The sequence below is a fragment of the Bacillus sp. UMB0728 genome (assembly GCF_002858875.1).
In the GTDB taxonomy this organism is placed as follows: Bacteria; Bacillota; Bacilli; order Bacillales; family Cytobacillaceae; genus Bacillus_AB; species Bacillus_AB infantis.
Genome location: NZ_PKLA01000004.1, coordinates 401296 through 631107 on the forward strand (window position 1 = coordinate 401296; position 229812 = coordinate 631107).

Below are 229812 nucleotides of genomic sequence, written 5' to 3' on the forward strand. Positions count from 1 at the left end.
TCAGTGCCTGTTGCAAACAGCCCGATAGCAGGCTTTTTGGCGACAGGCACTTTGCTGCAGCCAAAGGTGGCCAGCATGGCGATCACACCCGGATTGATTTTTTTTCCTTTTCTGAGCAGGATGTCTCCTTCTTTCGCATCCTCCCCCTGAAAAGAAACATTATCTCCTGATTTAAAGGACCTTTTTATGCTCATAAAATTCTTTCCGTCCCGCTCCTCTGTCCTGGCAAGCTCCAGCATAACCACTGCATCACATTCTGCGGGCATTTGAGCACCTGTCATGATTCTCGCAGCCTGGTATGCTCCCACTTGCACCTTTGCCACATAGCCAGCCCCAATATGGTCCACAACCTCAAATTCCACAGGGCTGTCAGCTGAGGCACCTGCTGTATCAGCTGCCCTGACGGCAAATCCATCATACGGGGAACGGTCAAAATGAGGCACATCATTCGCTGCCTTTAAATCTTCCGCAAGATAACGGCCATAGCTTTGATTGATTGGGACCCATTCAGTTTCCCCGGAAAAATCCATCTGCAGGATTTTATCAATAGCTTCCCTTACAGGGATAGGCTTTCTCCTTTCGACCATGCCTTTTCCACTCCTTATGTATTCATTTTTGAAAGTGCTAAAAAACAGCAGGATATCCTGCTGTTTTCTCCGCTGTCTATTTAAGAAATTGTCAGAACTTCATGACTGGCGGCAAGCTCGACAAAATGGGCCATGCCGCTGATTTTCCCGGCATACAGCTTGTCCCCGACACCATAGTGATCCACGCATGTCTTGCATGCAAAGATGCCGACTCCTTTTTCCTCCAGCTCTTTTGCATGAACCGAAACAAATGATTCCCCTGTCAGGGCATATACGCCGCTATTCATGAAAAAGATTGCCGCAGGAAGCTCCTTCTGCTGCTTCAATAGGGTAAAAAAGGTTTCAAGCACACCGGAGCCAAGCTCTGCATCTCCTTTGCCCAATTGATCGGAGCTGACCAGTATAACCTTGTTTTTCATATTATTGTACGCCCAGGGCTATCTTAGCATAGCGGGACATTTTATCCTTTGTCCATGGCGGGCTCCAGACAATGTTCACTTCTGTATTTTTCACTTCAGGTATATCTGAAAGAGCAGCCTTTACCTGGTCAACAATCGTTCCGGCAAGCGGACAGCCCATGGAAGTGAGCGTCATATCGACTACAGCCGTTCCTTCGTCTTCCATTTTCACATCATATACCAGTCCAAGATTGACTATATCTACACCAAGTTCAGGGTCGACTACAAGCTCAAGGGCCCCCATGATGCTGTCTTTTAATTCCTGATCCATGCTAATCACTCCTTAGCAGTTATTATTAAGCTGATTCTATGATAACAAAAAGCCGCGCTCTTGAAAAAACTTATGACTCCAGGCCGGAAGGTCCATCCCCTAAATACGTTTCAAACCACTCAACCGTTTTGAGCAGCCCTTCTCTTGATACTTTATGCCCGGCGTTTTCGTCTGTCAGAAAGACAAGCTTTTCGGGCATCTCTTCATAGTTTGTTCTAATCGATTCATAAAAATGATAAGTATAGTGATAAGGGACAACCTGGTCTTTCTTTCCGTGCCAAAACAATATCGGCCTCCCTGCAAGTTTTTCAGGCTGCTGGCTGATATCCAGCTCTTTCAGTTTTTGCAGCAGTCCTGCCAGTTCTTCTTCTTTAAAAGGAAGATCAATTCCGTGCTTCTTCAGCTCGTCGATCTGCCAAAGGGCAAACTTCTCATAATAAGGCATGCCCATCAGGCTTACTGCCGTTTTAATCCAGTCATACCGCGTCAGGGCGCCCATGGTAACAATGCCGCCCATCGAGGTTCCGGCAAGTCCTATTTTTTCTTCATCAATCAGGCCCTCTGATGCAAACGCATTTTTAATTGCATTCAGCTCTTCTATCTCAGTGAGCACAATTTCCCAGAATTTCACGTTCAGATCATTTCCGGTCAGGCCTGTGCTTCTTTCCCCATGGTAGAGAGCCTCCGGAAGGACAACCCGAAAGCCTTTCTCCGCGAGCAGATAGGCATAATGGAGATTATGCTCTTTCGCACTTGTAAAACCATGTACAAATACAATGAATGGCAGTTTTTCACCGAACTTCTCTTTGTCTGCGAGATGCAGCACAGGAATGCCTTCCACTTTTCTATTTTCAATAATAATCATGGTGTTCCTCCCGCGTTCACATAAAAAAGATCATTTTTTCTTTAAAAATGCGATTTTTTTTACAAAATAAATATTAAATTGGTACGATAGTGGTAAATACACATACAGGAATCGGCTGGGCATGGCAGACTCCCGGACTTCCCGGAAAAAACAGCTTCCCCGGAATTTCCTTATGTAAATTCTTTCTATATCTTTAGTGTAGCATGCTGACATTTATTTGCCTAAAGCTTTACACTGAGATTATCCTAATACAGAAATGAGAAGGAGACTTTATGGCAGAAAAACATTTAATTGCATTGGACTTAGATGGAACCTTATTAAAAGACGATAAAACCATTTCCGCAAAAACAAAGCATGTGATCCAAAAAGCCCGGGAGGCAGGGCATATTGTCATGATTGCAACCGGGAGGCCTTTCAGATCAAGCCAGATGTATTATCATGAAATGGGGCTGGATACTCCTATTGTTAACTTTAACGGCGCCTTTATCCACCACCCTAAGGACAGGAACTGGGGGGTATACCATACCCCAATGGATATAAAAGTGGCAAAGGAAATTGTCGAAGCCTGCAGCGGCTTTTCATTTCACAATATCATTGCAGAAGTGATTGATGAGGTATACTTCCACTACCATGATGAGAAACTGCTCGACGTTTTTGGCATGGGAGACCCTGAAATAACCACGGGAGATTTAAGGAGATTCCTCACAGATTCACCGACCAGTATGCTGATCCATACCGATGAGGAACAAGTCAAAACCATCCGGAGCCATTTATCAGAGGTCCATGCCGAGGTTATTGATCACAGGCGGTGGGCTGCTCCATGGCATGTCATCGAGATCGTAAAATCCGGTTTGAACAAAGCCGTCGGGCTGAAGAAGGCCTCCGACTACTTCCAGATCCCGCCTGAAAGAATCATTGCATTCGGGGACGAAGATAATGACCTGGAGATGCTTGAATATGCCGGACGCGGAATTGCCATGGGCAATGCAATCGATGTGGTGAAAAATGTCGCAAATGAAATGACGCTGACCAATGAGCAGGATGGAATCGGCGTGTATCTCAATGATCTGCTGGGCCTGAACGCCTTAAAATAATTTAACATGGGCCCTGCCGCTGACCGGCAGGGCTTTTCCTCTTGTTCCCTCCTTTAAATAAACATGCCCTGGCGCATAATAACAAAGAGGCAGCAGAGCTGTTTCATATTTCCTTAGGAGGGGATCCGAATGGGCAAACGCAACAAATCGAAACGCTTTGTACAGCAAGGTGCAGATACAGTAAGCAAGCATGATTCCCGCATACCCTATCACACCACATATGCTGAAGCTGAAGCGAGGAAGATGGCGAATGTACAGGAATCTTCTCTTGGAGGAATTTAGCGATGGGAAACAGGCTTTATCAGGAAGCGCAGAGATTTGTCCAGATGGCCTCACAGGCAGGGCCGGCTGAACAGCAGCAGACGATTGCGAAAGCCAAAAACGCACTCCATTCAGCTTATGCGAACTCCACAAGAGCTGAACAGGAGCAGCTTCGCGAGCTGCAGGACCAGCTGGACCAGCTTGCAGGCCGCTGACGAATAAGAGCATGCCCGCAGTGCGGGCATGCTCTTATTGATTATCGGAAATTTTCCAGGACTGCAGCATAGGTATGGATGACCCTGCCTTCTTTATCCTTTTCGTACAAGCTGAGGATGACTGTGCCATTTTCGGGCAAGGATTTTTCCGGTATGTTAATTTTGAAATGGAAAGGCGACCAATCGGGAAATTTTGAATCAGAAGGGCCTGCTGCCTCCCCAGCAAGCACCTGATGGCCGTCTTCGGCTGTATAGTAAAACCTGCCAGTTTCAGCAGCTGCTTCCCCTCTCACCTCATAAACACCATTCTCCCCGCTTACCTCCACTTTCCTGAATGCAGGGTTCTCCTCCGGGACATCGAGCTGGGCTTTATCCCTCAGCACCACTGATGCATGGGTTTCACCTTTCCGTTTGAGCGGGATGGACAACTCGGCTGAATAGGATCCTTCCCCAACCCTTCCAGATGCAGTTTCATAGTCCCAGGATTCGGTCCAGGATACAAATTCCCCGGGATTCAGCTTCAAGTACTGTATGGCCTGCAAAAAGGACTTTCCTGCCGAAGCATCATACACGATTTCACCGCTCTTATCGCGAATGATCAGATCATATCTTTGTGAGGTTGGGAACTCAAAAACCTGTGCCTGATCAGAGCTGTTGATAAGCCCCACCTTAATTTCAGCCGATTCCGGGCCGGGATTCAGGCTCAAGGAAACCTCAGGACCGCCTTCCGCATTTGCGCCTGATCCATTCATCGGGAGTGAAGCAAAGATCATGAAAAAGACTGCTGCAATTCTTAACATGACAATACCTCCTTTTTATCAATCTTTCCTGAAAAAGCCGAAAATCCCTGCTGTTTCAACAATATTGGTGAATGCATAAGGATCGACATCCTTTATAATCCTTTCAAGGTCAAAAAGCTCATAGCGGGTGATGACGATGATCATCATTTCTTTATTTTCATTCGTAAAAGCCCCTTTTGCGGGAATGGTCGTAATGCCGCGCACAAGCTTATCGTGGATGGCCTGCTTCAGCTCGGCCGATTTTTTCGTAACAATCATGGCAGTCAGCTTTTCATGCCTTGTATGGATGGCATCGATCACCCTTGTAGATGCATAAAGCGTCACAAGCGTATATAAAGCTTTTTCCCAGCCGTAAAGAAAACCTGCAGTAATGATGATGATGGCATTTAAAGTAAAGAAATATGTACCGACAGGACGGTCTTTCATTCTTGACAGGAGCATCGCGACGATGTCCATTCCTCCAGTGGATGCCCCCCATTTAAGTGTCATCCCTACGCCAACAGCAGCAATGACGCCTCCAAATACTGCATTCAGAAGAATATCCTCTGATACATGGATCACAGGAATGAGCTCCAGGAATAGGGACATAAGGAAAACGCTTAAAAAGCTGTACACCGTGAAAGACCTGCCCACCTTTTTCCATGCAAGGATTGTTACAGGTATATTCAGGACGAACAATAAAATACCTGTTGAAGCAAAGCCGCCCAGAATGCTGGAAAGCAGCTGCGCGACACCTGTGAATCCGCTGGCATAAACATTGGCCGGGATCAGGAAAAAATTCATCGCAATCGCATTAAGGATGGCGCCTATAAGCACCACAACAAATTTCTTGGTTTCTAATAAAATCATACAGAACCCCCTTAAAACACTTGGTGTTTCTTTACCCTATATTGTGTTTTTTCAACACATTTCATTGTATTTTTTCCCTTGATTCTATAAACTAAAAGCATATTAACGTGCTGAAAGCAGGTGACCTATATGTCAGTAAAAATCATGGCTGACAGTGCAAGTGATTTACCATTGCATTTTTTCAAGGACAATGATGTCCTGCTCTTTCCTCTGCAGGTTCTTCTGGATGGGCAGGAATACAAAGACTTGATCACAATTGAACCAAAAAAAGTTTATGATAGCATCAGAAGCGGCCAAACCCCTAAAACCTCCCAGGTTTCTCCAGTAGATTTTGAAAAGGAATTCAGGGAGCTTGCGAGGAGCGGCCGGGAAGGCATCTACATTGCATTTTCCTCGCAGCTTTCCGGTACATACCAGACAGCAGCCATGGTGCGGGATCAGGTAAAAGAAGATTATCCTGACCTTAGCTTGTCCATAATAGACACAAAATGCGCATCTCTTGGAGCGGGATTGATCGTAAAAGAGGCGGCAAGGCTTTCTGCCGAAGGGGCATCACTGGAAGAAATCGAAAAGGATATCCTTTTCCGGAGCCGCCATATGGAACATCTTTTCACTGTCGAAGATCTGGATTATCTCGCAAAAGGCGGGCGTGTTTCCAAGGCTTCCGCTTTTCTCGGAGGCCTGCTGAATATCAAGCCTCTCCTTCATGTAGAAGACGGGAAGCTTGTTCCTATTGAAAAGATCCGTGGAAAAAAGAAGCTGCTTCGCCGAATGATCGAGGTTGCCAAAGAGCGGGGCAAAGGCTTCTCAGGACAGACGATTGCCATCAGCCATGCAGACAATCTTGAAACAGCTGAAGAAGTAAAAGAGATGCTGATCGAGGAGCTCGGAGCCAAGGAGGTATTGATCTCTGACATTGGGGCAGCCATAGGATCCCACACAGGGGCCGGCACTATTGCACTCTTCTTTTTAAATGAAATAGCATCATAAATCTACATACTCCTTCTGATTGCGGCAGACACTAAACCGACGGCGATCAAGCCGGAATAAAGGAGGTTTTTTCTATGCCGCACACTTCAGACAATGATAAAAAAGCACAGGACAATAATGCCCTGAGGCATGAGAAAAATATGATGCGCGAAAAAAACAGAAAAGCCGGGAAGCATCAATACTCGAAAAAAACTGATCATCTCTAAGCAGCCAGGGCTCTTTATGGATGACTTTCCCGAAACAGAAAAAAGCAAGCGCCCAGCGCTTGCTTTTTTCTATGATTGCTGCTTTATATATGTCCAGCCGTCCTCCTGATAGACCTTCCCTTCCTTCATCAGTCTTCCAAGAGCACGCTTAAAGGATGATTTGCTCATTTGGAAGCGGTCCTGGATTTCGTCTGCCATACTTTTGTCTCCATAAGGCATGGATCCATTCCGCTCTTCCAAATAAGAAAGGACTTTCTGTGAATCAGCGTCAAGCGCCTCCTCTTTACGGGGCAGAAGGGAAATATTGACTGTTCCATCTTCCTTTACGTCAATGATCCGCCCCTCGATTTTCTCGCCAAGGCGAGGCTCTGTCTTCCTCTGGGACTCATGGATAAACCCCTTGAATCCTTCTGCCGTATAAGCCCAGCTGCCTACTTTAGCGGTCCTGTAGATATGGCCGTGGACGTTCTTATTAAAGTCTTTCCGCGTAGCTTTAATGGAAATCTCCTCGATAATGGGGTCCTTCGCATGCTTCACATACACCCGGTTATTTCTATTAACACGGAGGGTGATATAGAGAAGATCGCCCTTCTGCGGCCAGACTGACAGGTGCAGAGGCAAATCTTCCTGGCCGAGAAGCATTTCTTTTTGGATCCCGATATCGATAAATACGCCGAGATCCTCCCTTACATCACTGACCTTTGCCCAGCCATACACTCCCACCCGGATCTCCGGAAGGGTATCCGTTGCCGAGATGCGTTCCCTTGAATCTGTATAAAGGAACACTTCGACCTTTTCATCCACCTCATACTCTTTTGCCGCTTCATTTATATGCAATAATACATCTTCATCACCGTCTGTCAGAAAATAACCGAAAGATGATTTTCTTGATACGGTTAAAGTTGTGACTTGTCCGATATAGTCTGCCAAAGGCATGTAATTTCCTCCTCAATGGCTTTATTGTCTGCTGACAATCTGAAAGTTGTTTGAACTGCTATATTTTACTATAATAAACGAATAAGGTAAAACGGTTTCGAAGAAGGAGCCGCCGGCTTTAGGAAATATCCGGCCAAAGGCTTCAATACAGCCGGTTAAATATAAGGATTAACGGAGGTCTAACCATGTCAAAAGAAAGCTCATTTGATATTGTATCCAAAGTAGATTTATCTGAAGTGACAAATGCAATCAGTATTGCAATGAAAGAAGTCAAGACCCGGTATGACTTTAAGGGCAGTAAAAGTGATATTACCCTTGATAAGGAAGAGCTTGTCCTGATTTCGGACGATGAATATAAGCTTGACCAGCTGAAGGATGTACTGCTCAGCAAAATGATTAAACGCGGAATTCCCATCAAAAATCTGGATTATGGAAAAGTCGAAGCCGCTTCCGGGGGCACAGTGAGGCAGCGCGCTAAGCTTATGCAGGGGATCGATAAAGATAATGCAAAGAAAATCAACACCCTCATCAAAAACAGCGGCCTGAAAGTAAAGAGCCAGGTGCAGGACGACCAGGTCCGGGTAACAGGAAAAAACAGGGACGACCTTCAGCAGGTAATAGCTGCTGTAAGAGAAGCCGACCTGACAGTCGATGTGCAGTTTATAAATTACAGATAGAAAAGCGGAAAAGCCTTGCTCGATAAAGGAACGCGTACTAAGAACGCCACGTCCTGTGGCAACGTCCGCATGACCCACATCCTGTGGGCATCAAGCTTAAGACGAGCAGAGCGGAAGGCGCTTGTTTAGTTAAAATCCCCGGATGCCAGAGGCATGCCGGGGATTTTAATTTTATTTTACAAACACATACATCAAAAGCTCATCAGAATAAGAGCCATCAAAGTTCTTCACATGCCTGATCCTTCTGCCTTCCTCCTGGAATCCCATTTTTTTATATAAATGAATGCCCCGTTCATTATGTGAGAACACTTCCAGGCATACTTTTTCAATGCCCGGCTCCTCTTTCGCCCATTCCAGGCAGGTGCCGATCAGCTGCTTTCCGATGCCTTGATTGCAATATTTTTCTTTAATGGATATTCCGAACATTCCGATGTGGCTGACTTTTTTGCGTGTTTTCCGGGTAAAGTTCAAAACTCCGGCAAGCTCTTCTCCGCTCCAGGCAGTCAAAAGCAGATTCCCAGGCCGTCCATGATCAATGATCCATTGCCTCTCTTCTTCAACGGTTGCCTGAAATTCCTCGGGCACCGTCAGCATATTCTCTGATTCATGCAAAATTTGCCGTGTATGGAGAAGCAGCTTTTCAGCATCCTCCTGCCTGGCCCGCCTGACTGTTACCATAAAAAAATCCTCCCCTTTTAAACACAAGAAATTTTTTCCATGTTTTTATCACATACTAGCATGGAATACACCTAATATCTATTAAAAAATTGGAGGTTTTTCACAATGGCGAACGAACAGAAAGATAATCAGAACGGATTCATCCCTCAGCACCAGAACCAGCAGCCGGGGGTTGAGGATAAAATGACCCCAGAGCCTTCTTATATTGACCCGAATTATAAGGGTTCAGGAAAACTTGAGGGCAAAGTGGCCATTGTCACTGGAGGAGACAGCGGGATTGGCAAATCTGTTGCTATTTATTTTGCAAAAGAAGGTGCTGATGTGGCTGTTGTTTATCTGGAAGAAACTGAAGATGCAAAGGAAACCAAACAGGAAGTCGAAGCAGCCGGCCGCAAATGCCTTCTCCTTGCCGGCGACCTTGGAGATGAAAGCTTTGCAAAGGAAGTGGTCTCCAAGACGCTGGATGAGTTCGGGAAGGTAAATATCCTTGTCAATAATGCGGGTGAGCAGCATCCGCAGACAAGTCTGCTGGATATCAGCACAGAACAGCTTGAAAAGACATTCAGGACAAACATTTTCTCTATGTTCCACCTGACAAAGGCTGTACTGCCGCATCTTGACAAAGGAAGCTCTATCATCAATACGGCTTCCATCACAGCGTATGCAGGACATCCTAAGCTGATAGACTATTCTTCCACAAAAGGAGCGATCGTTACATTCACCCGCTCCCTGTCCACAAACCTGGCTGATTCAGGGATCAGAGTCAACGCAGTTGCACCAGGTCCGATCTGGACGCCGCTCATTCCTTCCACCTTCACAGAGGAAGATGTCGCCAAATTCGGAACTGACACACCGCTCGGCAGAGCCGGCCAGCCGTACGAACTGGCACCAGGCTATGTATACCTCGCAAGCGACGACTCCTCCTACGTATCCGGCCAAATGCTTCATATTAATGGCGGGAAGGTTGTTAATGGTTAGAAAAGCGGAAGGCGCTCGCTCACTAAGGAACGCAGACTAAGAACGCCACGTCCTGTGGCAACGTCTGCATGACCCACATCCTGTGGGCCTCAAGCATAAGACGCTTTAGGATAGAAGGGGTTCTTTGCCTTCAATCCTAAAGTGGCTTATGACTCGAGGGGCTAGCGCCTGGAGCTGGACAAGTAGAAAAGCGGAGGGCGCTGCACCTTTATAAAAACAATTGCAGATCAATCATGCCAGCCGGAAGCACAACTTCCGGCTGGCCTTTTATTATCGGAAAAATGATTATATTACCGAAATCAAAATTTTATTATCGAAATATGCATTTTTTTATCGAAATCCTAACACCGATCATCAATAGCATCACCGTCTTCTGAACCAAAAAAGCTGCCCCGCGGCAATTTGCCGGGAGACAGCTTTTAACCTTATCTTGCAGTAACACTGCAGGAATGCCTTTTAATAATCTGATGCGGAATGATAATCCTTTTGGTCGGCTCTTTTGGATCCTCCACCATCTGGATCAGGCTTTTGGCAGCCTGGTATCCAAGGTCGAAAATATTGATATCGACTGAGGTCAGCGGCGGCCGGGACATTTCTGACAGAAGGACATTATTGAAGCTGATGATAGAAATATCATCAGGCACGGATATCCCCATTTCATCCAATGTATTAAGCACACCGAGCGCCATAAGATCGTCAGCTACCACCAGGGCTGTCGGGGGCTTTTCAAGCGATAGAAGCTCCCTTACTGCCTCCTGGCCGCCTTCCTTAAGGAATTCTTCATGAATGACGTAATCGTTGTCCAGCTCAATGTCCGCAGCTCTTAGAGCCTTTTCATAGCCCAGCAGGCGCTCAACGGTGACAACCAGATTCAAATCCCCGCCGACAAAGGCAATATGGGTATGCCCCAGCTCAATTAAATAGTCGGTTGCTTCTTTCGCAGCCCTGAAATTGTCGTTGTCAACATGTGTGATTTCCTCTACATCACGGAACGGTTTTCCGATGACGGTGAACGGATAATCTCCATCCTGTAAAAATGACAGGACCTTATCTTCAATCTTTGAATACAGAAGGACGACCCCATCCACCCTGCCGCCCTGCACCATCTGGACAACTCCGTTATAAATTTCTTCATCTGTTTTGCCTGTCGTCATATGAAGGGCATAATGCTTTTCATGGGCACCTTCGCTTATGCCCCTCAGAACAGTCGGGAAAAAAGGATTCTGGAATACGACGTCAGTGGAGCTTGGCATAATTAGTCCAATTGCCTGTGTGGACTGGCTGGCAAGGCTCCTGGCGATGAAATTCGGATGATATCCCAATTTATCCATCGCTTTCCTGACCTTTTGCTTCGTTTTTTCACTGATCCGCGGGCTATTCGCAATCACGCGGGAAACTGTAGAAGGGGCCACATTCGCCAGTTTTGCCACGTCTTTTATGGTAACTGCCATTCCCTTCCCCCCTTATCCATAAGAGTAAACCGCTGCTATTTCTAATTATGAAAGTATAAAATAATGGCGGCCTTCCTCAATTTTTTCAGGGAGCAGCGTGCTGCTTCCTATCTTTAACCTGACATTTTCTCTGCTGTGCACAGCAAGCTGAACAGTGCTCCAGACAGGCTCATAAGTGCCTGCGATTGCAGAGTTCAGATAGACCGTCCCTTCCTCACACTTCACTTTAAAGCAAATCTCCCTATATTCCCCTTCTTCATAAGCGAAAGTTTCCCCGTCATCTTCATAAAGGGTATAAGAGCATTCTGACCCTTCTTCATAATAAAGATGAAGTGTCAGGGGACCTGCTGCACCTGCTTCCCCATGGGCAGCCATCGTTCCTTTTTTGATAAAAATCGGCAGCGTTTCCAAAGGAGCTTTAATCAAATGGTGCTTTTTCCCCTCATAGGTGCTGCCAGTCCAATAGTCTGTCCACATACCTTCAGGCAGATAGACGGCCCTGTGGAAGGTGCCCGGCTGCATGATCGGGGCAATGATGACATTGTCGCCGATCATGAATTGATCAGATAGATTCCAGGTATGCTCATCCTCCGGGAATTCCAGGAATAATGGCCTCATTACAGGAGTGCCCTCTTTATGAGCCTCGGCAAATAAAGAATAAAGATGGGGCATCCATGTATAGCGGAGCTCAATATATTTTCTAATGATAGCTTCATATTTCTCCCCGAATGCCCATGGTTCCTGCCTTGCTGATCCTAGTACACTGTGATTCCTGAAAAACGGGGTGAATGCGCCTGCCTGTGTCCATCTCGCGAGAAGCTCCCCATTGGAATCATGGGCAAAACCGCCTACATCCGGGCCAGAGAAAGGAATGCCGGAGACGCCAAGGTTCATAACCATTGGCAGCGACATCTGCAGATGTTCCCAGAAGCTCCGGTTATCCCCTGTCCATACGGCCGCATACCGCTGGACACCCGAATATCCTGCACGTGTAAGCAGAAATGGCCGCTTCCCCTTCAAATTTCTCTTCATGCCTTCATATGTCGATTTCCCCATCAGAAGGCCGTAGAGATTATGAAGCTCCTTATGTGTTCGGGGATTTCCATCGTTATCATGCATGACTTTCAAATCCATTGTTTTACTTTCATTAAAGACCGCCGGTTCATTCATGTCATTCCAGATGCCTTCAATCCCAAGCTCTGTATAGTACGAATGGAGGCTTCCCCACCAGTCGCGCACTTTTTTGCTTGTGAAATCAGGGAATGCACTATTTCCGGGCCAGACGTCTCCGTAATATACATTGCCCTCCAGATATTTGCAGAAAAGATCTTCCTGGATGCCCTGTTTATAGACCATATATTCCGGATCTTCCTTTACGCCCGGATCAACAATCGGAACGATGTGTATGCCCATTTCCTTCAGATCACTGATCATTTTTTCAGGATCAGGGAATTTATCACGGTCAAATGTGAAAACCCTGTATTCATCCATATAATGAATATCCAGATGGATGCTATCCAGCGGAATCCCTTTCTCCTTAAAAGCTGCCGCCAGCTCCATCACTTCCTGCTGGCTTTCATAGCTGTACCGCGATTGGTGGTAGCCGATTGCCCACTTGGCCGGAAGGGGCATTCTGCCTGTCAGCGATGTGTATTGACGAATAACATCCTTCGGCGAAGGTCCAGCCATCAAATAATAATCAAGCTGGCCGCCATCGGCTGAAAAGGAATAAAACTCCTCTCCGCGCATATCAAACTCTGCCCGGAAAGTATTATCGAAGAATATGCCATGGGCTTGCCCTTCCCTCAAGGTAAGAAAGAAAGGGATTGACTGGTAGAGCGGATCTGTTTCCGGATTATGCGGGGCATATACGTCACTATTCCACATAACCAGCTTTTCCCCTCTTTTATTAAGAAAGCCCGTTTTCTCTCCAAATCCGTAAAATTGATCGCTCTCCTCCATATTCTTGAAGCAGATGACCTCTTTAGAATGCTTATAGCCCATCCCTTTTTGATTTTCTCCGGCTAAAACCCTGCCTTCTGCATCTGCCACCGTAATTCGAAGAGGAGATTTGGTCAGCTTGACAGTCAGACAAGAGGTTTTCACCTCTGCCTGGTCTCCTGATTCATAATGCTCGAGCTTAACTTCCTGCAGCCCCCCAATGACGGCAGGGCTCGTTCCCGCATCCGCTTCGCCAAAAAAATTCATAGTGATGCGGACGATTTCATTTGCGTAGAATACAATCCTGAGTTCCCCTGTTTCTGTCCGGGCCTTCAGGCCATTCCTGCACTCTTCTATAGCAAGGACATCTCCTGCTTCCTGGTAATCACTGTTTTCTATCTTTCTGCTCTTTCCTGGATGTATGGCAAAACTTGTATCATTCATGTAGCCGACTCCTCCTTCAAATCCCTTCTGATATGACCGGGATTGGGAAGCTGCCGGCAGTGCCGGATGGGGTCAGGAAACAGGCTTCCTCTTTTTCGACCTTCTCCAAAGAAGGATAATAAAGACGATGAAGGCTGCATAGACCAGTCCCATCACTGCCAGATAAGGGATATTTAAACCTGTCTTCTCTGACAGCGCATAGATTTCGGCTTCTTCCCGGTCAACGATCAGCTTATATTTTCCCTCATCAGACCTTACAAGATCCCCGCCCAAAAGGCCTTTCAGCTGCTTATCGCCTTCAAGCAGGCCGGAATCAAGGGAGACGGTCTGCGTTTTGACGGTATTATTGATGGCCACGACAGTGGTTTCATCCTCATAGGTCCGCTTGTACACTGCCATGCCATCCTTATTGTACAAAGGCTCCATTGTGCCCCTCGTAAGGGATGGGAGCTGCTGCCTTAATGTCCCGATATTCGAGATGTATTCCACAAGCTCCTGGTCTGTCCGGAAATCCATTTGGCGGCGGTTATCGGGATCTTCCCCGCCATCAAGTGCTATTTCACTTCCATAATAAACAATGGGAATCCCCGGTGACGTGTACAAATATGTGAGGGCCAGACGCCATCTCGGTCCCGGATGCTCATTGTTGGTTACTGCATCGCGCGTGAAACGAACGGTGTCATGATTGTCCATGAACGTTCCCATTAAATAAGGTTGATCGTATTGGGCCTGATTCCTCTCCCAGCTGGCAAACAGCCAGTCAAAGGGCTGCCCGGGCTTTTCAAATGCCGTGCGCAGATGCCCGTTCAGCGGATAATCGACAAATCCGTCGATCCCTGCTTTCTCATACTGTGCAATATAAGCAGGGTCATCGGTCCATACTTCGCCGAGAAGATAGAAATCCTCCTTGGCGCTTTTTACTTCTTTCGCGAAATCCTCCCAGAAGTCAACTGGCACATGTTTGACCGTATCAAGGCGGTATCCGTCAATATCGGTTTCCTCTATCCACCATTTGGCTGCATCCAGGAGATATTGCCTGGCCTCCGGATTCTCCTGTGCGAGGTCAGGAAGATTATAGATCCAACCATTTTCAAGCTCATCCTGATTCTCCCAGTTGGTTATTTCCTTTTGTTCATGGAACCAGTCCTGCTTGTCCGGATCATTCACCCAGGGATGATTGGGTCCGACATGATTGACAACAAAATCAAGGATGATTTTCATATCACGCTTATGGGCTTCTTTTACAAGCTTTTTAAACGTCTCGATAGATCCGAAGTTTTCTTCCGTTTTGTAAAAATCATTGATCCAGTAGCCATGATAGCCGCCTGCTTCATTTTCGAAAATCGGCGTCAGCCAGATGGCTGTAAAGCCCATATCCTTCAGATAATCTAGCTGGTCAATGATACCCTGGAAGTCCCCTCCGTGATAGGCTTTCGGGTCACTTGCGTTTGTTTCCAGGTCATTGCTGAAATCGCCGTTGTTAAAACGGTCGACCATTAGAAAATAAATTGTTTCATCCTGCCATTTACGCTCTTCTTTTTCAACTGCTCCTACCGGTAGGGCGCAAAAAAGAAGAAACGGAATTAAGATGAGAGCCATGACTCCTTTTTTCATCTCCGCTCCTCCTTAAATATCAAGCTGAGCTGCCATAAGGAAACACCCCTTTAAGCAGCCCAGCCCTAAAGTCACTAACCCTTTAAGATTAGCCTTTTGTGCCCCCGGCAGTCAAACCTGAAACGAAATATTTCTGGAAGGATAAGAATAAAATTGAAATCGGGATTGCAATCAGGACAGATCCGGCAGCGAACGTTGTGAATTCGGCTCCATACTGTCTTGATACAAGCTCATACAATCCAACGGCAAGTGTATATTTTTCAGGTGTTCTTAGCATGACCTTTGCCAGGATGAAGTCCGTAAACGGAGCAATAAACGTAAAGAGTGCAACGACTGCAACAATCGGTTTCGCAAGCGGCATGATGATCTGCCAGAAAATCCTGAAGTGGCCTGCTCCATCCATCCTTGCACTTTCATCCAGCTCTTTAGGGATGCTGTCGAGATATCCTTTCATCAGCCAAGTGTTCATTGGAATGGCCCCGCCTACATAAATGAGGATGAGCCCGATATGGGTATCCAGCAGGTTTGTTACCTGTGCAAGGACGAAGATCGCAATCAATGCTGCAAAGTTAGGCACCATCTGAAGAATCAGGAACGTGGTAAGTCCATTTTTCCTGCCGACAAAGCGGTACCGTGAAAAAGAGTAAGCCATCAAGCTGATGGTAATGACAGATGCCAGCATGGTGATCACGCAGATTTTCAACGTGTTCCAATACCAGATCAGATAATTGCTCTCTTCCGGGTTGAATATCGTCTTATAATGGGCAAATGTCGCGTTTTTCGGGATGAGTGATGAATTGGTCAAGCTTGTTCCCGGCGTCAGTGATGCTCCAATGGCCCACAGAATCGGATAAATGATGATGACCGCCATAAAAAGAATGACAAGATAGGTCAGTGACAGCCTGATGAATTTCTCTTTTTTTGTAGTCATATCACATCATATCCTCCTCTTTGAAAGCTTTTGTCCTTCTGAACTGCCATAATGCCACGGAAATGACTATCGCAGATAGAATCATCGTGATGGCTGCAGCCATTCCGTACTCAGACTTCGTGACAGTCAGATTATAGATCCACGAAATCAGGATATCGGTGCCGCCTGCATTTTGATCTGAGATAGCAGGGCCGCCCATATTGAATAGATAGATAATATTGAAGTTATTAAAGTTAAAGGTATATTGCGTAATCAGGATCGGTGCGATGGACAGCATGATCAGCGGGAACGTAATATTCTTGAACTTCTGCCAAATCGTCGCTCCATCGACTGTTGCCGCTTCATAAAGCTCATCCGGGATCGCCTGCAGCACACCTGTGACCATCGCAAAAATGAACGGGAATCCAAGCCAGGTCTGGATCATGATGAGAGCGATCCTTGTCCACAGGGCCTCTGTCATCCAAGGGATCGGACCGATTCCAATGAAATCCAGGACTACGTTATTGATGGCACCGAACGTTTCATTGAACAGGCCGGAAAAAATCAGGATGGATACAAATGCCGGTACGGCCCATGGCAGGATCAGGATTGTCCTGATGATCGCTTTTCCTTTTAGATCCTTCTGGTTGACAAGTACTGCCAGGAAGACCCCAAGGGCGATCTGGAATGTTGTCGCACCGAACGTCCAGATGATCGTCCAGGCAAACACGTTTACGAAAGTATCACGCCAGATATCCAATGTGACCAGTTTGGCGAAGTTGTCTAATGCCACCCAGTCCATCAGCTTCGCTGGCCACTGATGATACAGGTTGTAGTTTGTGAACGAAAGCAAAAGCACGAACACAATCGGCAGGATGACCACGAAAACCAGCAGGAAGAATCCCGGAGTGATCATCAAGTATGGGAATCCGGAATCTATCAATGTATGATATTGCTCTTTTATCGAGCTCAGGTGCTTGCCCAAGTCCCGTTTCTTTCCATTTTTATAGGCATCGCGAATGTTGATGAACATAAATCCTGCCGCGAATAGAAGAAGGATGACGGAAATGATTCCGTATACCAGGAGGAAGATGGAATTATCCCTCGGCAGCTTTTCTCCGAGAGTGACAAGTCCCCAAAGGCCAATATTGAGGAAGTCTTTAAAAGCAACGATGAATGATAGTGTTAGAATTAAAAAGGCGATGCCTTTGACAAATTGTTTATTATACATTTGGCCAAGTCCCGGGATGATGGACAGGCCTGCAGCAATTTTCCGATGGTTTGAACGGTATGCTTCTTCCATTGAAAGGATGCCCCTTTCTATCTGATTCCCATAAAGGGCGATTTTTTTATTGATTTTTTTTTGCGGCACTATTGTCTTCTGAAAGAGCCGAAGCTATGCCTGTTGGAATCTATTAAAATCCTGCTCTCTTTGACGCTTAATAAAATGGGAGGCAGTACTCCACCAAGGAGTACCGCCTTTTCCCTTTATTGCTATAGATCAGTTTCCGCTGTGGTTCGCTTCGATCTGCTGTTCAATAGTCTTCACAGCATTATCAAGCGCTTTTTTGGATTCTGATTTACCGGTAATGATTGTTTCTACCGCTTTTTTCATAGGATCCCAAACTTCAGCCATTTCCGGTACACTTGGCATTGGAACAGCATACTGTGACTGCGCCATTACTGCTGCAGCACCTTCGTTATTCTTAACGAACTCAGGATCTTCCATCAATGATTTCAATGGCGGGATCTCGCCAGTCAGCTCAAAACGCTTCTTGGCATTTTCTTCGTTTGTAATGAACTCAACGAATTTCTGGGCCCATTCCTGGTTTTTGCTGAAGTTAGTAACAAACCATCCTTTAACACCCATGAATGTCTTGACAGGCTCGCCATTTGGAAGCTTCGGCAGAGCGGCTACACCATAATCGATGCCTGCATCTTTATAATCCTGGAACGCCCATGGGCCGTTTTGGACTGCAATGGCTTTTCCTTCTTTAAAGAGGCCGTTCATATTATCGTTTGATTTTTCTCCGATGATTCCTTTAGGGAATAATCCTTCTGCGTACCACTTTTTGATATAATCTGCTGCTTCTACAGAAGCATCGTTATTCAGGCCGATATCAGTCACGTCCACTTTGCTGTCTTTCTCGCCGAATACATATCCGCCGAACCCGGAGAATACGCCGTGTGCATGATAGAAGTCATCCCAGATTGCAAGGAATCCGTAGTTTCCGTCTTTTGTTACTTCCTGAGATTTAGTATAGAGATCTTCCAGGTTTTCCGGAACTTCAGGAAGCAATGCTTTGTTGTAAATGAAAACCGGTGTTTCAGTAGCTTTCGGAAGTCCGTAAAGCTTGCCTTCATATTTCAGGGCTTCTACTGAAGAGCTTGTAAATTGGTCAAGGATCTCGTCGCTTACTTCAAGTTCCTTAATATACCCTTTTACCATCGCAGGGCCAGTGCCGTCATGAGACATTGTGATAACATCCGGCGCATTGGCTGTGTTGCCATCCAGGGCAAGGTTTTCCTGCATCTTTGTTATATTCAATTCTTTGAATTCAATTTTGATGCCGTGTTCTGCTTCAAACTTGTCTGCCGCATCTTTAAGAGCGACTCCTTTATCTGTATCTTCCCAGACAATCAGCTTTTCAGGTTTGTCTGAGCCGCCTTCTGTTTTTTCTCCTGCAGTGCCTGTTTCTTCATCTTTAGGACCGCAAGCAGCCAGCACTCCAAAAACCAGGACAATCATCATAAATAATGATAAAGCCTTCTTCATTTTGACCCCTCCAAAGAAATTATATTTTTCTAGTACAACCGTTTGCACAAATCGCTGCATAAAAGGCAACTGAAAGCGTTATCAGGCTATTCAAAAAAAATAACCGCTGAAGACCTTCGGGACAGCCGCCTGTGAAAACGATTGCACAAACTTTAACTTTATTATACTTGCTATTTTCATTTTGACAACCCCCTTTTTTAACATTATCGCTAAAAAGTTTATATCTGATATAAGAGCTCCAGCTTGAATGAAAGCCTGTTCTTTGATAAATTTTAAAAAAGTCAACTTGCGATGCAATCGATTGCACAAGAGAGGGGAAAATTTATGCTGGAAAGGTCGTCAATATTTCACCAGCCTGCTGACAGCTTTGCGTATGCCTATAGCGAAAACATACTCCATATCAGGCTGAAAGCCAAGAAAGGCAATATCGAGGAAGCTGAACTTATTTACGGAGACCAATATGAATGGAATGAAGATGGCTGGGTAAGCCGCCGGATCCCGATGAAAAAAACGGGATCAGACCAATTATTTGATTACTGGCTGGCTGAGCCCGAGCCAGAGTTTAAAAGGACAAGATACGGCTTTTGCCTGAAGTCAGGAGACGAGCAGGCCGTTTATACAGAAAAAGGCTTTTTTGACTCCCTTCCTGAAGATCCCGGCAGCCTCTTCTGCTTCCCGTACCTGCATGCAAGCGAGGTTTTCAGGGCTCCGGAATGGGTGAAGGATACGGTATGGTACCAGATTTTCCCTGAAAGATTCGCTAATGGTGATGAATCTTTAAATCCACCGGATACAAAGCCGTGGAGAAGCGAGGAGCCCAAACCTGATAATTTCTTTGGCGGTGATTTCCAGGGAATCATTGACCATATAGATTATCTTGCCGGACTGGGTATTACCGGGATTTACTTCACACCCATATTCAAGGCATACTCCAATCATAAATATGATACAATAGATTATTATGAAATCGATCCCCAGTTCGGAGATAAAGAAACTTTCCGCGAACTTGTGAAGATTTGCCATGACAAAGGAATCAAAGTTATGCTCGATGCTGTCTTTAATCACAGCGGATATCAATTCCCCCCCTTCCAGGATCTTCTGGAGAACCAGGGGGATTCCCAATATAAAGATTGGTTCCATGCTGGAGAATTTCCGCTGGAAGGCGGAGAACGTCCAAACTATTCCACCTTTGCGTTTGTCGAGTCCATGCCAAAGCTCAATACGCAAAATCCGGAAACAAAGGAATACCTCCTGGAGGTCGGGCGCTATTGGGTCCGGGAATTCGATATCGATGGCTGGCGACTGGATGTTGCCAATGAAATCGATCATCAGTTCTGGCGCGAATTCCGTGCTGAAGTGAAGAGCATCAAACCGGATCTTTATATCCTCGGGGAAATCTGGCATGATAGCATGCCTTGGCTCAGGGGCGACCAGTTCGATGCTGTAATGAATTACCCATTCCTGACAAATGTTCATAATCTGTTTGCTAAAGAAGCAATCAGCCCCCGCCAATTTGCGGAGAATATGGTCTCTGTTATCCATATGTATCCTGATAATGTTAACGAGGCTGCTTTCAACCTGGCTGGAAGCCATGATACCCCGAGGGTTCTGACGGAGTGCGGGGGTTCGCTTGAAAAGGCAAAGCTGATATTCACATTTATGATGACCTATATCGGAACCCCTTGCATTTATTATGGAGATGAAGTGGGACTTTCCGGCGGCATGGACCCGGGATGCCGGGAATGCATGCCATGGGATGAAGAAGAATACAGTATGGAAATGTACGAACATACAAAGAAGCTTATCCAATTGCGCAAATCAGAGCCCCTGCTGGCAAATGAGGGAGTTCTGGAATTTCTTGAGCTTCCTGAGGAGAGTACAGTTGCTGCATTTGCCAGAAGTTCGGGTAACAGGAAGATTGTCATCCTCTTGAATGCTTCAAGTGAAGAAGCATCATTCTCCCTCCCTTTTCCTTTAAAAGGGAAAAAAATCACCGATCTGCTGACAGAGGAAGAATATGCGGCTGAAGCAGATTCCCTGTCTGCCGTATTGGAAGGCTACGGGGCTGCCATATTGTCCTTTGAGCTATAAAATTTCAAACCAACATTTATAAGGCTGGCACTTCTGCCAGCCCTTTCTTTGCGCATAATGACTTCCCGGGGGAGGCACTCTTTTATCTCAAAGAATCACACCGCATTGTTTAGGAGATATGTAAAATGAAACAACCGAAAAAGAACTTAACTTTATTTGCCCTCACCTGGCCTATTTTCATTGAAATACTGCTTCATATGCTGATGGGGAATGCTGATACGCTTATGCTGTCCCAGTATTCCGATAACTCTGTTGCTGCTGTAGGGGTTTCAAACCAAATTCTGTCACTCATCATCGTGATGTTTGGATTTGTAGCAACAGGCACCTCCATCCTGGTTGCCCAGAACCTGGGTGCAAAACAGCTTGGGAAAGCCGGTGAAATATCGGTGGTGTCCCTTGGGACCAACCTTTGCTTCGGCATACTGCTCAGTGCAGTCCTGATTATTTTTGGCAAGCCCATGCTGAAGCTGATGGATCTTCCCTCGGAACTGATGGATGAAGCAAATGTTTATCTTGTGATCGTCGGCGGCTTTTCCTTTGTCCAGGCACTCATCATGACCATTGGGGCCGTCATCAGAAGCTACGGATTTACAAGAGATGTTATGTATATAACCATCGGGATGAATATACTGAATGTCATCGGAAATTACCTTTTCATCTTCGGACCTTTTGGGATTCCTGTACTGGGCGTAGAGGGCGTGGCCATTTCTACTGCAGTCAGCAGAACGATCGGCCTTGCTGCTTCCATCCTGGTCCTGATTAAGCGTACGGAAGGAGAACTGCCCTTCAGGCTCCTTTTCCGCTTCCCGAAGGAACATCTGCGGAACCTCCTGCAAATCGGCATCCCTTCTGCTGGCGAACAGCTGTCTTATAACGCCTCTCAGATGGTCATCACCTATTTTGTTGCAATGATTGGGACAGAAGCTTTGACGGCAAAGGTTTATGCCCAGAATCTGATGATGTTCATTTTTCTATTCAGCCTCGCCATCAGCCAGGGAACCCAGATTATGATCGGGCACATGATCGGGGCAAGAGAATTTGCATCAGCCTATCAAAGGTGCATCAGAAGCTTGAAGCTCGCAATTGCGATTTCAGTGGGAGCAGCTGTCGTTTTCACCTTTTTCTCAGACTCATTGCTGGGAATCTTTACGGACAATCAGGATATCATCAAAGTTGGAAGCACGCTGATTCTTTTGACCATCATCCTTGAACCCGGCCGTTCCTTCAATCTGGTCGTCATCAGCTCGCTAAGGGCGGCTGGCGATGTAAAGTTCCCTGTCTATATGGGCATCCTGTCCATGTGGGGTGTGTCTGTCACCATTTCTTATATCGCCGGGATCCATTTTGGACTCGGGCTTATTGGGGTATGGATCGCCTTCATTGCAGATGAATGGCTGAGGGGCATCCTTATGCTTTGGCGTTGGCGCTCCAAAGTATGGATGGAAAAATCGTTCATCGGCAGGGCCGGCAAGGAGGAAGAAGCTGCCGGCTAAAGAGACAGCAAGGCCTGGCGGCAGCCAGGCCTTTCTTATATTGTAGCGAGGAGCCTTGCTTTTTCTTCCTTCGTCACATAATTTCTTGCTCCAAATGAGTTATATCCGTTCTTCCGGATTTTATTAAGGATGGCCCTGTAAAGGACGGCAGCACCCTTGACTGGCGTCCTGGAAGAAGGAGGATACAAGTGGATCGTTTCCAGCGCTTCTTCATAATATTGCTCGGCGATTTTCGCCAGCTCCTCGAACAGACCGAAAAAAGCGGCATTCAGCTGGCCTGACTGCAGTTCTTCCTCCTTATATCCGTGCTTCTCCATCAATGCTGCAGGAAGATAAACCCGATCTCTTTTGAGGTCTTCTCCAATATCGCGAAGTATATTGGTAATCTGCATAGCCTGCCCCAGCTTAATGGCGCCATGCTTCAGCTGTCCCGCATTTTCAGGCGCAAGGACAGGAAGCAGCATCAGGCCGACCGTACTCGCCACATGATAGGAATAGTGAAGAAGTTCATCGACAGTATAATATCTTGATTTGTATAAATCCATCTTCTGACCTTCAATCATTTCAAAGAAAGGAGTGCTGTCCATGTCAAAGCTGACAAACACATCTCTGAGCGCCGTCCACAGCATAACATCTTGATGGGGCAGCCCGCCTTCGAGGAATACGGCAAATTCTTTTTCAAAAGCAGCCACCTCTTCCTCTGGACACGATCCTTCATCCACAATATCATCAACCCTGCGGCAAAAAGCATAAATGGCCCAGACAGCCCTTTTTTTCTCAGGCGGCAGGAAAGAAAAAGCCCGGTGAAATGTGGCTGAATTCTTTTTAATGACCTCTTCACAATATTGATAGGCCGCTGCAGCTTTATCCAACGATCGACACTCCTTCCGTTTGTGAATTCTTCTTATGCTCATGCTTTATATGGTCAGCCAGCATTTTTGCTCCCTGGAGGACAATAGGAATCCCCCCGCCAGGATGGACGCTCGCACCGACCGCATAAATATTCTTTTCCTTGAAAGGCTTCAGCTGAGGGCGGAAGATACCTGACTGGAACAGGGAAGGAGCTATCCCAAAGCTTCCTCCTCCATACAGTCCCTCGCGGAGAGCATCCTCAGGAGTCCTGATCTTCATCCATTCTATATGTTCCCGCAGACCGGGGAAGCTATCCTTTTCAATCCGGCTGATGATCCTGTCAACATACTCATCCTTGCTGCTCCAGTCGATATGTTCTCCTGATGGAGCGGGTATGAGTACATAAAGGACGCTTTTCCCTTCAGGGGCAAGGGAATCATCGATCGCTGAAGGATAGAATGTATAATAAGAGGGATCATCCGGAAGCTGCTGCTGTTTGAAGATCTCCTCCATGCTTTTATTGAAATCACGGCCGATGAAAAACTGGTGGACCATCGCTTCTTCATAAACCTTCCCGATCCCGAAATATAGAAGCAGGCAGCCGGAGGAGGCTTTATAATTCTTCCTGCGGTCCAGCAGCTCTTTTTCCGCTACAGGAAAATCTCCGTTGAGGATAAAGGAGTCGTATTTTTCTTCCTGTCCATTGACGATGGCTCCCTTGGCCTCCCTGCCATCAGTGAGCAGCTTTTCAACACGGCTCCCAAGGCGGATTTCTATTCCCTTCTTCTTAAGCAGTTCTTCAAGCTTTCCAATCAGGCTGGCATAACCCCCTTTCACATAAAAAATGCCATGCTTGTGCTCACTATAAGACACAAGACTGTAGATGGCAGGGGTGCTCAGCGGATTGCCCCCGATATATAAAGTCTGCAGGGCATAGGCAATCCTCAGTCTTTCATCCTTGAAATAAGATGAAAGCTGTTTATCGACACTTTTGTGGGCGTTCATTCTCGCTAAAGAGGAAAGTGTCTCTTTATTCCAGAAGTCTCCCTTCTCCAAAAAAGGGCGTTCAAGAAACTGAGGCCTGCCCGTATGGAAACGATAGTCCATATCCTTCATAAACCTTTGAAACCCCGCGAGGCTTTCAGGGAATTTCCGGCTTATTTCCCGTTCCTGCTCGCCTATGTCAGCATGCTTGGTATAATCGGTTCCGTCCGGAAAAGTAATTTTATAGAGCGGATCCAGCCTTATCATTTCATACTGATCCCTCCCAAGCCCTGCTTCTGCCAGGATACTTTCAATCATATCAGGAAGCAGGACGATTGTTGGCCCCTGATCGATCCGGAAGCCGTCTTCCTCCATAAATGCAAGCCTTCCTCCAAGCTTATTTTCCTTTTCTAAGATGACGACTTCATGGCCATCGTCTGCCAGCAGCAGTGCAGATGTCATACCGCCGATCCCTCCGCCGATAACCGCCGTTTTCATAATGCTTCCTCCAGTCCCGGCAAGCTGCGGCCATCTTGTTCCGGCAATTCCAGCCCGTCTTTTTCCAGTATCATTTTTGCCGTAATCCTCGCCGACTCCAATATGGTCGGCAGCCCGCTGCCAGGGTGGGTCCCTCCGCCGACCAGCCATGTATTCCCCGCTTCCTCAAATCGGTTATGCGGCCTCAGCACCATCATTTGTGAAAGCTGATGCCCAAGATTAAAGGTCGCGCCTTTATAGACATGCAGATCTTCTTCCCAATTTTTAGGACTGATGATTTTTTCAAATTCTATATGATCCCTTAAGCCTTTAAAGCCGGTCTTCCTTTCTACAATATCCAGAACAAGATTCCTGAACTCTTCCTGCCTGCTGTCCCATTCAACGCCGCTGAAGTTATTCGGAACAGGTGCAAGGATATAAAGTGCTGATTTCCCTTCCGGCGCCAGTGTCGGATCTGTGGCAGATGGATTCTGGATATAGATGGAAGGGTCTCCGGACAAGCTGAGTGTTTTCGTAATTTCTTCTACATTCCTTTTGTAATCCCCGGCAAAGCAGATGGTGTGGTGCGGGAGGTCATACTGCTTATCGAGCCCAAGGTAAATCATGAACGTTGAACAGGAATATTTCTTTTTTTCGAGTTTGCGGGTTTTATATTTTTTCAGACTTCCCTCATTCAGGATCGTGCTCATCGCTTTGGCAAAATCGGCATTGATGATGACTTCATCAGCAGGTACCTTCTCACCTGATTCCAGGATGATGCCCCTGCTGTCACGGCCTTCCATCCAAAGGCTCTTCACGCCCTTGCCGAGATGGATCCTGCCCCCGTGCTCCATGGTGACTTTTGCCATCGCTTCGGCCAGCTGGTTCAAGCCTCCGATCGGATGGTAGATCCCATACTCATGCTCCATAAAGGAAAGGATCGAAAAAGCGCCAGGGCATTCCCAAGGAGACATCCCGAGATATTTAGATTGGAAAGTAAAGGCGAGCCGAAGCGTTTCACTGTCAAAATAACGGGAAAGCACATCATAAAGGCTCTTTCCAAGAGAAAGCTCAGGCAGCGCTTTAATGACCTTCCAGCTTAAATAATGCCGGTACCTGTCCATCCGTGATTGCAGGATGGGCATCAATGCTGACATTTTCCTCTCTGTATCTTCCATGAAACGGAGATAGCCGCTGCCGTTCCCTGGAAACTTTTCTTCTATTCTGCGGACCATTTCATTCCGGTCGCTTGTCATATGAATTCCAGTATCCTCAAAGACCAGTTCATACATCTCTTTTAATTCCTTAAGGTGCAGATAATCAGAGAGTCTTCGGCCGCTGGCTGCGAAAAGCTCTTCAGCAATATGGGGCATACTGAGAAAAGTAGGCCCGATGTCAAAAGTAAAACCGTTCTTCTTTATGCTCCCTGTCCTGCCCCCCAGATATGACTGCTTCTCATAGACATCCACCTCATATCCCCGGCTGGATAGGAGCATGGATGCAGTGAGCCCCCCGGGTCCGGCCCCGATGATTACGATTTTTTTAGCCATCTTCTGGCCTCCTTTTAAATTCCGATATTATACAATAGTTATACAAACATTATACAGAGATACTTTGAAACTGGCAATCTTTAAGGTATCAGGTCTCTTCGGATACAAAGAAAAGAACCTGCAAAAAGCAGGCTCCAGGGTCAATCAGCAATATTAATGTTGTATTCTTTAAACCATATTTCCATCTGGACAAGATGGGCAAGAAGCTGGGGCCCTGTCATCAGCTGGCCGAACCATGGCTCCTGGAAGGAATTCCCTTCTGTTTCGGTTATGTTCTTCAACTGTTCTTCATCAAAGAATTCATACAGGGCAGAGCTTCTGTCTGCCAGTATTTCGGAGAGCATGCCCTTTACAGCTTTCGTATACTCAGGATTATGGGTTTTCGGATACGGGCTCTTTTTGCGGTATAAAACCTCATCCGGAAGGATCCCTTCAAGAGCCTTGCGCAGGATTCCTTTTTCCCGGCCGCCGAGCATCTTCATCTCCCATGGGATATTCCATGCATATTCGACCAGCCTGTGGTCAGCAAACGGGACCCTTACCTCAAGGCTCGCTCCCATGCTCATCCTGTCTTTGCGGTCCAGCAGCGTCGTCATGAACCAGATCTTATTGAGGTAGAAAAGCTCCCTCCTTCTTGCCTCCTGAGCGGTTTCCCCTTCAAGCACAGGCGTCTCAGCAACGGTTTCCCTGTACTTGCTGTGCATATATTCTTCAAGCTGGAGCTTCTCCCTCCAATGCGGCTTCAGCAATTGCTGCCTTTCCCGGATCGAACGCATCCAAGGAAAGCCGCTGCGGTTCAAATCATCCTGGCGGTGAAACCAGGGATAGCCACCGAATATCTCATCAGCGCATTCACCTGAAAGACTTACGGTAAAATCCTGTTTGATTTTTTTACAGAACCACAGGAGAGAGGAATCGACATCAGCCATTCCCGGCAGATCCCTGACAAGGACAGCTTCCCTCAAATGTTCTGCCAGCTCGCATTGAGAGATAATGCTCGTGTGATGGATGGTCTGGAATTCTTCGGTCATCTTCCTGATAAAAGCTCCGTCAGAGTTAGGCTGGAATTCATTTGCCTTAAAGTGCTTATCATTATCTTCATAATCGATGGAATAGGTGTGCAGCGGCCCTTTTCCCTCTTCTTCATAGGCACGGGAAGCTACCGCAGTAATGGCACTCGAATCGACCCCGCCAGACAGGAAGGTGCATAACGGCACATCTGACACGAGCTGCCTTGTGACAGCATCTGTAAATAAATGCCTCACCTTTTCAGCTGTTTCCTCCAGATTGTCCGTATGCTCCGCACTTTTCACATTCCAATAGCGCCAGATTTTTTGCCCTTCCCTTGATAATGCCAGCGCATGGGCTGGCCTAAGCTCTTTTATTCCTCTAAAGACTCCGCTGCCAGGGGAACGGGACGGCCCGAGGCCGAATACTTCAGCCAGCCCTTCACGGTCAATCTCAGTACGCACTTCCGGATGGGCCAGGATCGCTTTAAGCTCAGAGCCAAAAATGATCCCCTTTGTAGTTTCTTTATAGAAAAGCGGTTTAACGCCCAGACGGTCTCTTGCAATAAACAGGCGATTTTCCTCCTCGTCCCATACGGCAAAGGCAAATATCCCATTCAAGTGCTCCAGGCAATTTTCTTTCCATTCTATATAAGCTGTCAGCAGAACTTCTGTATCAGAATGAGTGCTGAAAGAATATCCTTTTATAAGGAGTTCTTTTCGGATATCTTCTGTATTATAAAGCTCGCCATTATAGCAAATTGTATAAACGCTGCCTTTTGCCTGCCTGGACATCGGCTGTTTGCCGCCGGCAGGATCAACGACGGAGAGCCGTTTATGGCCAAATCCCGCATGGATACCGGTCCATATGTTTGTGTCATCCGGCCCGCGCTTTGCAAGTGTTTCCGCCATTTTCCCGACTGCTGCAGCCTCTTTTCGCAAATCTCTGCTAAAATCAATCCAGCCCGTTATCCCACACATTCTTCATCATCCTTTCGTCAGCGGAAATCAGGTAACATCCTTTTGCATGATGCCATTGTATGCAGGGCCTAGGAAATGGTTAATTGTCCCGTAAGGATGATTATTCAAAAATAATAATGTCAGAAAATCTGACCATCTTATTGATTTAGGCAGAGATACAGAACCGCTTTAGTAGAAAGTTAGGTTTGCCGCATTACGCTTGCCTCCTTTTTCATGAACTCCTATTATTATTTCTGCCCTTTGAGGGCTTCATGAACATTCTTAAGGATCCAATGTAAATATATAAACTATTCAAGTATACTGATTGGCTATTTTTTTACCTGTGATCTTAACATTCACCAGGACTCCTGCCAGTACGATAGTCAGCGATTTTCATTCTTTGGAAGAGCTTAAGGTTATAAATTCCTGACTTTATGTCTAAAAAGGATGTTGAAGGAATCATATGGAGGTACAAGATGAACAGACAGCAGCGAACCAAACTCTATGAGTTCCAAACCCGGGCATTCACGCTGGGCACAGTCGAATGCATCAACGAGCAGTGGGTTTTTTTCGATGAAGAAACAGAAGAAGCCTCAATATTGGATGAATTCCTCCATCAGGAAATAGAAGTATTGCGGTATAAGCGGTGGAAAAAAGGTGTCTTATTTGAAAATGGGCGAATCGGACTTGCGGATGAAGTGATTTCACTGAAAAACCAGGACAGCATCCGGATGAAAAAACACCTCACCTTCTCTCTCGAAAGATTGCTGGATGAAGTGAATGATGATGCCTTTTATCAATTTGTCACCACCTTGAATTCACTTCAATTCTCAATCTTCGACTGCATTTACTGCTATAACCACTTGAACTTCCTGAATGACAGCGAGCGGAAAAACGGAGTCAACTTCATTGTTTTTGATAACCAGGAATGTATCTGCAATGTCCAGCACCATTTCTGCTATTACGAAAAAAAGAGCGACCGGTTCGAATTCACACTCAACACAGGAAAAAGACTCGTTATTGAAAAGATTACTCCTTCTTAGAAATAAAGGCATGGATTTGAATAATCCATGCCTCTTCTATCTTCTCTTCCCTCATACATGTCTCTTCTCAATCAGCCTTATCCCAAGCCCCATGAGGATTACGCCCATCAATAGGAGAATCGCTACTGGATAAAGCATATCCAGGATTGAGTTGCCGGACACTACAGCTCCCTTCATCATCTCCATTCCATAAGTAATAGGTATGAAGCGCGAAATGCCGATAAGCAGCTCCGAGCTGACAATTTCAATCGGCCAGTACGCCCCCCCGAGCATAGCAAAGCTGACGCTGATCAAAGGAATGATGCTGTTGAACTGGCTCATTGTTTTTACGAGCCCCGTCAGGAAAATGGAAAGCGCGACAATGGAAAACAGATACGGAATCACAGCGATCAGCACCGTCCCGAACCTTCCATTAAAATCGATACCTGCACCGAATTTAAAGACAAGAAACACAAAAATTATTTGGATGTACCCAATTAAAAAGCTCCAAAGCAGATTCGCCATGTACATTTCCGCTTTAGACGTCGGTGATAAGATGAACCGGTCCCACAGTCCGGACTGCTTATCCCGAAGGATCTCGGCAACAGTAAAAGCCACCGTATAAATGGAAAAGAATAAAGTAAAGCCGAATAAAGACTGCAGCGGCTGGCTGTATTCAGCAGCATCTTTCTGATTGAAAGAGGATAGGCCAAGCTGAAAGGCCGGTTCTTTTTCCGCCTTCTGAAAGACCTTTTCAGCAGCTTCCGGATCGTCAGCAAGCTGGACAATCTGCTGTTCCTGCACTGATTTCATATAATAGCGTCCGATATACTGATTCAGCAGCTGCAGATTTTGCGAAGCCCCCGCATGGTAAATTACATAGGAATCCTGACCAAGCTCCAAGGCAGCCTCCGCGTTTCCTTCAGCCACTTTCTTCTTTGCCTCGTCTTCAGTCTGCAGGACGAACGAGAAAGTATCTCCATTGTTCAACTCTTCTATGATTTCCTCATTGCTTCCATCTGCCGAAGAATACATCGGAATCTCTATTTTCACAAATGCGGACTGCCCGGTAAGATAGGCAAACGCCATGCAGATGATCGTAGAGGCAATTAAAGCACCAGGATTCCTCAATGTCAGGAGGATCTTCCCCCATAGCATTCCAATCATGCCGCCTCCCCCTTTCTAGGCTGCAACAGCAGTGCAGCGAACAGCAGTATGGCAGAAAATACAGCAAGGGACCAGAGCTGTCCGGCCGTTTCTCCAAGCGGATAGCCCTGAAGGATTTTCATGTAAGCTGATATCCCCGCTCCCCCGGGCGAATAAGACCCAAGACTTTCAAAAATGCCGCCCAGCTGGGAAACAGGAAAAAAGCTCCCTCCCACAAAAGCAAATACAGGGACAAGAAAATTGCCAAACACCCGGCCGGCCCTTTCTGAACTGCTTCGATAGTTTACTGCAGAAAGCAGGCTGGCAAAACTTCCAATCATGATAGAAATGACGCCTGTAATGATCAGATAGTCCATGATATCAGGATAAGATACATCAAAAATGAGTGCCGACAGGCCGAAAAGAATATTCAGCTGCAAAAAACAAACGATGGCCGCAGCAGAAAAGATGCCTGAAAAGAAAATAGAATTGGGAACATCCGCAAGAAGAATCCTGTTGTAAAGATGTTCTTCCTTCTGGGTATAAGCAAAGCTGGCTGCCGTGGTTGCCACGTAGAAGACAAACATCATACTCATTCCAATGGCATAATAGCTGACAGAGCTGACATCCTTTACTTTGCTGACAGATTCAATTGCGCCAAGTTCATCGATGCCAGCCTCCTTGATATCAACAGCTGAAATCCCAAGCGTCTGGATTCCCTGCCCTAAGGAGATCTGCTCCTGGAAATTGGCCAGAAAATCACGTATTACCCCTGCCCTGAGTGCATCTGAATCATTCAGCTGCAATTCAAGCTCCGGAAGGTCACCTTCCTTCAACAGGCTGTGCCGGTAATAATCTGTGGTAAAGCCTGACGGAATCGTCAGCATCGCGCTGTATTCCTCCTGGCGCTCTGAATCCAGCTCCTCTGAAATATAATCCACGCCGATGCTCCGGCTGAATTCTTCATCGCCGAAAACTTCCTCAATCAATATGGCGGCAGGGTTGAACATTTCCACTGCATTTACAGCTTCTTCCTTCGCTTCATCGGGCATAGGGAAATTCTTTATCATGGCGGCTGCTTCTGCGGCACCAGCTTCATAATCATCCTGGACCCATACTGCAAGCTTGATATCAAGATCCGGGATTTCATCGCTGTTCAGCGCTCCGAGCGCATTCCCCAGGATGCAGATCAATACAAACGGCATCAGGAGAAGGATGATCAGTTCACGCGGCTTGCGCCAAAAAAGCAGGAGATCCTTTTTGATCATTTGAAAAAGCATATCCTTCCCCCCTAATCCCTGAGCTGCCGTCCGGTCAGATGCAGGAATACATCTTCAAGGGTAGGCAGTTCTATATTGACAGCTGTTACAATTGTGCCGGTTTGCTCAGCTGAACGGAATATATCCTTCAGCAGATGGACCTGTTTAGGAACGATGATGGTCGCAGTCTGCTCTTGTACAGACAGCTGCCTGATTGCGGCATGGTCCTCCAGCAGGCGGATGAATTCCCCTCTCATCAGGTCAACCTTTATATTGATTGCCTGTTCAGCAGAGAGGATGCTTTTTATTTCATCCTTTGTCCCGGAAGCGATGATTTCCCCATGGTCCATGATGTAGATCCTGTCGCACAGATATTCCACCTCTTCCATGTAATGGCTCGTATACAGGACAGTCATATTCTTTTCCCTGTTGAGCCGCTTTACAGTATCAAGAATATAATTCCTGGACTGGGGATCGATGCCTACGGTAGGTTCATCCATAATGACCAATTCTGGTTCATGCAGGAGCGCAGCACCGATATTCAGGCGCCGTTTCATGCCTCCTGAAAATGTTTTTACCAAATCCTTTTCCCGGTCCTCTAGGCCGATCATTTCCAGTACTTCTTCTGTTTTTTGTTTTAGCCTCTGTTTGGGCAAACGGTGGATCCTCCCAAAGAATTCAAGGTTCTCCCTTGCCGTCAGTTCATTATAAAGAGCAATTTCCTGCGGGACGACCCCGAGGATATTCCTTAGTCCGGACGGCTTCTGGAGGATGCTTTCATTTTTGACCCTTACATCCCCGCTCGTTGGCGATGTAAGGGATGAAATCATCGATATGGTTGTTGATTTGCCCGCCCCATTCGGGCCAAGGAGCCCTACAGTTTCTCCTTTTTCCAGATATAAATTCACGCCATTCACTGCGGTTTTATTCTTAAATTTCTTTATAAGCTCTACAGCCTCCAGCATTCCATCTCCCCCTTATTACCTTCAATATACAGCTTCAATGGAAAGCCGCACTACTGTCTTCCGTCATTAAAACCAGCCTCCCGATGTGACCTCCGTCACTTTTCAAGGAGATTTCCGATAAACAGGCATGGAAAAGGGGCTATCCCTATAGCCCCTGATTTTTTTCGCAATATATTGCAGAATGAGGCAAACTAGAGACTGGCCCGCCATCCCTGTCCATACTTGTTTTTAAAAACATCTGCCAATCTTAGAGAATATCATTCTTGACTGCAAAAATCGCAAGCTGTGTCCGGTCCCGCAGATCCAGCTTCTGCAGAATCTGGGTCAAATGATTTTTTACTGTTCCCACTGACAGATACAGCTCATTTGCTATTTCCTTATTAGTTTTTCCATGCCCGATTAGCCTGGCAATATCACGTTCCCTGGGAGTAAGCGGAACTTCTGCCTCTCCGTGGCATGAATGGTCCAGAAGCTTCGGCATAACTTTAGCCGCAACCTGTTCATGGATGCTGATGCCGCCTTCCAGGCAGCTCCTGATTGATTGCAGCAGGCGGGGTCCGTCAGAGGTTTTCAGCAAAAACCCATTTGTTCCCTCCCTTAAAGTCTGCAGTGCATAATCTTCGTCATTGAAAGTAGTCAAAATCAGTATCTTTACGGCTGGCCACCTTTTTTTGATCATCCTGGTCGCTTCTATGCCATTCATGACGGGCATTTGGATGTCCATCAGGATAATGTCTGCTCCATGGGATTCCATCTTTTCTATCGCTTCCTGGCCGTTTTCCGCTTCACCGGCTACAGAAAAGGCACCATCCTGTTCAATGATCATCCTCAGCCCCTGCCTGACAATCACTTGATCTTCAACTATTAATATCCTATTCAATTTTTATCCCCCTTTACAGGAATGGACCCCATGATGACAAACTGGCTGCCATCACAATAGATCTGGACAGTGCCTCCTGCCCCATGGACCCTTTCCCTGATGCTTTTAAGGCCAAAGCTTTCGTGAATGGGGCCTGGGCTATGAAAGACATTCCTGATTTCAAAGGATACCCCCCCAACAGGGGAGACACCCAGAATGACATCAACTTCTCTAGATTCGCTGTATTTAAGGCAGTTCGTCAAAGCCTCCTGAATGATCCGATATAAAGCTATGCTATGTATATTAGGAAGGACAAGGCTTAAGACCCCTTGCTTTGTTGTAAAACGGATCCGCAGGCTGCTTTCGCTCTCCAGCTTCCTCACCAGCTGGATGATGGCAGGGATTCCTTCAATCGCCTCTGATTTAAGGGCCCGTACTGCCCTCCTGGTTTCCTCCAGGCATTCCTCCACTGTATGCTTCATTCTGGCAATGCTGGTGTTATGCTCCTTAAGCAGCATGCTCTGCATTTCCATTCCCAGCGCTGTCAGCTTATGTCCGACAGAATCATGGATATCCCGTGCAATTCTTGTCCTTTCTTCTGCCCTTGCTGCCCCTTCATTCTTAAGAGCCACCCGTTTGGCCTTCCGGTATTCTTCAAGCACCTGATCATAAAGCTCCCTTAGCTCCTCAAGTCTGCAGCGCGCCGAATTCAGCCCGATGCAGGCGGCATATCCCACGCTCAGTGCGGCAATGGCCAGCGTGACCGCTATGACGGAAGGCCTGAGGAAAATCATGGTGAAGGCCGCCAGTAAGGCTGTTCCGCCCAGAAGGCTGTAAAAAGCGGCCGGCCGGATCGACTGGGCTGCTTCGTACAAGTAAAAAAGCGCGGCCAACAGCAGAAAAGGCCATGCAGACCTATCCAAGTAAATGGCAATCAGAGGGAGATTGAGCATCATCAAGGAATAAAGGATGAGCTTCCTTTCAGTGACTGCAAGCAGGAAATAAGCTGCGAAAGATAAGGAACAGCTGAAGAGATAAATGGGGCGGGCTGTGTTTTCAATGAAAAAGAACAGACCGGCCCAAATAGCCGCCATAATCAGGAATCGTATATAAAAAGGCATCATCCGGTCCTCCTTCAAACTCAAGTACTACAGCCTGGACGGCCGATCAGACAGCAGCACCACGTCCAAAAAGTTTTCAAAACCCGTCAGGATTTTTTCCGGCTGCTTCCTCATTTTCTCGCTTTTTTATAGCTTCGAGCACTTCTTTCTGGGACAAAACCGGATGGCTGCTATACTTTCCGAATGCCTGGACAGCATAAGTGATTACAATCAGCACAACAATAAGAATGATCAAGATCCATGCTCCTGACATACTTCTCCCCCCTATACGGATCCAGTTCTTTGAATAATCTAGGACAGATTCAAAGCAGCTTTTTTGCCAAGCTCTTCTTCAAACTGTTCAGCGCCAAGCGGCCTGTGTATAAAGAACCCCTGGGCAAAATGGCATTTCAAGTCCTTCAGCAGGCGCATTTGCTCTGCGGTCTCCACTCCCTCGGCAACCACCTTGACATGCAGGCCTAGCCCCATGGTGATGATTGCATTCACAATGGCAATATCAGGCGAGCCGGATCGAAGATTATCTATGAAAGATCGGTCAATCTTCAATGCATCTATAGGCAAATGCTTCAAATAGCTCAAAGAGGAATAGCCAGTCCCGAAATCGTCAATGGCGACCCTTATACCGTTCCTCTGAAGCTCCTGTATCACAAGGATGCTGTTCTCCATATTCCGGAGCATTGAGCTTTCTGTCAGCTCCAGCACCAGAAACTGCGGTTCAAGCATTGTTTCCTTCAATACCTGAAGGACTTTATGCACAAAACCCGGCTGCTGGAACTGATGTACAGAAACATTAACAGACACCGTTAAGCTCCCGAGCCCCTTATTATGCCATTCTTTCGTCTGTCTGCAGGCGGTCTGCAGCACCCAATGGCCTATTTCATTAATCAGCCCGGTTTCTTCAGCCAGCGGGATAAAATCACCCGGAGATACCAGTCCAAGCTTCGGATGATTCCAGCGGATCAGCGCCTCGCTCCCATATATGGCACCGGTTTCGAGATTGGTCAGGGGCTGATAGCAGAGAAAGAACTCTTTCTTCTGCAGGGCTTTTCTCAGATAGCTCTCCAGTTCCAGCTTAAGCAGCGTCTGCTCATTCATCTCCGTCGAATAGTATGTAAGCCTGTTTCCCCCCTGATGTTTTGAACGGTTCATGGCAATATCGGCATTTTTCATCAATGTTTCTTTTTCATGTCCATCACCGGGATAGAGGCTGGCACCTATGCTCCCGGTTATAAAGAATTCCTGCTCCCCGTAATAGACTGGGGAGGAAATTGCCTGCAGAATATGATTGGACAGCTTCGTGACCCGGGAGGAGTCCGCCTCCTTCGCAAGGATAAGCGTAAATTTATCTCCGCTGAACCGGCCGAAAAAGGATCCGGGAGGGAGGATTGCTTCAATCCTTCCGGCTATCTGCCTGAGTATCTGGTCGCCGGCATAATGTCCCAGGCTGTCATTAATCAGTTTAAAGCGGTCTATATCCATAAAAAGAACAGCAAGCGGGCGCTTCTTCTTCTTTGCCTTCTGCAGCAGATCATCAAGTTCTTCCATGAACTTCAGGCGGTTTGGCAGCCCTGTATCTTTATCATAATAAGCAAGCTGGGTCATTTCCTGTTCAATTCTCTTCTGCTCGGTGATATTCCTTCCGATGCAGTATATGCCTGCAGGCTCACCCTCCACAGTAATTGGGATATTCTTCAGTTCATAAAGATTCCTGGCCCCATTTTTTGATTGTATCTCGAGGTTATAATACTGCTCTTTACCATTCACTGTCCGGTAGAAATGCCTCCTGACCCTGGCCACATCCCGGCTGTCGATGAACCTGAGCGCCGGTTTCCCGATCACCTCTTTTTCATTGAACCCGAAGTTACGCTTAAAGGCTGGATTAATGCTTGTAAAATTGCCCTGCATATCTGTCGAATAGACAAAATCGGCGTTGTTGTCAAAAAGGGACCGGTAATATTGCTCCGAAACACTTAAACTATTATTCAGCATCTTTATATCATCCTTGGAAGCATGCATCAGATGGGTCAAAGCAGAGAGTGTACGGAAATGCTTCGGTTTGGCATATTGACCAAACCCTTTGCGGACCTTCGTCACATGCTGCACTCCTTCTCTGATGGAAAGGTATGTGAAGGCATGTCCCACCATCTTCGGAGGACCATCTTCCTTTGCGGCAATTTCTCCATATGTAAAAAGTCCTGATACAGGAGCAATTTCCTGTAACCACGACAGCTCCTTATGAGTAAAATCAAGAAGGAATCCTTTTCTTGCAAGGCATGCATAGACAAAAAAGGCTTCAGCAGGCTTCCTCGCCAAATTTCGCAGATCTTTAACAGATGCCTCGATAATTTCATCAATATTCTGATAAGCAAATGCAAGCTTTTGTCCTTCTTTTACAGGGCGATTTACTTCAACTGCCCCATTTTCCAAAACTTTTGTTATAAAAATGGAGGCCTTTTCTTCATCCCCCTCCAGCAGAAAGGGAAATTCAATCCCTGATGCCGGCAGGCCCCTGACGAGCTCTTCCCCAAGATATTGCTTCAGAATCTGCAGCGGTTTCTTATCATCAATGCTAAAAATCTGATTATGCCGGGCTTTTGTGACTTTAAAGCTTTTGCCGATTTCCTGCCACTTGTAATTGCTGCCCGCTTCAACGATAAGCCCTTCGTTCTGGAACACAGCCGCGGAGACTCCCCTCCCTGACGTTTCTCCGCCGGCAAAGACAACAGTTTCAGCCATATTCCTGTGATTCCCTGCCGCTCCTCCTGCAACTGCTATATCAGGACGGATATCATATACACCATCAAGGACTGCCTGCATATCAAGGTCAAATCCAGCCGAAAAGAGGATCAAGGCTTTGGCATCATATGAGGCAAGCGCCGAGGCAATGCTTTTGCCCATTTCAAATGGATTCCTGTAATCCCCGCTTTTAAACAGTCCTGTTTTCACCTGGGTTTCCTTGAATAATGAGAAAGTGATGACCGTCTCTCCTTCAAGCATTTTCCCATTGTATATCTCACCCGCAGAAGTACAGCCGATCATGGCTGCAGAAGGCAGATGTTCCTTCATTGTTTCCTGTATCTCATAAATATCCCTGCAGTCTTCTGCACCTGAGAATACCTGCACAAGGACATTAGGATATTCACCGATTGCGTTTTCCTGTATATATTGAATCAGCCTGCTTTTATGTATATATCTACAGCTTAAAGTTAATATCATGATCTCCACCACAATTATGTTATTTTATCTATATGATAAAAATACCATATTTACCGTTAGATAACATTGCTATTATAGAAATATTGTATGAATAGATGTTTTCGCAGCATGTTAGAAGAGGAGCCGGAAGAGGAAAATACGGCAGGAGCGGTCTATACAGACCCAAACAAAAAAACTGCCGGAGCAGTTTTTTTGTTCTGTGCTTTTTATGCAAAAGGATGGAATCCAAGCGGCAGCCTCAGTCCGAGGTAGATAACCAGAATGGCAGCCACAACGAACTGGACCCATAGGATGGAAGTTTTCTTTCCTTTTGTAGTGCGGATGATGATCATTTCAATCATGGCAATCACCCATAAGCCAAGAAGTGCCTTCAGTACATACAGAAGATCGATATTGATCCCCGAAGTCAGCATCCAAATGCCCGTACCGATGATCAGCAGGTAAAAGAGCCTTAAGATCATCTGAACGACCTTTACACCTTTTGCTTTGCCGCTGTTATGCATTCCAAGCGCTGCGAAAAATAAGACAAGTGCTACAACCCAGGTAAAAATATGAGCGTGTGTCATTCACCAGGCCTCCTATTAAAAATTCGTTTAAATCATACCATATCTGCATGGAAAAGCCTAAGATAAACACAGCGCTTTAAAGAGCCGGCCATGATTTTGTGACATTTGTGTTAAAAAAATCATATTTTCCAGCTTAACCCTCTATCCTGTTGCGGAGCGTCCCTATTTTTTCCACGGTAACTTCCATTACATCTCCGGGGTTGAGAAAGCGCGGAGGCTTGAATCCCTTCCCTACCCCTGCGGGTGTGCCAGTAGCAATGATATCTCCCGGCTCAAGGGTCATTCCCTTTGATAGCTCGGAAATGATGACCTCAATTGGAAAAATGAAGTTTTCCGTATTGGAGCTTTGCCTTACCTCCCCATTGATCTTTGTCTCAATATCCAGCTTGCCTGGGTTTTCAATGGCAGATTTATGGACAATCCATGGACCCATCGGACAGGTGGAATCAAGGCTTTTTCCAATAAAAAATTGCTTATGCTTTGCCTGAAGATCCCTGGCCGTTACATCATTGATGATCGTGTAGCCGAAAACATGGCTGAGGGCTTCTTCCTCACTGATGCCCCGCCCAGCCTTTCCGATCACAACAGCCAGCTCGCCTTCATAATCCAGCTGCTCCGTCACTCCCGCATGCGAAAGCACTTCCTCTTCCGGACCCGAAACAGATGTCGGCGCCTTTGTGAAAACCATGATATGCTCAGGTATGTCATCCTTGCTTCCCATTTCAATGGCATGCTCAGCATAGTTTTTCCCCACGCATAATATGTTTTTGACGGGCTTCGGAATTGGGGCCAGCAGCTTCACTGATTCGAGCGGAAGCAGAAGCTCCTTCCCTGCTTCATTGCCTTTGGCCCAATTCAGGAGCTCACTTGCATTATGTACAAATTCTTCCCCCATGGAGACTGCCTCCAGGAGCGACTCAGGGATTTCCTTGATCCCGCCCCTTCTTTCTTCCGCCTTAGCGAGGGGAAGAATCAGATCAGTCCCTTCTTCCAGGACCCCGATAAAAACACCTCTTCCATCTTCAGCAGTTGCAAATCTCAACGTCATCACCTCTATCTTTTTATATTTCTAGTATAATACAAATTTTCTGAAAGCGCCTTGATGGAAAACTGCGGACAGAAAGAGACCAGCAGGGCTTTCCTGCAGGCACATTCCTAAGGCCGGGTAAGACTGAGAAGGTATTCCTCTGTTTCCTCCGGACTATGGAATATATATACTTCCTTCCCTTTCGCAGCGGAAAGTTTGGCAAGGATGGCCGGTGCATTATCCTTCTTATAGCGGGCAATCCACTTTAAAAACTGCCAGTCGAGCTGTTCCGGGCATCCCTCTGCCATATCCGGCCTTGTGCGGCCATGATTCATGACTCTTCGTTTCAGGGCTCCATACAAACAGCGGACTGTAGAATAGTTCAGAAAGAAGATAGAATCAGATGCTTCCATCCTCATGTCCATTGTTCCTCCATAGTTTCCATCAAGGATCCATTGCTCCTTCCGCATCAAACCTTTCTGAATCCGGATCCATTCCTCCCGCTCCGTCGGCACCCAGCCCTCGTGCCAGAAAAGGGAATCCAGATGGATCACTTCAATACCGGTCATTTCCCCAAGCCTTTTAGCGAAGGTTGATTTACCTGCCCCCGCAGAGCCGATGATGATGGCCTTTCTCATTTGCTTCTCCTGATCGGCGGCACTGACAGATAGGTGGCGCTTCTCCAGAGCCATTCAAACGGACCGTACTTGAACCTGGTAAGCCATAGCCTGCTTAGAAGGATTTGGAACAGATAGATCCCAACTGCAAGCAGCGTGCCGCCAGCCATAGAAATATCTCCATAAAAACCGAGGCCATAGCCGTAAAAAATCAAAGTACAGACAATCGATTGAAATAGATAATTGCTCAATGACATCCTCCCTACCCAAGTGAGCGGCATCAGCAGACGGCTGCCTTTTTCCGTATCAGCCAGCAGCGCAATCATAATTGCATAGGAGGCAGCAAGGAGCGGGCCCCCGAACAAATCCTGGAAATACTCTGTTGCCAGGTTGTCAGGACCAATATAAGGCACCAGTTTGATCAACAGTCCTGCGGCAAAGAACACCGCAAACATAATGGCTGCCCTCTTTTGGAAGTTCGCCAGCTTTTCCAGCAGCTTCAGCTTTGCCGCTCCGGCTCCGATCAGAAAAAGAGGCATAATCGACAGGAGCAGGATGATGAATGAAACCTCATTATTTACCATATACCAATCTGTGATCCTCTGTGATGTGATTTCCGCAAATGTCCCGTCCTTGTATACTTCACTCGATGAGACTGCTGATTCCAGGTCATATAAAGAAGTTTCGCTGTCCGGGACAAACAGGACTGTCACCAGCATCAGCAGGCCCATAAGCAGATTGGGCAGGATATACAGCAGTATTCCCGTTATCAGAAGAGCCTTCCCGGACAACCGGAAGAATAATAGGGCTATCAGGCCGAATACCGCATAATTCACCAGTATATCTCCATGCCAGATGAGAAATGCGTGCAGAATGCCCGCTGCCAGAAGGACAAGGAATCTTCTTGACCCTATGGCCGCAAAGCTGTAGCCCCTGTCTATTGCCCTTTCCCTCAAAATGATCACCCCGTATCCGAACAAAAGGGAGAATAAAGGATAGAAGCTCGCTTGGGCAAAAATATCGATGAAAGCATATACTCCTTTATCAAGAGAGCTGTCCCACCATCGATGAGGATCCAGATACAAAAGCGGGGAGTGGAAGGACATCATGTTTACGAGGAAGATGCCAAGTATAGCAAAGCCCCTCATCATATCAAGTGAAGCAATCCGGTCTTTTTCTTGTACAGGCAATAATTTATCAGGCATACAAATCTCCTTTTCATAGTCTACCTATTAATAATAGATAGGCAGGCTAAGAAAGTCCACCAGGATTTGCCAAGCCAGCCTTTTTGCCATAAAAAAAGGCCACAGTCCGCGGCCCTTTCTCATGTTTGCTTTAGTTGACAAAACGCCCGCCTTTTCCGTCAGCCTTCCAGTATTCTTGACGGAGCCGGATTTTCTGTATTTTTCCGGATGCGGTCTTCGGAAGCTCCTTCACGAAGGTCACACCTGTTATAGCTTTAAAATGAGCCAGCCTTTCCCTGGTAAACAGGATGAAGTCTTCTGCGGCTATTTCTGCATCTTCCTTTTTCACAATGAAGGCATGCGGCGTTTCTCCCCATTTTTCATGAGGCACGGCAATGACAGCAGCCTCGAGTACAGCCGGATGGTCATAGAGCACCCCTTCCACCTCAATGGAAGAGATATTTTCCCCTCCGGAAATGATGATGTCCTTCTTTCGGTCTACAATATCTATATTGCCGTGAAGATCCACAGTGGCCATATCTCCTGTAAAAAGCCAGCCGCCGCGGATCGCTTCCATCGTCGCCTCTTCATTCTTCCAGTAGCCTTTCATGACTCCATTGCTTCTTGTGATCACTTCACCTATTTGCTTACCGTCATACCTGACAGCTTCTCCGTTCTCATCAACAACCTTCACTTCACAGCCAATCATGCTATAGCCGGCTTTTGCTTTCATTCGGTATTGTTCTTCCTCCGGCAGATTTGATAGATGGGACCGGATAGAAGAAATTGTGCTGAGCGGGGAAGATTCCGTCATTCCGTACACCTGGATGAATTCCCATCCCAATTCCCTTTCTGCCTTTGCAACAAATGCCGGCGGAGGTGCAGAACCGGCAATGACTACACGAACATCTCCTCCTGCCGGCAGCTTGCTGCTGCCATGATATTGCAGCAGCGAATTAAGAACCGTAGGCGCCATATGGAGGACTGTCCCATTGTGCTTCCTCAGAGCCTGGAAGATGGTTTCAGGATCTGCCTTCCTCAGGCATACCTGGGATGCGCCGTTTGCAGTGTAATAGAAAGGCGACCCCCAGCCGTTGACATGGAACATAGGGAGCACATGAACAAGGACGTCCTTGTCGGTTACCCTGAGATGGTGCATCGTGCTTAAAGCATGAAGATAGTTATTCCGATGGGTGAGCATGACTCCCTTTGGATTTCCGGTCGTTCCGCTTGTATACAGCAGGCTGCAGACGTCATTCTCATCCAGCTGCACCCGGGGAAACCGGCCCTCTTGCTGCTCTTTGAGCCAATCATCATATCCCACTTCTGCCGTTTGGTCATTTTTATAATGGACAATAATTTTTTCAACTGTCTGGAGCTGTTCCTTGACCGGCAGGATAAGATGATAAAGATCCTGATCGGCAAACAGGACCTTCGCCCCGCTGTGGTTCAGTATGTAAAGATAATCCTCCGGCTTCAATCTGATATTAAGCGGGACCATGATGCCGCCTGTCTGGAAAACACCATAAAACCCTTCCAACATCTCCACTGAATTCGGCGCAAGATAGGCAATCCTGTCGCCTTTTTCCACCCCAAGCCCCTTTAAGCCAAATGACAGCTTGTTCACCCGGCTGCCCAATTCTTGGTAGGTAAAGCTCCGTTCATCGGCAAAAATGGCTTCCTTATCAGCATACAGCGAAACGGCGCGGTCTAAGAATTGTGTGAGCAGCAATGGTACTTGCATAAGCAGCCTCCTTAAAAGTCTGAATTTACTGTCATTTTATCATATCTTACTTTTAATTACACAGCAGGATAGCTTCAGCACCATTATTTTGGGCTTTTTTATCACACTCCTGCCATAGGCACATACGATAGTACAGAAACCAATAGTCAAAGGATGTTTTAATATGCCGGCAATCGTAGGAGTCGCACAGGTAGTATCAATCGGAAGCAGTTCTGTCTTCCATATCGGGGATGTCTACAAAATCATGCCTCTTTCCAATGCCAAAACCTTTTCCGGCGCTGGCTCGTTCAATACCGGAGATGGTCTCAATGTCTATAACAGGCAGAGCACGACCAATACGTTTGACCAGGACGGGGTCGATCAGGGCAATTATTTCAATGCTTGACATAGGGTGATACTATGAATTTCTATATACAGCAAACAATACAGATTAACAACATTCGTATAGGCGGATTGACTAACTCATCAGTCTTCCAGATTGGAAGTGCAGGAATCATTAAGCCTGCTTCCTTTTTGTATAATACCGGGGGATTCTTGGAGCCTGCACCCCAGGCATCGTCTCCAGGGGGAACGCCAATCGAAGCGCCGGCAGTTCCCCTCACGCCGAGTGCCCCCGCTTATGCCAGGTAACGTCCAGGAAAACTATACAAGAAAAGGGGTGGCCGCTTGAATCAGGATTTTTACACGTATATGCAGAAACTCCATCAGTTTGTCCAGTATCAGGACAGCAGGATCAAAAAGCTGGAGAAATTGGCCGGCGAACTGCAGCAGCAGCTGATTGCACTCAAAGACCGCCCGCCGATACAGGTTGATACCATTGAATACAAATTCGACCAGCTGAAGGTTGAAACCTTGGAAGGGACACTGAATATCGGATTGAATCCGTCGGAGCTCCAGGGAATAGAAGACTTTGCCGTTAAAGGCAGCAATGTCTCTGTTCCGGCCAACCCGCAGGGGCAGATGCAAAGAATCGTGGAAATTGAGGAAGATATCGAAGCTTTCCTTGAGAAAGATCTGCCGCAAGTCTTTGCAGAAGCAGCCGCTGCTCTGGATATGGAGGCGGACTCTTCCTATCTTTCTTTCATAAAAGAAGATGTTAAAAAACAGCTGCCCAGCAGGGTTGATTACTATGTGAAGCAGGCTCAAAATAATCAGCAGATGGCAAGGAATCCCGAAGGCTGGTGGAAAGAGGCAGCTTCCCTGATAAAAGGGGAGATCCGCAACGGAGTGAAAGCCTTCCTTGGGAATCTGCCCGAAAATATGAAAGGGATGAAGAAAGAATGAACTTCGAGGTTTATAACAGAGACTTGAATGTAGGCAGCATCCGCGTACTCGGTGTATCAAGCTCCTCTCTGCTCATGGTCGGTGACACCCAGACCATCCAGCTTGCCTCAACCTTTGATACTCCGGCGGAATCCCTTATAATAGGACCCTTCGTGCCGCTGACTCCGGAGTGATGACATGCTTCAGAGAACAGCAATAGTCAATAAACTGAATGTGGATACCGTCTCTTTTTCCTCCATCTTGCAGGTGGGAGATTCTGAGTTTATACAGGCGTTTTCAAGAGCGCTTGCCGTACAGCGCCAAGCTGAGGTCTTTTTCGCAAATGAGGGAAGGTACAGTGATTATTCTATCTTTACAGAGCCCCTTCCCCTTCCAGCCCTTGAAGATCCCCTTCAAATGTATGTACATCAGGGCAAACCAGCCATTAAAGTGGATTCCATAGATATTATCGGTATATCAGCTTCATCACTGGTTCATATCGGAAACAGCGGCCATGTTTCTATGGAGTCGCGCGTCAAGCATATCCGCCAGCTCCTGCCTCTTCAGGAAACCTGACCGAAGGGGCGGAGAAGCAATGCCAGAAAAAAGGAAGTGGTACAATGCCTGCAATCATCGGACCTGTGCAGATTGTCAACGTTGGAGGGGGAATTGTGCAATTCGGGGATGCCCTGTACATCTCCCCAAAAAATAACTCCAAATCAACGAGCGGCCAGGGCGCCTTCAATACGGGCGGATTCATCATCACAAATAACGGCCTCAATGCCAGCAATGTACTTGACACCAATCTGATAGATCAGCCAAACGTCGGGAATAACTAAGGGCTTCCGTGCCTTCCGGCGTCATAACAGCAGCCTTTGCAATCTCAATTTTTTCTTGCATTCGATTTTTTAGCCTTCGTCAGCTTTGATGAAGGCTGTTTTTTAATCCACTTCAGATACTTGGCTATCTGGGGATCATCCTTCAAAAGTTCGATCGTATTCAGCCTCACTGCCAATTCAGAATTCGGGTATAAAGCATGGATCTGCTTATGACACGGAATGCATAGATTGGCCGTCGGCAGGAATGTTCCGCCGAACTCCTTCGGTGTTAGATGATGGACCGTCACTGCGACAGGCTTACGTCCGCAGAGCTCGCATATACCCTCTGCATGGCTTTTTTTCCCCATGTGGTCAGCTCCTTCCCCAACTTCATCTTAATGAACAAAAAAGCAAAAGAGTCTCCCCTTTTGCTTTCCTATTATCTCTATTCCAGCTTTAAAATATGGCCTCCGTCAAAAAAGAATAGATACCTTTCATCAACAGGGTCCTTAGTAATAGCCTCATAAGCTTTTGCATACAGGCTTATCTGAACATCATACCGTCTTTTGAGGACCGGCATTGCCTCCTCAAATCCGCCCGTGTAGCGCCCATGGATGCTGTCAGACTTATAATCAAGCAGGACTGTACCGTGCTCATCCTCGAAAATGCAGTCAATGATCCCCTGGACAAGCACCGGTTCTTCTGTGCCCTTCCAGTCCGGGTAGGCGGTTCTTGCCGGCAATGCCAGGTTGAAAGGAACCTCCCGCTGGATCCTTGCTGCCTTTCTCATCCTCTGGCCAAGAGGCGATTGGAAGAATCCCGCGATGAGGGCCGGGTCTATCACCTGGACTTGCTCATCCGTGAGAAGCTCCCGATCTTTCATCTCCGCCAGCTGTCTCTCAATGGACTCTTCTGTCACCGGATTGGAAAGGTCTGCATGCTGCATGACCATATGCATCGCCGTGCCCCTTTCGGCAGGTGTCATTGATTTCTCCTGCATGAACCTTGGCCGGTTCAGGATCGGCTTTTTCAGATTCCTGACGAGATCGCTGCCGCTCTCTTCATCCTTCACTTCACTCTGCCGCTTCATTTCTGAGACAGATTGCTTTGACTTATGGGAAGCTGCGGAAGGGTAGCTGTACTGCCAGGAAAGTGAATTCTTTATTTTTTCTTTAAAAGGGGACTCAGCCGGGACCGGTTTGCCTTCATATACGCTGTCAATCCACTGCTCCCCGGCTTCATCACTGTCCTCCTCCTGAGCAGGAGTGACGGCTGCCTGCCTGACCTCAACGCTCCAGGATGAAGGATGTAAAGCGATTTCTCCCTGGCTTCCTGCTGCGGCATCCTCCTGCCCGCTTCTCAGTGGCTCCCCGTCCCGGTGGCGGATAAGTGCGGGGCCGATCCAATCAAGATAGCTGGAAGCAGCCGCCCGGTCATATTCATCCAGCAGCCAGCTGTCTTTTTTGGCACCCTGCTGCCAGCCGGCCAGTTTTTTGTCCGCATTTTTCACGCTTGCCACAAGAAAAAGATGTTCTTTGGCACGAGTCAGTGCTACATACAGAACGCGCATTTCCTCTGCCAGCATTTCCATCTTCTTTTTCCTTTTAAAAGCAAGCTGTGGCAGGGATGGATAGGAAATCCGCTTCTCCGGATTCACATATTTGGCCGCAAATCCGTATTCCTTATCAAGCAGATAGGTTTTTTTCAAATCCATCGTATTGAACTGCCTTGCCAGGCCTGCAGCAAAGACGACAGGAAATTCAAGCCCCTTGCTGCTGTGGATGGTCATCATCCTCACCACATCCTCCTGTTCGCCGAGTGCGCGCGCTGCACCAAGGTCATCGCCCCGTTCCCTCATCCGTTCAATGAAACGCAGGAAGCGGAAAAGGCCCCTGAAGGAAGTTTCCTCATATTGGCGTGCCCGGTCATACAGTGCCCGGAGATTAGCCTGTCTTTGCTTGCCGCCGGGCATCCCTCCGGCAAAGTCATAGAAATGCGTGTCCCGGTACAGCTGCCAGATCAATTCAGAAAGACCGCCTTTCCTCGCCATCGATCTCCATTCCGCAATATCCAGGAAAAACGGCTTTACTTTATCATACAGATCCCCGCTTTTCTTTGTTTCACAGAATGCCTTCATCGCTTCATAGTAGGAACCCTTTTTATCGGCGATGCGGATCTGGGCAAGCTCTTCTTCGTTAAGGCCGACTATCGGAGACCGCAAAACAGAGGCAAGCGGGATATCCTGATGCGGATTGTCTATCACTTTTAAAAGGCTCATCATAATGGCGATCTCGGTAGCTTCAAAATAGCCTGAAGACAGATTTGCATAAATCGGAATTCCCTGCTTTTTGAATTCCTCCATAATCTGCGGAGCCCATGTCATCGACCTTAGAAGGATGACAATATCGCGGTACATTAAAGGACGATATGCTCCCGATTTCGGTTCATACACTTTTTTCCCGGATGACAGCATTTCTTTGATTTTCTCAGCCATCAGCCTTGCTTCATGCTGTGATTGCTCGAGATCCTCAAGGTCATACCCTGCATCCGTTTCATCTGCTTCCCCGCTTTCGGCCTTCTCCTGTCCGTCCAGGTCGATCAGATGAAGCTCAACAGGATACGGAAGGTCTTCAGGATACGAAGCTCCCTTTACAAGCTCGGCAGCCTGGTCATAATCGATTTCCCCTACTTTTTTTCCCATCACCTGTTTGAAAAGGAAGTTGGTCCCGTCAAGCACTTCCTTTCTGCTGCGAAAGTTTCTTGCAAGGTCGATCTTTAATCCTGTTTTCTCTCCGTCCACAGTAAAGCGAGTATATTTGCCGAGGAACAGATTGGGTTCTGCCAGCCTGAACCGGTAAATGGATTGCTTCACGTCTCCAACCATAAACAGATTGCCAGTCTCTTCCCCCTCCTTCGTCACGAGCTGCAGGATTGCTTCCTGGACCATGTTGGTGTCCTGGTATTCATCAACAAGCACTTCCCTGAAATGGTCCCGGTAAGTAAGAGCTGGCTCTGAAGGCAGGATGGCTCCCTCCTTCCTTGCAGAAGGATCAGAAAGGATTTCCAGGCAAAAATGCTCCAGATCAGCAAAGTCAACAAGTCCCTTCTCACTTTTCACACTGTTGAATTTCTCTGAAAAGGACCGGACGAGCCGGACGAGTACATCGATATGCGGCTTCATCTCCCCAATATCCCGGATGAAGCTTTCCGGCCTGCGCGAAAAGAATTCCGCCTGCAGATCCTGGATCATTTTCTTTGCCTTATCTCTATACTTTTGGGCCTGCTTGACCAGATCGGGATCATATTCATCGCCTTTGCAATTTTTCGCACGGCCAAAGCTCCAAAGCTGCATGGCTTCATTTAAACTGGACCAGGAATCATTGTTTGCGGCAATCAAGGTCTCAACTGCCCTGATATCGTCCATATAATTCTCTGCCCTTGGAGCAGGCCCGCCAGGCGTTTTGGCAAGCTCAAGCGCATTTTCCAGCAGCTGCCTTGCTCCCTCAAGCTGCAGTCCGATATCAAACAGGACGCTTGACATGAACGGAAGCTCTTCCAGTTTTGCATCACTGCTGACTTCGTACATGTCAGAGATTTTATCGAGATATTGATCTGGTGCCGGATTGGACCGGGCAAAATCGTACAGTTCCCTGATGATATCCTGGAGGGCTGTGTCACTCCTGTCGCTCGTGAAAGCATCGACCAGCCGGTAAAAGTCTTCATTGTTTTCCTTGCCGTATTCTTCTTCGAACAGTTCTTCAAGGACTTCATCCCTGAGGAGCTGCCCCTCTGTCTCATCGGCAATGCGGAAGCCGGGATCGATATCGATCAGATAATAATATTTCCGGATCACTTCAAGGCAGAATGAATGAAGAGTGGAAATCGAAGCCCTGCTCAGCAGGCTGAGCTGCTTGCGCAAATGCGCATACTGCGGATCCCTGTTTATCGCTTTCTCAAGTGCCTCCCCGATCCTGTGCCTCATCTCTGCGGCAGACGCATTCGTAAAGGTCACGACGAGGAGCTCATCCACATTGACCGGCTCTTCCCTGGATACGATCTTATTGATGATCCTTTCAACCAGCACTGCCGTTTTTCCGGAGCCTGCAGCTGCTGCCACAAGGATATCCTGGCCCGAAGCCATGATTGCCTTCCACTGGTCATCTGTCCAGGCTGCCCCCTCCGGCTTTGGAGGAATAATAGCTTTAGCCATTCTCTCCCGCCTCCTTTCGTATCTTATCCATCAGTTCTTCATTTGACTTAGGGGAAAGCACCCTGTACTCATTCGATTCAACCGATTCATCAAACTGGCAGACTGACTTGAACGAACAGAATGTACAAGGCACCTTGTCCTTCATTTTATAAGGGGAAATATCTGCTGATCCGCTGATGATCGCGTCCCCGGTTTTTGTGTAGGTTCCCCGGACAAATTTCCGAAGGCTCTCGAAGTCGTCCCTTGTGGCGACCTTCGACCTTTTCGTGATGGTGCCGTCCTTTTTAAATCCAGCCGATATAATCGAGGAGTCGCCGGAATCAAGTGTCTGGTCCATGAGCCTTAATACATTTTCATCGCCGAGAAGAAGGCCGTTCATTTTGAACTTCTTAAAGATCTCCTCTTCAATCTCATCGAGTGTGAGAAGCTTCGGAGAGTTCACAATCGGATTATGGACATGGAAGTACATGACTCCTGCAGGATCGGCCTTTTTCCCTGCTATATCCCCTGAGTGGGTGATGATGATGTCCAGGTAGGTAAGCATCTGCAGAGCAAGCCCATAGTAGACTTCACTGATATTCAGATCCCTTGCGCTGGATTTATAATCGATCACCCGAAGGTATACGCCATTTTCATTTTCCGCTTTATCAACCCGGTCAATCCGGCCGACCAGCTCCATGTTCGTCCCATTCCTCAACTTAAAGGACAGAGGCGGAAGTTTATCCTTAGGGCCAAAGCCGAGCTCAAGGCCGACTGGGGAGAACCCGCTTGCCCTGCTGTGCTCGCTCAGTATATACGAAGCCCTGCTGATGATATTTTCGAGCTTACGCTTGATATAAAAGTGGCGGTTCGAGCTCAGCAGTATCTCATTCTGAAGCTTTGGCGCAAGCATCTCCACCGCTTCTTTGGCAAGCTTCTCGCATTCCTGCCTTGTCATGTCAGACCAGGACATCCTTTTATCCATGACGGTCTCAGCTATGAATTTCAACGCAGCATGGAACAGATCTCCGATATCCGGCGCTTCCAGGCGGAAGACCTTCCTGTCCCGGAGCTTCAGGCCATGCTGGGCAAAATGTGAAAATGGGCAGCTGTGGAAAAGCTCCATCCTTGATACACTTGCCTGGATCGTTTCCCCGTAAAGCTCCTTGGCAGCCTCTTCCGAAAGCCTGGCCGTTCTGTTTTCGTAATGCAGGCTGGAAAGTACTTTTCTGGCCGTGTCCCCGAGCCTTGGATGGGCATGATAATAATTGTAGACATCCCACCAGATTCCGCTGATTTTATAGCCTCTTTTATTCATCTGGAGCTGGGAAGCCAGATAAGAAAGACTCGTATCCTCGTTCATGGCGAATAATAGCTGCTCCTCCTCAGGAAGTTCGAACGGATCGGCCATCCACATCACCTGCCCCGCCTCCGGGAACAGTTCGTTTGCCCGGCTGATATAAGGCGACGGCATCAGTGCCTTGCCCTCTTCATTGGCGAGCGGATAGCTGATGTACAGATGGGAGGAAGGTGTGGAAAAGGCGCGATAAGCCAGAAAATCCTCATCCAGGAGCCTGACCTTGCTGCCATGGGCAATTTTAAGCCCTGACTGCAGAAGCTTCTCCCGGTCAGCATCAGCAAGCACTCCTTCCTCAGTGAACTTGCCAGGCAGGACACCCTCATTCAGCCCGATGACAAACGCTGCCTTTATATCCGACAAACGAGATTTGTCCAGGTCTGCTGCGAGCACCTGGTCCATAGCCGGCGGAACAAGAGAGAAGCGGAGAGATTCCATTCCTGAATCAAGGATTGAGGCAAACTGCTTCATGCTGATCTTCTCATCCCCGAGCATTTCTACAAACTGGTCCAGAAGCTCCATGACAGCATTCCAGGCCTGATCATGTTCCCTCGCCTTTACAAGATTCCCCTTATCTTCCTCTTCCAGCTTCCAGCGCTCCAGCTTCGTCGGTATATCCAATTCCTCCAAATAAAGATAGACAGCCTCGCACAGCCTTCTTCCGCTGTCGGCCTTCTTAAGCCTCCTGGAGAGCCGGAGTATCGGTGCAGCGATGAGATCCCTCATTTGATTCAGCTCTTCTTCCCGCTCTTTTTCCAAGTCGGTCTGGACGATCTGCTCAAATTCAAGCCCCCTGATGCGGCGGTAATTCCAGCGGTCCTTTTTTGTCCACTTCTCGCCCTGGACACCATATGCCAGAACATAGTTTTCAAGCTTGTCCATTTTTTCCCTGATCACGCCAAGATCCGCCCGGGACGGAAACAGCAGTTCGGTTTTGACTGCGCGAAAAACAGGCTCATACCTCCAGTAGCCGGTAATGACCTCAAGTGATGAGCGGATAAGCTCAATAAGCGGATGGTTCATCATCGTCCGCTTTTGATCGATAAAAAACGGAATCCCGTAATCATCAAAGATGGTTTCAATGATGTCATGGTAAACTGATCCATTCCTCATTAAAAGGGCAATGTCTTTAAATCGGTATCCCTCTTCTGCTGCCAGTCTCTTAATCTCTCTGGCCGCACCTTCTATTTCTGCTCTCCTGTTCACTGCCTGTGCAATATGGACGTTTGCTTTTTCTGCAAAAGGCTCGGCAGGCCTGCTGCTGAAGGCTCTTTCCATATGGCGGAGCGAGTCATTGTCCCAGCGCTGCTGACCATTGAGAAGCACTTCCTGTTCCATCTCGGCCCCGGCCATCCCCGCAATCTCATAGACCGACTGGTATGATTCTGCCGACATCCTGAAAAGATGAAGATCTTCCGGGACTGCTGTTTTATATGGCCTGTCAAGCGTAAATGTCACCGTCACTCTTTTGCAGACTCTGATAAGCTGCTGGATGATCATATATTCCTGGGGCGTATAGCTGTAAAAGCCGTCGATATACACCTCGGCATTTTTCAGATACTCCGACATCCCTGCTTTTTCAGTAAGAAGGCGGAAATAGTCTTCAGAATCTACGTACTTGCCAAGAAGGCCTTCTTCGAACTGCTTATAGATCAATTCCATATCATGCAGCTTGTCCTGAAGCCCCCTGCTGCCCCTTCGGGATTCAAGTTCTTCCCGTTTCCCTGCAAGAGCTCCCGGCTCAATGCAGTACCGTTTGAATTCTGTCAGCATCTGCTCCATTTGGCCGATAAAGCCGTTCTTGCCTGCCGCCCGCTGAAAGATTTTCAGTTCATCTTTTTTATCTTCAATTATTTTTCTGATGAGCATATTAACGCCGGTGCTGTTCAAATGATAGCGGCTGATCCCGCCTGTTTCCTGCAGCACCTTCCAGGCAAGCCTTGTAAATGACAAGACCTGTGTACGGATCATCCCGCCAAGCCCCGGGGTTGTGATGAGCTTATATTCCGAAAGAAATGTCATCTGCTCAGGCACCAGATAAACAACTGGATGGCCATTCGGCTCGATTTTCATTTTCTCCCTGATTTCTTCAAGGCAGAGCGAAGTCTTGCCGCTGCCGCTCCGGCCTAATATAAAACGTACAGACATCCGTGGTCCTCCCCTATTATCCATCTTCCAGATTCCGTCCGGCCGTGAAGGCTTTTCGGATACCCTTCATTCTGCTATTTAAGTGCGAAAAAGGCGCAGCTTGTTCTGCGCCTTTGGAAATAACAACTCTATTTTTATACCAGACAGCATGGAAGCGGCTGCCCTTATTTATCTATTATTATACTATTTTTCCGTCACTGTTGCCAATGGGATACACCTGGATGGGAACAACTTTCCAGCACATCCCCGCGTGCATATATTGATAAAAACAAAAGAGACAAATTCATAAAGAAACGCAGGCTGTAGCGTAAGCATAAGAATCTTCAAGCCCCAAAAATTTCAAAAAAGGAGGGATAACTCACGCTATGAAACCAGGTTTGTCCGTCTCCGGAGCCCTGCTTGTCATTTCCGGGATACTGGTTGCTTCGAATATTTATACCCTCATTCCCATATACGGTGAAATGGCCGCCTCTCTCCATGCAGATGAAGGAGCAATCATCACAGCCGGAAGCCTTTTTTCCATCTTTTATGCCATCGGCCTTTTAACATTCGGCCCCCTGTCAGACAGGGCAGGCAGAAAGAAGGTCATTGTCTTTGGGATGCTCGCTTCTGCGCTTGCCACCTTTGCGGTCGGACTTTCCGGCAGTGAAGTCAGCCTTTACTTCCTCCGGTCACTTCAGGGATTTGTTCTCGGAAGTTTTGCACCTGTGGCTTTTGCCTATTCTTTCGACTTATTTTCGGGCCGCGGGAGAACGCTTCTGCTTGTGCTCATCAATACGGGCTTTCTCCTTGCAGGCATACTCGGCCAGCTGATCAGCTCTGTCCTTACCCTGCATTATGGCTGGCAATCTGTCTTTTTATTTTTTTCTGTATGCTATCTCGCGCTATTCATTTTGGCCTGGATTTTGCTGCCTGCGACAGGAAAGCCTGCAGTCCGGGAAAGCGTCTTTTCATCCTTTGCGGTCCTGCTGAAAAATACCAGGCTTCTGTCATGCTATGTGATTGCTTTTACTCTGCTGTTTTCGTTTGCAGCTTTCTATGACAGTCTTGCACGGGTATTCAGCGGCACCTTCCAGGAACTGTTCCTTCTTAGGGCGGCAGGCATGGCAGGCGCCATTTTATCCCTTTTCACCGGCAGATTAATTGAAACATTCGGGGTTTACCGCACACTAATAACCGGCCTTTGGCTTGGGATCCTGAGCATGTGCCTTCTTCTCACAGGGGCGGAAATGCTTGTTATTCTATCAGTCTCTTTCGTCGCCTCGATCTCTCTCTTGATTCCTTCGATCATCACATTGATTGGATCATTGGGCGGAGAGCGGCGCGCCAAAGCTTTATCACTCTACTCTTTCGTTCTCTTAACCGGGGCGAGCCTTGCCTCGCCAGCTGCCGCCATCCTGCCTTTTGCCGGGGTGCTCATTCTTCTGCTATGCTGTTTTGCAGTTGATTTGGTAATTGTTCATAGGCTTGAGAAGGCGGGGAGGGATTTGTAGGGGGAAGGGGCAAAGCAACCCCTCTTGCTTCTGTCCAAGAGTGACCGATATAATCGCCCTGCCGGTCATTCCTGCCCGCCGCAATTATCTTGTCAGCACAAAAAGCCCGGAATCTGTCATTCCGGACTTTTCTGCCATTCTCTGCGGAGGAGTCCATAGAGGAACATATCATATCTTTGCCCGTTTCGTTCCATAAACTCACGGAAGGCTCCTTCTTTTTTAAAGCCGAATTTTTCATACAGCCTGATGGCCCGGCTGTTATAGGAAAACACGGTAAGCTGAAGGCGATGGAGATTCAGTTCATTGAAGCTATAGTCAATCAGGCATTGAAGCGCTTCTCTTCCATATCCTTTCCCCCAGTGCTCTTCGCTGCCGATGCCCAGGCTGACCCAGGCAGTCTTATGCGTCCAAAGCACACCATTAACCTCAGCAAACCCGATTACCTTTTCAGTGTTTTTATGGATGACAGCAAATCGGAACGCATCACTGGTTTCCTCCAGCCATTGCTTTTTCAGGTCATCCTTCGTTCGCGGCTTTACAGGCACCGCATCAAGATGGCGCATAAAAAGCTCTCCTGTATGCCACTCCAATATGTTTTCCAGATCTTTTTCCGCAAAATAGCCTAGTCTGATATTTTCGCCTTCCAGCATTTTCTCTGTAATCATAAGGATCTCCCCAGTTATTTCCAGCAGGCTTTCAGCCGCCGGGAGTACCCTTTTATTCGATAGGGATGCCGAATTATCCTTCTTTAGCAGCTGCCATTTCTGCCGCAGTCATTTTCAGCTGCTTTTTGTCGATCTTTCCCACATGGGTCTTTGGAAGTTTATCAAGAAAATAAATGAATTTAGGTACTTTATAAGCAGCGAGCTTTTGCCTGCAATAACCCTTTATCTCATCTTTGGTCATGGCAGCTGCTTCCTTCAGCACAATGAATGCCGTTACTGCTTCCCCCCATTTCCGGTCATCGATCCCAATGACAGATACTTCATCCACTTGCGGGCAGGAGCCCAGCCACTGCTCCACTTCGAGCGGATATACATTTTCCCCCCCGGTGATGATCATATCCTTCTTCCGTCCGACTATATAGAAAAATCCTTCATCATCGACTTTTGCGAGGTCACCGGTATAGAGCCAGCCATCTCTTACTGCGTCCTTTGTGGCCTCTTCATTATTCCAGTAGCAGGAAAAGACATGGCGCCCCTTTATCAAAACCTCTCCAACTTCTCCACTTCCTGCCTCGACGCCTGTTTCTGCCAAGACCTTGACTGTGTTGAACAGCATCGGCCTTCCGATGGATCCTTTTTTCAGCACAGCTTCCTGCGGGGAGATATAAAAATTATTCGGCCCGGCTTCCGTCATGCCGTAGCCCTCTTTGAAGTGCAATCCTTTCCTCCTGAATTCTTCATAAATCGAAAGCGGACACGGAGCACCTCCAGAAAGAAATACCCTCATGGATTCAAACGAGCCTTCCTTAAATTCATCTGTATCTATCAGCATATGGTACATCGTAGGCACAAGCAGGATGATGGTGCACTGATATTCCCTGATATAACGGGCTGCATCAGACGGATTGTAATTCCCGGCGAGCACAACTTTGCCTCCGGCCAACAGCAAAGGCAGAGTAAGGGCGTTGATGCCCCCGGTATGGAACATCGGCAGATAAGTGATGGTCGTATCCTGGTTCGTAAGCCCCCAGCTGACTGCCGTATTGACGGCATTCCACAAGATCGCCCGGTGGGAAAGCACAGCTCCCTTCGGCTTCCCGGTCGTCCCCCCCGTATAAATCATGGCAAGGGGATCCTCCTCATCGACCTGCCATGGAGGAATGAATGGGCGGCCAGGCATCCTGAAGGGTGTTTCATCCAGGCAGACAGACTCATATTGATGCAGCTGCAGGCGTGATGCGAGTTCAATGAATGAATAATGATAGCCTATAATTACGGGTGTGCAGTCTGCCAGTATAGCCTGGATCTCTTCCGCCGCAAGCCTCCAGTTGACCGGCACGAAAATAGCCCCGATTTTTCCGCAGGCAAACAGAAAGTCCAGACAGCTTATATGATTAGGCGCAAGCAGCGCGATCCTGTCACCTTTTGCAGCTCCCCTTTCAAGCAGCCAGCCCGCCAAAGCCTCCGCCCTGCTGTTCAACTCTTTATATGTCCAGGATTTCCCCTGTTCAGCGTCAATAACTGCCACGGAGCCGGGCGACAGCCCCGCTCTATTGGTCAGCCAGTCGATTTCCCTCCACAATGCAATCTCTCCTTCATCTTTGATATGGAGAGTGTAAATAACATCAGTTGCAGAAGAGTTACACCTGGATGATTTTCCATACTCCGGAAATAATAAAGCTGAGTTATTAATCCGAGAAAAGAGGTGCGCCTTTGAAAAAGATGGATTCTCCGCCAGCCCTGCTTGTCCTGGACGTGCAAAAGGGCTTTGACGACCCTTATTGGGGGAAAAGAAACAATCCCGCCGCAGAACAAGTCATCGGGCAGCTGCAGGATGAGTGGAGAAAAAGAGGCTGGAAGATCATTTACTCGCAGCATTTATCGGTTCAGCCGTCTTCTCCTTTATATCGTGATAATCCAGAGGGTGTGAGCTTTAAAGATGCCAATGCCCCGCTGCCGGATGAGAAGGTTTTTCAGAAAGAAGTGAATTCTGCATTCATCGGTACAAGCCTGGAGTCCTATTTAAGAGGCGAAAATATCCAGAATGTCTGTATAACCGGCTTATCGACGCAGCATTGCGTCTCAACCACTGCAAGGATGGCGGGCAATCTGGGCTTCACCACCTATCTTGTTTCCGATGCTTGTGCCGCGTTTGAGGCTAAAGGGACTGGAGGCACGGTTTATTCTCCTGAGCAGGTGCATGAGATTGAATTGGCGATGCTGAATAAGGAGTTTGCGCAGGTTGTGACTGCTGGGGAGCTGATGGGGTTACTAGTTTAATTTGCAATAGTTGGACTTAGGGCAAATGCAGGGAAAAAGGATTTATTCACTAGCTTATGAATATCTTTTTGAATGGGGGCTGTTGATTTGCGTTCCAGGCACTTCGCTTTCCGCGGGGCGACGCTGAGCCTCCTCACGCTGCGCGCTGCGGGGTCTCAGCATTGCCGCTATCTTCCCGCAGGAGTCTGCGTGCCTTCCACTCCAATCAACAGGGTTTTCTATACTTTTTGGGCATAAAGTTCCCCTTAGAAAGACAGGATAATTTCACCCATCCCTTTTGTCTGCAAATAGAAAGAGAGGCATCTCGTGCCTCTCTTGTTATCTTTCTATAAAAACCGAGGCTCCCATGCCTCCGCCGACGCAGAGGGAGGCGATGCCTTTTTTTAGTTCTCTTCTTTTCAGTTCATGCACCAGGCTGACGATGAGCCTTGCTCCTGTGCAGCCGATCGGGTGTCCGAGGCTGATGCCGCTGCCGTTGACGTTTACCTTGCTCCTGTCCAGGCCAAGTTCCTTTTCAACAGCGAGATATTGGGCTGCGAATGCTTCATTCACTTCGATCAGGTCTGCATCCTCCAGAGACCAGCCAGTCTGCTGCAAGCCTTTCCTGACTGCCGGCACAGGTCCCCTTCCCATGACTTTAGGGTCGACGCCTGATACTGAAAATCCGGCAATCCGGGCTAGCGGCGTAAGCCCTTTTGCCATTGCCGTTTCTTCGGACATCAGCACCAGTGCTGCTGCCCCATCATTCAGGCTGGAGGCATTCCCCGCCGTCACGGTTCCATTTTCCCGGAAAACAGGCTTTAGGCCGGCAAGCTTTGCTGCTGTGAGGTCAAGCCGAGGGTTCTCATCCCGGGATACAACGGTTTCCCCTTTCCTGTGCTTGACTGTTACAGGGACAATTTCTTCTTCAAAATAACCTTTTTCAATGGCGTTCAGGGCGCGCTGATGGCTCAGCAGTGCCATTTCATCCTGCTCTTCCCTTGTTATCCCATGAAGCTCTGCCAGATTTTCAGCAGTTTCACCCATCATAATATGGTGGATCGGATCCTCGAGAATTTCCCATACAGAATCGGTAATTTTACCATGCTGCATCCTCGCTCCCCAGCGGTGATCCTTCAGGAGGTAAGGGCTTGAACTCATAGCCTCCACACCGCCTGCCACTACGATATCAGATATGCCAGCCTGGATTTGCAGAGCTGCCGAAATGACCGCCTGCATGCCGGATGCACACTGCCTTTGGACAGTGAATCCCGAGGTCTCATCCGGAAGCCCTGCCAGCAGCGCTGCGGTCCTGGCCGTGTTGGGCTGGTCGGTCCGCTGGATGCAATGACCGAGGATCACCTCATCGATTTCATGATTTTCCAAACCGCTTCTTTTTACAGTTTCCTTTATGACTGGTACAGCCAGGTCGGTTGGCAGGAGATCCTTGAATGCACCTCCGAAGGTTCCGACCGGAGACCTTGCAGCTGATACGATAACTACAGTCCTCATTTTTCTACCTCCCGTCAAACTATTCTTACATCATAATGCCGCCGTCCACATGCAGGACGGTTCCATTAATATAATCAGATTCATCAGAGGCAAGGAATAAATAGGCATTGGCAATATCCTCCGGGCTGCCCAGGCGACCGAGCGGCACCATCTGTTTCATTTGCCCGATCACCTTCTCAGGCACCTTTGCTGTCATTCCTGTATGGATGAAGCCGGGGGCGACGGCGTTGACGTTGATCCCTTTTCGGCCCAGCTCCTTTGCCCAGGTTTTTGTCATGCCCACAACCCCGGCCTTTGCGGCAGCATAATTGGTCTGGCCGATATTTCCATAAACGCCTGATACAGATGAAGTGCTGATGACCTTCCCTTTCCCCTGTTCAATCATGCTTGGGATCACAGCCTGGGTGCAATGGAATACACCGGTCAGGTTGACGTCAATCACTTTTTGGAAATCCTCGGCAGCCATTTTGGCCAGCATGCTGTCACGGGTGATCCCTGCGTTATTGATCAGAATGTCGATTCTCTCATACTCCTCAAGCACCTGCCGGACCAGTTCGTCAATGCTTTCCCTTTTTGATACGTCTACCTGAATAAACCTGGCATGAAGTCCTTCTCTATTTAACTCCCCTTCTCTTTCCCTGCCGATTTCCTCATCAAAATCGGCCAGGACCACATTGGCCCCTTCACGTGCAAATCTTTCGGCTGCGGCAAATCCAATACCGTTGGCCGCCCCGGTAATAATGGCTGTTTTCTCTTTTAGTCTCACTTTAATACCTCCAGCTCTTTATCCAAAAATTCCGACATCACATCAGTCAGTTGCCCGATATCATCGACAAGCGGGGAATGGCCGCAATCCTTCAATTCTGCAAAGTGTGCATTGCTTCCGATGTCCTCAAGGATTTCCCGGGCCATCCCCGCTGTTATTACCTGATCACGGTCGCCTCTCAGGACCAGCACCGGCACCTTAATTTTATCCGCGTCCCCTGTTCCGGGTTCTTCACCATTCGGGACGGAACCTATATTGAAAATATTAAGAGAATGATAGACTTCAGCAAGATTCCGCTGTGTCAGCATATCATCCAGATACTCTTCATATCTTGCAGGCTCCGGCTGATTTTTATCATAAATAAGGGCATCCCACATCGCCCTTAGAAACATCCTGTCCCCTCTGTCATAAGCCGACTGCACAGGAATTGTCTTGCTCTTATCCGCCCTTATTTGTTCCAGGCTGGTCAGGCGTGCTAATGAATCAGGCACAGCATCCCCTGACGTCCCGTAAAACGGGTATCCCCTTGTGGAAGCTGAGGCCAAAAGAATCAGGCGATTGCATAGGCCGGGATTGTCTGCAGCAAGCTGCATAGCAACCGCACCTCCCGTCGACCAGCCGGCAACGGAAAAATCGGAGAGGCCAATGGCATCGCAAAAAAGCTTTACATCATCCGAAAAGTCTTTGATGGAACGGATTGGCTCGAAATAACTGGATTGGCCGAACCCTCTAAGATCGATCGCATACAGCTTATATTTCGGGTCCAGATGTTCAAACACAAGGTCCCAATGCTTCGAGGAAGTCATATTGCCATGGATGAGCAGCAGCTTCTGCCCGCCGCCTTCCCTTTCCCTCCAGCTGATGGTTTCCCCGCTGCTCAAAACAATCTTTTTCAGTTCTTCATTCTTGCTCACTTTCCATCTTCCCCCCATCTAATGACAGAAGCTCCCCAGGCATAGCCGATGCCTGCACTGACAAGGACAGCTATTTTCCCGGGTGCCAGCCTTTCCTCTTTTTCAGCAAGCTCCAATGACAATATTTGATCAAATTGGCCGATATGCCCAAAATCCTCCAGGTAAATGGATTGCTCCTGTCCAAGGCCAAGCTCCTGAAGGACAAAATCGTGGGCGGACCTTTTCATATGGAGCATCGCGAGATAATGGATATCATCCTCTGCATAGCCGCTTTTTGCAACCGCTTTCCTAATTACCTTCAGGAAGTTTTCCATGGACTTCTGCTCCAGCCTTTGCTTCATCCCTGCCGGATCCATTACATCAAGCTGGTAAAGACCGTTTTCAAGCGCCTCTGCCGTTAAGGGGTTCTTAGTCCCTCCGGCCACTACCGCAACATCCTCTGAAAAAGATCCATCGGTTATGATAGCGCTTTCCAGCAGCCTGTTTGAGGACAGTCCTTTTTTCAAAAGGATCGCACCGCCCCCTGCTCCCAGATTAAACATAAACCGGGTCCTTTCATTTTCGTAATTAATGAAGTCCCCGTTCCTGTAGCCGCCGGCAAGCAGGACTGTCGATATGCCGGGATCTGCTGACATCATATCCTTCGCTGTCTTCAGCCCCATTATAGCGGTCCCGCAGCGGAGGGCCATATCAAATGCATAGGCATTATAGGCCCCGACTTCATGCTGAAGCTTAATGCCTGCTGTCCATAAGGGATATTCTTTATATTCTTCGCCGATATAAATGACCAGATCAATTTCCAGCGGATCAATTCCAGCTTTCCCGATTGCTTCGCGGGCAGCCCTGATTCCCATCTCGCAGGTGTGATCCTCTGCGCCTGGAACCGGCTTCTTTTTGATACCCATTTTATTTTCAACAATATGAAGCGGGATTCCTGCTTTTTTGGCAATTTCTGCACTTGTTATATATGTTTCCGGCAAATAAATGCCTGTTGCCGCTATTCCGATATCCAGATTTTCCGCCTCCTTATTGCACCGGCCCCATCGCCCCGGCTGCCAATTTCATATAATCATTGGCTTCTTCCAGCGTTTCAAAGAATGTTTCTCTGTCTTCCTGCACATGCGTCACCTTAATCCTCCAATTCCTTTTGCCTGGTGTTCCTTCCTGATCACTCAGATAAATCCGGATAATGAACGAGGCAACCTGGCCATGAACCATCTTCTCCCCCCTAGCCGGCAATCTTTTCTTCTTTTTTGTCTGCTTCTTTTCCCGTGCGTTTCCATTGCTTCCCTTTGAGCGTCCCGAGAATCCCTTTCGGAAAGAACATCACGGCCAGTATATATATGATTCCAAAGAAGATGATCCACCGTTCAAAAATCCAATGGACCTTTGCAAGTTCTGTCAGCCCGTGGTGGGCAAATTCAATAATCCCCGCCCCGATGATAGCCCCCGCCAATGTTCCGACCCCGCCTATAATCGTCATCAGCAGGGCATCTAGAGTGATATCCATCGTAAATACGCTCGTGTTGACGAAGCGGAGGGATATGCTGTACAGCATCCCGGCAATCCCCGCTATAACACCGGCTGCAACACTCGCAGCAATTTTGTACTGAATCACATTATAGCCAAGGGACTCTGTCCGCTGTTCATTTTCACGGATGGCCTGGAGCACCCTTCCGAGCGGAGAATGGGTGAACCGCGACAATATCATAAAAACGAGAATCATAGCCGCCAGGCAGATGAAGTAGAAGTCTGTCCGGTCTTTTAATAGATCCGGGACCCGGAAGGTAAATCCGTCGTTTCCGTACGTAACGGTTCTCCACTTCTCGGCAAGAACCAGGAAAAGGCCGGCAAATGCCAGGGTCAGCATGGCATAAAAATGGCTTTTCAGCCTTAGTGTCAGAAGGCCGACTGCATAACTGAGGACTGCGGTCAGAACAATTGTCAGCAGCACAGCCAATAGGAGGTTCACCATCGTCGGTTCCATTCTTTTCATCATCACGCCTGCTGTATAGGCCCCGATCCCGAAAAACATGGCATGGCCGAAGGAAACAATCCCTGTATATCCAAGCAGGATATCGTAGCTCATGGCAAAGATGGCAAAAATAAAGATCTGTGTAAACAAGATCAGCATGGTCCTTGATTCATATACAAATGGAAGCAGCATCAATGCCGCTGCTATAAAGGTGTAGATCATGGCCTTTTTATTATCAATGGTATGCTTCATACTCCCCGCCCCTTCAATCTGAATAGCCCCTGCGGCCTGAAGATAAGCACGGCAGCCATCAGCAGCATGTTAACGGCCAGGGAAAGGGATGGAACATAATAGGACATGAAGGCTCCGGCAAGCCCTACCAGAATGGCAGCAAGAATGGATCCCGAGAAGCTGCCCATCCCTCCAATTACAACAACGATGAAAGCAAGGATGGCAAACTCCATCCCCATCTCCGCATGGATGACACCCGAATACGGGCCTAAAAGCACCCCGCCCAATGCGGCCATTCCCGATCCTGCCATGAAAACAATCATAAAGACTCTTTTAATATTGATCCCCAGGGACTGGACCATCTCTTTATCCATGACACCGGCCCGTACAACGAGTCCGATTTTTGTGTTGCGCAAGATATATTGCACCCCGAGGAAAACGAGCAGGCCGACGATGATGATGAATACCCTGTATTTAATAATGATCACTCCGCCAAGCTCCCAGCTTCCGGCCAGGTAGGATGGCGGAGAAGCTGACAGCTGATTGGGGCCCCAGACAACCTTAAGAAGCTCAGATAATACAAGCATCAGGCCAAGTGTGATCAATATTTGCTGGACATGATTCCCGTATACCGGCTTGATGATCCACCGTTCAGTCAAAAAACCCAGTATGAGCCCGGTCACGACTGCCCCGATGATCCCTGCAGCAAAACTGCCTGTCTGGGCAAATATCCATGTCCCGCTGTAGGCCCCCCAAGCAAACAGTCCGCCATGGGCAAAATTAAGGACATCCATCAGTCCGAATATGAGCGTCAGCCCTGCCGCAAGCAAAAAAATCAGCATACCGGTCGCAAGCCCGTTTATGGCAAGGTTAATAAGCACCTCCATCTTATACTCTCCTTTCTAGGCAATGCCCAAATATTTTTTCCTCATAGATTCATCTTCCTTCAGCACTGACATCGGGCCGCCCCCTACCGTTCTTCCATCATCAATAATGTAGAAGCGGTCGCCAACCGTACTCGCCATCATAAAGTTCTGCTCCACAAGGACGATCGTGGTTTTTTCCTTCATTTGCATGATTGAATCCATTACTTTTTCAACCATGATCGGTGCGAGTCCTTTGCTCGGCTCATCAATCAGCATTAAATCATTATCATTCACATAAGCCCGTGCGATGGAAAGCATCTGTTTCTGTCCTCCGCTTAAAAGGCCGCCCGGCTTTTTCCAGAATCGTTTTAAATCCGGGAAAAGGTCCAGGGTCCAATCCAGCTTTTCCAAAGCGGAAGGAGTCTCTTTCCGCATGGCCACCTTCATATTTTCCTCAACTGTCAGCCCCGCAAATATCCCCTGGTCCTCCGGCACATAGCCAAGCCCTTTTCTCGCAATCTCATAAGGAGGCAGTCCGCCGATTTCTGTCCCTTTCCACTCTATGCTTCCTTTGCTCAGGACATTGTGCCCCATGATGGTTCTGAGGGTGGAGGTCTTCCCTGCGCCGTTGCGGCCCAGAAGCACGGTAACATCCCCTTTTGCCACTTCCAGCGAGACTCCCTGCAGGATATGATACTGGCCTATATACGTTTCGACATCTGACAGCTTAAGCTGAGCCTGCATGCTCAAAACCTCCCAGATATGCGGATTGCACCGTTTCATTTTCCATGATTTCCCGAGGAGTCCCCTTAGCCAGAAGCGAGCCATTGAACAGGACCATGACGCTGTCTGATAAATCAAGGATCATATCCATTTTGTGTTCAATCAGAATGATGGTCCTCCCGCTCTCCTGCTTGATTTTCCTGATGACTTCAAGGATGGCCGGAACCTCTTCCAGCGACATTCCTGCTGTCGGCTCATCCAGAAGCAAAACCTCGGTATTCAGGGCGAGGAGCATAGCGATCTCGAGCTTCCTTTTCTCGCCGTGCGCCAGATTGGCGGCGGCTGCATCCTGTTTTTTATCAAGCAATACCAGCTTCAGCCATTCAGACGCTTTTTCTTCAAGCTCTTTGTACATTTTGAAATGGCGCAGCATCTGATAGCGGATGCCTGCCTGCGACTGGACTGCAAGCCTTACATTCTCCAACACAGTCAAACTTGGAAATACATTGGTAATTTGAAAGCTTCTTCCGATTCCCCTTCTTGTCCTTTCAACAGGAGAAAGCTTTGTGATGTCTTCCCCTCGCAAATGGATAGATCCCCCTGTAGGGGCGAGCTGACCGCTCAGCAGGTTGAAAAACGTCGTTTTGCCGGCTCCATTTGGACCGATAATTGATAAAAATTCATTTTCCGGGACAGCAAGCGAGACAGAATCCACTGCTTTATGGCCTCCGAATGCTATTGATAAATCTTTTGTTTCTATGATTGGACCCACATGCCCACCTCCACTTTATATTCAGCTGCCTGCGGCATACTCCAAAAGAATGCCCGGCTCTCCCCGGATCCGCTTTGCAGCAATGGACTCAGGCCTGCTGCCGGAGTCCATTGCCATTACTGCATTTTATAATCCGGTTTTCACTTACTTGTTCAGTACAGGAGGCGCTGTCTCTTCAGGTGACAGTTCCCTCACAAGCACCGGTACAGGGTATGGGACACCATCCTTTTTCTCCAGCTTGATTGCGTACAATGCCTGAAGGGCCTGGTGGTCTTCTGCCCTGAATGTCATCTTCCCCTTCGGCGTCTCGAAGCTCATTCCTTCCATTGTCTCAATGAGCGTGTCTGCATCTGTACTGCCGTCCGTTTTCTTCAGTGCTTCAACGATGGAGATCGCGGCGCTCATGCCTCCTGGAGTGAAGAGATCCGGCACATCCCCGTCAAACCGCTTTTTATGCTCCTCTACCAGCCAGCTGTTGATTTCGTTATCCGGAAGATCGTGATAGTAGACGGAGAACCCTTCCATCCCGATCAATGGCTCCATTGTCGCAAGGGCAGCAATATCCGGTGCGCCTGTGGAAATTTTGATGCCTTTATCCTGGACCTTCATATCAGCGATCTGATTCCAGGGTGAGTTGGCCCCCGCCCAGATAACAAACAGATAATCCGGCTTGGAATCAATCACTTTCTGGATGTTTGCAGTAAAGTCGGTTGCGGCAGGATCCGCGTATTCTTCATGGACAATTTCAGCGCCAAGCTTCACCGCTGCATCCCGGAATGCAGCCACACCGTCGCGCCCGAAAGAATAATCAGGAGCAAGCGTCGCTATTTTTACACCTTCACCAGCGATGGCTGCAGCACCAGCGACTGCATCCTGAGAAGAGTTGCGCGCGGTCCGGAAAATATAAGGATTGAACTCTGAGCCTGTGATGCTGTCAGCTACCGCCGGCTCGACGACCATGATTTTCTCATATTCTTCTGCGAGGGGAAGAACAGCCAATGTATCACCTGAGCTGGAGGATCCGACCAGGAAGTCAACTTCATCTTCCTCAAGCAGCTTTGTCGCCTTTTGGACGGCCACTTCCGGCTTTGTTTCAGTATCCTCTACAATGAATTCAATCTTCCTTCCAGCCACTTCATTTTTACCGTCTGTTGCATATTCCAGGCCCAGCTCAAAGCCGCGGAGTGTCTGTTCCCCATATGACTCAAGCCCGCCTGTCTGCGAGGCCAGCACACCGATTTTGATCGGATCGCTCTTCTCATCCCCGCTGCCTCCCGATTCTTCTGAACTGCAGGCACTCGAAAAGACCACCATCAGCGACATCAGGCAGCCCAATGCCATTTTCCCTGTATTCTTTTTCATCCTTTCTCCCCCTTGAAATCAATTGTTTGCTGCAAATCTTCCTGCCTTCATCCTAATCAGCCCCAGTTACAAATCGGTTACAGCCAAGATATATTCTTAATTTCTATTGCCGGATGAAATAGACCTGCCCGATCTGGAAATTCCTGCAAATGGTTTAATACTTAAGAAAAGCGGAAAAGAGATAAGAAATCTATTGATCTTAATTTCCGTCTGAGAGGAGACGAAAGATAATGAAAACAGTTTATGGATTGATGACACAGGATGGAAGCGCAAATGAACTGCTGTGGGACTTAGGCTTTTGGGAAACAGAAGAGGCAGCCAATGAATATTTAAAGACCAATCTTCCGCTTTCAAAAGGCATCTGGGTAGAGCTTATCAAGGTAAATGACCCTATTCCTGAAACTGTTGAAGCATTCGAAGAAGACAAAATGGTTGCCTGCTCATTCTGTGATATTGAATACAATGCCGCCGACATCCTCATTGCCGACGTCAATGTCCACATCTGTGTATACTGCCAGCCTGCTTATAAGGCGCAGCTTGTTAAATAGAAAAGCGGAAAAGCCTTGCTCAGCCCCGACAAGCTTAAGGCGAGCAGAGCGAAAGGTTGGCTCTTTAACCTTTTGATCTGCTTGACTTAAGACCTCGAGGGCTAGGCTTTGGAGCTGGACAATTAGAAAAGCGGAGGCGACTGTTAAGGTGCGACAAGCATAAGACGCTTTGGAATTGAAGGCGTTCTTTGCCTTCGGTTCCAAAGTGGCTTATGACTCGAGCACCTAGGAGCTGGACAAATAAAAAGCGGAAAACACACCGATTAAATTCTCTAATGCTAAAATGCGCCGGAGCAAAGGCTCCGGCGCAGGCAGATGCAGGTTAGAACAGCGCCCCGAAGCGGGCCGCTGGCATTATTCATTCTAAATTAAATCTTTTCTACCCTAATTGGCTGTTATTCGCCCAAGAATTAGAATGATTCACCCCAGTTTTTCATTTATTCGCCCTAGAATTGGCGATATTCATTCCTGTTTACATTTTTTACACAAAATCCCGCTATGCATGGCCCGCAATATTGCCCGATTCCATGATCATTTCATGCATATGGAGCGTAGGCTCCAGAGGCGCCACGCCCAGCTCTTCCTCAAGAACCTCACAGCATTTCTGGAACCATCTGATTGCCCGGGGCCGATTATTCTTGCTGTAATAACAGTACATCAGGAGCCTGTAAGCCTCCTCCCACGTCCGGTCCTTTTCTATTATTCTTTCGCACCATTCAATCGCCATGTCATAGTCTTCTTTCCGGACACAAAGCTGCGCGAGCTTTTCAGCACCTCTCAGAAAGTATACCTGCAGTCTTTCTTTTTCACTGATGCACCAATCCTCATACCGCCGCTCAGGCAGATAGTCCCCGGCATACAGTTTCAGGGCTCTTTCAAGTCTGTGGATGCTTTTTCCATGGTCTTTCTCTTCCAGCCCATCTTTGATCCACTCCTCAAATAGGATGGAGTCCAAATCAATGACAGCCTTTGGATTTATCCCATAAGAGGTGCCTTCCCTGCTGATGAAGAATGGGTTCTTCCTTGGCTTGCGGTTTGGTTCAAGTACGTTATTGAGTGCGTTCAGGGCAACCTTAAAGTCTCTATCCGCACTCGCGGCATCCTGCTCCGGCCAAAGCATATCAAATATATCCTCTTTCCGGATAAGCTGGTGGAGGTGTGTGAGAAAAAGCTGGAGGAGCTCTTTAGCTTTGCCCCGCTGCCATCCTCCTTCGTCAATCTCCTTATCGCCCAGCCATACACGGAACTGCCCGAGCGTTTTCACTTTGAGGGTGAATCCCGGGTGGGAATGAAGGTTGCCAAGATTCATTTCTTTTAGCAGCCTTGCAGTATAATCAGGCATAATGCCGCTTTTTTCTGCTTCAATCAGAATGGGTGCAAACATCTGCAGGTCCCTTGGGCCGAACAATGTCCTTCTGAACAGGAAAAACTCATAGTCCCCCCATTGCATCTGGCTGAGGAAAGACTTGAATGAGTGTTCAAAATCTTCCTGAAGCCCCTGCTGATGAGCAGAATAGGCTTCCAGAATAAAGCCAGCATACAGCCGTAATCATCCCCGCACTGCTGAAGCATGCTTGATGCAAGATCAAAATGCTTATCTGCTTCACCGAAGCGGCTCCCATAAGCAGAGCTGATGCCCATACTGATGAGGATCAGGGAAGACAGCCACATATCCTTCACTCTCTCGGTTTCCTGCAACCCTGCCTTCCCGGCATCCATCGATTTGCTGTAGTCATTCCGTTCTCCGTATAAAATGCATAATCCCATTAATGGCTCTGCTTTTCCTCTTTCAATTTCAAGCCGGTCCATTATGTCCAGGGAAGTCCTGTAGCATTTTTCCGCAAGAGCAGAATCATATTCCCCCAGCAGCTGTGCCGCATGCCCAAGCCTGATCCACCCGCAGGCTTCTACAAACGGCGCCTTTGTACTGATTCCCTGCTGGATGCCTTCCTGGGACAACTTTTTCGCTTCTGCCCCATTGCCTGTAAATGCCTCGATAAGGGCCAGCAGCAGATCTGTCTCCCTGTGGGATTTCGGGAGCGGTTTGCCCTCACTCTTTGTTTTGCGGCCGGCCATCAAAATTTTCCTGCTTTCTGCCAATTTACCCGTCCTTAAATAAAGCCGGGCCAGCAGGCTTTTGTCCAGCATCTGATGACCCATGGATTCTGCCCTCTCCATCCATTTTTCTGCTTTGGCGGCCTGCCCGGCATTTATAAGGTTTTCCGCAAGCAAATGATAAAGTCTCGCCGGTTCATCCCTTCCCCCGCGGATATCCCCTTCCTTCAGCTGTATCGCCTGGGATAAAATGCGCTCTGCTTTATGCGGCTGAATCGTGTCCAGATAGATCCTTGCCTTCCCTTCAAGTGCACGCGCCTTCCAAATCAGGTCCTTCTTACCGTCAGCCCCTGTTGCCGCCCTGTCATAGGCAAGCTCTGCTTCCTGGTAAGAAGATCTGTAGCGCAATACTTCCCCTTCAAGGAACCAGACGGGATAAAACCTGTCCTTTGTCTGCCCGGGGATGCCCGCAATCCTGTCTGACAGGCTTCCCAGCTTACCGGTTTCAAGCATCCTTAGCCCCTGGTCGCTTAATATAGACGCCATTTCCTCTGTTGAACCAATCTTCTCAAAATGCTTAAGAGCATCATCCCACTGAAGGCTCCGTACGAAATGGCGTGCACATCTCTCATTTAAAAGGCGGTAGCTATGCGGCTGGCCGGCTTTCAGCTGCTTTTCCAGGAATTCCTTAAATAGAGCATGGTATCTGTATACCTTTTCCCCTACCTTATGGATAAACAGGTTCTTCTCTGTCAGCTGCTGAAGCATTGCCCCTGCCCCGGCGATCCCCAGGACCTCATTGCAAAGCTCTTCTGTCATATCATCAAAAATGCTTGTTTGTTCAAGGAATTGCTGGATAAGCGGCGGCTGCTTGGCAAATACCTCTGTGACCAGATATTGAAAAAGGTCCGCCAGGGAGCCGGACGATGCTCCGAATAAATTAGAGATGCTTTTTTTGTCTGTCAGCTGCTGTCCAATCATCCCCACAGCAATGACCCATCCTTCTGTAGCAAGGCAAATTCTGTCCAAATCCCCCTGCTTAATGGAAATTCCGTATAATTCATTCAAGAGCAGCTCCACTTCATCCCGGGAAAGGACCAGGTCCTCTTTCTTTATTTCAAGGAGCTTGTCTGTGACCCTCATCTTTTTCAGCAGCTTCCATCCCGGCCTGCTCCTGCTTGAGATAATAAGATGAAGATTCGGCGGAATATGTTCAAGGAGGGTTTCCATCCAGCAGTTGATCGTATAGGAGTGCTCAACCTGATGAAAGTCATCAAGGATCAGCAGTATATTTTCCCCATGAAGGGCTGCTTCATTTAAAAATAAAGAGGCGAGTGAACGAATCTCTTCTTCTTTTACATACCGGTCCAGCTGCTCCAGGATGCTTAAGATCTCAGTCCCGAAATCAGGATGCGCCAACCGGACCGATGCCACAAGGCAGGATAGAAAAGGAATGATATCATCATCCTCGGATGATATGGAATACCAGCTGCAAGGAAGCTTTTCATCGTGGACGAACAGGGCCAGGGCCGTACTTTTTCCATACCCGGCACCTGATTCGACAATGCACAGCGGATATTCAGCAACCGCTTTCATTTTTGCCGAAAGCCTTGCTCTCCTTATATATCCTTCCTTGACTGGCGGCACCATCAGCTTGGTTTTGATGACAGGCATTTTTATCCCCCCCTTTCCATTTTTATAATTTTTAGATTATTTTAGCATATTTGCACACAAAAAGGACTTGAATTCTCCAAGTCCTTAGAATTTAATATCCATTTCATCGATCGGCCAGTAGCGAAGATTTACCTTTCCTACCACCTGGTCAGCATCAATGCATCCGAAATGCCGGCCATCCCAGCTTTCCAGTCTATTGTCCCCGAGGACGAACAGCTGTCCTTCAGGCACTGTTTCGGTGTGTGCCACTTCCTCCAGGGTAAAATCACCGGTCAGGCGGTCGCCGAGGGTCTCTTTTCTGTATTTTTCAAGGAAAGGCTCCTCCACAAGCTTGCCGTTGATATACAGATGGTCATCTTTATAATCGACCCTGTCACCCGGCAGTCCGATGATCCTTTTAACAAAATCCTCTTTTTCATTTGCATGGAAGACTATGACATCGAATCTTTGCAGCTCTCCGATCTGATAGCCGATTTTATTGACTACCAGTTTGTTTCCATCCTGCAGCGTCGGCATCATGGACCCGCCTTCAACCACATAATTTGAGAAGAAAAACATACGGATAAATACAAAAATGATAATTCCGATCGCGAAGGCCTTTATCCACTCAAGACCCTCCCGCTTAACCTCTTCTTTCACGCGGTCCCCCACCTCCCTGGTTTATTTGCTGCTGTCTTTATCTGCTCCCATATTTATCTTTACTTCAATCCTTTTCCCGACATACCAAAGAATAAAAATAACAGCAAGGACAATCACTGTCCTGATGGGCTGGGTAATCAATGACCTTATATCGTAGCCAATAAAGCTCATGGTAAAAATCATGACCATTTTGCCTGTCAGCACGGCAAGCATATACTGAGCAAAGCTTATTTTGGAAAGCCCGGCCACTATATTCACAATAGCCGACGGGGTAAAGGGAAAACAAAGCAGGATGAACAAAGGGCCAAAGCCATGGCGCTCAATCCAGCTCATCAGCTGCTGCACCTTTGCATGTTTTCTCAAAAAGGTTAATAGCCTCTTCTGCCCGTATGTACGGACAAGATAAAAAACAAGCATGGCCCCAGCGCATGCACCTGCCCAGGATATCAGAAAGCCGAGCCACAATCCAAATGCATTGGCATTTGCCATGACGAACAGAAACAGCGGCAGAAAAGGCAGGAAAGCTTCAAGCATTGGCAGCAATATTCCAGGCAGCGGCCCAAAAGAACGGTAGCGTTCAATAAGATCCATTATATTTTCCAGTGTCAGCCAATCCTTGAGCAAGTCAAAATCCATTGAAAAATCTCCTTAGTAAAAACAATTCGGTATTTATTCTTACCTCTGGCAAGGCGTCTTTACACCACAAATTCCTCCCTGTGCCTATTATTTCGACAAAAATTCGCTGACCGCCTGCCGGTTTTGTTCCAGATTGACCCCAAGGACATCCGCACCTCCTGGAGTTGTTTCATCCCAATAGGAACCTTCAACAGGGACCCTTAATGTCTCAATCTGCCTGCCTTCTTTAGACAGCAGGCTTTTGCCCATATATAAAATGTCTCCGGTATCCATATTTGTATTGATATACGGGGTGACGACACCTACCAGTTTAGGAAGCTTCGGCAATGTCTGGATGCTGGTGAACTGATCGGCAATTTCTGTCATCACCTTCTGCTGCCTCTCCACCCTGCCGAAATCGCCTACAGCATCATGCCGGAAGCGCACATATCCGAGCAAGTGCTCTCCGTCCAGCCTTTGAAGCCCTGGATTCAGCGTTACACCTATATTATCCGACATCTCCTTTTCAACGTCCACTTCGACACCATTCGGAAATGCTTCATCGATAAGCTGAACAAATCCCTGAAAATCGACAATTGAATAATACTGTATATCAATATCAAAGTTCTCTTTGATTGTCTGCCTCAATAACTCTGGGCCGCCATACGCAAACGCAGCATTAATCCTGTTTTTCCCATGGCCCGGGATGTCTACATAAGAATCCCTCATGATGGAAATGATCTTATAGGTCCCCTTATCAGGATGATATTGACCTACCATGATTGTATCGGTCCGCGGCGTTTCTTCCCCGCGTGCATCACTTCCAAGCAGCAGTACGTTCGTGCCCCCGTATTTGTCTGTTTCGCCATTGAATTCATATTTTACTTCATTAGTATTATTCACTTTATCTTCAGACTGGGCCACACCCTGATTAAACTGGTAGTATGCATAAGCAAGAGTGCCGGCAATAATCAAAAGCAGGAACAACACAGCCAGCTTCCATTTGCGCTTCTTCTTTTTCTGCTTTTTTTCGTATCGATCCGATCTCATCACAATTATCCTTCCATTATATAGTCAGGTCCGCAGCAGCTGTTATTTCCAGCAAGCCTGCAGAACCGCATTTTCAAAGCTCCGGTTTATAAAAAGAATAACCACTTTATATGACTCTGTCTGCGAGCAAAAGGTTTCGTTTGTCCTTCTGGCATTTTCTATTTTTCCTTGGCCGCTTGGCATCCTGAAGGACTGGCCTTTATTTTATTGTACACAAAAAACCGCAAAGACTCACAGCTTTGCGGTTGTTTTTCTGGATTATCCTGCTATTTACTGATAAAAAATTACAAATACTTGTCAAACCAGCCTGAGATATAATCAAGGCGGCTGATTCGGAGCGAAGGTTTCCCGCTCCTGGAGAGCTCATGGTTGGATTCAGGGAACCGGACAAAGCTCGTTTCTTTTTTGTGGTGCTTCAGGCTGATGAACAGCTGCTCCGCCTGTTCAATCGGACAGCGGAAATCCTTTTCGCCGTGAAGGATCAGCAATGGCGTATTCATTTGATCGACATAAGCAAGCGGCGAGTGCTTCCATAGCTTTTCAATATCATCCAGCCCTGCTTGGATCTGCCAATCTGTGAAATAATAGCCGATGTCGCTTACTCCATAGAAGCTGATCCAGTTTGAGATCGAGCGCTGGGTGACAGCTGCCTTGAACCTGTCTGTGTGGCCGATGATCCAATTGGTCATGAAGCCGCCATAGCTTCCTCCCGTCACCCCGAGCCTGTCCTGGTCGATGAACGAATATTCTTTCAGCACATAATCGACTGCATCCATCAAATCCTCGTAATCCCTGCCCCCGTAGTCACCGCGGACGGCATCCACAAATTTCTGCCCGTACCCATGGCTGCCCCTCGGATTGATATAGAGTACAGCATAGCCTTTAGCTGCAAGGACCTGGAACTCATGGAAATAGGAATTGGCATACATCGCATGCGGTCCGCCATGGATTTCAAGGACCAGCGGATATTTCTTTCCTTCCTCAAAACCGGCAGGCTTCATCAGCCAGCCATGGAGATCCCATCCGTCAGCAGAAGTAAATTCAATCGGCTCTGCTGCGGAAAGGCCGGTTTTCTCCAGAAACTCAGAGTTGACAGCGGTCAGCTGCTCCAGTTTTCCTGTAGTGATTTCCAGCAGGAACAGGTCACCCGGATGGTCTGGCTTGCTTATAGCCACTACTGCTCTGTCATTATTCCCTCCGGTTGACAGCCCATAGACATGCTGCCTGTCCAGCAGCGCAGGGAACAGCTCTCCTTCAACCGTCCCGTAATAGACTGCAGTGCTGCCATTATCAGTGGCAATGAAATAGAAGCTCCGATTATCATTTGACCAAAGAAGGCCTGGGGAAACGGCTCCCTGCTGGAAGTCGCCGATCGCATAATCCCCGATCAGCAGGTCTGTATCTGCAGTCAGGCAGCGGAGTTCTCTCTGCTCACGGTCATACACCCATGCTTTTGAAAGTGTAGCATTTTCAAACTCCCTTTCATGTCCGATCAAACCAAGATAGCGGCTGTCAGGCGACCAGGTGATATTGCCGAAATAGCCTGTACCCTGGGTGATTTTCTCCTGCTCTTTCGTTTCAAGATTAATCAGGTAGGCATCGCTGCCATATGAAAAATCCTTGTCCCCGCTCAGGTCTGCTGTCACAGCCAAATGCTTTCCGTCCGGCGACCAGCTTTGAAGGCTGTAATCATCTTCTCCCTCTGTCACCTGCTCGATGTTGCCGGTATTTGTGTCAGCAATGGCAATATGGGTGAATTTCCCGTTCCAGAAGCCCTGGGCATCAGATTTATACCTCATTTTATTCACTTCAAGCGGAGCAGGCTTTTCATCTTTTTCCTCCCCGCCTTCGCGGTCATTAACCGATTCTCCCTCTCCGAGGGAAACAGTAAAGGCGATTCTGGAGCCGTCTGGCGACCATACCGGATTGCCAGCCCCGTTCTTGCAGTATGTAAGCTGGCGGGCCTCTCCGCCGGCTGTAGAAAGAATGTGGATTTGATTTTTCCCGCTTCGGTTAGACACAAAGGCCACCTGGCGTCCATCATGCGACCAGCGCGGCGAATGATTGCGCCATGTGCCGAATGTCCATTGGACAGGAGCGCTTTGATCTTCCATGTTTATGTAATAAAGATTGGAGCTGTATGCATCCTTTTCCTCCAGGATAACGGTTTCCGTATAGACACAATCCTTGCCGTTCGGCGCCAGCTGGGGGTCGGCCGCTGATTTTAAGTGATGCAGATCTTTTGATGCAATGGTGTTTTTTGCCATGATAATCATCTCCCCTTTATATGTAAAACCATTCTACTTATTTCGACAACAGAAATACTTTTCCTGCCTGACTGGCATTTTTTCAGGAAAAATATTTTTTCCGCTCCAAATGAGCTCTATGCCCCAATATGAGGAAGACTGTTATAGAGTGATGCTAAATTCGACTTGCATAGAATGCAGGGATTCAGTAAAATAATAACGAACAAACGTTCTATTTCTGTTCGGAGGAGCAAGCTGATATGACAAGAATTCCAGAGGATGACCGAAATATTATGGAGCAGGCAATCTATCTTCCTATGGTATTGGTTGTGCTGAACAGGGACATAGGTGTGATTAATAATAGTCCCTTTAAACTCAAAAAGCCTTACCTGAATTTAATTGAGGATACGATGAAATTCATCCAGACAGAGCTGGCAGGCGTAAAGCGCTATATGAAGGATAACCGCCTCCAGGTCCGGGAGATCAAGCGTGATGAAGCATTTACGATGTTCATGTTCCTTTATAAAGGGTATGAAGAGCACCATAATTATTTTAATCCGAGGATCCGCAACAGGGTGCAGGAGCTGATGGAATATTACTTGTTCAAACGCTGGACGATGCAGGAAGAGAGCCGCCTACGTCTGAAGAGGCCAGGCCAGCATCTCTAATTTACCGCATAGGCGCATGCCGGAGGTCACTCGAGCTTCCTGTTCCGGTAGCTCCCGACGGGTTCTGAAGCCCTGTTGAGCCTCTGATTATCTGTGAAATAGAACATCTTCCTGCCATGCCCTTCGATCCGCTGATGAAGCTTTGTCCTTAGATGAGCTGTCCGGAGGAGCTGATTTTCAAATGAGCTGGATGATACAGGGAGGATCAGTGTATGCTTGTTTCCGAATACGACCTTGGTATGTGAGGGATCTGTACGATGGTGGGCTGCAATATGCTCATAAGAGATCCAGATGCAGTCGGGGTTGTTCGGGGAAGTTGTCGGAAAAAAATACAGCAGGTTTGTCGGGTCGATGACAATTGGGACTTTATGCGTCACGCCAATGATATCCTTGGTCGCATCCTTCCGTCCCTCATAAGAGGAGCCAAAGTAGCCGCAGCTTTTTTTGACGATATCAAACGGTTTGAACGGGGACAGGAATTCATCTTCCACCTCAAAGATCCGCGAATAAATTTTTTTGCCGTATATCTGCGGCAGGATGATCATCGTAGAAGGATTTATTTCGTACTCCTCCACCAATCTTTTTTTATGCATATCCAAGTGATTCATCTCCTTTGCTCTTCGTTTCATTTCATTATACCATCTTTATTCCAGATAATTGCAAATTTTTAGTCAATTATTGTCAAATGCCACTGTCACGGAATTAATTTTCTAAAAATTTAAATAATTTAGTTGAATTTTCCCCTGCTCCTCCATATAATATTAAAAAGCAGCAGGGGTGATTTTCATGAAAGAGAAGTCATATGCAGAGTCGATGAAAAAGAACACGATGAACCGCAAACAGCTCAAGGACACGTACGTCTTACACCTCTACATTGAAATGCTCTTGTCGGAAGTCCAGCTGATATCCGAAAAAGAAAAATTGGCCCAAAAAATCGATCAAGCCCTCGATGATCGCAACAAAGCCCTATTCACCCAGCTATCAAAAGAGTACAAAGAATTGAACGAACGATTTGGAAACTAGAACACTGTAAACCCTCCGGCCCGGCCGGAGGGTCTTCTTAATTATCCACGGACCGTTCAGTGGCCCAAATACTCTACTCTTTTCTCTTTTAAGCTCTCAATCTCCCGTTCTGCAGCATCTTTCTCCGTTCCGAGTTCGTTTTCGAGGTCCTCAAGCACATTCAGGCATTCCTTCACTTTATCAGCAGAGGCATTGATCTTCTCCTGGACCATCCAATCGGAAAAGATATTATCAAAGAAAAGATCGGCAATGCCCAAAAAGCTTCCTACCTCAAGCTCGGCGGAAATGGAGCGGCCAAGGTCATCGAGCTCCTTCTGCAGCTTTTTCAGGTTGTGCTGTGCATCATGCAAGGACTCTTTTGCCTTGTCCATATATGACCTTTTCGCCATGGTCGAGAGGAAGTCGCCTCCCGCAAGGTCGAGAAAACCCCAATTCTTTGCGCTCGAAAGCTCGCCATCAGCTTTGCGCAAGGCTTCCCTTGCCTCCACTAAGGCACTCTCAGCTTCCCGTATTTCCTGAATCATCGCTTTCCTTTCCTCCAGCCGGTCTGATAAATGAAAAAGCATGTCGCTGACAGCCCCGCCTTCCTGCAGGATCAGACGCTCTTTTTCCATCAGCAGCTCTTTGTACTCTGCCCCAGCCGTTTCCAGCCCTGCAGCTCTTTCCCTGTATGTGCTGATGTCAGCTTCAAGATCATTCAGCTTTTTCAGGGACTCATCATACAGAATCCTTGCTTTATACGCTTCCTCTTTTTCTTTTTGCACCCTTTCTTCCTTCTTGCCGCTGAGCATCAGAAAGAATCCTGACAATGATGGGCCTTCGAGCTTATCCGCTTCCCTCAGTTCCTTCTCCCAAGTTTTCTTCAGCCTTTCTGACGAAGCCTTTTCCTGATCTTTTTCGGTCTTCAGCGCCTCAAGGCGCCTGTTATATTTTTCGTATTGCTGTTCCCGCTGTCTTGCTTCAGCAATTCTTTGATCCAGATTCATTACCAGGTCCCCTTTTTTTAGTTCGTATAATAATCATACGGATTCGGCTGTGAAAAAGATTCAACAAACAAAGAGGCCCCGGCTCGGCCGGGTGCCCCTCTGCTTAACAGCTGTTATTCGCTGCCGGATCCAGTTCTTTTTTTCATTTCATACTCTTCCAGCATGGAAATACGCTCCAGCATGGTCGGATGCCCGTACCGGAAAATTTTTACAAGCAGCGGCGGCTTTACCTGGCTCAAGCCTGCCTTCGTCAATTCCTGGAATGTCCCTATTGCGGCTTCCGGATCATCGGTCATTTCAATGGCATACCGGTCAGCTCTCATTTCCTGATATCTTGAGACAAGGTTGGTAACCGGACTGGCAGCAAACAGCAGTACCGAAAGGAGCGCAAGGAACAGAGGGAGTGAGCGGATGTCGGAAACCTCCTGCAGCTTAAAGGCTCTCCCCCATCTTGCAATCACCAGATTCATCAGCTTCGATATGAGATACAGGCCGATCAAGGAAAGCACTAAATATCCTGCAATCCCTATGTATATATGCTTCTCTACATAGTGGGCCATTTCATGAGCCATGATGAACAGGATCTGGTCATCACTCAGCCGGTTGAGTGTTGTATCCCACAAAACGATCCGTGAGTTTGAACCGATGCCTGTTACATGCGCATTAAGCGAGTTGGTTTTCTCTGCCATGTTTACTTCAAACACATGCTCGGCAGGGATATGTGCCTCACCCGCTAATTGAAGGATTTTTCCTTCCAGCTCTTTATTTTTAAGCGGATAGAAATCGTTGTAAAGCGGATCGATCACAACAGGCTGCAGGAACATCATGAACAGTGTGAACGGCACCGATAACAGCCATGCATACAGCCACCATCTTTTTGTGCTTTTTTTCATCAGCCAATACAGCACTGAAACCAGGATGAACATCGTTCCGTAATTGACCCAGAAGTCGATCAGTTCATCTTTCATCCAGGAGCTGAAGGTCTGTGTTGAGATATTATAGCTCTTGGACAGCGAATAGCTGATATAGCTTAAAGGGAAAGTAGCGGCGAACGCAAAGACTGAGAGCCATAGCAGATAGATGGCCGTCTGCAGAGCCTTCGCCCGCGCCGACTTCCCAGCCCACTTCTTCATGGCCGAAGACAGGCCGGTCACAAGGACAAGAACATAAATCACCCATTCAAGGGGGGTGGACAAAAAGAACAGCAGGTTCCTTATCCTGGAATACTCTTCGCTCAGCATGAGCTCCCGCCCGTTCAGAAAAGCTTCCGGGTCTGCCTGTGTTCCCTGATACTCAAAAGGCAGGCTTGTATTCGCAAAATAAAACAGATACCAGTAAAAAAACAGCCCGTAGACTACATATCCAATGACTGTGTAAAAGCCGATTTTCCGAGCCATTTCGATTCCCCCTTTCTTCTTGGCTGCTATTTCCGCAAAAAACGGGCAGCCTGGACGGGCTTTCTTTGTACAACCTCTCCCTACAGTGTAGTACCGATTGTTTATTTTAGAACAGCAAAATGGAGGAGCCTCAATTATATATTCTCCCAAACCGCTTTCAATCCGCTGCCCTCAATAGAAAAACCAGGCTCAGCAGCTTGAGCCTGGCAGTCACAACTAGAAAAAATAGGAGTATACCGACAGTACAGCGATCGACCCGAGGACAACCACGATGACGTTTGCTCCAAGGTAAGCTGCCAGGAAAGCTGCAGCTGCCCCGAGCAGGCCGTACCAGATATCTTCCTGGATAAAAAGGATTCCAGGGAAAATAAGCGCTCCGAGCGTCGCATAAGGGACATTTCTCAAAACACCCTGCCAGAATGCAGGCAGCTCCTTCCCTCTGAACAGGACGAAGGGAAGCATCCTCGGAATATAGGTGACGGCCGCCATCCCGATGATCATCATAATGATTTGGCTATTCATGCCGCTTAACTCCCCTTCTCTTTTTCAAAGTTTCCACAGCTTCAGTAATCAGTGCTGACAAAAGTGTAGCTGTGACAATGGCCCACCCTGTCGACAGCAGATCTGCCATTGTGAATATCGTATTGAATCCTGCTGCAAGCACAGCAAGGAACACAACCTTTGCACTGCCCTTCATGGAAGGCACGAGCAGTCCCACAAACATGGCATATAATGCGACTGACATGCTTTCCTGAAGAGTCTGCGGAAGGCTGGCGCCGATCAGATGGCCGATGCCGGAGCTGACCACCCAGCTTGAGTAGGATACAAAGATGAGGCCGAACATATAGCCTGAAGAAACTTTCTCTCTTTTCATGGAAGCAACTGAAAAGGTCTCATCTGTAATGCCAAAAGCAAATATGATTTTATTTGCTGTATACTCGTCTTCACACTTTTCATTAAGAGATGCTGACATCAGGAAATGCCTGATGTTAACAATAAAGGTAGTAAGGATGATTTCAAATATCCCTGTACCCAGCGTCAAGAGGCTCAGGGAGATATACTGGGCCGCACCCGCAAAGACGAGCAGGCTCATCAGCACTGTTTCTCCTACTGAAAGCCCTGTGGTCTTTGCCAAGAGCCCGAATGTTATGGCAATCGGAAAATATCCGATCGCGATGCTTATACCTGCCTGTATCCCTTTGCGGAATTCCCCTGCTGGCCTTTCTGCTGCTAATTCTGCCATTATCCTCACCTGCCGTTATGTATCTAAGGAAATAATATTGGAAAATACTGTGTTTCTTTTATACTTTTGAGTTATATTATACATATGTGCGTTATATTACACAATTCCTTTGGAGGAAAAAATGGAGAATATTCATAAAAATATCGGGGAAAATTTACGGAATATACGAAGGAGCAGAGGGCTCAGCCTGGACATGGCCGCAGAGGCAACCGGTGTAAGCAAGGCAATGCTTGGACAGATAGAAAGGGGAGAATCCAACCCCACCGTCACAACCTTATGGAAAATTGCCAGCGGCCTCCAGATTTCTTTTTCTTCTCTGATGGCAGAAAAATCATCAGAAGTTTCTTTTGCCAGCATCAGTCAGATTAACCCGATCATTGAGAATGAAGGGAAGTATAAAGTGTTCCCGCTGTTCCCCTTTGATCCGCGAAAGAAATTTGAGATTTTTATTGTGGAAATCTCCCCTGGCTGGAAGCAGGCCTCAGCTCAGCATAACGAAGGGGTAGAAGAATATATCACAGTCATAAGCGGGGAAATTGAGGTAATCATCGGCGGCCGGCCATACAGGATCCAGGAAGGCTCTGCCCTCCGGTTTGCCGCTGACCAGACCCACTGCTACAGGAATACGGGGGAAGCACCAGCAAAATGCCAGGTAGTCATGTATTACGAATAACAAAATAAAAAGTGCCGTATGGCAGGCCATCGGCACCTTTTATTCAGGCAAGGACAGCACGGTCGCTGTTCAATTTCTCACCGCGGATGCGCTGGAATTCCCCGAGCAATTTTTCAACTGTCAGTTCCTGCTTAGCCTTTTCTCCTGCTTCAAAAATGATCTGCCCACTGTCCATCATGATCAGCTTGTTTCCAAGATCGATCGCCTGCTGCATATTATGGGTGACCATCAGGGCTGTCAGGCCGAAAGACTCAACGATCTTTCTGGTCAGTTCAGTGATAAGGGCAGCCCGGGCCGGATCAAGCGCTGCTGTGTGCTCATCAAGCAGCAGGATTTTCGGCTCTGTGAAGGTGGCCATCAATAATGACAGTGCCTGCCTTTCCCCTCCCGACAAAAGGCCTGCCTTTGCTTCAAGGCGGTCCTCAAGCCCTAGTTGGAGCATTTCAAGCTGCTCCTTAAAAAAGGCCTTCCGTTTCTTCGTCATTCCCAGCCGCAGGCCGCGTCCCCCTGCCCGCGAAAAGGCAATCGCCAGATTCTCCTCAATGGTTAAATTAGGAGACGTACCTGCCATCGGATCCTGGAATACCCTGCCGATCAGGCGCGACCTTTTGTGCTCTTTCATTTGCGTAACATCTTTGCCGTCAATCAGCACTTCCCCTTCATCAGGATAGAGGCGGCCTGATATGATGTTCATCAAGGTGGACTTGCCTGCCCCATTGCTGCCGATGACAGTGACAAAATCCCCTGGCTGCATGGATAGGTTAAGATGCTGAAGAGCCTTTTTCTCATCTGGGGTAGCTTCATTGAATACTTTATAAATCTGTTTTAGCTGCAGCAACCTGCCCACCGCCTTCTTCTGCCATTTTTTTCAGCTCTTCCTCGCCAAATCGCCTCTTTTTCCTCCGCCTGCTGTCCCGCTGCCGTTCAATCATCCTTGGGATGATGAGCGCACAGACAACGATCGCAGCCGTAATGAGCTTCATATCTCCTGTTTCAAGAAAATCGGCCCTCAGCGCAAGGGTCACGATGATTCTATAAAGGATGGCTCCCCCAATAACGGCTAAAGTCGCCCTGAAAATCGTTTTTGCCCCAAAGACCGCCTCGCCGATGATGACGGAGGCAAGGCCGATAATGATCATGCCGATCCCCATGCCGACATCACTGAAGCCATTGTACTGGGCAATAAGGGCGCCTGAAAAAGCAACAAGTCCGTTGGACAATCCCAGACCAAGGATTTTTAAAGTATCAGTATCAGCCGAAAAGCTCCGCACCATTGTCTCATTATCGCCCACTGCCCTGATGGCAAGCCCGATATCCGTTTTCAGGAAAGCATCGAGCAGCAGCTTAATGACCATTGATACAGCAAGCATTACCAGCAGGATCCCCCATGTTTTGGGAACCATCCCCTCGAGCCCCATGCCCGTCAACAGTGATGCCATCCCGCTGTCGAACGGCAGTGACTCCCAAAAGCCGGACAGCTTTGTGATGAGAGTCTCCTCTGAGAGGAGGGGGACATTCGATTTTCCCATTATCCTCAGGTTGATGGAGTAAAGGGCAATCATCATTAATATGCCGGACAAAAGGGGATTTATTTTTCCTTTTGTGTGGAGCAGGCCAGTCAGGCACCCTGCAGCAAAGCCGCATATCATTGCCATTATGGTAGCAAGGAACGGATTTGCGCCTGCCGCAATCATCGAAGCAGCAACAGCCGCACCTGTAACAAAACTTCCATCCACTGTCAGGTCCGGGAAATCAAGCACCCGGAATGACAGGTACACACCAAGGGCCATCAAAGCATATATCGCACCCGCCTCCACTGATCCAAATATCGCTGTGAACATATAATCTTCCTTTCTCCGGGAGGGAATTCTACCATTCTATTCGATAAATTCAGCCAAGCTGTCCCATTCCTCTTTAAGCCCGATATTCATTTCCTCTGCAGCCTTCTTATTGATCAGAAGCTTTAGGTTTTGAGGATATTGTACAGGAAGCTCTGATGGCTTCTTCTCTCCTTCAAGGATCTTGGCCGCCATTTCCCCTGCCTCATAACCGATATCTTCATAGTCAAACCCGTAAGCCGCAAACCCTCCGCGCTCGACTGAGTCCAGTTCCCCGACAAACAGCGGGATCTCATTGTCGTTGGCTGTCTGGATGACCGACTCCAGGGCGGAAACAACTGTATTATCCGTAATGATATAAATCATGTCTGCTTTGCCTACAAGGGATTCAGCTGCCTGCTTCACCTCTGAGGAAGCTGATACTGTGGCCTCTTCCAGCTTTAAGTCTGTTCCTTCCATCGCCTTTTTCACAAGATCGATCTGGGCATTGGAATTCTGCTCCCCCGAATTGTAGATGACTCCTACCGTTTTTCCTTCCATCTGCTCAGCCATGAATTTCACCGTATTCGGGATGGCATCCGGATGCGTATCCGTTGTCCCTGTAATATTTTCTCCAGGCTCTTCCATCGAGGCCACGAGCTCAGCTCCAACGGGATCTGTTACAGAGGTGAAAACGATTGGGATATCCTTTGTCGCATTCAGTGCCCCGTAAGCGCTCGGCGTCGAATTGGCAAAGATAAGATCCACACCGTCGCCGGCAAAGTTGTTGGCAATTGCCTGGTTGTTGTTCTGGTCGCCCTGGGCGATCTGGACATCATAGTCAACCTCGAGCCCTTTATCTTCAAGGGCCTTCTTGAACCCCTCAAGCGCTGCATCAAGAGAAGGATGCTCCACAATCTGCGTTACGCCGATTTGATATGTTTTCTTTCCCTCTGCCGCTGTTTTTCCTCCAGCTTCATCTGAACCGCACCCTGACAGCAATCCTGCTGCCAGCAGTCCTGCCGCAGCCAATCCAAACTTTTTCTTTTTCATGAATAATCCCCCATTCTTGTCCCATCAATTGCTATTCCGCTTTCGCACTTTTATGCTTTTATGCTTTTATTCACTAAATTATATAAGGGAATTATACTATATTCAAGCAGTTTTTTGATATTTTAGAAAGTTTATAATATGAAAATCAAAAAACACCCTGTGAACGGCTTTCCATTCACAGGGTGTTTTGTTATCTTCCTTTGAATTCAGGCTTCCTTTTTTCGGAGAACGCCTGAAGGGCTTCCAGCCTGTCTTCTGTCGGAATAGTCACCTCATAGGCTTTTCTCTCAATCTGCAAACCTGTCTGCAGATCCGCATTCATCCCTTGTTTAACAGCAAATTTAGCCTGCTGAAGGGCGACAGGCCCGTTTGCCAGCATTTCTTCTGCGAGCTTCAGACATTCTTCAAGAAGCTGTTCCTGAGGGACTGCTTTTGTCAATAATCCATAATGCAAAGCGTCTTCAGTTGTAAGCCTCCTGGCAGTGAGGATCAGCTCAAGTGCCTTAGCCTGTCCGATCAGCCTCGGAAGACGCTGCGTCCCGCCTGCTCCGGGAATGATGGCAAGGCTTGTTTCAGTCAATCCCATCTTCGTTCCCTGGGCAGCCAGCCTGAAATCACAGGACAGGGCCAGCTCCATCCCCCCGCCAAAAGCAAATCCATTGATGGCTGCAATCGTAGGCTGAGGAAGATGATCAATCAATGAGAATACCTCGCCGATTTTATATACATTCCTTTTGACTTCCGTCTGAGAAAGTGTCTTTCTTTCCTTCAGATCAGCCCCGACACTGAATGCTTTATCGCCTGCTCCTATAAAAATGACAATCCGGACATCCGGATTGATCCTGATATCCTCCACTGTCCGCTGCAGCTCTTCAAGAGTCTCATAATTAAAAGCATTCAGTGCTTCTGGCCTGTTCAGGGTAATAACGGCCGTGTGATTCTCCACTTTCAAATCAATGCTGCTCATATTTCGTTTTCAACTCCTTTTTAATATCTATCTGCATAATTCGCTTTCCAGGTATGAAAACCCTTTCTTTTCACTCATTGTGTGAAGCGTTTCTATATTATCCCCGGCGGAAGATGACAGGATGGAAGCAGGCAGCTTCCTGCTCAAATCAAAAAACCAGGCTGGAGGCGAAGTCCGGCCTGGTTTTGAAAAACAAGGTGTAAATGATATTTCACATATCGGCAGAATGGCCATGGAGAAACTGCCATCTTAGCTTTATTTGGTCTGGAGAACCTGTTTCTTCAATGCTCTTCTCAATATTTTTCCTGTCGTATTCTTAGGCAGCTCGTCCAGGAATTCGATTGAGGAAGGCAGCTTGTATTTAGCAAGATGCTGTTTGCAATAGCCTATAAGCTCTTCCTCGGTGAGAGAAGGGTCGGACAGCACAACATAGCTTCTGACCGCTTCTCCCTGATTCGGATCCGGCACGCCGATGACAGCCGCCTCAACCACGCCCGGATGGCTGTACAGCACTTCCTCCACTTCCCTTGGATAGACATTGTAGCCGCCGACAATGATGATTTCCTTTTTCCTGTCTACAATATAGAAATAGCCTTCTTCGTCCATCCGCGCAAGATCTCCTGTAAAAAGCCAGCCATCCCTGATGGAAGCAGCAGTTTCCTCAGGCATCTTATAATAGCCTTTCATAACATTCGGCCCCCTTACAGCAAGTTCGCCGACTTCACCAGGCGGCACCTCATCACCCAGTTCATTGACAACTCTGTTTTCAACGTTCAGGATGGATGTCCCGATTGAACCAGGCTTGCGCGGCCGGTCAAGCGGATTGAAGCATGTTACCGGCGATGCCTCGGACAGGCCATAGCCTTCAGAAATAAGGACATTGAATTTTTTTTCAAAGTTTTCAAGCAATGCTACCGGCAGTGATGCACCGCCGGAAATGCAGAGGCGGAGGGACTTTAAATCTTCCGCCTTTCCATCGCTGTATTGCAGCAGGAAATTGTACATGGTCGGCACACCGGCAAAAACAGTTGCCTCATACTCTTTTACCAGCCTGAATACTTCTTTCGGGCTGAATTTAGGATCGATCAGGATGGTCGCTCCATTCATCAGAGGTGCGTTAAGTACAACAGTCAGGCAGAAGACATGGAACATCGGAAGCGACGTAATGACCCTGTCCGATTCATTCATTTTTAAGTAATCGCTTACATCCTTTGCATTGCTGTAAAGGTTTTTATGCGTGAGCATTGCGCCTTTGGGCTTTCCTGTGGTACCTGATGTATAAAGGATGATAGCTGTATCCTCTTCCTCAAGCTCCGGTCCCTGGTACCCTGCATCGCCTGATGCCAGAACTGATGTAAACGATTTCAGTTTAGGATAGACACTCAGGGCCGAGACATCAGCATCCGCCTGCTTGCCTTGCGGAGTTTCACAAATAATATAGTTTTCAACCGATGGAAGCGCCCCATGCATTTTCTCTGCCATTGGAACCAGCAAGTCCAGGCTGATGATGGCTTTCACATCACCGTTTTTGACAATATAGCCAATTTCATCCGGCGTATAGATCGGATTAATCGGAATCACGGTCGCCCCCAGGCGCATCGCCCCATACAAGCTGATAATGAAGAATGGAGAATTGCCGAGAAGCAGTGCAACATGGTCTCCCTTTTGGATACCCAGCTTTTCAAGGCCTGAAGCAAACTTTGTAACTGCCGCATCAAGCTCAGCATAAGTGCTTTCCTTGTCCATGAAATAATAGGCCGGTTTTTCACCCAGCTTCTGTGCGGTTTCATGCAGCTGTGAAGATAAGTTCATAATTTTCCCTCCTCCTAAATGAATGAATAATCATTCATTAAATAATAAAAAATTTTCTAAATATATTATATTGAAAGAAATTTATGTATTCAAGTGCACAGTGCCAAAATTTTGTAGATATTTGGGCGCCGCTTATTGCTTCACCATGAAAAAACCCCGCCTGGGCGGGGGAAAACTCAGTAGACAAGATTAATAAAATCCTCTTTGGTAACATTGCCGAAATAATGTTTGATGTTGATATCTGCAAGGGCTTCTTCGATTGCCGCTTTTTCATAGCGCAGACCTGACAGCTTTTCTTCAATTACTGCTACATCTCCGACACCGAAAAAGTCGCCGAATATCTTGCAATTCCCGATAATCCCTTTATTAACATCCAGCCGTACATCGATTTGGCCAACCGGGAATCGGTGTGAATGCTGGAGATTGAATTTCGGCGATTTCCCGTAATTCCAGTCCCAATTCTGGTAGCGCTCTTTTGATAGCTGGTGTATTTTTTCCCAATCCTCTTCTGTCAGTACATACTCTGGAATTTCGTCAAGATCCCCAAAAATGTTCTTCAGGAGTGTGCTCCTGAACTGCTCAGTCGAAACCTTTTCTTCCAGGAATTCAGAAATATTCGCCACACGGCTGCGGATGGACTTGATGCCCTTTGACTCAATTTTATCCTTCCTCACCTTAAGGGCCGATACAACACTGTCGATCTCAGAATCAAACAGCAATGTCCCGTGGCTGAACATCCTGCCCCTTGTGGCGAACTGGGCATTACCGGAAATTTTTCTTCCTTCCGCAGTAAGGTCGTTCCGTCCGCTCAGCTCAGCTGCCACCCCCATTTTCTTCAAGGCCTCGACAACAGGCTCTGTGAACTTCCTGAAGTTATGGAAGCTGTCCCCATCGTCCTTTGTAATGAATGAAAAATTAAGATTGCCCAAATCGTGGTAGACAGCTCCCCCTCCGGATAAACGGCGGACCACATGAATGCCGTTTTTCTCAACATATTCTGTATTGATCTCCTCGATGGTGTTCTGGTTTTTGCCGATGATGATGGAAGGCTCATTTATGTAAAAAAGCAGATAGCTTTCCTGGTCAATGTCCAGGTTCTTCAATGCATACTCTTCAATGGCAAGATTTATGCGGGGGTCTGTAATCCCTTTGTTGTCGATAAATAGCATGATGATTCTCCTTTGTTTTAGATAGTGTAGGTATCATTGAATGCAGCCAGGCGGACTGGGCCGCTGTATTCCCTTGCCGACTCCTCAGCAAGCTTTGAAAGCTCCCCATAATGCGGAAGATGGGTCAGGACAAGCTGTTCCGCGCCAGCTTTTTCAGCAAGCCTCCCGGCATCATAGCTGTTCATATGCCCTGCGTTCTTTCCATTCTGATTTCCGTAGAAATTGCACTCGCTGACAAGCAGGGAAGCTCCGGATGCAAAAGCAGCCAGCTCTTCTTTATAGGATGTATCGGCTGTATAGACAATCGCATTTCCTTCTGCTTCAAACCGCATCGCATAGCATGGTGCCGGATGATCTGTTTTTAAGAATGTGATTGTAAAGGGCCCGAGGTTTAATTCCTCGTCCGGCTTATACTCTTTTCCTTCTGTAATATCCTTATAGCTGAGCTTCGAGAACTCCTGAGGGTTTTCCCTGTGAGCATAAATAGGCAGGGTATCCATCTTTTTTCCGAGGAAGCCCTGGATGAGGCGGGCATGCTGCAATACGCCGATATCTGCGATATGGTCAGGATGATAATGAGAAATAATGACCGCATCTAGCTCCTCCGGCTGGATGATCTGCTGCATTTTCGACAGTACTCCGCTGCCGCAGTCCACAAGCAGGCGGAAGCCATTGTGCTCGAGAAGATAGCCGGCACTGGCCTCATTCCCCTTCGGATAACCTCCCCAGGGCCCTATAACAGTTAATTTCATCTAACAGTCCTCCTTTTTTCCGAATCCCTAATAACACTATAATCGATTATGCCTATTTTTTCATTTTTTTAAAATTGTATTGATACAGTTGTTGACTTAAAAATACTGTTATAATACAATGTAAATACAGAAACACAAACACATAACCCGGGAGGCTGACAGAATGCTAGAAAATATCGTGGAATTTTTCAGGAATTTGCCAGCAAAACAATGTTCGGAGTGCGGCAGCTCCATTGATGAGCAGCACGAATGCTATGGGACTAAATGTGATAAGTGTCTTGACTTGAACTGACTGGAATTCTATAAAATTATAAGAAAAGCGCAAGCGCCTTGCTCACCCTTAAGGAACGCAGACTAAGAACGCCACGTCCTGTGGCAACGTCTGCATAACCCCCATCCTGGGGGCCTCAAGACGATCATCCCGGAAAGGCGTTCTTTGCCTTTTTGGGATGATTGGCTTGTGACCTCGAGGGGGTAGGCGCTGGAGCTAGACAGTAATCGAAGTTAAAAAAATATACTTTCTTATTTTACCAAAAAGACCCGGCCGGCGGCCGGGTCTTTCTCTGTCTCTATTATTCTGCGATTGCTGCGTACTTTCTTTTATGCATGATAGTGAAATAAGTCATCGTGCCAGCAATGAATGCGAGCATAAAGCCAAGGAGGATGGCTGCATTATGCCACATGAAGGCAAAGTCTCCGCTCGATGCCACGGCCTTCAGGCCTGCCACTGAATAGGTCATCGGCAGCAGGGCATTGAAATGCTGCAGGAAGCCCGGAATCAGTTCAAGCGGGAAGGTGCCTGCACTTGTTGTCAGCTGCAGGATGAGTATAAGAATAGCAACAAATCTTCCCGGATCTCCAAGCGCTGTAACAAAGAATTGGATCAGCGCCATGAAGGTCAGGCTTGTAATAATATTGAACAGAAGGAATAATGGGATGCTCTGCACTTCAAGCCCCAGTCCCGAAATCAGGATCCATGAAGCAATAAGCGCCTGGATGATGCCTGCCGCTGCAAGAACACCAAACTTGGCTGCAAACCAGCTTAGGCCGTTTCCAGGGACCGATGCCGGCTCCCTGAGCGGGAACACTATGGACAGAAGCAGAGCTCCGACAAACAAGCCCAATGAAAGGAAGTACGGCGTAAAGCCGGTTCCGTAGTTAGGCACTTCATTGATTTTTTCATTTTTCACCTGGACAGGTTCGGCAATCATATTGTAGGTTTTGTCATCCGCACTTACAGATGAAGCTTCCTCAGCTCCGTCCTTCAGTTTGCCTGCAAGCTCTGCTGAGCCTTCGGACAATGCTGAATTCCCTTCTGCCACTTTGCCGGCACCTTCAGACAGCTTTCCTGCGCCTTCCTTCAGGGCGCCAGAGCCATCAGCCAGCTTGCCGAGACCGCCGGAAAGCTCTGTGCTCCCTGCCGCCAGCTGTGCTGATCCGGCTTTTGCTGAAGCAAATTGCTGTCCATATTCATTCATGCCTGCGATAAACTGCTGCTGGCCATCCTGTATCTTGGCTGTACCTTGTGCGAGTGAAGAGCTTCCTGCTGCAAGAGAATCAATTCCCTGCTGCAATTGCTTTTGCCCTTCTGAAAGGCTGCCTATTTTGTCTGACAGCTGCTGTGCTCCGCCGGATATTTGGCCGGCAGATTCGGCAAGCTGTGATGTACCGGCTGCCAGCTGGCCTAAGGCTGCTTCCAGCTCTTTTCTTTCAGGGGAGTCCTCCGGCATCTGCTGCAGGACTGCCCCCAGCTTTTGCTGAAGCTGGGACATTCCGCCGCTGACCTTGGCAGCTTCTGACTGCCATTGATCAAGTGAGCCTGAAATTGAGGCAGCACCGCCCTGAAGCTGTTCTCCTCCCTGGACAAGGGCAGGAACCTTTCCCTGGACCTGCTGGATTCCTTCATTCAGCTTTGCAGCTCCAGCAGCTGCTTCCTGATTACCCGCCTGAAGCTCACTGGCCGCAGCTTCCAATTTCTGATGGCCGGCTTGAAGCTTTCCAAGACCAGAGTCCAGGTCCTTCGCTCCTGCAGCCAGCTCTGCAGATCCTTTGTTCACCTGGCTGACGCCATTATCAAATTCAACAGACTTCCCGGCCAATTCTCCAAGCTTATTCTTCAGTTCCTGTGAACCTGATTTAAGCTCCAGGGCTCCTTCGTCAAGCTTACCGGCCCCGTCGCTCGCCTGTACCAAACCGTCTGTCATGTCGCCGATTTTATCAAACATCGTCTCAGCATAGGTTTCGGTAATTTTCTCGGAAAGAGAAGCTTTGATTTTTTCAATTGCTGTACCGCCAATCTGTGAAGAAAGGAAGTTATAGCTTTCGTTTGGAACATAAATTAAATTCAGCTTTTTCGGATCTTCATCCAAAAGAGTTGTCGCATTCTCTGAAAAGTCCTCAGGAACCTCTACAAGAATATAATACTTCTCCTTCTCCAGATCTTTATAGCCTTCCTCTTTAGTAACAAACTTAAAATTAAAATCAGCACTATCTTTTAAATTGGATATCAGTTCGTCCCCGAGCTGCAGCTCTTTTCCTTCAAATTCTGCCCCTTTGTCTTCATTGACTACTGCGACAGGCAGATCGGCAAGATGATCATAAGGATCCCAGAATGCCCAAAGGAACATTCCGCTGTAAAGCACAGGAATGAACAGGACAGCAATAATCGGGATCAGCAGTTTTCTGTTTTTAAAAATAGCTGAAAACTCATTCCTGAATAATCTATTTCTCATTTATTTTTCCCCCTGTACGATTGACTATTTTGTTCAAATGGTCAATTTTATTCATAAAACAAGGACTATCCCTTAAGTCAGTTAGATAATCCTTTAAACAGGTATTGCTCAAACAGCTTTGCAATTTCCTCTTTTTCAAGAGGTTTATGCTGCTTTTCCCAATCAAAAATCAGGGCGATATAGAGCTTGAACATGATGAAGGCAGTCAGCTCAGGATCGCAGTCTGCTATCTCGCCTTTTTTCACAGCTTCGGCAACTTTTTCTTTAATATAAGAAAGAATTGATTTTTCCAGCCTCTCCATTACCTCCATTACTGCAGGAGTGCCCATTTCCTTTTCTTCCTGGAAAAGCTTGATGGTCAGCTGGTGCTTCAGCCTGAACTCAAGGATCCCATATAAGGCGCGATGGACATTTTCGTGGAAAGATAATGAAGAATCCAGAGATTCGTCAGCTGCAATTTTCATTTCCTTGATGAGCGTTGTGATGATTTCATCGAATAATTCCTCTTTATTCTTAAAAAACGTGTAGATCGTCCCTTTGCCGACATTCGCAATTTTGGCCACCTGATCCATTGTGGTTGCTTTATAGCCAAACAGAGAAAATGATTTATTGGCAGCTTCAATAATTAATTGCTTGCGGTCTACAGCCATCTATACACCTCGATTCACAAAATGACTGAATGAACATTTTGGTCAATTTGAACAAAAATAATAATAGCATATGTCAGCAGCTCTTGCAATGCTTCCCGGTTAATATTTTATTATTAATTACTATCCCTAACTGAGGGACATAATCAGAAACCAAAGAAGGAGCCCTGCCCCAAAAGGCAGGTCTCCTTCTCTCTGCTATTCTGAAAGCTTCCTGAGTACGGCAGATGCCATAGCATCAATGAATTCGGGCTGTGAATTCGGCATTTCCGGACGATAATAGCTTGCCCCGATTTCCTCTGTTACAACTTTGCATTCATAGTCATTGTCATATAAAACTTCAAGGTGGTCTGCTACAAACCCGACTGGTGTATAGACGAATGCTTTATAGCCTTTTTCATTATACAAGTCGCGCGTCAGGTCCTGGACATCCGGCCCAAGCCATGGCTCAGGAGTATTCCCGGCACTCTGCCAGCCAACCTTATAATTTTCTACCCCCGCCTGTTCAGCGATCAGATCCGCAGTCTCCTGCAGCTGGTTAGGGTAAGGATCTCCCGACTGGAGAATTTTCTCTGGCAGGCTGTGGGCTGATACGATCAGCACTGCATTGTCTTTTTCATCTGCAGGCATGGATGCGAAGGCTTCCTTCACTTTTTCTGCCCAATAGCCGATGAATTTCGGTTCTTGATACCAGCTTTCTACAGAAGTGATGGTCAGGCCGCCAAGCCTTTCTGCTTCTTCTTTTGCACGGCCATTATATGACTTCACGCTGAAGGTTGAAAAATGGGGAGCCAGCACGATGCTTGCAGCTTCCGTGATTCCATCTTCTTTCATGCTCTTCACTGCATCTTCGACAAAAGGTTCAATATGCTTCAAGCCCAGATACATCTTGAATTCAATTTCATCCTGGATGCTGTTCAGATGCTGCTCAAGCTTTTCACCCTGCTCCTGTGTAATCCTGGCAAGCGGGGAAATCCCGCCGATTGCTTCATAGCGGCTCCGCAGATCTTCAAGCATCTCATCTGAGGGCTTTCTTCCATGGCGTATATGAGTATAATAGCGCTCAATATCTTCTTCTTTATATGGCGTTCCGTAGGCCATGACAAGCAGGCCCATTTTCTTTTTCGGCATTATATTTACACCTCTTTTTAATCATGTATCTAGTCACTTATTGTGCCAAAAACCCGGCTGAATACAAAATCTAATGCTCAGGAATTACTCAGCAAGCTTGAAAGCCGAGTAATCGTGGATAAAGCCAGTCAGTTTTTTCAATGTATCCGGGTTGACAGACGGGAAGACGCCGTGGCCAAGATTGAAAATATAGCCTGGCTGCTGCATTCCCTGGTCAAGGATTTCCCTGGCTCTCTCTTCAATTACTTCCCATGGAGCAAGCAATATGGCAGGATCAAGATTGCCCATGACTGTTTTCCTGATGCCCATCTCCCTTGCCTCGCTGATTGGAAGCCTCCAATCCAGTCCGACTACGTCCAATGGAAGGTCATGCCATTCCATGGCCAGGTGGCTTGCGCCCACACCAAACATGATCAAAGGCACATTTTCTTCTTTAAGAGCTGTGAAGATCCGTTCCATAACCGGCTTGATGAAGCAGCGGTAGTCGGCCACATTCAGTGCGCCTACCCATGAATCGAAAAGCTGGATAGCCTTTGCACCAGCCTTGATTTGTGCTTTTACATAAACGATGATGGTGTCAGCAAGCTTGTCCATCAGCGCGAACCATGCCTGCGGCTCAGAATACATGAAAGCTTTTGTTTTATTGTAATTCTTTGACGGCCCGCCTTCGATCATATAGCTGGCGATTGTGAATGGCGCGCCGGAGAAGCCAATCAAAGGAACTGTCAGCTGTTCTTCTGTTAAGAGCTTGATTGTGTCAAGGACATAGGGAATATCCTGTTCAGGATGAAGTTCCCCCAGTTTCTCAACATCTGAAAGCGAGCGGACCGGATTGGAAATGACCGGACCGATGCCTGTTTTAATATCTACGTCCACTCCGATGGCGGGAAGCGGCGTCATGATGTCTTTATAGAGAATCGCAGCATCCACTCCGTAGTTTTCAACCGGCAGCCTTGTAACATAGGCACATAATTCAGGCTGATGCGTTATTTCGAATAAGGAGTATTTCTCTTTGATGGCACGGTATTCGGGCTGGGATCTGCCAGCCTGCCGCATATACCATACAGGGACGCGGTCTGTTTTTTCCCCGCGCGCCGCTTTTAAAAATGTATCGTCTATCTGTTTTGCCATAAAACTGTATCCACCTTTCAGTACTCTTCTGTTTGTTTATTGTAATATATCTTTCTGGAAATTAGAAATTTCGGTATGTATAGGGCATATTGCCCCTTCCACTATAGCGGTTTCAGGATAGGTTGTATAGATTGCCTGGGGAAATGTCGAAAATTTGCCTTAAAAGAGAAAAAGCAAAAACAAATTGCATTACAAAAGTCATTTCTATTTTTAAATGAGGTGTTGATCTCCGTTCCAGGCACTTCGCTTTCCGCGGGGCGGAGTTGAGCCTCCTCGCCGCAAGCGGCTGTGGGGTCTCAACTCTTCCGCTGCAATCCCGCAGGAGTCTTCGTGCCTTGCACTCCAATCAACAGGTTTTTAAATTCGAATGGCAGTACAACCCTGAAAACTTTAACATTCAATTACCATTTTAGAACTCCATCGGAGCAGGTCAATTAATACCTTATAGTTTTATATTTCGTAAAAAACGTTAAGTTAAAGTTGGCTTTTCATGACATTGCTTTATTCAATTCTATTATTAGGGTTATTTCCTTTAATTCATTGATTTTGCAAAGGAAAAAACAAACCAAAAAAGGCACGGAACCCTAACATTCCGTACCCCCTCTGGTCTGAAAAATACTGCCTTCATGTAATTTATCTCGGCAGTGTAAATTCAGCTGTTCTTCCTTTGAATGCTTTTGTGCCGTCTTCGTTATAGAAAGGGCCGAATTCCAGATCAAACTTTTTGTATATTTCGAATTCATCTTTCCTGAATAGAAAGACATGAAGCTTTTCTCCCTGTGCACCTGCCTCGATGGCCTTTGGTTCACGGGGTTCAACCATGCCCTGTGACAGAATTCTGGCGCGGTTGTCATCCACTGAAAGGATGGAACCTATATTCCAGATGCTGACCGGCTCTGAAGACTGATTGTCAATTTTTAATTTGACTGTCAGGGCCACAATGCCGCTGTCGCCAAAATTTGTAAAGCGCGGCTTATTGGCCTCTGTCGGGGTGATTTCTGTATACTGAACCCCTTCAAGTGTTACATTCACATCACCGATTTTTTGTGCTTCGCCAATTCCTTCTTTTTCGAAAATCATTTTCTTATCTGCCATATTATCGGTTGTCAGCTGATCCTGGTAGAAGGATGGCTCGCTTGCCATGGCCTCCTTCTGTTCAACACTGTAAGCAAAATCAAAGACTGCATTCCCCTGGATGGAACCTTTGAACTGGTCGTTGTCTGCAGCTCCGCCTTCAATGATGTACTTCGGCTTTACAGTCGAAAGCTTATCAAATTCGGCATTTGTCAGGGTGAATGAAATCAGCCCTGTTATCTTTTCCCCGGCTGCGAATTTCCCTGTTTCTGACTCTTTTTTCGATTTGACCTTGTCTGCATCAAGGATAAAGGTTGGGTCTGATGGGTACCAGTCCAGCTCATGTGATGTCTGGATACGGTGCATATTGTTGTAATACATTGCTTTATCAGTGCCATTATCCACTGTAACTTTTGCCGTAATCACATACCCGTCGATCTCATCATTGAACGGGATGGTGACATCCTCGTGCATACCTGTCACTTTGACGATCTGATATTCATCCACAGAGACTTTGAAGCCTTTCATATCATGGACAAAGCCAGGCTCTGTGTTCGTATAGATGACTTCAACCTCGCCCTCTGATTCATCTGAAATATTTGGGTTGAGCAGCTCTCCTTCTGCACTTGTTCCATCAGCCGTTTCTTCAGCTTCTTCCGACTCATCAGTTTCTTCCTCTGCGGCAGCATGATCTGTTTCTTCAGCTTCAACCTTCTTTTCCGGCTCTTTACCGTTTGAAGCTTTTTCATCATTCCCGCATGCCGATAGTAAAAGCATTAGAGCCAAGAGTGCTGTCCATAAAACATTTTTCTTCACGTTTTTACACAACCTTTTTTTGGATTATTTTCCCTTCGCCATTATAAATCACGAAATGATAGATTTCCCTGTTTAATAGATAAAAAGGAAAAAATAAGGAAATACTACCATCAATAAGCAGGCAGAGGCAGGAGGATGCACACAGATACAGCAGCCTCCGAATAGGAAAATACCACCAATAGTTCCTGGATAAACCAAAATTTTGAAATAAACTTCTATCCGGCAGCTAAGAGCTCTGATTGGGAATCGGCATGCGGAGAAGCTATAATGAGGGAGAGCGCTAACATACAAAGAGAATCTTGAGGTGATATGGATGAGGATTTATATGACGAACGGCACTTTTGATTTTTTAAAAATAGTACAAAATAAGAACAGCGCAGAGAAAATGGTGCTGATGCAGGATGCGGACAATGCACTGCTCCTCCACGAAACCGAGGGAAAAACTTTATTTAACGAACCGCGGAGCTATGAAGTGCTGGATTCAACAGGTTCACTCGAAAGCCGCGGTTTTATTGTCATGAATAATATCCCCGTAACAGAAGAAGGAAGGCCCTTATTCGAATACCGATTTAAAAACAGGGCTGGGGCGGTTGAAAACGAGCCTGGCTTTATCAGCATCCGGGTACTTCGCCCGCTTTCCAGTGATACGTATGTCATTCTCACCCAATGGGAGAGCGAAAAGGATTTCAAGAATTGGCAGGATTCCAAAGCCTATGAAAAGGCACACGAAAAACGGGGAACAGATCAAGGCATCGATGTCCAGCGTCCAAATATCTTTGCACGCCCATCCTTTGTAACAACTTATTATATCCCTGAAGCAGATTGATCATTACTATCATAAGTGGCCGGAAGATGCGGAAGCCCGCATTTTCCGGCCTTTTCTTCGGGTTGCAGCTGAAAAAAAAGAACCTGAAGAAATTAACGCCAGATTCTTTCATTCGCCCTATGCAAAATCCCTTCAAGCTTTAGGTCCTTGTTTAATGAGGCCGTTTTGATGGGCATACACAGCTGCCTGGGTGCGGTCGGAAACGGACAGCTTGCTGAGTATGTTGCTGACATGTGTTTTCACCGTTTTTATCCCTATAAAGAGCTGATTGCTGATTTCCTGGTTGGTCATCCCTTCGCCGATGCACAGAAGGACCTCCAGCTCCCTTTCCGTCAGTTCCTCGTGGGGCTTTTTCTCCCTGCCGCGAAGGCGGCCCATCATTTTGGTGGCGACCTTCGGCTCGATTACCGGCTCCCCTCTTGCAGCCTTCAGGATGCAGTCAAGCACTTCATCCGCCGTTGCTGTTTTCAGCATATAGCTGAATGCACCGGCCTCTATTGCAGGAAAGACCTGCTCATCATCATAAAAACTTGTAATAATGATGATCTTGCACTGGGGATAGCTTTTCAATATTTCTTTTGTTGCTTCAATGCCGCTTCCGTTTTCCATTAAAAGATCCATAAGGACGACATCGGGCCTTTCCTTCAGCACTAGGGCAGCTCCCTCATGCCCGCTGGAAGCTTCCCCCACTATTTCTATTTCCGGTTCAGTCAAAAGATACGAGATGATTCCCTTCCTGACCATTTCATGGTCATCCACAACTGCGATCCTGATCACTTTATTCCCTCCCTTTCAGCGGTATCCGTATTTCAATATAAGTGCCTTCTCCCTGTTTGGACCGGATATTGAAAATCCCGCCGATTTCCTCGCATCTTTCCCGCATGGTTTTCAATCCATACGAGGCAACCCTTTCAATATGAGGGTCAAATCCCTTTCCGTCATCTCCAATAAATAAATATGTATAATCTTCCTTTTCTGTAAGGGTCAGCTTTATCTTTGATGCATCGGCATGCCTGAGAATATTAGAAAGTGCCTCCTGGACAACTCTGAACAAATGCTCTTCTGCTGCTTTGGAGAGCTCGATTTCATCTATGCTGGCCTGAAAATCGATGGTAGTCTTCCCGCGCAATTCGTGTATCAGCTTGATAATCCCGTCACACAAGGTATCATCGCTCAGCTGGATCGGCCTTAAATGGAGAAGGAGAGCCCTCATTTCCCCCTGTGCTTTGGCGGCTATACCGGAAATTTCCTTGAGCTGCTTCTTTGCTTTTTCAGAATCTCTGTCAAAGACCTTCAGCGCGGCAGATGACATCATGCTAAGAGCAAACAGCTGCTGGCTCACAACATCATGGAGATCCCTTGCCAGGCGCTGCCTTTCCTCCATAACTGCTGCAGCATGGGCCGACTGGGCCAGGGATGAACGTTCTTCAGCAAGCCGTTGGACCGAGTGGACCTGCTCCTGGATATAGTCAGCCAAACCATCAAGCTCCTCTGCAATAAGCCCGATTTCATCGTTTTCATAAGAAGATATCCTTCCTGCCAGCTTGCCGGACCGCAGATTGGACACTGCAACCAGGATATCTCCAAGCCTTCCCTTGATTAAGTAACTGCCTTTAATGCCAAAATAGCCTCCGGCAGCCAGCAGGATCAGCAGGCAATAGATAAAGAGCCAGAAAGAGATTGAAATGGTGAGGACCGGTTCATCGGCAAAGAATAAATAAATCTGGATCCCGACAAAGAAGGTGAGCGAGCTGATCAGCGCCATCATAATAAAGCTCTGGATAAACCAATACCTGATTCCGAACATTTTTTTCATCAGCAGTATCTCCTATACATGATCAATTCGAATGGAGCCGACTTTGAGCTGGATCGTTATATTCAACTTTCTTGCCGCATCATCGTATCCCGGGGACTTATAATAAAGTTTGCGGTCAAGGTCTTCTGATTTCAGATCGAAAATGCGGATATCCCCGATATTGATATCGGAGTGAACCATAATCGGGACATCCTCAGGGATAATCATCTTAACATCGCCGACCCATCCCTTGACTGAAATAGGCGTTTCCTTCTCCGGGATATACGCCTTGCTGAAGTCTATAAAATAATCACCGACCGTATTATACAGATCCAAAGGTTCTACAGACCAATTTGCGTTTTTAAAGCTGACGTCGCCTATAGAGAATCCTCTGATATTTGCTAATGGGGCATGCCGCGATCCCTTTTTGATCCTGATGATTTTTTCCTCGCCCAGATCCTTTTCGCTTTCTTCTATCCCATCATATTTCTTAGCTGGAAACTCTGTTTCAACATGCACTTTAATATGCTCTTTCCTTACTAGAAGCGAGAATCCAAGGTATACGATGGCGAGCGGCCAAAGCTTCCACACATCCCAAAAAGAAAACTGGATCAGTCCGAATCTGTCAGAGGCCAGCAGCCCGGAGAAAACAAGCAAAAATCCGGCAAAAACTTTGCCCCCTTTTTTTCTGGCCAATGTCGAGATCAGCAGAATTAGGCTATAGCCGAACATCACAAAAGGATATACTGTGACAAAAAACTTCTTTATTTCCAAGGAAATGACACCTATATTTACAAGAAGCAGCAGGACACCTGCAGCCAGAAGGCATAATGCAAACATCATTTGATTGACTGATCGATAACGCAATTAGCTCCCCTTCTTTCTTTCTCTATAAATATTCGCTGCAGAAAATGCTTTTCCCTGCAATCCCATTTTATCAGTCTTCCATCAATCTTTAACTGCCTCTGGAATGCTTTTCCCTCCGCCTTGAGGCGGATGTGTGCCATGCACATCGCCCAGAACTGAACATAATCTATAGTACGCTTGAAGGCCATGGCCCAAGCATACTATAGGAGGGATATAAAATGGCGATTGATTTAACTGTCCTTCATGCTATCTATGTTTTCTTCATTGTACTCATCATCGGTTTTATGATAGCGAAACGGGATACTGCCCTTGTGTGCATAGCCGGGATCTTCCTGATTGCCATCACAAGCACCGGCTCCCTGAGCACCTCAGTCAGCAGTGTGTTCAATAGCTTTATATACGCGATAACCGAGCTTCTTTCTACCATTCTCGTCATCTCCATCATCGTCGCCATGAGCAGGGTCCTTGCTGCTGCGGGGGTAAGCGATGCGATGATAGCGCCCTTCTCCAGGATGATCAAAGGTCCGGCAGGCGCTTATTGGACGATCGGCATTGTTATGATGGTGATATCCTGGTTCTTTTGGCCATCACCAGCAGTTGCCCTTCTTGGAGCAGTCCTTCTGCCGGCAGCTCTGAAGGCAGGACTTCCTGCCCTGGGAGCAGCTATGGCCATGAACCTCTTCGGGCACGGAATTGCCCTGTCAGGCGACTTCATCATCCAGGCAGCCCCTAAATTGACGGCAGACGCTGCCGGGCTTCCAGCAGGGGAAGTAATAGCTGCCAGCATTCCCCTTGTAGCCGTAATGGGGATTGTCACAGTTGCTGCTGCCTTTTTCTTTTTGAAAAGGGATATGAAAAAGGGCCTCCTGCTGCCGGCCTCTCCCCCTGATCAAAGGAATGAGGCTGAATCAGGAGAGCGCGGGCTTCTTTCAAGGAGCCAAAGGGGATTTTTTGCAGTCCTTATCCCTGTTTTATTCGCTTTAGATGTAGCAGCTATGTTCTTGCTTGACCTGCAGGGCGGCGATGCGACAGCACTTGTAGGCGGGACATCGATTTTTATTCTGCTGGTGATCACCTTGGCAAGCCACAAAAATAAAGGACTGGAGAAAACAACCTCCTATATGATTGAGGGATTTCAATTTGGCTTCAAGGTCTTCGGGCCTGTCATCCCTATCGCAGCTTTCTTTTACCTTGGAGATTCCGGCTTTACAAGCATAATCGGCGACTATTTGCCGGGGGGGTCACAGGGCATCGTCAATGATCTCGGGGTTGCTCTGGCAGGAGCAGTCCCGCTGAGCAAGGAAGTGGCAGCTGTTACGCTCACTGTTACCGGTGCAATCACCGGTCTGGATGGTTCCGGCTTTTCCGGCATCTCCCTGGCAGGCTCTGTCGCCAGCCTTTTTGCTTCAGCCATCGGTGCCGGTGCAGCAACTTTGACAGCCCTGGGACAGGTTGCCGCCATCTGGGTTGGCGGCGGGACGCTCGTGCCCTGGGCGCTCATCCCTGCAGCAGCCATCTGCAATGTGGATCCTTTTGAGCTTGCAAGGAGGAATCTCCTGCCTGTCATCATTGGGCTTGCAGCCACTACAATTGTCGCCATGTTCCTAATATAAGTGTGAACGGGAGAGCAAAAAAAAGAGGCAGCTGCCGTCAGCTGCCCCTCTATTTTTTTATGATTTCTGCCACTCTGCCCACTTGGCCGTCTGTCAGCCTCACCTTGATTCCATGCGGGTGGAAAGAAGAATTGGTCAGAAGATCCTTAATGATCCCCCTTGTCCTTGCCCCTGACCGCTGGTCCTTCTTTAAGATGATATCCGCTTCCATTCCAGGCTTAACATGCTCACGATATTTGCCGGTGTCAGACATGCAATCAGCTCCTTTTCCTTTGGCGCCATCAGGCGCGCTTTTTGTTCTTCTATTCTAATGGTATAATAGGCAGAACACAAAATTAACACCTTATCCATTGGAGGAAACATGCTTACTTTTGAAGAAAAATTAGCGATCATCGAGTCATTTCCCGAGCTTGAGAGAAAAGACGTCTCTCTTGGAAGAGTCAACTTCCATTATGAAGAAAGCGCAATAGACAAGAAAAATGTGGTTTACCATCTGCATCCTAACGGCAATGGCTTTGTTTTTGCAGAATATGTACAGAGTTATTCGCCTGACAGCAAAGGCATGGTGAACATCAGGGATTTCTCTGAATCCGAGCTTCGGGATATCATTGCAAAATCGATCCAGTCCCTCTCCGGCCATGATGCAGAAGAAGCCCAGCCTGCTGCAAGGCTGGAAGAAACGTGGAGCAGCCGGAGCGGCGAGACCCTTGTCCTCATAGAGGAAGATGAAATGTGGAATGTATATGCCGGCCTGAACCTGGACGCCGCTTTTCTATCTTATCGGGAAGCAAAAGAATATCTTGAAGAAGAAGGTTTTAAACGGAGCTAAAACTGAGAGGCAGCCTTATTGGGCTGCCTCTTTGTTTTCTTAAAAATTGCCATTCTGATTTTCCGGGCGGCTGTTATGGAGATGGGATTCAATATAGACCCTTTCTGAAGAAGAAACATGCTGTTCATTATGTTCGGGGTCTGTATGCTGGATCCCCTTCCTCCGATAGATAACATCAACCAGCACCCCAAATCCAAAAAGCCCGCCTAAAATGATGAGCCATAACATGATTATCACCCTTTCCACTTGCCTCATTTTGTCCAGTGGCTTTTAATAGAATGGATAATACTCTTTTCGGATCTCACTTGAAATGATCTCTGATACAGGGGCGATTCTGATGCCTTTCTCTTCAAAATACCCCTTTTCCTGAAGGATCCCTGCCGAACAGACCTTGCCAGTCACACCGACATGCCCGATTGCGATCCCTCTGCCCTGCTGCTCCGTGATCAGCGCCAGCTTCTTCATCTGCCGCCTGACATGGGAAACAGAAGAAATGTCATCAAGAAATACATCCCTTTTAATGAGCGGCACACCAAGCTCTTTTGCAATGATGGGAAATTTTGATTCAGGGCTTGTGCCGCTGTCCACAATATAAAGCTTCCGTTCTTTCGCAATTTTTACGATTTCCCTTACTATCCCTTCATCTTCCACTGCCCGCGATCCCATATGATTATTGAGGCCCTTTGCATAGGGAACGCTGTCAATGGCTTCATTGACCCTTTTCCTGACTTCTTCAGAAGACAGATTGGTTGTGATCGGTTTGGGCCCGAGCCATGATTTCTTTCCCCTTTTAGGCTCCATTGGCAGATGGACCATGACTTCAAATCCATTTTCATGCGCCCATTCAGCATGCTGTGCTGTCTGATCTGTAAATGGCATCACTGCTGCTGTAATCGGGATATCGCCTTCAAGGAAATCTTTTACGCCTCCGATGCCTCCTCCAAAATCATCTATGATGATAGCAGCTTTCCTTTCTTCCTGCTGGGTTTCGGCACTGGCAGATGAGGCAAAGAAAGAACATAAGATAAGCAATACGGCAATCTTTTTCATATTTCCTCCTGCTGATCGTTGTTCCTCTTACATTCCCCTGCGTGATGAGTGTTCATTCATAGCTCATGACAAGGAGTTGTTACTAATTGTATATACGATCTAAATTTATAAACGTTTCAATATTCAGAAAAAATAAGAAAAGCCTGACAGATGCCAGGCTTTTCTTATTTTAAAACGCCTTTTTCCCGCGCTTCTTTAATCCATGATGGAAATTCATCAAGAAGATGGTCATACAATTCTTCATCGCTTACCTGCTCGATATCTTTGAAATGATAGAAATTCGCGTTATCAATATAGCGGCCTTCCATTGTATCCAATTTTTCCAGCACGTCGAAATTTGCATCGCCAATACCGACAAACTGCCAGAAAATAGGCTTGCCTGCCGATTTTACAATCGGTTTCTTGATCGTCTTTTTGCAGCCGCCATCATTGATAAAGACAATGAACGCAGGATCGCTGCTCGGATCTTCCAGTGTGTATTTGCTGATGACATCCTCCATGACAGGAGGTTCGTCATTGCGCCCAAATTTATGGATTAGATCGTTATTCAGGATATACTGATTAACATAGCCTTCAAAGTCCCTTTCTGTCACCGGCTTCAGCCTTGAGAACTCATTGTCATATACCCAGATATCGAGCATGCCGTCATCATCAAATTGGCTCGCAACGGCTAAGATCCGCTCCACTACTTTTTGTACCGTGCCGTTCCGGTACAAGGTGCGCATCGATCCTGAAATGTCTAAAACCAGGCCGACCCTCGCCTTGACGTGTGACAGCTTTTTCTTTTCCAGCACGACCCCGGCTGTTTTCTTCATCAAAGATATACTCATGCTACGCATCTCCCCGCTATGAATAAATTCTTATACTGCAGCGAACCGGTCCTCAATTATTAATGAATTTTTCAAAAACATATCCAAAATCTTTTACATGGTATTTTTTCCTGCTGTTCATCAGCCAGTTAAAAGCGGTTTCGTTCAGCACCCTGAAATCATCCGTCAGGCTTCCTTCCCTTGCCCCTGCAGCCCTGCCCAATGTTGCAGAAGCTACTTCAATGCTCTTTTTGGCAAACTCCATCGAATGCTCATTTTCCGCACAAATTTCGGAGATTTTTATCAAGGCTTTATACAGGTCTTTCAGTTCTTCAATGAAGCGTTTATGTACATCTATGGAGAAAGCGGCAGAGCCTATCACAAATTTGATCTCTACATCCATGTCGACTGTCCCTGCTGTTTCCAGGAATACATTTGAAATTTGATGCTCCCTGAAGCTGTATCTCTTCAGGACTCTCTTCTTGCTCATCGCGCTTGTCCCATCTAAATGGATGACTGCTTTGTTTGTAAAGCAATATTCATCAGATTTGGATTTAATCAAAAAATAGATTTTTTCATTATCTTCATGCATCACATAATCATCAGCATCGACCTTATCATAGTCAGCCGGCGAGATGACACTGCCAATATCACTGATCCCCAGCACATCTGAAGCCACCCTTTTGAACATATTTCTGCCTCCCTGAATAGTAAGATTCTTTTTTATAATCAGATTTATATTAGCATATACCGGAATTTTCTTCACTCTTTGAGGTGTACAGCCATTCTTCTGTATTACATGAAATTCAGGAGGCTTGCCCATACTATTTCAGGGAGGTGCATGATGAAGCTGTTATTATTTTTCGGCCTTATGGCAGCAGCTGGAGGAATTGGAACGGAACAGTTATCTGTGCTGCAGGAAGGCAAGGATGCAATAAAAGTCCAGAAAGAAGAATTCTCTGCCAATATACCCGGCCTGCCGCTGGCAGATGAAGATAAATTTAAAGCATTCCAGGCTAAAATGAACAGCCTGGCTTATAAAGAGCCGCAGGATGCCAGGATAGGCCCGGGAGAAAGAATCATCCCTGAAAAACCCGGAAGCAAATTGAATCAGGATTTATTTTCAGCGCGTTTTTATACTACTTACTACCAGTCAGGTTCAGGGAGCATTGAACTGCCTCTTCTCCCGATTTATCCAAGGGTCGACAGTGAGCTCATTCTATCTGTTAAAGCACGCCAGATCGGCCAATATGTGACCTATTTCAACTCCCATAATAAGGCCAGAACACAGAATATCAGGCTCGCGGCCGGATCGATAGACAGCATTGTTGTATTTCCCGGAGAAGTATTTTCATTTAATGAAACAGTCGGCAAGAGGACGGCAGCCAAGGGATATCTCCCAGCTCCGGTAATTGTCAGGGGAGAACTGTCCGAGGGGATCGGTGGCGGGATATGCCAGGTATCTTCAACCCTTTATAATGCTGTCGATAATGCCGGAACAAGCATCATCCAAAGATATTCCCACAGCAAGCGCGTGCCGTATGTCCCTTCAGGCAGAGATGCAACCGTAAGCTGGTACGGACCGGATTTCACCTTTAAAAACACTTATAACCAGCCCATCCTGATCCGCGCGCAGGTATATGGAGGAACACTTGCCATCAGGGTCTTTTCTTCGGATGCCATCAAATATGAACCGCGGAACGTCCCAGGCGCAGCAAAGTTCAGCGAAGAAGATGAGAAAGCTGCTGACTGAACAAATGCCAGTCAGCAGCGCAAATGGATTAGAGCACTCCGGAAAACAGTCTGGAGAAGGACTCTTTCGTCCTCTCCCAGAGTCCGCGTTTATAATATTGTACAGGTGTTATCCGTACACTATCCCTCATATCTTCTTCGAAATGCGCTGACAGATCCCTAATTGAGCTGCAGCCAAGCAGGAAGACATTGACCTCGAAATTCAGGTGAAAGCTTCTCATATCCATATTTGCTGTTCCCACAGAAGCCATATTTCCATCTGCGATGATGATTTTCTGATGGAGAAAACCTTTTTGGTAAGAGTAGACTTCAACTCCATATTTAAGCAGCTCGGAAAAATAGGACCTGCTTGCATACTGGGTGAGAAAGCTGTCATTCTTTTCCGGAACCATGATCCTTACCTCCACCCCTTTTGCTGCAGCCACCCGCAGCGCAGTCCTGATTGCTTCGTTCGGGACGAAATAAGGCGTGGCAATCCAAATCGACCTTTCTGCACTGGTGATCATCGAATAAAAGAAATCTCCCATGATTCCCTGCTGTGTATCAGGCCCGCTGGCAACCACCTGTATCGCCCCATTGATTTCATCCTCATCGGCTGGCCTTTCACTGACCGAATATTTGTCAAGGACCTGTTCCCGGCTGACATACTCCCAGTCCAGAAGGAAGACTGTATGCAGTGTGTATACGGCCTCACCTTCCAGCACCATATGGGTGTCGCGCCAGAACCCCATCGCTTCATCCTCGCCGAGATATTCAATCCCGACATTGAGCCCGCCGACAAAGCCGGTCTCCCCGTCGATCACGACGATTTTTCGATGGTTCCTGAAATTGATTTTCTGATTGAAGAAGCCGAATTTCAAAGGCAGGAAGCAATGAACCTTGATGCCCGCTTCCTCCATCCTTTTAATTTCATTCACAGCCATCTTCATGCTGCCGGCAGCGTCATACATGAAAAGGACCTCGACTCCTGCTTCAGCCTTCTCAATGAGGATATCAATGATCTCTTTGCCGAGCCTATCCGAGCGGAAGATATAGTATTGTATATGGATGAATTTTTTTGCTTTCTTCAGCCTTGCCTTCAGCTCTTCAAACGTTTCTTCGCCATTTTTCAGCATCTCAGCCCTGGATGAGGTGCTGATGGGGGTCATGCTGGCATTCGCAGCAAACCTGGCAAAGTTCTGCTGGTTATCCTGCAGAAATGTAAGGTCCGGTGAATCTTTCCGCTTCATCATCCTTTTCCACTGCTCTCTGTCATTGCTCCTTTTTGTGCGGAAAAGATATCCTTTCAGATAAAGCTGCCCTGAATATAAGTAGAACATATAGCCTGCCACCGGAATGAAGATCAGGACATAAATCCAGAGGAGCGTATGGTGGGAAGTGCGGTTTTCAAGAATCAGCGAGTAGATGCTCACCAGTATAATAAAAGCATACAGCCCTGCGCAGGCGAGCTTCCAGAAGTAGCCTGCACCGGTAAAGAACAGGACATACAGGGAAGCAGCCAATATAAGCAAAAAGACAAATTCTATTCTCTGTTTTTTCATACGATCATTCTCCATGTCTATAGAAAGTTTCCTTTTGTATACCCTTTGTGCCTTGAGAGGGAAACCTGGCTTGGTCTGCACCAGGTACGAAAAAAAACGGGCTGTGCCCAGTGGCATGCCCGCTTGCTTTATTCTCCCGAACTATTTTCTCATATTCTCCTGATCTTTCAGCCTGTTCTGCTGGTCAGGCTTCCTTCCCTCTTTAAGCTTGTCAGGCGCTTCCCCGCCGGAATGCTGCTTTCGTTCATATTCAAGCAGGCTTTCCTGGTTCTGGCCATCCTTGTTATTTTCAGGCATGAGCTGTCCCTCCTAACGGTGTTTTTATCCTTATTCCCGAAAAGAGGCTTGGGAAACGCCTATTTGATCAGCATCAGTTAAATGAATGTCCCTTTGCTTCCGTCTGGGTTTTCGGGAGTATAATTTCAAAAACCGTCCCTTTATTGACCTCGCTGCTGACTTTGACGAGCCCGCTGTGATTTTCGATGATTTTAAAGCTGGTCATCAGGCCAAGGCCCGTCCCCTTTTCTTTTGTTGTATAAAAAGGCTCGCCAAGTGTGTTGATCCGCTCTGGAGGGATGCCTGTCCCTTCGTCTTTGATCATGACAGCCACATGCCCATCCTTCCTGTCCGCTGCCTTGATCGTGATGGTCCCGCCATCCGGCATGGCTTCAGCAGAATTTTTTATCATATTGATAAATACCTGCTTCAGCTGATTCTCCTCACACCATATCTCCGATTCATCCAGATCAAGCCCGGTGATTATCTGGACATTATGGATCAGGCATTGCGGCTGAATCAGTACAACCACTTCCTGAATCAGCTTCTTAAGATCGCATACCCTGTATACCGCAGCCGCAGGTTTGGCGAGGACAAGGAACTCTCCAACAATCAGATTGATCCGGTCCAGCTCTGAGATGGCAATATCGGCATACTCCCGATTTCCCTCCGCCTTCAGCAGCTGGATGAATCCTTTAATGCTTGTCAGAGGATTGCGGATTTCATGGGCAATCCCAGCGGCCATCTGCCCGACAAGCGCCAGCTTCTCTGACTTTTGCAGAAGCAGGTCTGCCTGCTCTTTTTTAACCGTAACATCCTGGCCGATTGAAAGCACTGCCTTCCTGCCCTGAAAGCTTGTAAATAAGGTGGACACTTCAAAATAAATCTTTTTGCCGTCAAGCCTGGTAATTTTCTGTTCCCTCCGGCCTGCCGGAAGTTTTTCTTTATATGTTACATCAAGTATCTTCTTGTATTTGGCGGCATCCGGCGCTTCCATAAAATCAAATACTGACCTGCCGACCAATTCCTCTTTGCTTTCAGCAGCCACCATCTTCTCAGCCGCTTTGTTTGCATAGACAATTTTGTCATAATCCTGGATGATGACAGGCTCCGGCATCGTTTCGATCAGCTGCCTGTAAAATGCTTCGTTCTCTTTCGCTTTCCCTGTAAGATATTTCAATTTGTCATATTGCCAGCCTACAAACCAGGCAATAATAGTGGCAATGGTGAAATCAACAATTTCCTTATGCCAGGGGTCATCGAAAATGAAGGCTTGCGTTAAAGTGAATAAAATAGAAATGCTGACTAAAGCGAATTGGCCCGTTCTCTTCATTTATAACAATCCTCTTTGGTGGATTTAATGGTGTCGGCGAAGCTTTCACTGCCTTAGTCAATACATTCTTTTTCCGGGCCAAAATTCCTTCCCGGCAGAAAAAATATAAATGGTTTTCAAATAACTTTCCTGCAAATCCCCGTTAATAAGCTTTTGCCCAATAAACGAGCTCTTCTGCCTTATTGCCGCAGCAGACACAAACATCGGATATATGCTCCTGTTCAAAAGGAATGCAGCGGGAGGTTGCACCGGTCTCCTCCTTAATTCTGTCTTCACATTCCCTCCTGCCGCACCACATTGCTTTAATAAACCCCTGATTATCCTTCAATGCCTGCTTGAACTCACCCATGCCTGCAGCATTCTCTGTTTTTTGTTCGCGTAGGTCCCGCGCTTTTTCCAGCAAATCTGACTGGATATCTTCCAGCAGCCCGGCGATTGCCTGCTCTGCCCCTTCAGCCTGGACAAACAGCTTTTCGCCTGTATCCCTGCGGACAAGCACGACCTGATTATTCTCGATATCCTTCGGGCCGGCCTCAAGCCTGAGCGGGATTCCTTTCATTTCGTACTCATTGAACTTCCAGCCAGGCTTTTTGTCGCTGCTGTCAATTCCGACCCTGAAACTCTTGCCGAGTTTCTCTTTCAGCTCATAGCAGAAATCAAGAACCCCTTCTTTATGCTGTGCCACAGGGACGATCATAAGCTGGGTTGGCGCAATCCGCGGCGGGATGATCAGGCCCCTGTTATCGCCGTGGACCATAATCATGGCGCCGATCACTCTAGTCGTAAGCCCCCACGACGTCTGATGCACATGCTGAAGTTCCCCTTCTCTGTCCGAATACTGGATGCCGAATGCCTTGGCAAAACCGTCCCCCAAATGGTGTGAGGTTCCTGTCTGGAGTGCTTTTCCGTCATGCATCAGGCTCTCAATTGTGTAGGTGAATTTTGCGCCGGCGAATTTTTCTTTCTCTGTTTTCCTGCCCTTAAGGACCGGTATGGCCAGGACGTTTTCACACAGATCTGCATAGACATCGAGCATCTTTGTCGTTTCTTCGTGCGCATCCTCGTCTGTTGCATGGCATGTATGCCCTTCCTGCCACAGGAACTCAAGCGTCCTTAGGAAAGGCCGGGTCGTTTTTTCCCATCTGACCACATTGGCCCATTGATTGTACAGCTTAGGCAGGTCCCTGTAAGAATGGATGATATTTTTATAATGTTCGCAAAAAAGGACCTCTGAGGTCGGCCTGACGACTAGCCGTTCTGCCAGCTCTTCTGATCCGCCATGGGTCACCCATGCCACCTCTGGCGCAAATCCCTCGATATGGTCCTTTTCTTTCTGGAGGAGGCTTTCAGGAATAAATAATGGCATATAAACATTTTCATGCCCTGTTTCCTTGATCCTTCTGTCCAGCTCGTTTTTTATATTGTCCCACAAAGAATATCCGTAAGGTCGGATGATCATTGATCCCCTGACACTTGAATAATCGATCAGATCCGCCTTGGTCACCACATCTGTATACCATTGGGCAAAATCCTCTTCCATTGCCGTAATTTCTTTTACAAATTCCTTTGCCATGATTGCACCCCATATTCTGATTAAGTGTGAAACGATAAACGCATCAGCTCTCATCCCGGCCAGGGAAAGAGCTGCTGAAGCTTCTTGAAGAGTGCAGAAGCGCCGGCATTCTGCTGGAAAAATAAAAAAGCCCCGATTTATAAAATAGGGACCAGATCATGGCGGTACCACCCTAATTTATAAAGCAAGGCTTTATACTCTCTTCATGATAACGGCATGTGCCGCTGCTGCCTTCAAGTATCCGGCAGCGAACTCCGGGGCAGGTTCGGCAGCTGTCTATAGAAGCCTTCCACCGCCGGCTCCCTCTCTTGGATAGACATAGACTGTTTACTGATCCCCTTCATCGTTTCAGTTATTTTTCAGTATTATATACAGTGAAATGTACGATGTCAAACCTGTATTTTATTAGATTTCAGCTGTTTTGGTTTTGCTGGGATAGATTAGGAGGAATTCAGCATGAATTTTTGTGAAGAAGAGGCGATTCTATATGAATTACTGTTTTATCAAACGGCGAATATGGTCATTCTGCCTGAATTCTGCTTTATTCTACATAAAATTCGAAAGATTTTACCTAAAATCTCAATGATTCTCCCTAAAAACTGTTATAATTTTCCCTCCTTACAATAAATCCCAAAATCAACACTGAAAACCGGTGCCCTCCCTAATCAGAGAACACCGGTCCTGATGCTAATTCAAATTTTACAGCGCAGACACATGCCCCGCTGCCGTCCTGCTGACAGCATCCAGCGCCTTTTCTATATCACTGGCAGACACATCGAAATGAGTGGTGAGCCTCACCGAAGACGGCCCGAAAGTAACCGCGCGAACTCCTTCCTTCTCCAGCCTTTCTACAAACTGCTCTGAGCTCAGGCCCAGTTCCTTTACGTCTGCAACTATGATATTTGTATCTACCTGGTTGACGACAGTAATGCCTTTTATATTTTGAATCCCCTCAGCAAGCTTCCGGGCGTTCTCATGGTCTTCGTGAAGCCTGTGCCTCATCTGCGTCAGTGCAATCAGCCCTGGTGCCGCGATGATGCCTGCCTGCCTCATGCCTCCCCCAAGTCTTTTCCTCCAGATGCGGGCAGACTGGATAAATTCCCTGCTTCCGGCAAGGATTGACCCGACTGGTGCTCCAAGCCCCTTGGACAAGCATACCTGGACTGTATCAGCATGCCGGGTGAAATCAGTGACCGGCCTCTCAAGTGCGGCTGCGGCATTGAACAGCCTTGCTCCATCCATATGGACAGGAATATTATGCCTGCGGGCAATTGCATGGATAGCCTCCATATTTTCCACAGACACAACAGCCCCTCCAGCACGATTATGTGTATTTTCCAGACAAATCAGGCCGGTTTCGGGAAAATGCTGATCTTTCCCCCGTATGGCAGCTTCTATTGCGCCGGGATCCATTTCCCCCCGTTTTCCTGCAATCGTTCTTGTCTGGACACCGGCAAAAGCAGAAGCGGCTCCTGATTCGTAATAGAAAATATGGGACTCTGCCTCTAGGAGAATTTCGTTCCCTGGTCTTGTATGCGTCAGAATGGCCGCCTGGTTTCCCTGCGTACCGCTTGTCACAAGCAGGGCTGCTTCCTTCCCGAGTATGTCTGCTGCGGACTCTTCAAGCTTGATGATGGAGGGATCTTCCGCGTAGACATCATCCCCGACTTCTGCTTCGTAAGCAGCCTTCCTCATTTCTTCTGTCGGCTTTGTCACTGTATCGCTTCTTAAATCTATCATCCTTATTCCTCCTGTCTTAATTCACTTTCCTGCCAAAGCTGCTGTTCATAAATACATAGAATATAACCCATATGTAAACCCAAATAAAAGCAAAAGCATACCCTCCCGCAACATCGGTCGGATAGTGGACCTGAAGGACAATGCGGCTGATCCCGATCAAAATGATCCAAAGGGCAAACGCAGCTGCCGCCATCATCCTGGCTCCCGCAGACTTTAATTCCTTTATGACAAAATAGGCTGTCAGCATATATAAAATGCCCCCTACCATCGCATGTCCGCTCGGGAAACTGAGACTATTCACCTCAGTGATATGCTCCAGCTCCGGCCTCTCTCTGCCGAACAGCTCCTTCAGCCGCTTGCTGGCCTCGTTCCCGAGTGCAACGGCAAACACAAGGACTGCCATGCCCAGATAGTCTCTCTTCTTGAACCACAGCCAAGCAAGAACTATAAGCGCTGCCAAACCGATGCCCTGCTTGTCGCCAAACCAGGTGAAAAATTCAAACAGCGGGTAGGAAGAGGCCGAAAAAATCCTTGTGACAGCAGATGAGACAGCTCTGTCAAACCATAAAGATTCTCCCCCTGATACTGAATAGCCTATCAGCACTGCTGCAGCCACTGCCATTATAACAGCTGCCAGCGCTGCTTTTGATTGTTTTAACTGCAAACCCATACCATCTCCCCAGCTTCTTTTTCATACACTCTTAGAATATTATTCTAAAGTTTTTCAAATTTGAAGGCTTATTATCCTTCAATTTATAAAAATAATGTTATAATTTTCGAAACAGTAAAAATTAAAACACAAAGGAGAGTTATTATGATCAGTTCATTATTCAGCAGACTTGAAGACTATTATGAAGAAATGGCAGCGATCCGCCGCTATCTCCATCAGCATCCTGAACTTTCCTTTCAGGAAGAAAATACAGCAAAATACATAAAAGAATATTATGAAAAGCTGGGAATCGAAGTAAAAGGAAATGTCGGCGGGAATGGAGTCGTAGCCAAGGTTTACGGAGAGAAGCCAGGGAAGACGATTGCCCTCCGTGCCGATTTTGACGCGCTTCCAATCCAGGATGAAAAAGATGTTCCTTATAAATCGCTCGTCCCGGGCGTCATGCATGCCTGCGGCCATGATGGCCATACTGCAACACTGCTTGTGCTTGCAAAGGTCCTTCACGAGCTGCGCTCCGAATTGGAAGGGACGTATGTCCTGATCCACCAGCATGCGGAAGAATATGCACCGGGCGGCGCTGTTTCCATGATCAAGGATGGCTGCCTTGAAGGAGTGGACGCCATTTTCGGCACCCACTTATGGGCTTCCGAACCGACAGGAAAGATCCAGTACCGGACCGGTCCTTTCATGGCTGCAGCCGACCGCTTTGAAATCACTGTACAAGGAAAGGGCGGACACGGAGCGCAGCCTCATAAAACGAAGGATGCCATTGTGACAGCCTCCCAGCTTGTCGTCAACCTCCAGCAGATCGTCAGCCGGAAGGTCGATCCAATTGACTCAGCCGTTGTTACTGTCGGATCATTCACGGCCCAAAATGCCTTCAATGTCATTGCCGATAAAGCTAAATTGGAAGGCACAGTGCGCACCTTCAGCGAGCAGGTGCGGAACGATATTGAAGAAGAATTGGAAAGAGTCGTGAAAGGAACCTGCTATACTGCTGACAGCACATACAGCTATACTTATCACCGCGGCTATCCGGCTGTCATCAACCATGAAGAAGAAACCAACTTCCTAGCCGAGTGCGCGAGATCGATTCCTGAGGTCAAGGAAGTCGTTGAAACAGCACCGGAAATGGGCGGCGAGGATTTTGCCTACTATCTTCAGCATGTAAAAGGCACATTCTTCTTCACAGGAGCGAAGCCTCTCAGCGATGATGCTGCATACCCGCACCATCATCCAAGATTCGATATTGATGAAAAGGCAATGCTGATTGCTGCAAAGACACTAGGTTCTGCGGCACTGCAATACCACAAAGTCGAGTCTCAGGAAAACGTTACCGTATAAGCAAAAAGCATCCGCCGATGATTCGGAGGATGCTTTTTTTCCTTTATTTTTTTAGAAACCGGAGCCTGTAGGCATTCCTTGCTGTCTCTCCCAGCTGGTCAAGCAGATTATAATTCGCATAAGCCCCCGCAACCGCCCCTATGCCCGGGAGCAGCTGCAGCATTTTGGCAAAGTCTATATAATCACGGTACTCCTGCTGGAACCCGCGCCATTCCATATCCTTCAGCTCTTTCACTTTCTCATCCCAATTCTCAATGACAGCCAATGTTTCCCGCCTTTTCTCATCACTTGAAAACGCAAGCTGAAACACATGCAGGATAAAAAGGCGCTCCTCATATTCTCCGGGATCATAGCCATAAATGGCTGAAGCTTCAAAAAGGAATTTCATTTTGATTGAAAGCAGCAGCGGGAAGTCGGCAAGCCCTAATAGGATGCCGCCTGCGCCTGTGCCGGCTCCTTCAATGGTTGCAGTCTTACGGTATGCAGCCAGCTTTTCAGCCAATTTTCCGTCCATTTCCTCAAGGCGCAGCCCGGCATCCAGCCTTTTCCTGGTAGTCAGATTAGAGCCTGCCAAGGTTGCTTTTACCATATTCTTGATTCCCTCGGTAATGACGGCATGTGCTTTCTCCGGGATATAGCTGTTGATTTTTGTCTGTGCCTTCTTTGAAAGACGGTTAAGCATTCCGGAACGCTTCAGCAGCTTCCTCTTCCACTCCTCCAGCTCCCGTGAAACCATCTGTTCATACTCATTCATTCGGCTGCACCCTTTCCTCTCGTTCAGCTTTTAGTTTGTGCTTAATACTACGTTTTTCTTCCGGAAAGGTTTCAGGCGCTGCAAAAAGCCTCCATTTAAATAACGGAGGCTTCTAATCAGTTCTTCAATTTCCTTCTGCTGTAAATATTCGCAAATACCCACGAAAACACGGCACCAGCTGCCGCACTGGCAAGCGCGGCCAGCCCGTCCCCCTTCAGCAGCACAACCAGGGAAAGAATGATGGTCTGCAGATAAAGGACAGCTGAGAGAAGTGAAGTAAAGGCTTTTTCCCGCCACTCTTCCTTCAGAGGGTAAAGCTGGATCCAGAGCTTGTTCTCATGATGGTTCCTGAGCGGCAGCAGCTGAAACCCCGTCAGATAAAGGAATAACAGCACAAGGAGGATCTGCCCCATCCCGAATGATATCAAATAAAGAGCCGCTCCCCCTATTACTGTCAGCCTGATGAACAGGCCGAAATAATCACCTGAGCGGATGAAGGTCCTCATATATAAATGCGCATGCAGCTTATCCTGCCCATATGGGATCCTGTTTGCCAGCCAGTCCAGCCATTTGCGCCGCTTCACTCTATCTTTAAGCTTCGGCACATCTGTAAACAGATTGGCCAGGCGGTAAAAGGATGTCATCCTTCTTTCTTCCTGTTCAATAAGATATTCCCATTTCAGGCCCTTTGGTTCAGTCTGTTTCCTGAAATACAGCCATAGTACCAGCAGGACTGCCGGTACTGGGAGCAGGAACAGGATGCCGGCATTTGAAAATAAAAGATAAAGAAAAGCTGCATTGAGGCAATACCTGATAACAGAATCGATCATCTTTGTATTTTTTTCCACATAATATTGGACATGCCAGCGGATCAGAAGATTCAGCAGCTTAACAGCGAGTGAGCCTATCAGAAAGAAGAGAAACGGCTCAAAGCTTCCCCCGTTTACGACTGCGTACATTGGCATGAATATGCCGAGGCCCATCAGCAGAAGATAGGCCTGCACGGCCCAGCTGACACCCAGCGACCTGCGAAAATAGCCTGACAGCCTGTTTTCTACAGGCAACAGGAAGATTTTATCTGCTTCAGTCAAGAAAGTATAAACAGGGCTGTATGTCAGCAATACCCCCAGCAGGACAGCCATGATCGCAGCCGCAGGAAAATCTTCCGGGACGCCTTTAAGCCATTCCTGATAATAAAAGGCCGCCATCCCGAATAGAAATACGAGCACAATGACAATATGCCCGTTCAATATATAGCGGAGATAGCGGCTCAGTTCTTTGAGCCCATCCCCGAATCTGTTCTTCCAAAGTTTTCCCTCTTCAAACATAATCTTCTTCCTTTGTCAGCTGTATATATAGATCATCAAGTGTCGCGCCTGGCATGGAGAATTGCTGCTGCAGCTCAGAAAGTGTGCCTGCAGCCCTCACCTTGCCCTCGTGGAGAATGACAAAACGGTCGCAATACCGCTCCGCTGTAGCCAGGATATGGGTCGACATCAATATGCCCGCCCCTTCCTCTTTCATCTTCTTCATAAGATCAAGAAGCGATTGGATGCCGAGCGGGTCCAGCCCGACAAATGGTTCATCAACTATGTAAAGTGATGGCTGCACCAGGAAAGCACACATGATCATGACCTTTTGCTTCATCCCCTTTGAAAAATGGGCCGGGAACCATTTCAGCCGCTTCTCCATCCGGAATTCCTTCAGAAGGCCCTTCATTCTTTCCTGATATTCTTTCTCTTCGAGGCCATAAGCCATCGCTGTCATTCTCAGATGCTCCTCAAGCGTCAGTTCATCATAAAGGATCGGGGTCTCGGGGACAAACGCGAATTTTCTTCTGTATGCCTCCTTATCCTTGTGAAAAGGAGATCCATTGATTGTGATTTCCCCGGAATGCGGCTCCATCAGCCCGATAACATGCTTGATTGTCGTACTTTTGCCTGCTCCATTCAATCCAATCAGGCCGACGATTTCATTTGCATTCACAGTGAAGGAAACATCCTTCAGAACAGGATTCCTCGTATAGCCTCCTGTTATATTGCTAATATTCAACAAAGACATTCCAAAACGCCCTTCCATCTATTGTGATGCTTCTAGTTTAACAAAATGGCTGCGCCAGCAAAAGATTGAAGCAGGGACAAATTTAAATCCGGATGCATATCCCCTCTTTCAATGGGCATTCTAATCTATGAAGGGGAAAGATGATTTTCATCAATTGAAATGAGGTGTCTGTCAAAGACCAATTTCATTCAATATAAGCTTCCAGCGTTGCTATAAGGGGATGGTTGCATTGCACAGGAGTGCCAATTAACCAGATACTTGGAACACATGACATTCTTCTGGAATGAGGTGTTTATCAAAGACCCATCAGCCGGCTTTATAAGTTGTGAAACCTATAAAGAAACAAGGGGATGGTACGCTTGAACAAGGATCAGATCTCTCACTAAGCACTGACCATTTTAAAAAATGAGGTGTTTGTCGCAGAGAATAACCTGTAATAGAACGTTTCAGCGAAGTGATTTCCCCTTCAGAAGGAGCAGGATCCGCACCGGGTCCTGCTTTCTTTGTGATGTTTGGCCCGCAAACCTGCATCTGGTCTGCAAAAAAATCAGCAGCTTCTCAAAGCCGGGCGGCAGCCTGTTCGATTTTCAGGCAGGCAAGCTCAGCAGCTGTTCCCACATAACCTGCAATCTGGTCAAAAGTGAACACCTTTAGCGGCGCATTCAGTGCATCCTCACCATACTCCATATCAGCAAGGCAATGCGGGACAAAATCACTAACGGCATGGGACGGCACTTCCTCCAAATCAGGCATTCCCCTATTCTCATTCAGTAACGCAGCAAGGCTGCGGCTCCCGTAAGCAGCAAGCAGCTTCCCATTAAGGAGCCCGAAATCCGCATGGTATAGCTTCAAGATCCGTTCGTCCTGATCCATTCTATTTCTCAGCCATGGCAGATAAAAGCCTTTAAGCCACAAATCATCGGCAATCAGATGCGCATAATATCCAAGGATATAGGCATGATTGCTTGTATGCCGGTACTTTTCAAGGAAAGCTTCATAATCAATCGACCTAGTAAAATCCTCAGTCCCCCCTGTGTAAAAATGCGAAAGCTCCTTTGGCGAAACAGCATCAGGTGCAATCCCTCCGAGCAAAAAGGAAGCCTTATCCCTGATCTTTAATTTTTCAGCAGCCATATCAGCTGCCAGCAGATGCATGATTCTTGAACCCACCCTGATTCTCCTTCCATATATACAGTACTTTGTAAGTTCGCCATCCTCCCTCATTCTCCTTTAATCTTTCCTTTGCCGGCAAAATTGGCGGATGATTTCTCCTCACATCCCCTGGTATGGTAAAATATTGAGAAAAAGAAAGGGCAGGTGCCATTATGCAGGATTGTATTTTTTGCAAAATCATCAATGGGGAAATTCCCTCAGCGAAAGTTTATGAAAATGAACATGTATATGCTTTCCTTGACATCAGTCAGGTAACAAAAGGCCATACACTTGTCGTCCCGAAAGTACATAAAGAAAATCTTTACGAGCTGACTCCCGAAATCGCGGCACGGCTATATGAGTCGGTTCCTGCCATCGCCAGCGCCATCAAAGAAGAATTTGACCCGATTGGGCTCAATACATTGAATAACAATGGCGAAGCAGCAGGACAGTCGGTATTCCATTTTCATCTGCATCTCATCCCGCGCTATGGAAAAGGCGACGGTTTCGGCGCTGTCTGGAAAACCCACCAGGATGAATACTCTCCTGAGGATTTGAAGCAGATTGCCGGAGGCATCAGCAGCCATCTGTAATAGCAGGAAAAAAATCCGTACTAAAGCTGAAACTGGCTGAGTGCGGATTTTTTTGTGGACCGGGCCGGTTTTAGGAGGCACTGGCGAGGCTGCTCATTTTTAAGGGGGCCCCCTTACCTGATACCCTTTTGATTCAAAATGTGCCTCAAAATTCAGACTGATAAAACAACTGTAAAGTATTCCTTTTTATCATTTTTAAAACATTCCCACTTTTTTGTTTACTTTCGTTCTGTTTCTGATAGGATGGAATAAAGTTTTTATTCTTTAAAGCACTATAGGGAGGTAAGATGATGAAGCGTGCATTGAATTTCAATGCCGGTCCGGCCGCCCTCCCTCTTTCTGTACTGGAGGAGGCACAGCGGAACTGGCTTAATTTTAATGGAACAGGAATGGGTGTGATGGAGCTCAGCCACAGGAGCCGGGAATATGAGGAGGTGCATGAAGGGGCGAAAACTCTGCTTCGGCGGCTTCTTGGTGTGCCGGATGATTATGAGGTCCTCTTTCTCCAGGGAGGGGCCAGCCTTCAATTTACCATGCTGCCGATGAATCTTTTGGCAGAGGGCAAAACAGGCTATTACGCACTGACAGGTTCATGGGCTGAAAAAGCCATGAAGGAAGCTGCCAAAATCGGCAAAACAGCATCAGCTGCATCCAGCAAAGAAGATACATACCGTTATATACCAGAGCTTTCAGGCCTGGCTGACCTGAAAGACGCTGCATATCTCCACCTTACGAGCAACAACACAATTTACGGTACACAGTGGCAGGATTTTCCTGAAACAAATGTCCCTCTTGCTGCCGATATGTCAAGCGACATCATGAGCAGAGAAATAGATGTAAGCAAATTCGATATCATCTATGCCGGGGCCCAAAAGAATTTAGGCCCATCAGGCGTAACTGTAGTGATTTTGAAAAAAAGCCTGCTTTCAGGACCGCGCGGGGACCTTCCCGTCATGCTCGACTATTTCACCCACAGCAAGAGTCAATCTCTTTATAATACACCTCCGACGCTTGCCATTTATATGCTGATGCTGGTGCTCGAGTGGGTGGAAAAAGAAGGCGGGCTTGCCGCTATCGCTGAAAGGAACAAGCAGAAAGCAGAGCTGATATACAGCAGCATCGATGACAGCGAAGGATTTTATCAGGGGCACAGCAGAAAGGACAGCCGCTCTCAAATGAATATCACATTTAACCTTCATACTAAAGAAGCTGCAGGCCAATTTCTCCATGCAGCCAAAGAAGCGGGATTCGTGGGACTGAATGGCCACAGATCAATCGGCGGCTGCCGGGCATCCATCTATAACGCCGTCCCGCTTGAGCATGCTGAGAAATTAGCTGATTTTATGAGAAAATTCAAAAATAATAACTGAACAGAAACATATTCCGTTTCATCTTAATTGATAGTGTGGTATAATACGAGTAACTTTTCGCTGCAGGCAAGAGTGCACTGCAGGAAGAGAAAGAGCGAGAATAGCTGAGAAGAGGAGAGGTTAGAATTGAATACAAAGAATTTAGTTGCTTTATCATTGCTTATCGGAATGGGTGCCGTCCTTCATGCCGTTGTTCCGGGATTTTTCCTGGGAATGAAACCTGACATGATGCTCACCATGATGTTCCTCGGGATTATCCTTTTTCCTGAAAAGAAAAGTGTGCTTTTGCTGGGCCTTGCGACAGGACTGATTTCCGCCCTGACGACTACTTTTCCTGCAGGACAGATCCCAAACATCATCGATAAGCCTATCACTGCTTTTGTATTTTTCGGTTTGTTTTTAGCAGTCAAGAAGTTTAATGGTTCAGTAGTTTCAGCAGCGGTCCTGACTGCTGCCGGCACCATTATTTCAGGAGCAGTGTTCCTGACTTCCGCTCTTTTGATTGCAGGATTGCCGGGAACCTTTGCCGCATTGTTCGTGGCTGTGGTCCTTCCTGCAGCGGCTGTCAATACAGTTGCGATGATTATCCTTTACCCGGTTGCCATGAGCATCATCAAAAGAACAAAACTGACAGCAAGCCACACATAAAACCTCTCTTGAAATAGAGAAAAGAAAAAGGGTTATGGACGATGTTTTATCTTCCGTTTCCCTTTTTCTTTTTGATGTGTTTACACACGCGTAGTCAATTTAATTACCTACCATGAATATTACAGATACAATAAAATTTTAAAACCCCTGTTAATTGGAGTGCAGGGCACGTAGACTCCTGCGGGAAATAGCGGAAGAGTTGAGACCCCGCAGCCGCTTGCGGTGAGGGGGCTCAACTCCGCCCCGCGGAAAGCGAAGTGCCTGGAACGGAAATTAACAGCCACGTTCCAACCAGTAGCCTTAGAATTTAATCTTAAGATTGGATGCAGGTAAGTGTTCAAAAACCTTTTCCGAGCATTTTTCATTAGGAAAATCCAGTCAAAATAAAAGCCAGCAGAAAGAAAACAGCTCCCGCCCCCGCAAGCGCCCCTGCCCTTTTCTTTTGAATCGATTTAGGAGGATATACGCCAGGCTTTTTGGAAGCCAGCATATAATACACCGCCCCAAGGAACAAAACCCCGCACAAGGCAAATAACAGTGATGCCGCTCCGTTCATACAACCGCCCCTTCCGGTGAAATACCCGCTATTTTATCTTTATTCAGGATAAGAGATCCCTATGAACAAATGCCCCGGCCATGTTTAAACAATGAGAAGTTGTGATAAAGGAAAAGTAACATAATAGCCTGACCATAGAGGAATATGTTGTAAAATGCAGAATTGATATAAAAAGAAACTCAGAGGTGATAATTGATGAAAGCCAAATCCTTATTGCTGGGATTCCTGATCGGAGGAACGGCGGCCGGCATCAGCACATTGCTGTCTGCTCCAGCCTCAGGCAAGGACACCCGGAAGATGATCAAAGACAATAAAGAAGCAGTCGGCAGCCAGCTGGCGGAGCTCAAGACAGATTTCATGGAACTGAAAAGATCCGCTTCCTATGCTTCGATCCAGGGGAAATCACACCTGGGTGAATTTGTATCTGATATAAAGCACTCAGTTTCTGACTGGCAGAACGCAATCCGCCCGCAAAAGCTGGAACTGCAAAGAGATCTTCAATCAATCGAGCAGTCATTGACAGAGCTGGAAAATTCAATCGGAAGTTCAAAATCCGGGTCTCAGTAAAGATAATAAAAAATCCTTCTTTTTTGAAGAAAAATCCTTCAATTTAAGAAGGATTTTTTCATTTTAGGCAGAAAAGTAATATATTATAAAAATTGTTATTTTAGCCGTTCTTATAATAAACCCTTGCTGTAATGCCCCTTAACACCTAATATAATATTTATTAGGCTGATTTTCTAAAAATTTTGTATATTTATACCTTTATTAATTTTTGTTTTATTGGCATAATGATAATAGAGAATAAAAAAGTAGGTGGATTTATAGATGACGGAAAAACATTATTCAATGAAGGAAGCGATGCTTTTTAGCCAACGGATAGCTCAAATCAGCAAGGCTTTATGGAAATCGATTGAGAAAGACTGGCAGCAATGGATCAAGCCGTTTGACCTGAATATCAACGAGCACCATATCATCTGGATTGCGTACCATTTGAACGGCGCCTCCATCTCTGATGTGGCCAAGTTCGGTGTTATGCATGTGTCAACAGCCTTTAATTTCTCTAAAAAACTCGAAGAAAGGGGCCTTCTGAAATTCTCAAAAAAAGAAACTGACAAAAGAAATACGTATATTCAGCTGACTGAAAAGGGTGAAAGCGTTTTACTTGAACTGATGGAGAGTTATGAGCCTGAAACCAACGCCGTCTTTTCAGGTGCAATGCCTTTGAGGGATCTGTACGGGAAGTTTCCGGATTTTGTTGAAGTCATGGCGATCGTCCGCAATATTTATGGAGATGACTTTATGGAGATATTTGAAAAGTCCTTTGCCAATATAGAAGGCGAATTTGTGGATGAAGAAGGCAAGCTGAAGAAAAAAGAGACCGCAGAGAAAGAAATCGTTTAGACTACAGATACTTTTTGAGTTCGGACATAAGATCCATGAACAGGTTCTGCCTGAGGCAGGCCGGGATCACCATCTCAGGTTTAAGAGATGGATGGAGCTTATGCTTAAATTCTGTATAAAGCGGATGAAAGTAAACAAACCCTTCCGCTTTTTGCTCTTCCAGTTCTTTGCTCAGTTTATCACAAAGGTAGAAGAATTGTGTTACCTCTTTTTGATCCAGCGATTTTTCGACAACCATTCTGTAGAATGGCAATGTCTGCCCGGAAGCCATCATCAATAAAAGCTTCTGATGATATTCCAGTTTTTCAATTCGTTCTAATAGTTCCCCGATATTCATGAAAGAGTCCCCGCTTTGAATAGCCCGTTCTATTTTATGCATTTTCTTCGCATAGCTAATTATACAATCAAATTGGTGAAAAATGTCGTTTTTTTATTATTGATTTTTTATTCTAATCATCGTAAAGTATCCCTTGTGAGTTTTTTAGAAAAACTGCATGAATACTCTTCGGAGGCTGATACGATGAACTGCTGGAAGACGATCAATTACACAAAAGACTATGGATCCCAGAGAATATTTATCCTGTCTTCCATTACCATGATCATAACGTTTATATTCCTATACGTGCCTGCATCTTATTATTTTGAGCAATCTTCTTTTTACGATAATTATTTCTTTGTTTTTATTGCCTGCTTTTGGCTGATATATCCCATTCATAAGCTGCTGCACTTCCTCCCTGTTGCCCATCTTGGAAAAAGGGTGCAAAAGAAGGTTTCATTCAGGCTCGGCATTCCGCTGATTCATGTCAGGGTGACTGAACCAATTTCAAAGACGGTATTCATCGTCGCTTTATTGGCCCCTTTTGTCATCATCAACGGAATTCTGCTTGCGGCCTGCTGGCACTTTCCTCATTATGTACATTATATTACCATGCTGCTCGCATATCATGCAGGACTTTGCTTCTCAGATATGCTCTGCATGAAAAATATATGCACTGCTCCGCAGCAGGCCTATATAGAAGAGAATGAAGAGGGAATCGAGATCCTGGTCTACAGGGCGCATTAGACAGGCAGCTGCAGAGGCTGCCTCTTTAATTTCACGGAAGCATCCCCTCATTGCTGTTGATTTTGGGCTCATGCGTCGCGAAATAAAGCTTCACACGCATGAGCCCAAAATCAGCAAGGTACACTAACACAGCCTTCATATAAGCTGGCCCGGCTGAATATAATGAGCAGATCAGGCCGTCCTTATTACTATCTTTTTTGCCTTTTTTTTGTTATTGTATGTATCATATAAAAGTCTGTCATCAAGGAGGGAATAGTCAGATGATCTCCGTTTTTATCCTGTTTGCTATTTTCATATTGTTCTATATCAACAAGATGACGAATTCCCTTTGTCTGCAGAAGGAAATCCCTGAAGAGAAACAGCCAAAGGTGTTCAGGACCATCAATATCCTGATCACGATCCTTTTGGTATCCTCTTTCGTGGAGCTGCTGTTTGCATAATTCTACATATAGCTTTCATATGCTGCGAAGATTGCCAGGCGGGGGCATGCCCTGCAGATCAAGGATTTCAGCAAAATAAACAATGGTTAAAAGCGGTGAGGGATTCCCCCACCGCTTTTAATTTTATATTCTTGCTTAAACGAAGGCCTGCTATTACAGCCAGGAAGCCCCGATAATAATCAGGAGAATAAATAGGACTACAATCAACGCGAAACCTCCGCCGTAACCTGCTCCACCGGACATAATTAATCCCCCTTTCAATAATTGGACAGTGCATTGCTCACCGTAAATGCCTTAAGGACTAAGGCAGTCTTACAGCCAGGCTGCACCTACAATAATTAACAAGATGAACAGAACAACAATCAACGCGAAACCACCGCCATATGCGTATCCCACGGTAACACCTCCTTTAAGGCTGTTACTTCATGCTATTCAACGAACATTGGGGCCCATCAGGCTTATACCGGGAGTCCCCAAGATCTTGTTAATAGAAAGAAAGGGCTGATGTATTTTGATTTTTACTTTCCCTTTCTACTCCATATCTTATGTCCGGAGAGAAATATCCGGCATAGGCAAAACACCCATTTTTTGAAAGAATTTCTAAAAGGATTCAGATATTGTTTTTGCTCTAATTGGAATATGTGTTATAGTAATGGTTGTGTATTACAGCAAATTCAAAAAACTTTAGGAGTGTTCAACATGAAAAAATGGATGCTATCCCTTTCCATAGCTGCAGGGGTTATCGGTCTGAGTGCATGCAGCTCCAATGCAGAAGACAGCTCAGAAGTTGTAGTTGAAACAAAAGCAGGCGATATTACAAAGGACGAGCTATATAATGCAATGAAGGACAAGGTGGGCGAACAGGCCATCCAGGAGCTTGTTTATAAAAAGGTATTGTCTGAAAAGTATAAAGTTACAGATGAAGAGCTTAATGAAAAAATCGATGAGCTTAAACAGCAGCTTGGCGCAAACTTTGAAATGGCATTGGCCCAGTATGGCTATGAAGATGAAGAAGATCTGAAGGAAACATTCAAGACCGGCCTTCTTCAGGAAAAGGCAGCCATCAAGGATGTAGAGGCAACTGAAAAAGAAGTGAAAGAATACTATGATAACTATAAGCCTGAAATCAAGGCCCGCCACATTCTTGTGGAAGATGAAAAAACGGCCAAGGAAGTAAAGAAAAAGCTTGATGAAGGTGCAAAATTTGAAGACCTGGCTACTGAATATTCACAAGATCCAGGCTCTGCAGCAAACGGAGGAGATCTTGGCTGGTTCGGTGCCGGCAAGATGGTGCCTGAGTTCGAAGAAGCAGCCTACGCACTGGATGTAAATGAAATAAGCGAGCCGGTTAAAACTGAGCATGGCTACCATATCATCCAGACTACCGAGAAAAAAGAAAAGAAATCCTTCGAGGAAATGAAGGAAAAAATGGAATACGAAGTAAAAGTGTCCAAGCTTGATGGTGAAAAAATCCAAGCCGCAATGGACCGTGAACTGAAAGATGCAAACGTGAAATTCAAGGATGAAGACCTTGAAGGCAGCCTGGATAATGAGGCAGCTGCACAATAATAATCCAGATGAAAAGGCAGATCCCATGGATCTGCCTTTTTTTTTCACGAAAGAGAACGTGAAGCTGATTTCCGCTCTTCCTTCTCCCTCTCGAGCCTTTTCATGTATATTTCACCTTCACTTTCTATTCCTTCCCTTTCTTCCCTGCGCTCTTCTTTCCCGGTCTTTACAGCCATTATGGCGCTTATGATAATCCCTGCTGCAACCAGGTATACCCAAATTGGAATCATTGCTTTATTGTCTCCTTTCCATGAAGGGCTGTCCCATCTTTTCTTTGTAGCTTATGTATATGGCTGTCAGAATTAAAATATGCTTAAATAAAATTCTATTTGTAGGTTTAACCTTTCCCCTTAAGGGTATATAAGTACGAAGCTGCTTTTTATACAAAAAAAACAGCTGACCGTCATATTTGAGGTTCAGCTGCTTAACTGTATACTAATAAAGTGTCCATAATTCAATCCGCCTGCAGTTTTATAGTTGGGATTCAATGTCCCCGATCATTTCATCAATGGTTTCAGAAACTTCTGTTGTTTTCCTCGCAATGGAAATGCTGAATTCCAATAATTCCTTGTAATTTTTCACTGGAATGTTTGAGTTCGTTTTTTCATATTCATTAAGCTGCAGTCCAATATTCTGCAAAATATACAAAGCCTCTTCCATTGATCCTCTTTCAGCTTTAAACATTCACATTTCCCCCTTTATCTATAATGGTTATATTATGGATTATTTGGTTCAATAATGACATGGTAATAATTTCTAAAAAAATGATTTATTTTTTCCGGACTTTCCAATTGCCGGCATGACAGGATTTCCGGACTACGCCTATTTTTTTGGTAAATTGCACCACAATCAAAATACCCCGGCCATTTTGGCACGGGGTATTTTACTGCAGATATCATTTATGGAATACCGGCTTATAGAAGGCACGGTTATCAAGTGCAAATACACGTTCTGTATATTCTCCCGGCTTCACTCTCTCCAAGGCCCTGTCCATCATATTCATCTTTGCATCCAGATTATCTATATAATGGAGGATTTCCGCCTCTTTGATCAGCGGCGGCTTCGGGCTGCCCCATTCTGCTTTGCCATGATGGGAAAGGACCAGATGCTGGAGCACAAGCACCTCTTCACCTGAGATACCCAGTTCATCTGCAGCCTTGCCGATTTCAGTCACCATGATCGTAATATGGCCTAGCAGATTTCCTTCCACCGTATAAGAAGTCGAAATCGGCCCGGAAAGCTCAATTACCTTTCCAAGATCATGGAGAATAACCCCGGCATACAAAAGATCCTTATCAAGGCTTGGATAAAGGCCTGAAATCGCCTTGGCCAGATCCAGCATGCTCACGACATGGTAAGCCAGTCCGGAAACAAATTCATGATGGTTCTTTGTTGCTGCCGGATAATGAAGGAATGCCTCATTATGCTTTTTGATCAGATGCCTTGTGATACGCTGGATATTCGGATTCTTCATCTCGAATATATACTGTGTAATTTTGCTGGTCATTTCATCTGTGCCGATCGGTGCTGTCTCCAGGAAGTCTGCCAGTTTGACAGAATCAGATGGTGAGGCCGTCCGGATCTGGCGGATCCGCAATTGGCTCCGGCCCCGGTAATTCTGGATATCGCCTGCAACTTTAACAATCGTTTCAGGAGAGTAGCTTTTAACATCTTCTTCAGAAGCATCCCAGAGCTTTGCTTCTATATCGCCGCTCTGATCCTGGAAGACGAGCGATAAGAATGGTTTGCCATTGCTGGCAATTCCTTTCGTCGAGCTTTTAATCAGCATGAACAGCTCTGCCTGCTCTCCAACCTCGTAATTCATAATCCCCTTATTCATAGGTCTACCGACGCTCCCTTCTATGAAAATATTATAACATACCAGGCATTCAGTATAGCAGGCTGAACGATTCGTCTCCCCTGGCAATTTATGAGCAGGGGCAATCCCTCTCCGGATTTTATGCAGCATCCGCTGTCCAGAATTGGAACACAGCAAAAAGCCCCTTGCGTGCAAGGGACTGATGCCGATGTGACTGATAAGAAGAGAGCCTGATTTCAATTATCAGCGAGCTGTACTTTCCTGCCCTGAAGGTCTGCCGCCTCATCTGGATGAAAGTGTTCAAGCAGATGCCTTTGGCAGGTAAAAAACAATATCTGATGGCCCCTCAGACCCCTCAGGAGCTCAATCATCCTCCTGGTTCTTACATGATCGAAATTGACGAAGCTGTCATCGATGATGATAGGGAATGAGTATCTTTTATAGATGGCTGCCGCCAAGGCCAGCCTGATGGAAACATACACCTGCTCAGCCGTTGCCTGGCTGAGTTCATTGGCTTCGAAAAGGGTGCCATCGCCTTTCTCCACGAGAAGTCCTGCCCCCTCTTCTTTTGGAGTGATGCGGACATAGTGCCCGCCTGTCAGTACGGAAAGAAATTCTTCCGCCTTTCCCAGCATCTCCGGCATATATTCTTGCTTGTACGCTTCAGCGGTATTCTCAAGGAGCTTTCTGGCCAATGCATATTTGGCCCACTTTCTCGCCCCTTCATTGAACTCGCTCTTTGCAAGGGAAAATCTATGCAGCAGGTCGCTGTATAAGCCGCCTTCCTCGATCATGGCAATTTCATGGTTCAGCGATGCCACTTTATCCTGAAGCTGAGGGAGTTCTTTTTTGATATCGTCCAGGGTTTCTCTGCAGCGTGCAATTTCCGCTTCAGGAGCAGGAATGGCAGAGAACTCAACCCTTTCCTTTTCCGTTAAGGAAGAAAGCTTCAGCTGCCTGTCCAGATGCCTGATTTCTTCCTGCAGCTCTTCCTGCTTTACTGCATGAATCCCTTTTTCAATGAAATCCCCCTCTGTGCCTGCCTCAGCAGTCAAGAACAGCTTTTCTTTTTCTTCACTGATGTAAGCCAGCTCTCGAACACATTGCTCTTTCTCTTCTTTCAGCTCCTGTATGGCAGCTTCCTTTGCTTTAAGCTCATTCCATTTGCCCTGAGCCTCCAGCAGCCGTTTTTTCAAAGTAAAGGCTGTCTCCTGCACACTGTCTCCTGCTTCTTCTAGGATGAGCTCTGCAAGCCTATTGGCGAGTCCAGCAATTTCAGCAGCAGCTTTCTCAGCAGCAGCTGCCTCCGCTTTTTCATGGCGGAGCTCACGCCTGACCGATTTCAGCTTTTCCAGCAGCATGAAAGCATCATGGACATGGGACTGTGCCAAGGAAGCAGGAATGAACAGCTGCCTGCCGAGTTCTGCAAGAAGGCTGTCTGCATGGGCGGATTCTTCCTCCCATATTTCAAAAGCAGCAATGACTTTATCATATTGCTCATTCTGCTGCTGCAGCCTGACATTCAGCTGCAGCTGGCGTTCCCTAAGCTGCCTGTCCTTTTCAATCCGCTCTTTCAGGTAAAACGCCCCTTCCGCCTGCGGACTTTTTATGCGTTCATCCAGTTCTTCCATGCTTTTCTCAATGGAAATAAGCTCTTCCTTTAGAAATCTCGATGGGCTGTTGTCTTCTTTTTTCAATAAAAGCCAGGCAATAAAAGCAAATCCTGGTATAGCTGCAAGCATAAACTCCCATTGGCTATCTGCCAGGCCCCAGGCAATCAGCCCGGCACAGATGAGCGCAACCATCAGCGCCTGAATCTTTACTGCTGCACGCTGTTTTTGCTGCGATGCTTTGTCATGCCGGATTGCATTCTTCAGGAAGGCTGACCTTCCCTCAAGGTCTTCCCTTTTTCTCAGAAGACTCTCGGGATCAGATTCCCCCGCAAGCCGGCGGCGGATTTCTCCCAGCTCTTCATCAGGCAGGAGAGCGGCATTCACCTGATTTAATTCCTCTTCCAAGCTGACCAGCCTGTCCTTTTCTTCCGAGAAGCGTTCATCAAGCTCCGCACGCTTTTCTGCAAGCCTCTGCTTTTTGCGCTGTGCCTCAGCAGTTTTTTCCTGCATGAAGATGCTTATATCTGCCTGTTCCAGCTCTTCATCTGACAAGCGCAGATGAAGCCTGTCCTTCAATTGATCCGACTCTTCCTCCAGCTTCCTGATTTTATAGGAAGCCTGCTTAGCCTGCTGGACAAGCTGTCCGTATGCAGGCATCTTTTCGTGAAGTGACAGGATCTCTTTTTCATGATCAAGGACCAGCTGATCCGGGCTGATCTTCCCTGCCTCTTCCCTAAGGGCAGCAAGCCTGGCTGAAAGGCTCGCATCCCTTCCCTTCAGCGGGATTTCATTTTGGTTCAGCTGCTCCAGTTTCTCCAGCCCTCCCGGAGGAAAACGCCCCCCTGTACCGGCTTCTGCTTCCTGCCTTAAAAGCTGCACCTTTTTATGGACCGGGCCCATACGCATCCACTCTTCCAGCTGATAGAGCCGGACCCCTAATGCATCTGCTTCATTGCGCAGGCTTTCAATCCTCGCGGCAGCAGCCTTCCGCTCAGCCGCCATGGCCCAATATTGTCCGTTTTTCTGTTCTGCTTTTTTAAGATCAGCATGCAGCTGCTTCAGTTTTTTCAGCTGGTCATTCAAAACAGGGATTTTCCCGCCCGGCCTAAAAAGCCCTTCCATTTCTTTCTGTATTTTGTTTTCTGCAGCTGCCAGACGATCAGACCCTATAGCACCGGCGGAAAAAAGGAATTTGCTCAGCTCTTCATTTTTCATGGAGTGGACATTCTGCAGCCCATGGAGATTGAATGAAAAAATGGCCTGGAAAAGCGTTTTATCTACATGTGAAAGGAGTTCGCCAAGGAGCTCTTCCCCTCCTCGTTCCCCAGTCTCCATCACCACACTTACATCTCCTGCTGATTTTCCTTTTACCCGCTCGATGACTGCTTTTCCCCTTCCAGGGAAGGAAGCTGTGATCCTGCCTCCGTATTTCGCCCCAAATTTCGGTTCATATCTGAGCTCAGCCTGCTGCCTGGAGGGAAAGCCAAACAGGATGCTGTGTATAAAAGACATGATGGTAGATTTGCCTGCTTCATTTTCGCCAAAGAAGACCTGGAAATCTCCAATGCCGGAATAGACAGCATCTTCAAGTTTGCCGTAGCCGTATATATGGATTTCAAGTATTTTCATAGAGCTGTTCCCCTTCCCTGCGCTGCCTTTCAGTCATTTTTGTAAAGGAGCCCCAGCAGCATCTCTTCCGCTTCTTTTAAAAGCACTGCCTTTTCCCCCTCCTCCATACTTTCTGCATACCTTCTTGCCAGCGGGTGGCTGTAAAGGCTTCCCAAGCTTTCTTCAAAATCTTCAAACCCGTCCGCAGCAGCAAACAGCCCGCTGAAAAAATCTGCTTTTTCCCTCAGCTGATTTCTGTCCCAGCTCTGCTGCTCTTCGGCTATAACTGCGCTCACCCATACAAATGGCATATTCCCTACCTCTTCCTCTTGAAGGAGTGAGAGCAGTTCACCCCCGGCCACAGCATTCATATCCTGCGGACTGAGTGATGCCCCCTCCAGGAAAAGTTCAAGAATGACACCGCCATTCTTCCGCTCTTCTTCAACAGCTTGAAGGCACCTGCTGTAGACCTCATCAAATGCTGATAGTCCGCTGATATCGACTGTTCTCTGCTCCCAGCGGAAGCTGTGGCATTGAAGAAATTCAAAATCTGCCCCTGCTTCATTCAGTGTGACATGGTAGCAGCCTTTCGCCCCGCTTTCCTTCCGGCTGCGCCCCTGAGTATTTCCCGGATAGATGACCGGCGGCTCAGCATTCAGAACCATTCTTTTATGGATATGGCCCAGAGCCCAGTAGTCGTATTCCTTATCCAGCAGCTCTTTTAAAATAAACGGGGCATAGCGGCCATGGCCGGTCTCCCCTTCAAGGCTGCCATGCAGGATGCCGATATGGAAGTCCGACATTCCCCGAACCGGATACTGGCTGATCATCCTCTCGGAAACATGCCTCCTCGGGTAGCTGAAGCCATGCAGGCTGACCGTTGTCCCATTTGGTGCTGTATAGCTTTCCTCACTTGGCTGGTGAGGGAAAATATGTACATTGTCCGGCAGACTGATGTGGGACCAGGTGCCCTCAAAATGGTCATGATTTCCATGGACTGCGTAAACAGGTATATTCTTTTCCGCAAGGCGGTTCATTTCCTTTCGCAGCCTTGCCTGTGCCTTTATGCTCCTGTCTTCACCGTCAAACAAATCTCCTGCCAGAATGACAAAGTCCACCTTCCTTGCAAGGGCAGCATCCACTATATTTTTCAGAGCGGCAAATGTGCTTTCTTTAATTTTATCGAATAAATCATCCTGCAGGCTGGAAAGCCCGAGCATAGGGCTGTCCAGATGCAGGTCTGCTGCATGAATAAATGTAATTTCCTTCATAATGTTCCCTTTCAGCGCTTTTCTCCTATTTTATCACCTGGAAAAAGCGAATGCACGTTCCTCTACAAAAGTTATTAAGCTTTGAACCTTTTGCATCTTCGAAGAGTATAAGAAGCAAATAACATTAGGAGTGATTACCCTTGTATAAAAATCCTCAATCAGCACTTATTAGACTCAAATATATTTCTGCCGGCCTGTTTCTTTTGTTCATCATCATTTCGGTTCTGACAGGCAGCTGGAAGTTCACGGCTGCTGCTGCATGGAGCATCGGCATTGTTTATCTGCCTACTTACGGCAGCATACAAAGGCAAATGGAAAAACAGTCCAGCGAATAGACAAAGGCCTGCCGGGATATCCTGGCAAGCCTTTGTCTTATTCAATAGTGGACCGATTCGCTCTTGCGGCATTTTGTGCAGGTCCTGTATCCATCTGCCTCATAATAGATATGGGAGCAGCTTCTCTGTATCTCTGAAATTTGCTTTTCCAGCCCCCGGATCTTTTGCTGCATATAGATGATCTGCTCTTCCATTTTCCAAACTTCAGTATTTCTTCTATGTTCAATAGATGGATGAGCCACGGCTGGCAAACTCCCCGGCTTTTTGCTCCATTGCATCCTCAATTGCCTCTGAAACGGTTTTCCCCTGACCTTTGGCCATCTGGCGGATATCCTTGGAAATGCGCATAGAACAAAATTTAGGGCCGCACATAGAACAGAAATGGGCGGTTTTTGCCCCCTCGGCCGGCAGGGTTTCATCATGGTATGCCCGCGCCCGTTCAGGATCCAGGGATAAATTGAACTGGTCGTTCCACCTGAAATCGAACCTGGCCTTTGACAATGCATCGTCCCGAACCTGGGCACCGGGATGGCCTTTGGCTAGATCTGCGGCGTGAGCTGCAATTTTATAAGCAATCACCCCTTCCCTGACATCGTTTTTATCCGGAAGCCCAAGATGCTCCTTTGGCGTTACATAGCAAAGCATACTAGTGCCAAACCATCCGATCATCGCTGCTCCTATTGCGGATGTAATATGATCATATCCCGGGGCTATATCTGTCGTCAGTGGGCCAAGCGTATAAAATGGCGCCTCCTTGCAAATTTCCATCTGCTTATCTACATTCTCTTTGATCTTATGCATCGGAACATGCCCCGGCCCCTCGATCATCACCTGGACATCATGCTTCCAGGCTATTTCAGTTAACTCTCCGAGCGTTTCTAGCTCCGCAAATTGAGCCTCATCATTCGCATCTGCTATAGAACCCGGACGCAGCCCATCTCCGAGAGAGATGGAAATATCGTAAGCTTTTAAAATTTCACAGATTTCCTCAAAATGCGTATACAGGAAATTCTCTTTATGATGCTGGAGGCACCATTGGGCCATGATCGACCCTCCCCTGGATACAATACCTGTCGTCCTTTCGGCAGTCAGCTGAATATAGCGGAGCAGCACCCCTGCATGGATTGTAAAATAATCCACTCCCTGTTCAGCCTGCTCTATCAAGGTATCCCTGTATATGTCCCAGGTCAGATCCCCGGCAATCCCCTTCACCTTTTCAAGTGCCTGATAAATCGGTACAGTCCCAACAGGAACTGGAGAATTGCGGATGACCCATTCACGGGTTTCATGGATGTTCTTCCCGGTGGAAAGATCCATAATCGTATCTGCCCCCCAGTGCACTGCCCAGGTCATTTTTTCCACTTCTTCCGCTATGGAGGAAGAAACAGCCGAATTGCCGATATTTGCATTGACCTTCACATGAAAATGGCGGCCGATGATCATCGGTTCCGCCTCCGGGTGATTGATATTGGCAGGAATGATCGCCCTTCCGCTTGCCACCTCGCTCCTGACGAATTCAGGATCCAGATTTTCCCTGATGGCGATGAACTCCATTTCAGGTGTAATGACCCCTTTCCGGGCATAATGCAGCTGAGTCACATTCCTGCCCTCTTTTGCCTTGAGAGGGAAGGGGGCTTTATTCGGGAAAATGTCTGCATAAGAAACTTCGGTCCCGGCCCGAAGCCCGTTATCCTCCGGCTTCTGCACTCTGCCTTGATAAGCTTCCGCATCCTTCCGCTCCTCAATCCAGCCTTCCCTTACCCGGGGCAAACCTTTCGTTATATCTATCTCAAAATCAGGATCAGAATAAGGGCCGCTCGTGTCATATACACAAACAGGCGGATTGTCCTCTGTTCCAATAGCAGTCCTCGTGCTTTCCTGGATTATTTCCCTGACCGGGACCTTTATATCGTCCCTGATGCCGTTTACATATACTTTCCGGCTTCCTGAAAAAAACAGTCTATTCATTTGATATAAATCTTTCATACTTCTTCCTCCTCCATCTTTGTGCCTCAGGGCAGTTTTTTACGGAGGAAGCAGGCCATGCCGGCTGCTTCCCTACGCTGACATTAATCAGATCAGGTTCCAAGGGTTTAGGATTTTCCTTTCTCAGCCTGTAAAGCTCCCCCAGCAGTGAATAAAATCTAATAGAAACTTTCTTGCATTTTTCAAAATAAAGACATCAAGTTATCTGCACACTATTTTTTCATGCGTTTATTTTTTCACAGCAAAAACCCCCCTTGCATATTGCACCGGGGGCATGCCAGGCCAAAAAATGGCATACAGCTGCCGCATCTTTCTTCTGCAGAAGCTAAAAAGCGGACTCCTGCAAAAGGAGTCCGCGTATGTATGACAAATAAAAGCCATCTACACTTCCCTCCGCTGGTACGAACCAGATCAGGTATAAAAGGGTCAAAGACTAAAAACGGGTCTTACTCTCAGCCGGCCTCTACCGGCACCCCCAGTGCCAAAATATGCTATTTTCATAAGCTACTATACCATATGCCGACCAGGAAGAGAACAGACTAATTTCATATTATTCCAAAAACACAAAGCTGGAGATTTTAAGATTTGCGGTCCTACCCTCTGTGTTTGCTGCATAAAATTGTACAAGTCCTTCCGGGCTAATCCTTGAATAGGCGAGTGATATCATTGAGCATTGGAATATACATCAGCTATATCGTTTTAGGACTTTCACTGGCGGCGCCGATCGGCCCTGTCAATGCTGTCAGGCTGGAAAAGGGGCTGAAAAACGGATTTTGGCACGCATGGATTGTCGGCGCGGGATCGATGATCGCTGACGGGGTTTATATGCTGATCGTCTATCTCGGACTCGTGCAATTCCTTGACTCCCCTATGATTCAAACCTTTCTGTGGCTGTTCGGCGGTTTTATTCTTCTTTATTCCGGAATCGAAGGCACGATGAATGCCAATAAAATATCTGTCACTTACATACGGAGCAAAGAATCGCTGTTCAAATGCTTTTTCACCGGATTCATCATGTCGGTTTCAAGCCCGCTGTCGATTTTGTTTTGGCTGGGGATTTACGGATCGGTTTTGGCCAAAACGGCGTCCTCCTTTGGGACAGGCCAGCTTCTTGTCTACAGCCTCATGATTTTTATCGGACTGGGCCTTTGGGACATTTTTGTGGCAGGCCTGACGAGCGGATTCAGGCGGTTCCTGACCTCAAAAGCGATCATCATCATCAGCATGCTTTCCGGACTGTCGCTTATTCTTTTCGGAATCTATTTTGGATATCAGGGGATTGCTTCTTTGTTTGGATAAAAAAACAGACAAACCTGATATAAATCGGGTTTGTCTGCAGTCATTATTTTTTAGAACATTGGAACAGCGGCATTAAGTATTTAAGCCTGTTGATTGGAGTGCAAGGCACGCAGACTCCTGCGGGAGATAGCGGCAAGGCTGAGACCCCGCAAGAGCTTGCTCTGAGGAGGCTCAGCGTCGCCCCGCGGAAAGCGGAGTGCCTGGAACGCAAATCAACAGCCCCATTTATAGGCGGAAATTATTCATTAAGCTTGCCAGGGCTGATTGACCGCCTATTTATTTTTAGACAGCTGCAAAGCTTTTTTTATATCCTTGAAGGAATTGGATTTTCCGTACATGAGCACTCCGCCCTTGTATACCCTTGCTCCAAATATTGAGAGCAGCAGGATGGACACAACCAGGATCCCAATCCCCGCTATCGGCTCCCAGACCGGCAGGGTGAGCATTCCTACTCTCATGAACATCAGCATCGGGGTAAAGAACGGGATATAGGAGCTGATGGTCACAAATGCTTTTTCCGGCTGTGACAGCCCGATGATCGCGATCATAAAGCCGGCTACAACGAGCATGGTCATCGGCATGATCATCTGCTGGACATCCTCGATCCTGCTGACAAGCGAGCCCAGGAAAGCTGCAAGTGTGGCATACAGGAGATAGCCGAGAATAAAGAACACTACAGCATACATGATAGTGGCTGCCGGAATATCGCCGAATCCGAAGAATTCAAAGAAGCCTCCCTGCATCGACTCAAGATTCCGCTTGACGAAAAAGTAGCCTACCAGCAGCAGCACCGACAGCTGCGTCAGGCTAAGCAAGGCGATCCCGAGAATTTTGGCGAACATCTGCTTGATGGGTGAAACGCTTGAAATCAGGATTTCCATCACACGCGAAGATTTTTCCGTAGCTACTTCCATCGCAATCATGCTTGAATACATGATGACAGCAAAATAGATGATGAACAGCAGCACATAAACAAGGCCCCTTGCCTGTGTCAGCTCTTCTTCTGTTTTGGCATTCTCCTCCAGCGCATCCCTTTGGAACTGGACAGGCTCATAGAGACTGGCAAGCTCAGCCTCAGAAAGATTGATTTTTGAGGCTGCGATCCCGGTCTTTACCTGCTGAAGGGCTCCCTCCAACTCACCTGATACCGATGTATCCGCCAGGCTGAGGGATTTGTATTCGGCAGCAGGAAGCTCTTCGGAATCGGCTGAGAGAGTAAGCAGCCCTGCATAATCGCCATCCTTCACTTTTGCCTCGCCATCGTCTGCCGAACCGCTGAACTCTTCAAGCTTCAGGGTGCTGCCTGCTGTATTCAGCTGCTGCTGGAGAGGATTCAGGAGATTCCCTGTTTCATCGATTACAGCCACCTTTACCTCATCATCTCCACTGTCGAACGTTTCAATGATCTGCTGCATATTTGTAAGGCCGATGATCAGCAGCAGCGTGACAATCGTTGTAATAATGAATGATTTCGTCTTCAGTTTGCTCCAGTATGTGTGGAATAGGATAATCCAGAAATTATTCATAAGAAGCACCCACCTTTTCTATGAAAATATCGTTCAGCGAAGGCTCCTCAAGAACAAACTTCCTGACAAATCCCCTGCCGGCAATTTCTTTTAAAATTGCCTCCGCAGCCTTTTCCCCTTCAATCTGCAGATGCACGCCCTCCGCAGTCTGCTTTACCTTTTCCACTCCAGGGAATCCGCTTAAGAAATCCAGTTTGAAGTCCGCATGGATCACAAGGTTCTTCCGCCCGAACGCCCTTTTAATTTCCTTAAGTGCTCCGTGGACAACAGGGCGTCCCTTATGCATGATGCATAAATGCTCGCACATTTCCTCCACATGCTCCATCCGGTGGCTGGAAAACACAATGGTCGTGCCTTTCTCCTTTAGTTCAAGCACAGCGCTTTTCAATAGCTCAACATTTACCGGATCCAATCCGCTGAAAGGCTCATCAAGGATTAATAGCTTGGGTTTATGTATAACGCTGGCAATAAACTGGATCTTCTGCTGATTCCCCTTGGAAAGTTCCTCCACCTTTTTGTTTGCGTATTCCGGCACCTTGAACCTATTAAGCCAATAGTCCAGCTCTTTCAGAATATCCGGCTTCTTCATCCCTCTCAGCCTTGCCAGGTATACAACCTGATCCCTGACCTTCAGCTTCGGATAAAGGCCGCGCTCTTCCGGGAGATAGCCTATGATTGGGCTTGTCGAGTAATCAATTGTGTTCCCGTCCCAGGAAATGCGCCCGCTTGTCGGCTCCAGCAGGCCGAGCACCATCCGGAATGTTGTTGTTTTACCTGCACCATTTGCCCCCAGAAATCCGAACATTTCCTTTTCCGGGATGGTCAGGGACAGATCATCCACCGCCGTGAACTTTCCAAATCTTTTTGTCACATGTTCAAGCTCAAGTACCATCGTAACTCCTCCTTCTCTATACCTTATACGATTCAGCCTTAAAAAAGGTTCAAAATACAGGAAAAATCTCTTTGCAGAAAAACAGAAATTATGCAAGAATAATAGTAACTATCAGAATTTTTAATAAAAGGAGAAGACATATGAAAACCTATAAACTCACAGCCTTCGAAAATGATGGAGAAAAAATCCTTGATGAAAGCTTCCAGGCCGGCAGCGACGACGAAGCGAAAGAAATCGGCGGAAACCTTCTAAACGAAAAAGGACTCAGCGGCAAAACCCACCGCTGCACCTCCCCGCTTGGGAAACTGTTATTATTTCATCCATAGGAAGCGGAAGGTACTTGACCAGGTTAAGGAACCCAGGCTAAAGGCGCCTGCGGCACATCAAAATAATAAGAGCCGGACGAAAGGAGCATCCCCTTTTGTCCGGCTCTTATTTTTAGGAACCTGAACAGTTTTATTAATTCCAGAATCAGACTGCAGCTTATTTTCCTTTAAATACCGGCTTTCTTTTTTCTATGAAAGCTTTAATGCCTTCCTGATGATCTTCTGTGCTGCGCATTTTGTATTGTCCATGTTTTTCAAGCTCAAGCATTTTAAGAAGCTGCGGCCGATTTTTTTCTGCGAGGATCTTTTTGGTCTTGATCATGGCAGACACGGGCTTTGAAAGCCAATTTTCAATTTTTGCGTTAAGGGCTTCTTCAATATTGCCAACAGCAATTTCATGGATGAGGCCATTCTGAAAGGCCTCTTCGGCCGGCATTGCTTTTCCTTCCCAGATCAGATGCTTTGCTTTATCCTCACCAAGCTTGCGCTCAAGGAAGAAATGCGAGCCTCCATCAGGAATCAGCCCGATGCCGATAAAGTTCATGGCAAGCTTGCTTGATTTGTCGGCCAATATATAGTCTGTAGCCAGCGCCAGGCTGAATCCAAGCCCGGCGGCTGCCCCAGTCACAGAGCTGATTGTCAGCTTCGGCATGGTATAGAGTGTGATGACAAGATCGCTGATGCAGTCCATCACTGTGTAGAAATCGCTTTCATTTGTGGACGAAAGCATCGTTTTAATATCGCCGCCGGAGGAAAAGGCTCTTCCGCTTCCTTTAAGCACGACGATGTCGACATTTTCATCTGTACTGATCTGCTTCAGGTTTGCAGCCAGTCCTCTGATCATTTCCTCATCCAGTGCGTTCAGGGATTCCGGCCTGTTCATCTCAACCACTGCCACCCTGTTTTTGATGGATACCTTCACAGTTTCTGTATTGCATTCTATTGCCATATCCGCAGCCTCCTTGGTCATAGTTATCTCTATTATAAAGATAGGCGGAACCATTATAAAGTTTTTATCGAATAATTTGAAATATTGTCATATTTAGCCGTAAGAAAAGGCAGAGGTGGTTCACTCTGCCTTGCTTCCTCTAATTTGCGGCCAGCTGCTGCTGGACTTGATCCCGCAGGGCCATTTTAAGGAATTTTCCTACAGACGTTTTCGGGATTTCCTCCATGAATAAGATTTCATCAGGCAGCCACCATTTTGCAAACTGAGGCTGAAGGAAATCATAGAGCTCCTGTTTATCCAAACCTTTATGGCTGTCTTTCAGCACCACACAGGCCACAGGCCGTTCCTGCCATTGTTCATGCGGGACTGCTACAACAGCCGCTTCAAAAACGGCTTCGTGTGCCATCAAAGCATTTTCAAGATCAACCGAGCTGATCCATTCACCGCCGCTTTTGATCAGGTCCTTTGTCCTGTCGACGATCTTCATAAAGCCTTCTTCATCAAGGGTGACCACGTCCCCTGTATAAAGCCAGCCATCCTTGAAGGCTTCGTCAGTCCGGTCATCTTTATAATATTCCGAGGCAATCCACGGTCCGCGGATCGCAAGCTCCCCCATTTCCTTGCCGTCCCATTTGACCTCACCGTCTTTTCCGACTGCCTTCATTTCCAGCCCTGGAACAAGGATTCCCTGCTTCGCTTTGATATCAAGCTTTTCTTCAACAGACAAATCCTCCTGATAGCTCTTTAAGGTTGAAATCACCACAAGCGGGCTTGTTTCTGTCATGCCATATGCATGCATGAACGGAATCTTATGCTTTTGCTCAAATGCTTTAATCATGCCTTTCGGCGCTGCAGATCCCCCGCAAAGAATAGATCTGAGGCTTGACATGTCATATTCATTCTCATCAAGCTCCTTCAGCAGTCCAAGCCAGATGGTCGGCACGCCGGCTGTGATGGTTACTTTTTCACTTTGTACCAGTTCTGCCAAAAGCTTTGGCGTGAAATATGGTCCAGGCATGACAAGCGAGGTTCCGAACCACACGGCCGCGAACGGAAGTCCCCATGCATTGACATGGAACATCGGCACAACAGGCATGGCAATATCCTTCTCGCTTACTGCTGCACTGTCTGCCATCCCCAATGCCATGCTGTGCAGGACAATGCCCCTGTGGGAATAGATGACCCCTTTCGGATTACCGGTCGTCGCAGAGGTATAGCACATTCCGGCCGGGCTGTTCTCATCAAGGTCATCAGGATACTCATAATCGCTTCTGCCTGTTTCAAGAAACTCTTCGTAATGATAAACCGGGGAAAGCGTGGTTTCCGGCAGCTGGCCTTCATCCCCCATGATGATATAGGCCTTCACCGTAGACAGCTCCTGCTGGCATTTCTCGATGAGCGGGACAATATCAGGATCTATCAGTAATACTTTGTCTTCTGCATGATTGATAATATAGGAAATATGCTGTGGGGAGAGTCTGATATTGATGGTATGCAGCACAGCGCCGCTGCAGGGAATAGCAAAATAGGCCTCTAGATGCCGGTGGTGGTTCCAGGCCAGGGTACCGACCTTATCGCCCCTTTCCACCCCGATTGATTCAAGGGCTGCTGCCAGCTTCTTCGTCCTTTCGGCGATTTGCCTGTAAGTGAAACGGTGAAAGCCTGAGCCTGTTCTAGATACTACTTCTTTCTTCGGAAAATACTTTTCTGCTCTTTTAATCATTTGCGTCATCGTTAAAGGCGTCTGCATCATCAATATAATCTACCTCCCCATAGTAAACGCTTACATAATTATTTAAAGCTTATGATTCCTTCTGCCTATAACATTCTCTATACTTCCTGAATCTCCTTTATTTTAACAGAAATTTCTGTCATCTAACACTAAAATTCAGGCGGCCTCCTTATGGAAAGCCGCCTCTCTCTTACTATATTTTTTCCGCAATCATTTCAGCGGTTTTCTGGCCGTTGGCGATGCAGGCAGCAATGCCTACACCATAATAAGAACAGCCGGCGATTAGGACATTAGGATAATGTTCTGTCAGGCTGTCAGTGAGCGATTCCACAGCTTCCCCATGCTTGAGCGAATAGTTCGGCATTAGATTATTCCAGCGTGTCACTTCCACCATGGCCGGCTGTGCAGAAATACCGAGGCTCTTTTTCACATCATTCAATGCTTCTTCTACAAACCCGTCCCTGTCCAGCCCGTTCAGGTATGCATAATTTGGATTGGAGCTTTTGTAGAAAAGCCGGAGCAGAAGCTGGTGCCTCTCTGAAGTGTGACTCCACTTTCGGCTCGTCCATGTGCAGGCATTGCACTTAAGATCGCTTCCTTCAGAAACAATGAAGCCTGTGCCATCTGCGGGCAGCTCGCTGTCAGGGATATCGAAACCAAGATAGATGCTTGTGAGAGAAGAGTTCTTCAGCTCGGCAAATGCAGGATCCAAGCGGTCATCCCGAAGCAGCTTTTCGGCTGCATCATGGGGAGTGCTCAGGATCACATAGTCTGCGGTAATGCTTTCCCTGTTGGAAAAAGCAATCGTGTATTGCCCGCCATGTTTCTCTATTTTTTCGACCGCCGCCCCTTTAAGAATTTCAGCTTCTGTCAATGCTTCCTCCAGCCTGTCGATGAGGACAGATAGTCCGCCTTTAAAGGAAATGAACTTCTTGCTGCCGGAGGATTGAAACTTCTTTTTATTTTCGGACAGCCCGCGGATAATGCTGCCGTATTTATTTTTATATTCAAGCAGGTAAGGAAGCGTCGTGGCCATCGTCAGCTCGTTCAGCTTCCCTGAATAGACGCCTGACAGAACAGGAGAAACCTGGTATTCGACCAGCTCCCTGCCCAGAAAGCTTTCAAGGAAAAGGCCGATTGAGCTGTCCTTTGTGAATTCCTTATTTTTGCTGACAAGGTCCTTCAGGGCACGCACTTTTCCTTTAAAGGAAATCAGCGGGCTGCTGAATAATGACTGCACACTTGTCGGGATGCCGAAAACAGTGTCTTCGGGGATTTTCACCAGCCGGTTTTTCGAATATAGATAGGATGTGCCGGTTGCATTGTAGACCACTTCTTCATGCAGCTTCAGCTCGTCCAGCAACTGGAGGATGCTTTCATTTCGGGCAACAACCGAATCCGCCCCTGTTTCCATGATATATTCGCCTCTTTTTACAGTCGCAATCTTGCCTCCCAGTTCCCCGCCTTTTTCTGCGAGTATCAGGTTAAGCGGCAGATTCTTTTCCCGCTTCAGCTTTTGCAGATAATACATGGCAGAAAGCCCGGTGATGCCTCCGCCGATTACCACTGCTGTCTTCATTATATTCACTCCTCAAACGGATCGATGATCTGGCGCCATATGCTTATTTTACTATAATTCAAATCAAGAATAAGCCTTGCCCAGGCTTGCTTTGTGTATAGATTGTGTCAATTGGAACGGCGCTTGGCGCAGCCAATAAAAAACGACTCTCAGAAGAGAATCGCCTTTTTCCATTATATGCTTTCCCTCTCTTTTTCACAAATATGCCGCAAGTTCAAAGGCATATAATCCAGGAGAACAAACAAATGACAGGAGCCGGGGCACCTGCCATTCAGTGTCCAGCTCAGGCTTGCTCCCTGCTGAACAGATCTTCAAGAATCTTGATTTTCTCTTCGGTATAATGCTTAAAGCTGTCATTATAGGATTTTGGATCCTTTGGATTAGCGAGCTGGGAGATCGTGCCTGTCACAGGGTGCACAAATTTGCTTGATGCCCCGCAGCCAAGACCGATGATCGTCTGCTGCTCTTCCATGATCATGATATTATAAAGGCTTTCCTGGTTTTTCAGGGCATAGCCGACATTTTCAAGATTGCCAAGGATGTTTTTCTGACGGTACAGATAATACGGCGCATAGTCATGCTTTTCTGTCCATTCTTCTGCAAGATCCATCATCCGCACGATTTCATCTCTGTCTGCTACTTTATACCGCTGTTTATTCCGGGTCATTTCAGACGCCCTTTTAAATGAAAGCGTATGGACCGTCAAGGACTCCGGCATCAGCTTTTCTGTTTCATCCAGTGTGTGCTGGAACTCAGGGACTTCTTCGCCTGGAAGGCCGATGATCAGGTCCATATTGATATTGTTCATGCCCATGCCGCGGGCCAGGTGGAACTTATCAATCGTCTCTTCTACGGTATGATGGCGGCCGATCGCTTTAAGCGTTTCCTGGATGTAAGACTGAGGATTGATGCTGATACGGTCGATGTTCCACTTTTTCAGAACCTCAAGCTTTTCAGGGGTAATCGTATCCGGTCGGCCTGCTTCCACCGTGATTTCCCTGATATCTTTTACATCCGGGAAGGATTCGTACATTTCCTCATAAAGCATATCCATTTCCTCGGCAGTAATGCTTGTTGGTGTTCCTCCGCCGTAGTATACGGTCGTAATCTTGATCCCGTTTTCCTTCAGCCATTTGCCGACCTCGCGCATTTCATAATGGAGCCCGCCCAGGAAAGAATCGACAGAGCCCTGGCGGCCATTGATCGCATATGCCGGGAACGTGCAATATGCACATTTCGTTGGGCAGAAAGGAATGCCGATATAGATGCTTACTTCCTTCTTCAGCTCATATAAGTCAGGGATGACGGCCAGCTGGCGGTCCACGATCTTCTGCATCAGCTCGATCTTTTCATCGGTGATCAGATACTCCTCTTTCAGCTGGCGATGGGCTTCCGCCAGAGGTGTCCCCTTCTGGACATGGCGGTGCAGGAGCTTGGTGGGCCGTACACCTGTGAGAATTCCCCACTTTTGTGTGATGCCGGTATAATCCTGGAGCACCATCAAATACACGCGGGAAACAGCCTTGATCAGCTGTCTGAAATACTCTTTTTCCGTACTCCATCCCTCAAGCTCTTTCTCATAGGAAGCTTCTTCGCTATTTCCGCTTCGGTCACTCAGGACGGCCCGTACTTTCACCATTTCATCAACTTCCACTTTAAACGCAATATGGAGGTCCTCATCCCCAACCGGCTTCCTGCTCACTTCACATTCTTCGAAAAAGAGGTTTGCTATATTGCCCATCGGGCGGTCAAATCTCTCATGATCCAGCCCTTCTATATAAATACGCACATTCATCACCTTTTTTTTTGTGGTCTAAAAGAATCTCAACATAAAAACAAAAACCTCCCATAAGTGTACAAAAAGGGGGAGGGGAGGTCAACAGGTTCAAATAGTGACAGGCACCTATACCAGCAGCCTTCACTGGTATAGGTGCCTGTCACCCTCTTTCATTTCAGCAGATTCATTTTTTTGAGGAATTCGATAGGGTGCTGTTTGCGGAAGTGTTCTTTTACCATATAGGCGACCCCGTTTTCATTATTGGATCTGGTCAGCCAGTCGGCCGCAAGCTTCAATTCTGCCGGGGCATTGCCCATGGCAACGCCGAGGCCTGCTGCCTTTACCATGTCCACATCGTCGATTCCGTCGCCGATGACGACCATTTCGCTTAAGTCCACCCCAAGCTGGTTGCCGATATGGAGCAGGCCGCTCAGCTTGGAAATCCCTGCAGGGACGATATCGAGCCTCTGGTCGCTCAGCCTGACGGTGTCAGCCTCAGAATACATATTTGAGATTGCCTTTTGAGCGTCTTCAAGATCCTTCTTGGATTCAAAGAACACCTCGATTTTCGGAACCGAAGCCGGATCATCAAGAAGGATATCACTGACCGATTCAACAAACTGCTGTGAATAAAAGATGGGATCCCCGGCCGTGAATACGGTTTTCGCAAGTATATTATGGTTGAGCTTTGTTTTATTCGCGAGTGAGAATTGCTCATGCAGCAGCCTGATCTGGCAAGGGAATCCTTCAAGCAGCCTGACAATCTCATACGTAATCGTTTCCGGCAGTTTTTTTGAAAAGATCGGCATTTTGACAGTATTGCCGATGAATGCACCCCTGTGCGTTACCAGATAAGAATTGATCTTCAGTGCTTTTGCCACTTTTTTTGCAGAAGGAAAACTTCTTGACGTAACGAGCGTGACATAAATTCCTTTCTGCTGTACATAATCAATCGCTTCCCTTGTTGATCTGTGCAGTTTCCCATTGGACTGAAGCAGCGTGCCCTCTATGTTTAAAGCAAGAAGCTTATATATCATCCCATTGCCCCCTATTCTCGATGTAATTCTGTCCTTATTCACTTTTATGAAAAGGAGAGCAGGAATAGAACAGGGCCAGGGAAAGAAATGTCCAGCCCCTCAAAGCGGGATTCCTCGCTTAAACCAGGTCTCGAAGTGCTTTTTCCAGATCGGTATATTGAAAGGCAAATCCATTGTCCAGCAGCCGTTTCGGCACACAATTCCTTCCGGTCAGGGCGAGTTCAGGCTCTGCCCGCATAAAGAGATAGGCGCCGGCCTTTACGAAAGGAGACGGAGCAGGGGGCGACCAGCCTTTGTTCAGAACCTTGCGGAGAGTTTGCATGAACTCTTTATTTCTCACTGGATGCGGCCCTGTGGCATTATACACCCCGCTGTACTCCGGGTCTTCGATCGCATTTAGAAACATAGAGTTCAAATCGTCTATATGAAGCCAGCTGATATACTGCCTCCCGGAGCCGATCGTGCCTCCAAGTCCCATCCGGGCAAGCTTTACCAATGGTTCCAGTGCGCCTCCATCCCTGCCAAGCGCAAACCCGATCCTCAAGAGAACCTGCCTTGTATGGGGAAGCCTGTCCCCCGAGAAAAACTCACCTTCCCAAAGCTTGCACACTTCCGGCGAAAAACCATCAGCAAGAGGCGACTCTTCATCACATACTTCCTCGGTATCCCCAAAAATGGCCAGTGAACCCGCCTGCACGAACACCTGCGGAGGCTGTTCTGCTTTCAATACAGCTTCCTTCAGCACTCTCACAGAATCAAGCCTGGACTCAATGATCTCCCGTTTATTTTTTTCAGTATAAATGCAGTTGACGCTCTTTCCGGTAAAATTAACAACTGCACAGCTTCCGTCAATCCGGTCCACCCAGCGTGCATCCATATTTTTCCCATCCCAGCGGATAAATTCCGCCCCATCCTTAAAGCCTTCTTTTCCCCTGGAAAGAACGGTGACTTCATAGCCGCGCCCAAGCAGAAAATTAGTCAGGCTTTCCCCAAGAAAACCGCTTCCCCCGGCCAGGATTACTCTTTTAGACATAATGGCAGCGCCTCCCTAAATCCACAAATATCGTTAAGAAAAGTATAGCAGGAAACACCCCGCCCTTTAAAGCCATTAATTACCAGTTGCCTCTATGAATAATTGCTTTGCAAGAACTTAAACTATAAATGTTCCAAACAATAAAATTACACCAAGGAGATGACTCAACATGGCAAGAAGCAATAATTCCAATCAATTACTTGTACCAGGTTTTGAAGCAGCTGTTCAGCAAATGAAACAGGAAATCGCGTCTGAGTTCGGAGTAAACCTTGGAGCAGAAACAACTTCAAGAGCAAACGGCTCTGTCGGCGGAGAAATCACCAAGCGTCTTGTGCAGATGGCTGAACAGCAGCTTGGCGGCAGGTAGAGAAGCGGAGGCGGCTTGCCCAGAGCCGACAAGCATAAGACGCGCCAGAATAAAAGGCGTTTTTTGCCTTTAATTCTGGCGTGGCTTATGACTCGAGGCTCTAGCCGCCGAAGCTGGACAGTGATCGAAGCATTCTACTATACTCCAAGAAAAGCCGCTTATCCAGGCGGCTTTTCTACTGCATTTCAAGAATCGGCTTTGCTGCCTCCCATAAAGTATCTGCCTGGATATCTGCTTTGGTCGGGCCAGGACCGATGAAAGCCGTTTTGCACCCGGCCTTGATCCCTGCTTCGATATCACGCTCATGGTCTCCCACCATATAGCTTTCTGACAGATTGATATCATATCTTTCCGCCAGCTCCAGTATCATCCCCGCATTCGGCTTCCGGCACTCACAGCCTGCCTTTGGTTTATGCGGGCAATAAGCGACTTCTGTGATATGGCCGCCCTTTTCCCTGACAAGCTTCTGGAGCCGTTCATGGACTCTATGGAGATCTTTTTCCTTCATGAATCCCAGCCCGACGCCGCCCTGGTTGGTCACACCGAATACTTCATAGCCTGCTTCATTGAATAAAGCCACCGCCTCGGCAGCCCCCTCGAGCAAATACAGCTGCTCCGGTTTGTTGACAAACTTAACCCGGTGGGAAAGAACCTCATTCAATACACCATCCCTGTCCAGGAAAATAGCCTTCTTCATCTTGTCATCCCTCCTATCGTTTTCCTCTATTTATAATGTATCCGATGCTGAGGGAGATATAAACGCCGCTCGCCGGTAAAATTTAATTGTTGAAAAACAGATTCCAAAGTGCTGATATTGATATGATGAGCATGAGCAAAATGATTCCCTTGGCGCTGATCGGACTTAGGATTTATTATATCCTTCATGGAAAAAATCAGCAGACAAAGAAGAAATGCCATCAGAAGTGAACATTTCTATGTGATATTGAACAGGACCCCCGGCTGGAGGTCCTGTTTTTGTGTTTGCAGAAGGAATTCGGGCGTTTATTTGCGGGTTTTTTGGTTGATGTGCAGCCTTACGTGTTCATTCGCAGCTTCATTTTGGGGTTATTAGCAAGTTTTTCATTTTATTAGCAACTTTCAGCTTTTATTAGCAACTTTTTCATTTTATTAGCAACTTTTCCAGTATATTAGCAACTTTCAGCTTTTATGAGCAACTCTTTAAAAACAAGTCCGCTGCTCTTATTTGCGACTTTTCCGGTTTATTTGCGACTTTCCGATTTTATTTGCGAGTTTCTCAATATATTTGCGACTCAGCCAAACGCCACGTCTTGTCGCAGCGTCTGCATGACCCCCAACCTGGGGGCCTCAAGACGATCCTGCCGAAAAGCGTTTTTTGCCTTCTTGGCGGGATTGACTTGTGACCTCGAGGGGGTAGGCGCAGCTGCTAGACAGTTATCAGAAATTGAAAAGATAGACTTTCTTATCTATTGAAAAAGGAGCGCCATGGGCGCCCCTTTGAATATCAGCCTAGTTGTTTTCCATTGAGCCGTAAAGCTCTTCCAAAGGCTTCATGATGATTTGGTTAAGTTCAGTGATGGCCATGCTCATGCGCTGTTCTGCTTCCATCAGTTTAGAAATGGTTTCATGCTGCTGCACGAGTGCTACCGTTTTTTGGGCCTGCTCCACTTCTTCCTGAGAGATTTCCTGGCCGGACATCTGTTTCTGCTGAAGCTCCATTTGGATGTTGCGGAAGTTTTCGAACATGGTTCTTGCAGATTCATCAGAATTGACTTCATCATAGATTTTTTTCAAATTCGTATATTCATCGCTCTGACGAATTGCTTTCTCAAGTTCATACGCTGAATCGTGTAAGTTTACTGCCATTTTGCCTAACAACTCCTTTTCGGTTTGAACAATCCACTCCACTATAACAAACTATAAATCAGAATGCGAGGAAGCCACTTTATAGTCCTCAGATGAATAAAACCAGGAAGCCCTGCAGGAGACCGATTATTCCGCCAAGGAGCGCCCCAAGGTAAGTGATCATCTTCAGCTCTCTCCGGCTGATGGACAGCACCATCTCCTCCAGCCTTTCCACTGAGAAGCTTTCGACCTGCTGCTTGATGATGTCTGCAAGGTGCAGCCTTTCCATAATGATGTCCATCCTGTTTGAAAGCCACTCTCCGGCCATGCCTACCAATCCCGGCACAGCTTTCTCGACAAGCGTCTCTGTGAAAGGCTCTGCCAGCTTGCTGAGCGGGGTATCCATCAGATCATCTGCTTTGATGATTTTGCGCACATACAGCTTGATCGATTTTATGATATTTTTCCGTTCGAACTGTTCTTCGATTCTTGCCGCTTCCCAGTCAAGCACCTTCATCCATTCTTTTTGAAGAAGGGCTGCAATCATATCCTTTGTGCCTTCACTTCTTAGGAACTTAATGATTTCAGGCTGGATTTTGTCAGCAAGATTGACATTGCCCATAACCATCTGAAGCATATTTCCAAGCACCCCGCTCCGTCCCTTGACAAAATCATCAACAAGACGCTGGATTCTCATTTTTCCTTCAATGCTTGAAAAATAATCTTCACCCTTCTGTGCTATATAGTCACTGATAACAGGGATGCGGGATTCCGCCTTGGCTAGGAGCTCAGGGGCCAATACCTCTTTTATTGGCTTATGGCGGTATTTATCCATCAGCGTTTCGTATTTCTTTTCAATGAAAGCATCAAGCTGCTCTTCTGCCTTCGCTTTGCCATCTTCAAAACCGAGCTTGCCAAGGAGCTCAGCAGGCGTTTTCTCTGTATTCAAAAGACGGGCAATTTCCTTCTTCGCCAGATTTTCAGCTTCTTTCTGGAAATCGCCATTAACGAATTTCCTCTTGATGCTCTCTGGCGTCAGCAAGTGGTTTACAACTATTTTGCCCATCTGCTCTGCGAGTTCGCTTCTGCGTTTGGGAATCAATCCAGGGGTAAAGGGGATTTGGCGTTTACCAAGATACAGCGGCTTGTAGGGCCTAAAAAGCATCATGATGGCAAGTGAATTGGTAAGTCCTCCTATCACAGCCCCTATGACGACCATCAATAATATCGTTAATCCAGTTTGCATAAGTTTGTATTCAACTGCCTTCCTTCACGTTTTAAGATGTATTGAAAATGGCCGCAATAATCACATCTCTGCCCATTTTACATATGATAGCCTATCAGCAGCCGCCTAAAACAACATTCATCATACCATAAACCAGCCCGCCATTCCCGAATCAGAAATCCAAAAACAGGCCTACTCCTTATAATAGGCTAATTCCCCGGTTTTTTACAAATCCGAAGCGGGCGGGATGCCTGCGGGAATGTTGGATGCCGGCGCTTTTAAAATTTTATAAATGGGGAATTTCCATGTCTTTGTCTTTTCTTACTATTACGTTTGTTCCTGGGAAAATGTTTCAGGATAAAGACGTGATTAAAGTCAGCCATTCCCTTTATCATTACTGGAGCCTTGATGCGGACCGGGATTTAACTTTAAAAATAGGCAAAAAGGAACGCCTGGTTGCGATAGAGCCTGCTTCCATTCCAAAAGATGAGATTCATATGGATTCAGGGCTGTTCAGTTATTTTCAGCTTGCGGAAGAAGACATCCGCCTGATTGTCCAGTATGCCGGAGGGGACAGACGGCTTGCCGCCGGCCCCATCATCGGCCTGATGACAGAGGCCAGTGAAGACCATGAAGAAGTCAGCTTCCGGTCTGTCCATTCCTTTTGCGGAGAACTGCAGGCTGGAATAGAGGAATTTGGCGGCATATTTTATGTGTTTCATATAAAAGACTTTCGAGAAAGCGGCCTTTCCGGCTATTGCTGGCGGGATGGCCGCTGGGTGAAGGAGCAGGTCCCCTTCCCCACAGTGATTTATAATCGAATCCATTCCCGGAAGCTTGAGTCCGGCAAGTATTTCGGGAATTTTAAATATAAATTGCAGGAGCTGGGCATCCCGATGTTCAATGACTGCTTTCTTTCAAAAGATCTGGTCTATGATATCCTCGCCGGGGAGGAGCATATGAAGCCATACCTCCCCGAGACCCGCCTGCTTGGCGCCCGGACACTGGAAAATATGCTCAGCCGCTATCATGAAGTTTTTATCAAGCCGGTGAACGGGAGCCAGGGCAGAAACATTGTCCGGCTCTCCCTGGCTGAGAATAAGCTATCTGCATCGTTCTCTTCTGCCGGCGCGAAAGATGCAGGAAAATCCTTTCCAGACTGTGCTGCTTTCTTCAAATGGTTTGAACCCCAGCTCAGGACGAGGGTGTATCTGGTCCAGGAACCGATCCAGCTGGCGAGCCTGAATGGGAGGCAGCTGGATTTTCGTGTTTTATGCCATAAAGGCCCGCAGAACAGCTGGCGTGCCACTTCTGCGGTTGCAAGGATTTCCGCTGAGCAGCAATTCGTCAGCAATATTGCCCGGGGCGGAGAAACAATGAATCCGGTCAAAGCCCTTACCCTTATAGCAGACAAGGCCACTGCCGTTCAGCAGGCAGCATTAATGAAGGAATTAGCTGTTGAAGCGGCAGGGATCATCAGTAATGCTTCAGAAGGGATTGTAGGGGAGCTTGGCATGGATCTTGGCATTGACCGGCAAGGAAAGCTTTGGATCATTGAAGCCAATTCCAAGCCCTCCAAGAATTTCGAGGAAGCCGACCAAAGAATCAGGCCTTCAGCCAAGGCACTTATAGAATATTTTATTTGGCTGTCCTTTCAGGCAGCCAAAAGCTGAGGAGGAAAAAAGATGCGCTCATTGGGATTCATGTCCCTTCGCTCAACAAGCGAAAAAGCTTATGCAACCGAAATTGCCAAAAGGGCCCGGAGCTGCGGGATCGAATGCTTCCGTTTTATCCCCTCAGCGATCGATCCGAGAACAGAGCTCATTTCAGGCGAAAAATACGACCCTGATAAAGAAGACTGGGAAACAGCATCTTTTCCCCTGCCGGATGTGCTGTATGACCGGTGCTTTTACGGAAATGATCCGCATTCCCGGCAATGCCGTTCAATCGTCCATTACTTAAAAAACCGCAGTGATATCCTGTTTCTTGGCCACGGGCTGCCCAATAAATTGGAACTGTACAAAATCCTTGCCCAGTCGACGCTGGCCCCATATATCCCCAAAAGCATACATGCCCAGTCCGCCGGCCAGGTCCTTCAGCCATCATCCCTGGTCAGCCCAATGATCTTAAAGCCTGCCAATGGTTCGCAGGGAGCGGGCATTTATTATCTTGAGATGCAGAAGGATGGCCTTCTCGTCAAAACCGATACACCAGAAAAGCAGATTTCCCGCCTATTCGCTGATCAGAAGAAGGCTGCCGTGTGGCTTGGACAGCTTCTGTCCGGAAACAGCTATCTGCTTCAGCCCTATCTGCCGCTCTCAAACGAGGACAATCAGCCGTTTGATATCAGGATCCTTCTGCAGAAAAATGAAGCTGGAAAGTGGCGTGAAATGGGCAGGGGTGTAAGGGTCGGGAGGGAAAATGGAATCATCTCCAATTTGAGTGCAGGATCAGCAGTCTCCTCTTTTGAGACATGGCTGGAAAACAGCAGCGTCAGTTCAAGCCGCTTTCTGCGCGCAGAATTGAGCGAGATATCCAAAGCGCTGCCTGAAATCCTTGAGCATGCTCTCCCTCCCCTTTTTGAAATTGGTTTGGATATTGGAATCGCCAGGGATGGGGCCATCTGGATCCTCGATGTCAATTCCAAGCCGGGCCGGAAGGTCATCCTCGAAACAGATCCAGATAAAAAAGAAGCCCTGTACAGAGCCCCGCTTTTATATGGAAAGCTTTTAACATCTGCCGGGCAGGCTGAGAGGAGGAAAAACAGTGAGAAAACAGTATCCCATTGAAATCAAGGAAGGAAGAGAGAATACAGTCTGGTGCCCGCGTGAGGTGATTGAACAACAGTCCCTTGAAAAAATTGCCTTCGGCGCCTGCACAGAGGAGGCGGAATTTCTCCCGACTCCCGGCGATAAATATATTGTAAGCATCAGCAGCGATCTCGCAGCCAAATTGAAGCTGCCTGATCTCGGCATCCCGCTGCATTTATTTTCAGAAGGAGAGACACTTTTCATCGGACCGCTGGTCGGCATATTCACATCAGGGTTCACCCCCTTTCCGCTCAGGCCGATCGGAGAAAGGACAATATTTTTTTCCAAGCTCCTTTCCGTCAATAAAGCCGTCGGCGCATTGCCGTTCTTATTTGGCGAGCAGCATATCGACTGGGATGCAGGCACAATCAAAGGCCATATCTATCATAAAGAAGGATGGGCAACTGTTGAGCTTCCTTTCCCAAATGTCGTGTATGACCGGCTGCCCAACAGGAAATCCGAAAGGCTGGCAGAACTGAAGCGAATCAAAGACCGGCTGCAAAAGGACTACCTGATCCCCTGGTATAACCCCGGCTTTTTCAATAAGCTTGACGTATTCGAGCGGCTTCAGCAGGAGGAAGCGGCAGTTCCCTATCTGCCGGAAACCCATGCCTTCTCTTCCTTTTCTGTGATTGAACGGATGCTGGGCGACTATGGCCATGTCTATATCAAACCGGCAAACGGAAGCCTTGGCCTCGGGATCCGCCAGGTGATCTATGACCGGGAGGAAGGCTTTTATTATTGCCGTTACCGCGACAATGAAGACGAAAACAGGCTGAGAAAATTCCATACCCTGGAATCGCTCATGCACCATGTTTTCCGGCGCAGCAATCTGAACAGCATGATTGTCCAGCAGGGCATCCATCTGCTTCGGCATGAGCAGCGCTCGATCGATTTCCGTGTCCATACAAATAAAGATGAAAGCGGAGAGTGGAAGGTAACAGCCATTGCCGCAAAAGTGGCGGGTCTTGGCAGTGTAACGACACATGTCAAAAACGGCGGGGAAATTAAAACCCTTTCTGAGGTCTGCACAAGCCGCATGATGGAGCAGGAGTTTACAGAAAAGCTGTCAAAGGCTGCTCTGGGACTCAGCAGGGTGCTTGAGACGCAGCTTGAAGGAATTATTGCCGAAATCGGCTTTGATCTCGGAATTGACCGAAAAGGGAATGTGTGGCTGTTTGAAGCCAACTCCAAGCCGGGCAGGAGTATCTTCAAGCATCCGGAGCTGAAGGAATTTGATTATTTAACAAGAAAAATGTCCCTTGATTTTGCCGTGTTTTTAACAGAACAGGCGATATCCCGCCCTGAGGAAATCTTTAAATGACAGCCCCGTTAAGCCAGGAACTTAAACGGTGGCTAAGCTCCCCTGAAGGAGGAGAAAGAACCGCCTTCCAGCTGAAGAGGCCGGAATCAGGCGGGCCCATTGCCGGGATCCTTGCCAGCAGAAAATCGGAAAGCACACTGGCAGGCAACAGCCGGCTATTCAAGGACATACAAAGAGAGATGCTGTCACGGGGCGGCATCTCAGTTGTATTTGCACCGGAAGATATATCAGGTGATGGAGCCGAAGGAATCGTCTACCTGCCTGGCCAGGATGCATGGTCCCTTGTGTCTGCCCCCCTTCCTGATATCATCTACAACCGCATCCCTTTCAGAAAAAGTGAACAGACCGGGAGCTTCCGCAAAGCTGCTGCCTTTTTCCAGGCTAAGAAGATCCCTTTCTTTAATCCATGTTTTCTAGAAAAATTCGAATGCTATTCAAAATTAAAACAAGAACCTGGATTAACAGGCTTTTTGCCGGATACCATCCTTATTGGCAGCGGCCGGGAGCTGGAGTCATTCCTTATGAAGCATAATGATATTTATATTAAGCCAAACAGCAGCTTTAAGGGAAAGGGGATTATAAGAGCCGGAATGGATCATGATGGAATGGTCCTGGCGAAGGACTTGAACGGACAGACCCGGCATTCTGACTTCGGACATTTTTGGGAAGATTGGAGATCTGTCTTTGAGGAACAGGCATTTATTGCACAAGAGGCCGTTTATGCTGCCACAGCGGACGGGCAGCGGAATGATTTCCGGATACTCGCACATGGCCAGGCAGGCAAGTATGAGGTGACAGGCATAGGCATCCGGCAGGCTGCAGTGGAAGATATAACGACTCATATCCCCAATGGTGGCAGGCTGATCCCTTATAATGATTACCGCACACCAGCACATGATGAATTCATTAAGAAGGCTGTCCAATTGGCTGGTAAATCCCTGTCCCGCGAAATGGGATGGTTCGGGGAATTCTCCATGGACGCAGGCTATGACGGCAATGGACGCTATGTTATTTATGAAATCAATTCCAAGCCGATGAAGTTTGATGAAGAGAATATTGAAACTGAAAGGATCAGAAGGCTTGCTGACATACTATTTGATAAGGCGGTCTATTGAAACGGGCATCCTGGCAGGTGCCCTTTACTTTTTCGTTGGGGTATGGACAGAAAACGATTACAATGGAGGAAGAGGAGGAATGATATGCTAACACATTTTCAATATCAGCCGCTTTATGAAAACAACCAGATGCCCGGCTGGCGTATTTCCTTTTATTTTAAAAATAAAAAGTACAACGGCATTTACAACCCCGACGGCAGCATTGAATGGACGGGCGCCGCTCCCCCTTCAGACGAGGAGGACCGCCTTAAATCGGGCATCCATGAATTGATGCTCTTTCATGTGTATGACAGCCGCTGAGGAAGAATCCTGTGCATAATCAGCTCTCTTGATGGAAAAGTAATAATACTTAGCCATGGAGGTCTGTACCATGAAAAAAATGATCCAGAATCAAAGAAATCTGCGCCTGATGCTCTTTTTGAAGGCAGGGAGGATACATACCAGGATGTTGAGCGCATGATAGGCGAAGGGCTCTCAGGGGGATCTGTACATGAAGGCAGAAGCTCCGCCAATATTGAAGAGGCACGTCCCCTGGTACGCGAGGAGCCGCCGGCAAGGACCACATCCAAATAAGGCAAAAAAACCGCAGACCTTTTGTCTGCGGTTTTTTTGATTATCTGCTTTTTACAATCATATTGACTGCTTCCTGGATGGCTTCTTCTGCATTTCTGCCCTCTTCATTGGCTTCTCTTATGCAGCTTTCTAGATTTTTGGCGACAATATACCCCATCGCCCGGTCAACGGCGGATCTTACGGCAGAAAGCTGGGTCACCACATCTTTGCAGTGCTTCTCTTCCTCCATCATCCGGATGACTCCGCGGACCTGGCCCTCCAGGCGCTTCAGGCGATTCTTCATTTCCTGTGAATATTCCATCTATTTTTCACCCCTTAATTGCGGACAAACTGATTAATGCTATATTACCATATGCAGCGGCAGACTGATGGCTGCTGATGCCTTATTCCTGCTATAATTAAGAGAGCTGGATATCAGCAGAAATCTTTAACACAGCCACCAAAATAAAGGTTTGAATAAAATATTATCTCTTTTGGCGAATAAAAGAAAGTATGGAGAATGATCTATGTTTACTAAATTGCATGCTTTATACCGGAATTCCAGGCTTCAGCAGGAAGAACCAGACTTTTTCTTTTTTCATGATTTTTATTGGTTCACAGACAATGATGAAACTCAATGGTTCGGAGTGCCTGCAAAAGATATCTCTGAAGAAGAATTAAGGCTCCTCCGCACTCTTTTTCATTCTGCACGCCTTCCCGGCAGGCTGGATCAGCACTCAAAAGGATGGCATGACTGGCTGTTCCGCAGCGGCCCCCTGCCCGTGGCTGAACCGGCGCGCTGCAGAATCGCCCAAATCGAATTGAGCGGCAGCGAGTTTGAGCAGGAAGATGCCGAAACGGCGCTGCGGGCCTTTTTGTCAGAGGATATTATTCTCCTGTGGGAAAAGAAAACCCGCTGCTATCTTGTTATTCCGGAAGGCAACGATGTTGGCGAAGACGAATTCCGATCCATCATCCAGGCGTTCGAGACCGATTTTTACGTAAAAATGTATGTATACCTGGGCAAGTTTTTTCCCGCAGGCGATCAACTGCGGGGCGGCTTTGAAGAGGAGAAGGATTTCTTCGGCAGAGCCCTCAGGCTGATGCCCCATGAAAGAGTCCTAACCTTTGAAAAGGCATTCCCGTCCTGCCTGGTTGCTGAAATGAAGCCAAGCCTCCGCGAGAGCCTTGACACCCAGCTTCTTGGACCGGCTGCAGAGGATTCGGAACTGCTGGCCACAATCAAAGCTTTTCTTGAGAACGGATCCAACGCAACCCTGTCGGCAAAAAAACTGTACATCCACAGAAATACCCTGCAATACAGATTGGATAAATTCTCGGAAAAGACAGGAGTAAACCTGAAGGATTTCAATAATGCTGTAACCGTTTACCTTGCTTGTCTGCTCAAGGATCAGCAGCATTAAGACCGGACTGTACAATGTGACTAAAAAGCCTGCCCATCTTTTGTGCACACCTCCTAATGCTGATTTCTGAAATTTCCTTTATTATTAGAAGCAGAAGGAAAACAACCGGGGAGGAATTAGGATGGCAGAATTAAAACTGGATAATATATATAAAATTTATGATAACAAAGTGACAGCAGTGGATAACTTCAATCTTCATATCCAGGACAAGGAATTCATCGTTTTTGTCGGCCCTTCAGGCTGCGGTAAATCGACAACACTGCGAATGATTGCAGGACTTGAAGAAATTTCACAGGGGGATTTCTCAATTGACGGCAAACGCGTCAATGATGTGCCTCCAAAAGACCGCGATATCGCGATGGTTTTCCAGAACTATGCCCTTTACCCGCATATGACGGTTTATGATAATATGGCTTTTGGACTGAAGCTCCGCAAATTTCCAAAAGATGAAATTGCCCGCCGTGTAAACGAAGCTGCCAAGATCCTTGGACTTGAGCCTTATCTGGACCGTAAGCCAAAAGCATTGTCCGGCGGTCAGCGCCAGCGTGTTGCACTTGGCCGCGCCATCGTCCGCGATGCCAAAGTCTTCCTGATGGATGAGCCGCTTTCCAACCTGGATGCCAAGCTCCGCGTTCAGATGCGTGCGGAAATTGCCAAGCTTCACCAGCGCCTGCAGACGACAACGATTTATGTAACACATGACCAGACCGAAGCCATGACAATGGCTACACGCCTTGTGGTCATGAAAGACGGAGTCATCCAGCAGGTTGGAGCTCCAAAAGAAGTTTACGAAAAACCTGAAAATGTATTTGTCGGCGGATTCATCGGATCTCCTGCCATGAACTTCTTCAACGGCAAGCTCCAGGATGGAAAGCTGGTCCTCGGTGATACATCTGTAGCCGTTCCGGAAGGAAAAATGAAAGTTCTCCGCGACCAGGGATATGTCGGCAAAGACATCATTTTCGGAATCCGTCCTGAGGATATCCACGATGAGCCTGTATTCATCGATGCTTCCCAGGGATCCAAAATCTCTGCCAAAATCGATGTATCCGAGCTTACTGGTGCAGAAACCATGATTTACTCCAGCATCAATGGCCAGGACTTTGTCGCCCGTGTTGATTCACGGACAGACATCATGCCTGGACAGCAGGTGGACCTGGCGTTCGACATGAACAAAGCCCACTTCTTCGATGCTGAAACAGAAGACCGCATCCGCTCAAAGAATGAATAATAGAAAAAAACTCCGTCTAATCAGACGGAGTTTTCTTTTTCTTTCACAAATGCCACCTCATCGTCTCCGCAGTGCGGACATGAAAGCAGATGGGGGCATTCTTTATTTTTATAATCATCAGGATACCCATCCTCGAGTTTCAACTGGTCAGCTGGCATATAGGCGCTGTAATCATCATAAAAATCCATGATTTTCCCGCTGTCTTCCATTCCGTTACCGCATTTCGGGCAGCTTTTGCTGATATTTTCAAGCCCGTTGCATGCCGGGCATACTGACATAGCTGCTCCTCCTTCCTATTCCATCAGTCTAATATCATTAGTCTGCATCCTTTTCCGCTATGTATGTAGAATAGCCTTTTCAGAGTCATAAGAAACCATTCAAAAAAGGAAATAATTGCATCATTTCCTGCCGAATAAACAGGCAGGAATCAACCATAATAGAGAGTACAAACAGCAAACAGCCGGCAGGCACAGCTTCCCTTCCCACTGCGGACTATGCATGGTGCTCCGTTTGGTTCAAGTCCAAAATAGTCCAACCAAAAAATTATTCGAAGGAGAGTGCTCATCATGGCAAACAACAATTCTTCAAACCAGCTTTTAGTACCAGGCGTATCACAAGCTCTAGACCAAATGAAATACGAAATCGCTAACGAATTCGGAGTAAACCTTGGTGCAGAAACAACTGCCCGCGCTAACGGATCTGTTGGTGGAGAAATCACTAAGCGTCTTGTTCAAATGGCTGAACAGCAGCTTGGCGGATCTCAATTTTAATCTAAGCTAAAACAATTGAATAGATAATGGCTGAAAGGACACCAAACTTATGGTGTCCTTTCTCTTGTGCTGCTATTAAATCATTTTATCCGGGTCAACCCACTGATCATATTCTTCCTCTGTTACATGGCCGGTTTTCAGCGCCGCCTCTTTCAGCGTGGAATTTTCATTAAAGGCAAGCTTCGCAATCTCTGCGGCCTTTTCATAGCCGATATGAGGATTCAAGGCAGTGACAAGCATAAGTGATCTATCTACATGCTCTTTGATGACTTCCTCATTCGCTTCAAGGCCAACAAGGCATTTTTCATTGAAAGACTGCATGCTGTCTGCAAGAAGCCTGATGCTTTGCAGGAAGTTGTAAATAATGACCGGCTTGAAGACATTCAACTCGAAATTCCCCTGGCTTGCAGCAAACCCTATTGCTGCATCATTGCCGAATACCTGTGTCACGACCATGGTCAAGGCTTCACTTTGCGTCGGGTTCACTTTGCCTGGCATGATGGAGCTTCCCGGTTCATTAGCAGGAATGGAAAGCTCGCCGATCCCGCTGCGCGGCCCGCTGGAAAGCCAGCGTACATCATTGGCGATCTTCATCAGATCGGCAGCGAGCGCTTTGAGACTGCCATGCACATGGACGATCTCGTCATGGCTTGTCAGGGCGTGGAATTTATTATCCGCCGAACGGAAAGGATGGCCAGTCTGTTCGGATATCCACTCTGCCGTAATCGGCCCAAAGTCCGGATGGGCATTGATGCCTGTGCCAACCGCTGTTCCGCCGATCGCCAGATCATCCAGATATTTGATAGCATCTATCAGCATTTTTTCATTTTTCTCAAGCATGGCCCTCCAGCCGCTGATTTCCTGGCCCAGTGTCAATGGCGTGGCGTCCTGGAGATGTGTTCTGCCGATTTTGACGATCCCCTTGAAGGATTCTTCCTTGATTTTAATGGTCTTCTTCAGCTCGTTCAGTGAAGGAAGCAGCCTTTCTGTCAGCTCGATGACAGCTGCGATATGCATGGCCGTCGGAAATGTATCATTTGAGCTTTGGGACATATTTACATCATCATTCGGATGCACCTTTTCCTCTGAGCCTTTTTCCGAGAGCATCTCATTCGCTCTTCTTGCAACGACTTCATTCACATTCATATTGGACTGGGTGCCGCTCCCCGTCTGCCAGACAGCCAGTGGGAAGTGCCCATCCAGCTTCCCATCCAATATTTCCGTGCACGCAGCCGCAATTGCTTCCTTCTTATCATCTGAAAGTTTTCCAAGCTTATGATTCGCTTTGGCTGCCGCCTGCTTTAAATGGGCAAAGGCATAGATCATCTCAAGAGGCATTTTTTCGGTGCCGATTTTGAAATTGTCCTTGCTCCTCTGCGTCTGTGCGCCCCAATACTTATCACTCGGCACTCTTACCTCGCCAAGGGTATCTTTTTCAATCCTGAAATCTGACATACTTATCCCTCCTGTATTCATCCTTATAGCCTTTTCCCTTATTTCTTCATTTTAATGTTAAAATTTTGGCAGTTCCAGTAATTTGAATTCCGGAAAGCATAAAGCCGGCCTGTTTGTGGACCGGCTTTAACCGTATCTCAATTGTGGACGAGCGCACAGCCGATAAAATAGCCGATGACCATGATGCTTGCTATGCTGAGAGTAACCGCGAAAACCTCCATGATTTCCCCTCCATTCCTGCCGGATGGCCAGATATATCCCCTACTTAAAAATTATCATATTTCTGCCATGCTGCTTAAAAGCTGCCTGCACGATTTTGTGGCATAAAGGTGAATAATCGGTGAACGCGGGCTGGAATGGCTTCAGGGTACCTCTGCCCAGGCCTGGCCAACCAGAAAAGCACCCAATTAAGGGTGCTTTTCTGTCAGCCGGCCATGAATCCCTGCTGAAGCTGGTACATCTGATAATATTTCCCCTTCAGCTTCATAAGCTCCTCATGGTTGCCTTTTTCGGCGATTCGTCCCCGGTCGAGGACAAGAATTTGGTCAGCATTGCGGATGGTGGAAAGGCGGTGGGCAATAATAAAGGTCGTCCTGCCCTCTTTCAGCACCTCCATCGCATTCTGGATCACTGTCTCTGTTTCGGTATCGATGCTTGATGTTGCTTCGTCAAGAATCAGGATGGCCGGATCAAAAGCCAGCGCCCTTGCGAATGAAATGAGCTGCCTCTGCCCGCTTGAGAGAGTGCTTCCTTTTTCAATGACCGGTTCATCAAATCCTTTTTCGAGATTTTCCAGTACTTTGTCAGCACCTACATCCCTTAAGGCTTTTTCGACATTCTCCCTTGTGACAGCCGGGTCATTGAGGCTCACATTCTCTGCTATCGTCCCGGTGAACAGGAAAGGATCCTGGAGGACAATCCCCATATGCTTCCTGAGATTCTGCCGCGACATGCCGGTGATGTCCTTTCCATCAATAGTGATGCTCCCTTTCTGGCAATCGTAGAAACGGAACAGCAGATTCATGATGGAGCTTTTGCCTGAGCCGGTATGCCCGACAAGAGCAACGGTTTCACCGTGGGAAGCTTTGAAGGTAATGTCCTTGAGGACATATTCGCTTTCCTTATAGCCAAAATGGACCCCATTAAATTCTACATTTCCTTTATAGCGCGGAACCTTGCTGTCATCCACTTCGATTCCTTCCTCATCGAGGAGTTCAAATACCCGCTCACCTGCCACCAGTGCCTGCTCCAGATTGGCAAGCTGGTTGACAATTCCCTGCACAGGCTGGAACAGACGGTTGATATAGTCAACAAAGGCATAGAGCATTCCAAGTGAAATGACTGCAGATGCATTTAGGGACTCACCCCCGAAATACCAGATAAACGCAACGAAGACGATATTTCGGAGTACACCGACTAGATTATGGGAGGTTAATGAGTTTAAGTTGAGCAGTTTGTTCTGATAGGTAAAATGCTCTGTGTTCAGCTTTTCGAAATCTTTCCTTGTGTCTCCCTCGCGCCCGAAGGCCTGGATGATGTTCATCCCCTGTATTGACTCGTTAACCATTCCATTGATATCGCTCACTCTGGTCCTGATGACCTTATTATATTTGGATGCGTACTTTCTATAGACAATCATCCAAATGTACAGGATCGGCAGAAGAATCAGGCAGATTGCTGCCAGCTTGGCATTTAATATAAAGAGCGCGGTGTAGATGCCGGCAATATAGATGAAGCTTGTAAAGAAGGTTGAAAGCACGGTCACGTAAAGCTCGCGGATCGCTTCCGTATCATTCGTAATCCTGGCAACTACCTTTCCTGCCGGGAGATTGTCAAAATATTGGACAGGCAGTTTCTGGATCTGCCCGAAAACATCCTTCCGCATTTTCTGGATGATCCGGTTAGCAGACTTTTGCAGATAGTATCTTTGTCCATACTGGAAAATGGCCGCAATGACAATCAATCCGAAGTAAAAGGAGAGAAGCCTGATGATGCGCGGGATTTCAGGTTTATAAAAACCCATCAGCTCTTCCCCCTGGAGCCTCGAACCTTCATATACCTCTTTTTCTTCTCCTTTTGAGATGGTCAGCAGACCATCCTGAAAGCTTCGTTCTCCATCAAATTGTATGTCGCCCTCCACAAAGATAAAATCTTTTCCAGCCTGGAGGATGCGGGCCTGACCGATCATGGGAGAGCCTTCATCCATATACTGCTCTCTTGTATAATAATGGCCTTTATATGAAACAGAATCATCGTTTTCTCCTGTCTGATACCAGACGGATTCAATCCCGAGTATATGCTGGTCAATCAGCCTCTTGGCAATGAACGGACCCGCAAGGTCTGCGGCAACGGCGACAGTAAGCATGGCAAGCGCGGCCAGAATGATCTTTTTATAAATAAGCGCATATGAAAAAAGGCGTTTTCCTGTTTTCATGACAGCACCTCCTCTTCTGCAGCTGCCTGGGCCTGCTGTCTGATATACTGCTCTTTATACCAGCCTGACCCTTTCATCAGCTCTCGATGTGTCCCTTCCTCGGCTATCACGCCATTGTCCAGGACTATAATATGGTCCGCATGCTGGACCGCCGTCATGCGGTGTGTGGTAATGATGGTGGTTTTTCCTTCCCTTTCTGAGCGGATATTGCCGATAATCTTTTTCTCTGTTTTCGCGTCAACAGCCGAAAGTGAGTCATCCAATATCAGTATTTCAGGATCCTTGATCAGCGCCCTGGCAATCGAGATCCTCTGCTTCTGTCCTCCTGATAGGGCAACCCCCTTTTCACCAACAAGGGTCTCCAGACCTTCAGGAAGCATTTCAAGATCCTTGCGGAAGGCTGACAGGTCAATGGCCTTCTGCAGATCACTTTCATCTGCCTTTTCGTTTCCGAACAGGATATTCTCCCTAACCGAACGGGAAAAAAGAACATGATCCTGAGGCACATAGCCAATCCAGCTCCTTGTATTTTGCAGTGACTGTTCCCTGATCGGGATTCCAGCAACGGCCAGGGTTCCTGTTCCGGCGGGATATTCCCTGAGCAGCTGCTTGATGAAGGTCGTCTTTCCGCTGCCCGTTTTGCCGACTATCCCTAAAGTCTGGCCCCTATCCAGCCTAACCTTGATGCTCTTCAGATTATCAGTGCTGCTCGACGGATACCTGAAAGTAACATCATCGAAAACAATATTCTCCGGTCTCTCGGCATCAGCAGGCTTGCCGGGATCCTTTACATCCTCCTCGTAGGAGAGCGTTTCCTGGACCCGGTCAAGGGAGGCATTGCCCCTTTGCATGATATTGATCAGCTCGCCGATTGCAAACATTGGCCAGATCAGCATTCCAAGATACACATTGAAAGCGACAAGATCTCCTAGTGTGATCGCCTGATTGAAGACCAGGTTGGCTCCATAGCCAAGCCCGATCAGATAACTGAGGCCGACGATGATTTTAATCGTTGGATCAAAAAGGGAATCAATCCTGGCGACCTTGATATTTTTTTCATAGACATCCTCTGTCATATCGTGGAACCGGTCTTCATCTGCACGCTCCTGCACATATGCGCGGATGACCCGGACACCGGATACTGATTCAAGGACTTTGTCATTCAGGTTCCCGAAAGCATCCTGGGCCTCCATGAAACGGACATGGATTCTTTTTCCGTATATTTTCATTAATAAAGCCATAAGCGGCAGCGGCAGGACTGCTGCGATTGTCAGCTTCCAGCTGACCAGGAAGCCCATAGTCAAGAGGATCGTCAGCATGAAGATGCTGCTGTCAACAAGCGTGAGAATCCCGAATCCGGCCGTTACAGATATAGCCTTTAAATCATTTGTCGCCCGCGCCATCAGGTCCCCGGTCCTGTTTTTCTCAAAAAATGACGGGGTCATCTTCAGCAGATGGTTCATAAATCTGCTCCTCAGCTTTCTCTCAACAAGAAAAGCCCCTCCGAAAAGCTGATACATCCACACATACGTGATCCCATAAGACACTACTGTAATCACCCCGAGCAGCAGCAAATACTGAAGGATCTTGCCGCTGTCGAGTGATCCCAGATGGATGTCATCGATTGCCTGCCCGACGAGCCTTGGCGGCATCACATCCAGAACCCCCACAATCGCAAGCAGGATAATGGCAACCGTATATCTTTTCCATTGTTCCTTAAAAAACCAGCTCAATTTCTTCAAAATCGAAAACATTCATTCCTCCCCTTTCTATTAACAGCCGCTCTGCTAGCCTCCCTCGAGATCTCCAGGCGAAATAGCAATCCTTTCTTGTTGATAAAACAGCATAACCAACTTCCTCCTTTTTAAAAGTTATATAGAAAACAGGCTGATGCCTGGTATTCCCATCATATAAAGACAAAAACAAAAAAAGACATACCGCGTCATGGCGATATGTCCCGAAAAAAGACAAAAGCACAGGCTGCGCAAAAAGCTGCCTGTGCTGAATCAATAATAAAATGAATGATTACTGGGAAAAGTCAGGGAAAGGACAGGCCGGCATATATTCAGTTATTAAAATAGCATCATTTCGTGCAATCATGATCATGCGCCCCCTTTTCAAATTTTTCCACTTTGTAAGATTATCATCTGTCTTATTAAAAGTCAATTGGCATTTTTGTTATTTTTCTGAACTTTATTACTCTGCCACAACAGCTGTTCCATAGGCAATGATTTCTGAAGCATTCTGCATAACAGCAGAAGACTCCAGGCGCATGCAGATCACAGCATTCGCCCCTTTTTTCCTGGCATCTTCCACCATCCTCCCGATTGCCAGCTGCCTTGCTTCATCCATCATTTCTGTATACTCTTTGATTTCTCCTCCGACAATGGTTTTGAACCCTGCCAGAATATCCTTTCCGATATGCTTGGACTGGACTGTGCTTCCCCTGACGAATCCTTTCAATTCTTTCACTTCCATACCTGGAACAAATTCAGTAGTGACGATAATCATGCTCATTTTCCTCCTTTTTTTCTTTATTCCTTTCCCAGCCCACCATGATAAGCAAAGCAATGATTAATATGGCATAGGAGGCATAAAATATGACAGCCGCCTTTAAATTGATGAAAATCATCGCGAGCCCAAGGAGCTGCCCGCCGAGAGCCGTAAATAAGAGAAGCTGCTTTAATTTCTCCATTCTTTATCTCCCTTGTTTTTCCTCCAGCTCTTCTCGACAAAAATAAAATAAACCAAGAGGGGCATCGGCGCCTGGATAAGGCCGATCAGACCCCACAGCCAATAATGATGCCCCCTTTTTCTCGCATGAAGAAAGAGAAAAACACTTTGGCTGATTAGTATAACGGCAACAAGCAGCAGGAGCGGCAGGGAAATTTCCTCATTCATGCTTCATTCACCCTTTGCCTGACAAAATAGTAGGTGCCTGCCCCTGTAATGAATATCCCGGCTGCTGCCTGGATGGCTATGAAGACAGCTGGAAGCTGGTGCAGGGTAGTAAGCAGGACCGTTAATATCACCGCTGCCATCACAAAGAACAGGCCAATATCCCTTATCCAGCTTTTCCGCAGCTGCTCCTGCTTTTCTGCAACCATCTCCTCGAACCATTCAAGCTCCGGAGTATGAATAGAAAATGACTGGTCAAGGATCTCAAGCCCTTTTTCGATTTCATCAGCTGCCAATCTATCCTGTTTATTTTCGTATTTACTTTCCAGCGGTATGATTTTCTGTTCCTTTTTCATGCAGGCCCAGCTCCTTTCTGACAGCTGCAAGTCCATTATGGATCCTTGATTTGGCTGTTCCGGGGGATATTTTCATCATGTTTCCTATTTCGTCGTAGGAATAGCCGTAATAATGCTTTAAAACGATTGCTACACGTATATCATCTTTCAATTTGCCAAGAGCGGCAAGAGCATCATTCCACTCTTCATTCCGGCTCTCCATCTGCCATTTCAGCTTCCTCCATGACTGCTCCTGCCCTTGCCAGTGTTTCTCCCTTTTCTTCCTGCGCAGATGGTCTATATATAAATTGGTCGCAATGGAAATGAGCCAGGAAGAGAACTTCGATTGGCCATTATACAAATGGATTTTTTCGAGGGATTTTGCCATGGTTTCCTGGGCAAGCTCCTCTGCCAGATCCTTATCCATGGCTGCCTTGACCAAATACTTGACCAGAAAAGGGTAATTTTGCTTAAAAAGCATGGCTAGTGCCCTTTTGTCACCTTTTTTGGCTGCCTTGACGAGCTCTTTGTCTTCCATTTTTGACATCTTTCCTTCCAATGCCCTTATATGATAGGTTACCTCTTATCCTGCTCTATTCCGCTGCTGTTCATTTTCTTTTCATTCATATGACGGCGGGGCCACGAAAATCGTTCATTTTTTTTCGAAAAAAATATTGGATAGTGCCGGCTGCACAAACTGAAGGCTGCATTTGCAAAAATGCAGCCTTCAGTTATTCATCTTTTAAATAATCTCAGGAGAATCTCTTTCTGACCGCCAGCAGGTAGATTCCGTTAAACAGCAGCAGTATTCCCGCAATTACGAAAGTAATCTCCGCACTGTTGTTCTCCGCCATCGCCCCAAACAATACTGTTGAAAGGGCAAACGCCATGGAGACCAGCGTATGCTGGGCACTGAACACCTTTGGCAGCTCTTCTGCCGCGACCTCTTTTTGTATATAGGTGTACAGAATGATGCCTTTGATCTGATGGATAAGCCCGCTGAGAAATACTAATAGTAATGCAGCCCAGGCCAGTGAATTGGCGCCAAACAGCAATGTCACTATGGCCACTCCGAAAGAGGCGGATATCAAGGTGAGTTTCATATTTTTTTCAAAAATAGAAGAGAACTTCTTGCATATGACCCCGCCCAATATTAAGCCCATGAAAAAAGAAGTGTTGATATACCCCCACCAGGCTTCCCCTGCCTTTAAAACTTCCGCAACAAATACATAAAGAATGGCAGCTATCCAGACTACGTTAGCAATGGCTTCTATTAGAATCACCACATGAAAGCTGCGCAAAACAGGCTGCGTCCAAATAGAGATCCAGCCTTCCAGCAGAACGTTCACCGTACTTTGCTTTTCAGTATTGGACTGGAATGGAGTCTTATCATTGATTAACTGCATCATCAGGGAAGACACGGCATAGAAAGCCAGCGTAAGCCAGATGACATTCTGCCCTCCTGCCGCTGCAGTCAAAATGCCGCCAAGTGCCCAGCCGCCTAATTGGATAGATTCATTTAATAAAGCTAAAAAGCTGTTGGCCTTCATCAGTTCTTCTTTCTCCACCAGCCTTGGCAGCATGGCGTCTGAAGCAGGGAGTGCCCAGCCGTCGAAAAAAGCAATAACAAATATCAATACTAATACGAACAGTATCTCCGGAGAGCTTTGCAGCCAAAGCCAGCCAGAAAGAATAAAAAGCGCCAGCGTCTTGCTCACCTGGGAGCTGACAAGCATGGATTTAAGTTTGTATTTATTGAGCATTAATGGCGAAATTGCTCCGCTAACAGCCCGGCCTGCCATATTCAAAAACGGCAGCAGTGCCAGGTACACCGGAGACCCGGTAACAGAATATAAAATGGATATCAAACCCACTATATAAAACACATCTCCTAAATTGGCGAGTGACTGCCCAATCCAAAGAGACCGGAAAGATTTGCTTTTCATATAACCTGCCCCTCTTTATCTTAGAATTTAATGATAAAAAGGGAAATTTACAATGGACGATGCCTCCTTATGATCGTTTAAAACTTAGGTTATAAAAATTTTTTCGGCAAAAAACAGGTTCTGTCTCAGCAATCAATCTGAGGGAGAGGCTTGAAAAGCAATCAATCCTTCTGAAAATTCATTTTTAGAAAATCTTCCTGCAGGATGCCGTAAAGAACGCAATCCTTATACTGTCCTTTGGCATTACGTATCATATGCCTGACAATTCCTTCTTGCTTCATTCCCGCTTTCTTCATCACTTTCCCGGAAGCAGGATTATCCGTATTATGAGCGGCAGAAATTTTATGAAGATTCATTTCAGAGAACCCAAACTCCATGACCGCCTTTAATGCTTCTGCAGCATATCCTTTATTCCACCAGGCATAGCCCAGGGAATAGCTGACGCTGCTGTTTCCGGTGGTCAGATCCCAATCATACAAGTCAATTTCTCCGACTAATTCCCCCGTGGCTTTCAATTCGATTCCCCACCAGCAAAAGTCTTTCCTTTCATATCTGGCTGCTATATCCGCCACTCTCGCATTGGTTTCAGAAACCGTCCTGTGTGCCGCACTCACCCTGTTTTCTGCTACGCGCTCATCTGAAAGCCATCGGTCGAAGATGGCTTGGCTGTCCGAACGTTTCAGCCTCCTGAGCTTCAGTCTTTCGGTCTCCATTAGCGGTGTTCCCAAATAGGTGATCATTTCAGCCGAAAACCTTTAAGAGATCTTCAAATTTTTTAATCTCCTTATCATATTCACTCACTTCCCCGAAGCCGTATTGAGCATAAACGAAAGGGATTCCTGCGAATCTGGCGGCTTTTCTGTCGCCTTCTGTGTCACCTACATATACCGGGCTGGAAAGATGATTTCTTTCTATGATCAATTTGATATTCTCACCCTTTGAAAGGCCGGTCCGGCCGGGATTTTCGAAATCAAGAAAATATTTTTCAAGCTTATGATATTTATAGAAAACCTCTATGTAGCCTTCCTGGCAGTTGCTGACAATGAAGAGCTTATATTTTTGCGAAAGTTCCTCCAGGACTTTTTCAGCATTTTCATAAAGTTCTCCACCATGGATTCCCAGGAAGTGTGCTTCAGCCTTCCTGCATTCCTCCACCAGCTGCTGCCGCTGTTCTTCTGTTAGATCAGGAAAAAGCCTGCGGCTTATTTCATCCATCTGCAGACCCATTGTTCCTTCAAAATCTTTCCGTGTCAATTTACCTTCCTTGCGGTCATCTTCTTTAATGACACTGTTCCAGGCAACCAGAACTGTATCAATTGAATCCCAGATGGTCCCATCTAAATCAAAAATAATGCTGTCCATGTATCTCGTCCTCTCTTTCTTTATGAAAATTCCTGATGCTATCCTCCATCATTCAATCTCCCAATAGCTTCAACAGCTTCATCCACATGTGAAACATCAATAATTTCTATTTTTCTGCTGCTTTCTTTTTGTATAGCTGCAGCTTCTTCCGCATTTTCACTCGGAATGATCAGGTATAAGAATCCAGATCTTTCAGCAATCCGGATTTTTTCCTTTATCAATCCTACATAAGATACTTCTCCATGCTCATTAATCGCCCCTGTAACTGCAACAGGCAGCCTGTTTTCAAGGAGTCCTTCTTTAACGAGCCCTGAAAGCGCCAGGCTGAGTCCGGCACTATTGCCGGCAATGTCTGGCTGCTGTATAAATCTCCTGAGCCAATCATCTTCTTTTCCCAGGTATTCTGCTGCGTTCTCTTCCATTTGCAGCAAAGGTTCTTTCTGCAGATGAAGCCATTTTAACAGCTGCCGGTTTTTGCTGTCATATCTAACTTTATGATCCACTTCAGCAACGGACAGTACGTCAACTCCCTGCGCTGCCAGCAACTTTTTGGCATCTTGTTCACTGTTCTGGTTTTTCAGCGTAAATTCAGCTGCGCCTACCGAAAAAATACCCGATTCCTTTAAGGCCTCATTCGGTTCCTGGTAGGCATAAGCGACATGCGAAGGGGGAGAGCTCAGCGCTACCAGCAGCAGCGGCAGTTCATAGCAGAACAGGAGGAAGAGGAGAAAGGCTGAAACTGTGATTTGTATTCTGTTTTTACGTTTTTGGCGGAAAACAAACCATAAATTCAGCAGAATCACCAGCAGGAGAAACAGCATAAAGACAAAGGCATATTCATTGATGATTTCTAAAAGGTATAGAAGCAAAAATACTATATAGAAAAGGAATGTCATGAAACCGGCAATGACACCAGTTTTATACATTATCCATCCAAGCTCCCATTGGTCTGGTTTTTATTATCTATCTTCATAGCCGGGAAACTTCTATATTAGCAGGCGGGTTTTTGTTAACTTATATCCAAACATCATTCTCCGCTGTCTGCTCTGTTCTTTCCTGCCCGGTATTTATAACGCCTTTCGGCTCTACAAGCATGATTTTGCATTCGTTCCCGGCAAAAGGCTTATGTTCAGTATTTTTAGGGATGACAAACAGCTCCCCTTCTCCCAGCTCCACTTTTCCATCACGGAACTCAATGGTCAGCCTGCCTTCCAGAACGATAAAAACTTCGTCCGTGTCATTATGCTTATGCCATACAAAGTCCCCTTGGACTTTAACAAGCTTAAATTGATAATCATTCATTTCAGCAATAACTTTAGGGGACCAATGATCCGCAAATTTTGAAAACTTCTCTTGAAAATTGATTGGTGAATAATTCATTATACTCTCCCTTTTTTTAAATAGTGTTTTGCAGCGATCATATGCAAAAGAATCCCATTTCTTATGCTTCTAGATGAAGAGCTTATAATCCTTCCAAACCCCTTGTTAATTGGCGGGAGAATCAAAAAAGAAGAGAACTCTGGGCAGTGTCCGCTTCTTAATTAAAGGCTCTTTTCCCGTTGACTTTTGCTATTTTGCTATCCTTATTAAGAGTAATTTCCCGCCCAGCCATAAAAAGCGGAACTTCCCGGACCTGAATGACGGAAGCCGTGACAGGCTGAAAAATAAGCGTAGGAATTCCCCCTAATTTCGAAAAAACACTAAAATTAGCTCAAATAGACGGAGAAATTCCGTCTATCAACTCAAAAAACAGGAAAATGGGCAACTTCGCTACTCTTAACCGGAAATTCTCCGCTTATTTGTACCCACCCCTGCTATTTTCAGGAGCCTAACCGCAGAATCTCCGCTTATTTTAAGGCTTGCTGGTCACCCGAATAAGGATTAAGCCCCTCATTATCCAACACCATAAAATGTAAATTATTCTTGTTATAATTAAGAGCAGCAATCTTTACGAAAAGAGCCTATTTAAATTGCCGTTTCAGCTGCCGCCTTTTCCAATTCTTCTTCGGTCCGGCTGTATTTAGGCAGGACAGCTGTGTAAAACAGGCCGACCAGTATCAGGCATCCTCCTACAAGCCAATAAAGCATTTCTACTTTCAGGATCGCCGGGAAGCTGTAGGCGATGAAACCGAGGGTGACTGACTGTGAAAGCATCATCAGCGGGCTGATCCATCCCTGGACCCTTCCCATCATTTTTGGGTCGATGATGCTGGGCATCCATCCGCCGATTGCGATATTTACAAGAGGCAGGCCGAGGGATGTCAGGAAAATCAATACCATAAACAGGATAATAGATTCTGCAAAGGAAGCGGCAATCACAAAGCCCCCTGTGATGGTGATTCCGGCAATGATCATCTGATAAAGCTTTATTTTCTGGGAAAGCAAGGTGGCGATGAAGCTGCCGAGCAGAATGCCTGCTCCGAAAACCATCCCGATGACAACCGATAATTCTTCATATGTTTCTGGCGCAAGCCTGTATTTCAGCATAAAAACCGGCATAACGCTGAAGCCGCCGTTCACAACACCGAAAACGATGAAACCGGCTAGCAGGGCCGACAGCAGCTTATTGTTCAAAATATACTGCATCCCCACTTTGAAATCCCTGAATACAAGCTTAAGGTTGAGATCCTTCAATGTGTGCTTTCCATTAGGAAGGCGGACCTCTTCTGCAATGCGGCATGATCTGATCAAAAGGGCACTGAGCCCGAATGTGACAGCATCTACCAGGATGGCCCCGTAAACGCCCACTGTCCAGTAGGCCAAAATGCCAAGGCCGTTCCCGAACAGCATGAATAGACTCATGATCAGCTGGTTCAAGCCGGCTGCAGCCGTATAGTCATCTTCTTTCAATATCCCCTGGACCATCGCATGCTCGGCAGGGAAAAAGAACTTCTGCACAGCGCTCCTGAGGAACAGTACAAAGAAAATCAAAGGCATCCAGCCTATCAGGATTGTCCCGATCAATGCCACTGACAGTGCAGCAGTGATCCAGTCACAATAATAGGCAATCTTCTGACGGTCCATCCTGTCTGCAAAAACCCCGACAAGGAAAAATACCGCGAGCGTCGGGAGGCTGTACATGAGCTCTGTAATCGAGGCATATACCGGCTGGTCTGAAAAACGATCCAGCAAGTAGAACATGAAAGCAGTCAAGCCTAATGTGCTTCCCATTTGTGAGGTAAAGTTGGCAAAAAATAATCTGGCATAATTCTTATTCTGGAAGATTTCTTTGAATTTTTTCATTTAAGCTCCCTCGATTCCGGTTAATTGCTTTAATCATAATGCGTTTTCAGGAAAGGGATAAGCGCCTTCTGATGGTTTCTTGCTCCTCCTCGAGGCGGAGGAGCCCTAAGCCAAATAAAAACGCCGTTCCTTCAAGGAACGGCGCATGAGTGTTCTAGCACTATTATTTTTTCATCTGCTCATACTGGCGGGCAGCTTCTTTTGCAATAAGATTGTCTCCCTCCAGGCCGCTGACTTCATTGAGCACATATAATGGCCCGTGCTCTTTCAGCATCTCCTGGATTTTAACGGCTTCCTCATCTCCCTGGAAGTCGAAATGCAGTGCCGCAGCAATGGCCTTGGCAAGATTTTCGAACGGCAATCCTGCCTTCATTGCCTGTTCTGCAGGACGGACAAGCCTGTCATTCGGCCCGAGCTTCCTTATCGGTGAACGTCCTACCCTTGTTACACCGTCGTTCAGGAAACCGTTCTGGAAACGGCCGATAATTTTCTTGATATACTGTGCATGCTCTTCAGCATCAAGCCCATATTCCTTTACAAGATATGCGCCAGTTTCCTTCAGCGTCGCTTCAGCCTGTTTGTAGACAGCTTCATCCTTCAGGGCTTCATCAATGGTTTCCTTGCCTGCAAGGTACCCTAGATAGGCGATGACAGCATGGCCCGTATTGACGGTAAATAATTTTCTTTCAATAAAAGGAGCAAGATCAGGAACGATTTTCATTCCTTCTACAGCAGGTATATCTGTTGGTGCTTCGACAACCCACTCATAGTAAGGCTCAACCAGCACATCAAGGGACCCTTGGTTATTCTGGATCGGAACAATCCGGTCTACAGCTGAATTAAAGAAGAATACCCGGCCTTCCAGCTTTCCTGCCGTTTCCTCATCAAGGTTTTCAAGAATATAGCCTTTCAAGAGGTCGGTAGCTGAAATCTGGTTTTCACAGGCAATGATATACAGCTTGTCATCAGTTTTTTTAACTCTTTCAGCAATGCCCTTGGCAATGAGCGGGGCAATGCGCGGCAGGATATTCGGACCGATCGCTGTTGTAAGATACTCAGCCTCACCGATGGCTTCAATGACCTGGCTTTCCTGTGTCATATTATTAAGTCCTGAAACAGAGCTGATCTTCTCTGATGAACCGTTCTCGGCAGCCAGATTGACTTTATATTCGCCTTGTTCATTCAATAGATTGATGATTTCTTCTGCAATATCAACAAAAGTTACATGATACCCTGATTTAGAGAACAGCGCGCCAATAAAGCCGCGGCCGATATTCCCTGCACCAAAATGTACTGCTTTTTTCATAGTTATCATCCCTTTATCAATTGGTTTTGGATATAGTCGAGAAAAATTTCTTCCAGTCTCTTCTTTATAGCTTCCTCACTGCCTGAAGAAAATATCAGCATCGCTTCATCATTTTCAATCAGGCTGGTGCTGATCAGGCTGACGATTTCCTGCTGTCTTGGGCTTAAGCTTTCAGGCGCAAGCATAAGGAGCAGATTATCCGCCTCCATCATCCTGCCATCCATCCCTTTCAGCTGGACTGCGCGGCCGAGCCGTGACACTTGGAAAATCAGCTCTTTTACTGCTTCATGGCGGCAATGGAAAAGAGCCAGCCCTGTTTTCGGTATGCCCAGTCCGCCCAATTTCTCCCGTTCCCTTAAACGGGTGATGACCTTACTGCTTTCGGAAAGGCTTCCCTGTTCTTTTGCACTATGTACCATTTGGGAAACCACTTCCTCATGGTCAGCTGCTTCAGGAAAAAAGTAAAACCTGAAATTGCGGAGGATTTCTTTGATACTGTTTTGAACATCACCAAGGTCAGACAGCATTTGCCCTAGACCGATGCTCCGTTCTTTTTGCTTGGGATAACTGCTTTCGGGCGAAAAGGTGCGGCTGGCTGCCAGCTCACCTATGTGTTTTTGCAGAAAGCCCTTTGCTGCCAGTATATCCTCCTCTTCCAGAAGCGGATTGACGAGGATGTACTCCAAATCTGTGTAAGGCAATCTGACTGTTGAAAAAATGATATCGTAGCTGTTCAGATCTGTTTGCTGTATTTCCTTGATAGAGGAAATTTCGACGGACCGGATTTCCGGCAATTCTTTTTTGATCCTGCTGGCCAGCATTTTGGAGGTTCCAATCCCTGTCGGGCAGATGATGAGTGCATGGACTGAAAGCTGTTCTTCCCTGAGCAGCAGGACAGATCCGAAGTGGAGGGCAATAAATGCTGCCTCATCATCGGGAAAAGATATATCACGGAACTCCTGTTCAAGGCTGTTTTTAACGGCGAGAAAAAGGGCTGGATATTTCTTCTTGATGTCTTCTGTCAGTGGATTATGCATCCCCATATTCTGCCTGATCCTGAATATTGATGTTTCCATATGGGCGAGCAGGCCCTGAAATAGGGAGAAGTCTCCTGTTAAATCTGCATTCAGCTGGGCAGATACATGCTGGATGATATTTTTGACAGACTGCCCGATCATCACACTGTCATAGTGGACGGAATCAGGTGCCTGCAATTTGGATCCTTTCAGTACGATAGCAAGAAAACGGATATCCTGTTCAGCAAGGCAGACGGAAAATTCATCCGCGAGCTCATTGCCCAGGCTGGCAATCAGATTTGCCTCTTCCTTGATGTCCGGAGGTTCGATGAGGTCGTCCTCAATGCAAAAGCCGCCTTCTGTTCTTTGTAGCGAGATGCATAAATGGACCAGGATGCCGATATAGTCGCTGTCAGCCAATCTTGACTGCCCCTTATTGATTCTTCTGCCGGCAAGGCGGTCGGCTGCGTAAAGGAACTTTGACCGGAAATAGTAGAGCACCCTGGGCTTGTTCCAGCTTCCTGCATCAAGGAGGAACAGGCTTTCTATGAGCTCTTCATTAAAATAGATTAAATAATAGTCGGCCAGCGCCTTCCTTATATCAGATTCTTTGCCGGACAGCTCTACCCCTACCCCTCTTTTCCTTCTGACAGATAGCCGGTAGCTTTCAAGCCAGCCAGCCAATTCATCGAGGTATGCAGTATAGGTCGTCACACTGATGCCGACTTCCTTTGCTGCCGGCTGAAGTTTAAAGGGTTCCCCCTTAAGGAGCTCCAACAGAATCAGCAGCTTCCTTTCCTGGGGAGTCTGGTCTGTCGGAATGGTTTCCGCCATTGTCTGAACAAGCCGGAAAACATCCTCATTCCGCCCGGAAATCACGAGGCCTTCATCAGGCGTCCTCCCAAGCTCAAGCCCGAATTGCCGAAGAACCTTTGCAACAGATGCAAGGTCCCGGTGGACAGTCCTGGCACTCACGTTTAAGTAAGAAGCAAGGGTCAGGGCCGTATGCTTGCCGGCCGTCTTTATGATCAGTTCTATGATGCTTTTTTCCCTTGAGGTAATAAACATCTTTATCAGCCCTATCTGCAGACAGATTCTTTTCCGCCAAAAAACAAAAGCGCAAAAAGGCACAAGCTGTGCCTTTCTGCATGTCTTACCGGTCCTTACCCGTTAAGGATATCCATTAACTCTTTGGCTGTTTTCGCCTGGACCATTTTTTCGATGTTTTCCATCTCCGAGCAAGTGACGGCAATGGAAGACAATATTTCAAGATGGGTGCCATCTTTACCGGCAATACCGAAGATCAATCGTACTTTTTCACCGTTAAAGTCTACTCCCTCCGGAACCTGGATGACAGTGAACCCGGATTTGATGACTTCCTGCTTAGCCGCTTCTGTGCCGTGAGGGATGGCAACATCATTGCCCATATAAGTTGAAGTCATTTCATCCCGCTCAATCATGGCTTCAATATAATTTTCACGGACATATCCGCCGTCAACAAGCGCCCTTCCGGCAAAGCGGATGGCTTCCTCTTTATTTTCAAATTTCTGGTTGAGGAAAACGTATTTTTCGAGCAGCAGATCATTGTTATTTTCTGCTGCAGCAGAATCATCGCGAGCTTCTGCAGGCGCTTCTCCCATTGCTTCCGCTTCTGCATCTTCTGCGATATCAATCAGTTCTTCCTCTGCAGAGCCTTTCAGCTTGCTGATCAGATTATCGTATTCAGGGCTTGAAAGGAAATTGTCCACTGACACATGATAGGCACCAGGGATTTTATTTTTTGCCCTTGGCGTCAGTTCTTCCTGTGTAATGACTACCTGTGCGTCAGCAGGAATATTGCTGATTGCCGTATTGGTTACATTCACATCATTAAGGCCGGCAGCCTTCACTTTTTTGCGGAGAAGTGAAGCCCCCATGGCGCTTGAGCCCATTCCGGCATCACAGGCAAAGACAATTTTGCTCACATTTTCAGGAAGCTTGCCTTCTGTTGCTGTGAATGCAGAAGCAACTGAGCTTTTCTTCCCTTTCATTTCCTGCATCTTTTGTGCTGCGGCTTCAATATTTTCATCTGACTGCTTGCCTGTTTTTAAAATAAAGGCAGAAGCAATGAACGAAACAGCACCGGCTACAAGGACAGCAGCAAAGTTGGCAATATAGGCACTCGCATGGTGAGGCGTCACTGCCGTGATGGCGAGAATGCTTCCCGGTGATGCCGGTGCGAAAAGACCGCCGCCAAGCAGGACAAGTGTGAACACACCGCTCATTCCGCCAAGGATGACCGCGATGAATAATAGCGGACGCATCAGGATGTAAGGGAAGTAAATTTCATGGATTCCCCCAAAGAAATGGATAAGTGCAGCTCCGGGTGCAGATTGCTTTGCGTTTCCTTTTCCGAAGAAGATGTACGCAAGAAGCACACCGATACCAGGTCCAGGGTTTGCTTCCAGCAGCAGCAGGATGGACTGGCCTGTCTGTTTGATCTGTTCCGTCCCAATCGGAGTCAGGACCCCGTGGTTGATTGCATTGTTAAGGAATAGAATTTTTGCAGGTTCAATCAGGATGCTTGTTAATGGCAGCAGGTTTGTTTCTACAAGCCATTCCACCCCGCTGACCAGCCAGCCTGTGAATACATCGACTGCAGGTCCGATACCCGCAAATGCCAATATCGCGAGTACACCGCCAATGATTCCGGCAGAGAAGTTATTGACAAGCATTTCAAAGCCTGCCTTGACCTTACCTTCAATGGCGCGGTCAAAAAGCTTGATTGCATAACCGGCGATCGGGCCGACAATCATGGCTCCGAGGAACATCGGAATATCAGAGCCGACGATGACACCCATAGTAGCTATGGCACCGACTACAGCTCCGCGCTGGTCATGGATCAATTTTCCGCCTGTATAACCAATCAGCAGCGGAAGAAGATAAGTAATCATTGGGTCAACCATTTTGGCAAGGCTTTCATTTGGCCAGAACCCGGATGGTATGAATAGTGCAGTTATCAGGCCCCAGGCGATAAACGCACCGATATTCGGCATGACCATGGAGCTCAGGAAGTTACCGAATTTTTGTACAGCTATTTTTATATTAGGCTGAGCCATTTGCACTCTTCCCTTCTATTTATAGTATTTACTTATCTATGGTAAATGACAGGGAGGCAGGGTTCAACGAAGAAGAAAACTAACTTTGTCGCACACCATTGTGACAAACCTATTGTTTCTCAAAAAAGGCCAGTTATTCTTACAGCTTGCAGCAGAAAAAGCAGACTGAATGAAAATCTTCAGTCTGCTCTTTACAGGTTTATTCAAAAGTTCCTTTGACAATAGCCTGTCCGCCTTCTACTATGGTCCTGCCAAGGGCTATGACGGTATCAATCTGATAATCGTCCGGATCCAGCATGACCAGGTCTGCATCCCTGCCTGCTTCAATCGCCCCTTTATGAGGCAGCTTTAAAATGTCTGCCGGATTTTTGGTTATGACCCTGATTGCCTGGTCAAGCGGGATATCTTCAAGAAGGATGCTGTCACGGACTTCACTATATAAAGAGGATATCTTTCCGACCTTCATGCCGATCAGTTCTCCTGCCTCGTTAAAATCCGGCAGGCTGCCCTGGGCGTCAGAGGTAAAAGTAATCTGTGATATTCCGACCCCTGCGGCAAGCATCCTTTTCAATCCCCTGCTGCATTTAACCTCCCCTTCCTCCTGGAACTTAGGAATGGAGCTGGTTGTAAAATCAACATAGCCCCCCCTTTTGGCATATCGGATGCCCTCTTCAAAGAGGTGGGGATTGCGGTTGATATGTGTCGGGTAAAATTGGCGAAGCGGAATATCAGTCTGTTCCACCACATCTTCAATCAGCTTCAAATGATCATAGCTGTCGCCAACATGGATGTTGACGATTCCGGCTTTGCCTGAAAGCATTCCCCCGATCCGGGCTGCAGATGCTATTTTGGCGAGCTCCTCTACGGTAGGCTGGGAAGAACGGTGATCGCTGATGGCAATTTCTCCTGCCCCGATTATTTTATCAATCAGGATGATATCATCTTCAATTTTCCCAGTGAGTGTCTTTACCGGCACCTGATAGGATCCTGTCTGGGCATAGCAGGTGATTCCTTCTTCCTCCAGCGCCCTTGCTTTGGCAATCAGGCTGGGCATCGTCCTGGTGGTACCATCTGTTCCGATTACGCCCACAATGGTGGTAATGCCTGCCAGAGTGGCATCGGTCAGCTGCAGCTCAGGAGTCCTTGTCCGGTAGCCGCCCTCGCCGCCACCACCTATGATATGGACGTGGGCATCAATGAAGCCGGGTACTACCAGCTTTCCCTCTGCCTCTATTATCCTGATATCTGCAAAGCCTTCAGGCAGATCGATATGATCCTTTATATAGCCAATCTTATTCCCTGTAAGCAGTATATCTTTCTTTCCTATATGATCAGGTGCATATACATTCCCGTTTCTGATGAGAGTCAGCAACCTCTTGTCCCCCTCCATGATAAATGCCTCATTATTCAGAATGATTATGCATTTATCTTAAACCTGACTTTACCAGCCGGCAAATCTTATGCCTTATCCAGCAGCTTCTACTGGAAAAATAGAGAAGCCCTGTCATCATTTTGACATGTTTAGACTTCGGGAGCCGGGGTAAATCTCAAGTAACAATAAACGATAAAAAAACAAACAAAAACTATAAATATACTATAAAGGAGAACTGAACCATTATGAAAGAAATCATCTCTACAAACATTAACCTGGATAGACATTTTACAATGAAAGATATGCTTGAAATCTATCAGGCCGCTAAGCAATATAAAGGCAACACAATCATCTATTGCAATCAGAAGTCAGTTGATGCTTCCAATATGCCAAAGCTGGTTTCCTTCCTGCTGACCCAAAAGGCGAATACATCCATTAAAGTGATTGTCGAAGGGGTACAGGCAAGGAAGCATCTCGCTAAAATCAAGGAAACTTGCGCAAACCGTGTATCTGCATTCAAAAAGGCTGACCAGCCATTAATGACGGAAACCGTTTAATTCCCAGAAAGGCAGTGAACCTATAATGATCCGGACGATTCTTATGATAATCGGCGCCATCGTTGTGATTGGCGCACTTGTAAGCTGGCTGTTCTAACGACAGCAAAAAAAAGAGCCGACCGGCTCTTTTTTATTTTAATCTTCATGCTTTTTCTCTTTCTCTTTCTCTTTCTCTTTCTCTTTCTCTTTCTCTTTCTCTTTTTCCTTATCCCTGCCCTTTAAGCGGTCTTCCCATTTCCCTTTTTCTTCACGCAGCTTTTCCTGCCACTTCTCGGCTTCCTTCCTTAAATTCTCCTCCCATTCTCTGGCCCTCTTCCATCTTTCTTCTTTCTCTTTTTGTTCAATATAATAAGAGATATGCGGAACATTGAAGGATTCAGCATCCTGCCCTTCAAGAGCAGCCGCCATCAGCTCCCGGAAGATCGGGGCCGCGCCTTCACTGCTTGTCGTTGTTAAATAGTGGTTTTCATCTGTATGGTCATAACCGACCCATACAGCACCGGCAAGCTGAGGTGTATAGCCGGTGAACCATTGGTCCTTTACGCCATCTATCCCCTCTATCGGCACCTGGGTCGAGCCTGTCTTCCCGGCCGTCTCCCTTCCAGGAATGCCTGCTGCCTTCCCGGTTCCCTGCTCCACTACCCCCAGAAGCATGGTTGTCATTTGTTCTGCTGCTTCTTTAGAAACTGCCTGCACAGACTTTTCTTCCCGTTCGGCTATTACATTTCCTTGGGCATCTTCGATCTTTATGATTGCATGGGCCTCTTCCCTTACACCGTCATTGGCAAATGCCGCATAAGCACCGGCCATCTCCAGCGGAGACACACCTGATGACAATCCCCCAAGAGCAATCCCAAGATCTCTGTCGCTCTCCTCCAGAGGGATTCCAAACCGCTTGGATGCTTCAATCCCCGCTTCAATGCCGATTTCATTAAGTATCCATACCGCCGGAAGATTAAGCGAATCTTTGACGGCCTCGTACATTGGCACCTGCCCGCGGTACTGTCCATTATAATTGCCTGGTTCATAGCCGCCGAAGCTCATTTTCTCATCTTTTACCTGGTCTGTTGCCTTCCATCCCTCTTCCAGAGCCGGCGCATAAGCAGCCAAAGGCTTCATAGCTGAGCCGGGCTGGCGCTTCAGCTGGGTGGCCCGATTGAAGCCCCTGAAGACATGCTCGCCGCGTCCACCGACCAAAGCACGGACACCGCCTGATTCAGGATCCACCAGCACAGCTCCGCTCTGGACGATCTGATCTTCTTTTCCTTGCGGGAAAAGATCATCTCTTTGGTAGATTTCTTCTGCGGCTGCCTGCATTTCCGGATCAAGTTCAGTATAGATCCTGTATCCCTCTGTCAATAATTCATCCTGTGTCAGTCCATATAATTCGATTGCTTCATCCAGAACATGATCAACATAATAAGGGAACTTTCCTTTCAGTGGATCGCCGCTCCTGTCATTGAGAGCAAGCGGCTCTGCTTTGGCTTGTTCAAATTCACTGGCAGAAATATAGTTCTGCTCCTTCATTTGAAGCAGGACCGTATTCCGCCGTTCTACCGCCTCTTCAGGATGGCCGATTGGATTCAGGGCAGAGGGGGCCTTGATGATTCCCGCCAGAATGGCCGACTCGCTTATGGACAGATCTTCGGCATCTTTGCCAAAGTATTTAAGGGCAGCATTTTTGACCCCCCATGCCCCTTCCCCGAAATAAATCTGATTCAAATACATCTGAAGGATTTCTTCCTTTGAATATTTCTTATCTATTTCCCTTGCCAGGAAAAACTCTTCCATCTTCCGCTTGTATGTTTTTTCATGGGTGAGCAGCGCATTCTTCGTCAGCTGCTGTGTAATGGTGCTCCCGCCTTCGACCACACCGCCAGCTTTGATATTAGTGAACAGCGCTCTCATAATGCCTTTGTAGTCAATGCCGCTATGTTCATAAAATCTTTTATCTTCTATTGCGACCACGGCATTTTTCAGGCTGTCAGGGATCTGGTCGGCACGGAGGCCTTCATTTTTGCTTGCTGAAATTTTGCTTGCCTCTTCCCCGCTGTAATCGTAAATGACCGTGGGCTGTGACATCCCGTCCTCCAGATTGCTGATATCCGCGTCCTTGCCTTGAAAGTAAAAGAAACTAAGGAAGCCGAGGATCGATGTAGAAGAAAATAAAAGGACGATTTGTAAAATCCGTTTTAGTCTATAGATTCGATTTTGTTTGTTTCTGCCTTCTCTTGTATTGCTCATTTAATCACAACCTTTATTGAAACTTCTTGGTGACTTCTTATCATACTGTAAACAATTTTCTTAAAGACTTTTACTCAAAAATGATGGGATATAAACCATAATTATCCTTATTAGCAGTTTGGGCACTTTTATATAATCCGAAAGTGTTCCCCCTTTTATAGGGGTACAAAATTTTGATGCCGCTCAAACAGGCAGGATTCTTTTATCGGAAATATGGGTAAATAGAAAATAATCACAACTCTCCTATTAAGAAAGGATGATGACAATGAACCAATTCAATCGGATTGTAGTCGGCTACGATGATACCGAAGGCAGCAATAAGGCACTGCAGCTTGCCGTTCAGATGGCAAAAGGAAACCCGGAGGCACATGTACTGGTTGCAAATGTCTATGACGAAAAGGTAGAAAACGTAATGACTGATAATGAAAAGAGAGTGGAGCCGGTAAGAACAAACGGATATATGCTGGAAGGGATCCAGATTCCGCCTATGTCGATCAGGCATGATGATCCCAACCCGCCAACACACGCCATTATCTCAAACAGCGTGGATGACGCATTCTATAAAGCCAAACAGGAGCTTGAACCCCATAATATCCAGGCAAAATATGATTCTCTTGACGGCAGCCCTGCAGAAAGCATCTGTGATTACGCTTCGGCAGAAGGAGCCGATCTGATCATTGTCGGAAACTCCGGCAAAGGCGGGCTGAAGCGGATGTTCCTGGGAAGCGTCAGCAGCAACATCGCCAAACAGGCTCCGTGCCCTGTGCTGATTGCGAAATAATCATTTCCGGCTCATACAAAAAACGCTAAGATACCCAGTATCTTAGCGTTTCTTTCTCTCTCCATTCACAGGCACAGTCAGGGTTACTTGTCCGCATCTGCCCCTCTTGCAATCTCGAAAAAACGCTCTTTTGATTCTTCTTCATCAAAACTGCTGTAGACTCTGTACAGGTCTTCATCTATAATCCGGAAATGCTGGCTGATGATATTCTGCTGAAGCATAAATCTGCCTCTTTTTTCGACCTCTCTCCACCATATTTTGCCTCCAAGGGTTTTTTCTTTACGATAATCAATACCTTCCCTTGCAATGGTTTCAAGCACTTCAAGCGGTTCGTTTCCAAATAGAAATTGCACGGTTTCGGTTTCACGGAACAGGGCACAGACAGCCACTACTGTGGACCAGCCCGCATAAGCTCTGCCCTTTTCAATCTGAACAAGTGTTTTTTTGGAGATCCCGATAATTTCCGCCATCTTATCCTGGGTATATCCTGCCTCTGTACGAATAAGGCGGAGCTTTTCTGAAACCTTCATGATAATCTCTTCTCGTGTCAATATTCGCGCCACCCTTTTCAAGTGTAATATTACACCAATTCTAACACATTATAAAAGCAGGTATAACTTTTATATTTATGAATTTGATAAATGCCTGTACTTTTTTATGCCCTTCACCATTCAGATTAAACCGAGGCTTTTTTAATAGGACACACCAGACATCCAGTATTTTACATAAACTATCATAATTTTACACTTTGTCATCCAATCCCCGATCTTTCGATAAATTTCTGTAAATTCCCAAGAAAATTCCGGAGGATTTATCCCATTATAGGCGAATGTTAATACAGCAAGGTTAATAGTCAAAAAGATAGGCGGAGGGTAAAATGTTATCACTATCAAATCAAAAGCTGCTTGACTTTCTTGAAAGAGAGAAGCATATTCTTCTGGAGCAATGGAATAAAGAGATTGTCTTAACAGAGACAGATCCTTTCAAAGATTATATAAGAGAAAACGGTGAAGCCATGTTCAGCCTGATCTTGACCAGTTTGTCCAAGTCAGAACAGGATCTGGATGTCTATCTTCAGCAGCTCGCCATCAAAATTGCCTCTCAGCGTGTAAAGGCCAATATCAACATCGGCGAATTTGTCTACAATGTAAATATGGGCCGTTCCATCATCTATAAAAATCTCAACCGGGTTGACGTCCACTGGGATGATCTGCAGAAATGGATTGACAGGATCAATGTATGTTTTGACAAATTTCTTTATTATGCTGTCAGCCATTATACAGATGCCAAGAATAAGATCATTGATGAAAAAACGGAATTCATCAATTCAACCCATAAAGACCGCCTTACTCTTCTGGGACAAATGACATCCAGCTTTATACATGAATTCAGGAATCCGCTGACTTCCATCCAGGGTTTTGTTCAATTGCTTAAAGCTGAAAACCCTCCCATGAATTATTTAGATATCATTTCAAATGAGCTTGAACAGCTCAATTTCCGTATCTCGCAATTCCTGCTATTATCCAAGAAGGAGCTTATCGGAAAGGAAAAAACTACCTTCAACCTGAACAGTTTGGTTGAAGAGGTACTGATTTTCCTGTATCCAAGCATATTGGATGCCAAAGTCCGTATTATAAAGGAAGTCGATGAGAGCACCCATCTTTGCGGCTATGAAGATGAAATCCGCCAGGTGCTTATCAATATCATCTTTAATGCCATCGATGTCTTGAACCCCTATAGGGAAGATCCGCTCATTGAAATTATCTCATTCATGACTTCAGACTCTTATGTACGGCTCGAAATCAGAAATAATGGCCCGCAAATACCTGAGCATCTGCTAAGTTCCATTTTTGAACCTTTTGTTACGACCAAAAAACTGGGAACCGGGCTGGGACTTTTTGTCTGCCGGGAAATCATTGAAAAGCATAAAGGCTTCCTTTCCTGTGAATCAGACTATGATAAAACCATTTTCAGCATGACTCTGCCTCTGCATACCGGCGAAAGAGCAGCAGATTCCGGCTGCGAATAAATGAAAGAAAATTTACGCTGCTCCGCTTTCCTGTGTATGATTGGATTGTCAGGCAATGCTACCGGATAATTCAAACTTTAGAAAAAAAGGGGGGCGAAGATTTGTTTACACTAGAAGTTGATAATGAAATCCGGCTTCAGCTGTTTCAGCTGCATCATGCCGACGAGCTTTATGGTTTGGTGGACGGCAGCAGGAACCATCTAAGGGAATGGCTTCCCTGGGTAGACAGCATGACCTCTCCCATGCAATATCACAGCATCATCCCTTTGTGGCTGAAGCAATTTGCCGAAAACAATGGCTTCAACACTGGTATAAGGTATAAGGGGATACTGGCAGGAGCCGCCGGCATCCACCAAATTGACTGGGCAAGCAGGCAAATGAGCATAGGCTATTATCTGGCCGAAGGATTTCAGGGAAAAGGAATCATGACAAGGACAGTCCAGGCAATGATCAATTATGCTTTTAATGACCTGCGTTTGAACCGGATTGAGATCAGATGCGGGATCAGGAACCATAAGAGCAGGGCTGTCCCTGAGCGGCTGGGGTTCACACAGGAGGGAATCATCAGGCAAGGAGAGTTCCTTAATGGGCATTACCACGATCTGGTGGTTTACGGGCTTCTAGCGGAAGAATGGAAATATTAATCGGCAAAACAAAAAGCCAGCAATGCTGGCTTTTTCCATTATCAAATAATCCTCCGGCCTATCTGGGACAGCGCAAAATAGATGCCGTGCTGAAGGGTCTGGAAGCAATCATATTTCGAAAGCTTGATGCCGGACTGAGTGATGGCCACTCCCAGTTCAGCTGATATGCCGACAAGGATGGTATCTGTGCCGATGAGTGATGCGGCAGATCCAAGCTTATGAATGAAATCACCTGTAAAATTGCTGATATCATTATCAAGTCCGGTCAGATCGAGGACAAGATATTTAGCCTGGTATTTAGGCAAGTTGTTCAAGGTCTTTGTCAGCAGATCTTCTGAACGGCTCTCATCATATTTTCCGATCAGCGGTACAACCACAATGCCTTCCAAAACCGGAATGATTGGGGAAGACAGCTGCCTGACCAGGTCATGCAGCTCCATCGTCTGTTCTGCGACAAGTTCCTCAAGACTCCGTATTTGCTCGGACTCTTTCCTTCTGGAAAGCTCATGGATGTTGTGGGACACCGTTACATCAGAAGGAAAATACTTGACTTCGGTATAGTCATGGCCTTCTATCTGGCTGGCTGCTACTTCATACCAGATATTCTCCCCAAACAGCCCGGTAAAAATCCCGGCATAATGGGCAGGCAGGAAGGTTCCGCCCGTTTTTTTATTTTGGGCAAGATTGATTTTATGTTCCCACGTATCCTGCAATTGCACCGTAACTGTTTTTGCCTCTTCATCAAGCTCTGTTACAACGGTTTTTCCCCAGCCAGCAGACGCGTAGGTGTTGGGAATCAGCTTTGTTGCATCTTCAACAGATACAGTTTTAAGTTTTTCGAAATACTCTCCGACCACCTGTCCCATCCGGTAGCCTGTTGTCTCCAGCACCACGCTGGCTGCTTCTTCACCGGAAATTTCCTCAATGGTGTCAAAGAAAGTCTTCATCGCTGAATTGATCCAAAATAATACGGCGTCTTCCCCTTCAAAGATGAACTGGCCATTATTGAAATCCCACTGGAAATCGAGGCCATGTACATTAATAGAAGGTTTGCTGTCCGGCAGTTCATTTAACTTCATTGCTCTACCCCTTATCTTTAATACATATCAAGAATAGTCAGAGATTATTTCTTACTATCCTGGTTTCTGCCATTTCCTATACTATAAATTTATACTTTAAATGGGACGATGTCTAATTTTCTGCAGGGAATAGCAGTTTAACCTTTGCTGCAGGCGGGAAATAAAAGAGAAATCCATAGAAAAGGTGCATGAAAATAATGAATGATAAAAATCTCCGGATGATACAGGAAGAATTACCCGGCTTTGCCGATGTGCTTAAGCATGCCTTTGATAAAGGCCAAAGCGAGGCTGAGCTGACAGTGAACGACCTGCTGGCAGACTTGAGGATCCAGCTGCAGCCGGTCATTCAGCGCCAGCAAAAATAGATTATGGAGGACAGGCTGCCGGAAACATCCGCAGCCTGTTTTTTCATTGGAAATTTCAAGCTCTTCCACATGGTTTATCCCTCTGCAAAAGGCTTTGCCATAAAGCCGGGATTTTATTAGGAATATACTCACTTTGATACAAGACAAGCGGCTTCCCAGGATGTCCTTCTTTTTAAGAACTGCCGCTGAATGGGCCCGAATCAGCACAGAAGACTAACGAGCCTTTGGAACAAAAAAACCGGAGAATTTACGGTGTAATTTTTTGTATTTTCCGATAAATTGATTCATAATTGTTCATAAGCTGTATATATTCTCATAAAATAAGAGTAATCACTCCATTTCAACCGCAACGTTTGACTGTACGGTTTAAGTTACCGTATAATTATGGTTAATTTTATGAAAATATACATCTTGTTTTTTGAACAGCCAAACCATCATAATGAAGAATTTAAATCTGATACCGAGGTGATAAGATGGGGCATTCTATCGCATTGGTGAACTAGCAGCGATTGCAAATGTATCAAAAAGAACGATTGACTATTATACTGCATTGGGCCTGATAAAGGCTGAAAGATCGAAATCGAATTACAGGCTTTATTCTGAAGATGTGCTCCTTGACCTTACATTCATTGAAGAATGCAAAAAACTGCACATCCCGCTTGAAGAGATTAAGAGAAAGCTGGAATTGAAGAAAGATGGGAAAGCGGCATCAGGGACCGTCGAGAAGCAGATTCTTGATGTTACACAGCAGATAAGGCACCTTCATACAGAGATTTCCTCCCTCCTTCCGCTCATTCAAAAGCTGGACGGGGAGGAAAAAAACAACATCTCCAAAAAGCTGAGTACGGAAGGGTTGGCTTTGATCCAGTCTCTTAAAACCTTAACAAGCTAAAATATTTTTGTATTATCAGGAGGTGACTCCTTACTCGTTCACGCGGGATAAGGAAACTTATTGGACATATTAAACTTGGTTATTATAGCCATTTTAATTGCTTTTACGGCATTTTTTGTCGCTTCGGAATTTGCGATCATCAGGGTGAGAAGCTCAAGGATTGACCAGCTTATAGAAGAAGGCAGCAGTTCTGCACTTGCTGCAAAGAAAGTGATTACAAACCTGGATGGCTATCTGTCCGCCTGCCAGCTTGGCATTACCGTGACCGCGCTGGGAATTGGGTGGCTCGGGGAACCAACAGTCGAGCATATTTTAAGGCCGGTGCTGACGAACCTCAGCATCCCGGAATCTGTATCACATATACTTTCTTTTTCTATTGCTTTTGGCTTCATCACGTTCCTCCACGTTGTGATCGGGGAACTTGCGCCAAAGACTCTCGCTATTCAAAAAGCTGAATGGATTACGCTTGCATTTTCCCGTCCGCTGATCGGTTTCTACAGAATCATGTACCCTTTCATCTGGGCGCTGAATGGCTCTGCACGCTTAATCACTGGCTTCTTTGGATTAAAGCCGGCTTCCGAGCATGACCTGGCACATTCTGAAGAGGAGCTGCGCATCATTTTATCCGAAAGCTATAAAAGTGGTGAAATCAACCAGTCTGAGTTTAAGTATGTAAACAAGATATTCGAGTTTGATAACAGGATTGCCAAGGAAATCATGGTCCCGCGGACGGAAATCGTTTCGCTTGCCAAGGATGATACGCTCGAAACCTTCCTGCAGCTCGTCCATGACGAAAAGTTCACAAGGTATCCGATTATCGATGGAGATAAAGACCATATTATCGGGATGGTCAACATAAAGGAAATCATCACTGACTTCATCAAAGACCGGGAAATAACCTCCAAGACGCTTGAAGCATATACACGGCCGATTATCCGGGTCATCGATACGATTCCGATTCATGACCTTCTGGTGAAAATGCAGAAAGACCGGATCCATATGGCCATACTGATGGATGAATACGGCGGGACTTCAGGCCTCGTGACCGTCGAAGATATAATAGAAGAAATCGTCGGCGACATCCGCGATGAATTTGACAATGATGAGGTCCCCATGGTCCGGAAAATGGATGAAGGGCATTTCATCTTTGATTCCAAAGTTCTTGTGAGTGAAGTGAACGATCTCCTTGGACTAGAAATTAATGATGAAGATGTGGACACAATGGGCGGATGGATCCTGACAGAGAACTATGAAGCGAAGCAGGGCGATACGATCCATTTTGACGCCTATGACTTCACCATCCTTGAAATGGAAGAACATCATATCAAGTATATCGAAGTAAAGAAACTCCAGGAACAGGCTGAGCCGGTCGAACAGCAGACTGAGCAGATTATGCTGGCTAAGTCGGAGGTCCTTTCCTAGAAAAAAACCTTTCCCAATGCGGGAAAGGTTTTTTGTTTGGTTTATTGGGAAATTGTGAAAAAGGCTGGTCACGTGAGCACAGCTGGCTTTTCTTTTGCCTGGGTATGTATTCCACCGGTCTCTCGGATTCATGACCCAGGCTTTTTTTCGGCTGTTCATGTATCCCAGCTGTGCTCTCGCATACATGACTGGGCTTTTTTTCAACTTGTCATGTACCCCAGACGGGCTCTCGCATACATGACTGGGCCTTTTTTCAACTTGTCATGTACCACAGACGGGCTCCCGCATACATAACTGGGCTTTTTTCCGGCTGATCATGTATCCCAGCTGGGCTCCCGCATACATAACTGGGCTTTTTTCCGGCTGATCATGTATCCCAGCTGGTCTCTCGCATACATGACTGGGCTTTTTTCCGGCTGGTCATGTATCCCAGCTGGTCTCTCGCATACATGACTGGGCTTTTTTTCAACTTGTCATGTACCCCAGACGGGCTCCCGCATACATAACTGGGCTTTTTTCCGGCTGGTCATGTATCCCAGCTGGACTTTCGCATACATGACTGGGCTTTTTTTCGACCACTCATGTATCCCAGACGGGCTCTCGCACATGACTGGGCTTTTTTTCAACTTGTCATGTATCCCAGCTGGTCTCTCGGATGCATGACTTAGCTTCCCTTCGACTGTTCCTGTTCCCCAGCCGGACTCCCGGATGCAAGCCGCAGCAAAATATGCCCACTATCACCCTTCGCGGAGTCAACGTCACACCACTTCATTTCGGAAAACTGATCCTAAAGAGTGTCCCTTGATTTCTTTCGCTTTCTACCTCAATTTCCCCATTATGAAGCTGGACGAGCTGTTTGACGATGGAAAGGCCGATCCCGAATTCTCCGAAGGTGCTGCTTGTCCTTGACAGATCGGCTTTATAGAAGCGGTGCCAGATCGATTCAATTTCCCCTGGATCGATGCCGATCCCAGTGTCTTCTATCTCAATGACAGTTTCTTCATTCCCTTTCCGCCCTCTCAGCCATACAGTTCCCCCATCGGTGAATTGGATGCTGTTCTTGACAATGTTGATGATGATTTGGATGATGCGATCATAATCTGCTTTTACATATAGCTCCTCATCTGCATCAAGCACGATTTCAATCCCTTTTTCTTCAGCCTGGATATCAAGCTGCTCCTTGACTACTTCAAACAGATCCAGTACCTGGATATTGCCGATGTCCAGCTTGATCTGGTTGGAGCGGATCTTCTCATAATCAAGATTCTCATTCACAAGCCTGATCAGCCTTCTCGCTTCACGGTCAATCAAATCCATGCCCTTTTGCTTTTCCTGCTCAGGTATGAGATTGTTCTTCAGGCCTTCTGCCATGCCGCTGATGGTCGTGAGAGGCGTCCGCATTTCATGTGATACATCTGCAATGAACGTTCTCCGCCTGTTTTCAAGCCGTTCGATTTCTTCATTGGATGATCTGAGCTTTGCGGCCATATGGTTGAAATCTTCTGCAAGCTCCCCTATTTCATCAAACTGGGTGTTTTTGATATTAACATTATAGTCCCCCTTGGAAATCATCGAGGTCGCGTTCCTCAATTCTTTAATGCGTTTGAGAAGATTTTTGGACAGCACCCAGCTGAGGAGGATTGTCGCGGTCAGACTGATGACAATGGTATACAGCAGGAATTTATTCAGCTGGCTGGCCATCTGGAGTGCACCACTAATCGGCGACATGAGGAGAATCCCCCCTGTCATTCTGCCGTCATGCATATATGGTATAGCTACAAGGGTCACTTCCTGCTCAAACCGTTTGATGTCATGCTTGATTGAGATTGAATGACCGCCGGCAAGCCTTTGCCGCTCCTCTTCTGTGAATAATAAACTGAGCCCCCTCGTCTGGGGATAGATGACACCGTAATTTGCATCAAATAGATAATAATTGATATTGCGCGCCCTCAGCAGCTGACTGTACTCTTCCAGAAACCGCTCATTGCCCACCGGCCTGACAGAAAGCTCCTTCAGCACCTGTTCGCCATATGCATTCAGCTCCTCCGTCTTGTTTTGAAAAACATAATTTTGGACGAACTGGGTAAAAAGCAGGCTCAATAACAGGAAAGCCATGATCAGGATGCTGATATGGCTGATCAGAAGCTGATAGAAATATTTAATTTTCACCTGCGGCCTCCGATTCATCAAATTTATAGCCTATTCCCCATACCGTATGGATGAACGGCTGGGATGTGGTGCCGATTTTTTTGCGCAGGCGCTTGATATGCACATCGACTGTCCTTTCATCCCCATAAAATTGATATCCCCATACCCGGTCGAGGAGCTGCTCCCTGGAAAAAACCTGCCGCGGGTTTTTGACAAAATAATAAAGCAGGTCAAATTCCTTTGGCGTAAGATTATTCAAAGGCTGGCCTTTGTAGAGCACTTCTCTCGTATCCTTGCTGATTTTGAAAAACTGGCTTGAGATATAGTTTGCTTCTTCCTGTTTGGAGGAATCAGCCTGATATCTTCTTGTAACAGCCTTGATTCTGGCCATAAGGGCAAGCGGACTGAATGGCTTTGTCACATAGTCATCCGCTCCCATCTCAAGGCCGAGCACCTGGTCTGATTCACTGTCTTTCGCTGTCAGCATGATAATGGGGACTGTGCTCAATTCCCTGATTTTCCGGCAGAGTGTAACACCATCCATGACAGGCAGCATCCAATCGACGATGACAAGATCCCATGATTCTTTATTGAATGCATCAAAGCCCTCCTGGCCGCTGTGGACAAACCTGCCTGTATAGCCTTCTTTCATAAAAAACATTTCAAGCATCGAGCAGACACTTTCATTATCTTCAACTACCAATATTTTCATCTTCAAACACCATCCCCGGACAACCGCCCGTTAATATAATGAGACTCTGCAGCACATCAGTACAGACTGCAGCCGAATCTCTGATAAAACGATAGAAATCAGGATGCTTTCAATGCTGGGCATCCTCCCTGTACTTCCGGGCTTTTATACTCATATTAAACCAAAAAATTCTCCATATCCAATTCCTCAGCCCGTGTGGAATCTTTCACCTTCCATTATGGTGCAGGAGAGCCACACCAGGAGAATGTATCAGAGTTGTTTCCAGCTTCGCCAATTAGATAAAATAAATGTATTGCTGTAAAATCCTGCATCCCGCATTAAGAACAGAAATATGTTACACTGAATAACATTAAGAACCCAGACTTTCAATACTTTTATTTGTTTCCTTTATAAAGCCCTTAAAATATAATTATATTAACACATTTTCAACGCTGAACTCCCACCTTCCACAGATTTGGCACAGGAGCACCAGCGAAGGAACAGCCGACAGAACTTCCTTGCCACGCGACCAATATTTATCGAAGAAGGTGGTCATAATGGAACAATACGCAAAACAGCTTACTGATGCCCTGCTGTCAGGAGACCAGGATGAAGCATGGGAGATTATATATGGCCAGCACAAACATTCAGCCAATACACTTGAAATTTTTGAAAAGCTGATTACCAAATCCATGCAGCGTGTCGGCGAGCTTTGGCAGAATGACGAAATCTCCGTTGCCGATGAACATTTAGCCACCACAACATGTGATTTTGTGCTTTCGCGGTACAGGCATCAGGTTTCCAGGGAAGTCCATCCGAAAAAAGGAAGGAAAGCGATGTTTTTCTGCCTTGAAAATGAACAGCACTTTCTCGGCTTGAAGATGGCAGCCATCATCTTTGAGGAAAAAGGATGGGAAACAAAGCTGCTGGGCCCGAACGTTCCTTTAGAGAAAGGAAAAGAGTCGGCAGAAGAGTGGCAGCCTGATGTAATAGGACTGTCCTTCACCATGATCAACCATGCCGAGAAGCTTTCCTTTTATGTAAAAGAACTTGAAAGCCTTACGCACTCGCCTGCGGTATTTGTCGGGGGCCGGCTGCTCAAATATTACGATTTTACCAGCCATTGCTCCAGCAAAACAACGCTGTTGAAAGAGCTCATAGACATTGAGCAGTGGATTCCAACTTTACCTTTTGGAGAGGAATTGAATGCAAGATAATAAGCTATTGCCCCTGCCCTATTTTAAAATAAATGAAAAACTTGATATACTCGAAAGCTCTGCTGAGACAGCCAGCTTGTTTCTGCCTGCCGGAAATCTGCTGGAGCTGATTGATGACGAAAGTGCAGAAAAAGCGAAGAATGTCCTCCTGAATAAAAAGAAGAAGCGGACAGAGCTGAATATGAAAACTCACTCTTCCCCTTTTGCTTTAGTTACAGTGCATATCAGCTGGAACGGGGATACTGCCCACCTTCTGCTGATTGAGGAAGATGATAAGATAAATATTCTTGCCGGCCAAGTGGAGAAGCACAGGCAGCGGCTTGCTGAAACTAACCTGGACCTGCTTGAGAGCAAGGAAAGCGCTGAAAGATCATACAGAAAGGTGCTTGAGCTTTCCAGCCCTTTCATCCATATATCAGACGAACTTGTGCTCATCCCGCTCTTTGGAGAGCTCTCGGAACAGCTGATCAACCAGAATAAAGATCGGCTGCTTGACATGCTGCATGATTCAAATGTGAATCGTATTTTAATTGACTTCAACGGTGTCGGCAGCATCTCGCGTGACGGACTGATCCTTTTCCAGCAGCTCCTTTCCCAATTCAGTCTGCTGGGTGCAGAATCCGTCCTGATAGGCATCAGCCCTGAGCAGGCAAAAATCATCCACAATAATTTCCCTGGGCTTGAAGCCAAATATATCAATAGTCTTCATAAAGCTATAAGAAAAGGATTATAAGGAAAAATTAGAGGAGGACCTCAGTGAGGCCCTCCTCTCAACATTACTGCTAACCTAGGAAATGGTGTGTTAACTTATGAAAAAGCAGAAATCAAAGGCCCGGACATGGCTGACTACACTGAGAAAAAGAAAAAAAATGACACAGGAGGAGATTGCTTCTAAATCCTTCATTGACAGGGCGTACTATGCACAGATTGAGAATGGCGACAGAAATCCCAGTGAAGAAATCAGACAGAAAATAGCCGGCATCCTTGACTTTCACCCTTCCACTTTCATTCTTGCAGACGAGAGTCCCTTCCGTTTTGCTATGGAGCAGGCCCCCATGGTCATCGCCCACTGCGATCTTGATTTAAGATATACCTGGCTATTCAATCCTCATGCTGACTTTTCTTCAGAAGAGTCGATTGGGATGCGCGATGATGAGCTGGCCGACAACAGCGGGACCCGGGCGCTTATGCAGCTTAAGCAGAAAGTGATTGAGACCGGAAAGAGTTTTCGTGAGGAGATTACATTTCCCCTCTCAGATGGAGAATTGACCTATGTCGTTTTTGCCCGCTCTTTACTGAACGGTGAAGGCAAAATTATCGGTGCAGCCACCGCCTCCACAGGAATCTCCTCGACAGACGCCGATACATAAAAAGGACGATGCTCAAAAAGCGTCGTCCTTCTGCATGCGGCCCTTAAATCCACTCTGATATTTGTTCTACGGCAAGACGGTTTGTTGGCCGTCCCGGCTTTGCTGCTTTTCCGACAGTGATCAGCATGATCGGGACATAACGGTCTGACACACTGAACTCCTCAATAAATGCCTGCACATTAAAGCCGCCGATCGGGCACGTATCCAGGCCCTTTGCTTTTGCTGCCAGCATCAGCTGCATGGCCGCCAGTGAAGCATTGCTGAATGCTGCATCTCTGGCTTTACTTTTATCTTTATAAGCTCCCTCAACCTGCTTGATGAGAATCTGCTTGATTTCTTCCGTCATAAGGCCGTCAGAAACATCCTGGCTGAAGACCGGTTCAGCGTTTTTATTGGCCTCCAAATCCCCCAGCACGGCAAAAACAGCTGAGGCCTCCACGATTTGCTGCTGGTTGTAAGCGATCGGCAGCAGGCGCTGCTGTGCCTCCCCACCATGAAAAACAAGGAATTTCCAATGCTGCAGATTCCATGCTGACGGCGCTTTTGCCGCCAATTCAATAAGCTCTTCCACTTCACCCTTCGTAAGCTTGCTTTCTGGGTCATAATTTTTAACGGACCTGCGCCCGGCTGCTATTTCAAAAAAATCTGCTGTCTGCTGTGCCATTAAGTTCCACTCCTAAAAAAGAATCGAGTTCATACAACCTCGATATTATAATGAGAAAATATTTACCGTCAAGCAACTCCACTTCAGACAGCGGCAAAATATAGCAATAGAGGCCGCTCACAGCGGCCCCCTTACTATATCCAGGCAGCATGCTCCCTATTCCCATCAGGCAAGATAGACGAAATATGCCAGAAAGGCCACGAACAGCCCGTACATGATTGGGTGGATTTCTTTTCCTTTTTTCAGGGCAAGCATGGCGGCCGGATATAATATGAAGCCTAATGCAATCCCTGTTGCAACACTGAAGGTGAGCGGCATCATAAGGATCGTTACAAACGCAGGTATGGCGATTTCAAGCCTGGTCCAGTCAATCAGCCGCACTTCGGATGCCATAAGGGCCCCCACAATGATAAGGGCCGGAGAGGTTACTTCAGCCGTAATGACACCGAGCAGCGGCGAAAAGAACAAAGCAATGGCAAAACACCCGGAAATGATGACAGAAGTGAATCCGGTCCTGCCCCCTGCCGCAATACCTGAGCTGGATTCAATCATGGATGCTGTCGTGGAAGTTCCGAGGACGGAACCAACAACCGTAGAAGCAGAATCAGCCAGAAGCGCCCGGCCGGCATTTGGGATTTCGTTATTTTTCATCAGTCCCGCCTGGCTTGCGATGGCAATCAGGGCTCCTGCGGTATCAAAGAAAGCAACGAACAGGAATGTGAAGATGACGGCAAGCATTTCCGGCGTAAACACCTGATCCAAATGCAAGAACACTTCCCCGAAGGTCGGTCCGAGGCTTGGGATAGGCCCAACCACTTGCGTTGGGGACTCAATCACCCCAAAAATCATACCCGCAGCAGCAGAAACGACCATTCCATAAAAGATTGCGCCTTTTATGCCCTTTACAAGCAGGATAACAGTAAGGATGAAACAGAAAACTGCCAGAAGGACAGCAGGTGATTTCAGATTGCCGATCGATACAAATGTTGCTTCATTTCCCACAATCAGTCCGGCGTTTTTCAGCCCGATAAAAGCGATGAAGAAGCCGATTCCCGCAGCAATGGCATGCTTCAGGTCCCCGGGAATGACATTAATGATTTTTTCGCGGATTTTCAGGAGACTTAAGATAACAAACAGCACACCAGATACAAATACGCCTGTCAAGGCTGTCTGCCAAGGAATTCCCATCCCGATGCATACAGAAAAAGTAAAGAACGAATTCAGTCCCATGCTTGGCGCTATCCCGATAGGATAATTGGCAAGCAGGCCGATCAAAAGCGAACCAATGATGGCAGAAAGAGCTGTAGCTGTGAAAACAGCTCCTTTATCCATCCCGGATTGGCTCAGGATAATAGGATTGACGATCAGGATATAAGCCATGGATAAGAACGTAGTGATGCCGGCAACCGTCTCCTGTCTATATGTGGTGCCTCTTGAAGTGAATTGAAAGAAATTGGACATTTGGCTCCTCCTGCAGGAATTATTTTTGAAGTTGTTTCTCTTTAGGCTTATTGTTGTCCAGAACTGAAACAAAAAAAGCCCCGCTTTTACAAGCGAAGCCGCGGCGCAAATATACAGGAAGCCCCAAAAAAGAATACGGGGAAAAGCTTAACCTGTAGACAAGCCATTTACGGCAGCTTGGTAGAAACGTCCAGACCTTATTTCCGGACATATACAGTAATAAATATTTTATGAATATAATGTTGCCATTCTAACAAGCAGAATCCGCAAGCGTCAATTTAAAAATAAATTCAGACTACTGATATCGTTTTCGGGGCCAGCACCGTCCCGTGGTTGAATTTTACAGAACGGCAGTGCATATTCACTGTTAAACCCTGAGCAGAATGGGTATTAAAGTGATAAGGACTAAATTTATAAAGAAAGGAAGGTGCAGAATTTGATCATCGTCTACATCAGTTTAGCCATTTTTGCCGGAGCCCTTATTTATCTCGGCATCAGCGCCTTTAAAATTTATAAGGATTCCAAGCCCGCTATCCAAAACCTGACAGAGACTGCTGCAAGGCTGCAGAAACAGACTGAGAACATTAAAACTCAGACAACTGAGCTCACGGCTCACCAAAAGGAAATTCAGCAGGATATCCAGGCGAAAAAGGAAAAAGTCAACCATGTTGTTGTACAGGCAAAACAAACTCCAAAGCTGTTTAAAAAGCTTTGGACGAAACGCATCCCTTATGTGAACAAGTTTAATTAATCCATAAAAAAAGGAACCTCCAAGGTTCCTTTTTTTTATGCTTCAGTTGAAGGAAGCGGCAGCCTTCTTCTTTGCCCGTACTGTAGGGCTTACGCGCTCCCGGTGATAGATAGCATTGATTTCTCCGCCTACCACAAGGGTAAGACCCGTCAGATAGAACCAGAGCATAAGCACGATAACTCCCCCAAGGCTTCCATAAGTACCTGAGTAATTGGCAAAATTGCCAATATAGATGGAAAGTCCAAGGGAGATCAGCTGCCAGATGACGGTTGCTGCAATCGCCCCCGGTATAACATGCTTGAAAGGATAATGCTTATTCGGCGCCAGCTTGTAGAGGACAGAAAGTACAGCCGCTATGACGATTATGGCGACAACCCATCTCAGAACCGAAAACAGGATTTGCATTTCATCCGGGATATTGATGAAAGATTGGACAAGATCCAAAATTACATTTCCGAATACCGGGAGAACCAAGGCAACGATCAGTGAAAAAATAAGGCCGAGTGTAAGGCCGATCGAAATGAGTCTTGCCTTGATGAAGGAACGGGTCTCCTCGACGTCAAATGCCTGATTCATCGCCCGTATGAAAGCCTGCATCCCGTTGGATGCCGACCATAATGTACCAATGATACCGAAAGTCAGCAGGCCGCCGCTTGGCTGTGTCACTATGTTCACCACATTTTCTTCAAACACAGCTGCGGTTTCGGAAGGCATGACGGTCTGCAGAAAGGAAATGGCCTTTTGCGGATCAATATTCAGATAAGGAACGATGGACAGCAGCAGAATGAGGATCGGGAATATGGAGAGCATATAATAATATGCCTGTTCAGCTGCGAGTCCTGTTGCCCTGTCATCTTTTATTTCCTTTCCAAGTTTTTTTAAATACGCTATCATTTTTTTCATTTGTGATTCATCAACTCCTGCCAGCCCGCTTAAATGGGGATTATGATTTATTGTCCTTTTCCCTCTAATGCCGGCCGCTAACCGCCTTATTTTATATTCCAATGTATTACCAGAAATACTCTGGAGGGAACCCGCTTTGCCTCCCTCTGCAAAAAACTGCAGGCCATGCGCAGCTGCAGTATACTCAGGAATTCACTATTCCGCGTGTTAACTGTACAAATTTCATAAGTTCCTTAATAACAAAAAAAATTCCAGCCTGGCTTCAGGCTGGATTCAAAAATGATTATTTAAAGATCAGGACCTTTCCGACTGTTCCGTCAGCACTTTCTCCTGTAACACGGAATTTCAGCCCTTCCTGAGGCACCTTCCGCCCCACATCTACGAGCCCTGGATTGCTGTAGTCAGCGCTGTCGTCGAATAACGGCGTTTGTTTTGTCTGGTTGTCCTTCAGGCTTAGCCCCTGGTTTAAATACTCTATCAGCATTTTACTTGATTTGTTCAGGCTGAAGGCTGCATCATGCATCTGAATGCGGTTGTTGGCAACTGAACCGTCGTTCCACTTCAATGCATGCTGATCTGCATCCACAACGCCGAGATACCCCTCGCCTGGATGAATGCCAGTCCAGTTATCTGTGAATGAATCATCGACATACCATACGACAAGGCCTTTATCATAGCTGATCAGGCTGTCGCCGCGGCGCACATGGGCAAGTCCTGCATCCACTCCATTATGAGATCTCCATTCGAGAAGATAGTAATGGTCTGAATAAAATTTCCCTTGGTCTTTAGTGAATCCTTCCAGCGAAAATGCAGATTCTCCTTCTGCATCATCCTTCAGGACTTCCTTTCCATCGGCTGTTATAAGGATATCGTCTGCATAGAAACCTGGCATTGTGGCAGCAACATCTGTGTAGTAATGGAATTTAACCTCAATTTTCTTTCCTGCAAATGCAGACAGGTCAAAGCTGCCATCCTTCCAGCCATTTGAATTCCCTGTAATCCCAAAGCCCGGATTTTGGTTATTCGGGTCTGTATCTGTTGTAAGATTGCCCTGAATGGATACCCATTCCTCAGTCCCCTGCTCACGGACCTGGACAGAAGCGTAGTCCCAATCTTCTTCAATGTCATACCAGGCCTTGAAGGAAAGCTCAGCCTCCGAAGCGCCGGCAAGATCGATTGAAGCTGTCATTGAGTTATTCAGCTCGTCGCCGCTGCCGCTGAAATACTCATATGAACCGCTCGCTGGTGTATTGACGATATTTTCTTTCTGCGGAAGATCGATTCTGACCGCATCATTATTATTTCCTTTCGTTACAGCCTCATCAAGAAGAACTTCCACACCTTTAGAATTTACATCCTCCGAGGAAATGGTCGCACCAGACAGCCAGTTGCCCCCATGCCAATTCTGAAGCATCAGTTTTGCGTAGGCACTGAATCCTGTAGGCTCTGTTCCAGGAACATCTCCTGCCCAGCTTCCGCTCGACATGATTGACCAGTAGGCTACTGGCTCTCCCTGCCCTGTATATTGTGTGTCATACTCATCAGGCAAGCCGAGGTCATGTCCATATTCGTGAGCAAACACACCCGCTGCCCCGTCCTCAGGTTCAATCGTGTAGTCCCAGGCTCCCAATACGCCGCCCCAGCGGTCGCTGTCGGATTTAGCTCCTTTAACCGCTACCGGGCCTGATCCAAGTTTTGAACGGTGAGACCAGATGGCATCTCCGCCAAGCGATCCTCCGCCTGCTTCTTCTCCAACACCTGCATGGATGACCATAAGATGGTCGATAAGGCCGTCCGGTTCGTTATAAACGCCGTCCCCATCATAATCGTCACGGTCCCACTGATCATACTCAGTCAGGTTCACATTCGGATCCTGAGCCGCTTTATTCAATGCCTCCATTACAAGGCTTCTGGCGGCTTTATCATTACCGTCCGGTGCCGGCACATTCTCGCCGTAATATTTAGCAGGGTGATCGGCTGTATACCAGCCGGCAACCTTCCCATCCACGGTATAGCTTCCGCCGGACTGCTGTTCATAGTACTGCTTCATGGATACGAGGTTCTGGCCTGAAGGCCCTTCATAGCCTTCCTCTCCGAAGATCATATCCTGGAAATGCTCTAAAGGATAATCTTCATAGAACATGTCTGATTCTTCTTTGGTAATCGAGCTGTGCTTATAATCCGAGAACTCGATGGCAAGGACAAGAACTTTATCTTCTCTTGTATCCCCTTCATAATTTTCCTTTTGTACAGGATCAACATGCGCTTTTTTAGCTTGTCCAAGCTTGTTGCCCTTGCCGTTTTTCAAACCGTTTCCTGATTTGCCTTTTTCCTGCTGTTCAGAAACATCCAGCTCTTTTCCTACTTTTCCGGCCGGGACCTTAGCTGCATTCTCTGCTTTGGCCTTCAGGAATTTTTTTAGTGCCTTATCAGCTTCTGAATGGGTAGCGTTGTTCGAAATCTTTCCCTGCTTTTTCAAAAGCTCTATTAATCTTTCATCATTGGCGATGCCTAAATCTGCCTGCGCTCCTGCATATGGGCTGGATACAGCATTATAAGCCTGAGCTTTTTGGACTGGTGCAAAGGCACCGGCTGAGAATACGCTCAGCCCCATGGCTGCAGCCAATACAGCAGAAGCAGCTTTCTTTCTTCTTTTCAATGTGATAGCCCCCTCTAATTATTCTGACAAATCTAGAAGTCGAAATTGTCTAATAACGAGTATACTTTTATTTCGAGGCTCGAACAATGAATCATTCGCACTATTATTTATATATTCATATAATTTAAAATACCTAGTTTCCCCTAAAAATATAAGAAATAATAGGATGATTAATAAGTTTCGTTAATTGGTAAATTATTCTAATATTATTCTAAAACCAAAATAAAACTCCCCTGAAAGGAGAGTCTAATGGTTGTTCGCTAATTCAGGGTTCCGGTTCATCGCTGCTATGAGAAGCACGCCGCTTATCAGCAATAAAAAGCTTGTGACATAAAAGACAGACGAAAACCCGAAATATCCGGAAAGGAAGCCGCCAAGAACCGGCCCGATAATATTCCCGAGAAAGCGGAGGCTTGTATTATATCCCAGCACCTCCCCCTGCATGCTGACAGGTGCTTCCTGGCGGATATAGGCAATCCTGACAGGGATGATTCCGCCAATGGCAATGCCCAGGAGGAACCGGATGACCACGAGCTGCCAGATATTCGTTACAAAAGCTCCTGGCAGATAAACGATAGCCGCCATGAACAGCAGAAATACCAGCACTTTCAGATACCCGGACTGATCACCGATCTTCCCCCATTTTCTTGCCATGAGCAGGTTTCCAAGACCAGCGGCTGAGAAGGCAATCCCCGAGAAGAAAGCAATGTTCTCATGGCCGTGAAGCTCATTCACATACAATGATAGTATCGGCTGGATGCTGAAGTGCGCAATCTGAATGAGCATGCTGATAAAGAGTACAGTCAAAAGGACCGGATTTGCCGCTATATGCTTGATGACCTCTTTGCTGGAATAGCTCGTTTTCGAACCCTTTTTGAGGTCAACCTTGAATTCCTTCGTAAAAATAACGAGAACTGCTGAGATAAAAATGGAAATCGAGGTCCACTGAAAGGTTGTCGCGTATCCGAGCGAGTCAGCCAGGACCCCACCGAGCATCGGGCCTAGCAGTGAACCGGTAATGCTTCCTGTCTGCAGGGTTCCCAGGACCCTTCCTGCAATCCGCTGCGGCGTCTGGGTAGAAATGAACGCCTGGGAAAGGGAAATAAAGCCTGTAAACATCCCCATAAACAATCGAAGCATGAAAAGCTGCCATACACTGGTGACATATCCCATCATAAAGATAGAGACAGCCATGCCAAAACCGGAGATAAGCAGGATTTTTTTTCGCCCGTATTTATCCCCGATCCTTCCCCAAATCGGCGAAAAGAGAAAAGCAGTCACAAAAGTGATTGCAAATGTCCATCCTGACCATTGCTGGACATATTCCTCTGAAAAGTCCCCGAAGGTTTCTATATATAAAGAGATAAATGGCAAAACCATTGTCATGCTGGCTGCCACAAAAAAGTTGGCAAACCACATAATCATTAAATTTCTCTTTGCTGCCTGTTCCTGATTCATCCACTCCACTTCTTTCGTCTTTTGAATATTTCGCTATACTAAATATTATCATACCGAAATAATCTGATATTGAAAACAGATTTTCATATTATTTTCCACAATGCCTGAAAAACAAACAAAAGGCGCTGCGGCTGCAGCGCCCTTTCTGTAACTATATCAGTTCAGCACCCATTTATCTTTAAGGAATAATGAGCGGGAGATGATGAATACAAGGACAATGGAGATAGCCGTACTTGCAAGCGTCAGAAGGATATTCTCCATATTGACACTCCCGTGGAGCAGTTCATTGATCAGCGCATGGATGTTCACAAACGGGATCAGAAAATGTTTCATAGTCAATTCATTGATGCCTACGCCGCTCAGGAATAGAGTCGGCACAATTGCAAGCATCATGATCGGTGAAATATAATTCTGCGCTTCCTTTACCGTCTTCGCAATGATGCTGACGACCATTTGCAGGGCACCCATGAACAAGGCGAACAGCAGGGTGATCACAATTGTCACAGCGATAATCGTGAACGTATTGTCCCCAAACTCCAGGGCAGCCTTGAGTTTTTCGGTCAGGAAAATGGTTTCCAGTACAATTGCGGCTACTGATACAATGCCTGCAATCATGCCGATTGTGGAGATTGCGAGCCATTTGGCAAACAGAAGCTTGATCCTGCTGACCGGTGTCATCAGCAATGCCTCCATTGTCTTTCTGTCTTTCTCTCCTGCAAATAAATCTGAAGCAGCAGGATATGCACCGGATGCGATTGCAATCGTAATGACCATTGGCAGGAAGCCCGCAAGTATTCCGACAGAAGCAGCATTTTCATCTTCATTATTGATTTCAGTTACCTGAACAACGATCGGTTGAGTAACTTGTGGATCCACCCCTGCAGCTGTCAGCCTTTCCGAAACCAGTGTATCGCTGTACGCATTCAAAGCCCCTTCCAGCTGTGACATCACATAAGCAGAGTTCTGGCTGAGAGAGTCACCTTTAATGACTGCGGTACCCGGCTCCCCGCCTTCCGGATTTTCAAAGAATTGGCCGCTGAATTCAATGGCTGCATGAGCCTTCCCATCTTTTACTGCCTTCCCGGGGTTGGCATACTCACTCACCTCAAGGTTAGGAATGCCTGACACAAGCTCCTTAGCTTCTTCGCCTGCAGTATCGCTGATGGCTAGGGTATAGGTTTCTGAACCATCATCAGACATCATTTTCTCATAAAATAAGGTAAGGCCCGTCAGCAGAAGGATCGGGAGCAGGACGCTCAAAAGTAATGTCCTCCGGTCCCTCAAGATATCCTTCATTTCTTTTATATAAATATTACGAAGCATAATCGTTCCCCCTCACCAATTTTGATTCAAAAATATAATTCAGATCTGAGCTTCCCTCTTCACGGTATAAATCCTCGAGTCCGCCCTTATAGACCATTTCACCTTTATGAATCATGACTACTGAGTCGCAGAGCATCTTCACTTCCTCCATAATGTGGCTGGAAAAGATGATTGTTTTCCCCTGCCTTTTAAGTGAGCTGACAAGCTGCCTGAATACATTTGAAGAAGTGATATCAAGGCCGGTTGTCGGTTCATCAAACAAAATGATTTCCGGGTCATGGATAAGGGTCCTCGCAATGGCAACCTTTTGCCTCATCCCTTTGGAGAATCCCCCTACCTTCCTGTTCAGATAGTCTTTCATGCCGAACATCACTGCAAGCTCATCGATTCTGACCTTTGTTTCATGGCGTCCAAGGCCGTAAAGAGATGCAAAATACTCAAGATTTTCCCTGGCCGTAAGGCGGTCATATAATCCGGTTTCCCCGCCAAACAGAACGCCCATACGCTTCTTTACCTCATCTGGCTGTTTAACGGTATCAAAGCCGCCGACTGAAACGGCACCCTCTGTCGGCGTGTACAGTGTGGCAATCGTCCTCAGTAGTGTTGTTTTCCCGGCCCCATTTTCTCCGAGGAGGCCAACCACCTGGCCTTCCCTGACTGAAAATGATATATGCTTCAATGCAGTTACATGCACCTTTTTATCTTTGAATCTTTTCGTTACTTCCTTTATCTCGATCATCTTTTTTGCTCCTTTCCTGCTCTCTTTGTAGCTTAATCTTACCTGTCTGATCGCATCACCGCTTCGATTCTGTCGCGAAAATGCCATTTCATGTCGTGAAAAGGATGTTTTCTGTCCAATAGATGGTAAAATAGATACGTAATTTAATTGACGAGAGGCGAAACTATGATAAGAGTGGGATTGGTGGATGACCGGCCGATTGATTTAGACAAGCTGTACGGAGTTATATCCAAGATGGAAGGGACAGAAATTGTGTTTTCAACCACCTCTGCAGAAGAGGCTTACGAAAGGGTCAAAAAGGAAGAAATTGACCTCCTGATTGCCGATATTGAAATGCCTGGCCTTTCAGGATACGAACTGGCCGATATTATCCATACGTATGCCCTCAATATTGCCGTCATTTTCGTGACTGGCACGAGCGGCTACGCGGTCCATGCCTTTGAACTGAATGTCCATGATTATATTATGAAGCCATTCACAAAAGACAGGCTTGAAAAAGCCGTCCTCCGATATATTGAAAAAAACCGGACACCGGAAATTTCCGGCCGGCTGTTTCTCAGGCAAAAAAGCGATATTCATATCATCCAGAAAAAAGATATTATCTTTATTGAGCGTTCCGGCCGATCAACCACCATACATACAAAGCAGGAACAAATTAAAACATACCAAACGCTGAATGAGCTTGAAGGCGAGCTCCGTGAAAGAGATTTTATCCGCTCGCACCGTTCATTCATTATCAATATCCATTATGTAAAGAACTTTTCTTTGTACGCCAAAAACTCCTATGTTGTTTTTTTTGATGGGACAACAGAGAAGGCAATGATTACAAAAGAGAAGATAGATTTTTTGCAGGATCACTATTTTTAACAGGCTATGCCTTTATTTTAGTTGAAAAGGGGAAGATGGATTTTGCGCTCTCAGATAAACAGCTCAGCGCCTGCCCTCCTGTATTCGGTGCTATTATCCGCTGCCGGAGCCGGCTGCTTTATACTCCTGGCACCGCAGTGGAAGCCGTTGATGACAGGTGCATTGGCATTCATGATTTTTTCTGCCATCCTTTTCTTTTCGGTAAAACTGAACTCCTCCAGCTTCCACCCAGCCCTTGGAGCGTTATTTTTGGTTTTTCAGCTGCTAGTCCTTCTGGCTGCAGTCCTGTCCGGCTCAAAGGCTGCTATTGCAGCTGCAGCAGGAGCAGCAGTGCTGGCAGAAACAGCCAGATGGTACAGCGGGAAGATCATTTTATCATCAGGTGCACGCCTCAAAGAAAAGGAGATGGAGGTGCGGCAGCTCAATGATACCTATCTCGCTGTTCGCAAGCAGCGGCATGATTTCCTGAAGCATGTCTCGGCTGTCCAATATATGCTGGATAAAGGGCAATTCAGCGAAGCAAAAGCGTATTTCGGGGGGCTCTTGTCCGGATATGAAGAAGTGAATCTGGCCATCAAAGGGGAAAACGGCCCTGTTGCCGGTGTGCTGCATCATATGCAGAAAAAGGCCTCGGCAGAAGGCATAAGCATCCATTACGACCTGGAGCTTCCCCTGTCTTCTCTCCCCATGAAAGATGAGGATATTGCGGCATTAGCGGGCAATATCCTGTCCAACAGCATTGAGGCTGCAGCTGACTATAAAGCTTCCGGCTTTGATGATGCATACGCAAGGCTCCAGTTTTACAAAAGAAGCGGACTTATGATTTTGACCTGCTCCAATAGTACGCTGCCTGTCCCACAGTCCATCATAGACTCCTTGTTTGAAAGATTCGGCATGTCTACTAAGGAGGGGGACCATGAAGGGCTTGGCACAAAAATCATTAAAGATATTGTCCTTTCCTACAATGGCTTCCTGGATTATACCCATAAAGGACAATCTTTTGAAGTTAAAATAAAGATTCCGCACATCTCCTAGCCTGAACTAAAACGCAAGCTTCTTGATCACCCTTTAGGCATGCAGACTAAGTACGCGGTGTCCTGTGCCAGCGTCTGCATACACCACATCCTTTTTGGGCCTCAAGACGAAGACTTATATTTTAAAAATACCCTAAACATAAAGATATCCCCCCATTCTCACAGTGGGGGGATTCTTTAATATTTATGGCAGCAGGCCAGCTCCTTCCCGCCACATTTTTTATTGGACAAAGTGAATCCGGCCACTTGAAAGCCATTTTTTTGAAGCAGACGGACTCCCATATTCCGCTCCAGCGGGGAGGCGCAGATAAGATGGATCTTTCTTGCAGGGATATCGTCAAGATTTCGGACAATATAAGGGACAGGAAGATTTACAGCACCCGGAATCCGTTCTTCATAGCCCTCATTGTAATCCCTGATATCAAGGATCACATGGTCCCCGGGGATTTCATCCACCCTGCGGCACGGCACCTTGAGGACTGGAATATAACGATTATAGAAAGGAACCGCTAGCAAAAACAAGAAAACGATCAGCATATATATCATCTTTTTTGTACCTCACTGAAGTTGGTGATATTTCCCTTAGTTTCACATTAGATTGGTGTATCGGCACTTCGATCATATACGCCTTCAGGTATAAAATCAACTCAAATGTCTGCAGCTGCCTGTACTTTTTTCTTCATGAAAAAAGCCGGTTCAGCCCGGCTTTTTCAGATGATCTTAAGATCTGTTTTTTTACACTTCAAATGCCTGTTCCAGGCTCAGCCGGCATTTTGCCCGGAGGCCGGAAAACAGTTTGCACATTCCTTTTACGCTGCCATGCTGCGGCAGATTTCAGCACATTTTAAGCAGGCATCTGCGCATCTCTGGCAATGCTCATGATCGTGCTTTTTGCACTCTTCTCCGCATGCCTCGCAAATATCAGCGCAGACAGCGCAGATCTGTTTTGCAAATGGGCTGTCAGATTGCATTGCCTTAGCCGCAAACGCGCAAAAATCGGCACACTCCCTGTCAAGCCTGATGCAGCGGGCCATCATCTTTACATCCTCTTCCTTCAGACAGGCATCGAAGCACATATTGCATGCATCCATACATTCAAGACAGGCCTGTATACATTCTTCATAAACTGAGTTTTCCAATTGAATCCCTCCATTCTCTTTTCTACTCTGTTACCACTTTAAAAAGAAATAAAACAAACAGGCAGCCAAATTCCGGCTGCCTGGATGTTATCAGCGTCTGTTCAGTTCTTCCCCGGATAAGATGCCCATGCTCTTTACATGCGCCCTTGCTTCTTCATCTCCAAGCTGGTAGATCAGTGCATATGCCTGTTCAATCGTGGCATCATATTCATCATTCTGAGGATCTTTATGATATTCAAGGAAAGGAATATGTGAGCGTACGAATGTTTTTAAATCCGCATCATAGTTGATATTTAAATATTTTGCCAGCTGGTGGATTTCCTCGTCATCTGCAAATACCCTGAATTGCCAGTCCTCTCCCTCTGCTTTTCCCGGATGGATTTGGCCATTCTCGATATCAATATAATAATCTTTCTTCTCTTCCATCATCTCAACTCCTGGCTTTTTTTATGCCTTTACCACACAGTAAGCTATGGCTAAACCAGAGTTGCCCATTCCCGTCAGCAGCTGCGCCGCTTCAATAACCTTTTATACACATAAGCTGCCCCATTTAATACAGGTTCGGGGAACCTTTTTGGAAACAGAGGCTTGAAATAGAACTTGCAGAAAAAGTATTTCAGGTCTTCCCATTGCCTGCAGAAGCTGGCCTGCCTGAATCTTGCCACATCAATCAGCATGATTTCCCCAGCTGACGTTTTAAATAAATTCCTGAGGTGGATGTCAGAAGGATTCAGCCCTTTAGCACGGGCAAGCTCCAGCGCTGCATCCACTCTTGCAATATCGTCCGGTGTGATCTTGGTTCCGTTTGTAAGGCATTCAAAAAAGGTTTGACCTTCAATATAGTCAATGACAATATAGTTATCCCCTTTTTCATGCAGGCGCGGATAAAATACGCCTCCTTCGAGCTGCCCATAAATCTCAGCCTCTTCCAGGGCAATGTGGCTGAAAGCAGGGGCAAATACCTTGAGTGCCTTTTCTGTCCCGGCAATCTTGAAAACAGCTGCACTTCTGCCCGTTCCAGCATGAAGGAGGGCTTCGTCTTTTTGTATATATCTGATTGGATTTTCGGCAATAAGGACGCTTTCAGCGAGCCTTTTATACTTTTTCTGCGGCATAGAAGTTCCTCCTCCTGTTTTACGGGCTCTGCAAAATGGCAGAGCCTGCCCCCTCCTAGTAAAGATGTATTCCCGAACTTCTCTCAATAGTCTAGCTGATGCTAATAACCAGACAGCATCCTTCAAACGACAAAAAAGGCATCATGACCTTTTGCCTGGTCATAATGCCTCAATAATCAAAAGAGACCCATACCAAACAAACGTGGTAAAGGTCTCGCAAACAATTCGAAGATTGCCAGCATAGCCGGGGCTATTGCCCGTATTGACGACTGTGCTTATCTGCTACTCCCCTTTTAAAAAAGGAAATCAATTTATATAGACTTATTTTACAAAAGAAGGCTGTTTAAGTCAAACAGCCTCCACAAGCCATCTATTAATGGCAATGCGGGCAGTGCTTACGATTCAGCCAGTGGGGCATGAAGCCTTCTTCTTTCATTTTTTCGTGCCTTTTTTCCAGATGCTTCACCATTTCCTGTGCCTGGTCAGCGGTGATTGCCCCAAAGTCTGCATATTTCATGATGACCTTTTTCCTCGCCTCCAGGACATCTGCCTGAAGAGCCTCAATTTCCTTTACCTGCTCCTCTGTCAGCTGTTTGCGCTGTCCGCTGTCCGTACCTTCTGCCTGTACCATTCCAGCAGCCTGTCCAAGAAAAAGTGCGCATAGAAGCACGATGCTAAGCTTTTTTATCATGATCTTCACTCCTTTTTTATGTTTTGTTTATTTTTACCTCAAATAACCAAATCTATGAATGGAAAAAATTAGAGTGAATCTTTCATTCCTCTTTCTTTTTGTAAAGATTATGTAAAGGTACTTAAATTCCATTCAGATATTGTTATACTACCGTTATCGAAATCCGATATTGAACTTCGATATAACGATAGGGGGCTGGGAAGTGGAAGATAAAATTCTCCGCAAATTATTCTTAGGCTTTATCCAGATCCACATCCTCCACCATGCATTGGAAGAACCAATCTATGGAGCATGGATGCTGGAAGAGCTGAAAGAGCATGGCTACTCGATAAGCTCTGGCACATTGTATCCCATTCTTCACGGGATGGAATCAGATGGCCTGCTTATGAAGGAAAACCGGAATGTGGATGGTAAAATCCGGAAGTACTATACGGCTACTCCAAAAGGGCAGACGGTTTTGGAAGAAGCCAGGAAAAAGGCTTATGAGCTTTTTAAAGAAATCAAGGATTGATTAACGGAAGGAGAGACGAAAAGATGAATACAGAAAGTAAATATACCATTCATACTTTTATTGAGATACTGCTAGTTTCGGCCAAGCTTGGCCTGACATCATTTGGCGGTCCTATTGCCCACTTGGGCTATTTTCATGAAGAGTATGTAAGACGGCGGAAGTGGATGGATGAGCAAAGCTATGCTGATCTTGTAGCTCTTTGCCAGTTCCTGCCCGGCCCTGCAAGCAGCCAGGTAGGCATGGGAATCGGCTTTGCCAGAGGTGGCCTGATTGGCGGTTTTCTTGCCTTCTTAGGCTTTACCCTCCCTTCCGTTGTAGCGCTGATTCTTTTTGCACTTCTCATGGATGGCCTGGACGCAGTCAATTCCGGGTGGATCCATGGTTTGAAAATTGTAGCCACTGCTGTGGTGGCGCATGCCATCATGGGAATGGCGTCAAAGCTTGCACCTGATCTGAAAAGGAAGGCCATCGTCCTTCTTGCCCTGACAGCAGCCCTTTTGTGGCAAACTGCCATTTCGCAGATTTCGATTATCTTAGCCGCGGGAATTGCCGGTTCTGTCCTTTATAGAAACCACTCACAGGAAAAAAAGGCACCAATGCCATTTCCGATTTCAAAAAAGACAGGCGCAGCGGCACTGGCATTATTTTTCGGCCTGCTCATCATCCTTCCGGTTCTTCGGGAAGCCACTTCCTTAAACTGGATTGCGATGTTTGACAGCTTTTACCGCTCCGGTTCACTCGTATTTGGCGGCGGTCATGTTGTACTTCCCCTCCTTGAACGGGAGTTTGTGCCGGGCGGCTGGCTGACTGAAGAAGCCTTTCTTGCCGGATATGGCGCTGCCCAGGCGGTGCCGGGCCCGCTCTTCACCTTTGCTTCCTATATCGGAGCCGTAATCAGCGGCTGGCAGGGGGGTCTCCTGGCGACTGCCGCTATATTCCTCCCCGCCTTTTTATTGATTTCAGGCGCGCTGCCATTCTGGGCCAGGCTGCGCAGCAACCCAAAGGCTGCCAGTGTCTTGATGGGGGTCAATGCAGCAGTGGTAGGCATTCTGATTGCTGCCTTTTACAATCCAATCTGGACAAGCTCCATCCTGGCGCCGGCAGACTTCGCATTCGCAAGCATCCTTTTTGCCATGCTTGCCTACTGGAAGCTGCCTCCATGGATCGTCGTACTAACCGGGGCAGCCGGCGGTGCTTTATTAGGGCTTCTCTAGATGCAATACTTCAGTTGAACAGAAAAAAGAGGCAGCGGGGGATTCCCGTTGCCTCTTCAGTCTGCTTATTCAGCAGCGGCTGTTTTCTTTTTTCCTCTTCTCTTCAGCTTCATTAAGCTCTCATACACAATAGGCACAATCAGCAATGTGAGAAGCGTTGAGCTTGTGAGTCCGCCTATTACGGTTACTCCCAGTCCTTTGGAAATCAGGCCGCTTCCTTCAAGTCCTACAGCCAGCGGCGCCAATGCACCGATGGTTGCGATGGCTGTCATCAGGATTGGACGAAGCCTTGTACCGGCTGCTTCCAGAAGCGCTTCCCGTGTCGGCAGGCCTTCCTGTTCCTTATGGATGACGCGGTCAATCAGAACGATTGCATTGGTCACGACAATCCCGATCAGCATCAATGCCCCGATCATGGCAGATACGCTCAAGGTCTCCCCTGCAATCAATAGCCCGACAAGAGCACCGATGATCGTGAACGGCAGTGAGAACAGGATGGCAAATGGAGCAAGCCCTCCGCCAAAAGTAATGACCAGAACGAGATATACAATCGCGATGGCAGCAAGCATCGCAAGCCCAAGCTGTGTAAAGGATTCATTGATATCCTCCGTTACACCGCCCATTGAAATTTCTACATTTGAAGGCAGCTCAAGCTTATCAGCTTCCGCATTCACATCTGCAGAAACTTTTGCAACATCCTTCGATGTAATCTCTCCGCTGACATTCGCGTAAATCCGGCCGTCCTGCCTTGTAATCGTATCGGAAGTCGTACCTTCCTGAATTTCGACCACATCTTTAATCGGAACCTCAATTCCCAGTGGAGACTGAACCGTCTGGTCTGTAAGGTCATCGATATCCTGGTAAGATTCTGCTTCCATTTCAACATATACGTTGACTTCTTCGTTATCATAATCAACCGTCGTCAGCACCTGGCGCTGGCCTGTGTTGGAAAGGCCCATTCCGATCTGTGCTGCAGACAGCCCCAGGCTGCTCAATTTCTCCTGGTCAGCTACGAGCGTGTATTCGTCATACGTATCTGAGATGCTTGTTTTAACATTTGTCAAAGAATCATTGTCTTTAAAGATGCCTTCAAGTTCGGAGATGACCGGCTCAATATCATCCATGCTCTCTCCGTATACCTGCATGGAAAGCGAACTGCTTGAACCCATTCCGGAGAAGTCCTGGCTTCCCCATTCCCCTTTATCAGCCAAACCTTTCAGCTCTTCAATCACATCTTCTTTTTCTTTATCAAAATTCTCTTTGCTATCCTCATATTCTACAAAGAACATAGCGGAATTGGACTGGCCGGGGTTCATCGGATTTTCTCCGCCCACAGAGAACTGCAGGTTTTTCACTCCGTCTCTGTCGAGAAGCATCTCTTCTGCGCGGCCGGCAATTTCCTCTACCTCTTCAAGTGTCTGGCCCGGCTCTGGTTTGTATGTGGCAATCACCATTTTCTGCTCATCGGCAGGCAGGAAAGAAACGCCGATTACTGGTACAAGGAACAAGCTTCCGACCAGCATCAGTACGGCAATCCCCGAGGTGATGATTTTGTGGTTCAATGCCCAGTTAAGGACCTTCCGGTAGCCTGAAGCAAGCTTGCCGGGCTTTTCTTCATCCTGATGCTGATGCTTAGCCGGCAATCCGTTCTTAAAGAACGTATGGGCCATCATCGGCACAATCGTAATCGCTACAAGCAGCGATGCAAGCAGGGCAAATACCACGGTAAGAGCAAACGGAAGGAACAGTTCCCCAACCGTGCCTTTAACCAGTCCAAGCGGGAGGAATACCGCAATGGTGACAATGGTCGAAGACAGGATCGGCATAAACATTTCCTTTGTTGCCGAAACAATCAGTTCCCGTCCTGACAGTTCTTCACCTTTAAGGCTCATGCGGCGGAAAATATTTTCGATGACGACAATTGAATCATCGATTACACGGCCGATGGCCACAGTCATGGCACCCAATGTCATAATGTTCAGCGTGATATCCATCTGCTTCAGCAGAAGTATCGCAATAAGCAGCGATAATGGGATTGAAATGACCGATATGATCGTCGTCCTGAAATTGCGCAGGAACAGAAGAATGATGATCATCGCAAAAATTGCCCCAAATACAGCTTTGCTCAGCATCGTCTCTACAGATTCTTCGATCGGCTCTCCCTGGTCAAAGATTGGCGTTACCTTCAAGCCATCAATGTCTTTTTCAAGCTCTGAAAGCTGTGCCTTTACATCATTGACAACTTCAACCGTATTGGCATCGGCGGCTTTAACAATCTGTACGCCGATTGATGTTTCTCCATTAGTCCTTGAAATCGATTCGGCTTTGCCGACCACTTCAATAGTGGCGATATCCTGAAGCTCAACAGTCGGAATTCCCGCAGCTGCACCAGCCTGGCCAGCGCCCTGCTGTGCACCTGCACCAGGGGCAGCACCCTGCTGCTGTCCTGCAGCCTGCTGGCCGCTTTCAGCCGGAGCACCCTGGGCCTGCTGGCCGGCTCCCTGCGGAACAGCTGGAATCTTCAGCTGTTTTAAGTCATCTATTGTAGCGATATTTCCATCAATAACAACCGATTTTTCAGTGTTTTCAAATGTATACAATCCGAGCGGGAAAGAAACATCAGAACCTTTGATGATGTTCTTGACTGTTTCTTCATCAAGCCCAAATTCAGCCATCTTTTCCTGGTCAAAGGTGAGCTGTGCTTCCTGAAGCTGCTGGCCGGATATCTGGACAGAAGAAACTCCTTCTATCCCCTCAATCGCAGGCACAATCTGGTCTTCAGCCGTTTTAGTCAGCTCAGGCAGAGATTTTTTCTCATCAGAGATGCTCAGGGACATGATTGGGAATGCATCAAGGCTGAGGCGGGAAACACCGGGCTCCTGGGCACCGTCTGGAAATTCAATGCTGTCCAGCGCTTCCTTCACTTCATCCTGTGCTTTATCCATATCTTTGTCAAAATTGTATTGTATCTGAACCGATGAAGCGTTCTGGAAGGAAGAAGAGCTTACCACTGATACTCCTTCAAGGTTTTGGACCCTCTTTTCAATCGGTTCTGAAATTTCATCTGCCACCTGTTCCGGAGTGGCACCCGGGTAGACCGTCATCACCGAAACAAGCGGGGTCGAAATGCTCGGGATGGTTTCCATTTTCATGTTCAGCCCGGAATACAAGCCTGCTGCCGTAATAATAATTGTCAGAAGCCAGACAGCAAATTTGTTCTTCAGGGAAAACTGGATAATGCTTTTCATACTTCCTCTCCTTGCTATAATTGATTTAATTGACTTTTTGTATTATGATGTGACTGACTGGTCACTACAGTGCCTAGCATAACTGACTGACCGGTCATGCGTCAAGTTTTACCATAGGTTTAAAATGTGGCGATATTGTGACTGGCAGCAGAACGCTGCAGTATCTATAAATGGCTTTAAGAGACCCAGACAGGGAGGTTCTGATCAATTGAAGGAAAAAGAAAAACTGATACTTGATTCCGCTAAGAAACTATTTGCAAAAAAGGGCTTCAGCTCAACCTCCATCCAGGAAATCGTCAATGACACAGGCATGTCAAAGGGAGCCTTCTATCTTTATTTCAAATCAAAGGAAGAACTCCTTCATGCTATTTTCGACAATAGCTTCGATGAATTGCATGCAGAAATTTTTGTATATGAAAACAGGGAACTGGAGCCCCGCGAAAAATTCATCAGCCAGCTGGGTTCCCTTTTCAATACATTTGCCACTCATAAAGACTTTATGATCATGCTTACCCGGGAGCAGGCGCTGCCAAGGGATGAAGCACTAAAGGAACTTATATTTGCACGGATCATAGAGGTGCATCAATTTTACAGAAATGGCCTGTCTTCCATCTATGGTGAAAAAATCACTCCATATCTTTGGGACCTCTCCATGATGATCGAAGGTATGTTCCACCCGTTCTTTAAAATTCTTATGCACGATCCTGAAAACTTTAAAGCAGATGGGGTTGCTGAATATATCATGCGAAGGATGGACAGCATTGTCGGCGGCATCCTCGAGGAAGAGCCGATCATCTCTGAGGAAAAAAATGCAGCTCTGCTGGAAGCAGCAAAAAAAATGCTTGCCGGGCACAAGGGTAATTTAACTTCGGCGGTGAAAAGCATGAAAAAGGAAGCGTTGTCAGGAAGGCATAAAGAAGATCTGGCAGTGTCCATGGAAGTGCTGGAAGCGGAAATATTGAGCAGCAGCCCAAGGGTTCCAGTCATTCAGGGCATGCTGTCCAACTTCAAGGGAATCCAGGAATTTGATTCCTATATTTCTGTGATTGCAGCGCATTTCCATATAAACTTGTGATGGATTGGGAGGGATGTGTAAGAGCATTGACTCACCCCCCGAAAAGGCTTCATATAAAAAAAGGCAGGAGAATGCATCAATGACGCATTTTCCTGCCTTTATACCCTTTCTTTATCTTTCTCGTAAACGGACTCCTGGAATTCCTTCCATTGCCTCAGCTGTTCAGAATACATACCAAACTCTTTTTTATTCCTGCAGTCCAGGGACTGATTGACTTTATAGCTCAAATGGTTCATCTTTAATGCCAGGTCAAAGAAAGAGCATATCTTTCCGGTTAAATAATAATCTTCTAAGTCAGATATAGACATATATACTTGCCGCTCTCCGTTAATATTGATTAAAAAGAACCATCCCAGAAGGTCAACATACTTTTTCTCACACGTTATGGCCAGAACATCGCCCTTTTTCAAATCGAGCGGTCCAGGCGCCTTAGCCGCACAGCATGCCCTGCAGACAGGATATTCATGCCTGAAAGCTTCCAATACCGCAAACTGATGATTCATATCAGTCCCTCCTATCAAAAATTTTAAGATATGTATTAAAGCGGGACTGCAGAGGGGGTTTGGCAGGTCAGTCCCGCTTTAAGTGATATTGATTCTCAATATCATTAAGTTTATTATAATTGATATTGATTCTCAATGTCAATTTGAAAATAGCATTTTTAAATTTTCATTTGATTAGCTTCCGGCAGAAAAGCCGCACCCCCAAAGGGATGCGGCTTCAATGGACCTGGCGGGATTTCAACCCGCAAAATGCACAATTTTTCACAGTAGTAAAAACCGGCTGCTCTTTGCATTGAGCTACAGGCACCATGCTATTATATTCACCAGTTTACAAAACTTTATACAAAAAAAGAATGCCGCGGCAATCGCGGCACCCCCTGGATGATTATTTTATAAAAAACAGAAGCCCGGAAAAAGGACGTTTTTTCTTGTCAGTCACTTTTATTCTGTCTGCCAGAATCTTTTCCTGGTTTTCCTCGATCCATCTTTTGACTTCCATCTTATTTTCGCATGTTGTATGATACATTTCACCGCTTTTTCCTGAAGCATTAATGACATATCTGCAGCTTGTATTTCCCATGCAAAACCACCCTAATAATGATTTTTCACTCATTATAGCAGGTTCATAAAATAACGCATCCATCTTTTATCCTGCCTTTTCCCTGTTGATTTATAGCTGGTTTCCCAGCATTTTTAAAGGCAAAATCTTCTACTGGCCCTGGTTGAGGGTTTCGCTCCAATCAAGGATGGCGTCACCTTCCAGATATCTTTCGGCGTCAAGGGCCGCCATGCAGCCGGTTCCTGCAGCTGTGATGGCCTGCCTGTACCTTTTATCCTGGACATCGCCGCAGGCAAACACACCTTTGATATTGGTCTCTGTCGTGCCAGGCTTTACAGTGATATAGCCAGACTCATCCAGGTCGATCTGGCTGCCGAGGAATCCTGTGTTGGGCCTGTGGCCGATGGCAACAAAAATGCCGTCTGTTTCCAGGACTTCTTCCTCTCCGGTTTCATTATTCAGCACTTTAAGGCCGGTCACCTTATCAGATTCTGATAGGACCTCTACAGGAGTCCTGTTCAGTTTCCAGCTGATTTTCTGATTTTCCCTGGCCCTGTCCTGCATAATCTTTGAAGCCCTCAGCTCATCTCTGCGGTGGACAATGGTTACATTGTCAGCAAATTTAGTAAGGAAGTTGGCTTCTTCCATGGCAGAGTCCCCGCCGCCGATGATCAGGACCTTTTTCCCGCGGAAAAAGAACCCATCACAAGTGGCACAGGTGCTGACTCCCTTGCCTATATTGTCTTTCTCGCCGGGAATGTTTAAAAGCTTGGCAGAGGCGCCGGTTGAAAGAATGACTGATTCTGCTTCTATTTCTCCAATACCGTCTGCCTTCATCCTGAACGGCTTTTTTGAAAAATCTGCTTCTGTCACCCATCCTCTCTTAAAGACCGCACCAAAGCGTTCAGCCTGCTTTCTCATATTATCCATCAGCTCAGGACCCATGATTCCATCGGTGAAGCCCGGGAAGTTCTCGACCTCTGTCGTCAGTGTCAGCTGTCCTCCAGGCTGATCGCCCTCAATGATTACCGGATTCATATTGGCACGGGCCAAATAGATTGCTGCAGTCAGGCCGGCAGGTCCAGTTCCAAGAATTACTACCTTTTCCATTATGATCAACCTCCAATAACAGTTTCTATTGTTCCGTACCCTTTTCATCCTTATTTATAACAGGCACCTGCAACTGGCCACTTGACACTTCCCTGTAAAAAAGGAAGCTTCCCTCATGACTTGGGAAGCTTCCTGCAGATCTATTTGTCCCTTATTCTTAAAAGCCGCAGCCCATTCAGCGTGACAATCAATGTTGCGCCCATATCAGCAAAGATGGCAATCCATAAAGTAAGCCAGCCGGGAATGACGAGCAGCAGGGCCACAAGCTTAATGCCCAGCGAGAATGTAATGTTCTGCTTGATGATCGTCATTGCTTTTCTGCTCAGCTTAACCGTAAAAGGCAGCTTCCCGAGGTCATCAGCCATCAGTGCAATATCAGCCGTTTCAAGAGCTGTATCCGTACCAGCGCCTCCCATGGCAATCCCAACTGTTGAAGCAGCCAGTGCAGGTGCATCATTCACACCGTCTCCCACCATGCCGGCACGTTTATATTTCTCCCGCAAGTCTTTGATATAGGAAAGTTTGTCTGCAGGCAGCAATTCGGCTTTGATGTCGGTTACCCCCGCTTGGACTCCAATGGCTTTTGCCGTTCCAAGATTATCACCTGTCAGCATAATAGTTTTCTCAATTCCTAATGCATGAAGCTTTTGAATGACATCCCTGCTATTTTCCCTCAGCACATCTGCAACAGCAATCACTCCCATTATTCCAGCAGGAGTTCCTGCTGCCATCACTGTCTTGCCCTGGTTTTGCAGGTCCAGTATCACCGTTCTTAATTCTTCAGGAATTCCATTCTGCAGTACTTCATCAAAAAGATTTGGACTGCCGACATAGCAGGTTTCACCACCTATCTTGCCTTTAATTCCTTTTCCCGTGATGGAGGCAAAGTCCTCCACTTCAATGTTTTGATAGTCCAGCCCTTCCTGCTCCGCTTTTTTCATGATGGCTGATGCCAATGGATGCCGGGAGCCGTTCTCAAGGGCAGCCACAGCAGAAAGCAGCTGTTTGGAGTCAGTCCCTGGAGAAGGGATAAAATCTGTAACAGCGGGACTCCCTTTTGTGAGGGTCCCTGTTTTATCGAATGCCAGGGCTTTTATGCCCCCCATCTCCTCCAGATGGATTCCGCCTTTGATCAGTACTCCATTTTTAGCAGCATTGCCAATCGCCGTCACAATGGCAACCGGAGTTGAAATGACCAGGGCACACGGACAGCCAACCACCAGCACTGCCAACCCCTGGTAGATCCATTCGCTCCAATCAGCACCAAAAAATAGAGGCGGAACAACTGCCGCACCGAATGCCACCACTATAATAATTGGTGTGTAGTACTTGGCAAATCTGTCGACAAATGCCTGTGAAGGGGCTCTTTCGGCCTGGGCTTCTTCAACAAGATGAATGATTTTGGCAATTGTTGTATCTTCTACGCGCTTGGTCACCTTAATTTCAAGGACACCTTCTTCATTTATCGTCCCAGCGAATACTTCATCTCCCTTTGTTTTTGACACAGGGACAGATTCACCCGTAATGGCAGCTTGATTAACAGAAGATAAGCCTTTATCCACTGTTCCATCCATCGCAATTTTCTGGCCTGGCTTTACTATCATGATATCGCCAAGCTGGATATCCTCCACCTCAACCATCAGTTCCTGATTTCCCCTGCGGATCAGCGCTTCCCTAGGGGATATATCCATCAGCGTCCGGATCGACTGGCGTGCTTTATCCATTGAATAGGTTTCCAGGGCCTCACTGATGGCAAATAATATGACAACAGTGGCCCCTTCCCCCCATTCACCTATAAATGCTGCACCAATGACCGCTATGGTCATCAGCGTCCTCATATCAAACTGGAGGCGGAAAAGGTTTTTTAAGCCTGTAATAAAAAGACGGCAGCCGCCGATTGCTATTGAAGCTGCGTACGCCAGGGCAGAGAACAAACTTTCCTCGCCGTTCATGTGTCCAGCTGCCCAGCCGATAATCAGCAGGACGAAGGAAGCTATAACATAAGAATGCTTTTGCCAAAAAGGCTCTTTCTTTTCTTCAAACCGCTGATTCTCAGGGATGATCCGCAGGTTTTCAAAGGCACCGGCCTTTTCCAGTTCCTTAATCGTGGCGTCTCCGTATACAGTCAGTTTTGAAGCGCCAAAGTTTACATTTGCATTAGAAACACCATCCAGGTGTTTTACGTTCTTTTCGAACTTAGCTGCACAGCCTGCTCAGGAAAAGCCCTGCACTCTATAGACCGTTTTATCAATAGATTTCCCCAAAGACTCACTCATTGGCCGGCCACCTCCTTTTGATGTTCGAAGGCAATCCGTATCAGCTGCTTCACATGCTCATCATCCAGGGAATAATAAACGAGCTTGCCTTCTTTGCGGTATTTTGCCAAACCAAGATTGCGCAGCAGGCGCAAGTGGTGGGAGGCTGTAGCAGTCGTACTGCCGACAATATTGGCCACATCACATACGCACAGCTCCTGTTCATGGCAAAGGGAAAGAGCAATCTTGACCCTGGTATCATCGGACAGCGCTTTGAATATTTGCGCAACTGCCTGTGTATTTTCTTTTTCAATGCTTTTCTTTATACGTTTAACTTTTACTTCATCCACACATTTTACTTCACAAATGTCATTCTGCTTCATAGCTTCACCTCAACATTCAAACATGTATTTGATTATTAGTTTATGCAATTATTGGCAAACGGTCAAATAATTGTTTGAATGTTCCGGGAAAATTTCTGTGAAGTATGTGTCTATTTTTTGAAAAAGCAAAAATCCTTTCTGACATTTGTTCAATAAGGATTGTTTCATTGAGAGGTTTTTTTGTATGCTAGCATAGTAAAAGAAGATTTAAAGAGAGAGGGAGGTTCGATGAAGAGATCTATTTTTCCGATTCTTGCTGCTATTACGCTTGCGGCAGGATGTTCTTCTGCAGAGGAGGATTCCTCACATGCAGGCCATTCAGATGAACATAAGGATCAGGGTGCTCCAGAATTAACTTATACCCTGGGAAGCAATGATTGGGCGGCCGTGACCACTTACACAGACAGCCCGGAAATACTGGAAGCTTATCAGTTTGCAGTCGAGCATCCCGAGGTACTTAATTATATGCCATGCTATTGCGGCTGCTACGAGGAAGATGGCCACGAAAGCAATACCAATTGCTTTGTTGACAGTGTCAGCGGCAGCACCGTTTCCCTTGATACAATGGGCTTTGGCTGAGGGGTCTGTGTAGACATAGCCCGTGAGGCTAAATCAGAGTTTAATAAAGGGACACCTCTTAAGGATATCCGTACAATGATCGATGAGAAATATAAAGGGACAGGGATTGAATCAACTCCTACCCCAATGCCTGAAGTGTAAAAGCTTTGGCGGCAAAGGAAAAGCACACATCTGAAACTGCAGATGTGTGCTTTCTATTTTTGAATTTTAACAGGAGCTGCCTTCATTTTCACATTTCTTACTTAAGCCAAGACCTGCGCTTGACTCAAACGCCAGTTTCGCTGAACCGCTTGATGCGATCTCCTATCTCATCACGCACATGCTTACCTACCTTTCGTTAACCTGCCTCAATTGGCACAGGATAATTCTGTGGGTTTAAAAAATTTCCACATAAAGATGATTAGCAGCATGATGCCTGAAGCCAGCCAAAAAACATTTGCCATTCCTATTGCTTTTCTAACGAATATCCAGAGATTGGCCCTACAGCTGCTCCCAGATCAATTACGATTGTATAAGATGTCATAAAAAAGACTTTCCCTGAAGACTTAGAACAATATTGAGACATAAGTGTATCCATCACGGTAATAAGACTTGAAGAGGTCAGCAGATGCAAAAGTAAAAAAGGCAGCCATACTGCAATCGGCAGATGCAGGGGAATCACCGCCAGAAGAATCGCAGCCACACCTAAAAATGACAGCAGTATCTTGTGTTTTTCATCTGTTCTGTCCAATGCAGATCCTACTTTTGACACGACGAAAGGAGCAATTCCCCATCTGATTGCCTGCATAATGCCAGCTAAAGCAGCTGCCCCTATGGCCAGCCCATGGATATTGACTTGATCTGAGTATTGAATTTCAATCAAATGGCTTAAGCTTGCTGTCAGCATCCCATCAAGAAGCATCATCACCAGGAAGGCTGTCAGAAAAATCCTGATTAATTCTGGTTCCTTAAGCAGCTTCACATTTTCATATATGGTTGGTCCTGTTTGTTTTGGCGTATTTGTATGCAGAGCCTCAGGAAGAAATAGATGCAGGAAAGGAAGAATGATGAAAACAGAAAACCCTAATATCATACTGATGGCTGACATCCCGAACAAATCAGCAAACAGACCCCCTAGAAGCATGCCGAACAGGCTTCCGAGCCTGTACAGCCCGTTATACAACCCCATGAGCTGGCCCCGATTGCTGTCCGCTGCCAGCTGTAATATCAATAAATAAGCTCCAATCTTAAATATGGACCAGCAGAACCCCCAGATTGACCGAAGAAGAATCCACAATTCAAAATCTTTCACCACACCATATCCTAAGGTCGTGATGCCGCTAAAAATAACAGCTATGTACATCGCATTTCGAAATGTGACCTTTTTAAAGAAAAAACCAATGAGCGGATTCAGCGGCAGTCTCACAAAGCGGTTAACAGAAAGTAATACGCCGACCTGGATCAAAGATGAAAGCCCCGCTTCTTTCCAATGGACCGGCAAAACAATATAAAGCATAGAATCACCAGCCATACAGATTGCGGTCAAAAGGGCCATGCCTATTATAGTCTGCCTGTCAGTCTGCATTCTGCCCTCCCCTTTCAAAAGGACCAGTCATGTTTGGCTGGTCCTTTGTGCTGACTTATAAATTTTTTAATTCCAGCGAAGCGACAACGGCAGGTCCGCAGCAAGATTCCTGGCCGGCGCTCGCAGCCATGGTGTCAGACACACAGCAGCTTGATTGGATATTCGTGCTGCACACCCCTGTCTCGGGCAGCTCAAGCTGCACTTCTTTTGCGCCTTCTTTATCGCCGGTTAGATACGCTACTATGGAACGGACCTGTTCATAGCCTGTCGCAAGCAGGAAAGTCGGGGCCCTGCCATAGCTCTTCATGCCTGCAATATAGAAGTCCTTCTCAGGCTGGCGCAGTTCCTTTTCCCCATGCGGCCGGACGGTCCCGCAGCTATGGATATTCGGATCTATCAGCGGTGCAAGTTCCCCGGCACTTTCTACTGCAGCATCCAGCTGCAGCCTCACTTCATGCAGGAATGCTGTATCCGGCCGGAACCCCGTGCCTGCCACAATTTCATCAATATCCCCAATGGACATCTCTTCTCCATTCAGTTCTCCGATTAAGGCTAGTTTACCGTTGACTGATTGGACCTTGCTGATATGAAACGGAGTTAAAACCTCCACAGCCCCAGACTCCACAAGCTGCTGAATTCTGATACCGAGTTCTCCGCGGGCAGGCAGCCCATCGTTTTCCTGCCCGCCATACACTTCAGCTATATGCTTTTTTCGAAGTATCCAGTGAATAGCTGTATCAGGATATTCTTCTTTAAGCCTCGCCAGTTCAAGGAGGCCGTTAATGGCAGAATGGCCGCTGCCCACCACTGCAATGGTTTTATTTTTATATTTGCTTCCCTGCTTTTGAATATCAGGGATACCATAATGAATGCGGTCTCTCAGCGTTCTTTCTGACTTCGTCCAGATTCCATTCGATAATATAGGATTGGGATTAGTCCATGTACCTGAGCAGTCAATTACGGCTCTCGCTTCGAATAATTCTGTGGAATCTTCAACATCCACATAGATTTGAAATGGAGCGCTGTCCCTCTTTCCCGTTTTGAGTTTATCGTGTGCTTTTCTTGCGATACCGGTGACTTTTGCTTGTAATAAAATGTTTTTCTTTATGGCCGGAAGGCTGCTTAAAGGAAGCAGATACCGCTCGATAAGCTCCTTGCCTGCAGGCAGCTCTTGATCATCCGGAGCTTCCCATCCTGATGCCTCCAGCAATTCCTTCGCTGCTGCATCCACATTGTACTGCCAGGGGGAGAACATTCTGACATGGCTCCATTCCTTTATGCTGGAACCCGCACCATCACCGGATTCAAATAATATAAATGGCTCTTCTTTTTTCACTAAATGGGCTGCTGCTGCAAGACCGACCGGACCTCCTCCAATAATCGCAACAGGCAATTGCCCCTCATTAACCCTCTTCATCATATGTCCTCCTCTATTTAAGCAAAATTTTTAACAGCCTTTATTGTCTTTCCTGTCTCCGCAGCATACCGGGGATTCTGTCATGACATTCGCCAGAAGGCGGACGGATCGCTGGACAATATCCCGCTCAAAATCATTCATACGGGCAAAGACATCTTCCAGATAGGTATTCACCTGCTCATCAATGCCATCTGCAACCTTCTTTCCTGAGTCTGTCAATGAAAGGATGCTCGCCCTTTTATCTTCTTTGGATGGAAGCTTTTCAACCAGCCCCATTTTGCTTAATGTCTGAATCTGCCTCGAAAAAGTGGCAATTTCCACACCCAGAAGATCAGCGACATACTGCATGGACGGATTATGATTGACGCTTATTTCATAAAGGATATGGCTTTGAATCGCGGATACATCTATTCCATCTACAGAACAGCACACTTTGTTCAGCAGTCCAAAGCTTCTGGTAATGGATTGAAATGATTCTCTCATGCTAGTCCCTCCCTATATCAATGCAATCTTTTTTTTCTTCGTTTCCGTGATGCCGGAAATGATGGAGCAAGCTGTTTTTCTAAGGCCTAATATAAATCTGAATGTCGGACCATGACTATGGGATGAAAGGGGACCTGCAAAATAAAGTCCAGGTATATTCGATTCAAATGACTCACTCAATCTTGGGAACTGGGAAAAACCTTGTTCCCTGTCAATTTGCTCACGCAATTCGGCATTGATAAAATAGGCTTTGTCTAAATCGATATGAAACCCTGAAGCTGACAGGAGATGGTCCGCCAGCTTTTCTGTCCCATCAGACAACTTTAACAGCAACTGGCCATCCTGTTCTTTTATCTGTTGAATTTGTACATTTGCCCTTTGGGGAACGATTCCGTCGACATATGGTTTTAAGAAATGGGCAATACTCCCTGGCGACTGGCCCCATTCTTCTTTCTTTTCATCATCAGTGAGATGGAAGAATACATTACCCAGATCCCTCAGTTCTATCTCAGCTTCTCTGCTTCCGGCATAATTAGGTGATGCGGCTCTGTACACCAGCTCCACCTCTGCTCCCTCACGCTTTAATAGACCGGCTGCTTCCCATGCACTCTGTCCACTTCCGAGCACGATAACCTTTTTATCCTTAAAAGCGGAGAAGTCTGTGTATCCGGAAGTATGGGAAACCAGCTTCGGGGAAAAATTTTTAACCATTTCCGGCAAGTATTTATAATGTTCAACTCCCGTTGCAACAACTACATTTCTGGCAAAATGCTTTTCGCCTGAATCTGAAACAACTTCATAGATGCCTTCCTTAAAGGAAACATGAGTGATTAATTGAGGAGTAAATATGATTCCTGCTTTCTCCGCAAACCAGCTGGCATATTGTGTAAAAATCGTACGCGGAAGAGGAGTCACAAGCTGTATCCCTGTTTCCGCTGCAAATTGATGTACTGTCCACTTATCCTCAGGATCAGAAAAACTCACAAAATCATGCGGGGTTCGGATAAACATATCCTGCGGCATTTGATTTTTCCAAAAATCCATAGGATATCCAAAAATTTTATAAGAAAGACCATTTCCCAATGCATGGGCAGCAAGTGAAATTCCATAAGGCCCAGAACCAATAATGATGACATCCAACATAATAACCTCTCCTTAGTTTACAAAATTGAGTAAATTTATGTATAAATAAAGTTCTTATAATTAATTTATAATACTTTTAGTTGAAATTTACAAGTAATTTTAAAAAAAAAAAAAAAAGAAGCCAGCAGGCCCTGATGTATTTAGCAGCCAATTGCTCTCATATCTTTTTAATAAACGGGCAGTATGAGAGGAAATGAGTGATGGAACTTATAGAAGCTTTTTTTCGTTTTGTTGGATTTTTGCAATATGCTTTCCTCTTCCTTATGGAGGGCCAGAAAAAAAGAAATGACATGCAGAAGGATTTCACTTGAAAAAATCAAGCAACTTCATCCACCATGGATCATCAAATTGACCATCAGATACCTGATGAAAACCGCTGAAGATCCCCAAATGTGTGATACCCTGTTCATGGTGGACATTTGGCGTATAAAAAGAGAAAAAAAGAAAATTCGTTCTCTCTGCTTTAACGATTGCCGGAGGCGGTTCTCCAGTTTGCTTCTCACTAAATTCCAGATAGTCCTGTTTTGAAGGATTGGTCAGGATGAATAAAATGGCCAGTAGAACTGCAGCTCCAAAAATAGATAAGCTCCTATTCCTCATGGATCTGTACCTCCATTTTTCTTCTTAGAAGCACATTTCGTTTAATTTCCCTGTAAATCCTTTTTTTTTTAACGGATTTTGCCCAAAAGAAAGGGAAGCCGAACGGCTCCCCGTTTTTTTTATCCCTACAAATACTTCCTGTGTATCCCTTTCCCGTCATAGGTAAACAGCATCTGCTTGCCCTCAACGATCGTTTCGAGATTGACGCTGCGCCCCCAGAGCTGATGAACATAAGGAAGGACTTTCTCAAGGTACTTCAGATCCAGTTCAATTCCTTCAAATCCGTGCTTTAAGTACAGCTCCCCGTTTTTCAGATAGTCTCCGTCTGCGACTGTTAAGTATGGGAACCCTCCATTGACCCTCATGCTGACAAGCTGATCCCTTACCTCTTCCCAGCCTTTGTCGACGATCTTATAATCCTTCCCCTGCTTCTGAAACAGATACATATCCTCCCGCATGACAAGATCCTTTGTCAGGTAATTGCGCAGGAAGGAGATATCTGATTCGACTTCGCGCACTTCAAACATCTTCTCCCTGCCGGATCCGCTTTGGACGCCGCGCTTTTTCATTTCCTCTGAAGGATTGTCATAGCGGTCTTCAATATCCTCGAAAATTTTCAGGCCAAGATAATACGGATTGATATTAGTCCTCGAAGGCTGTACCACCCCTGCGTTAAGCTTCGCAAATTCAATGGATTCATCGCTGGTCAGATCCATCTCGCGGAGGATCCTCTGGTGCCAGAAGGATGCCCAGCCTTCGTTCATGATCTTCGTTTCCAGCTGCGGCCAGAAATACAGCATTTCCTCGCGCATCATCGTCAGTATATCCCGCTGCCAGTCTGTAAGCTCCCGGCTGTATGATTCAATAAACAGCAGGAGGTCCTTTTCAGGCTGCGGGGGAATTTTCTTCAGCTTCTTTTTCTTCTCAGGCTTCTTTTTGCTTCTGCTGTCCAGATTCCAGAGATCATCGTAAGGAGTCGCAGCCGGTGCTTCCTCTTCTTCATATTCAAAGTCTTCCGCGCTCCAGGCAAGCTTCGGCCGCATCAGGCTTGGATCAATATGCTCCTCGATGGCTAGCACAGCATCCAGGAAGGTTTCCACCTCATGCTTCCCATGCTCGATTTCATACTGGCGGATCCTTTCTGCTGTTGCAGACATGCTCTCCACCATGTCCCTTTTTGTATTCTGGAAACGGATATTGTTCTTGAAAAAGTCGCAGTGGGCCAGGACGTGGGCCACAATCAGTTTATTCTGGATAAGCGAATTCGAGTCAAGCAGAAACGCGTAGCAGGGATCTGAATTGATGACAAGCTCATATATTTTTGATAGGCCAAGGTCATAATGAAGCTTCATCTTATAAAACTGCTTGCCAAAGCTCCAGTGGGAAAATCGTGTGGGCATCCCGTAGGCGCCAAATGTATAAATGATATCGGCAGGGCATATTTCATACCGCATCGGATAAAAATCCAAGCCGAAACCCGTGGCAATCTCGGTTATTTCCTGTATGGCATGCTCAAGGCCTTTGCGGTCGGTGTCTCTCATCATCTCTCCTCCTTCATCTTCTTATCTCAATTTATGAGAGAAGGACGGGATTGATGAATCAATAAAAAGGGACTCTGCATCCTGAGTCCCTTAGTGCCTACTTTTTCTCTTCCACCGACAAGCTGATCAATTTATCATTGACAGTGTCATGCGACACCCTTACGACAACTGTCTTTGTTTTCTGTCCTTCTTTTACCTGAAAATCGAACAGATCTGCTGCCGTATTCTCTGATAATGCCTGGCGCCCCTGGTACTGGTAGTCGACGACTTCTTCCCCGGGATAATCCTCTTTGATCACGAAAGTCGCTATGCGGCCGAATTTTTCATAATCAGGCTTCTGCACAGCCAGGGCTGCCGGAGAAGCAAGTGCTGATAATAAGAATCCAAAAAGCAGCATAGAAAGAAAATGTTTTTTCATTTTTCAATCCTCCATCTTTTTCATTAGCTTTCTTCAGAACTGCAGACTTTATGCATGGTCATTTACTGCAGAGAAGTATCCTGCACTGCTTGTTCTATACAGGTAAAAGATGAAAGACGCGCTGTATCAGGAAGACCAAGATTTGCTGAGAGAAATCTGTACTGAAGGGCGCAAACTAATATCATCTCCTCAACATAGGAGGGTGAGCCAGATGAATAAAGTCGATTATGACCGGGCGTTATACTACACACACCGTTCAGAATGGGATAATCTCCTGATATTAATGGTCCGAACCCAGGACCAGTTCCTTTCCAAGAAAATTGAGCATTTCCTGCATGCGTATAACTTTGAAAAAGACTATTCCATGATCGAAAAGCATTTGTATTCTTTGCTGAGATATATCGATCATGCAAATGAAATTTCAGAGGACAGCCTGTTCAAGGAGCCTTTGTCAATATAACCAAAAGAATTCCACCAAAAAAACACGGTCAATCAGGCCGTGTTTTCCTTTGCTTCCCCTATTGTTTTCTCCTGCTGTCCTTCCTGGAGCAGCTTTCCTGCAATAACAGCTGCTGCGAAGGAAAAAATAAGCAGGAAGGATAGAATATAAAAACTGAAAGCTATGCTGGGGGCTCCTGACAGCCCGGTAAAAACAAGCAGCAGCAGCGTCCGGATTAAAAGCCCCATGGACCGGAAAAGGCTGTCTGTCCTGCCGATCAGATGATTCGGCACCCTTTCCATCATCAGTGCATTCCTGGCCACTCTTGTTCCAGCATTGCCAAAGGCAAGGAAGATCGCTAAGGACAAGAAGACAGGAACATCTTTTATAAAAACAATGACCGAAATGGCTGCTGTATAGGCACCGATCGTCAGAATCATCGACCTTTCATTGCCCCACCGGGAAGCGATGGCCGGAACAGCGAGTCCGGCCAATGCGGCTCCTATCCCATAAATCATGCTTTGGGTTCCATATACCGAAGCATCAGCCTGCAGAATATCCGCGATATAAACAGGGAACAGATAATTGGTCACCATGACGCCAATAAAAGGCATCATTGAAGCAAAAAGGAAGACAAA

At 46.7% G+C, this 229812-nt stretch carries 226 protein-coding genes, 3 riboswitches and 1 other annotated feature (2 of these 230 cut by a window edge); of the genes, 67 read left to right on the forward strand and 159 right to left on the reverse strand.

Features of this window, described 5'->3' with window-relative positions; genetic code table 11:
- The 4 genes from CYJ37_RS17805 to CYJ37_RS17820 form a co-directional block, all read right to left on the reverse strand.
- A protein-coding gene (locus CYJ37_RS17805) for a molybdopterin molybdotransferase MoeA (protein ID WP_101550885.1) crosses the window boundary here: on the reverse strand, positions 1–587 show its start. The gene continues 679 nt to the left of window position 1, outside the view; 587 of the gene's 1266 nt are visible here — the first part of the coding sequence; it begins with the start codon at positions 585–587; its stop codon lies beyond the left edge, outside the window.
- 80 nt (positions 588–667) lie between these two features.
- Positions 668–1006 carry a DsrE family protein gene (locus CYJ37_RS17810; protein WP_009794063.1) on the reverse strand — a complete coding sequence of 113 codons (339 nt, stop codon included), beginning with the start codon at positions 1004–1006 and terminating at the stop codon, positions 668–670.
- A gap of 1 nt (position 1007) precedes the next feature.
- Positions 1008–1316 (reverse strand): metal-sulfur cluster assembly factor, encoded by a 309-nt coding sequence (locus tag CYJ37_RS17815; RefSeq protein WP_009794062.1) that lies wholly within the window; start codon positions 1314–1316, stop codon positions 1008–1010.
- A 70-nt stretch (positions 1317–1386) separates the two neighbouring features.
- Positions 1387–2181, reverse strand: coding sequence for a prolyl oligopeptidase family serine peptidase (locus CYJ37_RS17820; RefSeq protein WP_101550887.1), 795 nt, complete (start codon positions 2179–2181; stop codon positions 1387–1389).
- A gap of 272 nt (positions 2182–2453) precedes the next feature.
- Between CYJ37_RS17820 and CYJ37_RS17825 the strand changes: the two genes are divergently transcribed.
- The 3 genes from CYJ37_RS17825 (at position 2454) to CYJ37_RS17830 (ending at position 3751) form a co-directional block, all read left to right on the forward strand.
- Complete coding sequence (locus CYJ37_RS17825) at positions 2454–3275, forward strand: Cof-type HAD-IIB family hydrolase (RefSeq protein ID WP_009794060.1); 822 nt, start codon at positions 2454–2456, stop codon at positions 3273–3275.
- A gap of 129 nt (positions 3276–3404) precedes the next feature.
- Positions 3405–3557 carry a hypothetical protein gene (locus CYJ37_RS27355; protein WP_009794059.1) on the forward strand — a complete coding sequence of 51 codons (153 nt, stop codon included), beginning with the start codon at positions 3405–3407 and terminating at the stop codon, positions 3555–3557.
- Between the two features lie 2 nt (positions 3558–3559).
- Positions 3560–3751 (forward strand): DUF3813 domain-containing protein, encoded by a 192-nt coding sequence (locus CYJ37_RS17830; RefSeq protein ID WP_009794058.1) that lies wholly within the window; start codon positions 3560–3562, stop codon positions 3749–3751.
- Positions 3752–3792: 41 nt separating this feature from the next.
- Here CYJ37_RS17830 and CYJ37_RS17835 read toward each other — a convergent pair whose 3' ends face one another.
- The gene (locus CYJ37_RS17835; RefSeq protein WP_101550889.1) at positions 3793–4551 is read right to left on the reverse strand and encodes a BsuPI-related putative proteinase inhibitor; all 759 of its coding nucleotides are present in this window, start codon (positions 4549–4551) and stop codon (positions 3793–3795) included.
- An 18-nt stretch (positions 4552–4569) separates the two neighbouring features.
- On the reverse strand, positions 4570–5400 hold the full coding sequence (locus CYJ37_RS17840) for a YitT family protein (protein ID WP_009794056.1): 831 nt from the start codon (positions 5398–5400) through the stop codon (positions 4570–4572).
- A gap of 129 nt (positions 5401–5529) precedes the next feature.
- Here CYJ37_RS17840 and CYJ37_RS17845 point away from each other — a divergent pair, with 129 nt between their 5' ends.
- Positions 5530–6390 carry a DegV family protein gene (locus CYJ37_RS17845; RefSeq protein WP_009794055.1) on the forward strand — a complete coding sequence of 287 codons (861 nt, stop codon included), beginning with the start codon at positions 5530–5532 and terminating at the stop codon, positions 6388–6390.
- 74 nt (positions 6391–6464) lie between these two features.
- Positions 6465–6596 (forward strand): DUF3941 domain-containing protein, encoded by a 132-nt coding sequence (locus CYJ37_RS17850; RefSeq protein WP_009794054.1) that lies wholly within the window; start codon positions 6465–6467, stop codon positions 6594–6596.
- Positions 6597–6665: 69 nt separating this feature from the next.
- Here the strand turns inward: CYJ37_RS17850 and CYJ37_RS17855 are convergent, their stop codons facing one another.
- Positions 6666–7532 carry a CvfB family protein gene (locus tag CYJ37_RS17855; RefSeq protein ID WP_009794053.1) on the reverse strand — a complete coding sequence of 289 codons (867 nt, stop codon included), beginning with the start codon at positions 7530–7532 and terminating at the stop codon, positions 6666–6668.
- Between the two features lie 185 nt (positions 7533–7717).
- Between CYJ37_RS17855 and CYJ37_RS17860 the strand changes: the two genes are divergently transcribed.
- Positions 7718–8209, forward strand: a complete 492-nt coding sequence (locus CYJ37_RS17860; RefSeq protein WP_009794052.1) for a YajQ family cyclic di-GMP-binding protein — start codon at positions 7718–7720, stop codon at positions 8207–8209.
- A gap of 171 nt (positions 8210–8380) precedes the next feature.
- Here CYJ37_RS17860 and CYJ37_RS17865 read toward each other — a convergent pair whose 3' ends face one another.
- Positions 8381–8887: a GNAT family N-acetyltransferase gene (locus tag CYJ37_RS17865; protein WP_094768258.1), complete on the reverse strand. Its 507-nt coding sequence runs from the start codon at positions 8885–8887 to the stop codon at positions 8381–8383.
- Between the two features lie 105 nt (positions 8888–8992).
- Here CYJ37_RS17865 and CYJ37_RS17870 point away from each other — a divergent pair, with 105 nt between their 5' ends.
- Positions 8993–9865, forward strand: a complete 873-nt coding sequence (locus CYJ37_RS17870) for an SDR family oxidoreductase (RefSeq protein ID WP_094768259.1) — start codon at positions 8993–8995, stop codon at positions 9863–9865.
- Between the two features lie 425 nt (positions 9866–10290).
- Here CYJ37_RS17870 and CYJ37_RS17875 read toward each other — a convergent pair whose 3' ends face one another.
- From CYJ37_RS17875 to CYJ37_RS17900, 6 genes are all read right to left on the reverse strand, one after another.
- Positions 10291–11316 carry a LacI family DNA-binding transcriptional regulator gene (locus tag CYJ37_RS17875; protein WP_009794049.1) on the reverse strand — a complete coding sequence of 342 codons (1026 nt, stop codon included), beginning with the start codon at positions 11314–11316 and terminating at the stop codon, positions 10291–10293.
- A gap of 45 nt (positions 11317–11361) precedes the next feature.
- Positions 11362–13701 carry a glycoside hydrolase family 31 protein gene (locus CYJ37_RS17880; RefSeq protein WP_101550891.1) on the reverse strand — a complete coding sequence of 780 codons (2340 nt, stop codon included), beginning with the start codon at positions 13699–13701 and terminating at the stop codon, positions 11362–11364.
- A 72-nt stretch (positions 13702–13773) separates the two neighbouring features.
- Complete coding sequence (locus tag CYJ37_RS17885; RefSeq protein WP_009794047.1) at positions 13774–15315, reverse strand: alpha-amylase family glycosyl hydrolase; 1542 nt, start codon at positions 15313–15315, stop codon at positions 13774–13776.
- An 88-nt stretch (positions 15316–15403) separates the two neighbouring features.
- The gene (locus tag CYJ37_RS17890; RefSeq protein WP_009794046.1) at positions 15404–16246 is read right to left on the reverse strand and encodes a sugar ABC transporter permease; all 843 of its coding nucleotides are present in this window, start codon (positions 16244–16246) and stop codon (positions 15404–15406) included.
- Position 16247: 1 nt separating this feature from the next.
- Positions 16248–17528: a carbohydrate ABC transporter permease gene (locus CYJ37_RS17895; protein ID WP_009794045.1), complete on the reverse strand. Its 1281-nt coding sequence runs from the start codon at positions 17526–17528 to the stop codon at positions 16248–16250.
- 198 nt (positions 17529–17726) lie between these two features.
- Positions 17727–19001, reverse strand: a complete 1275-nt coding sequence (locus CYJ37_RS17900; RefSeq protein WP_022543601.1) for an extracellular solute-binding protein — start codon at positions 18999–19001, stop codon at positions 17727–17729.
- Positions 19002–19328: 327 nt separating this feature from the next.
- On the opposite strand from CYJ37_RS17900, the gene CYJ37_RS17905 reads away from it, so the two are divergent.
- Both CYJ37_RS17905 and CYJ37_RS17910 read left to right on the forward strand, forming a co-directional pair.
- Positions 19329–21092, forward strand: coding sequence for an alpha-glycosidase (locus CYJ37_RS17905; protein WP_035402737.1), 1764 nt, complete (start codon positions 19329–19331; stop codon positions 21090–21092).
- Positions 21093–21217: 125 nt separating this feature from the next.
- Positions 21218–22585: an MATE family efflux transporter gene (locus CYJ37_RS17910; RefSeq protein ID WP_009794041.1), complete on the forward strand. Its 1368-nt coding sequence runs from the start codon at positions 21218–21220 to the stop codon at positions 22583–22585.
- A 35-nt stretch (positions 22586–22620) separates the two neighbouring features.
- On the opposite strand, the gene CYJ37_RS17915 is transcribed toward CYJ37_RS17910, so the two are convergent.
- The 4 genes from CYJ37_RS17915 to asnB form a co-directional block, all read right to left on the reverse strand.
- Positions 22621–23457, reverse strand: a complete 837-nt coding sequence (locus CYJ37_RS17915) for a phytoene/squalene synthase family protein (protein ID WP_101550894.1) — start codon at positions 23455–23457, stop codon at positions 22621–22623.
- Positions 23450–24919 (reverse strand): phytoene desaturase family protein, encoded by a 1470-nt coding sequence (locus CYJ37_RS17920; RefSeq protein WP_094768265.1) that lies wholly within the window; start codon positions 24917–24919, stop codon positions 23450–23452. Before CYJ37_RS17920 ends, CYJ37_RS17915 begins: the two co-directional genes overlap by 8 nt.
- Positions 24916–26448, reverse strand: a complete 1533-nt coding sequence (locus CYJ37_RS17925; protein WP_101550896.1) for a phytoene desaturase family protein — start codon at positions 26446–26448, stop codon at positions 24916–24918. The genes CYJ37_RS17920 and CYJ37_RS17925 overlap by 4 nt, the downstream gene beginning before the upstream one ends.
- A 140-nt stretch (positions 26449–26588) precedes the next feature.
- Entirely contained in the window at positions 26589–28436 is a 1848-nt protein-coding gene (asnB, locus tag CYJ37_RS17935; protein WP_101550898.1) for an asparagine synthase (glutamine-hydrolyzing), read from the reverse strand.
- Positions 28437–28891: 455 nt separating this feature from the next.
- Here asnB and CYJ37_RS17940 point away from each other — a divergent pair, with 455 nt between their 5' ends.
- A complete protein-coding gene (locus CYJ37_RS17940; RefSeq protein ID WP_022543597.1) occupies positions 28892–29458 on the forward strand; it encodes a DUF2777 domain-containing protein in 567 nt (188 codons plus the stop codon).
- A gap of 51 nt (positions 29459–29509) precedes the next feature.
- On the opposite strand, the gene CYJ37_RS17945 is transcribed toward CYJ37_RS17940, so the two are convergent.
- The 12 genes from CYJ37_RS17945 to CYJ37_RS17995 form a co-directional block, all read right to left on the reverse strand.
- A complete protein-coding gene (locus CYJ37_RS17945; RefSeq protein ID WP_101550900.1) occupies positions 29510–30604 on the reverse strand; it encodes an ABC transporter permease in 1095 nt (364 codons plus the stop codon).
- Positions 30601–31863: an ABC transporter permease gene (locus tag CYJ37_RS17950; RefSeq protein ID WP_101550903.1), complete on the reverse strand. Its 1263-nt coding sequence runs from the start codon at positions 31861–31863 to the stop codon at positions 30601–30603. Before CYJ37_RS17950 ends, CYJ37_RS17945 begins: the two co-directional genes overlap by 4 nt.
- 11 nt (positions 31864–31874) lie before the next feature.
- A complete protein-coding gene (locus CYJ37_RS17955; protein ID WP_009794033.1) occupies positions 31875–32807 on the reverse strand; it encodes an ABC transporter ATP-binding protein in 933 nt (310 codons plus the stop codon).
- Positions 32808–33054: 247 nt separating this feature from the next.
- Positions 33055–33687: a response regulator transcription factor gene (locus CYJ37_RS17960; protein WP_101550905.1), complete on the reverse strand. Its 633-nt coding sequence runs from the start codon at positions 33685–33687 to the stop codon at positions 33055–33057.
- The gene (locus CYJ37_RS17965; protein WP_101550906.1) at positions 33684–34790 is read right to left on the reverse strand and encodes a sensor histidine kinase; all 1107 of its coding nucleotides are present in this window, start codon (positions 34788–34790) and stop codon (positions 33684–33686) included. Before CYJ37_RS17965 ends, CYJ37_RS17960 begins: the two co-directional genes overlap by 4 nt.
- 73 nt (positions 34791–34863) lie before the next feature.
- A complete protein-coding gene (locus tag CYJ37_RS27360; RefSeq protein WP_009794030.1) occupies positions 34864–35040 on the reverse strand; it encodes a hypothetical protein in 177 nt (58 codons plus the stop codon).
- A gap of 38 nt (positions 35041–35078) precedes the next feature.
- A complete protein-coding gene (locus tag CYJ37_RS17970) occupies positions 35079–38003 on the reverse strand; it encodes a bifunctional diguanylate cyclase/phosphodiesterase (protein ID WP_101550909.1) in 2925 nt (974 codons plus the stop codon).
- Between the two features lie 206 nt (positions 38004–38209).
- Positions 38210–38569, reverse strand: coding sequence for a YisL family protein (locus CYJ37_RS17975; protein ID WP_009794028.1), 360 nt, complete (start codon positions 38567–38569; stop codon positions 38210–38212).
- Between the two features lie 133 nt (positions 38570–38702).
- Positions 38703–39611, reverse strand: a complete 909-nt coding sequence (locus tag CYJ37_RS17980; RefSeq protein ID WP_101550911.1) for a fumarylacetoacetate hydrolase family protein — start codon at positions 39609–39611, stop codon at positions 38703–38705.
- Positions 39612–39724: 113 nt separating this feature from the next.
- Positions 39725–40234 (reverse strand): DNA topology modulation protein, encoded by a 510-nt coding sequence (locus CYJ37_RS17985; RefSeq protein WP_009794026.1) that lies wholly within the window; start codon positions 40232–40234, stop codon positions 39725–39727.
- Positions 40231–41418: a DUF418 domain-containing protein gene (locus tag CYJ37_RS17990; protein WP_101550912.1), complete on the reverse strand. Its 1188-nt coding sequence runs from the start codon at positions 41416–41418 to the stop codon at positions 40231–40233. The genes CYJ37_RS17985 and CYJ37_RS17990 overlap by 4 nt, the downstream gene beginning before the upstream one ends.
- Before the next feature lie 130 nt (positions 41419–41548).
- Positions 41549–43141 carry a long-chain-fatty-acid--CoA ligase gene (locus CYJ37_RS17995; RefSeq protein WP_094768276.1) on the reverse strand — a complete coding sequence of 531 codons (1593 nt, stop codon included), beginning with the start codon at positions 43139–43141 and terminating at the stop codon, positions 41549–41551.
- Between the two features lie 163 nt (positions 43142–43304).
- Between CYJ37_RS17995 and CYJ37_RS18000 the strand changes: the two genes are divergently transcribed.
- From CYJ37_RS18000 to CYJ37_RS18025, 6 genes are read left to right on the forward strand one after another with little or no spacing between them, the layout of a single operon-like run.
- On the forward strand, positions 43305–43526 hold the full coding sequence (locus CYJ37_RS18000; protein ID WP_009794022.1) for a spore germination protein: 222 nt from the start codon (positions 43305–43307) through the stop codon (positions 43524–43526).
- Between the two features lie 14 nt (positions 43527–43540).
- A complete protein-coding gene (locus CYJ37_RS18005; protein ID WP_009794021.1) occupies positions 43541–43771 on the forward strand; it encodes a spore germination protein GerPB in 231 nt (76 codons plus the stop codon).
- A 36-nt stretch (positions 43772–43807) separates the two neighbouring features.
- Positions 43808–44425, forward strand: coding sequence for a spore germination protein GerPC (locus CYJ37_RS18010; RefSeq protein ID WP_022543592.1), 618 nt, complete (start codon positions 43808–43810; stop codon positions 44423–44425).
- On the forward strand, positions 44422–44598 hold the full coding sequence (locus CYJ37_RS18015; protein WP_009794019.1) for a hypothetical protein: 177 nt from the start codon (positions 44422–44424) through the stop codon (positions 44596–44598). The genes CYJ37_RS18010 and CYJ37_RS18015 overlap by 4 nt, the downstream gene beginning before the upstream one ends.
- A 4-nt stretch (positions 44599–44602) precedes the next feature.
- Positions 44603–44980, forward strand: a complete 378-nt coding sequence (locus tag CYJ37_RS18020) for a spore germination protein GerPE (protein WP_009794018.1) — start codon at positions 44603–44605, stop codon at positions 44978–44980.
- A gap of 44 nt (positions 44981–45024) precedes the next feature.
- Entirely contained in the window at positions 45025–45243 is a 219-nt protein-coding gene (locus tag CYJ37_RS18025) for a spore germination protein (protein ID WP_009794017.1), read from the forward strand.
- Between the two features lie 44 nt (positions 45244–45287).
- On the opposite strand, the gene CYJ37_RS18030 is transcribed toward CYJ37_RS18025, so the two are convergent.
- The 3 genes from CYJ37_RS18030 to addB all read right to left on the reverse strand — a co-directional run bounded on the left by CYJ37_RS18030 (position 45288) and on the right by addB (position 52916).
- Positions 45288–45590, reverse strand: coding sequence for an HNH endonuclease (locus CYJ37_RS18030; RefSeq protein WP_009794016.1), 303 nt, complete (start codon positions 45588–45590; stop codon positions 45288–45290).
- 77 nt (positions 45591–45667) lie between these two features.
- On the reverse strand, positions 45668–49432 hold the full coding sequence (addA, locus tag CYJ37_RS18035; protein WP_101550914.1) for a helicase-exonuclease AddAB subunit AddA: 3765 nt from the start codon (positions 49430–49432) through the stop codon (positions 45668–45670).
- Positions 49425–52916 (reverse strand): helicase-exonuclease AddAB subunit AddB, encoded by a 3492-nt coding sequence (gene addB / locus CYJ37_RS18040; protein WP_101550916.1) that lies wholly within the window; start codon positions 52914–52916, stop codon positions 49425–49427. The genes addA and addB overlap by 8 nt, the downstream gene beginning before the upstream one ends.
- A gap of 365 nt (positions 52917–53281) precedes the next feature.
- Here addB and CYJ37_RS18045 point away from each other — a divergent pair, with 365 nt between their 5' ends.
- Positions 53282–54409, forward strand: a complete 1128-nt coding sequence (locus CYJ37_RS18045) for an MFS transporter (protein WP_101550918.1) — start codon at positions 53282–53284, stop codon at positions 54407–54409.
- 116 nt (positions 54410–54525) lie between these two features.
- On the opposite strand, the gene CYJ37_RS18050 is transcribed toward CYJ37_RS18045, so the two are convergent.
- A complete protein-coding gene (locus CYJ37_RS18050; protein WP_094768280.1) occupies positions 54526–55074 on the reverse strand; it encodes a GNAT family N-acetyltransferase in 549 nt (182 codons plus the stop codon).
- A gap of 73 nt (positions 55075–55147) precedes the next feature.
- Positions 55148–56656 carry a class I adenylate-forming enzyme family protein gene (locus tag CYJ37_RS18055; RefSeq protein ID WP_101550920.1) on the reverse strand — a complete coding sequence of 503 codons (1509 nt, stop codon included), beginning with the start codon at positions 56654–56656 and terminating at the stop codon, positions 55148–55150.
- Between the two features lie 140 nt (positions 56657–56796).
- Between CYJ37_RS18055 and CYJ37_RS18060 the strand changes: the two genes are divergently transcribed.
- A complete protein-coding gene (locus CYJ37_RS18060; RefSeq protein ID WP_101551149.1) occupies positions 56797–57354 on the forward strand; it encodes a cysteine hydrolase family protein in 558 nt (185 codons plus the stop codon).
- A gap of 318 nt (positions 57355–57672) precedes the next feature.
- Here CYJ37_RS18060 and CYJ37_RS18065 read toward each other — a convergent pair whose 3' ends face one another.
- From CYJ37_RS18065 to CYJ37_RS18110, 10 genes are all read right to left on the reverse strand, one after another.
- Positions 57673–58845 carry a thiolase family protein gene (locus CYJ37_RS18065; protein ID WP_101550922.1) on the reverse strand — a complete coding sequence of 391 codons (1173 nt, stop codon included), beginning with the start codon at positions 58843–58845 and terminating at the stop codon, positions 57673–57675.
- 25 nt (positions 58846–58870) lie between these two features.
- Positions 58871–59611, reverse strand: coding sequence for a 3-oxoacyl-ACP reductase FabG (fabG, locus tag CYJ37_RS18070; RefSeq protein ID WP_101550924.1), 741 nt, complete (start codon positions 59609–59611; stop codon positions 58871–58873).
- Positions 59608–60543: an intracellular short-chain-length polyhydroxyalkanoate depolymerase gene (gene phaZ, locus CYJ37_RS18075; protein WP_009794007.1), complete on the reverse strand. Its 936-nt coding sequence runs from the start codon at positions 60541–60543 to the stop codon at positions 59608–59610. Before phaZ ends, fabG begins: the two co-directional genes overlap by 4 nt.
- A complete protein-coding gene (locus CYJ37_RS18080; protein WP_101550926.1) occupies positions 60522–61538 on the reverse strand; it encodes a 3-oxoacyl-ACP synthase in 1017 nt (338 codons plus the stop codon). Before CYJ37_RS18080 ends, phaZ begins: the two co-directional genes overlap by 22 nt.
- A gap of 13 nt (positions 61539–61551) precedes the next feature.
- Positions 61552–61743, reverse strand: a complete 192-nt coding sequence (locus CYJ37_RS18085) for a hypothetical protein (RefSeq protein ID WP_009794005.1) — start codon at positions 61741–61743, stop codon at positions 61552–61554.
- Between the two features lie 10 nt (positions 61744–61753).
- Positions 61754–62752, reverse strand: coding sequence for a branched-chain amino acid ABC transporter permease (locus CYJ37_RS18090; protein ID WP_009794004.1), 999 nt, complete (start codon positions 62750–62752; stop codon positions 61754–61756).
- Entirely contained in the window at positions 62749–63618 is an 870-nt protein-coding gene (locus tag CYJ37_RS18095) for a branched-chain amino acid ABC transporter permease (RefSeq protein WP_009794003.1), read from the reverse strand. The genes CYJ37_RS18090 and CYJ37_RS18095 overlap by 4 nt, the downstream gene beginning before the upstream one ends.
- 15 nt (positions 63619–63633) lie before the next feature.
- Complete coding sequence (locus CYJ37_RS18100; protein ID WP_009794002.1) at positions 63634–64341, reverse strand: ABC transporter ATP-binding protein; 708 nt, start codon at positions 64339–64341, stop codon at positions 63634–63636.
- Positions 64325–65092, reverse strand: coding sequence for an ABC transporter ATP-binding protein (locus CYJ37_RS18105; RefSeq protein ID WP_094768286.1), 768 nt, complete (start codon positions 65090–65092; stop codon positions 64325–64327). Before CYJ37_RS18105 ends, CYJ37_RS18100 begins: the two co-directional genes overlap by 17 nt.
- 144 nt (positions 65093–65236) lie before the next feature.
- Positions 65237–66454, reverse strand: a complete 1218-nt coding sequence (locus CYJ37_RS18110) for a substrate-binding domain-containing protein (protein WP_101550928.1) — start codon at positions 66452–66454, stop codon at positions 65237–65239.
- Between the two features lie 230 nt (positions 66455–66684).
- Between CYJ37_RS18110 and CYJ37_RS18115 the strand changes: the two genes are divergently transcribed.
- Positions 66685–67002 (forward strand): hypothetical protein, encoded by a 318-nt coding sequence (locus CYJ37_RS18115; RefSeq protein ID WP_009793998.1) that lies wholly within the window; start codon positions 66685–66687, stop codon positions 67000–67002.
- Positions 67003–67498: 496 nt separating this feature from the next.
- Here CYJ37_RS18115 and CYJ37_RS27795 read toward each other — a convergent pair whose 3' ends face one another.
- From CYJ37_RS27795 to CYJ37_RS18140, 6 genes are all read right to left on the reverse strand, one after another.
- A complete protein-coding gene (locus tag CYJ37_RS27795) occupies positions 67499–68386 on the reverse strand; it encodes an AfsR/SARP family transcriptional regulator (protein WP_257964244.1) in 888 nt (295 codons plus the stop codon).
- Entirely contained in the window at positions 68368–70731 is a 2364-nt protein-coding gene (locus CYJ37_RS18120) for a hypothetical protein (RefSeq protein ID WP_257964245.1), read from the reverse strand. Before CYJ37_RS18120 ends, CYJ37_RS27795 begins: the two co-directional genes overlap by 19 nt.
- An 84-nt stretch (positions 70732–70815) precedes the next feature.
- A complete protein-coding gene (lepB, locus tag CYJ37_RS18125) occupies positions 70816–71370 on the reverse strand; it encodes a signal peptidase I (RefSeq protein WP_022543588.1) in 555 nt (184 codons plus the stop codon).
- A gap of 21 nt (positions 71371–71391) precedes the next feature.
- A complete protein-coding gene (locus CYJ37_RS18130) occupies positions 71392–72006 on the reverse strand; it encodes a TVP38/TMEM64 family protein (protein WP_009793995.1) in 615 nt (204 codons plus the stop codon).
- 87 nt (positions 72007–72093) lie between these two features.
- A complete protein-coding gene (locus tag CYJ37_RS18135; protein ID WP_009793994.1) occupies positions 72094–73035 on the reverse strand; it encodes an LCP family protein in 942 nt (313 codons plus the stop codon).
- A gap of 284 nt (positions 73036–73319) precedes the next feature.
- On the reverse strand, positions 73320–75311 hold the full coding sequence (locus CYJ37_RS18140; protein ID WP_180827375.1) for a S9 family peptidase: 1992 nt from the start codon (positions 75309–75311) through the stop codon (positions 73320–73322).
- Between the two features lie 230 nt (positions 75312–75541).
- Between CYJ37_RS18140 and CYJ37_RS18145 the strand changes: the two genes are divergently transcribed.
- Positions 75542–75949 carry a hypothetical protein gene (locus CYJ37_RS18145; RefSeq protein ID WP_101550930.1) on the forward strand — a complete coding sequence of 136 codons (408 nt, stop codon included), beginning with the start codon at positions 75542–75544 and terminating at the stop codon, positions 75947–75949.
- A 26-nt stretch (positions 75950–75975) separates the two neighbouring features.
- On the opposite strand, the gene CYJ37_RS18150 is transcribed toward CYJ37_RS18145, so the two are convergent.
- Positions 75976–76542, reverse strand: coding sequence for a competence protein ComK (locus CYJ37_RS18150; RefSeq protein WP_224949987.1), 567 nt, complete (start codon positions 76540–76542; stop codon positions 75976–75978).
- A 193-nt stretch (positions 76543–76735) separates the two neighbouring features.
- Between CYJ37_RS18150 and CYJ37_RS18155 the strand changes: the two genes are divergently transcribed.
- A complete protein-coding gene (locus CYJ37_RS18155) occupies positions 76736–76972 on the forward strand; it encodes an IDEAL domain-containing protein (protein WP_101550934.1) in 237 nt (78 codons plus the stop codon).
- Positions 76973–77028: 56 nt separating this feature from the next.
- Here CYJ37_RS18155 and CYJ37_RS18160 read toward each other — a convergent pair whose 3' ends face one another.
- The 4 genes from CYJ37_RS18160 to CYJ37_RS18175 all read right to left on the reverse strand — a co-directional run bounded on the left by CYJ37_RS18160 (position 77029) and on the right by CYJ37_RS18175 (position 80598).
- Positions 77029–77958: a hypothetical protein gene (locus CYJ37_RS18160; RefSeq protein WP_101550936.1), complete on the reverse strand. Its 930-nt coding sequence runs from the start codon at positions 77956–77958 to the stop codon at positions 77029–77031.
- Between the two features lie 113 nt (positions 77959–78071).
- The gene (locus CYJ37_RS18165) at positions 78072–79355 is read right to left on the reverse strand and encodes a M48 family metallopeptidase (protein WP_101550938.1); all 1284 of its coding nucleotides are present in this window, start codon (positions 79353–79355) and stop codon (positions 78072–78074) included.
- Positions 79356–79571: 216 nt separating this feature from the next.
- On the reverse strand, positions 79572–79877 hold the full coding sequence (locus CYJ37_RS18170) for an AzlD domain-containing protein (RefSeq protein WP_009793986.1): 306 nt from the start codon (positions 79875–79877) through the stop codon (positions 79572–79574).
- A complete protein-coding gene (locus CYJ37_RS18175; RefSeq protein WP_101550940.1) occupies positions 79870–80598 on the reverse strand; it encodes an AzlC family ABC transporter permease in 729 nt (242 codons plus the stop codon). Before CYJ37_RS18175 ends, CYJ37_RS18170 begins: the two co-directional genes overlap by 8 nt.
- Positions 80599–80719: 121 nt before the next feature.
- Between CYJ37_RS18175 and CYJ37_RS18180 the strand changes: the two genes are divergently transcribed.
- Positions 80720–81271, forward strand: coding sequence for a helix-turn-helix domain-containing protein (locus CYJ37_RS18180; RefSeq protein WP_101550941.1), 552 nt, complete (start codon positions 80720–80722; stop codon positions 81269–81271).
- A gap of 43 nt (positions 81272–81314) precedes the next feature.
- Here the strand turns inward: CYJ37_RS18180 and CYJ37_RS18185 are convergent, their stop codons facing one another.
- From CYJ37_RS18185 to CYJ37_RS18200, 4 genes are all read right to left on the reverse strand, one after another.
- Positions 81315–82109 carry an ABC transporter ATP-binding protein gene (locus tag CYJ37_RS18185; protein WP_101550944.1) on the reverse strand — a complete coding sequence of 265 codons (795 nt, stop codon included), beginning with the start codon at positions 82107–82109 and terminating at the stop codon, positions 81315–81317.
- Entirely contained in the window at positions 82084–83112 is a 1029-nt protein-coding gene (locus CYJ37_RS18190; protein WP_101550945.1) for an ABC transporter permease, read from the reverse strand. Before CYJ37_RS18190 ends, CYJ37_RS18185 begins: the two co-directional genes overlap by 26 nt.
- Positions 83113–83148: 36 nt before the next feature.
- A complete protein-coding gene (locus CYJ37_RS18195) occupies positions 83149–84141 on the reverse strand; it encodes an ABC transporter substrate-binding protein (RefSeq protein WP_101550947.1) in 993 nt (330 codons plus the stop codon).
- A gap of 190 nt (positions 84142–84331) precedes the next feature.
- The gene (locus tag CYJ37_RS18200; protein WP_101550949.1) at positions 84332–85108 is read right to left on the reverse strand and encodes an enoyl-CoA hydratase-related protein; all 777 of its coding nucleotides are present in this window, start codon (positions 85106–85108) and stop codon (positions 84332–84334) included.
- Between the two features lie 121 nt (positions 85109–85229).
- On the opposite strand from CYJ37_RS18200, the gene CYJ37_RS27800 reads away from it, so the two are divergent.
- Positions 85230–85361 carry a hypothetical protein gene (locus tag CYJ37_RS27800; protein ID WP_257964246.1) on the forward strand — a complete coding sequence of 44 codons (132 nt, stop codon included), beginning with the start codon at positions 85230–85232 and terminating at the stop codon, positions 85359–85361.
- Positions 85362–85363: 2 nt separating this feature from the next.
- On the opposite strand, the gene CYJ37_RS18205 is transcribed toward CYJ37_RS27800, so the two are convergent.
- The 3 genes from CYJ37_RS18205 to CYJ37_RS18215 all read right to left on the reverse strand — a co-directional run bounded on the left by CYJ37_RS18205 (position 85364) and on the right by CYJ37_RS18215 (position 88841).
- Positions 85364–86920, reverse strand: coding sequence for a fatty acid--CoA ligase family protein (locus tag CYJ37_RS18205; RefSeq protein WP_041825242.1), 1557 nt, complete (start codon positions 86918–86920; stop codon positions 85364–85366).
- Positions 86921–87096: 176 nt separating this feature from the next.
- Positions 87097–88089 (reverse strand): lipoate--protein ligase, encoded by a 993-nt coding sequence (locus tag CYJ37_RS18210; protein ID WP_009793939.1) that lies wholly within the window; start codon positions 88087–88089, stop codon positions 87097–87099.
- Positions 88090–88106: 17 nt separating this feature from the next.
- Positions 88107–88841 carry an MBL fold metallo-hydrolase gene (locus CYJ37_RS18215; protein WP_101550951.1) on the reverse strand — a complete coding sequence of 245 codons (735 nt, stop codon included), beginning with the start codon at positions 88839–88841 and terminating at the stop codon, positions 88107–88109.
- 163 nt (positions 88842–89004) lie between these two features.
- On the opposite strand from CYJ37_RS18215, the gene yhfH reads away from it, so the two are divergent.
- A complete protein-coding gene (yhfH, locus tag CYJ37_RS18220; RefSeq protein ID WP_009793941.1) occupies positions 89005–89133 on the forward strand; it encodes a protein YhfH in 129 nt (42 codons plus the stop codon).
- A 280-nt stretch (positions 89134–89413) separates the two neighbouring features.
- Here the strand turns inward: yhfH and CYJ37_RS18225 are convergent, their stop codons facing one another.
- From CYJ37_RS18225 to CYJ37_RS18245, 5 genes are all read right to left on the reverse strand, one after another.
- Positions 89414–91573 carry a YhgE/Pip domain-containing protein gene (locus tag CYJ37_RS18225; protein WP_101550953.1) on the reverse strand — a complete coding sequence of 720 codons (2160 nt, stop codon included), beginning with the start codon at positions 91571–91573 and terminating at the stop codon, positions 89414–89416.
- Between the two features lie 77 nt (positions 91574–91650).
- Positions 91651–92223, reverse strand: a complete 573-nt coding sequence (locus tag CYJ37_RS18230; protein ID WP_009793943.1) for a TetR/AcrR family transcriptional regulator — start codon at positions 92221–92223, stop codon at positions 91651–91653.
- A 195-nt stretch (positions 92224–92418) separates the two neighbouring features.
- Positions 92419–93351, reverse strand: a complete 933-nt coding sequence (gene hemH / locus CYJ37_RS18235; protein ID WP_101550955.1) for a ferrochelatase — start codon at positions 93349–93351, stop codon at positions 92419–92421.
- Between the two features lie 84 nt (positions 93352–93435).
- A complete protein-coding gene (gene hemE / locus CYJ37_RS18240) occupies positions 93436–94482 on the reverse strand; it encodes a uroporphyrinogen decarboxylase (protein WP_009793945.1) in 1047 nt (348 codons plus the stop codon).
- A gap of 633 nt (positions 94483–95115) precedes the next feature.
- On the reverse strand, positions 95116–96372 hold the full coding sequence (locus CYJ37_RS18245) for a DUF5068 domain-containing protein (protein WP_253616518.1): 1257 nt from the start codon (positions 96370–96372) through the stop codon (positions 95116–95118).
- 313 nt (positions 96373–96685) lie between these two features.
- Between CYJ37_RS18245 and CYJ37_RS18250 the strand changes: the two genes are divergently transcribed.
- Complete coding sequence (locus tag CYJ37_RS18250) at positions 96686–97198, forward strand: antibiotic biosynthesis monooxygenase family protein (protein WP_009793948.1); 513 nt, start codon at positions 96686–96688, stop codon at positions 97196–97198.
- Between the two features lie 132 nt (positions 97199–97330).
- Here the strand turns inward: CYJ37_RS18250 and CYJ37_RS18255 are convergent, their stop codons facing one another.
- Genes CYJ37_RS18255 through liaF form a run of 3 tightly spaced genes read right to left on the reverse strand, consistent with a single transcriptional unit; the run spans position 97331 to position 99860 of the window.
- The gene (locus CYJ37_RS18255; protein WP_009793950.1) at positions 97331–97975 is read right to left on the reverse strand and encodes a response regulator transcription factor; all 645 of its coding nucleotides are present in this window, start codon (positions 97973–97975) and stop codon (positions 97331–97333) included.
- A gap of 1 nt (position 97976) precedes the next feature.
- The gene (locus CYJ37_RS18260) at positions 97977–99014 is read right to left on the reverse strand and encodes a sensor histidine kinase (protein WP_009793951.1); all 1038 of its coding nucleotides are present in this window, start codon (positions 99012–99014) and stop codon (positions 97977–97979) included.
- Positions 99015–99026: 12 nt separating this feature from the next.
- Positions 99027–99860, reverse strand: coding sequence for a cell wall-active antibiotics response protein LiaF (gene liaF / locus CYJ37_RS18265; protein WP_101550957.1), 834 nt, complete (start codon positions 99858–99860; stop codon positions 99027–99029).
- A 218-nt stretch (positions 99861–100078) separates the two neighbouring features.
- Here liaF and CYJ37_RS18270 point away from each other — a divergent pair, with 218 nt between their 5' ends.
- Positions 100079–101473, forward strand: coding sequence for a hypothetical protein (locus tag CYJ37_RS18270; protein ID WP_101550959.1), 1395 nt, complete (start codon positions 100079–100081; stop codon positions 101471–101473).
- Between the two features lie 49 nt (positions 101474–101522).
- Here the strand turns inward: CYJ37_RS18270 and CYJ37_RS18275 are convergent, their stop codons facing one another.
- Positions 101523–101726 (reverse strand): YwbE family protein, encoded by a 204-nt coding sequence (locus CYJ37_RS18275; protein WP_009793955.1) that lies wholly within the window; start codon positions 101724–101726, stop codon positions 101523–101525.
- A 108-nt stretch (positions 101727–101834) separates the two neighbouring features.
- On the opposite strand from CYJ37_RS18275, the gene CYJ37_RS18280 reads away from it, so the two are divergent.
- Positions 101835–102302: a hypothetical protein gene (locus CYJ37_RS18280; RefSeq protein ID WP_101550961.1), complete on the forward strand. Its 468-nt coding sequence runs from the start codon at positions 101835–101837 to the stop codon at positions 102300–102302.
- A 39-nt stretch (positions 102303–102341) separates the two neighbouring features.
- Here CYJ37_RS18280 and CYJ37_RS18285 read toward each other — a convergent pair whose 3' ends face one another.
- The 4 genes from CYJ37_RS18285 to CYJ37_RS18300 all read right to left on the reverse strand — a co-directional run bounded on the left by CYJ37_RS18285 (position 102342) and on the right by CYJ37_RS18300 (position 104852).
- Positions 102342–102530, reverse strand: a complete 189-nt coding sequence (locus CYJ37_RS18285) for a hypothetical protein (RefSeq protein ID WP_253616516.1) — start codon at positions 102528–102530, stop codon at positions 102342–102344.
- A 42-nt stretch (positions 102531–102572) separates the two neighbouring features.
- Positions 102573–103352, reverse strand: a complete 780-nt coding sequence (locus tag CYJ37_RS18290; RefSeq protein WP_009793958.1) for a divergent polysaccharide deacetylase family protein — start codon at positions 103350–103352, stop codon at positions 102573–102575.
- 164 nt (positions 103353–103516) lie between these two features.
- Positions 103517–104182 (reverse strand): vWA domain-containing protein, encoded by a 666-nt coding sequence (locus CYJ37_RS18295; protein ID WP_022543576.1) that lies wholly within the window; start codon positions 104180–104182, stop codon positions 103517–103519.
- A 52-nt stretch (positions 104183–104234) separates the two neighbouring features.
- Positions 104235–104852, reverse strand: coding sequence for a PH domain-containing protein (locus CYJ37_RS18300; protein WP_009793960.1), 618 nt, complete (start codon positions 104850–104852; stop codon positions 104235–104237).
- 150 nt (positions 104853–105002) lie between these two features.
- Here CYJ37_RS18300 and CYJ37_RS18305 point away from each other — a divergent pair, with 150 nt between their 5' ends.
- On the forward strand, positions 105003–105914 hold the full coding sequence (locus CYJ37_RS18305) for a VanW family protein (RefSeq protein ID WP_009793961.1): 912 nt from the start codon (positions 105003–105005) through the stop codon (positions 105912–105914).
- 28 nt (positions 105915–105942) lie between these two features.
- On the opposite strand, the gene cls is transcribed toward CYJ37_RS18305, so the two are convergent.
- The 6 genes from cls to CYJ37_RS18330 all read right to left on the reverse strand — a co-directional run bounded on the left by cls (position 105943) and on the right by CYJ37_RS18330 (position 113046).
- Complete coding sequence (gene cls, locus CYJ37_RS18310) at positions 105943–107454, reverse strand: cardiolipin synthase (RefSeq protein ID WP_022543574.1); 1512 nt, start codon at positions 107452–107454, stop codon at positions 105943–105945.
- Positions 107455–107595: 141 nt separating this feature from the next.
- Complete coding sequence (locus CYJ37_RS27365) at positions 107596–107751, reverse strand: hypothetical protein (RefSeq protein WP_009793963.1); 156 nt, start codon at positions 107749–107751, stop codon at positions 107596–107598.
- A 73-nt stretch (positions 107752–107824) separates the two neighbouring features.
- Positions 107825–109063, reverse strand: a complete 1239-nt coding sequence (locus tag CYJ37_RS18315) for an ATP-binding protein (RefSeq protein WP_009793964.1) — start codon at positions 109061–109063, stop codon at positions 107825–107827.
- A gap of 142 nt (positions 109064–109205) precedes the next feature.
- Positions 109206–110636 (reverse strand): proline--tRNA ligase, encoded by a 1431-nt coding sequence (gene proS, locus CYJ37_RS18320; protein ID WP_101550965.1) that lies wholly within the window; start codon positions 110634–110636, stop codon positions 109206–109208.
- 143 nt (positions 110637–110779) lie between these two features.
- Positions 110780–110989: a binding site (T-box leader), on the reverse strand.
- A 346-nt stretch (positions 110990–111335) separates the two neighbouring features.
- Positions 111336–112376, reverse strand: coding sequence for a threonine aldolase family protein (locus tag CYJ37_RS18325; RefSeq protein ID WP_101550968.1), 1041 nt, complete (start codon positions 112374–112376; stop codon positions 111336–111338).
- Positions 112377–112392: 16 nt separating this feature from the next.
- Positions 112393–113046 (reverse strand): phosphatase PAP2 family protein, encoded by a 654-nt coding sequence (locus CYJ37_RS18330; RefSeq protein ID WP_101550970.1) that lies wholly within the window; start codon positions 113044–113046, stop codon positions 112393–112395.
- A 144-nt stretch (positions 113047–113190) separates the two neighbouring features.
- On the opposite strand from CYJ37_RS18330, the gene CYJ37_RS18335 reads away from it, so the two are divergent.
- A complete protein-coding gene (locus CYJ37_RS18335) occupies positions 113191–114390 on the forward strand; it encodes a M20 family metallopeptidase (RefSeq protein ID WP_101550973.1) in 1200 nt (399 codons plus the stop codon).
- Positions 114391–114433: 43 nt separating this feature from the next.
- Here CYJ37_RS18335 and CYJ37_RS18340 read toward each other — a convergent pair whose 3' ends face one another.
- From CYJ37_RS18340 to CYJ37_RS18355, 4 genes are all read right to left on the reverse strand, one after another.
- A complete protein-coding gene (locus tag CYJ37_RS18340; RefSeq protein WP_009793970.1) occupies positions 114434–115144 on the reverse strand; it encodes an EcsC family protein in 711 nt (236 codons plus the stop codon).
- A 116-nt stretch (positions 115145–115260) separates the two neighbouring features.
- Positions 115261–116472 (reverse strand): ABC transporter permease, encoded by a 1212-nt coding sequence (locus tag CYJ37_RS18345; RefSeq protein ID WP_009793971.1) that lies wholly within the window; start codon positions 116470–116472, stop codon positions 115261–115263.
- Positions 116465–117205 carry an ABC transporter ATP-binding protein gene (locus CYJ37_RS18350; protein WP_094769683.1) on the reverse strand — a complete coding sequence of 247 codons (741 nt, stop codon included), beginning with the start codon at positions 117203–117205 and terminating at the stop codon, positions 116465–116467. The genes CYJ37_RS18345 and CYJ37_RS18350 overlap by 8 nt, the downstream gene beginning before the upstream one ends.
- 558 nt (positions 117206–117763) lie before the next feature.
- Positions 117764–118375, reverse strand: coding sequence for a zinc dependent phospholipase C family protein (locus tag CYJ37_RS18355; RefSeq protein WP_253616511.1), 612 nt, complete (start codon positions 118373–118375; stop codon positions 117764–117766).
- A gap of 155 nt (positions 118376–118530) precedes the next feature.
- Here CYJ37_RS18355 and CYJ37_RS18360 point away from each other — a divergent pair, with 155 nt between their 5' ends.
- From CYJ37_RS18360 to CYJ37_RS18370, 3 genes are all read left to right on the forward strand, one after another.
- Entirely contained in the window at positions 118531–118950 is a 420-nt protein-coding gene (locus CYJ37_RS18360; RefSeq protein WP_009793974.1) for an HIT family protein, read from the forward strand.
- A 290-nt stretch (positions 118951–119240) separates the two neighbouring features.
- The gene (serC, locus tag CYJ37_RS18365) at positions 119241–120320 is read left to right on the forward strand and encodes a 3-phosphoserine/phosphohydroxythreonine transaminase (protein WP_101550977.1); all 1080 of its coding nucleotides are present in this window, start codon (positions 119241–119243) and stop codon (positions 120318–120320) included.
- A gap of 126 nt (positions 120321–120446) precedes the next feature.
- Positions 120447–120968, forward strand: a complete 522-nt coding sequence (locus tag CYJ37_RS18370) for a tryptophan transporter (RefSeq protein ID WP_009793976.1) — start codon at positions 120447–120449, stop codon at positions 120966–120968.
- Between the two features lie 364 nt (positions 120969–121332).
- Here the strand turns inward: CYJ37_RS18370 and CYJ37_RS18375 are convergent, their stop codons facing one another.
- Entirely contained in the window at positions 121333–121524 is a 192-nt protein-coding gene (locus CYJ37_RS18375; RefSeq protein WP_009793977.1) for a hypothetical protein, read from the reverse strand.
- Positions 121525–121719: 195 nt separating this feature from the next.
- On the opposite strand from CYJ37_RS18375, the gene CYJ37_RS18380 reads away from it, so the two are divergent.
- Positions 121720–122091, forward strand: a complete 372-nt coding sequence (locus CYJ37_RS18380; RefSeq protein WP_101550979.1) for a YtxH domain-containing protein — start codon at positions 121720–121722, stop codon at positions 122089–122091.
- A 261-nt stretch (positions 122092–122352) separates the two neighbouring features.
- Complete coding sequence (locus tag CYJ37_RS18385; RefSeq protein ID WP_009793979.1) at positions 122353–122928, forward strand: HTH-type transcriptional regulator Hpr; 576 nt, start codon at positions 122353–122355, stop codon at positions 122926–122928.
- 1 nt (position 122929) lies between these two features.
- Here the strand turns inward: CYJ37_RS18385 and CYJ37_RS18390 are convergent, their stop codons facing one another.
- Positions 122930–123265, reverse strand: a complete 336-nt coding sequence (locus CYJ37_RS18390) for a YhaI family protein (protein ID WP_022543568.1) — start codon at positions 123263–123265, stop codon at positions 122930–122932.
- Between the two features lie 183 nt (positions 123266–123448).
- Between CYJ37_RS18390 and CYJ37_RS18395 the strand changes: the two genes are divergently transcribed.
- Positions 123449–123991 carry a DUF3267 domain-containing protein gene (locus CYJ37_RS18395; protein ID WP_022543567.1) on the forward strand — a complete coding sequence of 181 codons (543 nt, stop codon included), beginning with the start codon at positions 123449–123451 and terminating at the stop codon, positions 123989–123991.
- Positions 123992–124251: 260 nt separating this feature from the next.
- Positions 124252–124431, forward strand: a complete 180-nt coding sequence (locus CYJ37_RS18400; RefSeq protein WP_009793914.1) for a hypothetical protein — start codon at positions 124252–124254, stop codon at positions 124429–124431.
- Positions 124432–124584: 153 nt separating this feature from the next.
- Here the strand turns inward: CYJ37_RS18400 and CYJ37_RS18405 are convergent, their stop codons facing one another.
- Positions 124585–124674, reverse strand: a complete 90-nt coding sequence (locus CYJ37_RS18405; RefSeq protein WP_022543565.1) for a YjcZ family sporulation protein — start codon at positions 124672–124674, stop codon at positions 124585–124587.
- Between the two features lie 69 nt (positions 124675–124743).
- Positions 124744–124827 (reverse strand): YjcZ family sporulation protein, encoded by an 84-nt coding sequence (locus CYJ37_RS18410; RefSeq protein WP_022543564.1) that lies wholly within the window; start codon positions 124825–124827, stop codon positions 124744–124746.
- 303 nt (positions 124828–125130) lie between these two features.
- Between CYJ37_RS18410 and CYJ37_RS18415 the strand changes: the two genes are divergently transcribed.
- Complete coding sequence (locus CYJ37_RS18415) at positions 125131–126000, forward strand: peptidylprolyl isomerase (RefSeq protein WP_009793915.1); 870 nt, start codon at positions 125131–125133, stop codon at positions 125998–126000.
- A 44-nt stretch (positions 126001–126044) separates the two neighbouring features.
- Here CYJ37_RS18415 and CYJ37_RS18420 read toward each other — a convergent pair whose 3' ends face one another.
- From CYJ37_RS18420 to CYJ37_RS18440, 5 genes are all read right to left on the reverse strand, one after another.
- Positions 126045–126230, reverse strand: coding sequence for a sporulation YhaL family protein (locus CYJ37_RS18420; RefSeq protein WP_009793916.1), 186 nt, complete (start codon positions 126228–126230; stop codon positions 126045–126047).
- A 241-nt stretch (positions 126231–126471) separates the two neighbouring features.
- A complete protein-coding gene (locus CYJ37_RS18425; protein ID WP_009793917.1) occupies positions 126472–126684 on the reverse strand; it encodes a hypothetical protein in 213 nt (70 codons plus the stop codon).
- Between the two features lie 211 nt (positions 126685–126895).
- Entirely contained in the window at positions 126896–127840 is a 945-nt protein-coding gene (gene yhaM, locus CYJ37_RS18430) for a 3'-5' exoribonuclease YhaM (protein ID WP_009793918.1), read from the reverse strand.
- A gap of 215 nt (positions 127841–128055) precedes the next feature.
- Entirely contained in the window at positions 128056–131061 is a 3006-nt protein-coding gene (locus CYJ37_RS18435; RefSeq protein ID WP_101550981.1) for an AAA family ATPase, read from the reverse strand.
- A 29-nt stretch (positions 131062–131090) separates the two neighbouring features.
- On the reverse strand, positions 131091–132311 hold the full coding sequence (locus CYJ37_RS18440; RefSeq protein WP_009793922.1) for a metallophosphoesterase family protein: 1221 nt from the start codon (positions 132309–132311) through the stop codon (positions 131091–131093).
- Positions 132312–132451: 140 nt separating this feature from the next.
- On the opposite strand from CYJ37_RS18440, the gene CYJ37_RS18445 reads away from it, so the two are divergent.
- Positions 132452–132646 carry a hypothetical protein gene (locus CYJ37_RS18445; RefSeq protein ID WP_101550983.1) on the forward strand — a complete coding sequence of 65 codons (195 nt, stop codon included), beginning with the start codon at positions 132452–132454 and terminating at the stop codon, positions 132644–132646.
- A 41-nt stretch (positions 132647–132687) separates the two neighbouring features.
- On the opposite strand, the gene CYJ37_RS26910 is transcribed toward CYJ37_RS18445, so the two are convergent.
- A complete protein-coding gene (locus CYJ37_RS26910; protein WP_142385282.1) occupies positions 132688–132888 on the reverse strand; it encodes a hypothetical protein in 201 nt (66 codons plus the stop codon).
- On the reverse strand, positions 132869–134632 hold the full coding sequence (gene thiC / locus CYJ37_RS18450; protein WP_101550985.1) for a phosphomethylpyrimidine synthase ThiC: 1764 nt from the start codon (positions 134630–134632) through the stop codon (positions 132869–132871). Before thiC ends, CYJ37_RS26910 begins: the two co-directional genes overlap by 20 nt.
- Before the next feature lie 52 nt (positions 134633–134684).
- Positions 134685–134785, reverse strand: a riboswitch (TPP riboswitch).
- Positions 134786–135003: 218 nt separating this feature from the next.
- Positions 135004–135119, reverse strand: a riboswitch (TPP riboswitch).
- Positions 135120–135298: 179 nt separating this feature from the next.
- On the opposite strand from thiC, the gene CYJ37_RS18455 reads away from it, so the two are divergent.
- Complete coding sequence (locus tag CYJ37_RS18455) at positions 135299–135931, forward strand: LysE family transporter (RefSeq protein WP_101550987.1); 633 nt, start codon at positions 135299–135301, stop codon at positions 135929–135931.
- A gap of 272 nt (positions 135932–136203) precedes the next feature.
- Here the strand turns inward: CYJ37_RS18455 and CYJ37_RS18465 are convergent, their stop codons facing one another.
- Complete coding sequence (locus CYJ37_RS18465) at positions 136204–137457, reverse strand: ABC transporter permease (RefSeq protein WP_101550988.1); 1254 nt, start codon at positions 137455–137457, stop codon at positions 136204–136206.
- On the reverse strand, positions 137450–138349 hold the full coding sequence (locus CYJ37_RS18470) for an ABC transporter ATP-binding protein (RefSeq protein ID WP_009793930.1): 900 nt from the start codon (positions 138347–138349) through the stop codon (positions 137450–137452). The genes CYJ37_RS18465 and CYJ37_RS18470 overlap by 8 nt, the downstream gene beginning before the upstream one ends.
- 140 nt (positions 138350–138489) lie before the next feature.
- Here CYJ37_RS18470 and CYJ37_RS18475 point away from each other — a divergent pair, with 140 nt between their 5' ends.
- Positions 138490–138675 carry a YhzD family protein gene (locus CYJ37_RS18475; protein WP_009793931.1) on the forward strand — a complete coding sequence of 62 codons (186 nt, stop codon included), beginning with the start codon at positions 138490–138492 and terminating at the stop codon, positions 138673–138675.
- A gap of 157 nt (positions 138676–138832) precedes the next feature.
- On the opposite strand, the gene CYJ37_RS18480 is transcribed toward CYJ37_RS18475, so the two are convergent.
- The 6 genes from CYJ37_RS18480 to CYJ37_RS18505 form a co-directional block, all read right to left on the reverse strand.
- Positions 138833–139624 carry an enoyl-CoA hydratase gene (locus tag CYJ37_RS18480; protein ID WP_022543562.1) on the reverse strand — a complete coding sequence of 264 codons (792 nt, stop codon included), beginning with the start codon at positions 139622–139624 and terminating at the stop codon, positions 138833–138835.
- Between the two features lie 139 nt (positions 139625–139763).
- Complete coding sequence (locus tag CYJ37_RS18485; RefSeq protein ID WP_180827381.1) at positions 139764–141377, reverse strand: long-chain fatty acid--CoA ligase; 1614 nt, start codon at positions 141375–141377, stop codon at positions 139764–139766.
- A 172-nt stretch (positions 141378–141549) separates the two neighbouring features.
- The gene (locus CYJ37_RS18490; protein ID WP_101550992.1) at positions 141550–142935 is read right to left on the reverse strand and encodes a protoporphyrinogen oxidase; all 1386 of its coding nucleotides are present in this window, start codon (positions 142933–142935) and stop codon (positions 141550–141552) included.
- Between the two features lie 283 nt (positions 142936–143218).
- A complete protein-coding gene (locus CYJ37_RS18495; RefSeq protein ID WP_022543559.1) occupies positions 143219–144724 on the reverse strand; it encodes a coproporphyrinogen III oxidase in 1506 nt (501 codons plus the stop codon).
- A gap of 158 nt (positions 144725–144882) precedes the next feature.
- Positions 144883–145749 (reverse strand): Cof-type HAD-IIB family hydrolase, encoded by an 867-nt coding sequence (locus CYJ37_RS18500; protein ID WP_101550994.1) that lies wholly within the window; start codon positions 145747–145749, stop codon positions 144883–144885.
- Positions 145750–145867: 118 nt separating this feature from the next.
- The gene (locus CYJ37_RS18505; protein WP_101550995.1) at positions 145868–146782 is read right to left on the reverse strand and encodes a TIGR01777 family oxidoreductase; all 915 of its coding nucleotides are present in this window, start codon (positions 146780–146782) and stop codon (positions 145868–145870) included.
- 169 nt (positions 146783–146951) lie between these two features.
- Here CYJ37_RS18505 and CYJ37_RS18510 point away from each other — a divergent pair, with 169 nt between their 5' ends.
- The gene (locus CYJ37_RS18510; protein WP_101550997.1) at positions 146952–147149 is read left to right on the forward strand and encodes an alpha/beta-type small acid-soluble spore protein; all 198 of its coding nucleotides are present in this window, start codon (positions 146952–146954) and stop codon (positions 147147–147149) included.
- Between the two features lie 175 nt (positions 147150–147324).
- Here CYJ37_RS18510 and CYJ37_RS18515 read toward each other — a convergent pair whose 3' ends face one another.
- The 3 genes from CYJ37_RS18515 to CYJ37_RS18525 form a co-directional block, all read right to left on the reverse strand.
- On the reverse strand, positions 147325–147846 hold the full coding sequence (locus CYJ37_RS18515; RefSeq protein WP_009795162.1) for a D-glycero-alpha-D-manno-heptose-1,7-bisphosphate 7-phosphatase: 522 nt from the start codon (positions 147844–147846) through the stop codon (positions 147325–147327).
- A 791-nt stretch (positions 147847–148637) separates the two neighbouring features.
- Positions 148638–148994 (reverse strand): YlbF family regulator, encoded by a 357-nt coding sequence (locus CYJ37_RS18520; protein WP_009795160.1) that lies wholly within the window; start codon positions 148992–148994, stop codon positions 148638–148640.
- An 88-nt stretch (positions 148995–149082) separates the two neighbouring features.
- Complete coding sequence (locus tag CYJ37_RS18525) at positions 149083–150219, reverse strand: DUF445 domain-containing protein (protein ID WP_035403132.1); 1137 nt, start codon at positions 150217–150219, stop codon at positions 149083–149085.
- 284 nt (positions 150220–150503) lie between these two features.
- Here CYJ37_RS18525 and CYJ37_RS18530 point away from each other — a divergent pair, with 284 nt between their 5' ends.
- The 5 genes from CYJ37_RS18530 to CYJ37_RS18550 all read left to right on the forward strand — a co-directional run bounded on the left by CYJ37_RS18530 (position 150504) and on the right by CYJ37_RS18550 (position 155747).
- Positions 150504–151871, forward strand: coding sequence for a YheC/YheD family endospore coat-associated protein (locus CYJ37_RS18530; protein ID WP_257964247.1), 1368 nt, complete (start codon positions 150504–150506; stop codon positions 151869–151871).
- 12 nt (positions 151872–151883) lie between these two features.
- Positions 151884–152987 carry a YheC/YheD family endospore coat-associated protein gene (locus CYJ37_RS18535; protein ID WP_101551000.1) on the forward strand — a complete coding sequence of 368 codons (1104 nt, stop codon included), beginning with the start codon at positions 151884–151886 and terminating at the stop codon, positions 152985–152987.
- Positions 152965–154332, forward strand: coding sequence for a YheC/YheD family endospore coat-associated protein (locus CYJ37_RS18540; RefSeq protein ID WP_009795156.1), 1368 nt, complete (start codon positions 152965–152967; stop codon positions 154330–154332). Before CYJ37_RS18535 ends, CYJ37_RS18540 begins: the two co-directional genes overlap by 23 nt.
- Positions 154329–155447 (forward strand): YheC/YheD family protein, encoded by a 1119-nt coding sequence (locus CYJ37_RS18545; protein WP_009795155.1) that lies wholly within the window; start codon positions 154329–154331, stop codon positions 155445–155447. Before CYJ37_RS18540 ends, CYJ37_RS18545 begins: the two co-directional genes overlap by 4 nt.
- 84 nt (positions 155448–155531) lie before the next feature.
- Positions 155532–155747: a YheE family protein gene (locus tag CYJ37_RS18550; protein ID WP_009795154.1), complete on the forward strand. Its 216-nt coding sequence runs from the start codon at positions 155532–155534 to the stop codon at positions 155745–155747.
- 313 nt (positions 155748–156060) lie between these two features.
- Here the strand turns inward: CYJ37_RS18550 and CYJ37_RS18560 are convergent, their stop codons facing one another.
- The gene (locus CYJ37_RS18560; protein ID WP_009795152.1) at positions 156061–156321 is read right to left on the reverse strand and encodes a metal-sensitive transcriptional regulator; all 261 of its coding nucleotides are present in this window, start codon (positions 156319–156321) and stop codon (positions 156061–156063) included.
- A gap of 205 nt (positions 156322–156526) precedes the next feature.
- Between CYJ37_RS18560 and CYJ37_RS18565 the strand changes: the two genes are divergently transcribed.
- Together CYJ37_RS18565 and CYJ37_RS18570 are read left to right on the forward strand one after the other, a co-directional pair.
- A complete protein-coding gene (locus CYJ37_RS18565; RefSeq protein WP_009795151.1) occupies positions 156527–157423 on the forward strand; it encodes a PucR family transcriptional regulator in 897 nt (298 codons plus the stop codon).
- 121 nt (positions 157424–157544) lie between these two features.
- Positions 157545–158654, forward strand: a complete 1110-nt coding sequence (locus tag CYJ37_RS18570) for an ABC transporter ATP-binding protein (RefSeq protein WP_009795150.1) — start codon at positions 157545–157547, stop codon at positions 158652–158654.
- Positions 158655–158674: 20 nt separating this feature from the next.
- Here CYJ37_RS18570 and CYJ37_RS18575 read toward each other — a convergent pair whose 3' ends face one another.
- On the reverse strand, positions 158675–158932 hold the full coding sequence (locus tag CYJ37_RS18575) for a hypothetical protein (RefSeq protein WP_009795149.1): 258 nt from the start codon (positions 158930–158932) through the stop codon (positions 158675–158677).
- A gap of 288 nt (positions 158933–159220) precedes the next feature.
- Here CYJ37_RS18575 and CYJ37_RS18580 point away from each other — a divergent pair, with 288 nt between their 5' ends.
- Complete coding sequence (locus CYJ37_RS18580) at positions 159221–159424, forward strand: alpha/beta-type small acid-soluble spore protein (protein WP_009795148.1); 204 nt, start codon at positions 159221–159223, stop codon at positions 159422–159424.
- Between the two features lie 75 nt (positions 159425–159499).
- On the opposite strand, the gene fumC is transcribed toward CYJ37_RS18580, so the two are convergent.
- From fumC to iadA, 18 genes are all read right to left on the reverse strand, one after another.
- Positions 159500–160879 (reverse strand): class II fumarate hydratase, encoded by a 1380-nt coding sequence (gene fumC / locus CYJ37_RS18585; protein ID WP_101551004.1) that lies wholly within the window; start codon positions 160877–160879, stop codon positions 159500–159502.
- A gap of 424 nt (positions 160880–161303) precedes the next feature.
- Positions 161304–163313, reverse strand: coding sequence for an ABC transporter ATP-binding protein (locus CYJ37_RS18590; RefSeq protein ID WP_101551006.1), 2010 nt, complete (start codon positions 163311–163313; stop codon positions 161304–161306).
- Positions 163310–165067, reverse strand: coding sequence for an ABC transporter ATP-binding protein (locus CYJ37_RS18595; RefSeq protein WP_022543556.1), 1758 nt, complete (start codon positions 165065–165067; stop codon positions 163310–163312). The genes CYJ37_RS18590 and CYJ37_RS18595 overlap by 4 nt, the downstream gene beginning before the upstream one ends.
- 442 nt (positions 165068–165509) lie before the next feature.
- The gene (locus CYJ37_RS18600) at positions 165510–165824 is read right to left on the reverse strand and encodes a YbjQ family protein (RefSeq protein WP_009795141.1); all 315 of its coding nucleotides are present in this window, start codon (positions 165822–165824) and stop codon (positions 165510–165512) included.
- Positions 165805–166008: a hypothetical protein gene (locus CYJ37_RS18605; protein ID WP_009795140.1), complete on the reverse strand. Its 204-nt coding sequence runs from the start codon at positions 166006–166008 to the stop codon at positions 165805–165807. Before CYJ37_RS18605 ends, CYJ37_RS18600 begins: the two co-directional genes overlap by 20 nt.
- Positions 165996–166214 (reverse strand): hypothetical protein, encoded by a 219-nt coding sequence (locus CYJ37_RS18610; protein ID WP_009795139.1) that lies wholly within the window; start codon positions 166212–166214, stop codon positions 165996–165998. The genes CYJ37_RS18605 and CYJ37_RS18610 overlap by 13 nt, the downstream gene beginning before the upstream one ends.
- On the reverse strand, positions 166211–166567 hold the full coding sequence (locus CYJ37_RS18615; RefSeq protein WP_009795138.1) for a YxlC family protein: 357 nt from the start codon (positions 166565–166567) through the stop codon (positions 166211–166213). The genes CYJ37_RS18610 and CYJ37_RS18615 overlap by 4 nt, the downstream gene beginning before the upstream one ends.
- Complete coding sequence (gene sigY, locus CYJ37_RS18620) at positions 166530–167084, reverse strand: RNA polymerase sigma factor SigY (RefSeq protein ID WP_180827383.1); 555 nt, start codon at positions 167082–167084, stop codon at positions 166530–166532. The genes CYJ37_RS18615 and sigY overlap by 38 nt, the downstream gene beginning before the upstream one ends.
- A 214-nt stretch (positions 167085–167298) precedes the next feature.
- On the reverse strand, positions 167299–168492 hold the full coding sequence (locus tag CYJ37_RS18625) for an MFS transporter (RefSeq protein ID WP_009795136.1): 1194 nt from the start codon (positions 168490–168492) through the stop codon (positions 167299–167301).
- Positions 168493–168653: 161 nt separating this feature from the next.
- Entirely contained in the window at positions 168654–169205 is a 552-nt protein-coding gene (locus tag CYJ37_RS18630) for a GNAT family N-acetyltransferase (protein ID WP_257964248.1), read from the reverse strand.
- Between the two features lie 28 nt (positions 169206–169233).
- Complete coding sequence (locus CYJ37_RS18635) at positions 169234–169854, reverse strand: HAD family hydrolase (RefSeq protein ID WP_094768322.1); 621 nt, start codon at positions 169852–169854, stop codon at positions 169234–169236.
- 38 nt (positions 169855–169892) lie between these two features.
- Positions 169893–170780 carry a S16 family serine protease gene (locus tag CYJ37_RS18640; RefSeq protein ID WP_101551012.1) on the reverse strand — a complete coding sequence of 296 codons (888 nt, stop codon included), beginning with the start codon at positions 170778–170780 and terminating at the stop codon, positions 169893–169895.
- Positions 170781–170868: 88 nt separating this feature from the next.
- A complete protein-coding gene (locus tag CYJ37_RS18645; RefSeq protein WP_094768324.1) occupies positions 170869–171234 on the reverse strand; it encodes a cupin domain-containing protein in 366 nt (121 codons plus the stop codon).
- A 585-nt stretch (positions 171235–171819) separates the two neighbouring features.
- On the reverse strand, positions 171820–173097 hold the full coding sequence (locus CYJ37_RS18650; protein ID WP_101551014.1) for an MFS transporter: 1278 nt from the start codon (positions 173095–173097) through the stop codon (positions 171820–171822).
- Between the two features lie 163 nt (positions 173098–173260).
- Positions 173261–174403, reverse strand: a complete 1143-nt coding sequence (locus CYJ37_RS18655) for a mannitol-1-phosphate 5-dehydrogenase (protein WP_101551016.1) — start codon at positions 174401–174403, stop codon at positions 173261–173263.
- A gap of 5 nt (positions 174404–174408) precedes the next feature.
- Positions 174409–176487: a BglG family transcription antiterminator gene (locus CYJ37_RS18660; protein WP_101551154.1), complete on the reverse strand. Its 2079-nt coding sequence runs from the start codon at positions 176485–176487 to the stop codon at positions 174409–174411.
- Between the two features lie 95 nt (positions 176488–176582).
- Positions 176583–178517, reverse strand: a complete 1935-nt coding sequence (locus CYJ37_RS18665) for a PTS mannitol transporter subunit IICBA (RefSeq protein ID WP_101551018.1) — start codon at positions 178515–178517, stop codon at positions 176583–176585.
- A 199-nt stretch (positions 178518–178716) separates the two neighbouring features.
- Positions 178717–179889 carry a beta-aspartyl-peptidase gene (gene iadA / locus CYJ37_RS18670; RefSeq protein ID WP_101551020.1) on the reverse strand — a complete coding sequence of 391 codons (1173 nt, stop codon included), beginning with the start codon at positions 179887–179889 and terminating at the stop codon, positions 178717–178719.
- Between the two features lie 245 nt (positions 179890–180134).
- Between iadA and CYJ37_RS18675 the strand changes: the two genes are divergently transcribed.
- Complete coding sequence (locus CYJ37_RS18675; RefSeq protein WP_009795126.1) at positions 180135–180446, forward strand: HPr family phosphocarrier protein; 312 nt, start codon at positions 180135–180137, stop codon at positions 180444–180446.
- Positions 180447–180581: 135 nt separating this feature from the next.
- Here CYJ37_RS18675 and CYJ37_RS18680 read toward each other — a convergent pair whose 3' ends face one another.
- Entirely contained in the window at positions 180582–182690 is a 2109-nt protein-coding gene (locus CYJ37_RS18680) for a transglycosylase domain-containing protein (RefSeq protein WP_101551022.1), read from the reverse strand.
- 265 nt (positions 182691–182955) lie between these two features.
- On the opposite strand from CYJ37_RS18680, the gene CYJ37_RS18685 reads away from it, so the two are divergent.
- A complete protein-coding gene (locus CYJ37_RS18685) occupies positions 182956–183471 on the forward strand; it encodes a universal stress protein (protein WP_022543549.1) in 516 nt (171 codons plus the stop codon).
- A gap of 83 nt (positions 183472–183554) precedes the next feature.
- Here CYJ37_RS18685 and CYJ37_RS18690 read toward each other — a convergent pair whose 3' ends face one another.
- Entirely contained in the window at positions 183555–184022 is a 468-nt protein-coding gene (locus CYJ37_RS18690; protein ID WP_035403123.1) for a helix-turn-helix transcriptional regulator, read from the reverse strand.
- Between the two features lie 326 nt (positions 184023–184348).
- On the opposite strand from CYJ37_RS18690, the gene CYJ37_RS18695 reads away from it, so the two are divergent.
- Positions 184349–185500: a histidine kinase N-terminal domain-containing protein gene (locus CYJ37_RS18695; RefSeq protein ID WP_009795121.1), complete on the forward strand. Its 1152-nt coding sequence runs from the start codon at positions 184349–184351 to the stop codon at positions 185498–185500.
- A gap of 101 nt (positions 185501–185601) precedes the next feature.
- Positions 185602–186144 (forward strand): GNAT family N-acetyltransferase, encoded by a 543-nt coding sequence (locus CYJ37_RS18700; protein WP_101551024.1) that lies wholly within the window; start codon positions 185602–185604, stop codon positions 186142–186144.
- Between the two features lie 41 nt (positions 186145–186185).
- On the opposite strand, the gene CYJ37_RS18705 is transcribed toward CYJ37_RS18700, so the two are convergent.
- Positions 186186–187223, reverse strand: a complete 1038-nt coding sequence (locus CYJ37_RS18705) for an STAS domain-containing protein (RefSeq protein WP_101551026.1) — start codon at positions 187221–187223, stop codon at positions 186186–186188.
- Between the two features lie 197 nt (positions 187224–187420).
- Here CYJ37_RS18705 and CYJ37_RS27370 point away from each other — a divergent pair, with 197 nt between their 5' ends.
- The 3 genes from CYJ37_RS27370 to CYJ37_RS18715 all read left to right on the forward strand — a co-directional run bounded on the left by CYJ37_RS27370 (position 187421) and on the right by CYJ37_RS18715 (position 189902).
- Positions 187421–187588 (forward strand): hypothetical protein, encoded by a 168-nt coding sequence (locus tag CYJ37_RS27370; RefSeq protein ID WP_022543547.1) that lies wholly within the window; start codon positions 187421–187423, stop codon positions 187586–187588.
- Between the two features lie 490 nt (positions 187589–188078).
- On the forward strand, positions 188079–188480 hold the full coding sequence (locus CYJ37_RS18710) for a MerR family transcriptional regulator (RefSeq protein ID WP_083783130.1): 402 nt from the start codon (positions 188079–188081) through the stop codon (positions 188478–188480).
- 60 nt (positions 188481–188540) lie between these two features.
- The gene (locus tag CYJ37_RS18715) at positions 188541–189902 is read left to right on the forward strand and encodes a hemolysin family protein (protein WP_101551028.1); all 1362 of its coding nucleotides are present in this window, start codon (positions 188541–188543) and stop codon (positions 189900–189902) included.
- Between the two features lie 768 nt (positions 189903–190670).
- On the opposite strand, the gene CYJ37_RS18720 is transcribed toward CYJ37_RS18715, so the two are convergent.
- Positions 190671–192071, reverse strand: coding sequence for a sensor histidine kinase (locus CYJ37_RS18720; protein ID WP_022543545.1), 1401 nt, complete (start codon positions 192069–192071; stop codon positions 190671–190673).
- The gene (locus CYJ37_RS18725; RefSeq protein WP_009795111.1) at positions 192061–192762 is read right to left on the reverse strand and encodes a response regulator transcription factor; all 702 of its coding nucleotides are present in this window, start codon (positions 192760–192762) and stop codon (positions 192061–192063) included. Before CYJ37_RS18725 ends, CYJ37_RS18720 begins: the two co-directional genes overlap by 11 nt.
- 536 nt (positions 192763–193298) lie before the next feature.
- On the opposite strand from CYJ37_RS18725, the gene CYJ37_RS18730 reads away from it, so the two are divergent.
- The 3 genes from CYJ37_RS18730 to CYJ37_RS18740 all read left to right on the forward strand — a co-directional run bounded on the left by CYJ37_RS18730 (position 193299) and on the right by CYJ37_RS18740 (position 195328).
- A complete protein-coding gene (locus CYJ37_RS18730) occupies positions 193299–193958 on the forward strand; it encodes a cobalamin B12-binding domain-containing protein (protein ID WP_101551030.1) in 660 nt (219 codons plus the stop codon).
- Complete coding sequence (locus CYJ37_RS18735; RefSeq protein ID WP_101551032.1) at positions 193948–194691, forward strand: STAS domain-containing protein; 744 nt, start codon at positions 193948–193950, stop codon at positions 194689–194691. The genes CYJ37_RS18730 and CYJ37_RS18735 overlap by 11 nt, the downstream gene beginning before the upstream one ends.
- 76 nt (positions 194692–194767) lie before the next feature.
- Positions 194768–195328 (forward strand): helix-turn-helix domain-containing protein, encoded by a 561-nt coding sequence (locus CYJ37_RS18740; RefSeq protein WP_101551034.1) that lies wholly within the window; start codon positions 194768–194770, stop codon positions 195326–195328.
- 43 nt (positions 195329–195371) lie between these two features.
- Here the strand turns inward: CYJ37_RS18740 and CYJ37_RS18745 are convergent, their stop codons facing one another.
- Complete coding sequence (locus CYJ37_RS18745) at positions 195372–195992, reverse strand: nitroreductase family protein (RefSeq protein WP_009795107.1); 621 nt, start codon at positions 195990–195992, stop codon at positions 195372–195374.
- Between the two features lie 165 nt (positions 195993–196157).
- A complete protein-coding gene (locus tag CYJ37_RS18750; protein WP_094768335.1) occupies positions 196158–197453 on the reverse strand; it encodes an NCS2 family permease in 1296 nt (431 codons plus the stop codon).
- A 135-nt stretch (positions 197454–197588) separates the two neighbouring features.
- A riboswitch (purine riboswitch) is annotated at positions 197589–197690 on the reverse strand.
- A 199-nt stretch (positions 197691–197889) separates the two neighbouring features.
- Here CYJ37_RS18750 and CYJ37_RS18755 point away from each other — a divergent pair.
- Positions 197890–198204: a DUF948 domain-containing protein gene (locus CYJ37_RS18755; protein WP_022543543.1), complete on the forward strand. Its 315-nt coding sequence runs from the start codon at positions 197890–197892 to the stop codon at positions 198202–198204.
- Positions 198205–198246: 42 nt separating this feature from the next.
- On the opposite strand, the gene CYJ37_RS18760 is transcribed toward CYJ37_RS18755, so the two are convergent.
- The 5 genes from CYJ37_RS18760 to CYJ37_RS18780 all read right to left on the reverse strand — a co-directional run bounded on the left by CYJ37_RS18760 (position 198247) and on the right by CYJ37_RS18780 (position 205286).
- Complete coding sequence (locus CYJ37_RS18760) at positions 198247–199107, reverse strand: YihY/virulence factor BrkB family protein (RefSeq protein ID WP_094768457.1); 861 nt, start codon at positions 199105–199107, stop codon at positions 198247–198249.
- 283 nt (positions 199108–199390) lie between these two features.
- Positions 199391–201721, reverse strand: a complete 2331-nt coding sequence (locus CYJ37_RS18765) for an immune inhibitor A domain-containing protein (RefSeq protein ID WP_371931561.1) — start codon at positions 201719–201721, stop codon at positions 199391–199393.
- Positions 201722–202012: 291 nt separating this feature from the next.
- Positions 202013–203224 (reverse strand): MFS transporter, encoded by a 1212-nt coding sequence (locus tag CYJ37_RS18770; RefSeq protein WP_009795100.1) that lies wholly within the window; start codon positions 203222–203224, stop codon positions 202013–202015.
- Positions 203225–203380: 156 nt separating this feature from the next.
- The gene (locus tag CYJ37_RS18775; protein WP_101551036.1) at positions 203381–204547 is read right to left on the reverse strand and encodes an ABC transporter permease; all 1167 of its coding nucleotides are present in this window, start codon (positions 204545–204547) and stop codon (positions 203381–203383) included.
- Positions 204537–205286, reverse strand: coding sequence for an ATP-binding cassette domain-containing protein (locus tag CYJ37_RS18780; RefSeq protein WP_022543542.1), 750 nt, complete (start codon positions 205284–205286; stop codon positions 204537–204539). The genes CYJ37_RS18775 and CYJ37_RS18780 overlap by 11 nt, the downstream gene beginning before the upstream one ends.
- A gap of 165 nt (positions 205287–205451) precedes the next feature.
- Between CYJ37_RS18780 and CYJ37_RS18785 the strand changes: the two genes are divergently transcribed.
- On the forward strand, positions 205452–206153 hold the full coding sequence (locus tag CYJ37_RS18785; RefSeq protein WP_101551039.1) for a LytR/AlgR family response regulator transcription factor: 702 nt from the start codon (positions 205452–205454) through the stop codon (positions 206151–206153).
- 42 nt (positions 206154–206195) lie between these two features.
- A complete protein-coding gene (locus CYJ37_RS18790; RefSeq protein WP_022543541.1) occupies positions 206196–207188 on the forward strand; it encodes a sensor histidine kinase in 993 nt (330 codons plus the stop codon).
- A 176-nt stretch (positions 207189–207364) separates the two neighbouring features.
- Here the strand turns inward: CYJ37_RS18790 and CYJ37_RS18795 are convergent, their stop codons facing one another.
- From CYJ37_RS18795 to CYJ37_RS18815, 5 genes are all read right to left on the reverse strand, one after another.
- Complete coding sequence (locus CYJ37_RS18795) at positions 207365–207733, reverse strand: rhodanese-like domain-containing protein (RefSeq protein WP_094768339.1); 369 nt, start codon at positions 207731–207733, stop codon at positions 207365–207367.
- A 263-nt stretch (positions 207734–207996) separates the two neighbouring features.
- Positions 207997–208326 (reverse strand): four-helix bundle copper-binding protein, encoded by a 330-nt coding sequence (locus tag CYJ37_RS18800; protein WP_009795092.1) that lies wholly within the window; start codon positions 208324–208326, stop codon positions 207997–207999.
- 90 nt (positions 208327–208416) lie between these two features.
- Positions 208417–208752, reverse strand: a complete 336-nt coding sequence (locus tag CYJ37_RS18805) for a hydrolase (RefSeq protein WP_257964249.1) — start codon at positions 208750–208752, stop codon at positions 208417–208419.
- A gap of 74 nt (positions 208753–208826) precedes the next feature.
- Positions 208827–209441 carry a serine/threonine protein kinase gene (locus tag CYJ37_RS18810; RefSeq protein WP_009795090.1) on the reverse strand — a complete coding sequence of 205 codons (615 nt, stop codon included), beginning with the start codon at positions 209439–209441 and terminating at the stop codon, positions 208827–208829.
- 373 nt (positions 209442–209814) lie between these two features.
- Positions 209815–210132 carry a YckD family protein gene (locus CYJ37_RS18815; RefSeq protein WP_094768340.1) on the reverse strand — a complete coding sequence of 106 codons (318 nt, stop codon included), beginning with the start codon at positions 210130–210132 and terminating at the stop codon, positions 209815–209817.
- 202 nt (positions 210133–210334) lie between these two features.
- Here CYJ37_RS18815 and CYJ37_RS18820 point away from each other — a divergent pair, with 202 nt between their 5' ends.
- A complete protein-coding gene (locus tag CYJ37_RS18820) occupies positions 210335–210643 on the forward strand; it encodes a PadR family transcriptional regulator (protein ID WP_009795088.1) in 309 nt (102 codons plus the stop codon).
- Positions 210644–210666: 23 nt separating this feature from the next.
- Positions 210667–211857 carry a chromate transporter gene (locus CYJ37_RS18825; RefSeq protein ID WP_101551043.1) on the forward strand — a complete coding sequence of 397 codons (1191 nt, stop codon included), beginning with the start codon at positions 210667–210669 and terminating at the stop codon, positions 211855–211857.
- Positions 211858–211922: 65 nt separating this feature from the next.
- Here CYJ37_RS18825 and CYJ37_RS18830 read toward each other — a convergent pair whose 3' ends face one another.
- Complete coding sequence (locus tag CYJ37_RS18830; protein ID WP_101551045.1) at positions 211923–215105, reverse strand: efflux RND transporter permease subunit; 3183 nt, start codon at positions 215103–215105, stop codon at positions 211923–211925.
- Positions 215106–215313: 208 nt separating this feature from the next.
- Between CYJ37_RS18830 and CYJ37_RS18835 the strand changes: the two genes are divergently transcribed.
- Positions 215314–216180, forward strand: coding sequence for a TetR/AcrR family transcriptional regulator (locus tag CYJ37_RS18835; RefSeq protein ID WP_101551047.1), 867 nt, complete (start codon positions 215314–215316; stop codon positions 216178–216180).
- Positions 216181–216278: 98 nt separating this feature from the next.
- Here the strand turns inward: CYJ37_RS18835 and CYJ37_RS18840 are convergent, their stop codons facing one another.
- The 5 genes from CYJ37_RS18840 to CYJ37_RS18860 form a co-directional block, all read right to left on the reverse strand.
- On the reverse strand, positions 216279–216683 hold the full coding sequence (locus tag CYJ37_RS18840; protein WP_009795084.1) for a hypothetical protein: 405 nt from the start codon (positions 216681–216683) through the stop codon (positions 216279–216281).
- 385 nt (positions 216684–217068) lie between these two features.
- Positions 217069–217263, reverse strand: a complete 195-nt coding sequence (locus CYJ37_RS18845; protein WP_009795082.1) for a hypothetical protein — start codon at positions 217261–217263, stop codon at positions 217069–217071.
- A gap of 129 nt (positions 217264–217392) precedes the next feature.
- Positions 217393–218352: a thioredoxin-disulfide reductase gene (gene trxB, locus CYJ37_RS18850; protein ID WP_009795081.1), complete on the reverse strand. Its 960-nt coding sequence runs from the start codon at positions 218350–218352 to the stop codon at positions 217393–217395.
- A 140-nt stretch (positions 218353–218492) separates the two neighbouring features.
- Entirely contained in the window at positions 218493–220628 is a 2136-nt protein-coding gene (locus CYJ37_RS18855; protein ID WP_101551049.1) for a heavy metal translocating P-type ATPase, read from the reverse strand.
- A complete protein-coding gene (locus CYJ37_RS18860; RefSeq protein WP_009795078.1) occupies positions 220625–220990 on the reverse strand; it encodes an ArsR/SmtB family transcription factor in 366 nt (121 codons plus the stop codon). Before CYJ37_RS18860 ends, CYJ37_RS18855 begins: the two co-directional genes overlap by 4 nt.
- 228 nt (positions 220991–221218) lie before the next feature.
- Here CYJ37_RS18860 and CYJ37_RS18865 point away from each other — a divergent pair, with 228 nt between their 5' ends.
- On the forward strand, positions 221219–221710 hold the full coding sequence (locus CYJ37_RS18865) for a PCYCGC motif-containing (lipo)protein (protein ID WP_269147780.1): 492 nt from the start codon (positions 221219–221221) through the stop codon (positions 221708–221710).
- Positions 221711–222014: 304 nt separating this feature from the next.
- On the opposite strand, the gene CYJ37_RS18875 is transcribed toward CYJ37_RS18865, so the two are convergent.
- From CYJ37_RS18875 to CYJ37_RS18905, 7 genes are all read right to left on the reverse strand, one after another.
- Positions 222015–223133 carry an MFS transporter gene (locus CYJ37_RS18875; protein WP_257964250.1) on the reverse strand — a complete coding sequence of 373 codons (1119 nt, stop codon included), beginning with the start codon at positions 223131–223133 and terminating at the stop codon, positions 222015–222017.
- Between the two features lie 55 nt (positions 223134–223188).
- A complete protein-coding gene (locus CYJ37_RS18880; RefSeq protein WP_094768348.1) occupies positions 223189–224553 on the reverse strand; it encodes an NAD(P)-binding domain-containing protein in 1365 nt (454 codons plus the stop codon).
- Positions 224554–224580: 27 nt separating this feature from the next.
- A complete protein-coding gene (locus tag CYJ37_RS18885) occupies positions 224581–225033 on the reverse strand; it encodes a MarR family winged helix-turn-helix transcriptional regulator (protein WP_009795074.1) in 453 nt (150 codons plus the stop codon).
- Between the two features lie 12 nt (positions 225034–225045).
- Positions 225046–226176, reverse strand: a complete 1131-nt coding sequence (locus CYJ37_RS18890) for an NAD(P)-binding domain-containing protein (RefSeq protein WP_101551050.1) — start codon at positions 226174–226176, stop codon at positions 225046–225048.
- 303 nt (positions 226177–226479) lie between these two features.
- Positions 226480–226776, reverse strand: coding sequence for a hypothetical protein (locus tag CYJ37_RS18895; protein ID WP_101551053.1), 297 nt, complete (start codon positions 226774–226776; stop codon positions 226480–226482).
- A 125-nt stretch (positions 226777–226901) separates the two neighbouring features.
- Complete coding sequence (locus CYJ37_RS18900) at positions 226902–228317, reverse strand: SpoVR family protein (protein WP_009795070.1); 1416 nt, start codon at positions 228315–228317, stop codon at positions 226902–226904.
- 97 nt (positions 228318–228414) lie between these two features.
- Entirely contained in the window at positions 228415–228735 is a 321-nt protein-coding gene (locus CYJ37_RS18905; protein ID WP_101551056.1) for a DUF3889 domain-containing protein, read from the reverse strand.
- Between the two features lie 211 nt (positions 228736–228946).
- On the opposite strand from CYJ37_RS18905, the gene CYJ37_RS18910 reads away from it, so the two are divergent.
- Positions 228947–229195 carry a YhdB family protein gene (locus tag CYJ37_RS18910; RefSeq protein WP_022543534.1) on the forward strand — a complete coding sequence of 83 codons (249 nt, stop codon included), beginning with the start codon at positions 228947–228949 and terminating at the stop codon, positions 229193–229195.
- Positions 229196–229227: 32 nt separating this feature from the next.
- Here the strand turns inward: CYJ37_RS18910 and CYJ37_RS18915 are convergent, their stop codons facing one another.
- Positions 229228–229812 carry the end of an MFS transporter gene (locus CYJ37_RS18915; protein WP_101551058.1) on the reverse strand. Its footprint extends 654 nt past the window's final position, so the window shows 585 of its 1239 coding nt (coding positions 655–1239); the start codon falls outside the window, past its right edge; it ends in the stop codon at positions 229228–229230.

What these genes read in the sequence shown, in the direction of transcription:
- CYJ37_RS18625 (WP_009795136.1), bottom strand. Translation starts at nt 168,492, where the DNA reads ATGAAAAGCAAATCTTTCCGGTCTCTTTGGATTGGGCAGTCACTCGCC.
- CYJ37_RS18425 (WP_009793917.1), bottom strand. Translation starts at nt 126,684, where the DNA reads ATGTTTAAAGCTGAAAGAGGATCAATGGAAGAGGCTTTGTATATTTTG.
- CYJ37_RS18405 (WP_022543565.1), bottom strand. Translation starts at nt 124,674, where the DNA reads ATGTCCGGTGGAGCAGGTTACGGCGGAGGTTTCGCGTTGATTGTAGTC.
- hemE (WP_009793945.1), bottom strand. Translation starts at nt 94,482, where the DNA reads ATGGCAAAACAGATAGACGATACATTTTTAAAAGCGGCGCGCGGGGAA.
- CYJ37_RS18165 (WP_101550938.1), bottom strand. Translation starts at nt 79,355, where the DNA reads ATGGCTCGGAAAATCGGCTTTTACACAGTCATTGGATATGTAGTCTAC.
- CYJ37_RS18725 (WP_009795111.1), bottom strand. Translation starts at nt 192,762, where the DNA reads ATGAAAATATTGGTAGTTGAAGATAATGAAAGTGTCTGCTCGATGCTT.
- CYJ37_RS18285 (WP_253616516.1), bottom strand. Translation starts at nt 102,530, where the DNA reads ATGTTATGGCTCATCATTTTAGGCGGGCTTTTTGGATTTGGGGTGCTG.
- CYJ37_RS18680 (WP_101551022.1), bottom strand. Translation starts at nt 182,690, where the DNA reads ATGAGCAATACAAGAGAAGGCAGAAACAAACAAAATCGAATCTATAGA.
- serC (WP_101550977.1), top strand. Translation starts at nt 119,241, where the DNA reads ATGAAGCGTGCATTGAATTTCAATGCCGGTCCGGCCGCCCTCCCTCTT.
- CYJ37_RS18805 (WP_257964249.1), bottom strand. Translation starts at nt 208,752, where the DNA reads ATGGAAGAGAAGAAAGATTATTATATTGATATCGAGAATGGCCAAATC.
- CYJ37_RS18650 (WP_101551014.1), bottom strand. Translation starts at nt 173,097, where the DNA reads ATGAAAAAATTCAAAGAAATCTTCCAGAATAAGAATTATGCCAGATTA.
- CYJ37_RS18130 (WP_009793995.1), bottom strand. Translation starts at nt 72,006, where the DNA reads ATGGATTTTGACTTGCTCAAGGATTGGCTGACACTGGAAAATATAATG.
- CYJ37_RS17825 (WP_009794060.1), top strand. Translation starts at nt 2,454, where the DNA reads ATGGCAGAAAAACATTTAATTGCATTGGACTTAGATGGAACCTTATTA.
- CYJ37_RS18535 (WP_101551000.1), top strand. Translation starts at nt 151,884, where the DNA reads ATGCGCTCATTGGGATTCATGTCCCTTCGCTCAACAAGCGAAAAAGCT.
- CYJ37_RS17970 (WP_101550909.1), bottom strand. Translation starts at nt 38,003, where the DNA reads ATGATATTAACTTTAAGCTGTAGATATATACATAAAAGCAGGCTGATT.
- CYJ37_RS18635 (WP_094768322.1), bottom strand. Translation starts at nt 169,854, where the DNA reads ATGGACAGCATTATTTTTGATTTAGATGGGACCATCTGGGATTCAATT.
- CYJ37_RS18675 (WP_009795126.1), top strand. Translation starts at nt 180,135, where the DNA reads ATGAAAGAAATCATCTCTACAAACATTAACCTGGATAGACATTTTACA.
- CYJ37_RS18395 (WP_022543567.1), top strand. Translation starts at nt 123,449, where the DNA reads ATGAACTGCTGGAAGACGATCAATTACACAAAAGACTATGGATCCCAG.
- CYJ37_RS18510 (WP_101550997.1), top strand. Translation starts at nt 146,952, where the DNA reads ATGGCAAGAAGCAATAATTCCAATCAATTACTTGTACCAGGTTTTGAA.
- CYJ37_RS18885 (WP_009795074.1), bottom strand. Translation starts at nt 225,033, where the DNA reads ATGAGAGAATCATTTCAATCCATTACCAGAAGCTTTGGACTGCTGAAC.
- CYJ37_RS18205 (WP_041825242.1), bottom strand. Translation starts at nt 86,920, where the DNA reads ATGAACTTATCTTCACAGCTGCATGAAACCGCACAGAAGCTGGGTGAA.
- CYJ37_RS18280 (WP_101550961.1), top strand. Translation starts at nt 101,835, where the DNA reads ATGCTTACTTTTGAAGAAAAATTAGCGATCATCGAGTCATTTCCCGAG.
- CYJ37_RS17955 (WP_009794033.1), bottom strand. Translation starts at nt 32,807, where the DNA reads ATGCTGGAGGCTGTAGAGCTTATAAAGAAATTTAAGAATAAAACCGCA.
- CYJ37_RS18340 (WP_009793970.1), bottom strand. Translation starts at nt 115,144, where the DNA reads ATGAATGAGTATGAACAGATGGTTTCACGGGAGCTGGAGGAGTGGAAG.
- CYJ37_RS17875 (WP_009794049.1), bottom strand. Translation starts at nt 11,316, where the DNA reads ATGGCAGTTACCATAAAAGACGTGGCAAAACTGGCGAATGTGGCCCCT.
- CYJ37_RS18145 (WP_101550930.1), top strand. Translation starts at nt 75,542, where the DNA reads ATGACAAGAATTCCAGAGGATGACCGAAATATTATGGAGCAGGCAATC.
- CYJ37_RS27800 (WP_257964246.1), top strand. Translation starts at nt 85,230, where the DNA reads ATGGAAGCAGGCAGCTTCCTGCTCAAATCAAAAAACCAGGCTGGAGGC.
- CYJ37_RS18420 (WP_009793916.1), bottom strand. Translation starts at nt 126,230, where the DNA reads ATGATTCCAATTTGGGTATACCTGGTTGCAGCAGGGATTATCATAAGC.
- CYJ37_RS17920 (WP_094768265.1), bottom strand. Translation starts at nt 24,919, where the DNA reads ATGAAAACGGCGGTTATCGGCGGAGGGATCGGCGGTATGACATCTGCA.
- CYJ37_RS18250 (WP_009793948.1), top strand. Translation starts at nt 96,686, where the DNA reads ATGAGGATTTATATGACGAACGGCACTTTTGATTTTTTAAAAATAGTA.
- CYJ37_RS18840 (WP_009795084.1), bottom strand. Translation starts at nt 216,683, where the DNA reads ATGAATCATCAGTTTGCGGTATTGGAAGCTTTCAGGCATGAATATCCT.
- trxB (WP_009795081.1), bottom strand. Translation starts at nt 218,352, where the DNA reads ATGGAAAAGGTAGTAATTCTTGGAACTGGACCTGCCGGCCTGACTGCA.
- CYJ37_RS17845 (WP_009794055.1), top strand. Translation starts at nt 5,530, where the DNA reads ATGTCAGTAAAAATCATGGCTGACAGTGCAAGTGATTTACCATTGCAT.
- CYJ37_RS18705 (WP_101551026.1), bottom strand. Translation starts at nt 187,223, where the DNA reads ATGAAGTTAAATGAACTGCCGGACAGCAAACCTTCTATTAATGTACAT.
- addA (WP_101550914.1), bottom strand. Translation starts at nt 49,432, where the DNA reads ATGGCTAAAGCTATTATTCCTCCAAAGCCGGAGGGGGCAGCCTGGACA.
- CYJ37_RS18600 (WP_009795141.1), bottom strand. Translation starts at nt 165,824, where the DNA reads ATGATTATCGTCACTACTGAATTTGTTCCAGGTATGGAAGTGAAAGAA.
- CYJ37_RS18795 (WP_094768339.1), bottom strand. Translation starts at nt 207,733, where the DNA reads ATGATATATATGCTGATCGTTTTCTTGTTTTTGCTAGCGGTTCCTTTC.
- CYJ37_RS17860 (WP_009794052.1), top strand. Translation starts at nt 7,718, where the DNA reads ATGTCAAAAGAAAGCTCATTTGATATTGTATCCAAAGTAGATTTATCT.
- CYJ37_RS18860 (WP_009795078.1), bottom strand. Translation starts at nt 220,990, where the DNA reads ATGAAGCAGAATGACATTTGTGAAGTAAAATGTGTGGATGAAGTAAAA.
- CYJ37_RS18685 (WP_022543549.1), top strand. Translation starts at nt 182,956, where the DNA reads ATGAACCAATTCAATCGGATTGTAGTCGGCTACGATGATACCGAAGGC.
- CYJ37_RS18545 (WP_009795155.1), top strand. Translation starts at nt 154,329, where the DNA reads ATGACAGCCCCGTTAAGCCAGGAACTTAAACGGTGGCTAAGCTCCCCT.
- CYJ37_RS18785 (WP_101551039.1), top strand. Translation starts at nt 205,452, where the DNA reads ATGATAAGAGTGGGATTGGTGGATGACCGGCCGATTGATTTAGACAAG.
- CYJ37_RS18210 (WP_009793939.1), bottom strand. Translation starts at nt 88,089, where the DNA reads ATGCTATTTATCGACAACAAAGGGATTACAGACCCCCGCATAAATCTT.
- CYJ37_RS18020 (WP_009794018.1), top strand. Translation starts at nt 44,603, where the DNA reads ATGCTTCAGAGAACAGCAATAGTCAATAAACTGAATGTGGATACCGTC.
- CYJ37_RS18470 (WP_009793930.1), bottom strand. Translation starts at nt 138,349, where the DNA reads ATGGTACTTGAGCTTGAACATGTGACAAAAAGATTTGGAAAGTTCACG.
- CYJ37_RS18065 (WP_101550922.1), bottom strand. Translation starts at nt 58,845, where the DNA reads ATGAGGACTGTAGTTATCGTATCAGCTGCAAGGTCTCCGGTCGGAACC.
- phaZ (WP_009794007.1), bottom strand. Translation starts at nt 60,543, where the DNA reads ATGGGGGGAAGATGGAAAGTGAGCAAGAATGAAGAACTGAAAAAGATT.
- CYJ37_RS17910 (WP_009794041.1), top strand. Translation starts at nt 21,218, where the DNA reads ATGAAACAACCGAAAAAGAACTTAACTTTATTTGCCCTCACCTGGCCT.
- CYJ37_RS18385 (WP_009793979.1), top strand. Translation starts at nt 122,353, where the DNA reads ATGACGGAAAAACATTATTCAATGAAGGAAGCGATGCTTTTTAGCCAA.
- CYJ37_RS18505 (WP_101550995.1), bottom strand. Translation starts at nt 146,782, where the DNA reads ATGTCTAAAAGAGTAATCCTGGCCGGGGGAAGCGGTTTTCTTGGGGAA.
- CYJ37_RS17850 (WP_009794054.1), top strand. Translation starts at nt 6,465, where the DNA reads ATGCCGCACACTTCAGACAATGATAAAAAAGCACAGGACAATAATGCC.
- CYJ37_RS17890 (WP_009794046.1), bottom strand. Translation starts at nt 16,246, where the DNA reads ATGACTACAAAAAAAGAGAAATTCATCAGGCTGTCACTGACCTATCTT.
- proS (WP_101550965.1), bottom strand. Translation starts at nt 110,636, where the DNA reads ATGGCAAAGGAATTTGTAAAAGAAATTACGGCAATGGAAGAGGATTTT.
- CYJ37_RS18810 (WP_009795090.1), bottom strand. Translation starts at nt 209,441, where the DNA reads ATGCCGCAGAAAAAGTATAAAAGGCTCGCTGAAAGCGTCCTTATTGCC.
- CYJ37_RS18890 (WP_101551050.1), bottom strand. Translation starts at nt 226,176, where the DNA reads ATGTTGGATGTCATCATTATTGGTTCTGGGCCTTATGGAATTTCACTT.
- CYJ37_RS17870 (WP_094768259.1), top strand. Translation starts at nt 8,993, where the DNA reads ATGGCGAACGAACAGAAAGATAATCAGAACGGATTCATCCCTCAGCAC.
- CYJ37_RS18575 (WP_009795149.1), bottom strand. Translation starts at nt 158,932, where the DNA reads ATGTCAGTATGCCCGGCATGCAACGGGCTTGAAAATATCAGCAAAAGC.
- CYJ37_RS17820 (WP_101550887.1), bottom strand. Translation starts at nt 2,181, where the DNA reads ATGATTATTATTGAAAATAGAAAAGTGGAAGGCATTCCTGTGCTGCAT.
- CYJ37_RS18475 (WP_009793931.1), top strand. Translation starts at nt 138,490, where the DNA reads ATGAAAACCTATAAACTCACAGCCTTCGAAAATGATGGAGAAAAAATC.
- CYJ37_RS17950 (WP_101550903.1), bottom strand. Translation starts at nt 31,863, where the DNA reads ATGCTTTTTCAAATGATCAAAAAGGATCTCCTGCTTTTTTGGCGCAAG.
- CYJ37_RS17895 (WP_009794045.1), bottom strand. Translation starts at nt 17,528, where the DNA reads ATGGAAGAAGCATACCGTTCAAACCATCGGAAAATTGCTGCAGGCCTG.
- CYJ37_RS18845 (WP_009795082.1), bottom strand. Translation starts at nt 217,263, where the DNA reads ATGGGAAATACAAGCTGCAGATATGTCATTAATGCTTCAGGAAAAAGC.
- CYJ37_RS18565 (WP_009795151.1), top strand. Translation starts at nt 156,527, where the DNA reads ATGTTTACTAAATTGCATGCTTTATACCGGAATTCCAGGCTTCAGCAG.
- CYJ37_RS18780 (WP_022543542.1), bottom strand. Translation starts at nt 205,286, where the DNA reads ATGATCGAGATAAAGGAAGTAACGAAAAGATTCAAAGATAAAAAGGTG.
- CYJ37_RS18025 (WP_009794017.1), top strand. Translation starts at nt 45,025, where the DNA reads ATGCCTGCAATCATCGGACCTGTGCAGATTGTCAACGTTGGAGGGGGA.
- asnB (WP_101550898.1), bottom strand. Translation starts at nt 28,436, where the DNA reads ATGTGTGGGATAACGGGCTGGATTGATTTTAGCAGAGATTTGCGAAAA.
- CYJ37_RS17925 (WP_101550896.1), bottom strand. Translation starts at nt 26,448, where the DNA reads ATGGCTAAAAAAATCGTAATCATCGGGGCCGGACCCGGGGGGCTCACT.
- CYJ37_RS18815 (WP_094768340.1), bottom strand. Translation starts at nt 210,132, where the DNA reads ATGATAAAAAAGCTTAGCATCGTGCTTCTATGCGCACTTTTTCTTGGA.
- CYJ37_RS18160 (WP_101550936.1), bottom strand. Translation starts at nt 77,958, where the DNA reads ATGAATCTGGATCAAAGAATTGCTGAAGCAAGACAGCGGGAACAGCAA.
- cls (WP_022543574.1), bottom strand. Translation starts at nt 107,454, where the DNA reads ATGAAAAAACAGAGAATAGAATTTGTCTTTTTGCTTATATTGGCTGCT.
- yhfH (WP_009793941.1), top strand. Translation starts at nt 89,005, where the DNA reads ATGCTAGAAAATATCGTGGAATTTTTCAGGAATTTGCCAGCAAAACAA.
- CYJ37_RS18640 (WP_101551012.1), bottom strand. Translation starts at nt 170,780, where the DNA reads ATGTATAAAACTGGTGTCATTGCCGGTTTCATGACATTCCTTTTCTAT.
- CYJ37_RS18750 (WP_094768335.1), bottom strand. Translation starts at nt 197,453, where the DNA reads ATGTCCAATTTCTTTCAATTCACTTCAAGAGGCACCACATATAGACAG.
- CYJ37_RS18380 (WP_101550979.1), top strand. Translation starts at nt 121,720, where the DNA reads ATGAAAGCCAAATCCTTATTGCTGGGATTCCTGATCGGAGGAACGGCG.
- CYJ37_RS18225 (WP_101550953.1), bottom strand. Translation starts at nt 91,573, where the DNA reads ATGAGAAATAGATTATTCAGGAATGAGTTTTCAGCTATTTTTAAAAAC.
- CYJ37_RS18875 (WP_257964250.1), bottom strand. Translation starts at nt 223,133, where the DNA reads ATGCAGACTGACAGGCAGACTATAATAGGCATGGCCCTTTTGACCGCA.
- CYJ37_RS18100 (WP_009794002.1), bottom strand. Translation starts at nt 64,341, where the DNA reads ATGCAGGCTCAGCTTAAGCTGTCAGATGTCGAAACGTATATAGGCCAG.
- CYJ37_RS18660 (WP_101551154.1), bottom strand. Translation starts at nt 176,487, where the DNA reads ATGTTTATTACCTCAAGGGAAAAAAGCATCATAGAACTGATCATAAAG.
- CYJ37_RS17880 (WP_101550891.1), bottom strand. Translation starts at nt 13,701, where the DNA reads ATGAATGATACAAGTTTTGCCATACATCCAGGAAAGAGCAGAAAGATA.
- CYJ37_RS18655 (WP_101551016.1), bottom strand. Translation starts at nt 174,403, where the DNA reads ATGAAAAAAGCAGTACATTTTGGTGCAGGGAATATCGGCCGCGGCTTT.
- CYJ37_RS18270 (WP_101550959.1), top strand. Translation starts at nt 100,079, where the DNA reads ATGGCGATTGATTTAACTGTCCTTCATGCTATCTATGTTTTCTTCATT.
- CYJ37_RS18390 (WP_022543568.1), bottom strand. Translation starts at nt 123,265, where the DNA reads ATGAATATCGGGGAACTATTAGAACGAATTGAAAAACTGGAATATCAT.
- CYJ37_RS18300 (WP_009793960.1), bottom strand. Translation starts at nt 104,852, where the DNA reads ATGTTCAAAAGGGTGGCTTCAGATGTGCTGGGGATCAGTGATATTGGC.
- CYJ37_RS18745 (WP_009795107.1), bottom strand. Translation starts at nt 195,992, where the DNA reads ATGGCACAGCAGACAGCAGATTTTTTTGAAATAGCAGCCGGGCGCAGG.
- CYJ37_RS18190 (WP_101550945.1), bottom strand. Translation starts at nt 83,112, where the DNA reads ATGTTCACAGCGATATTTGGATCAGTGGAGGCGGGTGCGATATATGCT.
- CYJ37_RS17840 (WP_009794056.1), bottom strand. Translation starts at nt 5,400, where the DNA reads ATGATTTTATTAGAAACCAAGAAATTTGTTGTGGTGCTTATAGGCGCC.
- CYJ37_RS18695 (WP_009795121.1), top strand. Translation starts at nt 184,349, where the DNA reads ATGTTATCACTATCAAATCAAAAGCTGCTTGACTTTCTTGAAAGAGAG.
- CYJ37_RS17865 (WP_094768258.1), bottom strand. Translation starts at nt 8,887, where the DNA reads ATGGTAACAGTCAGGCGGGCCAGGCAGGAGGATGCTGAAAAGCTGCTT.
- CYJ37_RS18305 (WP_009793961.1), top strand. Translation starts at nt 105,003, where the DNA reads ATGATGAAGCTGTTATTATTTTTCGGCCTTATGGCAGCAGCTGGAGGA.
- CYJ37_RS18615 (WP_009795138.1), bottom strand. Translation starts at nt 166,567, where the DNA reads ATGAAAAAGGAACAGAAAATCATACCGCTGGAAAGTAAATACGAAAAT.
- CYJ37_RS18610 (WP_009795139.1), bottom strand. Translation starts at nt 166,214, where the DNA reads ATGAATGAGGAAATTTCCCTGCCGCTCCTGCTGCTTGTTGCCGTTATA.
- CYJ37_RS18550 (WP_009795154.1), top strand. Translation starts at nt 155,532, where the DNA reads ATGCTAACACATTTTCAATATCAGCCGCTTTATGAAAACAACCAGATG.
- thiC (WP_101550985.1), bottom strand. Translation starts at nt 134,632, where the DNA reads ATGAAAGATTTATATCAAATGAATAGACTGTTTTTTTCAGGAAGCCGG.
- CYJ37_RS18115 (WP_009793998.1), top strand. Translation starts at nt 66,685, where the DNA reads ATGAAAACAGTTTATGGATTGATGACACAGGATGGAAGCGCAAATGAA.
- CYJ37_RS18000 (WP_009794022.1), top strand. Translation starts at nt 43,305, where the DNA reads ATGCCGGCAATCGTAGGAGTCGCACAGGTAGTATCAATCGGAAGCAGT.
- CYJ37_RS18360 (WP_009793974.1), top strand. Translation starts at nt 118,531, where the DNA reads ATGCAGGATTGTATTTTTTGCAAAATCATCAATGGGGAAATTCCCTCA.
- CYJ37_RS18520 (WP_009795160.1), bottom strand. Translation starts at nt 148,994, where the DNA reads ATGGCAGTAAACTTACACGATTCAGCGTATGAACTTGAGAAAGCAATT.
- CYJ37_RS18135 (WP_009793994.1), bottom strand. Translation starts at nt 73,035, where the DNA reads ATGAGATCGGATCGATACGAAAAAAAGCAGAAAAAGAAGAAGCGCAAA.
- CYJ37_RS17945 (WP_101550900.1), bottom strand. Translation starts at nt 30,604, where the DNA reads ATGATTGGAATGCTATGGGGGAAGATCCTCCTGACATTGAGGAATCCT.
- CYJ37_RS18155 (WP_101550934.1), top strand. Translation starts at nt 76,736, where the DNA reads ATGAAAGAGAAGTCATATGCAGAGTCGATGAAAAAGAACACGATGAAC.
- yhaM (WP_009793918.1), bottom strand. Translation starts at nt 127,840, where the DNA reads ATGAATAAGGGGATTATGAATTACGAGGTTGGAGAGCAGGCAGAGCTG.
- hemH (WP_101550955.1), bottom strand. Translation starts at nt 93,351, where the DNA reads ATGCCGAAAAAGAAAATGGGCCTGCTTGTCATGGCCTACGGAACGCCA.
- CYJ37_RS27355 (WP_009794059.1), top strand. Translation starts at nt 3,405, where the DNA reads ATGGGCAAACGCAACAAATCGAAACGCTTTGTACAGCAAGGTGCAGAT.
- CYJ37_RS18015 (WP_009794019.1), top strand. Translation starts at nt 44,422, where the DNA reads ATGAACTTCGAGGTTTATAACAGAGACTTGAATGTAGGCAGCATCCGC.
- CYJ37_RS17830 (WP_009794058.1), top strand. Translation starts at nt 3,560, where the DNA reads ATGGGAAACAGGCTTTATCAGGAAGCGCAGAGATTTGTCCAGATGGCC.
- CYJ37_RS27360 (WP_009794030.1), bottom strand. Translation starts at nt 35,040, where the DNA reads ATGTCAGGAGCATGGATCTTGATCATTCTTATTGTTGTGCTGATTGTA.
- CYJ37_RS18400 (WP_009793914.1), top strand. Translation starts at nt 124,252, where the DNA reads ATGATCTCCGTTTTTATCCTGTTTGCTATTTTCATATTGTTCTATATC.
- CYJ37_RS18375 (WP_009793977.1), bottom strand. Translation starts at nt 121,524, where the DNA reads ATGAACGGAGCGGCATCACTGTTATTTGCCTTGTGCGGGGTTTTGTTC.
- CYJ37_RS18595 (WP_022543556.1), bottom strand. Translation starts at nt 165,067, where the DNA reads ATGTTTTCGATTTTGAAGAAATTGAGCTGGTTTTTTAAGGAACAATGG.
- CYJ37_RS17985 (WP_009794026.1), bottom strand. Translation starts at nt 40,234, where the DNA reads ATGAGAAAGGCCATCATCATCGGCTCTGCGGGGGCAGGTAAATCAACC.
- CYJ37_RS18180 (WP_101550941.1), top strand. Translation starts at nt 80,720, where the DNA reads ATGGAGAATATTCATAAAAATATCGGGGAAAATTTACGGAATATACGA.
- CYJ37_RS18515 (WP_009795162.1), bottom strand. Translation starts at nt 147,846, where the DNA reads ATGAAGAAGGCTATTTTCCTGGACAGGGATGGTGTATTGAATGAGGTT.
- CYJ37_RS18830 (WP_101551045.1), bottom strand. Translation starts at nt 215,105, where the DNA reads ATGAAAAGCATTATCCAGTTTTCCCTGAAGAACAAATTTGCTGTCTGG.
- CYJ37_RS18295 (WP_022543576.1), bottom strand. Translation starts at nt 104,182, where the DNA reads ATGAGTATATCTTTGATGAAGAAAACAGCCGGGGTCGTGCTGGAAAAG.
- CYJ37_RS18480 (WP_022543562.1), bottom strand. Translation starts at nt 139,624, where the DNA reads ATGGCAATAGAATGCAATACAGAAACTGTGAAGGTATCCATCAAAAAC.
- CYJ37_RS18090 (WP_009794004.1), bottom strand. Translation starts at nt 62,752, where the DNA reads ATGAAGCATACCATTGATAATAAAAAGGCCATGATCTACACCTTTATA.
- CYJ37_RS18435 (WP_101550981.1), bottom strand. Translation starts at nt 131,061, where the DNA reads ATGAAAATACTTGAAATCCATATATACGGCTACGGCAAACTTGAAGAT.
- CYJ37_RS18085 (WP_009794005.1), bottom strand. Translation starts at nt 61,743, where the DNA reads ATGGTTCATGGCCAGGTTGCCTCGTTCATTATCCGGATTTATCTGAGT.
- CYJ37_RS18900 (WP_009795070.1), bottom strand. Translation starts at nt 228,317, where the DNA reads ATGAGAGACACCGACCGCAAAGGCCTTGAGCATGCCATACAGGAAATA.
- CYJ37_RS18765 (WP_371931561.1), bottom strand. Translation starts at nt 201,721, where the DNA reads ATGGGGCTGAGCGTATTCTCAGCCGGTGCCTTTGCACCAGTCCAAAAA.
- CYJ37_RS18645 (WP_094768324.1), bottom strand. Translation starts at nt 171,234, where the DNA reads ATGAATTATTCACCAATCAATTTTCAAGAGAAGTTTTCAAAATTTGCG.
- CYJ37_RS18060 (WP_101551149.1), top strand. Translation starts at nt 56,797, where the DNA reads ATGGATTCTCCGCCAGCCCTGCTTGTCCTGGACGTGCAAAAGGGCTTT.
- CYJ37_RS18630 (WP_257964248.1), bottom strand. Translation starts at nt 169,205, where the DNA reads ATGGAGACCGAAAGACTGAAGCTCAGGAGGCTGAAACGTTCGGACAGC.
- CYJ37_RS18260 (WP_009793951.1), bottom strand. Translation starts at nt 99,014, where the DNA reads ATGAAAAAAATGTTCGGAATCAGGTATTGGTTTATCCAGAGCTTTATT.
- CYJ37_RS17810 (WP_009794063.1), bottom strand. Translation starts at nt 1,006, where the DNA reads ATGAAAAACAAGGTTATACTGGTCAGCTCCGATCAATTGGGCAAAGGA.
- CYJ37_RS18325 (WP_101550968.1), bottom strand. Translation starts at nt 112,376, where the DNA reads ATGATAGATTTAAGAAGCGATACAGTGACAAAGCCGACAGAAGAAATG.
- CYJ37_RS18120 (WP_257964245.1), bottom strand. Translation starts at nt 70,731, where the DNA reads ATGCCTGTCATCAAAACCAAGCTGATGGTGCCGCCAGTCAAGGAAGGA.
- CYJ37_RS18880 (WP_094768348.1), bottom strand. Translation starts at nt 224,553, where the DNA reads ATGATGAAGAGGGTTAATGAGGGGCAATTGCCTGTTGCGATTATTGGA.
- CYJ37_RS17975 (WP_009794028.1), bottom strand. Translation starts at nt 38,569, where the DNA reads ATGACACACGCTCATATTTTTACCTGGGTTGTAGCACTTGTCTTATTT.
- CYJ37_RS18140 (WP_180827375.1), bottom strand. Translation starts at nt 75,311, where the DNA reads ATGATTATCATGGCAAAAAACACCATTGCATCAAAAGATCTGCATCAC.
- CYJ37_RS18335 (WP_101550973.1), top strand. Translation starts at nt 113,191, where the DNA reads ATGATCAGTTCATTATTCAGCAGACTTGAAGACTATTATGAAGAAATG.
- CYJ37_RS17900 (WP_022543601.1), bottom strand. Translation starts at nt 19,001, where the DNA reads ATGAAGAAGGCTTTATCATTATTTATGATGATTGTCCTGGTTTTTGGA.
- CYJ37_RS18580 (WP_009795148.1), top strand. Translation starts at nt 159,221, where the DNA reads ATGGCAAACAACAATTCTTCAAACCAGCTTTTAGTACCAGGCGTATCA.
- CYJ37_RS17940 (WP_022543597.1), top strand. Translation starts at nt 28,892, where the DNA reads ATGAACAGACAGCAGCGAACCAAACTCTATGAGTTCCAAACCCGGGCA.
- CYJ37_RS17885 (WP_009794047.1), bottom strand. Translation starts at nt 15,315, where the DNA reads ATGAAAAAAGGAGTCATGGCTCTCATCTTAATTCCGTTTCTTCTTTTT.
- CYJ37_RS18195 (WP_101550947.1), bottom strand. Translation starts at nt 84,141, where the DNA reads ATGAAAAAGAAAAAGTTTGGATTGGCTGCGGCAGGACTGCTGGCAGCA.
- CYJ37_RS18530 (WP_257964247.1), top strand. Translation starts at nt 150,504, where the DNA reads ATGTCTTTGTCTTTTCTTACTATTACGTTTGTTCCTGGGAAAATGTTT.
- CYJ37_RS18415 (WP_009793915.1), top strand. Translation starts at nt 125,131, where the DNA reads ATGAAAAAATGGATGCTATCCCTTTCCATAGCTGCAGGGGTTATCGGT.
- CYJ37_RS18895 (WP_101551053.1), bottom strand. Translation starts at nt 226,776, where the DNA reads ATGAGGAATAGGAGCTTATCTATTTTTGGAGCTGCAGTTCTACTGGCC.
- fumC (WP_101551004.1), bottom strand. Translation starts at nt 160,879, where the DNA reads ATGTCAGATTTCAGGATTGAAAAAGATACCCTTGGCGAGGTAAGAGTG.
- CYJ37_RS18570 (WP_009795150.1), top strand. Translation starts at nt 157,545, where the DNA reads ATGGCAGAATTAAAACTGGATAATATATATAAAATTTATGATAACAAA.
- addB (WP_101550916.1), bottom strand. Translation starts at nt 52,916, where the DNA reads ATGTCTGTACGTTTTATATTAGGCCGGAGCGGCAGCGGCAAGACTTCG.
- CYJ37_RS18440 (WP_009793922.1), bottom strand. Translation starts at nt 132,311, where the DNA reads ATGAAGGAAATTACATTTATTCATGCAGCAGACCTGCATCTGGACAGC.
- CYJ37_RS18290 (WP_009793958.1), bottom strand. Translation starts at nt 103,352, where the DNA reads ATGAAAAAGATTGCCGTATTGCTTATCTTATGTTCTTTCTTTGCCTCA.
- CYJ37_RS18315 (WP_009793964.1), bottom strand. Translation starts at nt 109,063, where the DNA reads ATGAAGAGAACGGGCCAATTCGCTTTAGTCAGCATTTCTATTTTATTC.
- CYJ37_RS18215 (WP_101550951.1), bottom strand. Translation starts at nt 88,841, where the DNA reads ATGAAATTAACTGTTATAGGGCCCTGGGGAGGTTATCCGAAGGGGAAT.
- CYJ37_RS18045 (WP_101550918.1), top strand. Translation starts at nt 53,282, where the DNA reads ATGAAACCAGGTTTGTCCGTCTCCGGAGCCCTGCTTGTCATTTCCGGG.
- CYJ37_RS18740 (WP_101551034.1), top strand. Translation starts at nt 194,768, where the DNA reads ATGAAAAAGCAGAAATCAAAGGCCCGGACATGGCTGACTACACTGAGA.
- CYJ37_RS18605 (WP_009795140.1), bottom strand. Translation starts at nt 166,008, where the DNA reads ATGGAGAAATTAAAGCAGCTTCTCTTATTTACGGCTCTCGGCGGGCAG.
- CYJ37_RS18465 (WP_101550988.1), bottom strand. Translation starts at nt 137,457, where the DNA reads ATGAATAATTTCTGGATTATCCTATTCCACACATACTGGAGCAAACTG.
- CYJ37_RS18735 (WP_101551032.1), top strand. Translation starts at nt 193,948, where the DNA reads ATGCAAGATAATAAGCTATTGCCCCTGCCCTATTTTAAAATAAATGAA.
- CYJ37_RS17855 (WP_009794053.1), bottom strand. Translation starts at nt 7,532, where the DNA reads ATGCCTTTGGCAGACTATATCGGACAAGTCACAACTTTAACCGTATCA.
- CYJ37_RS18590 (WP_101551006.1), bottom strand. Translation starts at nt 163,313, where the DNA reads ATGAAAACAGGAAAACGCCTTTTTTCATATGCGCTTATTTATAAAAAG.
- CYJ37_RS18525 (WP_035403132.1), bottom strand. Translation starts at nt 150,219, where the DNA reads ATGCAAACTGGATTAACGATATTATTGATGGTCGTCATAGGGGCTGTG.
- CYJ37_RS18350 (WP_094769683.1), bottom strand. Translation starts at nt 117,205, where the DNA reads ATGTCTTTGTTGAATATTAGCAATATAACAGGAGGCTATACGAGGAAT.
- CYJ37_RS18230 (WP_009793943.1), bottom strand. Translation starts at nt 92,223, where the DNA reads ATGGCTGTAGACCGCAAGCAATTAATTATTGAAGCTGCCAATAAATCA.
- CYJ37_RS18050 (WP_094768280.1), bottom strand. Translation starts at nt 55,074, where the DNA reads ATGATTACAGAGAAAATGCTGGAAGGCGAAAATATCAGACTAGGCTAT.
- CYJ37_RS17995 (WP_094768276.1), bottom strand. Translation starts at nt 43,141, where the DNA reads ATGCAAGTACCATTGCTGCTCACACAATTCTTAGACCGCGCCGTTTCG.
- CYJ37_RS18345 (WP_009793971.1), bottom strand. Translation starts at nt 116,472, where the DNA reads ATGTTTGAAGAGGGAAAACTTTGGAAGAACAGATTCGGGGATGGGCTC.
- CYJ37_RS18665 (WP_101551018.1), bottom strand. Translation starts at nt 178,517, where the DNA reads ATGGCTCAGCCTAATATAAAAATAGCTGTACAAAAATTCGGTAACTTC.
- CYJ37_RS18560 (WP_009795152.1), bottom strand. Translation starts at nt 156,321, where the DNA reads ATGGAATATTCACAGGAAATGAAGAATCGCCTGAAGCGCCTGGAGGGC.
- CYJ37_RS27365 (WP_009793963.1), bottom strand. Translation starts at nt 107,751, where the DNA reads ATGCCTGAAAATAACAAGGATGGCCAGAACCAGGAAAGCCTGCTTGAA.
- CYJ37_RS17990 (WP_101550912.1), bottom strand. Translation starts at nt 41,418, where the DNA reads ATGCCTGATAAATTATTGCCTGTACAAGAAAAAGACCGGATTGCTTCA.
- CYJ37_RS18030 (WP_009794016.1), bottom strand. Translation starts at nt 45,590, where the DNA reads ATGGGGAAAAAAAGCCATGCAGAGGGTATATGCGAGCTCTGCGGACGT.
- CYJ37_RS18200 (WP_101550949.1), bottom strand. Translation starts at nt 85,108, where the DNA reads ATGAGCAGCATTGATTTGAAAGTGGAGAATCACACGGCCGTTATTACC.
- CYJ37_RS18330 (WP_101550970.1), bottom strand. Translation starts at nt 113,046, where the DNA reads ATGGGTTTGCAGTTAAAACAATCAAAAGCAGCGCTGGCAGCTGTTATA.
- CYJ37_RS18170 (WP_009793986.1), bottom strand. Translation starts at nt 79,877, where the DNA reads ATGAATAGCCAAATCATTATGATGATCATCGGGATGGCGGCCGTCACC.
- CYJ37_RS18760 (WP_094768457.1), bottom strand. Translation starts at nt 199,107, where the DNA reads ATGAAAAAAATGATAGCGTATTTAAAAAAACTTGGAAAGGAAATAAAA.
- CYJ37_RS18175 (WP_101550940.1), bottom strand. Translation starts at nt 80,598, where the DNA reads ATGGCAGAATTAGCAGCAGAAAGGCCAGCAGGGGAATTCCGCAAAGGG.
- CYJ37_RS18500 (WP_101550994.1), bottom strand. Translation starts at nt 145,749, where the DNA reads ATGATATATAAGCTTCTTGCTTTAAACATAGAGGGCACGCTGCTTCAG.
- CYJ37_RS18905 (WP_101551056.1), bottom strand. Translation starts at nt 228,735, where the DNA reads ATGAAAAAACATTTTCTTTCTATGCTGCTTTTTGGATTCTTATTATCA.
- CYJ37_RS18825 (WP_101551043.1), top strand. Translation starts at nt 210,667, where the DNA reads ATGAATACAGAAAGTAAATATACCATTCATACTTTTATTGAGATACTG.
- CYJ37_RS18275 (WP_009793955.1), bottom strand. Translation starts at nt 101,726, where the DNA reads ATGTCTGACACCGGCAAATATCGTGAGCATGTTAAGCCTGGAATGGAA.
- CYJ37_RS17835 (WP_101550889.1), bottom strand. Translation starts at nt 4,551, where the DNA reads ATGTTAAGAATTGCAGCAGTCTTTTTCATGATCTTTGCTTCACTCCCG.
- CYJ37_RS18730 (WP_101551030.1), top strand. Translation starts at nt 193,299, where the DNA reads ATGGAACAATACGCAAAACAGCTTACTGATGCCCTGCTGTCAGGAGAC.
- CYJ37_RS18095 (WP_009794003.1), bottom strand. Translation starts at nt 63,618, where the DNA reads ATGGAGGTGCTTATTAACCTTGCCATAAACGGGCTTGCGACCGGTATG.
- CYJ37_RS18910 (WP_022543534.1), top strand. Translation starts at nt 228,947, where the DNA reads ATGAATAAAGTCGATTATGACCGGGCGTTATACTACACACACCGTTCA.
- CYJ37_RS18485 (WP_180827381.1), bottom strand. Translation starts at nt 141,377, where the DNA reads ATGATGCAGACGCCTTTAACGATGACGCAAATGATTAAAAGAGCAGAA.
- CYJ37_RS17815 (WP_009794062.1), bottom strand. Translation starts at nt 1,316, where the DNA reads ATGGATCAGGAATTAAAAGACAGCATCATGGGGGCCCTTGAGCTTGTA.
- CYJ37_RS17965 (WP_101550906.1), bottom strand. Translation starts at nt 34,790, where the DNA reads ATGATGCCTTTTTATATACGATTCCTGATTATGGCGGCTATTTGGGCC.
- CYJ37_RS18770 (WP_009795100.1), bottom strand. Translation starts at nt 203,224, where the DNA reads ATGAATCAGGAACAGGCAGCAAAGAGAAATTTAATGATTATGTGGTTT.
- CYJ37_RS27370 (WP_022543547.1), top strand. Translation starts at nt 187,421, where the DNA reads ATGAATGATAAAAATCTCCGGATGATACAGGAAGAATTACCCGGCTTT.
- CYJ37_RS18150 (WP_224949987.1), bottom strand. Translation starts at nt 76,542, where the DNA reads ATGCATAAAAAAAGATTGGTGGAGGAGTACGAAATAAATCCTTCTACG.
- CYJ37_RS18005 (WP_009794021.1), top strand. Translation starts at nt 43,541, where the DNA reads ATGAATTTCTATATACAGCAAACAATACAGATTAACAACATTCGTATA.
- CYJ37_RS18775 (WP_101551036.1), bottom strand. Translation starts at nt 204,547, where the DNA reads ATGCTTCGTAATATTTATATAAAAGAAATGAAGGATATCTTGAGGGAC.
- sigY (WP_180827383.1), bottom strand. Translation starts at nt 167,084, where the DNA reads ATGGAAGACAAAGAGCTCGTCAAGGCAGCCAAAAAAGGTGACAAAAGG.
- CYJ37_RS18490 (WP_101550992.1), bottom strand. Translation starts at nt 142,935, where the DNA reads ATGAAGACAGCAGTGGTAATCGGCGGAGGCATCACCGGGCTTTCTGCC.
- CYJ37_RS27795 (WP_257964244.1), bottom strand. Translation starts at nt 68,386, where the DNA reads ATGTTTGCACCCATTCTGATTGAAGCAGAAAAAAGCGGCATTATGCCT.
- CYJ37_RS18110 (WP_101550928.1), bottom strand. Translation starts at nt 66,454, where the DNA reads ATGAAAAAGAATACAGGGAAAATGGCATTGGGCTGCCTGATGTCGCTG.